The organism is Rhodococcus coprophilus NBRC 100603, from assembly GCF_001895045.1.
Lineage (GTDB): Bacteria > Actinomycetota > Actinomycetes > Mycobacteriales > Mycobacteriaceae > Rhodococcus > Rhodococcus coprophilus.
In genome coordinates this window covers 285,090-514,496 of record NZ_BDAM01000001.1, presented here as the reverse complement: position 1 = coordinate 514,496, position 229,407 = coordinate 285,090, and the positions used below count along the sequence as shown (strand labels likewise).

The window sequence follows — 229,407 nt, the reverse complement described above, 5'->3', positions numbered from 1 at the left end:
GAGGCCCGCCACCTCCGGCAGTGCGGGCGGCAGCAAGGTGGTCTGCAACACCGCGGTGATGCGCTGGAGTCGTTCGCGCTCCTTGTCGGCTTCGCGCCTCGCCCGCAGCAACTCCACTTCGTACGCGCGCCGCTCCCGGGCGTCGAACAGCGTCGTCCGGACGAGGACAGGCCTCCCGGACGAATCCCTCTCGAGGTTCGAGGTCACCAGAACGGGAAGTCTCGACCCGCTCGCCGTCTTCAGTTCCAGTGCGATGCCGCCGATTTCACCGTGGAGCAGAAGCAGGGGAGCGAAATGGGTCTCGTGGTAGATCCGTCCGCCCACCGAGAGCAGGTCGGAGAAGTAGCGCCGTCCCACAAGGTCCTCACGCGGGTAACCGAGCCAGCCCAGGAGCGTCGTGTTGATCTTCACGATCCGCCCGTCGGGAAGGGTCGTCATGTATCCGCAGGGAGCGTTCTCGTACAGGCTCTCGGCGCTTTCGGCGAAAGTCTCCTCGAGCGTCGCGGGCAGGGGATCCTCGCTCGGTCGACCCTCCTGCGGGTCGCGCCGGGCGAGTGGGTCGTCGGGCTCGGGTGGGGTCGTCATCCGACACGCGAAGCGAAGCCGGCGATCGCGGCTGCCGTCTCGTCCGGGGCGCTGAGCTGGGGGCAGTGGCCTGTCGCGTCGAGAGTCACGAGTTCGCTGCCGGGGATGTGATCGTGGACGAACGCCCCCACTTCGCGTGGTGCGATGGCGTCGCGCGAACACTGCGCGACGAGCGTCGGCACCGTGACAGCAGCCAGATCGTCGCGATTGTCGGACAGGAAGGTGACTCGGGCGAAGACGCGGGCGATATCGGGGTCGGTCCGGCAGAAGAGGTCGGCGAGTTCGTCACCGAGTACGGGGCGATCGGGATTGCCCATGATCACCGGAGCCATCTCGCCCGACCAGCCCAGATAGTTCGCTTCCAGCGCCTCGAGGAGTTCGTCGATGTCCTCGGCGCTGAACCCACCGCGGTACCCCGTCGCCGGGTCGTCGATGAAACACGGTGACGGTACGAGCAGGACCAGGCCGGCAAAGAGGTCGGGTTCTCGTGCCGCAGCCAGCACCCCCATCGTGGCACTGACCGAATGGCCCACGAAGACAACGGGTCCGAGATCCAGCGCGCGAACCACTTCGAGTACGTCCTCGGCGTAACTGTCCAGGGTCGAGTAGCGCGACGCGCTCCACGCGGACGTGTCCGAGCGGCCTGATCCGACGTGGTCGAACCGCACCACCGTGAAGTCCCGTTCCAGGGTCGGGACCACGAGGCGCCACAGGCTCTGATCGCACCCGAAACCGTGGGCCAGCACGACGACCGGGGCGCTTCGGCGTCCAGTCACGGTGACGTGATTCCTGCTCAGTGCGCGCACGTCGTTACCCATGTCCTCCCCTCCCTCGCTGAGAGACTGCCACAGATCGCGTCTTCGCGGAGTGCGCGTTTGCCCGGTCGGGGGAGGTTGACCTGCAGGGTCCCTCCGGCCCCCGGCTAGCCTTCAACGGTACGGAGCAGAGAAGGGGCCCACATGGCGAAGATCGAAGACATCCTGGCACTGGAACGGATCGAGAACGACATCTTCCGGGGTATCGCCACCGAGACGTTGCTGCAGCGGACTTTCGGAGGCCAGGTGGCGGGCCAGTCGCTCGTGTCGGCCGTGCGCACCGTCGATCCCGCCTTCGGTGTCCATTCTCTGCACGGTTACTTCCTGCGGCCGGGAAACCCCGAGAAGAGCATCGTCTACCAGGTCGAGCGCATGCGTGACGGGCGCTCGTTCGCCACGCGGCGGGTCACCGCGATCCAGGACGGCAAGGCGATCTTCACCATGTCGGCGTCGTTCCACATCGAGGATCACGGCATCGAGCATCAGGATGTGATGCCCGCGGTGCCGATGCCCGACGAGTTGACCGACGCGATGGATTCACCCGACCCCGAATACCGATGGGTGCACCGGGAATGGGCGGAATGGGAGTTCCGGTTCGTACCGCAGGATCGCATCGTGCGCCGCGACGGCTCGGCCGCCCAGCAGCAGTTGTGGTTCCGGTCGCGTCTTCCGCTCCCGGACGACCCGGTCCTGCACGTCTGCACGCTCGCGTACATGAGCGACATGACGTTGCTCGGTTCGTCGATGGTCATCCATCGCGACGAGCAGATCCAGGGCGCCTCGCTCGACCACGCCATGTGGTTCCTGCGACCGTTCCGCGCCGACGACTGGCTGCTCTACGACCAGACGTCCCCGGCGGCCGGATTCGGGCGGGCGCTGACCCAGGGCAGAATCTTCGACAGCCGTGGGCAATTCGTCGCCGCGGTGGTGCAGGAGGGCCTCAGCCGCACCCCCCGGCCTTAGGCGCTCCCAGGAGAGGGGACACGACCACATGATCACGACGCCGACCATCGGGGTACTCGCTCTGCAAGGCGACGTGCGGGAGCATCGCGCGGCACTCGAATCCGCAGGTGCACGCACGATCGCGCTGCGGCGGGAGAACGAACTCGAGACCGTCGACGCGGTGGTGATCCCGGGCGGGGAGTCGACGACGATGAGCCGCTTGCTGCGCGTGTTCGACCTGCTCGACCCGCTGCGATCCCGGCTGGCGGAGGGCATGCCGGCGTACGGTTCGTGCGCCGGGATGATCCTGCTCGCCTCCGAGGTTCTCGACACCCGGCCGGACGCCGAGCACCTCGGCGCACTCGACATCACCGTGCGCCGCAACGCCTTCGGACGACAGGTCGATTCCTTCGAGGAGGACCTCGACATGACGGGCATCGAAGGCGGGCCGGTGCGGGCCGTGTTCATCCGCGCGCCGTGGGTGGAGCGAACGGGGCCGGGAGTCGAAGTCCTCGCCACGGTGCCCACCGGACGCGCTGCCGGGCGCGCCGTGGCGGTACGTCAGGGCGCGGTGTTCGCCACGTCGTTCCACCCGGAGGTCGGTGGTGATCTGCGGGTGCACCGGCTCTTCGTCGACGCTGTGCGCGTACACGCGCGATCCGGCAGGTAGAATCGACCCTCCGAACAGTCGGAGCGATCCGACGTCACCTCGCCGGAAGGGGCTCCAAGCGAATGAGCGGCCACTCCAAATGGGCCACCACCAAGCACAAGAAGGCGGTCATCGACGCCAAGCGCGGGAAGATGTTCGCCAAACTCATCAAGAACATCGAGGTGGCAGCCCGGACGGGTGGTGGTGACCCCGCCGGAAATCCGACGCTGTTCGACGCCATCCAGAAGGCGAAGAAGAGCTCGGTCCCCAACGACAACATCGAGCGCGCCCGTAAGCGTGGCGGCGGCGAAGAAGCCGGCGGCGCCGACTGGCAGACCATCATGTACGAGGGCTACGGCCCCAACGGTGTCGCGGTGCTCATCGAGTGCTTGACCGACAACCGGAACCGCGCCGCGGGCGAGGTCCGCACCGCCATGACCCGCAACGGCGGGAACATGGCCGACCCCGGCTCGGTGGCGTACCTGTTCACCCGTAAGGGCGTCGTCGTGCTCGACAAGACCGGTCGTTCGGAGGACGAGATCCTCGAGATCGTTCTCGAAGCCGGCGCCGAGGAGATCAACGACCTGGGCGACCAGTTCGAGGTCGTCTCCGAGGCCGGTGACCTCATCGCGGTGCGGACGGCACTGGTGGACGCGGGCGTCGACTACGACTCGGCCGACCCGGATTTCCGCGCGTCCGTCGAGGTGCCCGTCGACGCCGAGGGCGCCCGCAAGGTGTTCAAGCTCGTCGACGCGCTCGAAGACTGCGACGACGTGCAGAACGTCTACACCAACGTCGACGTCTCCGACGAGGTACTCGCAGAACTCGAGGACTGACCCCGTGCGTCCGCCGGCCGATCGCGTGTCGGACCGGCGGACGGCGGAGGCGTTCCGATACGCTATCGAACAACTGTTCGTAGTGCGTGAGGGGTATGACGGGTGCGTGTGATGGGTGTCGACCCGGGCCTGACGAGATGCGGCTTCGGGATCGTGGACACAGGCCGGGGCCGCGAGGTCACCGCGGTTGCCGTCGACGTGATCCGGACCCCCACCGATCTCGACCTGGCTACACGCCTCCTGCAGATCTCCGATGCCGCCGAGAGCTGGCTGGACCGGTATCTGCCTGAGGTCGTCGCCGTCGAACGAGTCTTCTCCCAGAACAACGTGCGTACCGCGATGGGCACGGCGCAGGCCGGGGGAGTGGTCGCACTGTCGGCCGCACGGCGCGGGATTCCCGTCATGTTCCACACACCCAGCCAGGTGAAGTCGGCGGTCACCGGCAACGGCGGAGCCGACAAGAAACAGGTGACCGCCATGGTCACCCGCATTCTCGGGCTGACGCAGGCACCGAAACCCGCCGACGCGGCCGATGCTCTCGCCCTGGCGATCTGCCATTGCTGGCGGGCCCCGATGATGGCTCGCATGGCCGCGGCGGAAGCAGCCGCGGCGGAACAGAAACGACGTTACGAGGCACGGTTGCGGGAGCAGACCGCAGCCCGGAAGGCAGGAACACGGTGATCTCCTCCGTCCGCGGCGAGGTCCTCGACATCGCACTCGACCATGTGGTCATCGAATCCGCGGGGCTGGGTTATCGCGTCAACGCGACGCCGGCGACCCTCGCGACCATGCGACGAGGTGAGCACGCGCGACTGATGACCTCGATGATCGTGCGCGAAGACTCGATGACACTCTTCGGATTCGCCGATCCCGATGCGCGCGACCTGTTCGGGCTCCTGCTCACCGTGTCGGGCGTCGGCCCGCGGCTGGCGATGGCGACCCTTGCGGTCCTCGAACCCGACGCGCTGCGCGCCGCGCTTGCAGACGGGAACACCGCCGCGCTCACCCGGGTTCCGGGTATCGGCAAGCGCGGCGCCGAGCGGATGATCGTCGAACTCCGCGACAAGGTCGACGCCTTCGGAGGCAGCGGCGCAGCGCCGTCGACCACGGTCTCGGCGTCGCCGATGCGGGAGCAGGTCGTCGAGGCGCTCGTCGGCCTCGGTTTCCCGCTCAAGCAGGCAGAACAGTCCACCGACACGGTGCTGACCGACACTCCGGACGCCGATACGTCGACCGCGTTGCGGGCAGCGCTGTCGCTGCTGGGTAAGTCCCGATGATCGGCGACGACCTCTCCGAGGACGGGCTCTCCGGAGACGACGCTGCGTACGACGATCCGCACGACTCTCCCGTCACCGCGGCGTTCACCGCACCCGACGGGGACATCGAAGCGAGCCTGCGCCCCAAGAGCCTCGACGACTTCATCGGGCAGCCCAGAGTGCGCGAACAACTCCAGCTCGTATTGCGGGGTGCCACCATGCGTGGCGGGACACCCGACCACATCCTGCTGTCGGGACCACCGGGGCTCGGCAAGACGTCCATGGCGATGATCATCGCCGCCGAGCTGGGTTCGTCGCTGCGGCTGACGTCCGGGCCGGCGCTCGAGCGTGCGGGCGACCTCGCGGCCATGTTGTCGAATCTCGTCGAGGGTGACGTCCTGTTCATCGACGAGATCCACCGGATCGCCCGCCCCGCCGAGGAGATGCTGTATCTCGCGATGGAGGATTTCCGGGTCGACGTCGTGGTGGGGAAGGGGCCGGGAGCCACCTCCATTCCGCTCGAGGTCGCTCCGTTCACCCTCGTCGGAGCGACCACCCGGTCCGGTGCCCTCACCGGGCCACTCCGCGACCGGTTCGGATTCACCGCACATATGGACTTCTACGAGCCCGCCGAGTTGCAGCTGATCCTGCGCCGGTCGGCCGCGATCCTCGGTATCGACCTGCACGACGACGCGAGCGCCGAGATCGCCGGTCGCTCGCGCGGCACACCGCGTATCGCCAACCGTCTGCTGCGCCGGGTGCGTGACTACGCCGAGGTCCGCGCCGACGGCGTCGTGACGCGCGACATCGCCATGGCGGCGCTCGAGGTGTACGACGTCGATCCCATCGGCCTGGATCGTCTCGACCGGGCGGTGCTCGGTGCGCTGGTGCGCAGCTTCGGCGGCGGGCCGGTGGGCGTTTCGACCTTGGCCGTGGCCGTCGGCGAGGAGCCGGGAACGGTCGAGGAGGTCTGCGAACCGTTCCTCGTACGTGCCGGAATGATCGCCCGCACACCCCGTGGGCGGGTCGCGACCGCGGCGGCCTGGCTTCAGCTCGGACTGACGCCGCCACCCGAGGCGGCTACCGGAGGTATCGAGGTGCGCGCACGGGAGCCGCAGCTCGATCGATCAGGTGAGCATCCGGGGCCACCCGGGGTCTAGTGCCCGGCCGCGTGGTCGTAGGGTCTGCGGCGAGGTAATGGCACACTGGTCTATTGCATCGGTCCGTGGAGGCCGATTCCGACGTCGAGCCGGCCGCGCTGCCGCCACGACACTGGCTACAACCGAGGACTGACTTCAACGATGGAACTGCTATTCCCGCTCCTGATTCTCGCTCTGCTCGTCCCGACCTTCCTGGGCGTGCGGCGTCAGAAGAAGGAAATGGCCAAGGTAGCGGAGCTCCAGGACTCCCTGAGCATCGGCGACCGCGTGATGACGACCGCAGGGCTGCACGCCACGGTGGTGTCGCTCGCGGACGACACCGTCGAACTCGAGATCGCACCGGGAGTGGTGACCACCTGGTCACGCCTGGTCGTTCGTGAGCGCGTCGTGCCTACCGCCGAGAACCCGGTCGACGACAGCGGCCGGATCTCGCTCGGTAAGGACGACCAGACCGACGGGCGCCCCACCGAGCACTGACGCCTACGCGCGCGGCGCACCGAGAACTTGTCGGCGCCGATGCGGCTGCGTGGCCGCCGCGTGCCCGCAGCACGTCTGTGAGAGTTGCCTTCACCGATTCCACTCACTCGTATCGAGGAGACTGACACACCGTGGCACCTTCCAATGGATCGGTGCATCCCGCGCGTTCGCTCGCCCTATTCGGGGTGATCCTGGTAGCGCTGTATGCATTGGTCTTCTTCACCGGGGACAAGTCGCCGACTCCCAAACTCGGCATCGATCTGCAGGGCGGCACGCGGGTGACGCTCACCGCGCGCACCCCGGACGGCAGCAGCCCGAGCTCGGACAGCTTGCGGCAGGCCCAGCAGATCATCGAGACCCGTGTGAACGGCCTCGGTGTATCGGGTTCGGAGGTGGTCGTCGACGGCGACAACCTGGTGATCACGGTGCCCGGTGACGACAGCGCGCAGGCGAAGACTCTCGGACAGACCGCGCGGCTCTACATCCGCCCGGTGCTCGGGGGACCGATCGCGAGCTCGAACACGGCGGCGCAGCAGCCCACCGGGCAGGACAACCCCGCCGAGGGCGCCCCCACTCCGGAATCGGAGACGGACGCACCTGCCGAAGTTCCGCCCGCCGACGGCGAGCAGGCACCCGCCACGGACGGCGCGGAGCCGCAGGGCCGGCCGTTCCCGGCGCAGGAGCCGACCGATGCGCCCGCCGAACCGGGCGAGTCCCCGGCCACCGAGGCGCCTGCCGAGTCTCCCGCTACCGAGTCTCCAGCTACCGAAGCGCCCGCCGAGACACCCGCCACCGAGGCCCCGGCCGAGTCTTCGTCGCCCGAGGCGGTTCCCGGTAGCGTGCAGGCAGAGGCAGCCGACCAGATCGCCGCGGCCAAGGCCTCCCGTCAGAGCACCGACCCTGCTGTCCAGCAGGAGGCGGCTATCGCCCTCGACTGCTCTGCGGCCGATCCACTTGCGGGCAACGACGATCCGGCCTTGCCGCTCGTGGCCTGCTCGACGGACGACACCTCCGTCTACCTGCTCGGCCCCAGCATCATCGACGGCCAGCAGATCACCGACGCCACCTCGGGATTCAACTCCCAGCAGTCGCGCTACGAGGTCAGCTTGACCTTCGACAGCGAGGGCAGCAACACGTGGGCGCAGTTCACCGCAGCCAACATCGGTAAGCAGGCCGCTTTCACACTCGACTCGCAGGTGGTCAGCGCGCCGGTCATCCAGGGTGCAACCCCCGCGGGCAGCGCCACGTCGATCACCGGCAACTTCACCAACACGCAGGCGAGCGAACTCGCGAACACGCTCAAGTACGGTTCGCTGCCGCTGTCGTTCGTCGCGTCCGAAGCAGAGACCGTGTCGGCCACTCTCGGATTCGCGTCGCTGGAAGCCGGTCTGATCGCCGGTGCCGTCGGCCTCGTCCTGGTGTTCCTGTTCTGCCTGGCGTACTACCGGATGCTCGGTGTCCTCACCGCGTTGTCGCTCGTCCTGTCCGGTCTCGCGGTCTACGCCGTGATGGTGCTCCTCGGCCGGTACATAGGCTTCACACTCGACCTTGCGGGGATCGCCGGCCTGATCATCGGTATCGGCATGACCGCGGACTCGTTCGTCGTCTTCTTCGAGCGCATCAAGGACGAGATCCGGGAGGGCCGGAGCTTCCGCTCCGCAGTCCCGCGCGGTTGGGCACGCGCCCGTCGCACAATCCTGTCCGGTAACGCGGTCAGCTTCATCGCGGCCGCCGTCCTGTACGTCCTCGCGGTCGGTCAGGTACGCGGATTCGCATTCACCCTCGGCCTGACCACGATCCTGGACGTGGTGGTGGTCTTCCTCGTGACCTGGCCGCTCGTCCATCTGGCATCGAGATCGAAGTTCTGGTCCAAGCCGAGCGTGAACGGTCTGGGAGCAATTCAGCAGGTGGCGCACGAGCGCCAGGTCGCTGCGACAGCGGCGAAGGAGGCGTGATCATGACCGGGACGACGACAGCGGAACAACCCACGAAGCGGCGCGGAACACTCGCGGGGCTCTACACGGGCACCGGCGCGTTCGAGATCGTGGGACAGCGCAAACGCTGGTACATCGTGACCGCGGTGATCGTGCTGCTCGCGTTGCTGAGCATGCTCGTGCGCGGCTTCACGTGGGGTATCGATTTCGAAGGCGGCACCCGCATCCAGATGCCGGCTGTCGCCGATGTGAGCACCGCGGACGTCGAGACGGTATTCAGCGACACCCTCGGCTTCGAGCCGGAGGCGGTTCAGACCGTCGGCGCCGGCTCGGGAGCCACGTTCCAGATCCGGTCCGAGGCGCTCGACCAGGGTCAGGTCGCAGCCGTGCAGTCCGCGCTGTTCGAGGAGTTCCAGCCGGCAGGCAGCGACGGCCAGCCCTCCATCAACTCGATCAGTGTCGCCGACGTGAGCGAGACGTGGGGCAGCCAGATCACCGAAAAGGCGCTCATCGCGCTGGTGGTGTTCCTGGTGATCGTCAGTGTCTACATCGCGGTGCGCTACGAACGTGACATGGCGATCGCCGCGATTGCCGCGTTGTTCTTCGACATCATCGTCACCGCGGGGGTGTATTCGCTCGTCGGATTCGAGGTCACGCCGGCGACGGTCATCGGGCTGCTGACCATCCTCGGTTTCTCCCTTTACGACACCGTGGTCGTGTTCGACAAGGTGGAGGAGAACACCCGCGGCATCCTGCACCTGCACCGGCGGACCTATGGCGAGCAGGCGAACCTCGCCGTCAACCAGACGCTGATGCGTTCGATCAACACCACCGTCATCTCGGTGCTGCCCGTCATCGCTCTGATGGTGGTTGCGGTGTGGCTCCTCGGTGTCGGCACGCTCAAGGATCTGGCTCTGGTCCAGCTCGTCGGCATCGTTGTCGGCGCATTCTCGTCGATCTTCTTCGCCACCCCGCTCCTCGTTACCCTGAAGGAATGGCGCGGACCGATCGCGAAGCACACCCGCAAGGTGCTGGCCAAGCGCGAAGAGGCAGCGGCGCGTGTCGCGTCCGCCGGAAGCGGTCAGGTTCCCCAGACCGCACCGGCTCCGGCTGCCACTGTCGTGGATCCGTCGGCCGCCCGCTACACGCCCGTCCAGCGGGCCCCCAGGCCGGGGGCCCGGCCGACCGGAAAGCGCGCCAAGAGAAAGTCCTGATATGCCGGTGACCGAGTGGATTCAGCGAACGCACACCTCCCGCCGGGAGGGTCGGCCGCGACGCGCGGTCGTCGGGATCACGCTCGCGGTGGTCGCCGCGGCGACAATCTCGTGCGGCACCGAGGAAGAGCGCGTGCACTCGATCGGTTACGCCATCGACAACACGGTGACGAGCTACAACGCCAACACTGTCGACGGCGCTGCGTCGGGAGCCCGGCAGGCCTTCACGAGGGTGCTGCCGGGCTTCGGATACGTCGCCCCGTCGGGCGATGTCGTGTCGGACACCGACATCGGCACCGCCACCGCCGTGCCCGGAGATCCGTTCACGGTGCAGTACCGGCTCTCACCCGACTCCGTGTACTCGGATGGCGTGCCGATGTCGTGCGACGATCTGGTGCTCACGTGGGCGGCCGGAAGCGGCCGGTTCACCGCGCCCGACGAATCCGGCGCGCCGGTCAACGTCTTCGACTCCTCGCTGCGCGGTGGGTACGCCGACATCGACCGGGTCGACTGCCAGCCCGGGTCGAAGGAAGCCACGGTCGTGTTCAAAGGCGGTCGCGGCGACACGGACTGGAACACGCTGTTCGGCGCGACCGAACTGATGCCGGCGCATGTCGCGTCGCGGCAAGCCGGTGTCGGCGACCTCGTCGGCGCGATCAACGGCAACAACCTCGACGAGGTCCGCCGTATCGCCGACTTCTGGAACAGCGGATGGTCGCTCACCCCCGGCGAGTTCGATCCGGCGTTGTTCCCGTCCGCCGGCCCGTACCGCATCGAGTCCTACAGCACGGACGGCGGACTCGTCCTGGTCGTGAACGAACGGTGGTGGGGCAACGCTCCCGGCACCGACCGGATCGTCGTCTGGCCGCGAGGAACCGAGATGGCGGCCGCGGTGGACGGTGGGCAGATCCACGTCGTGGACGTCGGCGCCGGATCGATGAGCGACGCGCACCAGGTGGTCGGCGCGGTCGAGTCGGCCACCGTGGTCTCCCGCAACCTCGAACAGATCGTGTTCGCAACCCGTGGGGTGTTCGAAAACCCGGCGGCGCGACGCGCTTTCGCGCTCTGCGTTCCGCGCACCCAGTTGTTCGACGAACTCGGAGCATCGGGAGAGGGTTCGGGTTTCGCGACCGGACCGGTTTCCTCACGTCTGCTGCCGACCGATTCACCGCTGTACCCGCAGACGGCGGGACCAGCCGAGCGCTATCTGCAGCCGGATCTCGAGGCGGCACGCGGTGAACGTACCGCGTCCGGGCAGGAACGCATGGAGGTACGCATCGGCTACCTCGGTCCCGACGACAGGCGAGCCCGCACCGTCGAACTGATCGCCGCGTCGTGCCGCGAGGCGGGGATCGACGTCGTCGACGCCGGATCGGATTCGTTCGTCCCGTCCAAGCTGGGAACCGATGTCGACGCGGTGCTCGCGGGCACGGCCGCGGCGGCGGGTTCCGGAGGAACAGCCGAAATGGATCTCGCGCGCGCCGCGCTGCACTCGGGCACCGGCAGCAACATCGGTGGGTTCGCCAACGGACGGATCGACGAAATTCTCGACGCACTGCTCGTGGCGGGTGACCAGCAGGCGGTCGCCGGTCTCGTCGGTGACGGCGAGAGAATCCTGTGGGAAGAGATGCCGACCCTGCCGCTCTTCGTGCAGCCCCGGTCGATCGGCTTCGCGTCCGGACTGGCGGCCGGAGTTGCGAACCCCACCACCGCGGGTTCGGGCTGGAACATGGACCGGTGGATACTTACAGAATGAACGTTACCCGGACCGCTTCCTCCGATCTGATCCACCAGGCCGCTGCCGCCGTCACCGCGAACACGCGGTGGGTCGACGATTTCCCGACCCCGGGTGTCCGATTCGCCGATCTCACGCCGGTGTTCGCCGATGGTCCGGCGTTCTCCTCGATCATCACCGCACTGTCGTCGGTCGCGCCCGACGCGGAACTCGTCGCCGGAATCGACGCGCGCGGATTCCTGCTGGGCGGCGGCATCGCCCGCGACCTCGGCGTCGGCGTGCTCGCGGTGCGCAAAGCGGGCAAGCTTCCCCCGCCGGTGCAGACCTGCGAATACACCCTCGAGTACGGCACGGCCGCCATCGAGATTCCGGGTGACTCGAAGATTCTGCACGGGCGCCGGGTACTGATCGTCGACGACGTGCTCGCCACCGGGGGCACTCTCGGCGCGACGGTCGAACTTCTCGAGCGGGCGGGCGCCGACATCGTCGGTGTGACCGTGGTGACCGAGATCGAGGCGCTCGGCGGGCGGGCGCGGCTCGCTGACTACCCACTGACGTCGCTCGTCCGGATCTGAGTACTAGAGTTGCGACAGGTACCGGTGGACCGGCCGTGGCCCTGATGTGCGGACAGACGCTGTCCGGGCATCCGGCGTACGGCCGAGATTGGAGGGTGGCATGACCCAGAATCTGGATCGGTCCCAAGGCTCCGGACCGGCGCCGACCCCGGCGTCGACGTCCGCGTCGCGGCGTGTCCGCGCCCGGCTGGCCCGGCGCATCACCGGGCAGCGGGGCACCACCTTGAAGCCGGTCCTCGAACCGCTCGTCACCATCCACCGCGAGCTGTATCCGAAAGCCGACCTGTCGCAGCTTCAGCACGCCTACGACGTGGCGGAAGAACGCCACGCGAACCAGAAGCGCAAGTCCGGCGACCCGTACATCACCCACCCGCTCGCGGTGTCGACGATTCTCGCCGAGTTGGGTATGGACACCACCACACTCGTGGCGGCACTGCTTCACGACACCGTCGAAGACACCGGTTACGCCCTCGAAGACCTCACCGCAGACTTCGGCGAGGAGGTCGCACATCTCGTCGACGGTGTGACCAAGCTGGACAAAGTGGTGCTCGGTAACGCTGCCGAGGGCGAGACCATCCGCAAGATGATCATCGCGATGGCCCGCGATCCCCGGGTGCTCGTGATCAAGGTCGCCGACCGGCTGCACAACATGCGCACCATGCGGTTCCTGCCGCCCGAGAAGCAGGCGCGCAAGGCGCGGGAGACCCTCGAGGTCATCGCGCCCCTCGCGCACCGGCTCGGGATGGCGACGGTCAAATGGGAACTCGAAGATCTCTCCTTCGCGATTCTGCACCCCAAGAAGTACGAGGAGATCGTCCGGCTCGTCGCCACCCGGGCACCCTCGCGCGACACGTATCTGGCGAAGGTCCGGGCGGAGATCAACCAGACCCTCTCCGCGTCGCGCATCGATGCTGTGGTGGAGGGCCGTCCCAAGCACTACTGGTCGATCTACCAGAAGATGATCGTGAAGGGCCGCGACTTCGACGACATCCACGACCTGGTGGGCGTGCGCATCCTGTGCGACGAGATTCGTGACTGTTACGCCGCGGTCGGTGTGGTCCATTCGCTGTGGCAGCCCATGGCCGGCCGGTTCAAGGACTACATCGCCCAGCCGCGCTACGGGGTGTACCAGTCGCTCCACACCACGGTGATCGGCCCGGAGGGCAAACCGCTCGAGGTGCAGATCCGCACCCACGAAATGCACCGGACCGCAGAGTTCGGCATCGCCGCCCACTGGCGCTACAAGGAGACCAAGGGACGCCACTCGGGCGATGTCGGTGAACTCGACGACATGGCGTGGATGCGGCAACTCCTCGACTGGCAGCGGGAAGCCGCAGACCCGGGAGAGTTCCTCGAGTCGTTGCGTTACGACCTCGCCGTCAAGGAGATCTTCGTCTTCACGCCGAAGGGCGACGTCATCACCCTGCCGTCGGGATCCACACCGGTGGACTTCGCGTACGCCGTCCACACCGAAGTGGGACACCGGTGTATCGGTGCACGTGTCAACGGCCGTCTCGTGGCACTCGAGCGGAAACTCGAGAACGGCGAAGTCGTCGAGGTGTTCACGTCGAAGGATCCGAACGCGGGCCCGAGCCGCGACTGGCAGTCGTTCGTGGTGTCGCCGCGGGCGAAGGCGAAGATCCGGCAGTGGTTCGCGAAGGAACGGCGCGAAGAGGCACTCGAGTCCGGCAAGGACGCGATCGGGAAGGAAGTCCGGCGCGTCGGATTGCCGCTGCAGCGGTTGATGAACGCGGATCTGATGCTCGGCGTGGCGCGAGAACTGAAGTACTCCGACGTGACGGCCCTGTACACCGCCGTAGGTGAACACCATGTCTCGGCTCACCACGTCGTCCAGCGTCTCGTTGCGCTGCTCGGCGGCGTCGGTGGGGTGGAGGAGGAGCTGGCCGAACGGGCCACCCCGTCGACCATCCCGACCCGGTCGCGGCAGAGCGGCGATTCCGGTGTGCTGGTGCCCGGCGCACCTGGCACCGTCTCCAAGCTCGCGAAGTGCTGTACGCCGGTGCCGGGCGACGAGATCATGGGATTCGTGACCCGCACCGGCGCGGTGAGCGTGCACCGCACCGACTGCACCAATGCCGGTTCACTGCGTGAGCAGGCGGAGCGGATCATCGATGTCGAGTGGGCGCCGTCGCCGTCGTCGGTGTTCCTGGTCGCGATCCAGATCGAGGCCCTCGACCGGCACCGGCTGTTGTCGGATGTGACGAAGGCTCTCGCCGACGAGAAGGTCAACATCCTGTCGGCATCCGTAACGACCACCGGTGACCGAGTTGCCGTGAGCCGGTTCACCTTCGAGATGGGCGATCCCAAGCACCTCGGCCACGTGCTGAACGTGGTGCGCAACGTCGAGGGTGTCTACGACGTGTACCGGGTCACCTCCGCGGCCTGACCGGCGTGACGCCGTCGGTGTTCCCGGTCACGACCGGTCATCGCACCGCCGTGATGGTCACGGGCGTGATCGGTGCGCCGCCGCCGAGTGGGTTGGTGCCGTCGTTGCCGGCGGCGGCCGCTGCGTCGAGTACCGGCAGTCCGGCGTCGGCGACGCGCCCGAAGACGGAATAGTCCGGACGCAGGAGTGAGTCGCCGAGCAGCAGGAAGAACTGGCTCCCGTTGCTGTTCGCGACACCCGCGTTGGCCATCGCGACCGTGCCCCGCGGGTAGACGACCGCGAGGGGACGGTAAGGCTCCCCGTCGTACGACCTGACCGGATACTCGTCCTCGAACGTGTATCCGGGTCCGCCCGTGCCCGTTCCGGACGGGTCACCGCATTGGTAGAGGTGGCTGCCGGGGTCGTTGGACAGGCGATGGCACGAAGTCCCCGTGTAGAACCCTCGTTCGGCGAGGCTCACGAAGTTGTTGACGGTGCACGGCGCCAGCGCGCGATCGAGAACGAGTGGAACCGGCCCGGCCGAGGTGTCCAGCACCAGATTCACCACGCCGGACGTGGAGGCAGTCGACGGTGGCGGTGTGACCCCGCTGGGCTCCCGTTCGGAGAAGGTGCAGGCGACCGTCGACGCTACGGCTGGGGGAACCGCCGGAAGCGGGGGAAAGACGGACATATCACCCGGGGGCGCTCCCCGCGCACTCGACTCCTCGGCGGCGAGAGAAGGGGCAGTCCTGCCCGAGCTGTCCGTGCCCGTGTCAGCGCTGCATGCGCCTGCCAGAACCGGAACTGCGGCAACGCATGCCGCCAGAACGAGGCGGATCAGGTACGGACGCACGGGAGTGTCGAGGGTCACAAGTCGGGGAGCGTAGCTTACGCGGTCACGAACCGGTAGAGGACAGGTGTCGTCTCGACGGACGACAGACAAGTTGCGATGAGTCGGCGTTGTGCGTCCGGTCTGTACGGGAGACACGCCGCGACGTCAGGAGGCACGATGCGCACGCTCGCCGTCACCCAGAACATCACCCTCGACGGCTCGATCGAACTGCTCGACGGATGGTTCTCTCCGCCCACCGACGTCGACGCTGCCGATGATCTTCTCGAAGAATCGCGCAGGCAGGACAGTGCGTCCGACGCATTGCTGCTCGGACGCAGGACGTTCGAGGACTTCCGAAGCTACTGGCCGCTGCAGCACGACGATCCGACGGGCATCGCCGACTACCTCGACCGGGTGGACAAGTACGTCGTCTCGTCGACTCTCATCGAACCCGGGTGGGACAACACCACCGTCCTGGACGGGGACCCGGTCGAACAGGTTGCCGCACTGAAGGAGCGTCCCGGTCTCGACATCGTCGCGACGGGCAGTATCTCGTTGTGCCACAGCCTCATCGAAGCGGGCCTCGTGGACGAGTTCCGGATGTTCGTGTATCCGGCGGTACAGGGCCGGGGTCGCCGACTGTTCCCCGAGGGGTACTCCCGAGCGGGGCTGCGCCTGCTCGAATCGACCGCGTTCTCCGGAGACATCCTCTTCACCCGCTACGCCCCACCGTGACAGGCGTGAGACGCAACCGGTCGCCCGCCCCGACAAGGGAGCAGGCGACCGGTTGTCGTGTGAAACGGGAAGATCAGCCGGAGACGGCGACCGATTCGATCTGCACGCCCCGGTTCGGTGCGCCACCGCCGGCTGCCATCGAACCGTCGTCACCCTCGGCCGCGACCTCCTCGATCACGGCGAGTCCGGCCTCGTCCACGGTGCCGAACACGGTGTACGACGGCGGGAGCTGCGAATCCGCGTAGACCAGGAAGAACTGGCTGCCGTTGCTGCCGGGACGGCCCGTGTTGGCCATCGCGACGGTGCCGCGCGGGTAGATCACGGGCTGTCGCAGCTGGGCGTCACCCGGCTGGTAGAGATTCTCCGGGTATTCGGTGTCGAACCCGTATCCCGGCCCGCCCGTCCCGGTGCCGCTGGGGTCTCCGCACTGCAGCACCTGCAGACCCGGGGAGGTCACCAGCCGGTGGCACGGGGTGTCGTCGAAGTAGCCCTGCTCCGCAAGGGAGACGAAGCTGTTGACCGTGCACGGTGCTTCCGCCCGGTCGAGCTCGAGACCGATCGGTCCGACGCTGGTGGTCAGCGACACGCCGACGGTTCCTTCGGCGGGTACGTCGGTCGCAGCGGGAGCGCTCACATCACGGGAAGCGTCACCCGACGGGTTATAGGTGCACGACACCGGGTCTCCGCCCGTGGGACGCTCCGGCAGCGCGCCGGTGTATTCGGGCGACTGCGCCGTACCGCTCGCCGTGGCGGATCCGGACGTGGCGGTGGTGTCGTCACCTCCGTTGTCCGAACAACCGGTCAGGATCAGTGCGAGCCCCGCGCCGACGGCGAGGGTGGTGCGGAAGCGAGTCATCAGTCCATCCTGACCGACGTGAGTGTCGTCGTTGCGGCGGGGGCGCCGTCGGCGGTCCCGCCCGCGACGCCCGCTTCGGCGATCTTGTCGAGAGTGGCCAGCCCGGTCTCGTCGATCGTGCCGAACACCGTGTACTGCGGAGGAAGCACCGAATCTTCGTAGACCAGGAAGAACTGGCTGCCGTTCGTGCCGGGGCCGGCGTTGGCCATCGCCACCGTCCCGCGGGGGTAGATCACCGGCTCCTGTGACGCCGGGTCGTCCGCCGCGTACTGGTCGGTGGGGAATTCGTTCGCGAACTGGTAGCCCGGACCGCCGGAGCCGCTGCCCGTCGGGTCGCCGCACTGCAGGACCGCGAGAGACGGCGAGGTGGTCAGACGGTGGCAGTCCGTGCCGTCGAAGTAGCCCTGGCCCGCAAGCGACAGGAAGTTGTTGACCGTGCACGGCGACTCGTCGTTGTGCAGGATCAACCCGATGTTGCCCTGCGTTGTCTCCACGCTCACGCTGATATCGGTGTTGCTCTCACCGGTGGTCACGATGCCTTCGGTGCGCGGCGGCTCGACCGGTTTCGCCGCTTCCCTTCCGTCGACGGGATACTCGCAGTTCACCGTCTCGGGAAGAGGCTCGGAGCGACCCGCCGGCAGCGCCGGGTATTCGCTGTCGCCTTCGGTCGTCGTATCGGATGCGGACGCGTCCGTCGCCGCGTCGTCGCCACTTCCCGCGACAGCCCAGAGTGCGGCACCCGCCCCGACGACCACCACGATCCCGAGCGCCGACAGGGCGATCGTCATGCGGCGGCGCTTGCGCTCGCGTTCGGCCCTGCGCTCGAGCTGCCGTTCGAGTTTGCGTTTCGCGGCGTTACGCCGCTGTGCGTTGCTCGGCACTGCAGTTGTCCTCCCGTGACCCGATCGATCGATGGTGTGCCCGCGCTCCGGGGCCGAGTCGAGTTTGCCACCCCAACCTGAGAGCGAAAGGACGGGGCGCTGCGCCTACTCTGTAGGGGACCGCGAATACCCACACCCGTAGGAGCGATGCTCGTGCTCGTGACCGGATTCCCTGCCGGGATGTTCCAGACCAACTGCTACATCCTCGCGCAGGACAACGCGAAGGAGTGCGTCGTCGTCGATCCGGGGCAGGATGCCGCCGAGCCTTTGGTGGAATTCCTCATCGGCTCCGATCTCGCGCCGCGCGCCGTGCTGCTCACCCACGGCCATCTCGACCACATGTGGTCCGCGCAGGCCGTCGCGGATCGTTACGAGATCCCCGTATACATCCATCCCGGCGACCGCATGATGCTCACCGACCCGCTGCAGGGGATGGGATCGAGCCTCGCGCCCTTCCTCGACGGTGTGGAGTTCGTGGAGCCGCAGCAGGTCGTCGAGTTCGCCGACGGGGACGAGATCGAGCACGCCGGTATCGAGTTCGTGGTCGACCACACTCCCGGACACACCCAGGGCTCGGTGGTCCTCCGCACTCGCACGACCACCCCGGGCGGCGCCGAGTTGCAGGTCGCCGTCACCGGCGACACCCTGTTCCAGGGCTCGATCGGACGCACCGACCTTCCCGGGGGCAACCACGAACAGCTCCTGGATTCGATCGCGCGCAAGCTGCTCGTCCTCGACGACGCCACCGCGATTCTTCCCGGACACGGCGGATCCAGCACGATCGGGCAGGAACGGACGTCGAACCAGTTCCTCGTCGGTCTCCCGCAATCGCGCTGACGTCTCCGCGCCACCGGCACCACCGAACCCCTCGAGAGAAAGCAGTACCAGTGAGCAAGGCCTCTACGTTCTCGGCGCCCAAGGGTGTGCCCGATTACGTTCCCGCGCAGTCCGCCGAGTTCGTCGCGGTGCGCGACGGCTTGACCCGAGCTGCGCGACTCGCGGGATACGGACATATCGAGTTGCCGATCTTCGAGGACACCGGCCTGTTCGCGCGAGGTGTCGGCGAGTCCACCGACGTCGTCTCCAAGGAGATGTACACCTTCGCCGACCGCGGTGATCGTTCCGTCACCCTGCGTCCGGAGGGCACCGCCGGGGTGATGCGCGCGGTGATCGAGCACGGTCTCGATCGTGGGCAGTTGCCCGTCAAGTTGTCGTATGCGGGCCCGTTCTTCCGATACGAACGGCCGCAGGCCGGGCGGTACCGCCAGCTCCAGCAGGTGGGCGTCGAGGCCATCGGGGTGGACGATCCGGCGCTCGACGCCGAGGTCATCGCCATCGCCGACGCCGGATTCCGCAGCCTCGGTCTCGACGGTTTCCGGCTCGAGATCACCTCGCTCGGTGACGGCACCTGCCGTCCGCAGTATCGGGAACTGTTGCAGCAGTTCTTGTTCGGCCTCCCTCTCGACGAGGAGACCCGTCGGCGCGCCGAGATCAACCCGCTGCGCGTGCTCGACGACAAGCGGCCCGACGTCAAAGCCATGACCGCGGACGCGCCCTTGATGCTCGATCACCTCTCCGACAGCGCGAAGGCGCATTTCGACGAGGTCCTCTCTCATCTCGACGCGCTCGGTGTCCCGTACGTCGTCAATCCGCGCATGGTCCGCGGACTCGACTACTACACGAAGACGACCTTCGAGTTCGTCCACGACGGACTGGGCGCCCAGTCGGGCATCGGTGGTGGTGGCCGGTACGACGGTCTGATGGAACAACTCGGTGGTCAGGCTCTGTCCGGCATCGGATTCGGGCTGGGCGTCGACCGCACGATCCTGGCTCTCGCCGCCGAGGGCAAGACCGCCGGCAATCCCGCCCGGTGCGAGGTGTACGGGGTGCCGATGGGTGACGCCGCGAAAGCTGCCCTCGTTCCGGTCGCGCACCGCCTTCGTGCCGCAGGCATCCGCGTCGACCTGGCCTACGGAGGTCGCGGTGTCAAGGGCGCGATGAAAGCCGCGGACAAGTCCGGGGCCGTGGTCGCGCTGGTCCTGGGGGAGCGCGAACTCGAAGCCGGGGAGATCGTGATCAAGGATCTCCGCAACGGTGAACAGCAGACCGTTCCGTTGGCCGATGTCGTCGCACGCGTGGGTGAGGTCGTTGCCGGCGGATGACGGGCGGGGCGGCGCTGCCGCGGGGGGCCGGGACGGTTCGCCCGCAGCGGTATCGCTCGACCTGATCCCGGCGCGTCTGCTGCGTCCCCGCGTTCGGAAGGTCGAACTGGCGACTTTCGCGATCGGCTTCCTCGTGGGGATCCTCGTCTACCTCATCGCCCCGTTGTGGGTGGCCGTGCTGGTGGGAGTGCTCGTCGCAGGGCCGCCGACGATCAGCGCATTCGTTGCGACCCACCGTCATCTGCGGATCGAGGGCACCGTCGTCACGGTCTCGGGCATGTTCCGTTCCCGCAGCGTCGACCTCCGGCAACTCGCGGGGGTCGAACTCCTGGTGCGGGTGGGCCGCGTATCGCAAGCGATTCTGCGGGTGAACGACGGACACCACGGACTGGTGACCGTTCCGCTCGCGCTGTACGCAGGCGAGGGAGGACGGGAACTCGACGTGCTCGCGCTACGCACCCTCGCCAATGCGCTTGCCGCAAGCGAACTGGCTCCCGCCGCCGCGATCTCGTCGGTGCTGGTCGAGCAACTCCGAGCCGAGGCCCGGGGCGCGGGGCTCGGCGAACGCCCGCTCTACCGGGCGATCTCACTGGCGCGGGACGCAGGTCGCGTGCCGCAGACCACGCTCACCGATCACGAGGTCGCGTCGCTCGTCGACTGAGGTCGCGGAGACTTCCGACGCAGCAGGTCGCGGGACCCGGTGGGCACGGAGACCGCCGGTGTCACCCCTCCGGAGGTTCGAGAATCCAGGTGTCCTTGGTTCCACCCCCGCGACTCGAATCGACGACCGCACTTCCCGTCGGGGCCACACGGGTGAGCAGCGCCGGTGCCACCTCCGCCCTCACCGACGTTCTGTCGGGTCGCAGATATACGAATGCGCGCAGATCGACGTGGCGAGGGTACAGGCCGTCTCCGTCGAAGGTGGGGTGAGTGGACGTCGTCACCAACTCGTGAGCGACGAAACGCTCGGGGTGGGTGAGCAATTCGAGGTGTCGCCGTTCGAGTTCGGCCGAACCTGCCTCGGGACCGACCATGATCTCCGCTCCGTCGCCACCGTCGACGGGCCTGACGACGAGTTCGTCGAGACGAGTCAGAACGTGGTCACGCTGGGCAGGATCGGCGCACACCCAGGTGAACACTTGGTCGAGCAGCGGTCGCTGGCCGAGGTAGTACTCGATCATCGCGGGCACGTACCGGTACACGGACCTGTCGTCACCGACCCCGTTGCCCAGCGCATTGGCGAGGGTGAGAGTGCCCGCACGGACGGCCCCGAGCAGTCCGGACCGCAACGGACGTCCGTCGTAACCGGTCGACGACAGCAACGTCTCCTCGTCGATCCGGCTGTACAGCACGTCCACGCGCGTGAACGACGGTCCGTGCTGGATGTAGACGACGTCGTCGCGCACGACCAGTTCGTCCGTCTGCACCAGTTCGACTCCGGCGCGGTCGGCGAGCATCACGTGTTCGAACCATCCCGGGTCCCGTGCGCCGGCGTCGAGTACCGCAACGGTGACCTCGTCGCCCGCTGCCGGCGGGGCGGCGTCGGCGAGGGTCCGGAAGATCAGCTCGGGTGTGCCGTCGACGCCGACGATCCCGGTCGCCGGCCAGAGGTCGCCCAGGAAACGCTGCGTCATCGCCCGGTGCGCCAGCGCATATCCGATCCCGGTGGGGTTGCGGAGGTGATCTTCGAGCACGACGAAGCGATCCGGTCCTGTGCACGCCAGATCCACTGCGGCAACGTGCGCGCGTACTGCGCGACCGTGCGACGCGTCGCCGGTGCTGCGGTAGCCGCGGGCGAGATCGAGTACCTCCGGTGGGAGCACGCCGGCCGCGAGGATTTCCCTGCGGCCGTAGATGTCGACGAGAAAAGCGTTCAGGGCGGTCACGCGCTGCTCGAGCGCGCGTTGGAGCCCCTGCCACGCCGCGGCGGTGACGATCCTGGGCACCACGTCCATCGGGAACGGCTGCGGACTGCCCTCACCTCTGGGGCGGAAGGTGACTTTCTCTGCACTCTGCGTTTGCGCGATCGCGTCCTGCGACATTCGCAGCGTCGTGGCGCCGAGACGCGCCAGCGATTGCAGCGGGCGCAGGTAGTGGGATCGCGGCACACCATCGCTGCCGATCGCCTCGTCGTACGGCGCCCTATGGCGCGTCGGTGGGTAACCGTGCAGCAGCGCGCACTGCGAGCCGCCTCCCGGGTAGGACGGTTCGGCGTGACCGGCGGTCTCGGCGAGCAGGTGATCGACGACGTCGGTCATCTTGCCGCGGCGCCGCAGCACCCTGCGCTGCCGAGCGGAAGAACTCCCGCGCTCGACGGCGTCCGCAGCGAGCTGTGTGACGAGTTCCCAATCACCGTTGTCTTCCAGTTGCGGCCGTACCGTGGCGAGGAAGCGGGCGAGAATGTCCGCGGCAGGACGGGGGAGTGAGGCGTCGAGATCGACGAGGTCGCCTTCCACACCGCTGCGCGCGGCGCGCCACATCGCCGCCCGCACGAGGGTCGGTGACGGCACCGGCGGTGGGTCTCCGGCGCGTACCACCGCGACCTCCCGGTCGACGAGGGCACGGTAGAGGCCCGTCACGAGCGTGATCGTGTCGACGGAGGGGCAGCTGTCGCACACGCGCAGTTCGAGGGTGGGCAGGTGCGACGAAGGGCGCACATCGAAATACACCATCCCCGGGTCGGTGATCGCTCCGCTCGACACCAGGTCGGCGACCAGCCGGTCGTACTCGGCGGCTGACGACACCGGCGGGGAGGGCCCGGTGGTGGGCCACCGGATCCACATCAGCGGCCGGACACTGGCGTATCCGGTGTCGGAACCGTCGGGCCAGAACGGGGAGCTCGCGCTGAGGGCGAGGAACAGTGGCAGATGCGGCGTGATCCGGTGGGCGACTCGCACCGCTTCGTCGCGGTCGGAGATCTCCACGTGGACCTGGGTGCCACAGATGAGTTGTTCACGGGCAAGGAGTTGGTACTCGGTGAGCATGCGGTGGAACCGGGGAGTATCGCTGACGCGTATTTCTTCCGGCACGCCCAAGGGGGCCGAGCCCGCCGCGGCGACTCCCAGACCCATCGTGGCCGCCGTAGACACCAGCAGGGCACGCTTGGCCTTCAGGTCGGTCCGCAAGGCGGCGAGGTCGGTGTGGACCGTACTGTTGGCCTCCACCACACACCGCTGCATCTCGGCGACGAAACCGACGTCGGACAGCCGGGCGAGCAGTTGGGGTGCTCGCGGGGCGAGACGTCTTGTCCTCACGTCGATGAGCTGGAATTCCTCTTCGACGCCGATCTTCCTCGGATGGACATCGACCACTCTGACGACGGTACGCGAGAGCGGGGCTTCCCCGGCTGTGCTTCGGAAACCGGCCGAGTCACGAACCGGGGACGCCCCGACGGCATGTCACCAGGCTGGATCTCCCCCGATCACAGCTGGCGTGACCAGCGGTAGATCACCCACGACGTCCGTGCTCGTCGCTGCGGCGACGAGGAATCCGGGGGTCGACCGGTGAGAGTCGTCGACGTCCTGTCGCGCGCCGGCGCCGACAGGCAGGGCGCCGAGGGCCGGTCCGCGCCCCGCGGTGCCCGGCGTGCCCGTTCCTGGTGCGCCCGTTCCCGCTGTGCCCGGCACCCCCGCTCCCGTGGACGGAACGGCGGAGACCGGGAGGGCCGAACCCAGGCCGGTCTGGCCGAGGCCGGAAAGTCCGTGGCCTGCCCCGGCCGGCGCCGCGAACGACGAGGAGATACCGACTCCGGCAGCAGCGCTCGGCATCGTCTGTGCCAGGGGGTGTGCCCCGGGGGTGGGCGGCGCATACGAGGCCGGCGAGGTGGAGGCTTCGCCATCTGGGGCGGCAGAGCCTGCCATCGTGGTCACCGCTCCCGTGACCGTCGAGACGGCGTCGGTCGCGACGCCGGAGAGCACCCGAGGGTCGGCGAGGACCGTCGACACGGGGGCGGGCACGGGAACAGGCGTGGTCAGCGCACTCATCGTTCCGGTGTGTACCGTCAGTTCGCCGCGGGTTCGTGCAACGACGGCGAGAGCGGCATGCAGATGCTCGACCGCGGAGGCAAGTAGAGCGGCCTGACCCACCGGCGTGATCGCCGCAGGTGCAGCCGCGACCGCGATCGAGACGAAAGAGCTTGCGATACCGGTCAGCTCGACATTCCCTCGCTCCACGGTGGCGGTCGCCGCACGGGTCACGTCGCCGATGCGGTCGCCGCGGTCGGCGAGTTCGATGGTCGCCTGCCGGGCGCGGATGCCGTGGTCGGCCGCGGCCTCAGCGGTGGCGCCCTCCCACGAATCCGGAAGAGCATGAAGTGCGCTGCGCCCCAACGCGGTCGCGGATTCGAGAAGCCGTGATGCCTGCTGCAGCACGGCGGTGGGGTCGAGCGCGTCGACGATTCCTGTGCCGAAGAGTGACCCGAGTTCGGTGAGCGGCCGCAGCAACTCCTGGATCTCAGGCATGACCGGAACCGGAATCGATTGCAGGAGTTCGGTGATGGCATTCGTGTCGGGCAACAGCGGGAACTGACCCGAGAACACTGTAGGGCCGGAAATCGCCGGCAGGGGTACGTCCAGAACCGGTCCGACGGGAGACGCACGGAGAGCGTCGAGCACTGTCGGGGACGTCGGGGGAGGAGCTTGCACGACCTGGTTCACAGCGCCCCCGTCGTGTGCGCGAGTGCGTCGGCGGTTGCGGCATCGGCGTTCTCGTAACCGGTCGCCGCCTCGTGCGCGGCAAAACCGCAGGACCCGTATGCGAGAGCGAGCCGGCCGACCGCCCGGCTGTGTTCGGATTGTGCGGCACCGAAGACGGCGAGGAACTCCGCGCCGATCAACCCGAGAGCGGGGCTGAGCGAAGCGATGTTCGCCTGAAGGTCGATCGCCCCGGCGCGCGCGACATTCTCGGCCGCGGTCAGATTGGTCGTACCGAACGCTCTGATTCCATCGGGAACCACCCGGATTTCGGCACCGTGAAACAAACCGCTCATCGAACCCCCCTCGAAGATCAGTGTGCCGAGCACTGTAGCTCGAGGCGCCGACGTCGGCGACACGACGTGACGACCGTTCGGACACCGCACATCTCGCGCCCAGGACTCGAGCCAGGGGAGCCGGTGCTGTGCCGAACCCGTCCGGGGCCGATCACAGTGACGGGTTGGGGCGGACGAACCGTTCGTCGATGTCGCGCACCGATCGCGCTCCTGCCAGCGCCATGGTGAGGTCGAACTCGGCGACGACGTTGCGGATGACCTCCTCGACGCCCCGCTGCCCCGCAACCGCCAGCCCGTACATGTAGGGCCGGCCGAGCAGCACCGCGTCGGCACCGAGCGCGAGAGCGACGAACACATCGGATCCGCTTCGTATCCCGCTGTCCAGCAACAGGGTAGGTTCCCGCCCCACAGCGGCCCGGATCTCGGGCAATGCGTCCAGCGACGCGATCGATCCGTCGATCTGGCGGCCGCCGTGGTTCGACACGACCATCGCGTCGACGCCGAGATCGACGGCGCGGCGAGCATCGTCGGGATGCAGGATCCCTTTGAGCACGATCGGAAGCTTCGTGCGGTCGCGAAGGGTTGCGAGATGTTCCCAGCTCAGCCCGGGATTCGAGTAGATGTCGAGGAGCGTTTCCGCGGCGGCGCGCGGCACCGGGGAACGCAGGTTGTCGAGGAACCTTCCCGGATGGTTGCGAGTCATCGAGATCAGCGTGCGGATCGCGCCCAGCGTGACGTCGGGCCGCTCCGTGACCGCATTCCGGGCGGCGTCGATCCGCTGCCGGACGATCTCGAGGAAGCGCGGATCCGACGTGTACTGAGCGATGCCCTCGCCCCGCGCGAACGGCAACGAACCGAGATTCAGATCCTGGGGACGCCACCCGAGCATCGTCGTGTCGAGCGTGACCACGACGGCTCCTGCGGCGGCGGCTTCGGCCCTTCGGAGCAGGCTGTCGACGAGATCCTCGTCGGAACTCCAGTACAGCTGGAACCAGCGCGGAGCCGTGCCCATCGCGGCGGCGCACTCCTCCATCGGGCTGCAACCCTGATTGGAGAAGATGTACGGAACACCCGTCGCGGCCGCCGCCCGGGCGATCGACAGGTCGCTGCCGCGCGCCATCAGTGCTCCGGCGCCCACCGGGGCGAGCAGCAGCGGCGACGACAACGACGTGCCCACCACCGTCGTAGTCAGATCGCGCTCGGTTACCCCGTGCGCCATGCGCGGGACGATCGCCCAGCGGTCGAACGCACGCCGGTTGTTGCGCATCGTGCGTCCTTCACCGGCGCCGCCGGCCACATACGCCCAGGCTCGTTTCGAACTGGCGCGCCGCGCGGCGCGTTCGAGGTCGCCGAATGCGGTGGGCACCGCGGGGCGACGGCCGAGCGCGCCGTTGCGGTAGACCACACCTTGTCGGTCTCGGCCGGGGCCTGCGGTCGCGGGAACGGCGGTTTCGGTCACGGGTTTCCTTCCCTCGGCACAGTGGTGCACAGATCCTTCCCTACCACCCGGCATCAGGGAACCTCATCCCGTTCCGCATTGACACGCGATCGCACACATGTTCGACTGTGTTCATGCGGTGGGCAGCTCAGGCGGTGGACGCGGACGACGGCGCTCTTCCCGGTCTGGACCGGGCGGGGCTCGTGCGGAGCGTGCAGACGCCGGAGTTCGAGGGCATCACCTTCCACGAGGTGTTGTGCAAGAGCGCACTGAACAAGACTCCGGACGCATCCCGGTTGCCCTTCCGGTACACCGTGAACACGTTCAGGGGTTGCAGTCACGCGTGCCGTTACTGTTTCGCCCGTCCGACGCACGAATATCTCGATCTCGACGCCGGGCACGACTTCGACAGCCAGTTGGTGGTCAAGACGAATGTGGCCGCGGTGCTGCGCCGCGAACTCGCGCGCCGATCGTGGACCCGGGAGCACGTCGCGCTGGGCACCAATACCGATCCGTATCAGCGTGCGGAGGGCCGCTATCGGCTCATGCCGGGCGTGATCCGGGCACTCGCCGAGTCGGGCACGCCGTTCTCGATTCTCACCAAAGGCACGTTGTTACGGCGCGATCTGCCGCTGTTGTCGCTGGCGGCCCAGCAGGTCGAGGTGCGCACCGCAGTGTCCCTTCCGATCGTCGATCACGACCTGCAACAGCAGATCGAGCCCGGAACCCCTTCTCCCAAGGCGCGTCTGGAGCTGGTGCGCGCGATCACCGGCATTGGGCTGTCGTGTCACGTGATGATCGCGCCGGTCATCCCGTTCCTCACCGATTCGAGCCGGCACCTCGACGAACTGCTGGGGTCCGTGGCGGCGGCCGGGGCGTCGTCCGTGACCGTGATACCGATGCATCTGCGTGGTTCCACCCGGGGGTGGTTCCTGTCGTGGTTGTCGGAGCAACACCCGGCGTTGGTACGGCGGTATCGCGCTCTGTACGGACGCGGCGCATACGTCACGCCGGAATACTCCCGATGGCTCGATGCCCGGGTAGCGCCCTTGATCCAGCGCTACGGTCTCGGGGGCGAGAAGTCGGAACACCGGGAAATTCCGAGTGCCCCGGATGAGCGTCGTCGCGAACCGATCGACGCCCTCGGCGCTCCCACATTGTTCTGACGGATTTCTTCCGGAAGCTGTCGTCCGAGAAAACTGCGGTGTAGCCTCTTGCGCGTGAACACCGGGCCGGCGTCATGCCACACACGGATTGGTGATCCGGTGGAGTTCTGACTTCCTCCGCGGCACCCGACCGGTGCCGCCGCAGAGATGTTCGGGCTCCGCCTCGTTTCGTGAAGCAAAGCGCAAGTGCTCCACTCCACGAATCGAAAGAGAGATCCACATGTCCGTATCGTTCAACCACACCATTATCGCGTCGAAGGACCGTGCCCGTTCGGCCGCGTTCTTTCGCGATCTGCTCGAACTCGGTGAAGCGCCCTCCTGGGGTGTGTTCACCAATATCGTCCTCGACGACGGGGTCCTCCTCCAGTTCGCCGAACCCCCGGTCGATATCCAGATGCAGCACTACGCCTTTCTTGTCGACGACGAACTGTTCCGACGCGCATACGCGAGATTGATCGAGGCCGATATCGATCATTGGGCCGATCCGCAGATGCGTCGCAAGGGCGAATGCAATTCCGGACACGGCGGACGAGGGGTGTACTTCTTCGATCCTCCGGGCCACGCCATCGAGCTGATCACCCGTCCGTATCTGTAACCTCAGGGAGCGTATCGAGCCGCGATCCGCCCGAGATGGAGAGTGCGATGACCGAAACGAATGTGGCGGGAGGAATTCCTCTCCGTATCGTCGATGTCGGTGAGCTTCCCGAATCGGCGCTCGACGAGTTCTACGACGACGTACTGACCCCGTCGTTCCCGGACGAAGAACTCCTCATGCCCGACGAGCTGTCCCGCGCGCTCGCCGATCCCGAACCACGCATGTTCGCCTCCGTCGCCCTGACCGAACGCAACGAGGTCGTGGGTGGTGTTGTCGGTCAATGGTTCCCGGAGTGCAAGGTGATCCTGACGGTGTACCTCGCGACCCACCCGGGACGGCGGGGCGGCGGCATCGGCCGCCGGATCCTGCGCACGGTCATGGAGGAGTGGACGCGTCGCTTCGATCCGCTCCTCGTTCTCGGCGAGGTGGAGGATCCCCGTCGCCATCGCGATCGGGGTTTCGGCGATCCGGGGCGGCGGCTGGCGTTCTATGCGACCGAGGGCGCACGCGTGATCGATGTGCCTTATTTCCAGCCGCGCCTGCGACCCGATGAGTCGCGAGTCCCGGATCTGCTGCTCATGACGTTCGCCGTCCACGACCGGTTCCGGCTCGGATCCACGGTGGATTCGGCGCCGGTGCGATGCTTCCTGGAGAAGAATCTCCTCGCGAGCGAAGGAGCGATCGGCGACGATTCCGAAACCGAGGCGCTCTGGCAGGCGCTGGACGGCCCGGTCGTGGCGCTGCTCGACCCGGACACCGTGCTCGGTGAACTCTGAGCCCCTATGCGGGAAGGTCGAGCTGGAACTTCTCCAGGACGGTTCGCGCGTCGTCGGTGATCGGACGGCTGCCACCCGCGATCGCGGTGCTCACGTCCACCGAATCGGCGAGCGCGACGCAGCGGTCGTGCTGGAAGAGCGCCGAGCCCACGATCAGGGACGACGTGCCGACGCGCAGCACTCCCGTCGCAACGACGACCTCGTGGGGATAGAAGACCTCGGCGAGGTAGTCGATCTCGATGCGCGCGAGGACTGCGCGTTCGAACAGGGGCACGCCGCGTGACGGTGCGATGGCCTCCATGATCATCACGCGGGCTTGTTCGAAATAGCGCGCGATCGAAATGTTGTTGATGTGCCCGAGTGCGTCGGTGTCACTGAACAGTGTCGTGAGCGTGCGCTGTATGGGGTAGAGGTCGAGCGAGGTGCGTCGCGGATCGTGGCGCATCGGTTACCGCCTTGATGTTTTCGGGTCTGTGGCGTACTCAACGTAGCCGCACTCACGGACGGGCTGTCAGGAGGGGCGGCGACGTTCGAGCAGGCGAGTGCGCATTTCGGTGAACGCGTTGCCCATCGCCGTGACCTCTTCGGGAGTGAGTGCGTCGAACATGCCCTCCCGCACCGCCGCCACGTGGCCGGGGCTCGCGTCGGCGAGGACGGACGAGCCCTTCGCGGACAACTCCGCCCAGGCGCCGCGTTTGTCGGACTTGCACCCGGTGCGGCGCACCCACCCGGCGTTTTCCATCCGCGAGATCGCGCGCGTGATGCCACTGCGGGTCGTCGTGCTCGCGTCGGCGAGGTCGCTCATCCTCATTCGGGTATCGGGTGCTTCGGAAAGAAGGACCAGGATCTCGTAGTCGGCGAAGGAGATGCCTGCATCGCGGAGCAGTTGCCTGTCCAGCTCACGGAACAACATGCGCGTCACGTCCAGATAGGACCGCCACAGCACTTGTTCCTCGTCGCTCAGCCATTTCTTCGTCATGACCTGCAGTCTAACGCAAGTAGTTGACTGTGCAACGAAATTTGTGTCACTCTGGTTGCGGAATCGACGAAGTGCCCCGGCGCAGCATCGCCGGTGGACGGAGGAGGTCGGGATGACCGGCAACGACAACATCGATGCGGCGGAGGAGTTCGAACGCCGGCGCGCCCGGATCCGGACCCGCTACCTCGCACCGACGGATACCAGACCCCCGTCGTCGGCGCGGGGCCTGCACCACACCGCCCTCGTGAGCAGCGACGTCGAGCGCACGGTGCAGTTCTACCAAGGACTGCTCGAGTTTCCACTCACCGAACTGATCGAGAATCGGGACTATCCGGGGTCCTCACACTTCTTCTTCGATATCGGGAACCGGAACCTGCTGGCGTTCTTCGATTTTCCCGGCCTCGACCTCGGTCCGTACCAGGAAGTTCTGGGAGGGCTGCATCATGTCGCGATCAGTGTGGAACCCGAACGCTGGAACCGTCTGCGCGACAGACTGATCGAAGCCGGGATCGAACTCGTCGAGCACTCCGAGGTGTCCCTGTATTTCCGGGATCCGGACGGGGCGCGACTCGAACTGATCGCCGATCCGCTCGGCGAAATGTACGGGTCCACAGTGCTCTGACAAGCGCCCCCACCGCACATTCTCGTCCGTCCCCGATCGGAGTCACCGAAGCCCATGAGCAACATCGACACAGATCCCGACGAAATCCGTTGTCGTGCCGACGATCTCCCTGTCGGCGACGTGCGGCACCCCTACGTCGAGATCATCACCTCACGTGAGGTCCCGCTCGGCGGTCCCCGCGCCATGTCCGTCCGCCGCACGTTGCCGCAGCGGCAGCGCTCGCTTATCGGAGCATGGTGCTTCGTGGACCACTACGGTCCGGACGATGTCGTGTCGACCGGAGGAATGGACGTCGCACCGCACCCCCACACCGGGTTGCAGACCGTCTCGTGGCTGTTCACCGGCGAGATAGAACACCGCGACAGCCTCGGAGTCCACGCGATCGTCCGGCCGGGGGAGGTCAACCTCATGACCGGCGGGCACGGCATCTGTCATTCGGAAGTCTCGACACCCGGTACCTCGACCCTGCACGGTGTGCAACTGTGGGTGGCCCTGCCCGACGCCGCCCGGAACACGCCGCGCGACTTCCAGCACTATGTGCCGCCCACCACCGAACTCGGTGGTGGCGCGAGGGCACGCGTGTTTCTCGGTAACCTCGCGGGATCGACGTCGCCGGTCACCACCTTCAGCCCGCTGCTCGGGGCCGAGATCGTCGTCGAACCCGGAGCGACCGTCGCCCTCGACGTCGATCCCGGCTACGAACACGGGCTGCTCGTCGACACCGGATCGGTGGCGCTGTCGGATACACCCTTGTCTCGTGGTGAACTCGGCTATGTCGGCACCGGTGTCTCCTCACTGACGATCACCGGCGCCGGCGCCGGCGACGCACCCGCCCGGCTGATCCTTCTCGGCGGCAAGCCGTTCGGTGAGGAGATCGTCATGTGGTGGAACTTCGTCGGCCGCGACCACGACGAGATCGCCGCCTTCCGCGACGAATGGGAGCGCGAATCCGAACGCTTCGGGCGGGTGGAGGGTTACGTGGGCGCCGTCTCGCGCCTGCCCGCTCCGCAGCTACCGCACGCCCGCATTCGCCCTCGTCGCAATCCCCCCACCGAGAACCCCCAGCGCTCCACCCAGGAAGAGACACGATGAGTACCACACCGCACGACACCGTTCTCGACGTCCGGCGCGCGGACGCCCGCGACAAGACGAGGATCGGATGGCTCGATTCCAAGCACTCGTTCTCGTTCGGCCACCACTACGACCCGGCCAACACCCACCACGGGGTGCTCATGGTCAACAACGACGACATCGTCGCGCCGGGAACGGGTTTCGATACCCATCCGCACCAGGACATGGAAATCGTGACATGGGTGCTCGAGGGCTCCCTCGTCCATCAGGATTCGACGGGAAACTCCGGCGTTCTCTATCCCGGTCTGGCCCAGCGCATGAGTGCCGGCACAGGAATCCTCCATTCCGAGAAGAACGACTCGTGGCGCTTCGACGGTGCAGCCGGCATCCACGCCGATCGCCACGACAACCCCGTCCATTTCATCCAGATGTGGGTTCTGCCAGACGAATCCGGCATCACCCCCGGATACGAGCAACTCGAGATCGACCACGAACTGCTCGCGGGTGGACTGGTGCCGGTCGCATCCGGAATGAAGGCCTACGCCGACCACTCCGCGATCCGCATCCGCAACAAATATGCCGCCATGCACGTCGCACGAGTGCAGCCCGGACAGCCGGTTTCCCTCCCCGACGCCCCCTATCTGCACGTCTTCGTCGCGCGCGGCGAGGCGGCACTCGAGGGCGCCGGTCCTCTGGCGGAAGGTGACGCCGTACGGATCAGCGGCGGCGGGGGGCAGATGCTCACGACAGCCACCGGCGCCGAGGTCATCGTGTGGGAAATGCACGCCACCCTGGGGCAGGCCGGGAGATAGCGCAGCGCTCCCTGTTGCCTGCTTTCATTACTCCTGCGGGCGGAGGGAAGGCCGCTCGAAGGTAAGTTCCCAAGCCCGGGTTCCGCAGCCGACCCGGCGCCATCCGTCTTCGTCGATCCGGCGGGTCAGATCGGTGAGGCTGTCGTTCATTCCCGGAGCCCACTTCTCCTGCGGGGATTCCGGTCCCCACATCCGCGGCACCGGGAAGGTTCGTCCGAAGTAACGGAGCTCGCCGTCGACGACTCCGACGAACCGCATGTAGGCGTTGCCCGATTGTGACGACAGGGTCGCGAGAAGCGCAGCCCACCAATGTCGGGCGCCGACCTCTTCGAGTTCCACTCGCAAGGTCTCCGTGACGTCGGGCATGAGATCCGGTCTCTCTCGAGGGGTTTTCGCAAGCTATCACTTACGGCCTTCCGGCGGGCCGGAAGCGAGACGGCCACGACCGATCGGTAGGGGCCGGCGTCGTAGGCTCGTGTCGTGAACGAACCGTCTCCCGATCTTGTCGCCACAGCCGTCGCTGTCCTCGAGGAGCGGGGAGCGCTCGGTGTGGAGGAGATCGCCGCCGCGTTGTCGGCACGCGGCTTCGGGGATGCCGCTGCGCTCGCATCAGCCCTCGAACTCGGCGACGTGTTCGACGATCAGCGGATCATGCACCTCGCCGACGGGCGGTTCGCCACCCCGCGGACCTTGCTGGAACGGCGAATCTGGACGCATCGACTCACCGCCGAGGAGATCTCCGCAGACGCCGTCGAACTCTTCGATGTGATGCTGCCGGTCTGCCTGCCGAGCGCCGATCCGGAGATCCTCGTCGCGATGCCCGGCGAGGAATCTTTCGAGGAACGAGGACTGTCGGCTGTGTCCTGGGCCGCTTTCGGGGTTCTGCTCTTCCCCGAAAACTTTTTCGCCGGGAACACCGTCGGTGACCTCATCGCAGTGACCTGTACAGGAGGTGAATTCGTCGTCGACCCGCATCCGTATCCGAATGTCGGCCGCGGGACCTTGGGCGACTGGACGACCGATCGCGCTGCCCTGCTCGCGTCACCGGAGGACGCGCTGTATCCGGACACCGACCTGTTCGTCGCTCTCGCGGACGACAGCGAGCTGGTGCGTGAGGCGTGTCTGCCGCTCGCCGAGCAACTCGAGGGTGCGGGGTTGGTGCGCGACGGTTACCGGTTGGTGCGGTCCGGTACGGTCACCGCGGCACCGACCGGCGGATATCTCGTCGAGGTGGCCACCGATTCCTTCTCGCGGGCGTTCGGCCTGGACACCCGTTCCGCACGGGGTGCGATGGCGTTCCTCGCTCTCGCGGGCTCGTTCGCCGTCGGCAATGACAGCGACTCCACCGTCGACTCGCATTTTGCCGAACCCGACGACTTTGCCGGCCTTTCGGACTCGCGGGTCGCGCGGTTGTGCGTGGACGAGGCGCTCGGGCGGCTGCGATTCGACCCGCGGGTCGTGGCCGCGGCCGCAGAGCAGGTCACCCGGCGCGGACCGCGGGTCGCGCTCGCGAGTGCCCTCTGGATCGGCGGGCGGGCGGCTCAGGCGCTCGGCGATATCGGTGAGGCCGAGCGACGATACCGTCTCGCTCTCGCCGGAGCGCCGGAGTTCGAGCCCGCGCTCGAAGACCTGGCGACGATCGCCGCGGTGAAAGGTGATGCGGCAACCGGTCTTCGCCTGCTCGAACGTGTCGCCGAAGGCTCGGCGCACAGCATGTACCCGTTCCTCCGGCGTTTCGAGCCGGCCGAACATCCGGAACTGGGACGCAACGAGCGATGCTGGTGCGGATCGGGCCGCAAGTACAAGGTGTGCCACCTCGGACGGTCCGATGCATCGCTGAGCGAACGCGCGGCGTGGCTGTACGCCAAGGCGAGTCTCGTCCTGGACGAACCACGGTGGACGACCGTGCGCGCGGACCTCGACCGGGCTGCTGGGGCGAATGCGAACGAATCGGAAACGAGTCGCCTCGTCGCCGACCTCACGCTGTTCGAGGCGGGCGCGTTCGCCGACTTCGTCGACCACTGGTCGGCGCTGCTCCCAGCGGACGAACACGACCTGGCGCAGAGTTGGAAAGGGGCGTCCCTCGACAGTTTCCTGGTCGACGCGACGCAGCCGGGCGAAGGACTCACGGTTTCGAACCAACGCACCGGCGAGACTCTCGACGTCCGAGATCGGACGATCGGGGCCGTCCTCGACGGTGCCACCGTGGTCATGCGGGTGCTGCCGGTGGGTTCGGAACAGCACACATACGGCGGTGTCCACCTCGTGCCCGACGCGCATCGCGAGTCGGTGCGCGGCCTGCTGGCCACCTCCGATCCGGCTGCGGCGGATCTGGTGCGCGAACTCACCTCCGGGTAGCCGGAGGAGCGGCTACGTTGCAGAGGCGAACAGGTTGTTGGCGGTGTCGGTGGCGCTCGCGCAGCGAACCTCGTCGGCATGCAGTTGATGCATCAGCGTTGCTTCGGTGGGCGAGCACACGCCGTCGAGCACGTTCTCCGAAACCACGGCGCAGGTGATGTTGCCGGGCGAGTATTTCCGGGTCGTCTGCCAACCCTGTTGAACTGCCATCTCGCGCACGGCCGCCCATTGGGATATCTCCGAAGCATCGGGATGTCCCACGAACAACAGGCGTCGCTGGGATGTCTGCATGTGTCGAGCCCCTGTCATGTGCCGTATCTCAGAGCGGCACGGTGTGTGCGGTGATCGGAAAGTGACGTTCCGCACATGCCGTACCCGTACGAGAACTATGACAGACCCGAACCCCTACTCGCCGGTACGGCGTGTCGTGTCCGGGTGAGCGCAGAACGAGCAGGTAGGTGCCGTATCGAGGAACGACGAAGGGCCACCGTGCCGGGTATCCCGGCCGATGGCCCCTCGTGACGCTCGGAGCCGAGCGTGTCTGTCCCGTCAGGCGGGCACGGCGTCCGTCGGCAGCAGTCTGCCAAGGACGTCGGCGAGGGTGATGAGACCCACCACCTTGCCGTCGGTTGTGACCGTTGCCAAATGATTCCGCGTTTCCCGCATTGTCCGCAACGCTTCGTAGACCGGGACGGACGAGTCGAGCGTCAGGGCCGGCCGCATCAGATCCGCCGCGGTGACGTCCTCCGCCGCTTGCAGACTGTCGCGTACATGCACGACTCCGTCGACATGCCCGTTACCGCGCACGAGCAGCCTCAGGTGGCCCGTACGGTGCGCTGTCTCCTGGATCTCGTGCGCTGTCGCCTCCGGGCGGACGCTGCTCGGCGGCGAAGGCGTGACGATGTCACCGAGCGTGAGCGCCTCGAGTTCGAGCGCGCTCGTCAGGTGCCCGTGGTAGCGCTCGTCGAGCGTGCCGACAGTGGCGGAATGCTCCACGAGATGCCGCAGCGCATCGGAGTCCTGGCCTGTGCTCACCTGATCGACCGCGTCGACACCGACCTTCCGGAGGCACCAGTTGGCCAGCTGATTGAGCCGGACGATGACGGGCCGCGTCAGCCACATGAACCCGCGCATCGGAATGGCGAGCATGGTCGCCGACTTCTCCGGATGTGCGATAGCCCACGACTTCGGTGCCATCTCGCCGACCACCAGGTGCAGGAACGTCACGATGATCAACGCGAGGACGAAACCGGTGACATCCGCGAGCCACAACGGCGCACCCCATGTTTCGAACAGGGGAGTGAGCCAATGGTGCACGGCGGGCTTGGTCGTCGCACCGAGCGCGAGCGTGCACACCGTGATGCCGAGCTGCGAACCTGCGAGCAGCACCGACAGTTCCGACGCGCTCCGCAGTGCGGCGCGTGCCGACCGGCTGTCCGGCGCCGCGTCCTCGAGCCGATGGCGCCGGGCGGCGATCAGAGCGAATTCGACTGCGACGAAAAACGCACTGGCTGCGATCAATCCGACTGTGACGGCCAGGACTACCCACGGATTACTCATCGCGAGTCGCCTCCTCGTTCCTTACGGTCACGTGCAACGAGGCCGGCACATGCTTTTCGATGTCGCGGACCTGCGCGACGAGCGTGCGACGTGGTGGCCGTTCTTCGTGCACCAGGTCGGCGGGGTCGGGATCGAGCCGGATCTCGACGGTGTCACCGATTTCGGGCAACCCGCCGAACTCGGTGATGACCAGTCCGGCGAGGGTTTCGTAGTCACCCTCCGGGAGTTCGTGTTCGAGCGTGCGGCTGACCTCGTCGAGGTGGGCGTCACCGCGGATCAGCCAGCCGTCGCCGTCGCGCACGATGACCTCGGCCGACACCTCCGGATCGTGCTCGTCCGCGATCTCGCCGACGAGTTCTTCGGCGATGTCCTCGATGGTGACCACGCCGGCGAAACCGCCGTATTCGTCGATGACCAGGGCCATCTCGTCGTTCGCGGCGGTGAGTTCCTTGAGGACGTCCGGCAGGGACAACGTCGTCGGGACGATGACGGGCGGACGGCATACCGATGCGGCTGTGCCCGCCTCGGCGCGCACGTCGAGTAGGTCGTGCAGGTGCACCACACCGCGCAGATCGTCCGACGATGTGCCGACCACCGGATACCGCGTGTGGCCCGTGCTCATCTTGACGAGGATGTCGCGCACCGGTTCGTCGAGGTCGACGACATCCACGTGTGAGCGGGGGATCATGGCGTGTTCGGCGGTCCGGGTGGGAAAGTCGAGGATGCGATCGAGCAGGGTCGACAGTTCTTTGGGGAGTTCGCCGGCGTCACGGGATTCGGCGACGATGTGCTCGAGGTCACGAGGCGTCGCCGAATGTTCCACGTCGTGAACGGGTTCGATTCGCAGCGCGCGCAGGAGCAGGTTCGACGAGGCGTCGAACAGCCGGATCAGCCAGCCGAACAGCTTGAGATAGACGGTGGTGGACAACGCCAGCCATCTCGCGACCGGCTCGGGCCGTGCAATGGCCAGGTTCTTCGGTACGAGCTCACCGAAGACCATCTGAACGACAGTGGAGAACAGCACGGCGAGGACTGTGCCGAATGCCACACCGACGGCCGTGGGGATTCCGATTCCGCCGAAGGCTTCGCCGAGTCCACTACCGATGAGGGGTTCTGCGACATAACCGACGAGAAGGCCGGTGACGGTGATACCGAGTTGCGCACCCGACAGCATGAAGGAGGTGCGTCTTGTGACGGACAAGGCGCGTGCCGCGGCGGTGTCGCCGCTTTCGGCGCGGGCTTTCAAACGTGACCGGTCCACGGCCATGTAGGCGAATTCCTGGGCTACGAAGTAGCCGGTCACGGCGGTGATGGCCAGGACGACGGCGATACCGAACGCGATTCCGAGGGCGGTCAACACGGGAGGATCCGGGGCTCGGTGACGGGAGGTTCGTCACTCATGGGCGGGATGGGTCTTCGAGGTTTGCGCTTGGCGCGACTCATGGCTCTCTCTGGTAACTCGCGGACAAAAGGGTCTTCCACAGAATATGACGGATTGCCCGTCCGCAAAGTTCCGTCTGTACCGTAAGTGCGATCACGCGCACAGATCCGCCCGCGGGCGCGCCGGGAGCCAATTCGCGCCGGGAACCATCGGCAGCGTGACACGGCGGCGGTGAGCGTCGCGCCTAGACTCTTCCGGTGCAAACCGTGTCAGAAACCCTCCGGTCCCCTCGGCGCCTCACGACCGAGATCCTGGCCGGTCTGGTGACCGCACTCGCGTTGATCCCCGAAGTGGTGTCGTTCGCCGTCATCGCCGGTGTCGATCCGAAGGTTGCGCTCTACACGTCGTGCATCATGGCGATGACCATCGCGTTCGTCGGTGGCCGCCCGGCGATGGTCTCTGCTGCTGCGGGCGCGACTGCGCTGGTGATCGCGCCGCTCGTCGCCTCGCACGGCCTGGACTATCTCATCGCCGCGGTGTGGCTCGCCGGGGCCCTGCAGATCGTGCTCGCCGTAGCGGGCGTGGCGAAGCTGATGCGCTTCATACCCCGATCCGTCATGATCGGCTTCGTCAACGCCCTGGCGATTCTCATCTTCGCGGCGCAACTGCGACACCTCTTCGGCGTTCCGTGGCTCGTCTATCCCATGGTGGCGTTCGGGATCGTCCTGATCGTGGCCATCCCGAAACTGACGACCGCGGTGCCCGCCGCTCTCGTCGCGATCGTCGTGCTCACCGGCGCGGTGATCCTGTTCGGACTCGACGTGCCCGATGTGGCCGATCAGGGCGATCTCCCCGGTGGATTTCCCACGTGGATGATCCCCGACCTTCCCTTCACCACGGAGACTCTCGCGATCATCGCCCCGTACGCGGTGGGCCTGGCACTCGTCGGGCTCATGGAGTCCCTGATGACCGCGAAACTCGTCGACGAGATCACCGACAGCCGATCCGACAAGACCCGCGAGGCATGGGGACAGGGAGTAGCGAACTGGGCCGGTGCACTGTTCGGCGGCATGGGCGGTTGCGCGATGATCGGGCAGACGATGATCAACGTCAAGGAAGGGCGTGCGCGGACGCGGATCTCGACATTCCTTGCGGGACTGTTCCTGCTGGTGTTGTGTGTCACCGTCGGGGACGTGGTCGGGGCGATACCGATGGCTGCGCTGGTCGCGGTGATGCTGGTGATCGCCGTGACCACGCTCGACTGGCACAGCATCGCGCCACGGACGCTGCGATTGATGCCCCGCAGCGAGACCCTGGTGATGCTGGTGACCGTCGGGGCGACGCTTGCCACCGACAATCTTGCGATCGGGGTGGTCTCGGGAGTGCTGACAGCGATGGTCGCGTTCGCGCGGAGGGTCGCGCACATGACCAGGGTGGAGACCGCCGACGTGGAGGGCACGCGCACCTACCGGGTGTCCGGTGAACTGTTCTGGGCTTCGAGCAACGACCTGGTGCACCGGTTCGATTACGCACACGACCCCGAGTACGTGGTCATCGATCTCACCGATGCGGAAGTGTGGGATGCCTCGACCGTGGCGACCTTCGACTCGGTGCAACACAAGTACGCCGAGAGGGGAAAGCGTGTGGAGATCGTCGGACTGGACGGCGCGAGTATGGCTCGTCTCGAGCGCTTGTCGGGAAAACTCGGCTGAGCGCGCTACCAGCGCAAACGGGCGGGCGGAGGCGCCCAGGTCTGCGCACGTGCGTGTCGCGTGCGCTGCGATAGCAGGGGATTGCGGTAACAATGGGAATCGCAGTGACAGCCGTTACTGGTCTTACTGACGGACACCGCCCGATAGGAGAAGCACCATGATCGATTTCGCCTTCCTGGCAGATTTCTTCAGCGCCGTTGCGTCTCTGTTCGATGCCCTCGACTTCTTCTCCGGTTCGGCTGAAGCCCTCGGTTAGCGATCGGCAGGGACGATGAGGGTCCGCGGGGTTTCTTCCCGCGGGCCCTCATCGTTGCCACTGTCACCCGTGCGCATCGGGGTCAGGGGTCATCCTCCGAGATTCGCGACCGTCGAGCCGAGCGTGCTCGCCAGCAGTTCGAGATCGGTGTCGGTGTGCTCCCGGTCCTGCGGAAGCTGTTGCCGTAGTTCGTCCCTCGTGACGACGACGAAGGCTTTGCTCCGCTCGTCCGTGTGTGCGGCGTCGACGGTATGCAATCTGCCTTCGTCGAGAACGAGCACGGGATCGGGGAAAGAAGAGCCGAGCAGGTCGCGCAGGTCGTCGGCCGACACATCGTCCTCCTGGATCGAATGGGCGATGCTTCGGGCGTACCCGGCGGCGCCTCGATCGAATAGGCAAGTAAACGTCCAATGGCCCGACGCGAGCCGAACGGCTCCCTGCCGTGACGGTTCGGTTTACATTGTCCGGAACTGCCGGAAATCCGAACCGGCAACGACCGGAAGGGATCCGATGGTTTCAGCATCGCGCCACGTCACCCGGTTCGCCGTCACCGCGGCGTGCATCGCTGCCGTCGCTGTCGGAGGCGCCGCGACTGCGATGGCGGACGAATGGCCTCCGATACCGGACTACCCAACTCCGCTCGTGCCGTTCGAGACGAAGAACTTCCTCACCCCGACCGACCCCGGCTACTGGAATCCGCTCGACGCACGGGAGCGGCTCACGTCGCCTTTCGGGACCTCCACCCGAATCGTGTGCACCGCCTTTCACGGCGTGACGTTCGAGTGCTGGCAAGCCGACGAGCACGGGAACCCGCACAAGCTCGTGAGATTGCCCGCGAACATACCCAGTGTGACGGGGAGTTCCATGCCGGGCGGAGGAAACAGCCATTACGTTTATCCGGGGTTCATTCCCGGTATCTGACGCGCGCCTGTACCAGGGCGTCGCGTTCGCCTGCATCGCGTACTGCGTTCGATTACGGTCGAAGGATCGCGACGAAGGGCAGCCGCACGATGACCTCGAGGAACGAGTCTCCACGCGTGGTGGTGGGAGTCGACGGATCGGATTCGTCGATCAACGCTCTGCGGTGGGCGGCGCGACTCGCCCCCGGTCTCGGCGCGGGCATCGACGCGGTGACTGCGTGGGAAGTGCCGAACACGTACGGATTCGTGGCGTTTCCCGAGGACTACCGCCCTGACATCGATGCGGTGAGCGTCCTGCGGACAGCTCTGGCCGATGCGTTCGGAGACAACCTTCCGTCCGGTCTACGTCAGCGCGTCGCCAAAGGAAATGCGGCACTGGTCCTGACGGACGCCAGTCGTGAAGCGACGATGGTCGTCGTCGGCAGCCGAGGGCACGGGGGCTTCGCCGGCCTGCTCCTCGGATCGGTCAGCTCGCACGTCGCCGAGCACGCGGCGTGTCCGGTACTGGTCGTTCGGCAGGGTGCCCGCGGCCTCGGAGAGCCTGCCGATCCGCAGACCGGCGATCGATGAACTCGAAGTAACCCCGTCCCGATATTTCGGCTCCACGCCAGATCGCCGTGTACACGAAGCCGGTGACGAACCCGCTCCCCAGCCCGAACGTGAAGTTCGTGTCCATGGTCGCGTGCAGGTCCAGCCACGGGCGTCCGTCGGCACCCGCGACCAGGAAACGGGTTTCGCTCGGGACGTCCATCGGGATCCCGTACGGCGTCGGTTCGGGGGCGTCACGCAGCGCGAGCACCTCGAACGACACGTCCTCGAACCGGGTGCCGTACCGGTCGCGCGACCGGTGCAGCGCAGTGGTCATCAGCGGGGTCCCGCCGATCGAGTACCTGCTCAGCAGGATCTGGTTGTCGGCATCGAGATTGACGATCTGATACACGAAGTAGTCGAGGGGAGCTTTGAACGACGCGGGGAGTGGCGCGTCGCGCACGAGGTACGGACTCGGGCACGCGCCGTACTCGAACGAGCACAACCCCTCGACGTCGACCGTGCTGCCGCCGTGGGTGATTGCGCCCGCATACTCGGTGAGAAGACCGAAGTGCTTGTAGACCGGGTTGCGGAAGAACCACGAGACCTTGTCCGTGTTGGTCAGGCGCAACGTGATCTCTACGTCGCCGAGGCGACCTTCCAGCCGGAAGTGTGGATACCCGCCGGTCAGCGTCAGGTCGTCGCCGAAGCGCAGCGCCGACCCGTCGGGAGCCGCAACGAACGTGTCGTCGAATGCATAGTTGCCGAAGTGTCCGGGATATGACGCTGCGGTTCCGGCCACCAGGGATGCGTTGTGGCGCGGGCTAGCGGCCAAGGCCTGGTCGTTGTCGAACGCCAGTGATCCCGTCGCACCGACGAGGGACATCATCGAGAAGAATCGGTGCGGTTCCGGGAGGTCGGGAATCATGACGCCGTAGTGCGTCCACCCGACGCGGCGCGACCGCATGTGCGGCAGCAGGATCTCCGGCTCGGAGAATGGTTGCCCATCGGAAGATTCGGCCGAATCGACGATGCGAAGTGCAGAGCGCAAGAGGCGTTGGACGACGGTCGAGGCGGCGCGATGCATGGCCGGGATCCTGCCACGTCGATTCTGCCGGATCCGTGTGGCGCGATGGCTCAGGCGTCCGCAGGTTCGGAACCGAGCTGCGATTTCCGTCTCGAGAGCCGGAAAACCGGACCACCGACCGTCTGCAAGCGCAGTCGATCTGCACGGGCAGAGGGGTCGGTGGTCCGGTGCTGCGAGGCCGAGGTCTACTCACGCGGCGAAGCACACACGCGTCGTGACGGCCCGCTAGGGCCCAGGTTCAGGAATGGGGGCGGTCACCACGGGAAACGGTCGGGCATGTTCGGGGCCGGCGCGTCGAGAAGCTTGTCGAGCCACAACACAGCTTCGACGAGCATCTCGAGGCGGCTAATCCAGTCCATGCCCAATCCGACGGGTCCCAGTTTCACCCGTGCTTCGGAGGCGCCACCGGCGAGCACGTCGGCGACGGCCTTCATCACGCTCGACTCGGGTTCGGCGAGACTGCTCAGGTCGACTTCGTCCCCGCCGACGGTGCGGATCGTGAGTGCGACGCCTTCGCTGCCACGAAGCTCGGGTCCGCACTTGCTGACCAGTACATCCGCGATGCTGCCGACGACCCACCGGAACACACCGTCGTAGGGCGGCGGGTGCGAGTCGGTGCTGGAGATGAGTACACCGACGGCCTCGGTCAGTTCGTTGTACGCGTCACCGTCTGCCAGGGCGAGCAGATAACCGCCGATCTCCGCGTCGGTGCGCGTTGTTCCGGGTGATTTGTCGTTCATCTCCTTCGGGTGCCCGGGACGACCCGATGTCACACATATCACTGCCGCACCGAAACGCGTGGCTCACGATATGCAGGGGTCCCGAATGTAGTCGTCTGCGTCACAGTGGCCTCGTACTCTGAGGTGATGAAGCACATCCGTACTGGTCCACAGGATCTGACAGTCGATGTGGGGGACATGATCGAACTCCACATGGAGGAGAGCACGTCCCGCGACTATTGCTGGTTCACCAGCAGGGTGGGCGCGGGCCTCGTGTTGCACGACGTCCGATTCGTGCCCTCGAAGAACCCGCTCCCCGGGGCAGGTGGCGAGCGGGTCTTCTACCTCAAAGCGAGTCGCGTGGGCCGTTGGCCGGTGGCACTGCGTATGCGACGGCTGGCGGACCTCGACGCCGACCGCGCGTACATGACGGTCGACGTCACCTGAAAGTGCGCGTCAGCGCAATGCGTGAAAGTGCGCGTCAGCGCAATGCGTCCGGAGAGTCGAGGTCGCGCGCCGAGTAGGTGTCGCACGCCGACACCTGGCCGGTGCGGTATCCGGCGAGGAACCACTTCTGACGCTGCTCCGACGAGCCGTGGGTCCACGCCTCCGGGTTGACCCGACCCGACGCGGCAGACTGGATCCGGTCGTCGCCCACAGCGGACGCCGCTGAGAGAGCGTCACGGATGTCGGTGTCGCTGAGAGGCGTGAGAAACGGCTGCCCCGTGTTCGGATCGGGCATCTTGTCCGCGTGGTACGCCCACACCCCTGCGTAACAGTCGGCCTGAAGCTCGGTGCGCACCGCGCCGGACTCCGGGCCTCGCGGATCGGCCTGCGCGCGGCCGAGATCGCCGAGCTGGTTCTGGATGTGATGACCCACCTCGTGCGCGACCACGTACTCCTGCGCGAGCGGTCCGGCGCTCGCTCCGAAGCGCGTCACGAGTTCCTCGAAGAAGCTGCTGTCGAAGTACGCCGTCTGATCGGGCGGGCAGTAGAAGGGACCGATATCGCTGGTGGCATTGCCGCACCCTGTCGAGGTCGAGCCGCTGAAGATGGCGACCTCGGGCTGCACGTATGCCACTCCGGTCTGCTGGGCGAGGTGCTGCTCCCACACCAGATCCAGGCTTCCGACGGTGCCCACGATGCGGCAGTCGACGTTCGCATTGAAATCGGCGCCCGTCTCGCATCCTTCGACGGTGCCGCCTGCCCCGTACTCGGTGGACTGGTCCGGGTCGCCGGAGCCGAGGAGCGCGCCCGGATCACCGCCGAACAACAGCGCGAGAATCAGCACCACGATGCTGCCGGCGCCGCCACCGAGAGCGATCTTGCCGCCGCGCCCCCCGCCCCCGGTGCGGACTCGGCCGGGATTCATCCGTGCGCCCTCGTTGAAGGTCATCGCATCGCTTTCTCGTCGCAGTGCCCAGAAGTCGCACCAGCTTGCCACGAGGCTGTTTCGGCATGCGTGTGCCCACCCTGTTCTCCTCTTTCGTAGGATTACACCGACGAACCCGTCGCTGATCGTTTCGAAAGGACTTCCGTGCTGCGCACCCATCTCGCCGGCTCGTTGCGAGCCGAGCACGCCGAGCAGACTGTCACCCTCACCGGTTGGGTCGCTCGGCGCCGCGACCACGGCGGGGTCATCTTCATCGACCTGCGCGATGCGTCGGGGGTGGCGCAGGTGGTCTTCCGCGAGCAGGGGGTGCTCGAGCAGGCCCACCGTCTGCGCGCCGAATACTGCGTCAAGGTAACCGGTGTGGTCGAGATGCGCCCCGAGGGAAATCAGAACTTCGAGATCCCGACCGGCGCCATCGAGGTCAACGCCACCGGACTCGAGGTGCTGAACGAGGCTGCTCCGCTGCCCTTCCAGCTCGACGACCAGGCCGGCGAAGAAGCCCGCCTCAAGTACCGTTACCTCGACCTGCGACGCGAAGGCCCGGGCAAGGCCCTCCGCCTGCGCAGCAAGGTCAACGCCGCTGCGCGCGCGGTGCTCGCCGAGCACGAGTTCGTCGAGGTCGAAACCCCGACGCTGACGCGTTCCACCCCCGAGGGTGCCCGCGACTTCCTGGTGCCCGCGCGCCTGCAGCCCGGCAACTTCTATGCACTGCCGCAGTCGCCGCAGCTGTTCAAGCAGCTGCTTATGGCCGGTGGTATCGAGCGGTACTACCAGATCGCCCGGTGCTACCGCGACGAGGATTTCCGAGCGGACCGGCAGCCCGAGTTCACTCAGCTCGACATCGAGATGGCGTTCGTCACCCAGGACGACGTCATGCTGCTCGCCGAGGATGTGCTCGAAGCGTTGTGGCGGCTGGTCGGGTACGAACTCGAGACGCCGATTCCACGGATGACGTACGCCGAGGCGATGCGCCGTTTCGGTTCGGACAAGCCGGACCTGAGGTTCGGGGTCGAACTCGTCGAGTGCAAGGAATTCTTCAAGGACACCACCTTCCGGGTCTTCCAGGCGGAGTACGTCGGTGCGGTGGTCATGGAGGGTGGCGCGAGCCAGCCGCGACGCCAGCTCGATGCATGGCAGGAATGGGCCAAGCAGCGCGGAGCGAAGGGTCTCGCGTACGTCCTCGTGGGGGAGGACGGCGAACTCACCGGGCCGGTTGCCAAGAATCTCACCGACGCCGAGCGTGCGGGGCTCGCCGACCACGTCGGCGCCAAGCCCGGCGACTGCATCTTCTTCGCCGCCGGCGCGACGAAGCCGATGCGTGCGCTGCTCGGCGCGGCACGTGGGGAGATCGCCCGCAAGCTCGATCTCATCGATCCGAACGCGTGGGCGTTCGTGTGGATCGTCGATGCTCCGCTCTTCGAGCCCGCTGCCGATGCCACTGCGAGCGGCGATGTGGCACTGGGGCATTCGGCATGGACGGCGGTGCACCACGCGTTCACCTCGCCCAAGCCCGAGTTCATGGACACGTTCGATACCGATCCCGGTTCGGCACTCGCCTACGCGTACGACATCGTCTGCAACGGCAACGAGATCGGTGGTGGCTCGATCCGTATCCACCGCCCCGACATCCAGGAACGAGTGTTCAAGGTGATGGGCATCTCGCAGGAGGAGGCGAACGACAAGTTCGGCTTCCTTCTCGAAGCCTTCAAATACGGCGCGCCTCCGCACGGCGGCATCGCGTTCGGCTGGGATCGCATCACCGCACTGCTCGCCGGAATGGATTCGATCCGCGAGGTGATCGCGTTCCCGAAGTCGGGCGGCGGTGTCGATCCGCTGACCGAGGCGCCCGGGCCCATCACCCCGGAGCAGCGCAAGGAGTCGGGTATCGACTACAAGCCCGAACCCGAGAAGCAGACGCCGCCTACCAAGGCTTGATCGCGTACCTCAGGGCCTGATCTGCTTACCGCGAGGCCGCACGTCGCAAGACGTGCGGCCTCGTCGTATGTCCGGGTACACCGCCGAATTGCACGCCCCGTCGGGCCGTCGCAAGGCATTGCAGATGCACCGACCCGGCCGTTTGCCGTCGGCGGGAGACGGGTACCTCGGTCGGGAGATCGCGGCGCCACCCTGGGCGCCGCAACGAAGGAGGAACCACCAGATGCCCGACGCAAGCGTGATGATGTACAAGCCCCTTGCCCTGGCGGCGAGTGTCGGGGGAGGTGTGCTCGCGGGAGCGGTCTTCCAGCAGGTCTGGAAGCGAGTGGGGCAGAACCGCCCGAAGCCGGAACCACAAGACCTGTCACAGAGCACCCGCGACGTGCTCGTCGCGGCGGCGTTGCAGGGCTTGATCTTCGGCTTGGTGAAAGCCGGTGTGGACCGCGGAATGGCGAAGAGCTTCAGCAAGGTCACCCACAAGTCGCCGGCATAGTCACGTTCGGTTCCGGAGCAGTGACGTGCGGCACCTCGCACGCCTCCGGCTCCGCCGCGAATACACGTTGAGAAGCTTCACCTGGCAGAGTTGACCCGGTCGCCGATGCGACGGTCGAGCGGGTCGTGAACGACGGTGCGCCGACGGAAAGATCGAGAGGGCGGCGCTTCATGCACGACGTGGCCGAGGCGAATCCGGTCGGGGAGTACAACCCCCCGTTCAGTCCGCAGTACGACGAGCTGCACACCGCTTCCGGTGAGATCCGGGAGCACTGGAGCGAACTCGCCGGGGTGCTCGAGGGCCGCTCGCCCGCGGTGCTCGAGCGCTACCGGCGACGCGTACGCACGCTCGTCGACAACCACGGCATCACCTACAACCCGGTCGACGCCGACGGGGAATCGGCGGGTCCCGGGCGCTGGGAGATCGACGCCCTTCCGCTGGTCCTCGCAGCCGACGACTGGGCGGTTCTCGAACGCGGTCTCGTGCAGAGATCTCGCGTCCTGGACGCCTTGCTGGCAGATCTGTACGGCCCGCAGAGGACACTTACCTCCGGCCTGATTCCCCCGGAACTGATCTTCGGCCACCCCGGGTACCTTCGCGTCGCCCACGGGGTCACCCTTCCGGGCCCGCATCAACTCTTCATTCATGCGGTCGACGTCGCGCGGCAGCGGGACGGTGGCTTCCGCGCGATCCGCGACCACACCCAGGCGCCCTCGGGCCTCGGTTATGCCATGGCCGACCGGAGGGTCGTCGCTCATGCCATGCCGGAGATCTACACCACCGCAGGACCACGACCTCTTGCACCGTTCGGTCAGGCCCTCAGGCTGGCCCTGCGGGACGTGGCGCCCAGCGGAGTCGAAGACCCCTTCGTGGTAGTCCTCAGTCCGGGAGCGCAATCCGAAACCGCCTTCGACCAAGCTCATCTCGCGAGCGTGCTGGGAGTGCCGCTCGTCGAGTCCGCGGACCTGACCGTGCGGGAAGGCCGGTTGTGGATGCGTTCGCTGGGCTCGCTCACGCGGGTCGATGTGGTGTTGCGTCGTATCGACGCGGACTACGCCGACCCCCTCGACCTCCGCCGGGATTCGCGACTCGGCGTGGTCGGCCTCGTCGAGGTCGTCCGGCGCGGTGGGGTCTCGCTGGTCAATCCACTCGGCAGCGGTGTGCTCGAGAACCCCGCGCTGACGGGATACTTAGGGGCCGTCTCCCGCGCGTTGCTCGACGAGGATCTTCTGCTCGAGTCGGCGGAAACGCATTGGGGTGGCACCCCGTCGGGGCTCTCGGTGCTCACCTCGCGCCTGCCGGAACTGATCCTGCGCTCCACCGTTACGTCCGAAACCGTTGTGGGCGAAGCTTTGACGGTCTCGCAGCGTGAGGAGTTGCTCGCTCGGGTGAAAGCGCAGCCCTCCGATTGGGTGGCGCAAGAGCGTGTCGAGTACTCGCATGCGCCCAGCCTCGACGGAACCGCCGTGACGGCTTCCCCGGTGAGTCTGCGGTTGTTCACCGTTGCCCAGCGGGTGGGATACACGCCGATGCCCGGCGGTCTCTGCGAGGTCCTGGTGCCGGGCGCGGCGACCGAGACGAATCCGAGAGTCGCGGCGAAGGACGTATGGGTGCGGACCGTCGCGGGTGGCGCCACCACCGACGCGGCCGGACCGGCCGTGCCCGAATCGTTGCCGCGCTTTGCGGTGCCTCTGTCCGATGTGGTGGCCTCACCCCGCGTGCTCAACGACCTGTTCTGGATCGGCCGCTACAGTGAGCGTGCCGAAGACACTGCGCGCCTGCTCATTTCGATGAGGGAGCGCTACCAGGACTACCGCAACCGGCCGTGGCTCGAGGGGAGCGACTGTCTGCCGGTACTGCTCGGCACGCTCGTCTCGACGTCGCAGTTGCGTGAGGGCGTGTCGATCGTGGACGACCACCGGAGTGTTGCCGCCGAGTTCCGCGCGCTCACCGAGGATCGCTCACGTCCGGGCTCCTTGGCGCAGTCGTTCGGCGGCCTCGAGCGCGCGGCCCGGGCCGTACGCGACCAGCTTTCCCACGACACCTGGACGGTGCTGGCCGACGTGCAACGCGCGCTCGACGACCTCGCGGTGGACCCGGAGGACGACGGCGCGCAACTCGGTGCGACACAGTCGGCCGTGCTCAACGGGATGCTCGCCCTTTCAGGACTCGGTGCGGAGTCGATGGTGCGGGATCTGGGCTGGCACGTGATGGACATCGGCAAACGCATCGAGCGCGGTCTCGCGCTGGTGTCGCTGCTGTCGGAGACCCTGACGCGGGAGCACACCCGTCCGACCGAGCGCGCGCTCATGGAGTCGGTGCTGGCCGCAGCGGAGAGTTCGGTGACCTTCCGCCGGCGCAACACCACCGTGCGGGTCGCCGCCGTCGCGCAGTTGCTGCTGTTCGACCCCGGCAATCCACGCTCACTGGCATACCTGCTCGATCGGCTGCGCGAAAATCTCGTGGCGATGCCGCAGTCGTCGGGCTCGTCCCTGCCGGAACGGCTCGTCGACGACCTTGTCGCCACGCTGCGTCGCTGCGACCCGTCCGATCTCGAGACCGTCACCGACGGTGTGCGAGTCGAGTTCGCGCGTCTGCTGGACTCGACCCATTCCGGTCTCACCGAACTCGCGGTGGTCTTGATGAAGGGGCCGTTGTCGTTGCCCGGTGGTACCCGTCCCCTGTGGGGCGGAACAGAGCGGAGGGACCTGCCATGACCGTCACCGACGGATCCGTCGAGGCCGGCGTGCGTCGGTACCGGATCGTGCACCGCACCACGTACCGATACTCGGGCGCGGTGACTTCCTCCTACGGGCGTGGGTACCTGCTGCCCCGGGAGACCGACCGGCAGCGCGTGCTCACCAGTGAGGTCACCGTGAGCCCCGAGCCTGCGGACATGTCCACGGGTGTGGACCTGTGGGGCAACCGCGACCTTTTCTTCCACGTCACCGATACGCACGAGGTGCTCGAAGTGATCGGCCGCTCCGAGGTCGAGGTCTCGCCTCCGGACCCCGGACGGTTACAGACCCCTGCGTGTCTGGCCCCGTGGGAGACCGCGCGTCCGGCCGGGCCGGCCGGTGCGCTCGCAATCGACTTCGTGCTCGACGTCCACCCACCGGAGATCGACGACGAGGTACGTGCCTACGCAGAAGTGACGTTCACAGCAGGGCGGCCGTTGGGCGAGTCGATCGTGGACCTGACACACCGGATCTTCACGGATTTCACCTACCGCTCGGGGTCCACGTCCGTGTCCACCCGGGTGGCAGAAGTGCTCGAGGCCCGGTGGGGGGTTTGTCAGGATTTCGCGCGCCTGGCGATCGCATGCCTGCGTTCCCAGGGGTTGGCGGCGCGCTATGTGTCCGGATATCTCGCAACCGACCCACCCCCCGGCAAGGAGCGCATGGTCGGAGTCGACGCGACGCATGCGTGGGCGGCTGTGTGGCTGCCCGACGGCACCTGGCTGGACTTCGACCCGACCAACGACCAACTCGGCGACGAGCGGTACACGACCGTGGCGTGGGGACGCGACTACGCCGATGTGTCACCGCTGCGCGGCGTGATCTACACCGAGTCGTCGGACAGCACGATCGAGGTATCGGTCGACGTCGCTCCGGTCGACGACGAAATCTCGACTGCGGGCGGGCGTTCCGACCAGGTCGAGTGAAAGTCGGCGGCGGCCCTGGAAGGTCCGCCCGTCGCCGGCAGTCGGAAAACGCGACACGCCCGAGCTCTGCGGAAATACAGGAAGTTCGGGACAAATCGGACCTGCCCGTTCGGGTGCGACCGTCCAAGGTCCCTGGTGACCGGGGTCTTCTGCGAGCCCATCTTGTGACCGGAAACCTGTAGATTGGTCGGTGATGACTGCAACATTGGCGGACCCCGTGTCAGAGGTAGTGCATGCAGCCGAACAGCTGCTCACTCGTCGTACCGGAGCGCCGGTCAGACTGGCGGATCCCGTCGACCTCGGAGGCAGTGGCAGGTCCGTGGTTCTCCGTGTGCGTGTCGCGGCGAACCCCTTCTCGTTGCCGCGAACGCTCGTACTCAAGCAGGTACCGCCGTCGCGCGGTGCGGGTCACGTCGACTTCCACGGTTCGGCGACAGACGAGGAGACCGCGTTCCTCCGCGAAGCCGTGTCGTATCAATTCGCGACCGCACTCGCGAAGGACCACCGCCCCGGCGCGGAACTGCTCGCCTACGACTTCGAGACCCGGTTGCTCGTACTCAGTGATCTCGGCGACGCGACCCCACTCGCCACCCTGCTGCGCAGCGGGGACAGCGAGACCGTGGGAAACACACTCATGGCGCTGGCGCAGGCCCTCGGCCGGATGCACGCTGCGACCGTCGGACGTGAAGAGGATTTCGCCGCACTGCTGCGTCGAGCCGATGTCTCGGACGTCGCCGACATGGTGTCGGAGCAGGCGATCGACGCCGTCCGGGGTGTGCCCGAACTGCTGGCCGCCGACTTCGGGCTCGCCGTGCCCGATTCGGTCCGGGAACGCGCCGAGCGAGCGGCGAAGCTGTTCACCGGTGGCCGTCACCGCGCCTTCAGCCCGTCCGATCTCTGCCCGGACAACATCGTCGTCGGAGACGACGGTGTGCAGTTCCTCGACTACGAGTGGGGAGGCTTCCGCGACGCGACCCTCGACATCGCGTTCGCGCTGACCTCGTTCCCGCTGTGCGTGTGTGCGGTGCCCATGACCGTGGAGCGGGTGCGCGAGATGGCCGACGCGTGGCGCGCCGAAGTGGTCGGTATGTGGCCCCATCTGGCCTACGACGAAGTGCTCGCCGAACGTCTCCTCGATGCGCAACTGGCGTGCGTCTGGCTCAGCACCCACCTGTTCCTGCCCGAGGATCACGCCCGCATCGCCTCGGTACGGGAGCACGAACTGTCCGTGCCGCGCATAGAGGCGCTGCGTTCGCGCTGGATGCTGCTCGCCGACTTCGCAGCCGACACCGGTCACGACGATGTCGCGGGCCACGCACGCGCAGTGCTGGAGCAACTCGAGGCCCGCGAGGCTGCCTGATATCACCTGTACGGCCGACGTCTTGATGTGGCCGGCCCAGGGCTAAGGCTATGGCTGCCCGGTCTCGAACTGCGCGTACCCGATCGGAGCCAGAGGTTCGACCCGCGCACTTCCCTCTCTCACGCGGAAGCCCGCAGCCCGTCGCACACCCGTGGACGGATCGGTGCGATCGTCGAGGAAGAACCACTCCATCTGCGCCGCCTCCGGAGTGACCTCGAGGACACCGAAACCGTGGGAATCGAGTTCCACGAACCGGACATGCCGGTTCGTCGACCGCACGACCTCCTCGAGAGCCGGCGACGCCGAACGTGGCGGCACCCCGAGCAACTCGTCGATGTTCGCCGACGTCACGGACGGAACCACGAACTCGGTGGCGACGGTGCCGGCACCGGGATAGTCGGCCGCGTTTTCGGGGATATCCGACGCCCACGACGTGTGGATGTCGCCGGTCAGAAACACGACATTGCGGCGCCCCGCACCGCGGATCGCATCCAGTACGCGCTGGCGGTCCGCCGGGTACCCGTCCCATTGGTCGGTGTTGAAGGGAATCCCGCTGGACGGCACACCGAGAAGGGTGGTCAGCGCACGGGTGGTGCGCGCATCGAGGGGCGGCAGCAGAACCGGTGCGAACATCACCGAGTTACCCACCAGTTGCCAGCGCGTCGGGGAACTCACGAGACCCGCGGTGAGCCAGGCCATCTGGTCCTGGCCGGTCATGGTGCGGCCAGGGTCGTCGACACTTCTCCCGTCGAGCGGCCGGGACTGCTGACTGCGATAGGTGCGTAGATCGAGCATCGACAATTCGGCGAGGTCGCCGAAACGGAGTCGCCGGTACAGCCGGTCACCCTCCATGCGGACGGGCATCCATTCGTCGTAGGCGCGGACGGATGCGGCCTTGCGCGAGGCCCAGTCGCCTTCCGACGCCGGGTCGTGGTTCTCCGCGCCACCGGCCCACGCATCGTTCGCCGACTCGTGGTCGTCCCAGACCACGATCCACGGCACCTGGGCGTGCAATCGCTGCAGATCCGGGTCGGTCTTGTACTGGCCGTGCCGCATGCGATAGTCGGCGAGGGTGACGATCTCGTGCGCCGGAACGTGCATTCTCACCTCGGTTCCGGTGGACACCGGAAACTGCCCCGCCGCGTACTCGTACAGATAGTCGCCGAGGTGGACCATCGCGTCCAGGTCGCCGCGGGCGGCGAGATGCCGGTACGACCCGAAGTACCCGCCCTCCCAGTCCGCGCACGACACGACGCCGAGTCGCAGCCCCGCGACGTGCGCATCGGCGCTCGGCGCAGTGTGGGTACGTCCGGTCGGGGACACCGCGCCACCGGAAACGAAGCGGTAGTAGTAGTCGGTGCCCGGGGTGAGCCCGGTCGCATCGACTTTCACGGTGTGATCGGTCGCCGCTGTGGCCGACACCGATCCCGACGCGACCGTGTCGGTGAAGTCGGCGTCGCGCGCGATCTGCCACTGCACCGTCGTGGCCGGCCCGACGCCGGAGCCGGGCATTGCCTCGGGAACAGGGGTCACCCGAGTCCAGAGGATCACGGCATCGGGGAGCGGGTCGCCCGAGGCGACGCCGTGGACGAATACAGGTGAGGCCGCAGACGCACCGGGAGCGGTCGCGGCGGCGAGGGCGGAGGTGCCGGCGGCGACCGCACCGGCACGCAGGAGTGTTCGACGCGTCACACGAGGAAGGGGCACGACGAAGATCTGACCACGACAAGCGTCGCGATTCGGGCCGAATGGCGGATATGCGCCCAAAAGTCACCGCCTGTTCGCCGCGCACCGCGCCCGCGACGGTCGGGGCGTGCTTGTAGCGTCGGTGTCGTGAGTGACGTATTCGGGGCGGATGATCCTTCGGCAGAACCGGACGCCCTCTTCGAGACGCCCCCCGACGCGGAACCCGACGAACCCGAGCCCGAGGTCCGTCGTGCGCCCGCCGCGCCGACCGGCCCGGGCGCGCCGCTTGCCGCGCGGATGCGTCCGGCGAGCCTCGACGAGGTGGTCGGTCAGCAGCACCTGCTCGAACCGGGGGCTCCCTTGCGCCGTCTCGTCGAAGGTTCCGGAGCGGCGTCGGTGGTGCTGTACGGGCCTCCCGGCACGGGCAAGACCACCCTGGCATCGTTGATCTCCGGAGCGACCGGCCGCCGTTTCGAGGCGTTGTCGGCCCTGTCCGCCGGTGTGAAGGACGTGCGCGCGGTCATCGACCTGGCACGGCGCCGGCTGACCCACGGGGAACAAACGGTCCTGTTCATCGACGAGGTCCACCGGTTCTCGAAGACGCAGCAGGATGCGCTGCTCGCCGCCGTCGAGAACCGGATCGTCCTGCTTGTCGCGGCCACGACGGAGAACCCCTCCTTCTCGGTCGTCGCGCCACTGCTCTCGCGCTCGCTGGTGCTTCAGTTGCAGCCACTGGGCAGCGACGACATCCGCAAACTCCTCGAACGAGCCCGCGCCGACGAACGGGGGCTCGGCGGCGCGGTGGAGATCAGCGACGAGGCGCTGGATCACCTCGTGCGACTCGCCGGCGGCGACGCGCGCCGGGCTCTGACAGCGCTCGAGGCGTCCGCCGAGACGGCGATGGACCGTGCGGGCGACGGCGACGCCGTCATCGATCTGGCGACGGTCGAATCGAGCATCGACAAGGCCGCGGTCCGATACGACCGCGACGGCGACCAGCACTACGACGTGGCGAGTGCCTTCATCAAGTCGCTGCGTGGCTCCGATGTCGATGCCGCCCTCCACTACCTCGCACGCATGATCGTCGCGGGGGAGGACCCGCGCTTCATCGCCCGGCGACTGATGATCCAGGCGAGCGAAGAGGTCGGCATGGCCGATCCCACCGCCTTGCAGACCGCGGTGGCGGCAGCACAGGTGGTGCAGCAGGTGGGGATGCCCGAGGCGCAGTTGGCTCTCGCCCAGGCCACCATCCACATCGCGACCGCTCCGAAGTCGGGCGCGGTCACCGCCGCGCTGGGTGCGGCGATCGCCGACGTCAAAGCCGGCAAGGCAGGGATGGTGCCCCCGCACCTGCGCGACGGGCACTATCAGGGGGCGCAGAAACTCGGCAACGCTGTCGGCTACCGCTATCCGCACGACCATCCCGACGGTGTGCTCGCCCAGCAGTACGCTCCCGACGAACTGGTGGGAGTCGACTACTTCACGCCCACCAATCACGGTGCCGAACGGGAGCTGGCGTCGCGGGTACCGAAGCTGCGCCGCATCGTGCGCGGAGAGCGGTAGACGGAGGTGACGCCCCCGTCGGACCGACCGGAAGCCGGTTGCATCGGGACGTTAAGCTGAACGATGGCCGTTTCGCACGGCCTGCAGGCCACACCGGGCAGTTCCCGGAACCGTCACACACGACAAAGGACCATCGACGTGCAGACCCACGAGATCCGTAGGCGCTTTCTCGATCACTTCGTGAAGGCCGGCCACACCGAGGTGCCCAGCGCGTCGCTGATCCTCGCCGATCCGAATCTCCTGTTCGTCAATGCCGGCATGGTTCCCTTCGTGCCGTTCTTCCTCGGGCAGCAGACCCCGCCGTACGACCGTGCGACGTCGGTGCAGAAGTGCGTGCGCACGCTCGACATCGAAGAGGTCGGCAAGACGACCCGGCACAACACGTTCTTCCAGATGGCGGGCAACTTCTCGTTCGGTGACTACTTCAAGGAAGAGGCCATCGCCTTCGCGTGGTCGCTGCTCACCGGCTCCGTCGAGGACGGCGGATACGGGATCGACCCCGAAAAGCTCTGGGTCACCGTCTATCTCGACGACGATGAAGCGTTCGCGATCTGGCGCGACAAGATGAATGTGCCCGAGGCCCGGATTCAGCGGCGCGGCATGAAGGACAACTACTGGTCCATGGGAATCCCGGGCCCGTGCGGCCCGTGCTCGGAGATCTTCTACGACCGTGGCCCCGAATACGGCGTCGAAGGCGGCCCGGAGGCCGACGAGGACCGCTACATCGAGATCTGGAACCTCGTGTTCATGCAGAACGAGCGCGGCGTGGGGATCTCGAAGGACGACTATCCGATCCTCGGACCGCTGCCGAAGAAGAACATCGACACCGGTATGGGCGTCGAGCGTGTGGCGTTTCTGCTCCAGGGTGTCGAGAACGTCTACGAAACCGATCTGCTCCGTCCCGTGATCGACAAGGCAGCCGAACTGACGGGTGCGCTGTACGGCGACAAGCACGAGGACGACGTCCACTTCCGGGTGATCGCCGACCACGCTCGCACAGCTGCGATGCTCATCGTCGACGGTGTCAACCCCGGCAACGACGGCCGGGGGTACGTCCTGCGGCGTCTGCTGCGCCGGATCGTGCGTTCGGCGCGTCTGCTGGGCGCCGACCGGCCCACGATGGCCGAGTTCATGGCTGTCGTCCGCGACACCATGGCGCCTTCCTATCCCGAACTCGCCACGAATTTCGCCCGTATCGAGACCGTCGCGGTGGGTGAAGAGACCGCGTTCCTCAAGACGCTCGGCACCGGCAGCAAACTGTTCGAGGGTGCTGTCGACGCCGCGAAGGCGGAGGGGCGCACCGTCCTCGGCGGCACCGCCGCTTTCACCTTGCACGACACCTACGGCTTCCCGATCGACCTCACGCTCGAGATGGCGTCCGAGGCCGGGCTCAGCGTCGACGAGGACGGCTTCCGTTCGCTCATGGCCGAACAGCGCCAGCGTGCGAAGGACGACGCGCGCGCTCGTAAGCACGCGCACGCCGACATGACGGTCTACAAGGAATTGCTCGATCGCGGCCCCACCGAGTTCACAGGCTTCGGTGAACTGGTGACCGAGGCGCACGTGCTCGCCGTCATCACCGGCGGAGAACGTCTGCACACCGCAACCGCAGGCCAGAAGGTCGAGCTGATCCTCGATCGCAGCCCCCTGTACGCGGAGTCGGGCGGACAGATCGCCGACATCGGCACGATCACCGGACCGGGCCTGAAGATCAAGGTCGACGACGTCCAGAAGATCGCCAAGCAGTTGTGGACGCACAAGGTCACCGTGGTCGAAGGACAGGTGACCGAAGGCGACGCGGTCCTCGTGCAGGTCGACCCGGAGTGGCGCAAGGGCGCGACGCAGGGCCACTCGGGCACGCACCTCGTGCACGCCGCTCTGCGTGAGGTCCTCGGCCCCAACGCCGTGCAGGCCGGGTCGCTCAACAAGCCCGGTTACCTCCGGTTCGACTTCTCCTGGCCGGGCGCGTTGTCCGAGCAGCAGAAGCAGGACATCGAGGTCGTCACCAACGAGGCCGTCGCGGCGAACTACCCCGTCAACACGTTCGTCACCGACCTCGACAAGGCGAAGAAGATGGGCGCGATGGCGCTGTTCGGCGAGAACTACGGCGACGAGGTGCGTGTCGTCGAGATCGGTGGACCGTTCTCGATGGAGCTGTGCGGTGGCACCCACGTGCAGCATTCGTCGCACGTCGGCACCGTCACCTTGCTCGGTGAGCAGTCGGTCGGATCAGGCGTGCGCCGCGTCGAGGCCTACGTCGGACTCGACTCCTACCGGCACCTCGCGAAGGAACGTGCGCTGCTGGCGGGTCTGTCGTCGACGCTGAAGGTGCCCTCGGAAGAGGTGCCCGGACGAGTCGAGTCGCTGATCGAGCGGCTCAAGGCTGCGGAGAAGGAACTCGAGAAGACTCGAGCGGCCAACGTCGCCGCCGCCGCCGGTGGTTACGCGGGCAAGGCCCAGCGGGTCGGTGATCTTCTTGTGGTGGCCGACGCCGCACCCGAAGGCGTGGCGGGCAACGACCTGCGCACCCTCGCGTCGGATGTGCGTGGCCGACTGGGGTCCGAACCTGCGGTGGTGCTGCTGCTCGGCAATACCGAAGGAAAGGTTCCCTTCGTAGTGGCCACCACCAAGGCCGCGCAGTCCATGGGCATCAAGGCCGGCGACCTCGTGGCGAGCTTCGGCCCCGCGATCGGCGGCCGCGGCGGCGGTAAGCCCGACATGGCGCAGGGGAGCGGATCGAACCCGTCCGGCATCCCCGCCGCCCTCGACGCCTTCCGTGCACGGCTCAGCGAGCTGGCCGGCTGAGCGTGGCTGACCTGCCGGGCCCGGACCGACCCGGGGCCGACGACCCCGGCCGGGGAAGACGAATCGGAATCGACGTCGGCAGTGTGCGGATCGGGGTCGCCTCGAGCGACCCCGATTGCATCCTCGCGACGCCGGTCGAAACGGTGCCTCGGTCCAAGGATCGCGGTCCCGACGCGCCGGATATCCGGCGCATTGTCCAAATTGTTATGGAATACGAGGCAGTGGAGGTTATCGTCGGGCTGCCGCAGACGCTGCGCGGCGAGCCCGGCAAGGCCGCGAAACTGGCGAGCGACTTCGCTCGGCGCATTCGTCGGCAGCTACCGGATGTTCCCGTGCGCATGGCCGACGAACGTTTCACCACGGTCACTGCGGCGCGTGCCCTCCGCGAAAGCGGGGTGAGCGCGAGGGGCGCGCGGCCTGTGATCGACCAGGCCGCCGCCGTGGCCATTTTGCAGGGTTGGTTGGACGAGCGGAGCGCAGCAGTGAACGAAGCCGACGGAGAACTCGGGGGAAGCCGGTGAACCGGCACGGGCAGTCCGACGACCGTTCCGACAACACACGGCAGGGGTTGTTCTCCGATCCGTACGCCGACAGCTACGGCGGGCCGCCGGAACGGGGTGGTCAGGGTGATCACCGCTACGACCCGCCGCCACCGCAGTGGAACCGCCCGCCGCGTTCGCCGGACGACGACGAGACGAACGTGCTGCATTTCGAGCAGGGAGCCTTCGACGGTCCGCCCCCCGGTCACGCTCCCGACCAGGGATATGCCGCCGACCAGGGATATGCCGCCGACCAGGGATATGCCGCCGACCGGGGTTATGCACCCGATCACGGCCACGCGGCACCGCACCACGGCTACGCAGCCCCGGACGAGGGCTACGCCCCCGACCAGGCTTACGGCGAGCCTGCCTACGCGGACGACGACTACGTCGAGGATTACTCCTACGCTCAGCGCGAGGGTTACCGCTACGACGACACCGGCGACGAGTACGACCGCTACGACGACGATGACGCCGACGAATTCGCCGGCCCCTACGAGGGCGAGGACGACGACCACACCGAGACCCGTGCGGCCCCCGCGGCCGTCGGCGCCCCGGCCTCCCGGGGCAAGCGAGCGGGAGGGGCGGCTGCCCGCAAGAAGCGCGGACGCATCGCTGGATCTCTCGCCGCGGCTTTGCTTCTGGTTATCGTTCTGGGCGGTGGCTACTTCGCCTACACGAAGCTGACCGGACCCGACCCCGCACCCGACTTCACCGGGCCTCCGGGGCCGGAAGTGGTGGTCCAGGTGCAGCCCGGCGACACGGCTCAGCAGATCGGCACCGAATTCGTCGAGAAGGGTGTCGTCGCCAGCTCTGCGGCGTTCTACGAAGCCGCCGTGCAGAACTCCGGCATGAACGCTCTGCACCCGGGCTTCTACCGGGTACCGACCAACGTTCCCGCGGTGGACGCGGTTGCGGCATTGGTGAGCGACACCAGCCGCGTCGGCGCGTTCGTCGTCTCCGAGGGCCGTCAGCTCCACGACATCCGTGACGTCAACACCGGGGCCGTGCGCAAGGGCATCTACACGCTGATCTCCGAGGCAAGCTGCTACGACGACGGCGGCGTACCCACCTGCCTGACCTACGAGGAGCTCGAGGCGGCCGGTGCGAGCCCCGATCTCGAAGCTCTCGGGGTCCCCGAATGGGCCCGCGAGGCAGTCGCGAACGTCCCCGACCGGGCGCGCCAGCTCGAAGGTCTGATCGCGGCGGGCAGCTGGGATATCGATCCGAGTGCGGAACCCGTCGAGGTCCTCCGCACGCTCGTCTCCGCGAGTGCCGCCAAGTACGACGAAACCGGCATCACGGCAGCGGCGGCCAAGGTAGGGCTGACACCCTACGAACTGCTCGTCGCGGCGTCGCTGGTCGAACGGGAAGCGCTCCCGGCGGACTTCTCGAAGGTCGCTCGCGTCATTCTCAACCGTCTCGAGATCGGGCAGATGCTGCAGTTCGACTCCACCGTCAACTACGCACTCGACGAGACGGAACTCGCCACCACCGACGCGGACCGCGCACTCGTCACTCCGTGGAACACGTACGCGAGCGTGGGTCTGCCCGCGACACCGATCTCCTCGCCGAGCATCGGCGCTCTCCAAGCGGTGGAGAACCCGGAACCGGGTGAGTGGACCTACTTCGTCACGATCGACGACAAGGGCACCACCCTGTTCGCGAACAGCTACGAAGAACACCTCGTCAACACCGAAAAAGCTCTGGAAAGCGGAATCCTCAAAAGTGGTAGATGACCCGAACCCGGGACCCCGCAAGGCGGCGGTCCTCGGGAAACCGATCGAGCATTCCAAGTCGCCCCTGCTGCACCTCGCGGCGTACCGGGCGCTCGGGTTGACGGGGTGGACCTACGACCGGATCGAATGCACCGGAGAGGAACTCGCGGGCCTGGTCGGTGGTCTCGGTGACGAGTGGGTCGGTGTCTCGGTGACGATGCCCGGCAAGTTCGCGGCACTCGAGTTCGCGACCGAGCGCACCGAGCGCGCCGTCATCATCGGATCCGCCAACACGCTGGTGCGGGTGCCCGGAGGATGGCGGGCGGACTGCACCGACGTCGACGGGGTCACCGGAGCACTGCGCTCCGGCGGCGTCCGCGATCTGCGTGACGGGTCCGCGGTCGTCGTCGGGTCCGGGGGTACCTCGAGACCTGCGCTCGTCGGCCTCACCGAACTCGGAGTCCGCCACGTCACGGTCGTTGCGCGCGACGAAAGTCGTGCCCGGGCTACCTTCGACTGCCTCGGAGAGGGCGTCGACGCTCAATGGATGCCGTTCGACGCTGCCGGTCTCGGGCAGGTGTGCGCGGACGCGGACGTCATGGTCAGCACCGTGCCGGCTGATGCGGCGGCACCGTACGCCGACGTGCTCGCCCGAGCGCCGTTCATCCTCGACGCGATCTACGACCCGTGGCCGACTCCACTGGCTACGGCGGCGAAGACCCGCGGGAGCGTCGTCATCAGTGGACTGCACATGCTCCTGAATCAGGCGTTCGGCCAGGTCGAGCAGTTCACCGGTCTGCCCGCGCCACGGGAGGCGATGGCGCGCGCGGTGGGTCTCGACTACGTCTGACCAAGCGAGATCCTGCACGCTGCGGCGCGTGTTGCCGAGGTGGGGCGCACGATCCGGTCCGACGATCGGTGCGGTCACGGGCGCGGGGGTGCGGTCGTGGCTCCCGGGGACCCCTCTCCGTCTTCCGGCCCGGGTGCCCGGGCCGTCATGATCCGGATGATCTCCTCGCGGTCGGCGAGGCTCGGCATCCCCCACCCCTCGCGGTAGCCGTAGAGTTCGGCGAGGGTCACCGACCGCCGGTTGCCGTCGGCGACTTCGACGTCGTCGGCGCCGATCAGGCCGGGATGTGCGACGCCGCACGCTTCCGCCACCTTGAACACGTCCCGCCGCAGTGCCCGCAGATAGCCCTCGACTCGTGCGGCCTTGGACGGAACGTCGAGTCCTCGCTCCAGCCAGCGGTTGTGGGTGGCCACCCCGGTCGGGCAGGTGTCGGTGTGACACTTCTGCGCTTGGATGCAGCCCAGCGCGAACATCGGTTCGCGCGCGACGTTGAGCATGTCGCAGCCGAGGGCGAATGCGGCGACGGCATTGTCGGGCAGGCCGAGTTTGCCGGACCCGACGAACGTGACGCGTTCGGCGAGATCCGCTTCGGCGAACTGCCCGTAGACCCGCGCGAACCCGCTGCGGAAGGGCAACGAGACCGCGTCCGTGAACACGAGCGGCGCAGCCCCCGTACCGCCTTCGCCGCCGTCGACGGTCACGAAGTCCACACCTCGTTCGCCGCTGCGCATCGAACCCACCAGTGACTGCCAGAACGTCGGATCTCCCACAGCCGCTTTGATTCCCACCGGAAGGCCGGTCTCCGAGGCGACGAGCTCGACGAAGTCGAGCATGCTGTCGACGTCGTGGAACGCCGTGTGCCGGGACGGACTCACGACATCCCGGCCCATCGCCACACCACGGATCTCGGCGATCTCGGGAGTGACTTTGGCGGCGGGCAGCAGGCCGCCCAGACCGGGTTTGGCGCCCTGGCTGAGTTTGATCTCGAGCGCTCTGACCGGCGCCGACTCGGTGAGGGCGACAAGCCGGTCCAGGTCGAACCGGCCCTCCTCGTCGCGGCACCCGAAGTAGGCGGTGCCGATCTGGAAGATCAGTTCGGCACCGTTGCGGTGGTACCGCGACAGGCCACCTTCACCGGTGTTGTGCATGCATCCCGCGGCGGCAGCGCCCTGGTTGAGTGCGGTGACCGCGGCGGAGGACAGGGAACCGAAGCTCATCCCCGAGATGTTGGCGAACGAAGGCGGGCGGAAGGCTTTCGCCCGTCCCAACGGTCCGCCGAGGATCTTCGCCGACGGAACCTCGAGCCCCTCCCCGCTGTGCGGGGCACCCGACGCGGGAAGCTGCGAGAACGTGCGGTGCTTGATAATCGTGTACCCGTCGGTGTACTCGACATCGTTGTCGGTGCCGAATCCGAACGTGTTGTTCTCCTGCTTCGACGACGCATACACCCATCGGCGCTGGTCGCGGGTGAACGGGCGCTCCTCGTCGTTGCGGGTGATGATGTACTGCCGCAACTCGGGCCCGACTGCCTCGAGCAGATGCCGTCCGTGTCCGACGACAGGAAAGTTCCGCAACAGCGAGTGCTTCCGCTGAAGCATGTCGTAGGACGCCACCGCGGCCAGCGCCGCAGCCGGTATGCCGAGGGCCTTCGACCACTCCATGACCTCACGGTAGGCGGAGTGCCGCGCCTTCGCGCCCGGTTGTCCCCTTCGTGCCGGTGGATGTCGAATCTGCCGCCTATCGTTCGTGTAGTAGATGAGCGGCCGGAACAGCCGGCCACCGCAGAGAAGGAATTCGGCAATGGTCCAGTACCTGCTCAGCATCTATCAACCCGACGGTGATCCGCCGCCGCCCGAGGAACTCGAACCGATCATGCGACGGGTGCGGGCCCTCGAAGGCGAACTGCGCGAGGCCGGGGCGTGGGTCTTTTCGGGAGGCCTGCACGCGCCGAGCACCTCGACCGTCGTCCGTAACGGGAGCCGGGGCGTCGTGACGACCGACGGGCCCTACATCGAAGGCAAGGAACATCTCGGTGGCTTCAACGTCATCGAAGCGCCGGATCTCGACGCCGCGCTGGTGTGGGGTCACAAGCTCGCGGAGGCTACCACCCTGCCGGTCGAGGTGCGTCCTCTGCAGTGGGTGTCGTCCGGCTGAGTCCGATGACGGTCACTTCGACACAGATCGAGCGGATCTTCCGCGACGAGTACGGACGTGCGGTATCCGTCCTCACCCGCGTCTTCGGCGATCTCGACCTCGCCGAAGACGCGGTGCAGGAGGCGTTCACCGTCGCGGTGAACCGCTGGCCGGGGGAGGGGATCCCGCCGAGTCCGGCGGGGTGGATCATCACCACCGCGCGGCGTCGGGCGATAGACCACGCGCGCCGTGAAGCAGCACGGGGCCGGAAGTTTGCCGAAGCTGCCCGGGTGCACCCCGTTTCCGAGGCTTCGGTGGAGGACGAGGCTTCGGTGGAGGAATCGACGGACATGCTCGACGACCGACTCCGCCTGATGTTCACGTGCTGCCATCCCGCGCTCGCACCGGCGTCGCGGGTGGCCCTGACCTTGCGCATGCTCGGAGGCCTCACCACCCCGCAGATTGCGCATGCCTTTCTGGTTCCGGAAACAACTATGGCGCAACGTATTTCAAGGTCGAAGTCCAAGATCCGCGACGCGCGTATCCCGTTCCGGATCCCGAACGACACCGAGCTGCCCGACCGGCTCGACGCGGTCCATGCGGTGCTGTACCTCATCTACACCGAGGGGCACACCGCCAGCGACGGACCGGACCTCGGCAACCCGGACCTGGGCGTCGAGGCCGTCCGGCTCACCCGGCTGCTGGCAGAACTCCTGCCCGGTGACCTCGAAACCGTCGGCCTGCTCGCCCTGATGCTGTTCGGCGAGTCGCGTCGTCCCGCCCGAACCACCGGGGACGGCCGGCTGGTGCTCCTCGCCGATCAGGTGCGCGCCGACTGGGATCGCGCCCTCGTCGACGAGGCGCAGGATCTCGTTAGACGATGCCTTCACGCGAACCGTCCTGGGCCGTACCAGGTCCAGGCGGCGATCGCGGCGGTGCACTCCGACGCGGCAACCGCCGCTGACACCGACTGGTCGCAGATCGTGCAACTCTACGATCAGCTGTTCGCGCTACAACCGACGCCCGTCGTGGCGCTGCATCGGGCGATTGCGGTGGCCGAGGTCGAGGGGCCGGAGGCGGCTCTGCGACTCGTCGACGAGCTGGAATTGGACCGCTACCGGGTGTTCCACGCAGCCCGCGCGGCTCTGCTGCGCCGGCTCGGCCGGCCGCGCGACGCCGCGGCTGCGTACGCCATGGCCGCGGCGCGCACCGACAATGCCGTCGAGCGGGCGTACCTTCTGCGCGTCCGCGACGAACTCGTCAACGGTCGGTAGCCGCGACCGAGCGGCTCTGCGACCGAGTGGCTCCGCGACCGGCGAGCGGACCATCGTGCGGGGCAGCGGCCGCGCTCACCGCCGCGGGCATCACGTCGGGCAGTCACGGGACCCTTGGACCCGAGAAACAGGGAGCGCCACCTAGAATTATCTAAAAACAGACTGTAAGAATGTTTATATCCCTTAATCTCGCATATGTGATTGGTTAAGAGTGGGTTTCTCAAACGGGGTGGTGCATGACGATGCCGCAGGACCAGCTACCGCAGGGTCCAAGTTTCCGTCGCGCGATGCCGATCTCCCCGAACCGCCCCTCGCACCAGACCCAAGTTCCCGGTGAGAAACCTCAGTACGTTGCCGCGAATCGAACGCAGATCGGAGTCCGACATGACAGATGTACGCCAGCAGAACGGATTTGCAGACGAAGATTCACCGGCGCGATCGGCGAACGCAGCCGTCCAGGTCCAGGTCGGGAAGGCAGCACGAATCGTAGACCAGGGCATCGGTAACCTGCGCCTCAAGCGAAGCCGCACCGTGCCGGAGGCGACATCCACGGTCAGCTTGATCATCCCGGTCAGGAACGAGGCGCGGAACATCGCCTGGGTGCTGGAGCAGATCGCCGACGAGGTCGACGAGATCATCCTGGTCGACGGCAACTCGACCGACGCAACCCTCATCACGGCCAGTCACTATCGGCCCGACATCAAGGTTATTCCCCAGGAAGGTACCGGCAAGGGCAGTGCCCTCAGGACCGGGTTCCTGGCCGCTACCGGCGACATCATCGTCATGATGGACGCCGACGGCAGCATGGCACCCCAGGAGATTCGGCATTACCTGCACTTTCTTACCAACGGCTACGACTTCGTCAAGGGCTCGAGGTTCATCGTGGGTGGCGGGTCGCTGGACATAACCCCTATCCGTCGACTCGGCAACCGTTTTCTGTTGCGGGTGTTCAACACGCTCTACGATGCGGAGCTGACCGACCTGTGCTACGGGTTCTGCGCGTTTCACCGTCGCTACCTCGACCTGTTGTCCCTTTCCGCACCGGGTTTCGAAATCGAGGCAGAAATGGTGGTGCACGCAATGCAGGGCGGTCTGCGGATCGCGGAGGTTCCGAGTCTGGAAATGCCTAGGCGGTCGGGAAAATCGAACCTCCATGCCATCCGTGACGGGGTCAGGGTACTGCGCACCGTCTTGCGCGGACACGACTCCGGACTCTCCGGCTACCTCGCACAAGCTCTGTCCCGCGGCAGCGACGCGCAACTCGTCCAGGCTCGTCCGGCCGCCCGATGAACGGGTTCGTCGCGACTTCGCTGCCCGTGCCCCGGAATCTGCGGCCCCGCCGGCACGTGCCCGGCACCGGATAGGAGGTCGAAAGAATGCGGACACTCGTTACAGGCGCTGCCGGGTTCATCGGATCCACCTTGGTCGATCGTCTTCTCGCCGAGGGGCATCACGTGGTCGGGATCGACAATCTCAGTTCGGGCGATGCGACCAACCTCGACCGGGCTCTCCGCGGCGAGGATGCGAGCGCAGGCCGATTCACGTTGGTAAAGCTCGATATTCAGAATCCTGAGCTCGTCGACGTCGTTTCGGGCATCAACCCGGATGTCATCTTCCACCTGGCCGCGCAGGTGGATCTACGGGCTTCGGTCACCGATCCGCAGTTCGATGCGCGCAGCAACGTGCTGGGCACGATCAATCTCTGTGAAGCGAGTCGGCGGGCGGGCGTCCGCAGGGTCGTCTACGCCGCTTCGGGCGGCTCTCGTTACGGCACGCCGGCACGCCTGCCGGTGGAGGAAGGCTCACCTCTCGCTCCGCTGTCGCCCTATGCCGTGGCGAAGCTCGCCGGTGAGCTCTACCTGGGCGCATATGCCGGAATGTATGGACTGGAACCGATCTGCCTGGCGCTGGCCAACGTCTACGGCCCGCGTCAGAACCCACATGGGGAAGCCGGAGTGATAGCAGTTTTCGGCAGCGCGCTCATCAGCGGTCGTCCCGTGACCGTGTACGGGGACGGGACCGCCGCCCGCGACTACGTCTACGTCGACGATGTCGTCGAGGCCTTCGTGCAGGCTGCCCATGCACCCGCTTCCGTGACGGGTACCTACAACATCGGAACCGGGCGACAGACCACAGTCGCGGAAGTGCACCGGCTGATTGCCTCGCTGCAACCGGAGTCGGCACCGCCCCTGTATGCCGACGCCCGAACCGGTGAACTACAGGCAATCGCCTTGGACACCAGAAGGGCGAAACAGGATCTCGGGTGGTCGCCCGCGGTCGATGTTGCCGAGGGGATCCAGCGCACCGTGCAGTGGCTGCGTACCGTTCCAGGGCTTGCGCCGATTTCGTCGGCGGGCAGGCCGATCGGCGCGCGTTCCGCCGGAGAGGAAGTCCGTAGTGCTTCGTGATGCGACCGACGGATTCGTCAGGGCACTGTGCCCACCACGACCGTGCCCGCGGATTCGCTACCGCCTGCTTGCGGCGGCAGTGACGGCGCTCGGTGGGATCGCGATCGCGCTGAACGCGCCTCACACTTCGGGGCTCTCGGGTCGACTGTGGGTGGTGTCCTTCCTCGTTGTGGCACCTCTGGTTGCGATCGCCCGATTGTTGCCGGCCGTCAACGCTGCTCTCGCCTTGATTGTGGGGGCTGCCGGCGCCGCAGTCGTCAATGCCCTGGTCGCGCAGTCGATGTTGGCGGCCGATGTGTGGTCACCGCATGGAGGCATCGTCGCTGTGGGGCTTGCCGCAGCTTTCCTGTGGCTGGTGCCGATCGGCAGGCCGGGTGCCGAAACGTCGAGTGCCGAAACGCATGTTAGCCGTCGTCCCTCGGCGGATGACGGCGATCTTCCGGAATCGCCCTCCCACTCCACAAGGAAGGCAGGTGCTGCATGACAGCGGTAACCCCCCGCCGCACCCTGACGATGGGTGTGGTGATCTGCGCCTACACATTCGATCGGTGGGACGACGTTCTCGCCGCCGTTGCGTCGGTTCGGAGCCAGACGCTGACGGCGCAGGAGATCGTAGTCGTTGTCGACCACAATCCTGATCTCCACGACCGGCTACGCAGTGCTCTACACGACGTGACGGTCGTCGAGAACCGGAAGCAACGCGGGCTGTCCGGCGGTAAGGACACAGGCGTCGAAGTGACCTCCAGTGACGTGGTGGCCTTCTTGGACGACGACGCTGTCGCCCACCCCGACTGGCTTCGGCACTTTCACGACGCGTACACGGACGACAACATCGTCGGTGTAGGCGGCACGACCCTACCGCTCTGGGAATCCTCCCGGCCCCGGTGGTTTCCGAAGGAGTTCGACTGGGTCCTGGGTTGTACGTTCACCGGACGGGAGCCCGGCCCGGTCCGGAACCTTTTGGGCGGCAACGCTTCCTTCCGTCGGGAGGTCTTTTCGGTGGCGGGCGGGTTCCCGAGTCACATCGGCCGGACCTCGGCGCAGAGCCGCCCCCTGGGTTGCGAGGAGACGGAATTCTGTGTCCGGGTCAACCAGCACCGGCCCGACTGGACGTTCGTTTTCGAACCGAGGGCGGTGATCTGGCACCGCGTTCCGGCCGCGCGGGAGACGTTCTCGTACTTCCGCTCTCGGTGTTTTGCCGAAGGGTTGTCGAAGGCAGCAGTGACGCGCAGCGTGGGTGTTGCGGACGGGCTCTCTGTCGAACGGAGTTACACCACGCGTACCCTCACCCGCGGTGTGGCGCGGGGGTTCGGTGACGCGCTGCGCGGAGACCGGACCGGGATCGAGCGCTCATGTGCCATCTCTGTCGGCCTGCTCGCTGCTGCGGCCGGATACGCGCGCGGCGGCGCGCCACTCCGCCGGCGGCCCGTGACGGCGGAGGCGAGATGACCGAGTCGGTTCCGATCCTCATGTACCACGCGGTGGGTGAAAACCCCTCAGCCGCAACACGACGACTCTCCGTCGCTCCACGCGCACTGGACGAGCAGCTTGCCTTCCTGGTGCGTCACGGCTTCACCGGAATGTCCTTCTCGGACCTCGCCGGTGCCTTCGAGACCGGGGATACGCTTCCCGAGCGTCCGGTGGTTCTCACCTTCGACGACGGTTACGCGGACTTCGCGGAATGCGCCTGGCCGATTCTCCGGAGCTACGGTTTTCCGGCGACGGTTTTCGTCACGAGCGGCTGGATCGCCGACGCCGGTTCGCATGCCGCCGGTGCGCCACTGGACCGGATGTTGACCTGGGCGCAGGTCCGGGAGCTCGCGGCGGCGGGAATCGAGATCGGGGCCCACAGCCACAGCCATCCAGAGCTCGACCAGCTCGCAGACGCCCCGCTGCGCGAGGAACTCCGCCTCGGCCGGACACTGCTCGAAGACTGCATCGGCGCCCCGGTGCGAACCCTCGCCTATCCCTTCGGTTATTCCACCCCGCGGGTACGGCACGCGGCCCGGGCGGCGGGCTATCGCTGCGCCGCGGCCGTGAGGAACATCCGAGCGAGCTCGTCCGACGACATCTTCATGCTCCCGCGGCTCACCATCCGCCGCAGTACCGACTCGAGCACCTTCGCCTCGATCATGACCGGTGGCGACAAGCAGATCTTCCGCCGGGACCGCCTGCTGACAGCGAGCTGGGCAGCTGTGCGGCGCTCCCGACGGGCCGGAAAGCGGGTTTTGGGGCATGTATGAGCGTGCGGTCGCGACCCGAGTTACCGACGACCTTCCTACGGCCGGTCCCGGGGTTGCCCAGGGCGGGGCAGGAAATCGCCGGGGCGGTCCGCCCTTCCTGCGAAACGCCTACGCCCTCGTCCTCAATACCGGCATCTCGGGCGCCCTGGGTCTGGCGTACTGGATCCTTGCGGCGCACCACTACGACGACTCGGACGTGGGCCGGGGATCGGCCGCAATTTCGGCGTTGATGCTGTTGACCGGACTGGTGTCGGTCAACTTCGCCGGCACGCTGAACCGCTTCATCCCCGAGGCCGGAAAGCGAACGTTCACCGTCGTCGCCCTCGTCTACCTCATCACGTCCGCCGTGGTCGCCGTCCTCGCCGTGGCATTACTGTTCGCACTCCACACGTTGGGAGGCCCCGCGTACGACATCCTCCGCGAGCCGGACACGCGAGTGTGGTTCATCGCCGCTGCGGTGGCCGCGAGTGTGATCACCGTGCAGGACAGCGTGTTGACAGGACTACGGGCGGCGGTCTGGGTGCCTGTCTGGAATGCGGCGTTCGCCGTTGCCAAGCTGGTCCTTCTGGTGGTGATGGCCGAATCGATGCCCCGGTCCGGAGTGTTCTTCTCCTGGATCATTCCCATGATCATCGTCATGTTCCCGGTCAATCTGCTGATCTTCGGCAAACTCCTGCCGCAACAAGTACGCAGGTCGACGGTCGAGACCGAGTTGACGGTTTCGCAGGTGGGCCGCTTCTTCGCGGCGGACTATCTCGGTTCGCTGTTGCTGTACGGAATCATGTTTCTCGTCCCGATTCTGGTCGCAGTAAAGGTCGAGCCGCACACCTACGCGTACTTCTTTCTGGTCTGGTCCGTCGCCACCATGATGAATCTCGTGGCTGTCAACATGGCCGCGTCCATGGCGGTGGAGGGTGTGTGCGACCCGTCGAGCCTGGCCGACTATTGCCGCTCCGCGCTGACCCGGGCTCTGGGGCTGCTGATGATCGGTGTTGTCGGGATCGGTCTCGCGGCGCCGTACGCCCTCGGGCTGCTCGGTACCGGATACCTCGATGCGGTGCCGTTACTCCAATTACTCGCCCTCGCCAGCCTGCCCAGCGCAGTCGTGGACATCTACCTCGGCACACTGCGGGCGCGCACCAAGCGCAGGCGGATCATCGCGGTGCAATCCCTTCGGGCAGTGACCGTGTTGGGATTGGTTGTCGCCCTGCAGCATTACCACCAGTTCTTCCTGCACTTCGGTGACCCGAGGCTGACCGCGGTGGGCGCGGCGGTTCTGCTCGGTCAGCTCATCGCAATGCTGGCGGTGCTCCCAGAGCTCGGACAGCTTCTCGGGTGGCGCCGGCGATACACTCCGCCGATCGCCGCCGGCGGGGAGACTGTATGTCCCTGATCGACATGTCCCTGATCGACGAAACGCGCCGGTCCGGCCGGGAAACTCACCGTCCTCGGCCCACCGAGGACGGAGCGAGGCCGGCATGGTCGCGACTGGTCGGCAGCCGGGGCGTCCGCGTGGCGTTTCTCTGCGTTCTGACCGTCGCAGCGGTCGGGTTGTACTTCGTCAGATTGCGGAGTGTCGATCTCGACGCCCTGACCGGTCTCGGGCTGATCTCGGTACTGCCGGTGCCGACGTTGCTCGGGCTGGGACTACTGACCGTCGGCTACATCGGGACGCTTTCCCTGCGGCGGCCCTGCGTCTGGCTGCTCTGTGCTCAGCTGGTGCTACTCGTGATGATGCTGCACGGCATCACGATGCTCCTCGAGTCCGAGCCGCGCTTCGCGATCAGCTGGGTCCACGCCGGCTTCGTCGAGTTCGTCGATCGCACCGGGACCACGGCGCCGGGCCTCGACGCCCGATGGTCCTGGCCAGGCTTCTTCGGGCTCGCCGCGTTCGTGCTCGGTTCGGGTGAGCTGGCGGCGCTGCACACTGTCCTTTTCGTGACACCGGTGGTGCACAACCTGCTCTACCTGGTTGCGCTCGGGCTGCTGCTGAGCACCCTCCGGATGTCTTGGCAGGCAAAGTGGCTGGCGGCGTTGTTCTTCTGTCTCCTGAACTGGATCGGGCAGGACTATTTCGCTCCTCAAGGCTGGACTCTGCTGCTCTACCTGCTTTTCGTGGGCTTACTCGTCATGTGGTTCCGCACACCCCACGGAACGTCGGAGGAACTGCCGAGGTCGTTGCGCCGACCAGTCAGACTGTGGCGGTGGTTCGGGGGCAACCCTTCACGGGGTGAGCTACCGCCCAGAAAGGCAGCGTCGTCGGAACGGATCGTTGTGCTTGCGGTTGTGGTGGGCCTGTTCGCCACGGCCACCGTCAGCCACCAGCTGACCCCCTTCGCCATGATCGTGAGCGTCGCCGGGCTGGTCGTCGCGCGTCGGTGTGCTCTCACCGGTCTCCCTGTGCTCCTCGTGGTGATCGTGCTGGCGTGGATCAGCTATATGACCCACGAATATTGGGGAGGCAACCTCGGCGAGGTGATGAGCGGGGTCGGGAATGTCGGCGGGACCGTGTCCTCGAACATCGCGGACCGAGCCAGCCTCGGCGCCGCCGAACATCTATGGGTCGTGCGCGCCCGGGTGGTTGCGGCCCTGCTGGTCTTCCTGATCGCCGGCGTGGGGCTGCTCCGCCGGCGGCGACGCGGCATCGAGGACCGCGTGCTCCTCGTGTTGCTCGTGGCCCCGGCCAGTCTGGCTCTGATGCAGAGCTACGGCGGCGAAATGGCCTTGCGCATATACTTGTTTGCGCTCGCGCCCGCGAGTGCGCTTGCCGCATTGGCCTTGTTCCCCCGGCCGGCATCTCGCCCACCGCTCCTTGCGCGATGCATCGCGGGCGTATGCGCGCTGGTCATGATGTTCTCCTTTTTCGTCACCCGCTACGGCAACGAGGCATTCGAACGTATCCCGGAAGGGGCGGTCAGTGCGGTGGGGACGGTCTACGAGCAAACGTCCGGCAGGGTGAAGTTCCTTTACGTCACCGCTGTGCCCGAGCTCGGCTCCACCCCCTTCATGCCGCTCGGCTATCGCGACGTGGAGCGAGTCCATTGGACGAACACGATGGCGCCGATCGATCCGGCCGACCTGACCGGGGTGGTGCAGTCCCTGAGGGATCAAGGGCCCGGGGGCTACCTGATCACTACACGAAGTCAGGAGGCATTCGTGACGTTCGGCCAGGGTTACCCCATCGGCTGGGGCGAGCAATTCCGTCACGCGCTCGCCGACACCCCGGGGGTTCGGGTGGTCGTCGAAAACCCTGACGCGTCGATCTACGCCCTCGACCGGCCCCCGGGGGACGAAGCCGAACCATTCGTTCCACCACCCACCGGATTGCAGGTGTGGCGTACACCGTGGACCCCGGTCGGTGTGGCTTTTCTGGTCATGCTGTTGGGCATTCTGGGCGTGCGTGAGGCGTGGCGAATTCGCCTCGGGCCCCACGAGCAAAAACGGCTCCGCGCACTCACGTTCGCCGCCGTACCGCTTCTCATCGGCTTCGTCCTCGTCGTCCTCGAGCGTTTCGTATTGCTGACGTCATGAGGAGCTGCACGGACCACCTCGAAGCGGGACCGTACCTACTAGACCACTAGGAAACCATGTCTCACACCATCTTTCCCCGTACCGGTACCGGCTCTGCCGGCACCGATATCGCCGGCGACGTGGTGGCGGACTTCGTCACCGCGGTCGGAGATCGGCCCCAGGGCGCTGCCATCGTGCACAACGGGTCGGTCATCACCTATCGAGATCTTGCGGAGCGGGTGCGAACTACCGCATTGCGTTACCGGGCACTCGGATTCGGCGCCGACCCGCCATCGGGTCAGGTCGGCGTGCTGGTTTCGCACACACCCGCGGTGATAGATCAGCTGCTCGGAATACTCCACGCCCGTGCCACTTACTGCCCGATCGACGCCGCACTTCCGGTAGCCCGCAAGCAGGCGCTCGCCGCCGCACTCGGCGTGGATCGACTGTTCGTGGCCGACCGAGACCCACACGCGCCCACGACCCTGCGGGCCTACATGCCCGACGACCGGGTCGCCGCGGATGCCGAACTGCCGCAGCCTTCATGGCACCGGGACGATCCCGCGTATGTGCTGTGCACCTCGGGATCGACGGGGGCACCGAAGCCGGTGGTGGTCTCGCGGCAGGCCCTCGCCGTCACGGTGCGGGCGCTGCGCGACCTCTTCGCGCTCACCCCCGAGGACCGTGTGCTCCAATTCGCCTCACTCGGCTGGGACACCTGCTTGGAAGAGATCCTGCCCGCATTGACCTCCGGTGCGACTCTGGTGTTCGACGACACGGCCCATTCCGGGGCCTTCCCGCCCTTTCTGCGCATGCTGGCGGAACGGGAGATCACCGTGCTCGACCTGCCGACGGCGTTCTGGCACGAACTTGTACTCTTCCTGCACGAGGAGCAGGTGGGGCTGCCGGCCGGCGTCCGGCTGGTGGTGATCGGCGGCGAGCGGATCGATCCCAACCGATTGCGGCAGTGGCGTGATCTGGACGTCGGGCATGTCCGGTTGCTCAACACCTACGGATGCACCGAAACGACGATGGTGACCCACGCGGTGCAGCTGAGCGGCCCCGGCACAGAACCGGAAGTCGCGGTGAACGACGCCGAGGCGCCACTCGGACGCCCGTTGCCCCATGTGCGCGATCACGTCACCGACGAGGGCGAGCTGCTGGTCTCGGGGGAAGCCCTCGCCACCGGCTACCTCGGACTACCGGAGCTCACCGCAACCGGCTTCCCGGTCGCCGATCACGGATCCGGCCCGGCCCGGTGGTTCCGTACCGGAGATCTGGTCACCCGCGGGGAACGCGGGCTGCTGTATGCACGCGGCCGCGTCGATGAACAAGTGAAAGTTCTTGGTGTGCGCGTACATCCGGCAGAAGTCGAGGTACAGTTGACGAGTCACCCCGCGGTCGCGGGTGCCGTCGTGGTCGGTGAACGGCTACTCGGGCGTACATCGCTGACGGCGTACGTAGTTCCGGCAGGGGAGACGACTCCGGCCGAGCTGAAGCGTTACCTACGTGAGCGCCTCCCCAATCAATTCGTGCCCACTCGGGTGAGATTCGTCGCCGCGCTGGCATGCACATCCAGCGGAAAGGTTGATCGGGCGGCAACACAGCGTGCCGCAGCGCACCACGACAACAAGGGAGTAGTCCGATGAGCCCCGACCACATTGTCCAGATCTTCCGCAGGGTCCTCGATACAGATGCGGTGGACGAGCATTCCGACTTCTTCGAGCTCGGCGGCGATTCGCTGCTCGCGACCCGGGTGCTCAGTGCGATCGCCCGAGACTTCGGGACGGAGTTGCTGTACGAGGACTTCCTCGACAATCCCTCGCCGGCAGGGCTGTTCGCCAAAGTTGCTGCAGTAGCACCATGAACGGGGGAAACATGCGCGTTGTCGTCGTCGGTGCCGGTCTGGCCGGGCTGACCGCCGCTGTCGACCTCGTGGCGGCGGGTGCGGAGGTCACGGTCCTGGAGGCGCGCGATCGGGTGGGCGGCCGGATACACGGTATTCCGGTGTCCGTGAGCGTGGTCGCCGACGGGGGTGCTGCCTACTTGGGCGTCCGGCACACCGAGCTCCTCGCGCAGGTGCAGGAGTACGGACTGGACCTGGCCTCCACAGCGATGACCGGGGACAGCACGTTCTTGGTGGCGGATCAGCGGAAGACGACTGCGAGTCGGGTGCCCCCGCTGGACGCGGTCGCGCTCGGTGATCTGTTCGATCGGCTCGAGGACCTCGCCGCGTCGATCCGGCCCGACGCGCCGTGGCAGAGCCCGCAGGCAGAACGTCTCGACCGGCTGTCTGCCGCGCGCTGGCTGGCCGACGAGGTCGGGCATCAGGACGCCCGAACATTCTTCCCGCTGTTTCTGAGCGAGATGATGGCGGCCGATCCCGCAGCGATCTCCGTTCTCCACATGGCCTTCTACCTGCGATCCGGCGGAGGGGTCCGCTACCTCAACGCGTTCGAGGGCGGGGCTCAGCAGTGGCGGATCGACGGCGGCGCACACCTGTTGTGCCTGGCGCTCGCCGACCGGCTCGGTGAGCGCGTGCGGTTGGGTCGTCCGGTCGCTGCGATCGATCAGGACGACAACGGGGTCGTGGTGCACTGCGTTCCGGACGCCGAGGGCGCACCGTCCGAGTACCGAGCCGACCGGGTCGTCGTCGCCGTTCCACCGTTGTTGGCGCAACAGATCGAGTTCCGGCCTGCTCTGCGGACGCCGCGAGCGACGACGGCCACCGGCCGTGGCTGCGCGGTCAAAGTACACCTGGGCTATCCGGCTCCGGTGTGGCGTGAGAGTGGCTTGTCCGGATGGTCGTTGAGTACGGACGGGCCGTTGCTGTCCACGGTCGACGATTCACCACCGGATGAATCTGCAGGCGTGCTCACCGGATTCGTCACCGGTGCGGCGGCGGCGACCTTCTCCGAGCTGTCGACGGCAGAGCAGATGGACGCGGCGCTGGCACATACCCGCCGGCTCTTCCCGCAATTGCCGCCGCCGACGCAATGCACCGTGACCGATTGGCTTGCCGAGAAGTACAGCAGGGGATGCTATGCCGCGTTGTTCGGCCCGGGGGACTGGCTGCGGCTGGGACCGACACTGACCGAACCGCACGGCCGCGTCCACTGGGCCGGCACCGAAACCAGCCTGGAGTTCTTCGGGCTGATGGAGGGAGCGATCAGGTCGGGCCGACGAGTCGCGACCGAATTGATCCACGGCGTCGAACCGGCGGCCGTTTCGCGAAAGGTTCTGTCACGATGACCACCTACATCGAGTCCCAGCAGACGGGCTTCGCCGCCGTCGCCGATCAGCCGTACACGTATGTGCGCAAAGAGCTGTCCGAACCCGATTGGCGACGTTACCCGGGCTGGGCAACGGTCACCGAGGCCGAGTGGCGGGATCCGCAGTGGCAGCGGTCGCACTCCGTCAAGAACATCGGGCAACTGCGCGCGGTCGTGGGGGACCTCCTCGACGAGCGCTTCTATGACGACCTGCACGCCGACCAGCAGCAGCGCGCAACGATGTCGATGTTGCTGCCGCCGCAGATGCTGAACACCATGGCTCCTCACTGGGGGCAGGGGCGTCGCGGGCTCACCGAGGCCTTCTATGCCGATCCGATTCGGCGTTACATGCTGCCGGTGCTCAGCGATCGCGATTCGGAATGGAGCTCACACCCCTACGCCGAGCGAGATTCGTTGCACGAGAGCGACATGTGGGTGGTCGAGGGGTTGACTCATCGATACCCGACCAAGGTGCTCGCCGAACTGTTGTCGACCTGTCCGCAATACTGCGGACACTGCACACGGATGGATCTGGTCGGAAACTCGACACCGACGATCGGCAAGGCCAAGCTGACCCTCCACCCGGCCGATCGGCAGGACCGGATGCTGGACTACCTGCGAGCCACGCCGACGGTGCGGGATGTCGTGGTGTCCGGCGGCGACGTCGCCAATGTTCCGTGGCCGCGGCTGGAATCCTTTGTGCTGCAGTTACTCGCGATCGACACCATCCGCGATATCCGATTGGCATCGAAAGCGCTTGCCGCGCTGCCGCAGCACTGGCTGCAGCCAAAGGTGGTCGACGGAGTTGCGCGCGTGGCGCAACTCGCCGCGTCCCGCGGCGTCAATCTGGCGTTGCACACCCACATCAACCATGCGCAGTCGGTGACTCCACTGGTCGCGGAGGCGACGCGGGCACTGCTCGACGGAGGGCTGCGGGATGTGCGAAACCAGGGGGTGCTGATGCGCGGGGTGAATGCCACCGCAACGGACCTGCTCGACCTGTGCTTCGCGTTGCAGGGCGAGGCGAACATCCTGCCGTACTACTTCTACATGTGCGACATGATCCCGCACGCCGAGCACTGGCGGACCTCGCTGTGGGAAGCTCAGCAGCTGCAGTTGGAGATCATGGGCTACCTGCCCGGGTTCGCGACTCCGAGAATCGTGTGCGATGTTCCCTACGTCGGCAAACGGTGGGTCGATCAGGTGGTCTATTACGACCGGATCCGCGGTATCTCACACTGGAGCAAGAACTACCGCACCGGCTTGGACGGAACGGATCCCGACGCGCTGAGCCGGGTCTACCCGTTCTACGACCCGATCGGCAGTCTGCCGCCCTCCGGGCAGGCGTGGTGGCGGAAAGCGCGCGACCTTCTCTGTGACACAGTAGTTCCGGCCGGACTCGAGTTGGAGTCATGAGCACTCCGAAGAGCGTGGAGTTGGCTCCGATCACCGATGCCGACGTGGGTGCGGTGGCGGAGTTCTTGCACGCCAACCACAATGACAGAGTTCCCTGGGCCCTCTCGTGCTCCGCGGTGCCGTGGAAGGTGGAGGCGCCCAATCACGGTTTCATGCTCCGGGACGGGCAGCGCGTCGTCGGCACAATGTTGGCCTTGTACTCCGAGCGACTGGTCGCGGGGCGGGTCGAGCGGTTCTGCAACATGGGATCGTGGTGCGTGCTGCCCGACTACCGATCCCGGAGCCTTTCGCTGCTCGAGGCGGTGTTGTCGCAGGACGACTACCACTTCACGGCCCTGTCGCCCGGCGAAGGCCCGCGGGAGATCCTCGCCTGGCGCAAGTTCCGCTTCCTCGATACGGCTGCGGCGCTCGTTCCCAACCTGCCGTGGCCGACCCTGCCCGGCCGAACGAGGATCAGCGCCGACCCGGACGTGATCGAAAGGACGCTCACCGGAACGGATCTCGAGCTCTACCACGACCACGCACAAGCGCTCGCAGCGCATCACCTCGTGCTGACCCGCGGCCGGGACTCCTGCTACGTCATGTACCGGGAGTTTCGATACAAAGGTGTGCCGGTGTTCGCCATCGTCCTGCATGTCGGCAATCCCGAGCTGTTCCATCGTGCCCTGATGCCGCTGACCCGTCATCTGTTGGTTCGTCGGGGGCTCGTGGCAACCCTGGTGGAGTTGCGGATCATCGAGCACCGGCCACGCCTGTCGTTCAAGCTGAACAACTGGCCCAAGATGTACCGCAGTACGAGCCTGGAACCCGGGCAGATCGACGACCTCTACAGCGAGCTGGTGTGTGTGCCCTGGTAGCGGGCGCTCGAAGCCGACGACGAGAAGGGCAGTAGCTCGACATGGTGGAAATGGTGATAGGTGCCGCAATGATTCTTGTCGTTGCGGTCATGGCTGTGTTTCTCGTTCTCATCGCTGTCGACACGGCGCTTTTCCTGGTGCTCCGAGCGCGTATTCCCCAGAATCCGTTGTCGAACTCCGAACACGGAACAAAGCATGCGTGACACCGGGCATACGGGGCCGCGACGCCCCGCATTCGAATAGGGAAGGCCGCCTGAATGAAGAATCCACGGTGGGTCACCGTCGGGTTACCCACCGCGGTGGCTGTGACCGCGCTGGTTGTGACCATGTGCCTGTGGACGCCCACTCTTCAGCCTTCCGCCGGGTCCGGCGACACCCGATGGCCCGGCTGGGGATTCACGCACACACAGTTCAGCGCCGACGACGGTGACCCCCCGGCGGTCGCAACGGCCGGCGGGGCGATCGAGTCGGTACCCATGGTGCAGGCTCAGGCCATCATGGGCTGGGGAGCGGACAACCCGGAGCCCTCACCCGGCCGATACGATTTTCGCAGCCTGGACCGGCGAATGGACTTCATTCGCCGCAGCGGCGGCATTCCGGTGATCGTCCTGTGCTGCGCCCCGGACTGGATGAAGGGCGGCGAGCCCGGAGAGACCGATTGGGACCGCTTGGAAGTTGCGCCGCGCCCCGAACACTTCGCCGATTTCGCTGCGCTGAGTGCCACAGTGGCCGAGCGCTATCCCTACGTCCGCCATTTCGTCGTCTGGAACGAGTTCAAAGGGTTCTTCGACGACGAACTGGGACGATGGGACGCGCGTAGCTACACCGATCTCTACAACCTTGTCTACGACGCGGTGAAGGCAGTGAACCCCGCGAACCTCGTCGGTGGGCCCTACGTGGAGTTCGCGAGTAAACCGCTGGGCTCCCCCGACAGCTCTCCGCTGCTGCAGGGCCCTTGGGGGGCCGTGGACCAGCGATACATCGACGCTTTCGTCTATTGGAATCTGGGCAGGAAGGGCGTCGACTTCGTCGCCGTCGACGCGCACGCGACCACCGCACAGGGCGCCCCGGACGAGTTCACCGCCGTGCAGAAGTTCGCGGCAGTCACCACTTGGCTCCGAGCGCAGGTCGATGTTCCCATTTGGTGGACCGAGTGGTATGTCGAGCCGGCCGGGCCGGGATGGTCGTCGGAGCGTCAGGTTGCGCTGCGCGTCGCCGCGATGATCGAGCTCGCGAGTAGTGGCGCGGACACGGTGTTGTACTGGAACCCGCGCCCGGACGGAGCGGAGTGTGCCGAGTGTCTGTGGACGGACACCTGGGCGACCGGCGGTGGCCGGCCTCTGCCCTTTCTCGATGTACTCCAGCGCTTCGCCCGCTGGTTTCCACCGACTGTCGTGCGGCGGAAGGTGGACGTGGCGGACGGGTTGCTCGCTCTCGAGTCCGACCGCGCCCGCGTGATCGTCAACACCACGGATCGGAGGATCAGTGCCTACGTCGACGGTCGGCAGATCGAGTGGTCGGCCTACGAGATGCTGTGGGTGACGGCGGCCGGGTCCTGGTCCGGCGCGGCCGAGCCGCGATGACCCGGTACGCAAGCGACATCAGGCTGAGGTAGTGACATCAGGCTGCGCAAGCGACGTCAGCCGGTGGAATCCGACGGTCGGTTGCGCTGCCAGGGCCAGCGACCGTCGATCTCGAGTTGCAGCGACCAGCTCAGGAAGGTTCGGATCAGCACGATCAACGCGAGCACCCCGACGGAAGTGAACGTGGGGGTGACCGCCACGGTTTTGATGATGTCCGCCGCCACCAGAAATTCCAGACCGAGCAGGATCGAGCGACCCAGACTGCGCCGGTACTGTTCGTATACCGCCGTCCCCGGCGAACGCACCCACGCCGCCACCGCAGTCCAGGTTGCGAGCGCGGCGCCCAGCACGATGGCCGCGACACCCACGACGTCGACCGCAGAACCGACATGCTCGAGGATCGACGAAAGCTCCATGTCCAGCGTTCCTTCCGGTGACCGGGGAGACCTCTCCGCCGATGCTCCCAGAGTCCGCCGCTTCTGCACCGGATTCGGGTTTGTCCACAGGACTCGTGTTTCTCCCCGGAAAGCCGGTTGTGACGCCGGGTGGCTTCCGGTGCGTGGCACGCCGGGGCACGCTCGTGCCCGTGATGACGATCGTGGGGGGCGTGGTCGCGGGTGCCGCGGCAGGGTCGGCGGTATACGCGTCGGCGGCTCGATCGGCGGGCAGAGTTCCCGCGGCGGGGATGTGCGAGATCGCGTGCGCGGTGATCGGCGCGGTCGCGACGTCGGCCGGCACACCGCTCGCGGTCCTCGCCTTCGCAGTCCTGGGTTGGTGGAGCGTCGGCCTGGCCACCGTCGACATCCTGGTGCGGCGATTGCCGAACGTTCTCACTCTCGGTGGTGGAGTCGCCGTGCTGTCGGTCGCGTCGATCACCGGCCACGGCAGTGCGGCGTTGGCGGGGGCCGCGCTGATGACGGCCCCGATGCTCGTCGTGCACCTGGTGTCCCCGCGGTCACTCGGCGCCGGTGACGTGAAACTCGCCGTTGCGCTCGGGGGCGCCGCCGCGGTCGCGGGCGCCCGGGCGTGGCTGGTCGCGGCGTTGCTCCCGTCCGTCCTGACCGTGCTGGCCGCCGCGGTTCTCGGCGTCGTGCACCGCCGGGTTCCCCGCCCGGACCCCGCGCCGCCCGGGGTACCGCACGGACCGTCGATGTGCGCCGCCGCGATGCTCGGATTGTGCCTGGAGTCTTGACCAGGGGTGGCGTCACCGCGCGGGCGGCGCGCGTGGAAGGATAACGGTGTGCTGCGTTGGATAACTGCTGGAGAATCCCATGGTCCCGCCCTCGTCGCGATGCTCGAGGGGATGATTGCCGCTGTCGAGGTGACATCGGACGACATCGCAGACCAGCTCGCGCGCCGACGGCTCGGTTACGGCCGCGGCGCCCGCATGAAGTTCGAGGCCGACAAGGTCACCATCATCGGCGGCGTCCGGCACGGGCGCACGCTCGGCGGCCCGATCGCCATCGAAATCGGCAACACCGAGTGGCCCAAGTGGGAAACCATCATGTCCGCCGATCCGGTCGCGCCGGAGTTGCTCGACGGCCAGGCCCGCAACGCTCCGCTCACCCGTCCCCGGCCCGGACACGCCGACTTCTCGGGAATGCTCAAGTACGGGTTCGACGACGCCCGGCCGGTGCTCGAACGAGCGAGTGCACGAGAGACCGCGGCGCGCGTCGCGGCCGGAACAGTGGCCCGCAACTTCCTCCGGCAGGCGTTCGGCGCCGAGGTCGTCTCCCACGTGATCTCCATCGGCGCGTCGGACCCGTACGTCGGTCCGGAGCCCGGAGCCGACGACCTCGCCGCGATCGACGCGAGCCCCGTACGTGCGTTCGGTAAGGCCGCCGAAGAATCGATGATCGCCGAGATCGAGGCAGCCAAGCGCGACGGCGACACTCTCGGCGGCATCGTCGAGGTCGTCGTCCACGGCCTGCCCGTCGGGCTGGGTTCGTTCGTCAGCGGCGCCGAACGCCTCGATTCGCGACTTGCCGCGGCGCTCATGGGAATCCAGGCCATCAAGGGTGTCGAGGTCGGCGACGGCTTCGAGACCGCGCGGCGACGCGGCAGTGCCGCTCACGACGAGATGCGACCCGGCCCCGACGGTGTGCTCCGCTCCACCAACCGTGCAGGCGGTATCGAAGGCGGCATGACCAACGGCGAAACCCTGCGGGTGCGTGCCGCGATGAAGCCGATCTCGACCGTCCCGCGTGCCCTGTCGACCGTGGACATGACCACCGGCGACGAAGCCGTCGCCATCCATCAGCGCTCCGACGTGTGTGCTGTGCCCGCCGCGGGTGTCGTCGCCGAAGCCATGGTCGCGCTCGTCGTGGCGCAGGCCGCTCTCGAGAAGTTCGGTGGTGACTCGCTTCCCGAAACGGTGAGCAACATCGACAACTACCTGAAAGGTATTGCGGCGCGCCCGCCGCGGTAGAGGCATGGCGCCGCGCGCAGTACTCATCGGTCCGCCGGGGGCCGGCAAGTCGACCATCGGCCGGCGAGTCGCCCAGGCGCTCGAACTGTCGTTGCTCGATACCGACGCGGAGATCGAACGCACCACCGGGCGCACCATTCCGGAGATCTTCGCGCAGGACGGCGAACCGGCGTTCCGCGAGATAGAGGAGCGCGTGGTCGCCGAGGCACTCGCGCAGCACGACGGGATCGTCTCGCTCGGAGGTGGCGCGATCCTGTCGGAACGGACCCGGCAACGACTCGACGGGCACACCGTCGTGTACCTCGAACTCAGTGTCGCCGAGGGACTGCGGCGCACCGGAAACAACAGTTCGCGGCCCTTGCTCAACGGGGGAGATCCCGCCCAGAAATACCGCGACCTGATGCGCCGCCGCCGCCCCCTCTACCGGCAGTCGGCGACCATCAGGGTGCGGACCGACGGTCGCAGCCCCGGCCGTGTCGTCCAGCAGGTCCTCACCAAACTCGGTGCGGTGCAAGACGCCGCTCCCGCCGAGACCACTCCAGAGAATCGGAGCATCACACCGTGACCGAACCGGTACGCATCGATGTCAACACCGCCGATCCCTATCCCGTCGTCATCGGACGCGGGCTGCTGGGCGACCTCGTGGAGGCACTGTCCGGCACCCGTACCGTCGCCATCTTCCACCAGCCCACACTCACGGCGACCGCCGAGGCGGTCCGGGAAGCGCTCGCCGACACCGGGATCGACGCACACCGTATCGAGATCCCCGATGCCGAGGACGGCAAGGAGCTTGCGGTCGCGGGATTCTGCTGGGAAGTGCTCGGCAAGATCGGTCTCACGCGCTCCGACGCGGTGGTGAGTCTCGGTGGCGGCGCCGCCACGGATCTCGCGGGCTTCGTCGCGGCGACGTGGATGCGGGGAGTGCGGGTCTACCACGTTCCGACGACGTTGCTGGCGATGGTGGACGCGGCGGTCGGCGGCAAGACCGGCATCAACACCGAGGCGGGCAAGAACCTCGTCGGTGCGTTCCACGAGCCGTCCGGGGTGTTCGTCGATCTCGCGACGCTCGAGACGGTGCCGCGCAACGAGATCATCGCCGGTCTCGCAGAAGTCATCAAGACAGGATTCATCGCGGACCCGGTCATTCTCGACCTCATCGAAGAGGACCCCGCGGCCGCACTCGATCCGCAGGGAGCGGTACTTCCGGAACTGATCCGTCGTTCCGTGGAGGTCAAGGCGAAGGTTGTCGCCGCCGACCTGAAGGAATCGAATCTGCGCGAAATCCTCAACTACGGCCACACTCTCGGCCACGCCATCGAACGACGCGAGCGTTACCGCTGGCGTCACGGTGCAGCCGTCTCGGTGGGTCTGGTGTTCGCCGCGGAACTCGGCCGTCTCGCGGGTCGCCTCGACGATGCCACCGCGGAACGCCATCGCGCGGTCCTCGAATCGGTCGGACTGCCCACCACGTACGATCCGGACGCCTTCGGGGATCTGCTGAAGGGCATGCAGAGCGACAAGAAGAACCGGGCGGGCCTGCTGCGCTTCGTCGTGCTCGACGGCCTCGCGAAGCCCGGTCGTCTCGAAGGACCGGATCCGACCCTGCTGGCGGCCGCATACTCCGAGGTGGCGAGCCAGGGATCGGCGGACGCGGGAACCGTTCTGTTGTAGCGGTTCGCTGTCCGGCGGCCCGGGTGACAGGATCGTCATCATGAAACGCGAAGTCGCCGCTGTGCTCGAGTTCGAAGTCACCGAAGCCACCCGGATCGAGATGAAGATCGCTGTCGCGAACCCGGGCGATGCCGAGGTGCGTGAGTCGATGCGGGTGATCCGCAACGACGACGAGATCTCGCCGCGGGAGATCGTGGTCGAGCACGGCAGCCGCATCCACATGCTCGACTGCGCGCCCGGCAAGGTGACTGTCGAATACTCGGCCACGGTGCACGGTTCGTTTCCGGCCACCCCGGTCACCGATGCCGACCTGTCGATGTACCTGCGCCCCAGCCGCTACGCGGAGGCGGACAGGTTCTTCGGCTTCGCGGCGTCGCGCTTCGGATCTCCGGAACCGGACGCCGAGACTCTCGCGCGGATCGTCGAGTTCGTCGAACAGCATCTGCTGTACACGCCGGGGGCGAGTCGCGGCACCGACAGTGCCACGGACACGCTGCTCACCGGCGCCGGAGTGTGCCGCGACTATGCGCATCTGACCATTGCGCTGTTGCGGGCGGTGAACATTCCGGCGCGGCTGGTGTCGGTCTACGCTCCCGGCTGCAGTCCGATGGATTTCCATGCCGTCACCGAGGCCTACGTCGACGGTGCCTGGCACGTCGTGGACCCGACGCGGTTGGCCCCGCGCTCGTCGCTGGTGCGGATCGCGACCGGCCGGGATGCGGCGGACACCGCGTTCCTCGACAACCACGGCGGCAGTCTCACCTTGAAGAGTTCGAAGGTGACCGCCGTCGTGGTCGGCGACCTGCCGGTCGACGATTACGCGTCCTCGGTTTCGCTCGGCTGAGCTCTCCCTCAGCCCGCTGGAGCCCAGGACGGATCGCGGCCGGTGAGTCCGAGCAGCCTGTGTAGGGCGGGCGCGTCGCCGGGTACCGCGACGGCGGGGCCGAACAGCGCACCCTCCGTGCGTTGTTCGTCGGACACGGATCCGGCGAACGCGAGGCGCGCCGCGATCTCCTCGGGCTCGCACGCGTAGGGCTGCCCGGTCGCGACGGCGAGGTCCCAGCCGTGCACGACGAGTTCGTCGAGTGCGACCAGCCCGGCGACCTCGCCCGGAAGATCGATGCCGCCCGCGCGGGTGGTGCCCGTCCACGCGTCGGGATTACGCCACGCGTCGGCGAGTGCGCTCAGTCTCGCGGTAGCAACATCGTTCCAGTCGTCCTGGAGTTCACCGGTCGGGAGTGCGGGTGGCGCGTCGGTGAGACCCTCGAAATCCTTGCTCGCCGCGGCGGTGAAGGCGAGGGTCAGCCCGAGCACGTGGTCGACGAGCATCCCGACCGTCGCCTCTGTACACGGTGTGGCCGCATGCAGGTGCTCGTCGTTGATCCCGTCGAGAACCCGGTCCATGCGACTGGTCGCGCTGGAAAGATCGAACATGCCGGTCATCGGTGTCTCCTCTGTACGAAGGTCACCTGTGTTCCGACCGGGGGAGCGCCCGAAACTCACCGCGTGTCGGTGTGCGAGTGACTCAGGAAGGTGAGGATCCGATCGGTCTGCCCGAGGATCGCGTGACCGGCATCGGCGAGAACGTGCACGTCCGCGTCGGGGAAACAGCGCCGTGCGCGGTCCGCGGTCTCGCCCGGATCGAACATGACGTCACGTGCGCCCACCACCACCAGGACGGGGGCGGTCACGGTACCCAGCGCATCGTCCGGAAATACCGGGAGTTTCTCCGTCCGGGGCCGGAACGCGCCGAACGTGTGTGCCACGTCGTCGAGCACCGGGGCGGCTTCGGGCCCGGTCAGGCCCGTGACCTGTGCGACGGCGCGCCGTCGGCCCCACCCTCCGAACGGCAGCGTCGCCATCGCCGGCAGGATGCGCAGAGGCGTCGGGCGGCCGATGCCGCCCGGGCAGAGGAGTACCAGACGTGTCACGCGTCCGGGTCGCCGGATCGCGTAGTCCAGCGCGCTCCATCCGCCGAGCGACATGCCGACAATTGCGCACGTGGTGATACCCAGTCCGCCGAGCACCTGATCGAGCCACCGGGCAGGTCCGTCGGTGTCCAGGCGCGGCCGCGTCGGCGCGCTGAGGCCGGGTTCGCCGACCAGGTCCACGGCGTAGGTGCGGAAACTCCTTGCCCACGTGGCGATGTCACCGAGCCACGTCGAAGTGTTCGCGCCGGCCCCGTGCAGCAACACCAGGGGCGGCGCATCCGGTGGACCGGACACCACCACGAAGGTCTCGCCTGCGTCGGTGGGGATCCGGACGCGGTCGGAGGGCACCGGCCACGACGCGAGGCGTTCCCGATAGCGTTGCTGCACCTGCTCTGCGGCGGTGGCGGATTTGTAGATGGCGTTCACGACTCGAGGATCCCTTCGATGTAGTCGAGCAGCCGGGCGGTGTCGGCGAGCCCCCCGAGGACGACGACTTTCATGCGCCCGCGCTCTTCGTCGTAGACCGTGTCGATCCGCAGTCGTGGCCCCTCGTCATGGGTGCCTGCGGCAGCGATCAGCACCGTGGTGAGGCGGTGAGCCGTCTCCGGGCTCACGGCATCGATTTCGACGATGCTCGAGACGTCGGTGTGTCGTTGCCTCCGCACGGTCTCGCGGGGTGGCGCGGGTACCGCCCTGCCGGTGAAGGCGTCGAGGTCGGTTTGCGCGATGCGGTACTGCTTGCCGATGCGCACGGCGGGCAGCTTGCCGTCGCGGACGTAATTCCGCACGGTGCGCACGTGCAGTCCGAGGCGTTCGGCGACCTGCTCGACCGAGAGCAATGTTTCTTCCATGAAAATACCGTATCGTTCCCTATTACTGTGTCAATAGGGAACGATACGGTATTTTAAGGAATGTTCGAGGGTGGCGAGGTCAGGTGGTGAGGACCAGAAGGAATCCGCCGCCACCGGCATCGATGCGCGTCGTGACCGACAGGCCCGGTGCGAGGCGGGACAGCCGATCCACGAGCCACTCGCCGGCCTCGACGGCGTCGGCTTCGCTCGGGCACCGCGCGACGGCCACGCGGCCGCCCTTCCGGGTGAGTTGCTCGACCACACCGATGATCGGCGCGGGATCGATGACGAACAGCCGATCCGGCCACGGCACGACGGGCTTGACCGCGCCTTTCTTGGTGTTGCAGGCGCGGTGCGCGAGCCGTTCCTGCCCGCCCTTCGCACCCTTCTTGGCGGTCGTGATGCTGTCGACACTCGGACCCCGCGGATCGTTGACCGACATGGCGGGATCCACCGGTTCGTCACACAGCCAGCATCGCCACGCGTCGCGTTCGCCCACTTCGTCCAGCTTGCTCATGGGGTCGACGCTACAGCGGACCGACCCGGACCTTCGTATCGTCCGGGGCCGGAGACGTGAGGGCGCGCTGTCGAGAAGCTCAGCGCTCGGGGCGCGGGCCCTGTGGGTCGACGGCGGGGAACACCTCGGTGGGTGCCTCGTCGCTGCGCCACGCGGAGTCGGCGGACGGTGCGCTCGCCACCGCCGCGGGTTCCGGCTCCCGCTCCCGCTGCCGGGACGGCCGATCGCTCGAGTCGGGCTTGCTTTCGCCTCGACCCGCGAGGAATCGGCCCGCGGTGACCGCGGCCATCGCCGGCAGGAACACCAGCAGGACCGTGAATGCGGCACCCGACGTCAATTCGAAGAGAAGCGACTTCACGCCGATCGGGAGGTCGGTCAGGGTGTCGACCAGCCACGTCAGGAAACCGGCGACGATTCCGGTGACCGCGCCCGCGGCGAGCCACCGTATCGTCAGGTCCTCCCCGTCGTCGGGGTCCGGATTCGCCCGCCGGTCGCGGACGCCGTCGATGCCGGCCCACACGATCGCCGCCAGAATGACGACGGCCAGGCCCATCCATCGCAGGATCGACCCCTGCAACGGCCACTGCATCAGGGCGACACCGAGCAATGCGCGCACGATCACGTGGACGAGGGAAAGCCCCAGTCCGCGAACCAACCACGGTTTCATGTACCCGAGAGTAACGGCTGCGGGCCGGAAAGTGTGTCTCGTCCCACACACGGACGCGGGGTAGGTTGGTCGAATGCCCGCAGATCACGCCTCCCGCCGTCGCGCCCTGCGTGCCCTCCTCGCCGAGCGCGACCTCGACGCCCTGCTCGTCACCGATCTTCTCAACATCCGGTACCTGACCGGGTTCACGGGATCGAACGCCGCGCTTCTCGTCACCGCCGACGACGACGCGAACGAGGGCCGCACCGTGATCAGTACGGACGGCCGCTACGTCACCCAGGTCGCCGCGCAGGTGCCCGATCTCCGGGCGGAGATCGCGCGTGCCTCGGCAGCGCATCTCGTCGCGGCAGCGACCGGGACGCCCGTTACGTGGGGTTTCGAAAGCCACGTCGTCACCGTGGACGAACGGTTCCGCTGGGACGGATTGGGGAGCGCCGCGCGATTCGTGCCCGCACCCGGTCTCGTCGAAGAGCTGCGGATGGTCAAGGACGAACACGAGGTGGGACTGCTCCGCGAGGCCTGCGCGGTCGCGGACCGTGCACTGGCCGATCTCGTCGCGGCCGGAGGGCTGCGGCCCGGGCGCACCGAGCAGCAGGTCGCCCGGGATCTCGAGTGGCGCATGTTCGAGCACGGCGCGGACGGCATCTCGTTCGAGACGATCGTCGCGACGGGGGAGAACTCGGCGATTCCGCATCACCGGCCCACCGGTGCCGTTCTCGCCTCCGGCGACTTCGTGAAATTGGACTTCGGCGCGCAGGTGGGCGGATACCACTCCGACATGACCCGCACCCTGGTGCTGGGCCGCGCGGCCGACTGGCAGCGTGATCTGTACGAGGTGGTGCTCACGGCGCAGCGTGCCGGCCGCGAAGCGCTCGCGCCCGGTGTGGAGTGCGCCGCAGTGGACGCCGCCGCGCGCGATGTCGTCGCCGCCGCGGGGCACGCGGATCTGTTCCTCCACGGGCTCGGTCACGGGGTGGGACTGGAGATCCATGAAGCGCCGGGAATCGGAGCAGCGGCGACCGGTACACTTGTCGCCGGTGCGGCGGTGACCGTCGAGCCGGGTGTGTACTTCTCGGGGCGCGGAGGCGTGCGGATCGAGGACACGCTCGTGGTGCGGGAGCAGACTCCGGAATTGCTCACGCTCACCGACAAGACATTAACCGTCGTTTGAGGCGGTTTCCCCGACTCTAGGAGACGCGAAGTAAGTGGCTGACACCAGTGATTTCAAGAACGGACTCGTTCTGAAGATCGACGGCCAGCTCTGGCAGATCATCGAGTTCCAGCACGTCAAGCCGGGCAAGGGCCCCGCGTTCGTGCGTACGAAGCTCAAGAATGTGACGTCGGGCAAGACCGTGGACAAGACCTGGAACGCCGGTGTCAAGGTCGAAACGGCGACGGTCGACCGCCGCGACATGACGTACCTGTACAACGACGGCACCGACTACGTGTTCATGGACTCGCAGACCTTCGACCAGATCTCGATCAGCCCCGAGCTGCTCGGCGACGCGGCGAAGTTCCTGCTCGAGAACATGGCCGTGCAGGTCGCGACGCACGACGACGTTCCGCTGTTCGTCGAACTGCCCGTCACGATCGAGCTCGTCGTCAAGCACACCGACCCGGGCCTGCAGGGCGACCGCTCCACCGGCGGCACCAAGCCGGCCACGCTCGAGACCGGTGCCGAGATCCAGGTTCCGTTGTTCATCAACACCGGTGACAAGCTCAAGGTCGATTCGCGTGACGGCAACTACCTGGGGCGAGTGAACTCCTGAGTGTCCGGTACCCAGAAAAAGCTCGGGGCCCGTCACAAGGCCCGTAAGCGCGCTGTCGATCTGCTCTTCGAGGCAGAGGCACGCAACGTCCATCCCGTCGACCTCGCTGCCGACCGGGTAGAACTTGCCGTCGCGGACGACCAGGTCGCGCCGGTGCCGCCCTACGCGCAGACCATCATCAACGGTGTCGCCGACAACCTCGACGAGACCGATCGCGTGATCGCCGATCACTTGCACGAGTGGACCCTCGATCGGCTGCCCGCGGTCGACCGGGCGATTCTGCGCATCGCGGTGTGGGAGCTTTTCCACGCCACGGATGTGCCACCGGTCGTCGCGGTCGACGAAGCCGTCGAACTCGCCAAGCAGTTGTCGACCGACGATTCCCCGGCGTTCGTCAACGGCGTCCTCGGGCAGATCGTCGCCGTCGCGGACCAGGTGCGCGCCGCCGCGGCGGCCACACTGGTGCGGCCTCCCGGTGATACACAGGACAAGGACTCCGACCAGTCCTGACCGGGCGGTACGTTTTCGCTGTTCCACTGTCGTCGAGCGGGTTCCCGTGGGGTGTCGTCCCCACCGGAGCCCGCTCGCGTGCTTCCCCGCGTTTTCCCAGCCGGGATGCCTCGACGTCTGTGTTGCGCTTCACCCGCGCACCGTGCTTTCGGGCATGTGCACGCTGATAGGCTCGACGACTGTCAGGCATCCTTTAACGATCCGTCCAGTGAGGCGGAGAAGGAGGTCGCTGCATGACCGTGTCCGAGGACGGGTCCACAGCTTCTACCGATTCAGCGTCTCCCGCCGACGCACCCGCGCGTGAGCTTCTCTCCGCGGCGGATGTGCATCGCACCATCGCGCGGATCGCGCATCAGATCATCGAGAAGACCGCGCTCGACACCCCCGAGGAAGCCCGGCGTGTCGTGCTCCTGGGAATCCCCACCCGCGGCATCACCCTCGCGAACCGGCTCGCCGAGCGCATCGAAGAGTTCTCCGGTGTGCGCGTGCCGGTCGGTTCGCTAGACATCACGCTGTACCGAGACGACCTGCGCACCAAGCCGCACCGTCCGCTCGAGCGCACCTCGGTGCCCGACGGCGGCGTCGACAACACCCTCGTCGTGCTCGTCGACGACGTCCTGTTCTCGGGCCGCTCCGTCCGCGCCGCTCTCGATGCGCTGCGCGACCTCGGCCGCCCGGAAGCAGTGCAGCTCGCCGTGCTGGTCGACCGCGGCCACCGCGAACTCCCGTTGCGGGCCGACTACGTCGGCAAGAACGTTCCCACCGCGCGTAGCGAGGACGTCAGCGTGCTGCTCACCGAACAGGACGGCCGCGACGCCGTGGAGATCTCGGGAGGCAAGTCCCAGTGAAACACCTGCTCACCATCGCGGATCTGGACAAGGATTCTGCAACAGGGCTTCTCGACGAAGCCGAACGTTTCGAGCAGGCACTGCTCGGCCGTGAGGTCCGTAAGCTTCCCACGCTCCGCGGCCGCACCGTCATGACGGTGTTCTACGAGAACTCGACCCGCACCCGCGTCTCCTTCGAGGTCGCCGGCAAATGGATGAGCGCCGACGTCATCAACGTCTCGGCCTCCAGTTCGTCGGTGCAGAAGGGCGAATCGTTGCGCGACACCGCGCTGACGCTCCACGCTGCCGGCGCGGACGCGCTCGTCGTGCGGCACCCCGCCTCCGGGGCGGCGCACCGGATTGCGCAGTGGACCAACGAGTCCGGTTCCGGCCCGGCCGTGATCAACGCCGGTGACGGGACACACGAGCACCCGACGCAGGCGCTGCTCGACGCGCTCACCCTGCGTCAGCGGCTCGGTGGGCTCGAAGGACGCCGGGTCGCGATCGTCGGCGACGTGCTGCACAGCCGCGTCGCGCGGTCGAACGCTCTGCTGCTGAGCATGCTCGGAGCGGAGGTCGTGCTCGTCGCACCCCGCACCCTCCTGCCGGTCGGCGTCGAGACGTGGCCGGTGCGTGTCGCGGACTCGCTCGACGCCGAACTGCCCGGTCTCGACGCGGTGCTGGTACTGCGCGTGCAGGCGGAACGGATGAACGGCGGTTTCTTTCCGTCGGCCCGGGAGTACTCGATCCGCTACGGCCTCAGCGCCAAGCGAGCCGCGTTGCTCCAGGAACATGCCGTCGTCCTGCACCCCGGGCCGATGCTGCGTGGGATGGAAATCGGATTCCCGGTCGCCGACGCACCGCAGTCCGCCGTCCTGCAGCAGGTGAGCAACGGTGTGCACGTGCGCATGGCGGTGCTCTTCCGGTTGCTCGTCGGTACGGAAGGAAACCTGTCGTGAACGCGGCTTCGGAAAGTACACATGGAAGAGGAGATGCCCCGGTGACGCCGCAGGTGCTCATCCGCAATGTCCGGCTCTACGGCGAGGGGGAGCCGGTCGACGTGCTGCTCGGCGACGAGCAGATCCTGGCCATCGGACCGGGACTCGAGGCCGAAGCGGACGTGGAGGTCCTCGACGGCACAGACCGCGTCCTGCTGCCCGGTTTCGTCGACCTGCACACCCATCTGCGTGAGCCGGGTCGTGAGGACACCGAAACGATCGACTCGGGATCGGCCGCTGCGGCGCGCGGCGGTTACACCGCGGTGTTCGCGATGGCGAACACCGATCCGGTCGCCGATTCCGCGGTCGTCACCGACCACGTGTGGCGTCGCGGCCAGGAGGTCGGGCTCGTCGACGTGCACCCGGTCGGCGCCGTCACGATCGGTCTCGCGGGCAAGCAACTCGCCGAGATGGGCACCATGGCCTCCGGTGTCGGCCAGGTCAAGATGTTCTCCGACGACGGCAAGTGCGTCGACGATCCGCTGCTCATGCGCCGCGCGCTGGAGTACTCGTCGTCACTCGGGGTGCTCATCGCCCAGCACGCCGAGGAGCCCAGGCTGACGGTCGGAGCTGTCGCGCACGAGGGGCCGACGGCTGCGCGTCTCGGTCTGGCGGGATGGCCGCGTGCTGCCGAGGAGTCCATCGTCGCCCGTGACGCGCTGCTCGCGCGTGACGCCGGCGCGCGGGTGCACATCTGCCACGCGTCGACTGCCGGCACCGTGTCCCTCCTGGAATGGGCACGCGCGCAAGGTATTTCGATCAGCGCCGAGGTCACGCCGCATCACCTTCTGCTCGACGACTCGCGGCTGGAAACCTACGACGGCATCAACCGCGTCAACCCGCCGCTGCGCGAACGCTCGGATGTCGAGGCGCTGCGCAAAGGGCTCGCCTCCGGAGTGATCGACTGTGTCGCCACGGACCACGCACCGCACGCCGAGCAGGACAAGTGCTGCGAGTTCTCCCAGGCCCGTCCCGGAATGCTCGGCCTCGAAACGGCGTTGTCCATCGTGATCGAGACGATGGTGCGTCCCGGTCTGCTCGACTGGCGCGGCGTGGCGAAAGTCATGAGCGAGCGCCCCGCGGAGATCGTCGGGCTCGACGACCAAGGTCGTCCGCTCGAGGTGGGAGAGCCCGCCAACCTGGTGCTCGTCGATCCTCACACCGAGTGGACGGTGCACGGCCCCGACCTGGCGAGCATCGCAGACAACACCCCGTACCAGGACATGACCTTGCCGGGACGGGTCACCGCGACAGTGCTTCGCGGCAGGATCACGGCGCGTGACGGCGCGGTGTTCCCCCGGACCGACGGAAAGTAGGAAGACGAGATGGACCGGATACTGCTCACCGTCGGATTCCTGGCGTTGTGGGTCGTGCTCGTACTGCTGATGTGGAAGGGCTGGCGCGGCCGGGCCCGACGCCAGAAGGACGCGATCGGTGAGCTTCCCGTCGTACCCGCAGAACCGGGGGAGCGGCTCATCGAGCCGAGCACCGGCCTGTACGTCGGCAGCACCCTCGCGCCGAGTTGGCAGGACCGCATCGCTGTGGGCGACCTCGGGTTCCGCGCGAATGCCGAGCTGAGCCGGTACCGGACGGGCGTGCTGGTGGAACGGCACGGCGCGTCGCCCATCTGGATCCCTCAGGAGTCGATCCGGGCGATCCGGACCGAACGCGGCTTGGCCGGCAAGGTCATGACGAAGGACGGCGTGCTCGTGATCCGGTGGCAGTTGCCGTCGGGGACCGAGGTCGACACGGGTTTCCGTGGGGACGACAAGTCGATCTATCCACAATGGACTCGGGAATGGACTCGGGACGAGAACGAAAAGTGACGATCACAACGACGATGACGATCACAGCGACGACGAACATCACGAAGACGAACACGACACGCGAGATTTCCGCCCGTACGGCCGGTTCTGGTGCGGTCGAGAAGAACGGAGACAACGCATGAGCGGCGGAACATTCGGCGCCGGCACCGCGGTGCTGGTCCTCGAGGACGGGCGCGTCTTCCGTGGCACGCCTTTCGGGGCAGTCGGGCAGACCCTCGGTGAGGCCGTGTTCAGCACGGGCATGACCGGCTATCAGGAAACCCTCACCGATCCCAGCTACCACCGGCAGATCGTCGTGGCCACCGCGCCGCAGATCGGCAACACCGGCTGGAACCACGAGGACAACGAGTCGGTGGGCCCCACCGGCGACGCCGACGGGTCCAAGATCTGGGTGGCAGGATTCGTGGTGCGCGATCCGTCGCGACGCGTATCCAGCTGGCGGGCGACCGGATCGCTTCAGGACGAACTGGCGCGACAGAACGTCGTGGGCCTCGCGGGTATCGACACCCGCGCACTCGTGCGGCATCTGCGGACGCGCGGCTCGATGCGCGCCGGGGTGTTCTCCGGCGACGCTCTCGCTTGGAAGGGCGACGACCTCGACATCGACACGCTTCTCGATCGCGTCAAGAGCCAGCCGTCGATGCTCGGCGCCGACCTCGCCGGCGAAGTCAGTACCACCAGCGGGTACATCGTCGAACCCACCGGCGGCGATCCGCGCTTCACCGTCGCCGCGATCGATCTCGGCATCAAGACCAACACGCCGCGCATGTTCGCCGAACGCGGCATCCGCGTGCACGTGCTGCCGTCGACCGCGACGCTTCACGACATCCTCGACCTGAAGGCCGACGGAGTGTTCCTGTCGAACGGTCCCGGTGACCCGGCCACCGCCGACGGGGCTGTGCACCTGACCAAGGAGGTGCTCGCCCAGGGACTGCCGCTGTTCGGCATCTGCTTCGGCAACCAGATCCTCGGCCGCGCGCTGGGCCTGAACACCTACAAGATGAAGTTCGGTCACCGCGGGATCAACATCCCGGTCGTCGAGCACGAGACCGGTCGCATCGCCATCACCGCGCAGAACCACGGGTTCGCGCTCGAAGGTGAGGCCGGCCAGGAGTTCGACACGCCGTTCGGCCGCGCCGTGATCAGCCACACCTGCGCCAACGACGGTGCCGTCGAAGGCGTCAAGCTCGCCGACGGCTCCGCGTTCTCGGTGCAGTACCACCCGGAGGCCGCGGCAGGGCCGCACGACGCCTCCTACCTGTTCGACCGTTTCACCCGCATGCTCGAGGGAGAGAAGAACTGATGCCACGCCGTACCGATCTCTCCCACATCCTGGTCATCGGCTCCGGCCCGATCGTCATCGGTCAGGCCTGCGAGTTCGACTACTCCGGCACCCAGGCGTGCCGGGTCCTCCGTGAGGAGGGCATGCGCGTCTCGCTCGTCAACTCCAATCCGGCCACGATCATGACCGACCCGGAGTTCGCCGACGCGACCTACATCGAGCCGATCACCGCCGAGTACGTCGAGAAGGTCATCGCCGCCGAAGCCGCGAACGGCACCCCGATCGACGCGGTGCTCGCCACGCTCGGCGGGCAGACTGCGCTCAACACCGCCGTCGCCTTGTCCGAGCAGGGCATCCTCGAGAAGTACGACATCGAGCTGATCGGCGCCGACTTCGACGCGATCCAGCGCGGCGAGGACCGGCAGAAGTTCAAGGACATCGTCGCCAAGTGCGGAGGCGAATCCGCTCGCTCCGCCGTGTGCTACACGATGGACGAGGTTCGCGCGACCGTCGCCGAACTCGGGTACCCCGTCGTGGTCCGCCCGTCGTTCACCATGGGTGGACTCGGCTCCGGCATGGCGTACAACGAAGCCGACCTCGAGCGCATCGCCGGTGGCGGTCTCGCCGCGTCGCCGACCGCGAACGTGCTCATCGAGGAGTCGATCCTCGGCTGGAAGGAATACGAGCTCGAGCTCATGCGCGACGGTCGCGACAACGTCGTGATCGTGTGCTCGATCGAGAACGTCGACCCGGTCGGTGTGCACACCGGCGACTCGATCACGGTGGCACCGGCGATGACGCTGACCGACCGCGAATACCAGAAGATGCGCGACCTCTCCATCGCGATCCTCCGCGAGGTGGGCGTCGAGACCGGTGGCTGCAACATCCAGTTCGCCATGGACCCGAGCGACGGCCGTCTCGTCGTCATCGAGATGAACCCCCGCGTGTCGCGGTCGTCGGCACTCGCCTCGAAGGCGACCGGCTACCCGATCGCGAAGATGGCGGCCAAGCTCGCCATCGGCTACACGCTCGACGAGATCATCAACGACATCACCGGAGAGACGCCGGCGTGCTTCGAGCCGACGCTCGACTACGTGGTGGTCAAGGCGCCGCGCTTCGCGTTCGAGAAGTTCCCGGGCGCCGACGGCACGCTCACCACGACCATGAAGTCGGTGGGTGAAGCGATGTCGATCGGCCGCAACTTCGCCGAGGCGTTCGGCAAGGTGCTGCGCTCGCTCGAGACCAAGCGGGCCGGATTCTGGACGGGCCCCGAGGTCGAGGGCTCGCTCGACGAACTGCTGAAGGCGATCGAGACGCCCACCGACGGGCGGATCTACCAGGTCGCGCAGGCGTTCGAACTCGGCGCGAGCCTCGAGCAGGTCTTCGACGCCACCAAGATCGACCCGTGGTTCCTCGAGGAGATCGCACAGATCGTCGGGTTGGGCGAGAAGGTCCGCACCGCCGAGACCTTCGGCGCCGACGAACTCCGGTACGTCAAGCATCACGGCTTCTCCGACCGCCAGATCGCGGCGCTGCGCCCCGCTCAGTTCGCGGACGAGGCCGAGGTCCGCGCCCTGCGCAACGAGCTGGGTGTGCACCCGGTCTACAAGACGGTCGACACGTGCGCCGCGGAGTTCGAGGCGAAGACCCCGTACCACTACTCGACGTACGAGCTGGATCCGGCCGCGGAGACCGAGGTGTCGCCGCAGCCCGACAAGCCGAAGGTTCTCATCCTCGGCTCGGGCCCGAACCGCATCGGTCAGGGCATCGAATTCGACTACTCGTGCGTGCACGCCGCGCTGACGCTCTCGGACGCCGGCTACGAGACCGTGATGGTCAACTGCAACCCCGAGACGGTCTCGACCGACTACGACACCGCCGACCGGCTGTACTTCGAGCCGCTCACGTTCGAAGACGTGCTCGAGGTGTACCGCGCCGAATGCGAGTCCGGCACGGTCGCCGGCGTCATCGTGCAGCTCGGTGGCCAGACCCCACTGGGACTTGCGCGGCGGCTCAAGGACGCGGGCGTTCCCATCGTGGGGACCAGCCCAGAGGCGATCGACCTCGCCGAGGACCGTGGCGAGTTCGGCCGCGTCCTCGAGGAGGCCGGGCTGCCCGCCGCGAAGTACGGCACCGCCACCACCTTCGACGGTGCCCGTGACATCGCCGCCGAGATCGGCTACCCCGTGCTGGTGCGGCCGTCGTACGTGCTCGGTGGACGCGGCATGGAGATCGTCTACGACGAGAAGGCACTGGAGAACTACATCTCCCGCGCCACCGAGATCTCCGACGACCGTCCGGTGCTCGTGGACCGGTTCCTCGACGACGCCGTCGAGATCGACGTGGACGCGCTGTGCGACGGCACCGACGTCTACATCGGCGGGATCATGGAGCACATCGAGGAGGCCGGTATCCACTCCGGTGACTCCGCGTGCGCCCTGCCGCCGATCACCCTCGGTCGCTCGGACATCGAGAACGTCCGCCGTTCGACGGCTGCGCTCGCCGCCGGTATCGGCGTCAAGGGCCTTCTCAACGTCCAGTACGCGCTCAAGGACGACGTCCTCTACGTTCTCGAGGCGAATCCCCGGGCGAGCCGCACGGTGCCGTTCGTGTCCAAGGCCACGGCGGTTCAGCTCGCCAAGGCATGTGCGCGCGTGATGCTCGGTGAGTCGATCGCCGAACTGCGCGCCTCCGGGATCCTGCCCGCCGAGGGCGACGGCAGCGAGATCCCACTGGATGCGCCGGTGGCGGTGAAGGAAGCCGTGCTGCCGTTCAACCGGTTCCGTCGCGCCGACGGAACAGGAGTCGACACCCTGCTCAGCCCCGAGATGAAGTCCACCGGTGAGGTGATGGGCATCGACGACGACTTCGGCACGGCATTCGCCAAGAGCCAGACCGCGGCGTACGGCTCGCTGCCCACCTCGGGCACCGTGTTCGTGTCGCTGGCGAACAAGGACAAGCGGTCGATGATCTTCCCTGTCAAGCACCTCGCGGACCTCGGGTTCCACATCGCCGCCACCGTCGGCACCGCAGAAGTGCTGCGCCGCAACGGTGTTCCGTGCGAACACGTATACAAGGTGTCCGAGGAGGAACGCCCCGAGGGCGCTCCGGACGTTGTCGACCGCATCCGCGCGGGCGATATCGCCATGGTGATCAACACCCCGTGGGGCAATTCCGGGCCACGTGTCGACGGGTACGAGATCCGCAGCGCGGCGGTCGCCGCGAACATCCCGTGCATCACGACGGTGCAGGGCGCGTCCGCTGCAGTGCAAGGCATCGAGGCCGCGATCCGCGGTGACATCGGCGTCAGTTCCATCCAGCGGATGCACGCACGAGTGCGTGGAGCCGCCACCGCTGGACAGTCGTGAGCACCTTCGGCGAACGGCTCGCGGAAGCGCTCGCGAGCCGCGGTCCGCTGTGCATCGGCATCGACCCCCACCCGCAACTGCTCACCGCGTGGGGGCTCGGGGTCGACACGGACGGGCTCGAGAAGTTCAGCGAACTGTGCGTCGAGGCGTTCGACGGGGTCGTCGCCGTCGTCAAACCGCAGGTCGCCTTCTTCGAGGTGTTCGGCTCCGCGGGTCTGGAAGTGCTCGAACGTACCGTCGCGGTGCTGCGCGGTTCCGGGACGCTGGTGCTGGCCGACGCCAAACGCGGCGATATCGGCTCCACCATGGACGCGTACGCACGCACCTGGCTCGCTGACGAGTCGCCTCTGTGCTCGGATGCGGTGACCGTCTCGCCGTACCTGGGGTTCGGTGCGCTCGCTCCTGCGCTGGATCTGGGGGCCCGGACGGGCCGCGGGGTCTTCGTGCTGGCCGCTACCTCGAACCCCGAGGGCGGACAGGTGCAGAATGCCCGGCTCGAGGACGGTCGCACGGTCGCCCAGGCGATGGTGGACGAGGCCGCGGCCCGGAACGCCGGAGCGGACCGTCTCGGTTCGGTCGGTGTAGTCGTCGGCGCCACCCTGGCGCAGGCACCCGACCTGCGCGAGCTGAACGGCCCCGTCCTGATGCCCGGCGTGGGTGCGCAGGGGGGAACCGCGGACGACGTCCGCCGGTTGGCAGCGGGCAACCTGAAGGCCGTGGTGCCGAACGTCTCACGTGAGGTGCTGCGCGCGGGTCCGTCCGTGCCGGCACTGCGTGATGCCGTCGCCCGCACGGTGGAGCAGTTCGCGTTTCTGCAGGACTGAGCATTTCTGCAGGACTGAGAGGTCAAGGGCCGTGCGCGTGCACGGTCCTTGACCTGCGGATCAGCGCGCCGCGACACGCGGAACCGCGAGATTTTTTTCCGGCCGTCCCGATGACCTTCCCGGTGGCTGCCGGTGATCTTGCATGCCGTCGAGGTGTGACCTGCTCACATCACCATCCAAGGCCTGTGACCAGCATCTTTTCCGCATTCAGGCAGGTAGGACCAGCAAATCTCGACGTTCCCGCCGCGTCGTTTCCACCCCGGAATCCGGGCGCACTACCGCACGGATTTTCGAGCGTCGCAGCGGGGGTGCGGTTCGCATTCGGCGGAAGTCGTGAGTACGGTCGCTATCGCCGCTGGTTACAGCGGTGAAGACTGAATTCCAACGATGAGACGGAGGAACCGTGGCCCTTCCCCAGCTGACCGATGAGCAGCGCGCCGCTGCTCTGGAGAAGGCGGCTGCTGCCCGTCGTGCCCGGGCAGAGCTCAAGGAGCGCCTCAAGCGCGGCGGCACCGACCTCAAGCAGGTGCTGAAGGACGCCGAGAACGACGAAATCCTCGGCAAGATGAAGGTATCCGCACTGCTCGAGGCCCTGCCGAAGGTCGGCAAGGTCAAGGCGCAGGAGATCATGACCGAACTGGAAATCGCTCCGACCCGCCGTCTGCGCGGACTCGGCGATCGCCAGCGCAAGGCCCTGCTCGCCAGGTTCGATTTCGACGCCTGAGACCGTGGTAGCTGACGCACATCCCGTGACGGACAGCGCACCCGCAGCGCGGAGGGGCCGGCTGGTAGTTCTGGCCGGCCCCTCCGCGGTCGGTAAGTCGACGGTCGTGCGCCGTCTGCGCGCCCAGGTGCCTGATCTGATGTTCAGTGTCTCCGCGACCACCCGCGCCCCGAGACCGGGCGAGGTGGACGGCGTGGACTACCGCTTCGTCACCCGCGAGGAATTCGATCGCATGATCGACGACGGTGAGCTGCTCGAATGGGCCGACATCCACGCCGGTCTGCAACGCTCGGGAACACCGGCAGCGCCGGTACGCGAGGCGCTTGCCGCCGGACGTCCGGTACTCGTCGAGGTCGATCTCGCCGGTGCCCGCGCCGTACGAGCCGCGATGGACGAGGCGATCCTGGTGTTCCTCGCGCCGCCCAGTTGGGAGGTGCTTGTCGAGCGCCTCACCGGCCGAGGCACGGAATCCGCCGAGGTGGTGGCCCGCCGACTGGAAACCGCACGCACCGAACTCGCCGCCCAGGGCGAGTTCGACGTGGTCATCGTCAACGACGAAGTCGACCGTGCGTGCGAAGAATTGGTATCCTTGTTAGTCGGTCCCGAAAACGGATAACCGGAGCGTGCCTCCCGGCGCCCGTCCGGTGCCGGTTTGCAGAATCCGCCGACGAAATTTTCTATCCCGCGAAAACTCAGGAGAACACCGAGTGAGCAGCATGCAGGCAGCAGCGATCGACCTCGAGGGCAACGCCCTTCCGGTCTACGACACTCCGCTGGGTATCACCAACCCGCCGATCGACGAGCTGCTCGAACGCGCCTCCTCGAAGTACGCTCTGGTGATCTACTCGGCCAAGCGCGCCCGGCAGATCAACGACTACTACAACCAGCTCGGTGACGGCATTCTCGAGTACGTGGGCCCGCTCGTCGAGCCGGGACTGCAGGAGAAGCCGCTGTCCATCGCGCTGCGCGAGATCCACGCGGATCTGCTCGAGCACACCGAAGGCGAGTGACTCCTCACGCCGCGGACGGCGCTCCGGAAGCCGGTCGCCGCCGCGTCGTCGTCGGAGTCGCCGGCGGGATCGCCGCCTACAAGGCGTGCGCCCTGATCCGGGCGTTCACCGAGAACGGACACTATGTCCGGGTCGTTCCGACGGAAGCGGCACTCGAGTTCGTCGGTCGCGCCACCTTCGAGGCACTTTCCGGCAATCCGGTACACACCGGGGTCTTCGCCGACGTGCCGGAAGTACCCCACGTGCGGCTGGGGCAGGAGGCCGACCTCGTCGTCGTCGCCCCCGCCACCGCCGACCTCATGGCCCGGGCGGTTTCCGGGCGCGCCGACGACCTGCTCACCGCCACGCTTCTCACGGCGCGTTGCCCGGTGATGTTCGTCCCCGCGATGCACACCGAGATGTGGGAACACCCCGCCACGGTCGACAACGTGGCGACTCTGCGGCGTCGCGGCAACGTGGTGGTCGAGCCGGCATCCGGACGCCTGACCGGCAAGGACACCGGTGCCGGGCGACTGCCCGAGCCCGACGAAATCTTCGCGCTGGCGTCGCTGCTGCTCGAACGCGCCGACGCCCTGCCCCGTGACCTGGTGGGCCGGCGCATCGTCGTCTCCGCAGGTGGAACCCGCGAACCGCTCGATCCCGTCCGATTCCTGGGCAACCGATCGTCGGGGAAGCAGGGCTATGCGCTCGCGCGGCTCGCCGCTCAGCGGGGTGCAGAGGTCACGCTCGTCGCGGGAGCGGTCGCGGGACTCGACGATCCCGCCGCCGTGGACGTCGTGCGGGTGCAGACCGCCGCGCAGATGCAGGACGCGGTCACCAAGCACGCTGCAAGCGCCGACGCCGTCGTGATGTCGGCTGCGGTCGCGGACTTCCGTCCCGTTTCTTTCGCCGCCAGCAAGATCAAGAAGGGCGCGGGCGAACCGGACTCGATCGCGCTGACCAAGAACGACGACATTCTCGCCGGTCTGGTGCGTTCCCGATCGGAAGGTGCACTCTCCGAGGACACCGTCATCGTCGGATTCGCTGCCGAGACGGGCGACGAACACGGCGACGTTCTGACCTATGCGCGCGAAAAACTGGCCCGTAAGGGCTGCGATCTCCTCGTCGTCAACGCGGTCGGTGACGGCAAGGCATTCGAGGTCGATCACAACGACGGCTGGTTGCTGGCCGCGGACGGTTCCGAGACGGCGCTGCCCCACGGTTCCAAGGCGCTGATGGCGAGCCGGGTTCTCGACGCACTGAGGCCGCTGCTGTCACAGGGCGACCGGACGTAAAGTCCGATGAGTTCAATACTCGCGCCGACGCTGCCGGGACAGTAGCGTCTGCAAAGTGGCCGGGCTGGACCCGACCGGGAGTGCGTGCCGCTCCACAGCGTCCGTTCAGAGCTAGACACATCAGGCGAGAGGGAATTCTGTGAGCAAGACCGGCGGTCGGCTTTTCACCAGTGAGTCCGTGACCGAGGGGCATCCGGACAAGATCTGCGACGCGATCAGCGACTCCGTCCTCGACGCGCTGCTTGCCGAGGATCCTCGTGCCCGTGTCGCCGTGGAGACGCTCGTGACCACCGGTCAGGTGCACGTCGTCGGTGAGGTGACCACCTCCGCGTACGCCGATATTCCGAAGATCGTGCGCGATCGCGTGCTCGAAATCGGCTACGACAGCTCGTCGAAGGGCTTCGACGGCAACTCCTGCGGCGTGAACGTCGCGATCGGCGCCCAGTCGCCGGAGATCGCCGGGGGCGTCGATGTGGCGCTCGAGGCGCGCACCGGGACTCTGACCGACGACGAGGTGGCGCTGCAGGGTGCCGGCGACCAGGGGCTGATGTTCGGCTATGCCTGCTCGGAAACCCCGGAACTGATGCCGCTGCCGATCTCCCTCGCCCACCGGCTCTCGCGCCGCCTCACCGAGGTGCGCAAGTCCGGAATCCTTCCCTACCTCCGTCCGGACGGCAAGACACAGGTCACCATCGAGTACGAAGGCGACAAGCCGGTTCGTCTCGACACCGTCGTGATCTCGACGCAGCACGCCGCCGACATCGACCTCAACAACCTGCTGACGCCGGACCTGCGGGCGCATGTCGTCGACGCAGTACTGGCCGACCCGAATCTCGCGGACCTCGACGTCGCGGACGTCCGGTTGCTCGTCAACCCGTCCGGGTCCTTCGTGCTCGGCGGGCCGATGGGTGACGCCGGCCTGACCGGCCGGAAGATCATCGTCGACACCTACGGCGGCATGGCCCGCCACGGTGGCGGTGCGTTCTCGGGCAAGGACCCGTCGAAGGTCGACCGGTCCGCCGCGTACGCCATGCGCTGGGTTGCCAAGACCGCGGTAGCGGCGGGCCTGGCGGACCGCATCGAGGTGCAGGTCGCATACGCGATCGGCAAGGCGGCTCCCGTCGGGCTGTTCGTCGAGACGTTCGGCACCGAGAAGGCCGATCCTGCTCGGATCCAGCAGGCCGTGAACGAGGTGTTCGACCTGCGTCCCGGCGCGATCATCCGCGACCTGGATCTTCTGCGCCCCATCTACGCGCAGACGGCCGCGTACGGTCATTTCGGCCGCACCGACATCGACCTGCCGTGGGAGAACACCGACCGCGCCGACAAGCTTCGCGCGGCCGCCGGACTCTGACGGCCACGATCGCACCCGGGTGGCTGCCGAAAAACCCGCTGCCGAAGTCCGCGCTGCCGAGGTCGAACCGGTAGGGCGAGTTCTTCCGCTTCTCTCGGTGCCGCATCTCGACCGGGAGTTCGATTACCTGATCCCGCACACTCTCGACGCGGACGCCCGCCCGGGCGTCCGCGTCCGAGTGCGTTTTGCGGGCCGTCTCGTCGACGGTTTCCTGATCTCTCGCACCGCGACGAGCGAACACCCTGGCAAACTCGGTGCGCTCGACCGGGTCGTGTCGGCCGAGCCGGTGCTCACCCCCGAGATCGCGGCACTCGCCGACGAGGTCGCGACCCGCTACGCCGGGACACGCGCAGACGTCCTCAGGCTCGCCGTGCCTCCGCGCCACGCCCGGGTGGAGGCGGAAGAACCGAAACCGGTGGACCCGCCGCTAGCTCCGACGTTCGATCGCGCCGCCTGGGCGCGTTACCGGCACGGCGAGAACTTCCTGGACGCTCTCGCGGCGGGGCGGGCACCCCGCGCGGCGTGGCAGGCGCTTCCCGGTGAGGACTGGCCGCGCCGTCTCGCCGAACTAGCCGCAGTGACCGCGGCGGCCGGTCGCGCAGCGGTCCTCGTGGTACCGGACCAGCGGGATCTCGACCGCGTGCTCGCTGCCTGCGGGGAAGTGGCCGGTGCGGAACACGTCGTGGGTCTCACCGCGGGACTCGGTCCGGCCGAGCGTTACCGCCGGTGGCTGGCGGCTCTCCGTGGCTCGGCCCGCATCGTCGTCGGAACCCGGGCTGCGGTATTCGCCCCGACACCCGACCTCGGGCTCCTGGTCGTCTGGGACGACGGCGACGACCTGCATTCCGAACCCCGGTCGCCGTATCCGCACACGCGGGAGATAGCCGCCCTCCGGGCGCACGCTGCCGGTGCGGCCGTCGTCATCGCCGGGCACGCCCGTACCGCGGAGACCCAGGCCCTCGTCGACTCCGGTTGGGCGCACGACCTGCTCGCCCCCCGCGAAGTGCTTCGAGCGTGCGCGCCGAAGATCACCGCGCTCGCCGACAGCGATCAGGCGATCGCACGTGATCCCGCTGCCCGCGCCGCCCGGTTGCCCGCCATCGCGTTCGCCGCTGCCCGATCGGCGCTCGGCGCAGGACAGCCCGTGCTCGTGCAGGTTCCGCGACGTGGCTACGTGCCGGCTCTGGCATGCGGTAAGTGCCGGGCCCCCGCGCGATGTCGACGGTGCAACGGCCCGTTGGCGCTCCCCGCGGCGGCGGGACCGGACGGCGCCGCGATACCGGCGTGCAAGTGGTGCGGAGTCGCCGACGCCACGCATCGGTGTCATGCATGCGGTGCCCGGTCGTTGCGTGCCGTCGTCGTCGGTGCCGGTCGGACAGCGGAAGAACTCGGCCGGGCCTTTCCCGGGGTGCCGGTGATCACCTCGGGCGGCGGGGAAGTCAAGGCGACCGTTGCTGCCGGTGCGTCACTGGTGGTCTCGACGGTCGGCGCCGAACCCGTCGCGGACGGCGGATACGGTGCCGCTCTGCTCCTCGACGGATGGGCGTTGCTCGGCCGCGCCGATCTTCGCGCCGCGGAGGAGACGATGCGCCGGTGGCTCACGGCATCGGCGTTGGTGCGACCGTTCGGCGACGGCGGCCAGGTCGTGGTCGTCGCCGACTCCGGAATACCGACCGTGCAGGCCCTTGTCCGGTGGGATCCGGTCGGACACGCCCGGAACGAGGTGGCAGAACGCACGGAGGTGGGTTTCCCTCCCGCCGTGCACATGGCTGCGCTCGACGGTGGCTCGGCTGCCGTCGCGGAACTGCTCGAGGCGACTCGTCTGCCCGAAGGAGCCGAGGTGCTCGGGCCGGTGCCGTTGCCCCCGGGACAGCGACTGCCGTTCGGTGCCGACGGACCGGAACCCGAGGAGGTGCATCGGATGATAGTGCGGGTCGCGAGGCACCGGGGTAGGGAACTGGGCGGTGCTCTGCGGGAAGCGCAGGCGACCCGCACCGCGCGTCGTGCGGAGGGTCCGCTGCGCGTTCAGGTGGACCCACCGCGTATCGGCTGACCTGGCCGGCGATTACGTCAGTGAGCGGGCCTCGGCGACAACGTATTGCGCAACCGATGCCGAGACGATGGCTGCGGCCTCGTCGCCGTCGGGCCCGGAACCCCGGAAGCTTTCGACGGAGGCGGGGGAGTCCCATCGCTCGAACACGACCACCCGGGACGGATCGATCAGGTCTGCGGAGACCGAGAACTCGAGGCAGCCCGGGGTGCGACGAGCCTGCTCGACGACGGCTGTGCAGCCCGCCAGGTAGTTCGCCCGCACGCTCGGTTCGACGGTGATGTGTCCGGCGACGATGATCATGGTTTCTCCTCTGGTCGGGGTTTCATACGGTGTGACCGGTGTGAGGCTGTGAAGTCATCGGGGTCACCGCACGGGAACGATCTTGGTCAACTACCATCGCTCACCATGCGCCCCCTTGCACAGGCCCTCGCCGTCACCGCCTTGACTGCGCTCGCCGCATCGGGTGTCCAGATCGCCGCCGCGGCACCGGCACCGGTTCTGGACGACAACGGTGCCATCGTGGCGCCGAGCAGCACACAGGTCTCGTTTGCGCACTCGCCCACCGGGTTCCGCGCAGGGACTGCCAACGAGCATGAGTCCCGCGCGGGCGTGTCGATCGTCAAGTTGTATCTCGCGGAGTACGTCTTCCGGTACGGCGATCCTGCCGACCACGCCGACGCCACGGAGATGATCCGGGCTTCGAACGACGCGATCGCCGATCGTCTGCACGCGAAGTACCCCCAGGCGATCTCAACAACGGTAGAAGAGTTCGGGCTCACCGATACCTACGTGCCCGGCTACTGGGGGAACGGCACCACGTCGACGCACGACATGGTGACCTATCTCGAAACGAAGAAGCGCACCGACCCGAGTTCGCCGGTACTCGCTGCGATGTCGTCGGCTTACGACACGGCGGCCGACGGTTACGCGCAGAACTACGGAACCGCCTTGCTGGCGGGGGTCATCGGAACGAAGTGGGGCTGGAGCGACGATCGGTCGTTCAACGCGTCCGCGTCGTTCGGGCCCGACTTCTCGGTGGGTGCTTCGACGTACGGGTCTGCGGCGCAGCTCTCGGAGCACGTGCTGGGGGCGTTCACCGACGGTGGTCCTGCCGCCCCGGAGACCGGCTTGCTCTTGACCGATTGTCCGGCAGCGAGCTGGCTCGCCGACGATCCGGTCCTCGCCGTGCCCGCGCAGGATCTGCTCGACGGGCTTCCGCCCGAAGTCGCAGCGGCGTTCTGCGGAGGCTGAGTCTCTCCCTGACGCCCTAGCGTCCGTCGCCCGAGGTCCTCGCCGTCCCCCGGTTCCTCGTAAGCGGTGGCCTTGCCGGTCCTGCCTTTCCGCTTTCCGGGGTGTCGCTCGTTCGGATGATGCCGCAAGGCCATCGTTGATACTAGTATTAGTCACAGGATTAGCGGGAAAGTGTTGTGATCGAACCTTGTTTCGATGACGTGGTCACGACCGCGTTACGACAGGAGGCGGCACATGCCGGTCCGACGTGTGCCGTGGGCAGGCTTCGCGGCGGTGTGCGTTGCGGTGCTCGCGGCGGGAGTTGCAGGTGCGCAACCGCCCCTCGGGTCCACCTCCTTCGTGCCTGTGACACAAGGGCCGTCCGCGGCGACCCACGCAGAAGCGGCGGAGTATGCGGAGCGGAACCCGGGGGTGGCGCCGCCGGACACGAACGACTTCTCGTGTGTTCCCTCGCCCGACAATCCACGTCCGGTCGTCCTCGCGCACGGAACCGATTCCAACAGCTATTCCGATTTTGCCGCGCTCGCACCGCTTCTCGCGGCGTCCGGGCTGTGTGTCTTCGCCGTGAACTACGGATTGGCGGCCGGCGCGGAGGAGTACGGGACCGGTGAGATCCGGGTGTCCGCATCGCAATTCGGGCACTTCGTGGATCGCGTTCTCGCAGAGACCGGAGCCTCCGAGGTCGACGTCGTCGGTTATTCCCAGGGTGCGACCGTCTCCCGGTACTACATCAACAAACTCGGAGGCGCCGACGTCGTCGAGCGGTGGGTGGGGGTGGCTTCTCCGACCTATGGCGGCACCTTCTACGGCCTTGCTCCCGCGTTCGCGGTGTTGCCCGGTGCGATGGATTTCCTCGAGGGCGAATTCTCGGTGGCGCTCGCGGAGCAAGTCCAGGGTTCCGACCTGCTCACCGAACTGAACGCCCCCACCGACACTGTTCCCGGCGTGCAGTACACAACCATCGGGACCAGGTTCGACGAAGTGATCCAGCCTGCCGACAGCGTGGCTCTACGTGGGGAAGGGGCGGTCAATCTTGTCGTCCAGGACCTGTGCCCGGAAAATCTGACCGGCCATTTCAACATGGTCTACGACGCGTTCGCACTGCAGATGGTCCGTCATGCGCTCGACCCCGGTCGTGTGGGGCTCGGCAGGTGCACACGGGTCGCGCTCGGCACCGGAATTCCGGAGATAGTCCGGCAAGCGAACTTCTGACCACCCGGGTTCGGCTCACTCACCAACGGTTCCGGACTTGTTCCGCGAACCCGAGAAGGTTCTCGATCTCGAGCCGGCTGCCGTCGTCGAGGACGACGAAACCGCTGTAACGGCCGAACACCTGATGCTGCGTCGAACGCACGACCAGAGCGTTCACGTCCGCGGCCCGATCGTGGATCGGTGTGAAGTCCATCTGGAAGCGGTGGTCGTTGCTGGTGAACTGCCAGGGCGCACCGTCGTAGGTGCCGGCCGGAAGATGGAAATGCACCCCGTCGAGTTTGTGGGCGACCCCGTCGCGGAAGACCACGTTCTCGCTCGCCGCGCTCGTGTCCCCGAACCCGTAGCCGATGTTGAAGCCGAAGGGCCGCCCGTTCTGCAGGCCGGACGCCGAACCCCAGTACCAGGTGTTGTCGTACGTCCACACGCCGCGGCCCCAGTCGAAGACGCCGAATGCCGTCTCGGGCTCGAACACGTGCGTGCGGCCGTCGACCGTGATGCTGCCGCCGGCCGGAAGGCAGTTGATCTTCTGGTTGTAGTAGAACGCCTTCCGGGCGGACGGAAACGGGGTGGCGATCGCCAGCCGGTCCATGGGCGGCTGCGTCAGCACCAACTCGCCCGACAGACCACGACCCCCGTCGAACGCGGGGTGGTCCACGATCAGCCGCCGTGTGTGCCCCTCGTTCCGGTACTCGATCCGCATCCCGCCGCGACGGGACACGACCACGTCGCCTTTGTCGGCGCTGGACGGCATGCCCATGCGGCCGCGGGGAAACGGGATCAACGCGTTCTCGGTGACGTCTCCGGGACGGGTGAGATCGAGCCAGCTGACGCCGAGCAGACCCACATAGCCGTTGTCCGCCACGGTCAGCGCGATGCCGTAGGGGCCCTCCTCACCGTCGGAGAGAACGCAGTAGTAGTCCCACTCCTTGATGCGCAAACCGGACACGGCCACGTTCCGCCGGTCGTACGCACGCATCTCACTCGTACTCCACCCGGTCTCGATCAGGGTTCCGTTGTCGTCGAGAAGGGGGCCGGGTGAGAGGCGTCGTTGCTGCATACCCGGCGAGACTACTGGGCTGCCGCGGCGGCACCGTGTCGGCGCGGGGGACCGACTCCCTAGAATGGAGAAGCCATCGTCGCCCGAGCCCTGGAGCAGTATTCGTGACACACCCGCCGGTTACCTTCCGCATCGCAGTGCGCCCACTCGTATCGGCGGTCCTCTGACATGCGGGTGGTGTTCGCGGGAACCCCCGGCGCTGCGGTACCGGCACTCCGTCGTCTGATCGCCTCGCCGCGCCACGAGGTCGTCGCGGTCGTCACCCGCCCGGACGCCACGGCCGGCCGAGGCCGCAAGACCGTGCGATCCGAGGTGGGACAGGTCGCCGACGAGCACGGAATCGAGGTGCTCGCGCCCCGGTCGCCGCGTGACCCCGAGTTCGTCGCACGCCTGACCGAACTCGACCCCGACTGTTGCCCGGTCGTCGCGTACGGGGCATTGATCCCGCCCGCGGTGCTGGCGATCCCCCGCCACGGCTGGGTGAACCTGCATTTCTCGTTGCTTCCCGCATGGCGCGGTGCCGCGCCGGTGCAGGCCGCGATCGCCGCGGGCGACGAGATCACCGGAGCGAGCACATTCCGCCTCGAAGCCGGCCTCGACACCGGCCCGGTCTACGGCGTGGTGACCGAAATGATCCGGCCCACCGATACTGCCGGCGATCTGCTGGATCGACTCGCGGATGCCGGAGCCACCCTCCTCGAATCGACACTCGACGGTCTCGAGGACGGCATCCTCGTTCCCGCGCCCCAACCCGCGGAGGGAATCTCCCACGCCCCGAAGATCACAGTCGACGCGGCTCGCGTCGACTGGGCATTGCCCGCACACGTGGTCGACCGTCACATCCGCGCGGTCACCCCGGCGCCCGGCGCCTGGACCACGATCGGCGATCTGCGGGTCAAGGTCGGCCCGGTCGCTCCGACCGAGGAGCGCCTCGAGCCCGGTGAAATCGCAGTCACCAAGCAAGGTCTGCTCGTCGGGACGGGCACGACAGCGGTACGGCTCGGCACCGTGCAACCCCCCGGTAAGAAATCGATGGCAGCAGCAGATTGGGCGCGCGGCGCCCGACTCGACCCGAAGGTACGTGCGCAATGAGTGAAGCTCGCAGACCGGCCCGGCGTTCAGGGCAGAAGCCGGGCGGACACACCGGGCGCAACACCGCGCCACGGCAGACTCGCCGTCCCACGCAGTCGGCGGTCGATCCCGCCCGCACCGCAGCCCGGGACGTGCTGCGTGCGGTTCGGGAACGGGACGCCTACGCGAATCTGGTGTTGCCTGCCCTCCTGCGCGAACGCAAACTCGATTCTCGCGATGCTGCGCTCGCAACCGAACTCACCTACGGCGCGGCGCGTGCGCAAGGACTGCTCGACGCCGTCATCGCCGACGCTGCTAATCGTCCCGTCGACGAGATCGACGGTTCGTTGCTCGACGTGCTGCGCCTCGGCGCCTATCAGTTGCTGCGGACCAGGGTCGCCCCGCACGCCGCCGTTGCGACGAGCGTCGACCTCGTCCGAGCCGAATTCGGCTCGGGGCGAGCAGGTTTCGTCAACGCTGTGTTGAGGAGAGTGGGGGAGCGAACCGAGGACGAGTGGATCGACCGTCTCGCACCCGACCCCGAACGCGACCCCGTGGGTCACCTCGCGTTCCGGTACCCGCACCCGCTGTGGATCGCGCAGGCTTTCGCGCACGCCCTCGGTGCGGATGCGGGTGAGCTCGCGGAGGTGCTCGCGGCCGACGACGCGCGCCCGATCGTGCATCTCGTCGCGCGACCCGGCGTGATCACCGCCGAGGAACTGGCACTCGTCACCGGTGGAGAGATCGGTCCGTGGTCGCCGTACGCGGTGCACATCGAACACGGTGACCCAGGTCGGCTCGAGCCGGTCCGCGAGGGCATGGCCGCGGTCCAGGACGAGGGAAGCCAGCTCGTCGCACGGGCACTCACCCTGGCCCCGCTCATCGGCGAGGACAAAGGCCGCTGGCTCGATCTGTGTGCCGGCCCCGGCGGCAAGGCGGCACTGCTCGGCGCGCTCGCCGCACTCGACGGATTCGCCGTCGACGCCGTCGAACCGGTGGAGCATCGCGCCGACCTCGTCCGCAAGACCGCACGCGATCTGCCTGTGACCGTGCATGTCGCAGACGGCCGCGACTCCGGTCTCGAGCCCGGATACGACCGGATCCTCGTCGACGCACCCTGTACCGGGCTCGGTTCGCTGCGCCGGAGGCCGGAATCCCGTTGGCGCCGACGGCCCGAGGATGTGGCCGATCTCGTCAAACTGCAGAAAGAGCTTCTCGGAGCAGCGATCGGTCTGCTGCGCCCCGGCGGCGTGGTGCTGTATTCGACCTGTTCCCCGCACGTTTCGGAGACCGTCGCGGTGGTCTCGGACGCCGTGCGCAGACACGGCGTCGAACAACTCGACACGCGCGAACTCCTACCCGGTGTTCCGAAACTCGGTGACGGACCGGGCGTGCAGCTGTGGACGCACCGGCACGGCACGGACGCGATGTTCATGGCGGCGCTTCGTAAACCGGTGGAGTGAGGCCAACCGATACCTGACTGTGTGCGCGTGCGCGACGGCGGGCCGGGCGAGTCGAGCCTTCCGAGGGCGGCGCATTCATCGGCACACGGGCTAGGGTTTCCGCATGCCCGATATCGTCACGCTGACCATGAATCCGGCCCTCGATGTCACCACCTTCGCCGAGGAGGTCGTTCCCACCCGGAAGCTCCGGTGTGAGGAACCTTTCTACGACGCGGGAGGCGGGGGCATCAACGTCGCCAAGGTCGCGCGTGTGCTCGGTGCCCCTGCCGCGGCGGTGTATCCGGTGGGCGGGGCACGCGGTCGGCAGATGCACGGGTTGCTCGACGACGACCACGTCGACGCGTACGTCGTGCCCATCATGGGCGACACCCGCGAGTGCTTCACCGCGATCGATCGCAGAACCGGGTCCGAGTACCGATTCGTCACGCCCGGACCGAACCTGACCCACGACGAGCAGGAACGGTGTCTCGCCGTGCTCGCGGAGGTCGCGCGGGACGCGAAGTATGTGGTGGCCAGCGGCAGCTTCCCGCCCGGTGTCTCCGGCACGTTCGTCAACCGGGTCGCGGCGACGGCCCGCGATGCCGGGGCGCGGTTCGTGCTCGATTCCTCGGGCGACGCGCTCACGAGCATCGAGTCGGGGGTGTTTCTCGTCAAGCCGTCGCTTTCCGAACTGTGCGAATGGATCGGGCGAGACCTTCCCACCACGGAGGACCGGATCGGGGCGTCCCGCGAACTCGTCGAGCGCGGTGTCGCCGAGATCGTGGTGCTCTCGCTCGGTCCCGACGGGGCGATCATGGTCACCGCGGACGACGCCGTCGAGGTCCCAGCACTCGACGTCGAAGTGCGAAGCGCGGTGGGTGCCGGTGACAGCATGGTCGCCGGACTCGTCGTCGGACTGCTGCAGGAACGCACGCTGCGCGACGCTCTGGCGCTCGGTATCGCGTGCGGCACGGCAGCCCTGCTGACCGCGGGAAGCCGGGTGTGCCGTCGTGCGGACATCGACCGGTTCGACGCGCTCGCCCGCAGAGCCTGATCGCGATTTCGTCCCGAGGCCTCCAGCCGCCTGCTGAAGAGGTACCGCCGGTGGCGGCGCGAGAGAAGGATGTCTGCCGAAGTGAACAAAGCCCGAGGCTGCCGACGCGGCTCGTATAGCCTCGGAGAATGGATCTTCGTGCGGAATCCTCACGCACCAGGCGCGTCGGAGCGCGGGAATGAGTGGCACCCGGCCCTCGTACCTGCAATGGGCGTCGATCGGGCTGGTCGGGATCGGTGGCCTGTTCGGTGCTGGTAGCCGTGAAGGACTTTCCATCGTCATCCCGAAACTCGGCGAAGTCCCGATCGTTATCGCCATCGTCAATGTCGTGGGCGCGTTTCTTCTGGGCTATCTCTACGAGGCCGTCACGCGACTCGACAAAGCGAAGCCCACGGCAGCGAATCTCAAGCTTCTCCTGGGCACGGGATTCTGTGGCGGCTTCACCACCTACAGTTCCCTCGCGACCGATACAGCGGTGCTGTTCCGGGACGGGTTCGTCTGGGAGGGAGTGCTGTACGCGTTGGGGACCGTGATCGTCGGCGCGTGCGCCACGTGGGCGGGAATCGCTCTCGCCAGTAGCGTCAACGCGAGAACGACGCCTCCTGCCGCCGGGGGAGGGGTGACGTCGTGACACCGGGGATTTTCGTTCTGCTGAGCGTGGCGGGTGGCGCCGGGGCGATCGTGCGATTCGTTCTCGACGGTTTCATCCGTGCGCATATGCACACGAAGTTCGCGTGGGCGACCACCATCATCAACGTGTCCGGCTCTCTCGTGCTCGGATTTCTCACTGGGCTCACGGTGGAACACCTCGTCTCCACCGACATCAGCTATGTCATCGGGACCGGATTCCTCGGCGGCTACACCACATTCAGTACGGCTAGTTACGAGACGGTGCAGCTCATCAAGAACGGCCGGTACGGAGACTCGTTCATCAGCGGCATCGTCATGCTGGTGCTCGCTCTGGCAGCCGCGGGTCTCGGGTTGTGGATCGGTACCTCGCTCTGACATGTGACCGGGCGAGACGCCGGTCGGCCGTTCCGGACTCACGTTTCCTGTGAGCGGCTTTGCGGGGGAACGTTCACGGTGAGGCGGTGCTCCGCGTCGACGATCCGGACGGTGCCGGACTTGCTTCGCATCACGATCGACTGCGTACCTGCGCGGTTGCCACCGTAGTAGCGAACTCCCCGTAACAACGGCCCGTCGGTGACGCCCGTTGCGGCGAAGAACACGTTCGTGCCCCCCACAAGGTCGGTCGTGTGGAGGATCCGGTCCGGGTCGTGGCCGGTCGCGAGAACCTGTGCGTGCTGGGCGGCGTCACGAGGGACCAGTCGCCCCTGGATCGCCCCGTCGAGACACCGCAGAGCGGCGGCCGCGAGAATGCCTTCCGGAGTGCCGCCCACGCCCATCGTCATGTCGATTCCCGAGCCGGGGCGCGCGGCGGCGATCGCGGCTGCCACATCCCCGTCGAGCAGTAACCGGACCCGCGCTCCGGCACGGCGGATTTGATCGACCAGTTCGGCGTGGCGGGGTCGGTCGAGCACCGCCACGGTCAGATCCGCGACCGGGGTGCCCAGCGCAGCAGCGACCCGAAAGATGTTCTCGGATACCGGCGCTGTGATGTCCACGGCGTCCGCGGCATCCGGGCCGACGGCGATCTTGTCCATGTAGAACACCGCCGACGGATCGAACATCGCACCGCGCTCGGCCACAGCGACGACGCTGAGAGAGTTCGGCGCGCCGGCAGCCATGAGTGTGGTGCCCTCGACGGGGTCGACCGCGAAATCGCATTCCGGGCCGGTGCCGTCGCCGACCACCTCGCCGTTGAACAGCATCGGCGCTTCGTCCTTTTCGCCTTCACCGATCACCACGACACCGCGCATGGTCACGGTGGACAACATCGTGCGCATCGCGTCGACGGCGGCTCCGTCGCCTCCCTCCTTGTCCCCGCGGCCTACCCACCTGCCGGACGCCAGAGCGCCGGCTTCCGTCACCCGGACCAGTTCCAGGGCGAGATTGCGGTCCGGAAGGAGTGGACCCAGGTGTGCGGTGGTGCTCATGGCGATTCTCCTCGGGCTGGGTTCGGTGCCGTGCCCGCGGGACGATCAGGGGGTTTCGGCTGAGGGTATGTAGTGCGCGATGATGAGGAACACCCACGTGGTGAGGATGTAGGGCCACGTGTAGGTGGGGACCCCGAGATCGTGCATCCACAGGGTGACGACCGCGGTGACGATGGTGCCGATCAGCGCGAGGACCCATGAGATCGCGCTCTCCTTCAAGAAGGTCACCGAGAGCGCGATCGCGGTGAGCACACCGGAATACCCGCTCAGGCCGTTCCCCGTCTCGGTGAGGCTCTCACCGAGGGCGAGGGCGCACAGCGTGCCGACGACGCTGCCGAGGAGGCCGGCCAGGCCGACCTTCCAGTTCGCGATGAAGAGGCCGATGAGAATGAGAGCGCCGGCCCAGACATTGTCGACCAGAACCACTTCCGAGACGTTCGTCAGCAACGACCGGAAGAACGCCACGGTGGTGGAATCGATCGTCATCGACGAGGACTCGACCCACCAGCGTTCGAATACGAAGTGGATGACGGTCGCGACGATGCAGAACGGTGCGGTCGTCGACGGCAGTCCGTAGATCTTCAGCGGCGTCTTCGTGAAGAGTTCGTTGATCAACCACGTGACCGGCGCTGCGAGCGCACCACCGGCCAGCGCAATGGGGTATGAGAACCATTGACTGCCGAGGGTCGCGAAGGTCGCAGCGCCGACGAGTGCGCCGGAGAAACCCTGCATCCCGAAGATGAGGTCCGCGGGCTTGGTGCGGATCACCCATCCGGTGAATGTCTGTGCCACACAGCCGATGGCCACCAGCACGGCCATCTGCCAGCTGGCGACCACGAAGGCCGCCATGATGAGCACCGTCGTGTAGATGTTTGCCTGGAAGTAGATCTGTGACGGGCCGTGGCCGAATCCCACCAGCCAGGAGCGTGGTGAAGCCATGGAATCCTGCGGTGCAGTTCCCGTAGTCATGTCCAGCTCCTCCGCCGTGCATCCGGTATGGATGGTGACCGTCGAGCGTCCCTACATCTTGCGGATCGCTGGAGCGGCGAACCCCGTGAGTGCTTCGTGAGCCGCTCCCGCAGCCGCGTGAGTGGCGCGGGCCACCGCGACAGGATCGTTGGCGACCAAACGCATCCAGACACCGGCGTCGTTCGGCAGCGCGCTCACGCCGAACAAGCCGTCGGGCAGAGCGGCGGCCAGCGCGTCGTGGAGCAGATCCGCGAGCACGGCGACCGGCACCAGTGGAGAGAACACGTACAACATCGCGAGAATGTCGTGGTCGGCCAGGACGCCGAGACTCGATGCCGCGGCGGACTCATGATCCTCGCCGGGACACAGCCGGACCCGGTCGAGTGCCACGAGCCGTCCGTCGGGCCGCCGGACTTCGACGTCGGACGCGTAGATCTCGTACCTGTGGCGCTCGTCGCGGGCGAGCCGTCCGGCATACACGGTCTCCCCGAGAAGGAGCGTGGCCGATTCGTCGAGCGTCACCGAGGTGTGCTGGTAGAAGCGCGATCCGGCGAACGGAACCACGGGTTCGGGCAGGTACTCGGTGTACGCACCGGCCCCCACCGAGATGTTCGTGACGGACGACGCGTAGTCGTGGTCCATCCGATACACCCTGGTCTGGGCCTGTGTCGTCACGTGCGCCGAGGTGCCTGTCCCGAACGTCAGATCGGTGCGCAACCTGTCCGCTTGGAGAATGCCGCCGCCCGAGGACATCACGTACGTGTACGGAACATCGGGGCGCAACGGATCGAAGTACAACGGACGCATGATCTGCAAGGGGGACTTCTGGTAGTGCTGCACGAGTTCGGTGCGGTCCCGGTCGCGGTTGTGCTCGAAACCGAGTTGGAGGATACCGACCTTGCCCGGGCTCCCGACCGGGAGAGGCGAGTCTCCCCCCGCGAACCGGAGTACCTCGGCCGGCACCCGTACGGGCTCGAAGTAGTCCGGCTGGAGCCGGTATCCACCGGGATGCACCGGGCGGAGGGGTAGTGGGCTCACGGGCGCCAGGCCCCGGGGCGCGTTCGGATCCGCCGCGGGGTCGAGGGCCCTCCCCGTCGAGATGTCGGCCGTCATCAGACGAGTTCGGTCCGTGCGTCGTTCCACAACGACAAGATCTGGTCGAGGAGTACGTCCAGACCTTCGCCGGTGAGCGAGTTGGTGAGGACGACGGGGCTGCCACCACGTACCCGGATGGCGTCGCTCTCCATCACGCCGAGATCCGTCCGGACATACTGTGCGATATCGATCTTGTTGATCACCAGGATGTCGCTGTCGGTGATACCCGGACCCCGCTTGCGCGGCATCTTCTCACCTTCCGCCGTATCGAGGACGAACACGAAGACGTCGGCCAGCGCCGGCGAAAAGGTGAGAGTTAGGTTGTCCCCACCTGATTCGTAGATCAGCGTGTCGATATCCGGGAATTGCTGCAGCAGTTCCTCTCCGACGGCGAGATTCATCGTCGGGTCGTCGCGCACGGCTGTGTGCGGGCATGCGCCGGTCTCCACGCCCACTACCCGATCGGGGTCGAGCACCCCGTCGAGCACACGCCGGACGTGCTGCGCATCCTCCTGGGTGTAGATGTCGTTCGTGATGACACCCGGAGTGCGTCCGGCTGCGATGAGCAGGGGCACAAGCGCTTCGGTCAGCGCAGTCTTCCCCGATCCCACCGGTCCCCCGATACCGATCCTCAATGCATTGTCACCCATAATGTTTCCGTTCCCCTCGGGTCTTTCCCTGCGCCGGCACTTCGGCCGGCCGTTCGACGGTGTGCGCTGTCAACTGGCGAACAGGCGCGCCTCGGCGCGTTCGTGCTGGGCAGACATGATGTCGGCCATCGGTGCGAAGCCTCCGAGGTCGTGGACGTCACGTTCGACGGCGTCGTGTGCCACCTGTTCGATGACCGGACCGACCGCGTGCAGAATCACCTGAGCCTGCCGGTGATCGGTCAGCCGGAGGCGCAGCGCGGCGCCCACGAAACTCACCGCGAATGCGGAGAGATCGGAGGCCACCGCGATGCGCGTTGCGACGCCGGTCGCCGAGTAGATGAGAGCAGACACCACCGGCTGGCATCCCGGCGTGGCCCGCGCCTTCACTCGTCGTTGGTACTCGTCCAGGGCGTCGCTGCCGAGCACCACGTCGGCAAGGTCCGCGAGCTGGTGACCGCTGCGCACGGACGCCCGTCGCATCTCGGCGTTCAGTTTGGACGCGAACAAGCGGTGGTCGATCTCCTCGACGAGGTCCCAGTCGCCCGCCCCCGCCGCCCGATGTGCGGCGGCGAGGGCTGTCGCGTCTCCGGGCCCGACCGTGTGGACGAGCAACGAACACAACAGGTCCTGCACCTCACCGGGGTCGACGAGGCGGGCCTGACTGTAACCCTCCAGTCCGTGCGACATGGTGTAGAAGCCGCTCGGGAACGCCGAGTCCGAGAACTGCAGACTCGTCAGCAACTGGCGAATATCAGACGTCACCGTGTCCCCTCAAGCCAGGAAGAACATCTGCGTGAGCGGGAGCGTCTGCGCAGGATCGATCGCCGCGAGTCGGCCGTCGTACGTGACGTCGTAGGTCTCGGGATCGACTTCGACGACGGGGGTGGCGGTGTTGCGCACCATGTGCTGCTTTCCGATGTTGCGGCACCTCTTCACCGGCAGCACCTGGCTTTCCAGCCCCAGTTTCTCGGGCACGCCGTTCGCGATGGCCGCCTTCGACATGAAGGTGGCTCTCGTGGACTGCAATGCCCTACCCTGCGCACCGAACATCGGGCGGTAGTACACCGGCTGCGGCGTGGGCAGCGACGCGTTCGGTTCGCCCATCAGTCCCCAGTTGATCAGTCCGCCCTTGACGATCACTTTGGGCTTGGCGGCGAACGACGTCGTCGGCCACAGCACGATGTCGGCCATCTTCCCCTCTTCGAGCGAACCGATGTAGTCCGAGACGCCCTGTGTGATCGCGGGGTTGATGGTGATTTTCGCCAGATAGCGCAGCACGCGGAAATTGTCGTTGTCCGGCGAGTCCTCCGGCAGCTTGCCGCGCTTGTCCTTGCAGTGGTGTGCGATCTGGAACGCACGTATGAAGGACTCGCCGATACGGCCCATTGCCTGTGAATCGGAGGACACCATCGAGATGATGCCTTCGTCGTGGAACACGGTTTCGGCGGAGATCGTCTCGGCGCGAACGCGCGAGTCCGCAAATGCGACGTCTTCCGGGATGTCGTGCGACAGGTGATGGCACACCATCACCATGTCGAGCAGTTCGTCCACGGAATTGGCCGTGTAGGGCAGCGTCGGGTTGGTCGAGGACGGCAGCACGTTCGGGTGACCCGTGACTTTGATGAGGTCGGGTGCGTGTCCGCCGCCGGCGCCCTCGCTGTGGAACGTGTGGATCGTCCGGCCGTCGATCGCGTCCAGAGTGTTCTCGACGAAGCCCGACTCGTTGAGTGTGTCGGTGTGTACGGAGATCTGGATGTCGTAGCGGTCGGCGACATCGAGTGCGTTGCTGATCGCGGCCGGTGTGGCGCCGTAGTCCTCGTGCACCTTCAGACCTGCCGCGCCCGCTTCGATCTGCTCACAGAGCGCCTCCGGCAGGGACCCGTTCCCCTTTCCGAGGAAGCCCATGTTGACAGGCATGGCTTCGGCGGATTCCAGCATCCGGTGGATGTTCCAGACGCCGGGGGTGGTGGTGACACCGTTGGTGCCGTCCGTCGGTCCGGTGCCGCCACCGAAGAGCGTGGTGATTCCGTTCGCCAGTGCCGTCACCCCCTGTTGCGGGGAAATGTAGTGCACATGGGAGTCGAAGCCGCCTGCCGTCGCGATGCAATGTTCACCGGCGAGGAGTTCGGTGCCCGGCCCGACGACGAGCCGGGGATCGACGCCCTTCTGAAGATGTGGGTTGCCGGATTTCCCGACACCGGCAATCTTCCCGCCCCGTACGCCGATATCGCCCTTGAGGACGCCGAGCACCGGATCGAGGATGATCACGTTCGTGATGACGAGGTCCAGCACTCCCTGGGCATCGGTTCCCTGGGGGTCGGCACCCATTCCGTCGCGTGCCGTCTTGCCGCCGCCGTAGACGATCTCGTCGCCGTAGCTGTCCTCGTTGAAGTCTTTTTCGATCTCGATGACGAGGTTCGTGTCGGCGAGGGTGACTCGGTCACCGGTCGTGGGTCCGAAGAGATCCGTGTATTGCTTGCGCGAGATGATTGCCATTACTTTGCGCCCTTCTTCTTTTTCGACCCGCTCTTGCTCTCTCGCGCCTGGGGTGTGCCGTTCTGGTACTCGAGTTCCTTCATGAGCGCCATGGCACGGATCTTTGTGCCTTCCGAGTCCAGACCACCGTCGACGAGGTTGTTGAAGCCGATGGCGTGGCGATTGCCGGCGTACTCGACGAGGGTCACCTCGCGGGTGTCGCCGGCCTCGACGCGCACCCCCAGCCCGGAGGGCAGATCCAGGTGCATCCCGTAGGCGAGCTCACGATCGAACAGCAGCGCCTTGTTGACCTCGAAGAAATGGAAATGGGACCCGATCTGGATTGCACGATCTCCGGTGTTGCTCACCTGCAGGGTGACGCTGCGGCGCCCCGCGTTGATCTCGATGTCTTCTTCCGTGTGGTGGTATGTGGGCTTGGCTACCATGTTGGTTCCTTCCTCGCGGAGCGGTTGCGTGACGCAGCGCGCCGTCGGGTCCTGCCTGTCAGTGCGAAGACGCGGTAGCGGGGTGTCGGTGGCTGTGCTCGTTGCCGGGATTGTCGCCGGGATGGCGCTGATGTCCGTGTCCGTGTCCGTGTCCGTGCGCGCTTTCCGACGAGTCGTCGAAAGCGTGCGAATGTGCGTAGCCGTGGCCGTGGTCCGCCATCAACCCGGACTCGACTCCGGTACGGCCGTGGGCAAGTTCGTGCATCGCGTCGCGAATGCGCGCATCGATGATGCGGATCGTTGCCCGTTCGCTCATCAACGGTCCGTAGAACTCGCAGCCTGCAAACCTGCTGTCGTCCAACGGAACAGGGGATTCCCGGCGAAATCCTCCCGGAACGACGACGGCGTGCGGGTGGTCGAGCCGCCGCAGCCGTTGCAGAACGTCGACAAGGTCGTCGTCGGTGTGTGTCGTGGCAACCTCCACTACGTTGCCTGCACCGTGGGTGCGCACCAGGTGCGCGACGCGGTGCAGTTCCGCTTCGTCGAAAGGGTCCGAGGAAGGGGCCTGGATCACCATCGCGGCGTCGGACGAGCGGCTCCGAATACCTGTGGCCGCCAGGCGAAGCCACGAAATCAGATGATCGGGGCTGCCGAACGGCGCCGCCATGGCGAGACGTCCCGGTGCCCCCTCTTCCAGCCACCGCACCGTCTTGGCGGTGTCGGCGACGAGGGTCGGATTACGCCCCATCGTCATGGGAACCACCACGATCGTTCCGTCTCCGGACGACAGACAGCGGGTGAGTAGATTGTGGAGCGGCCGGCCGATCGGGGTGACGAACCACCGGTTGCGAGCCTGTTCGAGGTATCGCACGTCCGCGCCCTCGGCGCTTTCGTGGCCCGCGACCAGAATCGTGGTGATGTCTTTCCCTGCGGGTTCGGCCACGTCATTTCCCGATCGGGTCGTGGCAGGAGACCAGCTTGCTCCCATCGACGAACGTCGCTTCGACCTGCAAAAGCGGCAGGCGCTCCCGCACTCCTCTCATGCAGTCCTTCTCCGCGACGATCGTTCTTCCCAGCTCCATGACTTCCGCAACGGAACGTCCGTCGCGAGCGCCTTCCAGGATCGCCTCGCTGATGAGCGCAGTCGCCTCGCTGGCGTTGAGCTTCGTGCCCCGTTCACGGCGCCGCCGTGCAAGTTCTGCAACCTGGTACACGTAAAGCTTTTCGATCTCTCGTGGAGTCAAATCCATTTTCTGCTCCCGCAATGCCGTAGGTTTCGATTCGATGAGCATCTTCCGGCGACGAGCCGGGGCTCGCTGTCTCGGACGATACGCCGGAGCCACAGGGAGTTCCGGGATTTGGTTTTATCGAACGCAGCAGCGGTGATGCCGAGACGAACAACCGCGGGAAACACACGACGACCCCAACGGATAAAGGGGCAGCTATCCCGTCGACGTACTGTGAATTGATCACCTCTTCATATGTGCAGTCGTTCAGTTGATTCGTTTCGTATGCCCGTGCGCGGTTCCGTAGTGACGCCAGTCCACTGGGCAGGGCCTCCGCCAGGGACGAAAGGCTGAGGGCGTTCGTCGAATGCCTGCATATCGGCTTTACCGAAAGACGTGCCGAATCCGGATTTTGAAAAAGAATTGCCGAATCGGAGTGTGAATCGGCCGGAGAGCATCTCCCGACGAAACCCACGACCAAAACGGACGGCGCAATTTCCTCGACGGCTGTTCAGTGGTTCGGATCCGAGCGAGAGTGAGGAAAACTGCGGCGTGGACCGATGGCGATCGGGATCGCAGTTTCCCCCGATGGTAATCGCCCAGTATTTTCTCTTGCCGCCCCGAAATTACGGGGCACACCTGATTTCCCGTGCTTGCGTCGTGATCCTCCGACGCCGGAAAACGCCATCGCCGCATCCGATCGCGAGCCCGAGGTGTTCGGGCTGAGACGGACGACGACTGCTGCTCCTGGGCCGTTTGAGCCCCCGACGGGCGAGGGGCGTGCGGTACACAGTCGCCGCACGCCCCTCGCCTGTCGAGCGTGCTAGCCGCTCTCGACGGGCACGACGGTCATTTCGACGAGGTCGTCACCCAACGCCGACAAGGCGCTTCGCACGTTGGTCAGCGACTCCGCGGGGGTCAGGATTTCCGCACGGACTCGTGGGGTGACGTCCACGGTTCGTTTCTGTCCTCGGACCATCTGATCCACCGAGGAGGCAGTGGTGACGGACACCTCGGACAGCATCGCGCGGCGGGCACCTGCGGCGAGCACTTCCCGTTCCACGCCCGCGGCCCCAGCCGAGTCGAGAACCGCGGTGACCAGGTACAGCGTGTTTCCGGGCTCCAACGGCTTCGGAGCCCCGGAAACTGTTGCCCCGTCGGCCGCGGGATCGGGGGGAGTGGGGCCCTCCTGGTAGGCGCTCATTCCCTGCTGGCTGAGGTCGAGATGCTCTTCTTCCTCGGCACTGACGCGAAGTCCGATCGTCTTCTCGATCGCGAAGGCGATCACCAGGGTGAGCACCAGGGCGTAGGCGATCACTGAGGCCAGTGCGACGACCTGATAACCCAGCAGTGTCAATCCGCCACCGTGGAACAGACCGTCTCGTCCGATCGAGTTGATGGCTTCTTCCCCGAAGAACCCGACGCACAGGGTGCCGAACACGCCGCCGACGAAGTGGACTGCCAGCACATCGAGCGCATCGTCCACGTGCAGTAGCCTTTTCAGGCCGAGTGCCAGGTAACAGACCACTCCGGCGAGCGCCCCGATGACTACCGCGGCCCAGCTGCTGACATAACCCGCGGCGGGAGTGATGGTCGCCAATCCGGCGACCGCGCCGGTCACAGCTCCGAGCACGGTCGAATGGCCTTCCCGGTACCGCTCGAACACCAGCCAGACAAGCATCGCGGTGGCACCCGCCAACTGGGTGTTGACCAACGCCTGCGCGGCAACTCCGTTGGCCTGCAATCCGTCACCGGCGTTGAAACCGAACCATCCGAACCAGAGTATTCCCGCGCCCACGATCACCAACGGGACCGAGTGTGGCAGCGGCGCGCGGTTGGGTCGCACCTTGCGCCGCCCGAGGACGATCAACAGGCCGAGCGCGGCAGCACCCGCCGACGCGTGGACAACCATTCCGCCTGCCCAGTCCTGCGCTCCCATCTTGGTCAACCATCCGGCGGGGGCCCACAACCAGTGCGCGACCGGTGCGTACACGATCACCGACCAGATGGCGATGAACACTGCCCACCCGAATGCCTTGAGGCGATTGGCCACTGCGCCGGTGGCCAGTGCCGGGGTGATGATCGCGAACATCAACTGATAGGCGAAGAAGGCCAGCGTCGGGATCGCCACGGTTTCGGTCACCACGTGAAGGTCCGGCTTGGGGGCGTCGTCGATGTTGGTGAGCGCGACGAATCCTAGATCGGCGATGACTCCGTTGCCCCGGTCGTTGCCGAACGCGATGCTGTAACCGAAGGCGAACCAGGTGAGCGAGATGATGCCGAGCCCGATCAGATTCTGCTGCAACATCACGAGGGTGTTGCGCTTGCTCACCATGCCGGCATAGAAGAATGCCAGGCCCGGTGTCATGAACAGCACAAGGGCTGCGCACACCAGCACCCACGCGGTGTCACCGCTGTTGATCACGTCTTGGGACAAGGTCGTAGAAGTCATCGACGGGCCTACGCTTTCGGGCGGGGTGTGTAATCGGCCGCGAACGGGACTGCTGAACAAGGCATTTCGGACTGTTGTCGACCTTGGGATGGAGGTGGCGGGCTCTGCCCTGCCTGGTGTCGAGCGATACGCATCAAGCGACCTCCGATCCTCACATCGGTCAGTCACGCTTTTCTCGGCACGCCGGCGCACTGTCGCCGGAAGGACGAGACTTGCAGTCCGACGCGAGCATATACACCGCGTTTGTGTCATGCGGGTCAATCGCGTCAACTCGAACGTGCTGCCGATGAACGCAGGTTCGCGGCTCACGTCGTCGATTGCCCGGATCGCCCGTTCTTCGCTGTCGATCCCGTTCTTCCGTACCTGTACGGGCGCGTAGCCCTAGACTTGCGCCGTGGACGCCGTCCAGTGGCTCGGGATCATCATTTTGGCTCTGACCCTGCTGGACATATTCCTCACCGCCCTCGATTACGACGACGCAGGCTTTCTCACCCATGCCGTGACGGCATGGGTATGGCACGCCATCAGGCGAATCACGCGAAAGATGTCACGCGGCAGGCGACCTGCCGTACTCCGTCAGGTCACGGGCATTCAGATCGTTGTCACGGTGGGCATGTGGGTGGGCGGTACGATCCTGGGCTACGCCTTGATCTACCTCGGCATGATGAGCGGGCAGGGCTTCCTGTACAACGGCGGCACCGACGATGTGTTCGGTGCAATCTATTTCAGTACGGCCCAACTCTCCACGGTGGGCACAACCCAACTCGTCCCCAATACCGATGTAGCCCGGATCATCTCGGTCCTGGAGGCGCTCACCGGCATCGTGCTCCTCTTCCTGATACTCGCGTTTCTGTTCGGGGTCTACGGAGTGATCAGCGCCCTGCGCAGTCTTTCCGCGCAGTTCTACAATCCCGGAAACAGCATCGGCGACCCGGTCGCGAGCCTGAAGCCGTACTTTCCGGGTGGCGAATCGCGCGACCTCGACTCCAAACTCTCGTCTATCGCGGACAGTTTCAGCAGTTACACCGACGGGGTCCGGCTGCACCACTCCGCCTACTACTTCCAGAGTGGCCGCGACACCTTCTCGCTGCCGTATTCGATCCGGATGCTGAGCGGGGTCGTCGCGGCGCTTCGATGGGGGTTGCCCAGGTCCCACCCGGTGGCCGTCGAGCCGATGCTGCTTCCGCTCACCGACCAGTTCCTGAAGTTCGCGGACTACATGCATCCCCTGCTCGGGTGGACGAGCACCGATGTTCCCGAGACGAGATCGCGTGGCGAGTTCCGGCGGCTGATCGAGGAGAACATCGAACTGCACCGGACGGCCGGGCATCGCTCGGCGCCTCCTGCCGAGAGCGAGGATCCGTGGGTTGCCCGGTTCGCCCGCGTGAATCGGAGAATGGGCGAACTCGTTCGGCTCGAACCGTTCACCGATCTCGACGATGCCTACGAACGGTACGTCGAGTGGCTGCCGTTCGCGTACCGGGCGCAACAGTTCACCGATGCGGTCGGCCGGGACCTCGATTATCAGCCGGTCTACGCACCCGGCTTTGCGGATGTCCCGGAGACCACTGCTCTGGAAACCACTGTCCCGGAAACCGGGCCGGCCACTTCCACCCCGAAGTCCGCCGTCAGCGGCGTACGAGCCTTCTTCGCCAACCGGCTCACGCTTATCGATCCCGGCTACATCCGGCTCTTCGGGTCCCTGCGGGTGCTTATCGCGGCGGTGGCCTCGGTTGCGGTGGTGGCGATCGGCCTCGAGGTCGCCGGGAAAGACCCGATGCCCACAGCCACCTTCGGCGGCATGATCGCGATGTTCGCAGGTGGGGTTGCGGCGCAAAGCGGTGCGCGCCCGGGACTCGCCAAGTTCGGCGGGATGCTGACGCTGGTCCCCGTGGTCGTCGCGGTCGGATTGATCACCCTGGTGCCACACGAACGATTGCCGTCGGTGTTCGCCGTCGCCGCGCTCGCCTTCGTGGGTGTGTTGCTGTCTCGGTTCGGGCCACTAGGAGCCGGGCTCGGCCGGGTGCTGTTCATGACGTTCTACTTCAGCCTGCTGCTACGGCTGAGCCCCGATGACTTCTGGCTGTACGCACTGACGGGCCTGGTGAGCGTCACCGCGTCGGTACTCGTTCAGTTCGTTCCGCTGGGTCACGGACACGTCGGGCTGGTACGTGGTGGTGTCCGGGCGTTCGAGAACAGTGTCGCGAACAGCATCGATCCCCTCGTCGACACCGTGTCGGCTGCCCGCTGGGATCCGGACCTGCGCAAACGTGTGCACAGCGGACTCGACCAACTCCACCACACCGCGTCTTTTCTGGGAGGTCAGCTCACCAAGCAGGACCCGGCCCTTGACTTCTCCGCCGAGCAGCTGAACAACCTGCGAATACGGCTCTTCGATGTCGAACTCGCAACCGTCAATCTGTCTGCGGCGGCTCGGGATGCGACGGGATCCGGCATACGCGTCCCGGTTCGGGCTCTGCTCGCCGGTGAGCTCGAACAGCTCCAGCGCCACATCCGTAGTTATCCGCATCTTCCGGCGTGGATGGGCGATTCCGAAGACGGGAACGACGTGATCCGTCCACCCGACGACGTGCCCGATCCAGTCGACTGGCCCCTGCCGGCGCGACGGTTGCATCATGCCGCGCGTGAACTCCGGTTTGCTGTGGACGCGCTGCATAGCGCGCGCCCCGAAGATCTCCTCGGGAGTCCGGGCGACACCGAGGGTGCCGGCTCGGTTCCCGCGGCCGAAGCGAAACCCGCTGCGGGCGAGCCGAAATCGTCGTCCGCCCCGAACGGAGGTCGCGTGTTCGGCGGCCCGGCTGCCGGGCCGATTCGCCGTGCGGTGCAAGCCGCGCTCTCGACCGGGTTGGCCCTCTGGATCGGAGGGTCCGTGTCGGAGACCTACCAGTACTGGGCCGCGCTGCCCGCGTTCTTCGTACTGGGCGAGACCGACGGGGAGACATTTCTCAAGGGAATGCAGCGGATCGTCGGAACCGTGGCCGGAGCCGCGATCGGGTTCGGCTTCGCGATCGTGGTCGGGACCGATACTCCTGTCGTATTCCCGCTACTGGCGCTGTGTATCTTGGCGTCGACGTACTTCCGTCCCGTGTCGTACGTCCTGTCGGCGCTCTGGATCACGGCGTTCGTCGCGTTGCTCTACGACCTGCTCGGCAAACTGGACACCGAAACCATCGAACTGCGTGTCGTGGAGACGGCGATCGGAGCGGGCCTCGCGCTGGTGGTCGCCGCGATCGTTCTGCCCACCCGTACCCGCACCCGCTTGTCGTCGGACACGTCTCAGTTGGTGCGGAACGTCCAGGACGTCACAGGTGTCTGTCTCGCACACCTGCGGTCCGGATCCGCGGGAAACCTGGACAGACAGGAGCTCGCACGTCGGGAACTCGCTCTGACCACGCTGGTCCAGAAGGTCGAGGCCACGGCCGTGCCGCTGCGCCGTTCCTCCGGGGCCCTCGATGTCCGGGGGATCGAAGGGCGGCTCACCGCACTGTGGGCTCTGTTGTTCTATACGCGGCGCCTGGTGTCCGCCACCGAGCGTCTCTCGCCCGACGAGAACGTCCTGACCGACTCCCAATGGGGTGTGATCCAGGACGTCAACGAGGACAACTTCGAGGCGTTGCTGAAAGCACTGGCAGGCGAAACGCCCTCCGCGGTGCAGGAGGACATGAAGGCCACCGACAAGTACGACATCCCGCACTACACCACGCTGTCCCGAGTACTCCGGTCTCTCGAGCGAATCGACCAGACGGTGACATTCATGGTCGAGGAGGTGCTGCCGAGCGAGGGGCGACCGTCGCGGATCACGTCGCCGTTCCGCCTGGTCTGAACTCGAGTTTCGGGAGTTGTCCGAATGCTCTGCCGGAGAGTCGCTCTCGTGTCGTCTCGATCCGTAGCGACGCCGCCGGGTGGAGCGTCCGTGCTGGTTACCGGCACGTGCGGTGCCCTCGTCTAGACTCGATCGATGTGGCCCACCCGATGATTGCCCCCTCGATCCTGTCCGCCGATTTCGCTCGTCTCGCCGACGAGGCGCAGGCCGTAGCCGGTGCCGACTGGCTTCACGTCGATGTCATGGACGCCCATTTCGTGCCGAACCTGACTCTCGGTCTGCCCATCGTGGAGTCGTTGCTCAAAGCGACGGACATTCCGCTCGACTGCCATCTGATGATCGAGAATCCCGGCCGGTGGGCCCCGCCCTATGCCGAGGCCGGGGCACACAATGTGACGTTCCACGCGGAGGCGACGGACGATCCGGTCGCCGTGGCCAGGGACATCCGGGCGGCGGGAGGCAAGGCCGGGTTGTCGGTGAAGCCGGGCACCCCTATCGAGCCCTACCTGGAGATCCTCCGCGAGTTCGACACTCTCCTCGTGATGAGCGTCGAGCCCGGTTTCGGCGGCCAGGCGTTCATCCCCGATGTACTCGAAAAGGCACGGGCGGTGCGCCGCCTCGTCGACTCGGGTGAGTTGCGGCTCCTCGTCGAGATCGACGGCGGGATCAACAGCGACACCATCGAGGCCGCGGCCGAAGCGGGAGTGGACTGCTTCGTGGCCGGGTCCGCCGTGTACGGAGCCGACGATCCGGCCGAGGCGGTGCGCAAGCTCCGCGCGCAGGCCGCGGCTGCGTCAGCGCATCTGACTCTCGCGCCGTGACACCCCCCGAGGTCCTCGAGGCATTTCAGTTCGCGCTGGATGCCTCGGAGGCCGTGCGGGGCACCACCAGCCCGAACCCGCCGGTCGGCGCAGTGATTCTCGACGCATCCGGGCAGGTCGCCGGGGTGGGTGCGACAGCGCCCCCGGGCGGACCGCATGCGGAGGTGCGCGCGCTCGCTGCCGCCGGCGACCGGGCGCGCGGCGGTACCGCCGTTGTCACCCTCGAGCCGTGCAACCACACCGGCCGCACCGGCCCGTGTGCCCGCGCACTCGTCGATGCCGGTATCGCGTCGGTGTACTACTCCGTCTCCGACCCGAACCCGATCGCCGGAGGCGGGGCCGACACCCTGCGCGCTGCCGGCGTGACAGTGCATCCCGGCCTCGGCGCCGATGCCGTCATCCACGGGCCGCTGCGCGCCTGGCTGCACCGCGCCCGGACCGGACGGCCGCACGTCACCTGGAAGTACGCGGCGACCCTCGACGGGCGCAGTGCCGCGCAGGACGGGACGAGCCAGTGGATCTCAGGCCCCGAGTCGCGCGCACGTGTGCACGACGAGCGCAGTCGCCTCGACGCGATCGTCGTCGGCACCGGAACGGTACTCACCGACGATCCGTGGCTCACCGCGCGGCTTCCGGACGGCCAACTCGCGCCGCACCAGCCCCTTCGCGTGGTCGTGGGACTGCGGGAGATCCCCACGTCCGCGCGTGTGCTCGACGACGCGGCGCCGACGCTCGTGCTGCGTACACGCGACATCGGTGAGGTCCTCGATGCCCTCACCGACCACCCGGATGTGCTGATCGAGGGCGGTCCGCGCCTCGCCGGAGCTTTTCTCGCCGCACGCAGTGTCGACCGTGTCCAGGCATATCTCGCGCCGGTGGTCCTGGGAGCCGGAACGACCGCTGTGCAGGACGCGGGCGTACACACCGTCACCGAGGCGCTACGGTTTCGTCGGGAGCGCGTCGAGACCGTCGGCGCCGACGTGTTGTTGACCCTGGTTCCGGATCGGGATCAGTAAGTCCGGCCCCGGGAAGGGGCGGGTGAACCCGGTTCTCGGCCGGGAGTGAAGGAGCTCGAACGTGTTCACCGGCATCGTCGAGGAACTTGGTGAGATCGTGGCGCGGGAAGACCTCGCGGACGCGGCGCGCTTCACGGTGCGCGGCCCACTGGTGACCTCCGACGCGAAGCACGGCGACTCGATCGCCGTCAACGGCGTGTGTCTGACGGTGGTGGACGTGCCGGGTGGCGACTCCTTCACGACGGATGTGATGCAGGAGACACTCGATCGGTCGTCGCTGGCGCGACTCGCCACGGGAAGCCGCGTGAACCTCGAGCGCGCCGCCGCGGTGAACAGCCGACTGGGCGGTCACATCGTGCAGGGGCACGTCGACGGCACCGGCACCGTCCTGTCCCGGACGCCGTCCGACAACTGGACCGTCGTACGAGTGTCGTTGCCCGACAGCATTTCCCGGTACGTGGTCGAAAAGGGTTCGATCACCGTCGACGGCGTGTCCCTGACGGTTTCGGCGCTCGGTGGCGATCGCGGTGACGAGTGGTTCGAGATCTCCCTGATCCCCACGACGTTGTCGCTCACGACGCTCGGCGCGGCGGAACCGGGCACCGTCGTCAATCTCGAGGTGGATGTGATCGCCAAGTACGTGGAGCGACTGCAGAACGCTCGCTAGGTAGTCGTAGGGTGGAAACGACAAGTGGACGCGAAGCACGAGTCGTCCGGATACGAGATTTGGAGCCAAGGCAAGTGACGAGGTTCGACACCATCGAGCGAGCGGTCGCCGATATCGCCGCCGGTAAAGCGGTCGTCGTGGTCGACGACGAGGACCGTGAAAACGAGGGTGACCTCATCTTTGCGGCGGAGAAAGCCACCCCGGAACTTGTGGCCTTCATGGTCCGGTACACCTCGGGGTACCTGTGTGTGCCCCTCGACGGTGAAGACTGCGACCGGCTCGGCCTGCCCCCGATGTACTCCACCAACCAGGACAAGCACGGCACCGCGTATACGGTCACCGTCGATGCCAAGGAAGGCATCGGCACCGGCATCTCGGCCTCCGACCGTGCGGCGACCATGCGTCTGCTCGCCGATCCGGACTCCCGCGCCGACGACTTCACCCGGCCCGGTCACGTGGTGCCGCTGCGTGCCAAAGAGGGCGGTGTTCTGCGTCGTCCCGGGCACACCGAGGCCGCTGTCGACCTTGCCCGCATGGCCGACCTCCGGCCCGCCGGCGTCATCTGCGAGATCGTGTCGCAGAAGGACGAGGGCGAAATGGCCCGCACCGACGAACTGCGCGTGTTCGCGGACGAGCACGAGCTCGCGCTGATCTCGATCGCCGATCTCATCGCGTGGCGCCGCAAGCACGAGAAGCATGTCGTGCGCGTCGCAGAAGCCCGCATCCCCACCCGGCACGGCAGCTTCACCGCCGTCGGCTACCAGAGCATCTACGACGAGGTCGAGCATGTCGCGCTCGTGCTGGGTGACATCGCCGGTCCGGACGGGGACGGTTCCGACGTTCTGGTGCGGGTCCACTCGGAGTGCCTCACCGGTGACGTCTTCGGCTCGCTGCGATGCGACTGCGGACCGCAACTCGACGCGGCTCTCGACATGGTTGCCCAGGAAGGCCGCGGCGTCGTGCTGTACATGCGCGGCCACGAGGGCCGTGGCATCGGCCTGATGCACAAGCTGCAGGCCTACCAGCTCCAGGACGCCGGGTCGGACACCGTCGACGCGAATCTTCAGCTCGGTCTGCCCGCCGATGCCCGTGACTACGGGATCGGTGCGCAGATTCTCGTCGACCTGGGAATCTCCTCGATGCGTCTGCTGACGAACAATCCCGCCAAGCGGGTCGGCCTCGACGGTTACGGACTCCAGATCACCGATCGGGTACCGATGCCGCTGCGCGCGAACCGTGAGAACCTCACCTACCTGCGCACCAAGCGCGACCGGATGGGCCACGATCTCATCGGGCTCGACGAGTTCGAAGCCGGAGACGCCTGATGAGTGGGGAGGGACTGCCGGACCTGCAGATCGGTGATGCAGCAGACCTTCGCCTCGCTGTCGTCGCCGGTAGCTGGCACGCCGAGATCTCGGGCGCTCTGATCGCCGGAGCCCTGCGCGTTGCGGACCAGGCCGGCATCACCGACGTCCGGGTCGAGCGGGTCGCAGGTGCGATCGAACTGCCCGTCGTAGCGCAGCAGCTCGCCCGGACCCACGACGCCGTGGTCGCACTGGGCGTGGTCATTCGTGGTGGCACCCCGCATTTCGAGTACGTGTGCGAGGCGGTCACCTACGGACTGACCCGCGTGGCGCTCGACGAGAGCACGCCGGTGGGTAACGGTGTGCTCACCACCGACACCGAGGAGCAGGCGCGCGATCGTGCGGGGCTCCCCGGTTCTGCCGAGGACAAGGGTGGACAGGCGTGCGCGGCTGCGCTCGACACAGCCGTGACCCTGCGCAGGCTGCGGGAGGCTCGTTCATGACCACCGCCGACACGCAATGGGATCTCGAGGTCCGTCCGGTGAAGATGCGCCGCTGGGTGATCATGGGGGCCGTTTTCGTGCTCGCCGTGCACCTCGGAGCCGCGCTCGTGCTGCGTGGCGGTGGCGATTCGGGTGTGAACCTGCGGGTCGCGGACCAGGGCGCCATGGTCGCGATCGGTATCGCGCTGTCCGGGGGGCTGCTGCTCTTCACCCGGCCACGGTTCCGCGCCGGAGCCGAGGGCGTGGCGGTGCGTAACGTCGTCGCCGAGAAGCACATACCGTGGGACGAGGTGCGCGGATTGTCGTTCCCGCACGGCGCGCCCTGGGCACGTCTCGAACTGCCGTACGACGAGTACGTCCCGGTCGTTGCGGTGCAGGCCAGAGACGGCGCGAGTGCCGTCGACGCGCTCGAGAGGTTCCGCGAACTCGAAGCCCGGTACGGCCGGGGTGTCGTCGGCGGCGACTAGCCTGGACTCGTGCCCGACCCCTCTACATACCGCCCAGCCACCGGCACCATCCCGACGGAACCGGGGGTGTACAAGTTCCGCGATCCGCACGGGCGGGTCGTCTACGTAGGTAAGGCGAAGAACCTCCGTTCGCGGCTGAACTCTTACTTCGCCGACGTCGCGTCGCTGCACCCGCGTACCCGGCAGATGGTCACCACCGCCGGCAGCGTCGAGTGGACGGTGGTGCGCACCGAGGTCGAGGCGCTGCAACTCGAGTACAACTGGATCAAGGAATTCGATCCCCGGTTCAACGTTCGCTACCGCGACGACAAGACGTACCCGATGCTCGCGGTCACCCTCAACGAGGAATACCCGCGCCTGTTCGTGTACCGGGGTCCGCGCCGCAAGGGGGTCCGGTACTTCGGTCCGTACTCCCACGCATGGGCGATCCGCGAAACCCTCGACCTGCTGCTGCGGGTGTTCCCGGCTCGGACGTGCTCCGCCGGCGTGTTCAAACGGCACACCCAGATCGGCCGGCCGTGCCTGCTCGGCTACATCGACAAATGTTCGGCACCGTGCGTCGGCCGGGTCGACGCCGAGGAACACCGCCGCATCGTCGAAGCGTTCTGCGACTTCTTGTCCGGCCGCACCGACAAACTCGTCCGCGACGTCGAACTGAGGATGCAGGCGGCCGCCGACGAACTCGACTTCGAGACCGCCGCCCGGTTGCGCGACGATCTCGGGGCGCTCCGCAAGGCACTCGAGAAGCAGGCGGTCGTGCTCGGCGACGGCACCGACGCCGACATCGTCGCGTTTGCCGACGACGATCTCGAAGTCGCCGTACAGGTCTTCCATGTGCGCGGTGGACGCGTCCGGGGCCAGCGCGGATGGGTGGTCGAGAAGTCCGGCGACGTGCTCGACCGACCCGATGGCCGCGACACTCTCGGTGAAGCGGCCGAGGACGTCGGCGACGTGGAGGAAGTGTCGCTGCTCGTCGAACAGTTCCTCACCCAGTTCTACGGAGAAGAAGCCGCACTCGTTACCGGTGACGCCTCTTCCGACGCACAGGAGGGCGGCGCGGTGCCACGCGAGGTGCTGGTACCCGCACTACCTCCGGACCCCGACGAGATGACCCGCTGGCTCGCCGGTCTGCGCGGCGGCCCGGTGCGCCTGAGAATTCCGCAGCGCGGCGACAAGAAGGCTCTCGCCGACACCGTGCAGCGCAACGCGAAAGAGGCTCTCGCACAGCACAAGCTACGACGCGCCGGGGACTTCACTGCACGCTCGGCGGCGTTGCAGGGCATCCAGGAAGCACTCGATCTCGACTCGGCGCCGCTCCGCATCGAATGTGTCGACATCAGCCACGTCCAGGGCACCGACGTGGTCGCCTCGCTCGTGGTGTTCGAAGACGGACTGCCCCGCAAGTCCGACTACCGGCACTACGGAATCAAGCACGCCGCGGGCGACGGCCACTCCGACGACGTGGCGTCGATCGCGGAGGTCACCCGCCGTAGGTTCCTGCGTCACCAGCGCGACACCGCGGGCACGGTCACCGGCGACGGTGGAGACTTCGCACCCGAAGCCGCCCTCGATCCCGCCACCGGCCGGCCGCGCCGATTCGCCTATCCGCCGAACCTCTACGTCGTGGACGGTGGTGCCCCCCAGGTCGCCGCCGCCGCCGAGGTACTCGACGAACTGGGGATCACCGACGTCGCCGTGATCGGACTCGCCAAACGTCTCGAGGAGGTGTGGGTACCGGGGGAGGAGGATCCGGTGATCCTGCCCCGCACCAGCGAGTCGCTCTACCTGCTGCAGCGCATCCGCGACGAGGCGCACCGCTTCGCGATCACTTTCCACCGGAGCAAACGTTCCCGCCGCATGACCGCCTCGGCACTCGACGGCGTGAAAGGACTGGGGGAGACCCGGCGCAAGGCACTCGTCACGCACTTCGGCTCGGTGGCGCGGTTGCGGGAAGCCGGCGTCGACGAGATCACCGCGGTGCCGGGCATCGGGAAGGCCACCGCACAGGCCGTTCTCGACGCCCTGCGCGCCGACCGGGCCCCCCACACACCCGCCGAGGATGCCGACCCGGATGCACCGGCACCGTCTGTGGGCGATGATGACTCGGTCGGCGTGTCGGCGGTGCGAGCGGAGGCTGAACAGTGACGGACGTGGACCGCATGTCCCGGGAACGGGACGAGCACGGGGCGAGACCGGTAGGCGCGAAGGAAGACCGCGCGAAGGAAGACCGCGCGAAGGAAGACCGCGCGAAGGAAGCCCGCGCGGAGGTGATTCTCGTGACGGGCCTGTCGGGCGCGGGCCTGAGCACGGCGGCCACAGCTCTCGAAGATCTGGGATGGTACGTCGCCGACAATCTGCCGCCGCAACTCGTCATCTCGATGGTCGATCTCGCCGTACAGGCGGAGCCTCCTCTCGAACGGCTCGCCATGGTGATGGACGTGCGCAGCCGCTTGTTCACCGGCGACCTCGGGCGCGTCGTCGCGGACCTCGAAGCACGGCCGGTGAGCACCCGGGTGCTCTTCCTCGACGCCACCGACGCCGTCCTGATCCGCCGCTTCGAGCAGGTGCGGCGCAGCCACCCGTTGCAGGCGGACACCGCCGACCGGACCCTGTCCGACGGCATCGCCGCGGAACGGGCTCAGCTTGCTCCGGTAAAGGGCGCCGCCGACCTCGTTATCGACACCTCGGCGCTGTCCGGGCCGGAACTGCGCCGCAAGATCGAAGCGGCCTTCGGCGATGCGGCGTCCGACACCATCGGGGTCACGGTGGAGTCCTTCGGGTTCAAATACGGACTGCCCATGGATTCGGATCTCGTGTGCGACGTGCGGTTCCTCCCGAATCCCCACTGGATCGCGGAACTGCGCCCACATACCGGACAGGATGCTGCCGTCCGCGATTATGTACTGTCCCGCGACGGTGCCGAGGACTACTTGCGCACCTATCACCGGCTGCTGGAACTGACCACGGCCGGTTACCGTCGGGAGGGGAAGCGTTATATGACGATCGCGGTGGGATGCACCGGCGGCAAACACCGAAGCGTGGCGATGGCAGAAGAACTCGCCGCGCGCCTCGAGCAGGATCCCGGGCTCGCGGTGCACGTCGTGCATCGGGATCTGGGGCGCGAGTGACCGCGCACCCGATCGACGAGGCACCTGCAGTCACCGCGCTCGGAGGAGGGCACGGGCTGTACGCCACCCTGAGCGCCGTCCGGTGCCTGAGCGACCGCGTCACCGCTGTCGTGACGGTTGCCGACGACGGCGGATCGTCCGGACGGCTGCGCGCCGAACTAGGGGTGATTCCGCCCGGCGACCTGCGCATGGCCCTCGCTGCGCTGGCCGCCGACACTCCGGACGTGAAGGTGTGGACCGAGGTCGTGCAGCACCGTTTCGGCGGAACCGGGGCACTGGCCGGTCATTCGGTCGGCAACATGATCCTGGCGGGACTCACCGAGGTGGTGGGGGACCCGGTGGCGGCATTGGACATGCTCGCCCGGGTGCTCGGTCTGAAAGGACGGGTACTGCCGATGTCCCCGATCGCGCTCGACATCGAAGCAGACGTCGCCGGACTCGAATCCGACCCGCGGGTGAGCCGGTGCATCCGGGGACAGGTCGCCGTCGCGACCACCCCGGGCAAGGTGCGGCGGGTGCGCCTGATCCCCGCGGACCCGCCGGCGTGCCCCGCAGCGGTCGACGCCGTGTGCGAAGCGGACATGGTGGTGCTCGGGCCGGGATCGTGGTTCTCGAGCGTCATCCCGCACGTACTCGTCCCGGACCTGCACGACGCGCTGACGCACACCCCGGCGACGAAGGTGCTGATCCTCAACCTCGCCGCGGAACCGGGGGAGACGGCCGGGTTCTCCGCCGAACGACACCTCCACGTGCTGGCCCAGCACGCCCCGGATTTCCGGGTCGACCACGTGGTCGTCGACGCGGCGACGGTGACGCCCGGCCGCGAGCGCGACCATCTGGACCGTGCCGCGTCGTACCTCGGTGCCGACGTCTCGTACGCCGACGTGGCCGAAAACGGAACCCAACGACACGACCCCGCCAAGCTGGCGGTGGCACTGGAAAAGTATCTGTCACCGATTCCGGGCAGCGCCCGCCCCGGAAACGGCGACCGGAGGGAGATCATCTCGTGGCAATGACAGCGGAGGTCAAGGACGAGCTGAGCAGGCTGACGGTCACCCGGACCAGCAACCGCAAGGCCGAAGTGTCCTCTCTCCTGCGCTTCGCCGGTGGGTTGCACATCGTCGCCGGACGCGTGGTCGTCGAAGCCGAGGTGGACCTCGGGTCGATCGCGCGCCGGTTGCGCCGCGAGATCTTCGAGCTCTACGGATACGCCGCAGACGTCCACGTGCTCGGCGCGGGCGGCCTGCGCAAGAGTTCGCGGTACGTGGTGCGCGTGGGGAAGGACGGCGAAGCACTCGCACGGCAGACCGGTCTTCTCGACGGCCGCGGGCGTCCGGTACGCGGGCTGCCGGCCCAGGTCGTCGGTGGCAGCGTTTCGGATATCGCCGCGGCGTGGCGAGGTGCGTTCCTCGCGCACGGCTCGCTGACCGAGCCGGGACGGTCGTCGGCGCTGGAGATCAGCTGTCCCGGCCCGGAAGCGGCGCTCGCGCTCGTCGGGGCAGCCCGCCGGCTGGGGGTGACCGCCAAGGCGCGTGAAGTGCGTGGTTCCGACCGGGTCGTGGTGCGCGACGGGGAGGCGATCGGCGCTCTGCTCACCCAGATGGGAGCCCAAGACACCCGCCTGACCTGGGAAGAACGCCGGATGCGTCGCGAGGTGCGGGCCACCGCGAACCGTCTCGCGAACTTCGACGACGCGAATCTGCGCCGGTCCGCGCGTGCTGCCGTCGCGGCCGCGGCACGGGTCGAACGCGCTCTCAACATTCTCGGAGACGACGTTCCCGATCACCTTGCCGCCGCCGGCACACTCCGCGTGGAGCATCGTCAGGCTTCCCTCGAGGAACTCGGTCAGCTCGCGGACCCGCCGATGACCAAGGATGCCGTGGCCGGACGTATCCGGCGTCTGCTGTCGATGGCCGACCGGCGAGCGAAGGATCTCGGGATCCCCGACACCGAGTCCGCGGTGACCGCGGAGTTGCTCGACGACGCGTAGAGGCGCACGCTGGATAAGGAGTTCGTCGTCACATAGGGCGAATCCCATACCGGGGCCCCGGCACATTAGGGTGGGGGTCACACCAGCACAATCATCAGCACAATCATCGAGATCTGGGCAAAGGAGCTCCACTGTGACTGTCCGCGTAGGCGTGAACGGGTTCGGACGTATCGGGCGCAACTTCTTCCGCGCAGTCGAAGCGCAGAAGGCGCTCGGCACCACTGACATCGAGATCGTCGCCGTCAACGACCTGACCGACAACGACACTCTTGCGACGCTCCTGAAGTACGACTCGATCCTGGGTCGCCTCGACAAGGACGTCCGTGTCGAGGGCGACTTCATCATCGTCGGCGAGCAGAAGATCAAGGCGCTCGAAATCAAGGAAGGCCCGGCGGCGCTCCCGTGGGGCGACCTGGGTGTCGACGTCGTCGTCGAGTCCACCGGCATCTTCACCGACGCGGCCAAGGCGAAGGGTCACCTCGACGCCGGCGCCAAGAAGGTCATCATCTCCGCGCCCGCCAAGGGCGAGGACATCACCATCGTGATGGGCGTCAACGACGACAAGTACGACGGCAGCCAGAACATCATCTCCAACGCCTCGTGCACCACCAACTGCCTCGGCCCGGTCGCCAAGGTCCTCGACGACAGCTTCGGCATCGAGCGCGGTCTCATGACCACGATCCACGCCTACACGCAGGACCAGAACCTTCAGGACGGCCCGCACAAGGATCTGCGTCGCGCTCGCGCCGCCGCGCTGAACGTCGTCCCGACCGGCACGGGCGCCGCGAAGGCCATCGGCCTCGTGCTCCCGCAGCTGCTCGGCAAGCTCGACGGCTACGCGCTGCGCGTGCCGATCCCGACCGGCTCGGTCACCGACCTCACGGCCAACCTCCGCACCAAGGCGTCGATCGAGGAGATCAACGCCGCGATGCAGGCCGCAGCAGAGGGTCCGCTCAAGGGCATCCTGAAGTACAACACCGACCCGATCGTGTCCTCGGACATCGTCACCGACCCGCACTCGTCGATCTTCGATGCGCCGCTGACCAAGGTCATCGACGATCAGGTCAAGATTGTGGCCTGGTACGACAACGAGTGGGGTTACTCGAACCGCGTCGTCGACCTCATCGGTCTCGTCGGCAAGTCGCTCTGATACACCGAACCGAACAGGACACCCGAACAGTGGCAGTTCAGACCCTGAAGGATCTGCTCGACGCCGGGGTGGAGGGGCGCGGTGTGCTCGTGCGCTCCGACCTCAACGTCCCCCTGGACGGCGCGACGATCACCGACCCCGGTCGCATCGTCGCGTCCGCCCCGACGATCAAGGCACTCGCTGAAGCAGGGGCCAAGGTCGTCGTCGTAGCCCACCTCGGCCGCCCCAAGGGCGAGCCGGATCCGAAGTTCTCGCTCGCGCCCGTCGCGGCGAAACTCGGTGAGGTGCTCGGCCGCAACGTCCAGCTCGCCGGCGATGTCGTCGGGCAGGATGCTCTGGCCCGCTCCGAGGGCCTGACCGACGGTGACATCCTCCTGCTGGAGAACGTCCGCTTCGACCCGCGCGAAACCAGCAAGGACGAGTCGCAGCGTCAGGCGCTCGCCCGCGATCTGGTCGAACTCGTCGGCGACGACGGTGCTTTCGTCTCCGACGGTTTCGGTGTCGTGCACCGCAAGCAGGCGTCGGTGTACGACGTGGCGAAGCTGCTCCCGCACTACGCCGGTCGGCTTGTCGCCGAAGAGGTCGCGGTGCTGGCCAAGCTCACCACCGACACCGAGCGTCCGTACGCGGTGGTGCTCGGCGGCTCCAAGGTCTCCGACAAGCTCGCGGTGATCGAGGCGCTCGCTCCCAAGGTCGACACGCTTGTGATCGGTGGCGGAATGTGCTTCACATTCCTTGCTGCGCAGGGCATTTCGGTGGGCAACTCGTTGCTCGAAGAGTCGATGATCGAGACCTGCAAGGGTCTGCTCGAGCGTTACGCCGACGTCCTGCACATTCCGCAGGATGTCGTGATCGCCGACAGCTTCTCGGCCGACGCCGAATCGAAGACCGTACCGGTCACCGAGATCTCGGACGGCTGGATGGGCCTGGACATCGGACCGGAGTCGGTGCAGCGGTTCTCGTCGCTGCTCTCGGCGGCGAAGACCGTGTTCTGGAACGGCCCGATGGGCGTGTTCGAGTTCCCGAAGTTCGCGGCGGGCACCAAGGGCGTGGCCGAGGCGATCGTCGACGCCACCGGTAAGGGCGCGTTCAGCGTCGTGGGCGGCGGCGATTCGGCTGCGGCCGTCCGTCAGCTCGGCCTGCCCGAGGACGGCTTCTCGCACATCTCCACCGGCGGCGGCGCCTCCCTCGAGTACCTCGAGGGCAAGGAACTGCCCGGCATCTCGGTTCTGGAGGGCTGAGCGCGATGGCACGCAAACCGCTCATCGCGGGCAACTGGAAGATGAATCTGAACCACCTCGAGGCCATCGCGCTGGTGCAGAAGATCGCGTTCACTCTGCCCGACAAGTACCTCGAGAAGGTCGATGTCACGGTCATCCCGCCGTTCACCGACATCCGTTCGGTGCAGACGCTCGTCGACGGCGACAAGATCAAGCTCACCTACGGTGCACAGGACGTGTCCGCGCACGCGTCCGGCGCCTACACCGGCGAGATCTCCGCTGCGATGCTCGCCAAGCTCGGCTGCACCTACGTCGTCGTCGGCCACTCCGAGCGGCGCACGCTGCACGGTGAGACCGACGAACTCGTTCGCGACAAGACGAAGGCCGCGCTCGGGCACGGCTTGACTCCGATCGTGTGCATCGGTGAGGGCCTCGACATCCGCGAGGCCGGGAATCATGTCGCGTACAACGTCGAACAGCTGAAGGGCTCTCTCGCGGGGCTGTCCGCCGACGACATCGCCAAGATCGTCGTTGCATACGAGCCGGTATGGGCCATCGGGACGGGGAAGGTGGCTTCGGCTGCCGACGCCCAAGAGGTGTGCGCCGCAGTGCGCTCCACGCTTGCGGAGTTGGCCTCGCCGGAGATCGCTGCCACTGTACGCGTGCTCTACGGCGGTTCCGTGAACGCCAAGAACGTCGGCGAGCTCATCGCTCAGCCCGACGTCGACGGTGGTCTGGTGGGCGGCGCGTCGCTCAAGGCCGACGAGTTCGCGCAACTGTCCGCCATCGCGGCCGGCGGCCCGCTCCTGTAGAGGGTCTCGAAAGTACGAACACTTTGCCCGCGGGGCGCAGGATCCTTCGATCCTGCGCCCCGAGGCTTTTCCCGGTGCGTACCGGAACGAAAAAGGAAGTCTTCACCCTATGGCCGCAGGCACCGACACCCACCCGAGCACCCGCAGTGTGATGTTCGGGCTGGTCGCATTACTGCTCGTCGCTGCGTGCCTGCGCCCGGCTGTCACCGCGATCGGACCGCTGCTCGACGAGATCGGCGCCGACACCGGGCTCGGCAGCACCGCGCTCGGAGTGCTGGGGGCAGTACCGCTGTTGTGCTTCGCCGCCGTCTCCCCGTGGATTCACCGCCCGGCCGTCCGATTCGGTGCGCAGCGCATGGTCCTCGTCGCCATGCTCGTCCTGACGGCGGGAATCCTGCTGCGGTCGCTGCCCGGCGCGGCGTGGTTGTGGGTCGGCACCATCGCGATCGGTGCGGGTATCGGCATCGGCAACGTGTTGTTGCCGGCCATCGTCAAACGCGACCATCCCACCCGCATCTCGACCGTCACCGGCGTGTACTCGTCGGTGACCACCGGCGCCGCCGGACTGGGATCCGGTCTGGCCGTGCCGTTCCTCGCGCTCACCGGCAACTGGCGGGGCGCACTCGCACTCTGGGCCGTCGTGTCGCTGCTCGCGGCCGCCGTGTGGACGGTGCGCGGACGGGTGCTGCCGACCCCGCCGCCCGCACCCGCGGCCGCGACACCTGGTGCGTCGATGTGGCGATCCGCGACCGCGTGGCAGGTCACCGCGTTCATGGGCCTGCAATCCACCACCTTCTACCTGCTCGTCACCTGGCTGCCGTCCATCGAGATGGGCCTGGGCGTCGACCGTGCCACCGCCGGGTGGCACCTGTCGGTGTACCAGGTCGTCGGGATCGTGGCAGGACTGGGCGCCACCGCTCTCATGGGACGGCGCAGTGATCAGAGCCTCCTCACCGCGGTGGCCGCGTCGATTCTCGTCGTCGCGATGATCGGCCTGCTCTTGGCGCCGAATCTGGTCCTGCTGTGGGTCCTCGTCGCGGGCATGAGCAGCGGCGCGACGTTCATCATCGCGGTGTCGCTGTTCGGGTTGCGCACCCGCACGATCGCGCAGACCGCGCAGTTGTCGGGCATGGCGCAGTGCATCGGCTACCTGCTCGCGGCGAGCGGGCCGGTGGTGGCCGGAGCGATCTTCGACGTCACCGGCACCTGGACCGCAGTCCTCGCGCTGGTCGCGGTGTGTGCGGCCGGTCAGGCCGTGGTCGGGGCGTTCGCGGGCCGCGCCCGCTACACCCACGATGAAACCTCCGACGAGGGGTCCGGACATCCGGGAAGTCGTGCGGACCGGGTAAGCTGACGGCCGACGTCACCCACCATCGAAGGACACCGAACGCCGACATGGAACTGTTCCTGGACATTCTGCTGATCGTCACGAGCCTGCTGCTCATCCTGCTGGTGCTGCTGCACCGCGGTAAGGGCGGCGGTCTGTCGAGCCTGTTCGGCGGCGGCGTCCAATCCAACCTCTCGGGTTCGTCGGTGGCCGAGAAGAACCTCGACCGGCTCACCGTGTTCACCGGCATCGTCTGGGTGATCGCCATCCTCGGCATCGGACTGCAGATCAAGTTCAGCTGATCGGCCAGCGGTCGCATATCGGCGCCGAGGCGCCGATACTGGCCGCATGACGGACTCCCCGCCGGCTTCGGCCACCGAACCCCTGCGCGACGACATCCGGCTCCTCGGCGGCATCCTCGGCAACGTCGTCCGCGACCAGGCGGGCGAGGAGATCTTCGACCTCGTCGAGGCGGCAAGGGTCGCGAGTTTCCGCATCCGGCGATCGGAGATGGACCGCGCCGATCTCGCCTCACGGTTCGCCGCCGTCGAGACCGGAAGCCTGATTCCGGTCGCGCGGGCGTTCAGCCACTTCGGGCTCCTCGCCAACCTGGCCGAGGATCTTCACAGCGAACGACGGCGAGCCGTGCATCTCCAGGCCGGCGATCCTCCGCAGGACAGCGCTCTCGCCGCGACCTACGTCAAGCTCGACGCGGTCGGCCTCGACGCAGACTCGGTTGCCGATGCGCTCGCGGATGCACTCGTCGCTCCGGTGATCACCGCGCACCCCACCGAAACCCGGCGCCGCACCGTGTTCGATGTGCAGACCACCGTCACCGAACTCATGCGCAGGCGCAACCACACCGTCGACCCGCACGAACGGGACGAACTCGACCGCGCTCTGTACCGGCAGATCCTCACCCTGTGGCAGACCGCGCTGATCCGGCTGTCGCGGTTGCGGATCAGTGACGAGATCGACAACGGTCTGCGCTACTACGACCTTGCATTCTTCGACGTGGTGCCGACCCTCAACGCGGAGGTCCGCCGCGAACTGCGCCGACGGTGGCCCGACGCGGCTGTCCTCACCCGGCCGATCGTCCGCCCCGGCACGTGGATCGGCGGTGACCGGGACGGAAACCCCAACGTCGACGCCGAGGTCGTCACCACCGCCGCCGACCGGGCCTGCGCGACTGCGTTGCGCCACCACCTCACCGAACTCGCTGCACTCGAACGGGAGTTGTCGATGTCGGCGCGTACCACCGTCGTCACCGTCCCCCTGCAAGAACTCGCCGACCTCTCCGGCGACGACGATCCGGCCCGTGACGACGAGCCGTACCGACGGGCCGTGAGAGGCATCCGCGGTCGGCTCACGGCGACCGGTTCCCACCTGTTGCCGGGAGTCGATCTTCCCGGCACCGTCGACGAACCGCGCCGGCCGTACCGCACCCCCGCGCAACTACTTGCCGATCTGGCGGTGGTCGACGCGTCGCTGCGCGCAGGCGGGGCCGGGGTGATCGCCGACGATCGGCTCGCACGCCTTCGCGGGGCGGTCGAAGTCTTCGGTTTCCACCTCGCGCCGTTGGATCTCAGGCAGAACTCCGACGTGCACGAACGGGTGATCGCCGAGCTCCTGTCCTGGGCCGGGGTGACCGACCGCTATGCGGCGCTGTCGGAAGACGACAAGGTCGCGTTGCTCACCGCCGAACTGCGCATCCGCCGGCCCCTGACGAGCCCGGACGCGCAGCTGTCGGAGGAGACGGCCAAGGAACTCGGCATCCTGCGGGCGGCGGCAAATGTGGTGCAGCGCATCGGGAATGCCGCGATCGAGCACTACATCATCAGCATGTGCACGTCGGTCTCGGATCTGCTCGAGGTGGAAGTGCTGCTCAAGGAAGTCGGGCTGCTCGATCTGGACGCCGGTTACCCGCGCAGCAGTGTCCAGGTGATTCCGCTGTTCGAGACCATCGAAGATCTCCGCGGCGGTGCCTCGACACTGACCGCCGCTCTGGCCGTGCCCGAGTTCCGCAGCCTCGTCGACGCGCACGACGGCCTGCAGGAGGTCATGCTCGGCTACTCCGATTCCAACAAGGACGGTGGTTATCTCGCCGCCAACTGGGCGCTGTATCGCGCGGAACTCGACCTCGTCGAGGTCTCCCGCGCCGCTGGGGTGCGCCTGCGTCTGTTCCACGGTCGCGGCGGCACCGTCGGACGTGGGGGAGGTCCCAGCTACGACGCCATCCTCGCCCAACCCCCCGGAGCGGTGCAGGGCTCGCTGCGGTTGACCGAGCAGGGGGAGGTGATTGCCGCGAAGTACCGCGAACCCGTCCTGGCGCGCCGCAACCTCGAGGCCCTGGTCGCCGCGACCCTCGAATCGACTCTCCTCGACGTCGAAGGTCTCGGCTCGGACGCGTCGGCCGCCTACCGGATCTTCGACGAACTCGCCGACCTCGCCCGCGACTCCTATCGGCGACTCGTTCACGACACGCCCGGGTTCGTCGAGTACTTCACGACCTCCACCCCCGTCGCGGAGATCGGGGCGCTCAACATCGGCAGCAGGCCGTCGTCGCGCAAACCCACGGAGGCCATCGCCGACCTGCGGGCGATTCCCTGGGTGCTCGCGTGGACGCAGAGCCGGGTGATGCTGCCCGGCTGGTACGGAACGGGCAGCGCCGTCACCGACTGGGTCGGCGACGACCCAGAGCGGCTCGAGTCCTTGAGGACCCTGTATCGGCGGTGGCCGTTCTTCCGCACGGTGCTGTCGAACATGGCGCAGGTGCTGGCCAAGTCGGACCTCGAACTCGCCGCTCGCTACTCGGAGCTGGTCGAGGACACCGACCTGAGGGAACGAGTCTTCGGCCAGATCGTCGAAGAACACGCGCGGACCGTCGAGGCCTACCGGCGGATCACAGGCTACGACTCGCTCGTCGCCGACAATCCGGCGCTGGAGCGTTCGCTGCACAACCGGTTCCCGTACCTGGAGCCGCTCAACCACCTGCAGGTCGAGCTGTTGCGGCGGTTCCGGGCGGGGGAGGACACCGAGCAGGTGCGCCGGGGTATCCAGCTGACGATGAACGGGCTGGCCACGGCGCTCCGCAACAGCGGCTGACGACCCGGACCGAAAACACTTTTCACAGTGGTGTCGATTCCGGTGGGTGCCGTTCGTCGTCATGACGTACGGCGAAAATCGCTGTACGGCTGACGACAGGAGATGACGATGAAGTACATGCTGCTGATCTACACATCCGCGACCGACGAGAGCACCTGCTCCGTCGAGGACTGGCAGGACTACGAGAAGGCGATGCGGGACGCCGGCGTGCTGGTCACCGGCCATTCGCTGCAGGACCTCGTCACCGCGACGGCCGTCCAGGTCGGCGCGGATGGACGCCGCACCGTGACGGACGGGCCGTTCGCCGAGACCAGGGAGGTGCTCGGAGGTTACGACGTCATCGATGTGCCGGACCTGGACTCCGCGATCGAGTGGGCGTCGCGGTGCCCGGGCTCCCGCGACGGTGGCACGGTGGTCGTGCGCCCGATTGCCGAGTTCGGCGAGTAGCCGTGGATGCAGGGGTGTCGGCCGAGGCCGTGTTCCGCGAGGAGCACGGCCGGCTTCTCGCCGGCCTGGTACACCGCTTCGGTGATCTCGACCTTGCCGAAGAAGCTGCATCCGATGCGCTCGAGGCCGCGCTCGTGCACTGGCCGGTCGACGGGGTGCCCGACCGGCCGGGCGCCTGGCTGTTCACCACTGCCCGCCGCCGTGCGCTGGACCGGGTTCGACGTGACCGGGTCTACGCGCAGCGGTTGGCGCAGCTGGCGATCGACACCGAGCGTCGTGGCTCCCCGCAGCCTCTCGCGGACGAGTTGCCCGACGAACGGCTCGAACTCTTCTTCACGTGTGCCCACCCCGCACTTGCGGCCGACGACCGCGTCGCTCTGATCCTGCGTTGTCTCGGCGGTCTCACGACAGGCGAGGTGGCCCGCGCGTTCCTCGTCCCTCATACCACCATGGCGCAGCGAATAGTGCGCGCCAAGAAGAAGATCCGCGGTGCGCAGATACCGTTCCGGGTTCCTCGCCCCGACGAACTGCACGAGCGGGTCCCGGTGGTCCTCGGCGCCCTGTATTCGATCTTCACCGAGGGGTACGCCGCCAGTAGCGGCGCCGATCTGCAACGTCCGGATCTGGCGGAGGAGTCGATCCGCCTGGCCCGCATCCTGCACCGGCTCATGCCCGGACAACGCGAGGTGGCCGGGTTGCTTGCGCTGGTGCTCCTCGTCCACGCTCGCCGCGACGCCCGCACCGACGCCGCAGGTGAAATCGTGCTCCTCGACGACCAGGACCGGACCCGGTGGGACAGGGAGATGATCGACGAAGGCCGAGTGCTGGTGGTCGAGGCGCTGTCCGCCGGGCTGCCCGGCCCGTACGCAGTGCAGGCGGCGATCGCCGCCCTTCACGACGAGGCACCCGACGCCGAGTCCACCGACTGGCCCCAGATCGTCGCACTCTACGGGGTGCTGCTCGCACTCACACCCTCGCCGTTGGTGGCCGCGAACCGTGCGGTCGCGGTCGCGATGCGTGACGGGCCCGCAGCCGGCCTGGAACTGCTCGACTCCCTGGCCGCCGAGCCCGTCCTCCGCGACCACTACCCGTACCACGCGGCCCGCGCCGACTTGCTCAGCCGACTCGGTCGTGACGCCGACGCGAAGTTCGCTTTCCGGCGCGCGTCGGATCTGGCCGGCACCGAACCGGAACGCCGCCGTATCCGCGCTCGCCTGGCCGCATTCGAAGAGGGCTCCGGGTGACTATGTGCGCGGAAGCTCCGCGCGCACAGGCAGATCGGGTTCCGTCCGGACACGAGAACTCGTACAGGCAGCCGACGGAAAGGGATGTCGTGTGTGGACGGTATGCAAGCACGAGTACGCGGGAGGACCTGCTCGCCACCTACGACGCAGCAGCAGCGGTCGGTGAGGAACTGCCACCGTCGTACAACGTCGCCCCCACGCAGCGGGTCAATGCGGTGCTCGTGCGCACACCGCGCGACGACCCCGATGCGGATCCGGTGCGCCTGGTCTCGTCTCGGCTGCACTGGGGTCTCGTCCCGTCGTGGGCGAAGGACCCGAAGATCGGTGCACGCATGATCAACGCGCGTTCGGAGACGATCACGCAGAAACCGGCTTTCAAGGCCGCTGCCTCCCGGCGGCGCTGCATACTTCCCGCAGACGGATACTACGAGTGGATGAAGAACGAGGACGGGAAGAAGATCCCCTTCTTCCTGCACGGGGACGCGCCGATCTCGATGGCGGGACTCTACGAGTTGTGGCCGAATCCCGAACTGCCCGAAGGCGACCCGGAGCGCTGGTTGTGGACCTGCACGGTGCTCACCCGCCCGGCGACCGACGCCGCAGGGCATATCCACGACCGCTCGCCGGTCGTGCTCCCGGAGACGTTCGTCGACCCGTGGCTCGACACGACGCTGACCGACCGCGACGACGTCGACGCGTTACTCGACTCGATCCCCGAACCCCGTCTCGAGCCCTACGAGGTGAGCACCGCGGTCAATTCGCCGCGCAACAACACACCGGACCTGCTGCGGCCAGTGCACCGTTGACCCGGCGCAGGCCGGTCACCGGTACTCGTCGACCAGAGACAGGTAATCGATCCACCGGGGGAGGGGACCGCCGCTGAGGGCAGCGTCGAGACGATCCAGGTAGTACTGCCATCCCGGCCCGATCTCGCCGGCCTCCGATCGCGGCACGTGAGAGTGCGTGAAGTCGAGTGTGGTCACACGGCCCACAGTGCGCAAGTCGACCGTGAGCAACCAGCCGTCCACATCCAGCGAAAAGCCGGCCGGGGGAGTGCACCGGAGAATCCGGACGTCGACGGTCGCCGAATCGTGTTCGTCGGTCATCGTCAGCCGCACGTGTCCCGTGGCGGGATCGCCGGTGAAGGTGCCGTACCACCGCGACAACTGTCGCGGGTCCGTGAACGCTTCCCAGATCTCCCCGGCCGGCAACGCGAAACTGCGGCGATAAACCAGTCTGACCAGCGACGTGTCCTGCGGACAATCGCTTTCCGGTCGAACTTCTCCCATGACAGTGTCGGGTGTGCTCATCGGCTGCTCTCCTCGTCTTCGCCTGCCAGTGTGATAGATCGTCCCGGTGTCCGAAGGCGAACGGGCGTCGCATCCGTTCCGTTCGAGGATTGCCGACCTCCCCGAATTTTGACCGGTTCGTCCGTACACTCCCGTCAGTTGAAACTTCACCGACGGAGGGGGCGAGGGTGAACTGTGAGCACGACGGTTCGTGGAACCGCCGGCAGTTTCTGACCGGATTCATCGGGAGTGGAGCAGCGCTCGCCGCGCTGAGCATGCTGGGTGTCCCCGCGGCAGGTGCTCAACCCGCGGCACCCGCGCCCCCGGTGCGCGACACCATCAACGGGGTGCTGTCGTTCGTCGTTCCGGGGAACGACCCGTACTCACAACACCAGGGAGTGGCCACCGACCGGCCCGGCGGGGTGACTCCGGACACCGCGGCGTCGCTCGAGCGCACCCTCGACCGGGCGCTCGCGATTCCGCTGTTCGGAGGAGTCGGAGTTCCCCTTCCGGGCGCAGCCGGAGTTGCGGTGCTGCTCAACATCTTTGCTGCCACCGCCGATCCGGGCGCTTCGAACGGGCCGTTCGCGGCGCCGTTCGCCAACCTGGACCATGCGAAGAAGGCGCTCGTGTTCGAGTGGCTCGACACCGACCCACGCTTCGAGAATTTCATCGTGCGGTTCGTGGTGAACTCGCTGCCGACCCTCGCCGCCTTCGCCGCGTTCTCGGAGGTGTCGGCGTTCGATCCGGTCGAACGGAAGACGACGGGCCGTCCGGTCGGCTGGGACCTGAGCAACTACGCCGGTCCGAGTGACGGATGGGACGAAGTGATCGGGTACTACCGCGGGATCGACAAGGTGGAGGCGTAGATGACCGACGTAATCGTTGTGGGATCGGGCGGCGGCGGTCCTGTGGTGGCGAAGGAGCTGGCGGCACGTGGACTCGATGTCCTCGTACTCGAGGCCGGCCCGCGATTCGCCGACCCGGAGAACGAGTGGACGCATTTCGAAGACGACGCCAACAACCCGATCACGGGATATCTGCGGCAAGGTCCCGGTGATCGGTCCCGCACGCCGTGGTTGCGCGATGTTCCGCAGCAATCGTATGTGTGGCAGGTCGCCGGGGTCGGTGGCACCACGCTGCACTTCTTCGGTAATTCACCACGAGCCGCGGCGGGTGCGTTCGCCGGGTACGACGCCCCCGACCGGGACATGTACGACACGGCGCATCTGTTCCCGTTCGAGTACGGGGAGTTGCGCCGCTACTACGAATGGGTCGAGGCGACACTACCGGTGCAGACCGCACCCATGGGCGCCAAGGAACAGGTGTTCCTCCGTGGGGCCGCCGCGCTCGGCTTGGCACATCAGACCAAGCTCGACACCACCGAACCGTCCTACCGTGCGCAGCAGAACGCGATCCTGCAGCCCGGTGGAACTGCGGGACGCACCCGCGACCCTGCGCTGCTGCACTATCCGGACGCGCGCGGGTGCACCATGTGCGGCCACTGCTACCAAGGGTGCTACCTCCCGCTCGGCGCGCCGCGCAATCTCAAAGCCAAAAGGTCGACCGACAATTCGTACGTTCCGATGATGCTTACTGCCGACGCGTGGTCACCTCACGGGCGTGCGGTCACCCTGGTCACCGATGCCGTCGTCACGAACATCCTCTTCGAGGAGGTCCATGGAGAGACGACTGCGCGCGGCGTGCGGTTCACCACCACTTCCGACGGCGCGCAGCACGAGGCGAGCGCTGCTGTGGTCGTGCTCGCGGCCGGGTGTATCGAGTCGCCGCGGCTGTGGCTGGGTTCCGGTCTGCCCAACCCGAACGGGTGGGTCGGCCGCGGATTGACGGATCACCACATGGACTGCGTGTTCGGGGTGTTCGACGAATACACGGGCCAGACCAGAGGCCCGGGCTCGAACGCGCGTGTCGACCTGCCCGGGTACGGCGGCGTCGAGCAACTCGGTCTGCCGCCGGCGCTCATCGCCTACGCGCTGAACTTCAGCGACTCCGGTATCCACGGGTACGGACGCGCCGGGGGAGTGGTCGATTCCGCGGGTGCGGACAGCCTCGGCAGGCTCGTGGGCCGCGATCTGCTGAACACGATGTCCGACACCGACCGTGTGCTGGCCGCACTCGTCATATCCGGCGACGACGTCGAACCGGAGAACCGGGTGACGCTGTCTCCGGTGCTGCTTCCGAGCGAAGGCGGACTCGCCCCGAAAGTGACGATGAACCACCGGAACCGGTCGGCGCGCACCAAACGCAACCGTGAGTACGCGACGCGCAAGGCCGTCGAACTGATGCGTGCGGCAGGCGCGAAATCGGTGCACCGGTGCGACTGGCCGCCGCTGATTCTGCATTCGCAGTCGAGCATGCGGATGGGGATCGACGAACACGACTCGGTGCTCGATTCGGACGCGGAAGCACGCTGGGTCAAACGTCTGTTCATCACCGATAATTCGGCGCTCGCCAACAGTCTCGGCGGTCCCAACCCGACCCTCACCACGCAGGCAGTCGCCACCCGGACCGCAGAGAAGATCGTCGAGAAGTACTTCGGTGGGGAAGCATGGGTTGGGCGCGAGGATCCGGTGTCGTCGATCGACGATCGCGTCACGGAGGCCGTCATCGCGCGGGGGCTCTAGGTTCGCGGGAGCCGGCGGGTTGCCGGGAGTGCGAAGCGCCCGTTCGATTTCCCGGGCCTGGGAACCGGTGCGCGTATCGGTGCGTCGAACGTGACAAGGGCCGAAAACGAAAGCGGCCCACCACAGGAGGTGTCAACCCTCATGGACCCACGAACGACGCGATGCGTTCCCGGACGTCCCCGGCTCACCGCCGCGCGCGCGATGCGCGGCCCGCGATCGTCGGTGCAGTTCCGTTGTATCCGGCAGGGCACCGACGACGCTGCACCGCGCACCCCGGTGGACGATTCCGATCGTGACAACGATCCTCGATGACGCCGCGACCGCGGCGGACATCGAGGATCGTTCGTCAGGACTTCGGGAGGGCGACGGCCGCAGCCGTGTCGACGAACCACACGGTTCGTTCACGCCCGACCGCACCCGCTGCGGGAATCTCCTCGGGGTTCGCCCCTGCGATCGCCGCGGCGACCGCGTCGGCCTTGTTCTCTCCGGTGACCAGCAACCACACCTGACGGGCACGCTGCACGGCGGGCAACGTCAAGGTCACTCGCGCGGGTGGGGGCTTCGGCGAATCCTCCACCCCGACGACGAAACGATCCGGCTCGCGCACCGCGTCGGTGTGCGGGAAGAGCGAGTTGATGTGTCCCTCGCCGCCCATGCCCAGCAGATGGACGTCGAAGTCCGGTAGGGATCCGTCGGCGGACTGTGCGGCGAGACGACGGGCGTAACGCTCCGCGGACTCTGCGGGCGTGGCGCACCCGTCTTCGCCCAGTGCCGGCATCGTGTGGATGCGTGCCGGGTCGATCGGCACGTGGTCGAGCAACGCGGCCCTGGCCTGCACCTCGTTGCGGTCGGGATCGCCTGCGGGAAGGAACCGCTCGTCACCGAAGTACACGTTCACCGCCGACCAGTCGATCCCGCCCTGATCACGGCCGACGTGCTCGAGCATCGCGATGCCCGTCCCGCCTCCGGTAAGAACCACGTGCGCCTGCAACCGTTCGCGCTGAGCCGCGACAACGGCGTCGACGAAGGCTTTCGCCGCCGCGCGCGCGACGGCGTCGGGGTCGGCGAAGGTCAGGACTTCGGTGGGGGCGCTGACGGGTTCAGACATATTCCACCTTCGGCAGGGCCGACAGCGCGGCCTCGTAGATGACATCGGGATCGAGTCGGCGCAACTCTTCGGCGAGGCACTCCGCGGAGTCCCTCCGGGCCAGCGTGATCAACGACGCCGGCTTGTCGGTCCGCTCGAGCGTGGCGACGCGCCCTTCCTGGGGCCGTCCCAGCGCGATCGTCTGCGAAGTGGTGCGCAGTTCGACGCGCAGGGCGCCGGTAGCGCGTTGCACCGGGCAGTCGATGCGACTCGCGAGCCATCCCGCGAGCAGATCGATGGCAGGTTCGGTCTGCAGACCCGAGACGTGGGCAGAGACGATCTGCTCGTGCGGAGGTTGCTCGAGCGCCGACACCAGGAGCGCCCGCCAGTAGGTGATCCGCGCCCACGCCAGATCGGTGTCGCCGGGGGTGTAGCCGGACAACCGTGAGAACAGGTCGGTACGCGGATCGAGCGCGTTCGTCGTGTCGGTGAGCCGGCGAACCGCCAACCGTCCGACCGGGTCCTGGGCAGGGATCGGCGGCGCCTGTCCGGGCCACCACGCGACGACGGGCGTGTCGGGCAGCAGGAACGGCACCACGACCGATTCCTGATGGTCGGCGAGTTCACCGTGCAGCGCCAGGATCAGCACCTCGGACGCACCGGCTTCACCGCCGACGCGGATCTCCGCGTCGAGACGGGACGGGCCCTCGGCGCGACCGCGTCCGACGACGATGACGCGGCACGGGTGCTCACGCGCCGCGTCGGTCGCCGCCGAGATCGCAGCTTCGATTCCCCGGGCCTCGCCCGCGCACACGATGAGCGTGAGAACCCTGCCCTGCGTGACGATGCCGCCGGTCCGGCGCAACTCGACGAGTTTCTTGCTGACATCCACCGCGGAGGTGTTGCGCAGTTGCAGTCTCACGGCCGCCTCCATTCCCGGCCGGATCGGCGCAACATCTCTTCGGACGAGGCCGTGCCCCAGCTTCCCGCCTCGTACGGTTCCGGCCGGCCCTTCGCGGCCCAGTGCTCGAGAACCGGATCGAGGATCTTCCAGGACAACTCGACCTCTTCGTCCACCGGAAACAGTGAAGGCTCACCGAGCAGCACGTCGAGCAGTAGCCGTTCGTACGCCTCCGGGGAGGACACCGTGAACGCCTGCCCGTAACTGAAGTCCATGTTCACGTCGCGCACCTCCATCTCGGAGCCGGGGACCTTCGACCCGAAGCGCATCGTGACACCCTCGTCGGGCTGCACCCGGATGACGAGCGCATTCTGTCCGAGATCGGTTGTCATCGTCGTGTCGAACGGAAGGTGCGGTGCTCGCTTGAACACCACGGCGATCTCCGTCACGCGGCGGCCCAGACGCTTCCCGGTCCGAAGATAGAAAGGCACGCCCGCCCATCGGCGGGTGTCGACTTCGAGAGTGATCGCCGCATACGTCTCGGTCGTCGAGTCCGCCGCGAAACCCTTCTCCTCGAGCAACCCGACCACCCGCTCGCCGCCCTGCCAGCCACCGGTGTACTGACCGCGGGCGGTGGTTTCGTCGAGTGGCTCGGCGAGGCGGGTCGCGGACAGCACCTTGATCTTCTCCGCGCGCAGTTCGGACGGCGCGAAGCTGATGGGCTCTTCCATCGCGGTGAACGCGAGCAACTGCAACAGGTGGTTCTGGATGACGTCGCGCGCCGCCCCGATCCCGTCGTAGTACCCCGCCCTGCCACCGAGACCGATGTCCTCGGCCATCGTGATCTGCACGTGGTCGACGTAGTGCGCGTTCCAGATCGGATCGAACAACTGGTTCGCGAACCGCAGAGCCAGGATGTTCTGAACCGTTTCCTTACCGAGGTAGTGGTCGATGCGGAACACCGAATCCTCGGAGAACACTTCGCCGACGACCGCATTCAGTTCACGAGCACTCTGGAGGTCGTGGCCGAACGGCTTTTCGATCACCACCCGGCTCCACGTGTCGTCCTGCGCCGCTGCGAGACCCGAACGCGCGAGTTGCCCACACACGACGGGGAACGCATCCGGCGGCACCGACAGGTAGAACGCGTGGTTACCGCCCGTGCCCCGCTCCTGGTCGAGCTTGTGGAGCGTCTCGGCGAGTTCGGCGAACGCGGCGTCGTCGTCGAACGAGCCCTGGACGAAACGGATGCCTTCGGCGAGCCGCTGCCAGACTTCCTCGCGGAACGGGGTGCGTGAGTGATTGCGCACCGCGTCGTGCACCACTTCACCGAACTCGGCGTCACCCCACTCCCTGCGAGCGAAACCCACGAGAGCGAATCCGGGCGGCAGGAGCCCGCGGTTGGCCAGGTCGTACACCGCCGGCATCAACTTGCGGCGGGCGAGATCGCCCGTCACGCCGAAGATGACGAGAGCACACGGACCTGCGATGCGAGGAAGCCGGCGATCCCTGCTGTCCCGCAGCGGGTTCACCCACTCCGCCGTCCCGGATTCGCTCACGTTCAGCCCTCCGAGCCGGGAGCGTGGGCGGTCAGCTGCTCCGAAGTGGCGTCGAGCAGCTCGCTCCAGGACGAGACGAACTTCTCGAGGCCCTCGTCCTCGAGCTTGCGGAACACGTCCGGCAGGTCGATGCCCACGGAGGCCAGGGCGTCGAAGACCTGCTGAGCCGCAGCGATGTTGCCGGTGACGGTGTCGCCGGTGATCTCGCCGTGGTCCGCGACCGCTTCGAGCGTCTTCTCCGGCATCGTGTTCACGGTGTTCGGCGCCACGAGTTCGGTGACGTACATCGTGTCGGAGTACTCCGGGTTCTTCACGCCGGTCGAGGCCCACAGTGCACGCTGCGGGCGCGCACCTGCCTCGGCGAGTTGCTCGAACCGGGCACCGGACTCGAATGCCTTGCGGTAGGAGGCGTACGCCAACCGGGCGTTCGCGACGCCCGCCTCGCCGCGCAATGCCAGCGCGGCGTCCGTGCCGATCTCCTCGAGCCGCGAATCGATCTCGGTGTCCACGCGGGAGACGAAGAACGACGCCACCGAATGGATCTTCGACAGGTCGTGGCCGGCCGCCTTGGCTGCGGTGAGCCCGTCCAGATATGCCTCGATCACGCGCTCGTACCGCTCGACGGAGAAGATCAGCGTGACGTTGACGCTGATGCCCTCGCCGATCACTCGTGCGATGGCCGGCAGTCCGGCCACCGTCGCGGGGATCTTGATGAACAGGTTGGGACGGTCGACGACCCGCCACAGTTCCTTGGCCTGCGCGACGGTCTCGGCGGTGGCGTGAGCCAGACGCGGATCGACCTCGATCGACACGCGTCCGTCCAGTCCGCCGGTCGCCTCGTACACGGGGGCGAGGACGTCGCACGCGGAGCGAACGTCGTCGGTGGTGACGGCGAGGATGGTCTCCTCGACGTCGGCACCGCCCGCCGCGAGCTCACGGACCTGCGCGTCGTACGCGTGACCCTTGGACAACGCCGCCTGGAAGATCGACGGGTTGGTGGTCACTCCGACCACGCTGCGGGTGGCGATCAGATCGGCGAGGTTGCCGGATTCGATCCGCTCCCGCGACAGGTCGTCCAGCCACACCGACACCCCTTGTGCGGAGAGGGCGGCGAGCACCTCGTTCTGCGCGGTGGTCTGTGAAGTCATCCGATCATCCCTTCACTCGGGTCAGCGAGCGGCGCGCAGCGTCGACGACGGCTTCTGCGGTGATTCCGAACTCGCGGTACAGGGTCTTGTAATCGGCGGAGGCACCGAAGTGCTCGAGCGACACGGCCTCGCCGGCGTCGCCGATGAGCCGGTACCAGGGCATCGCGAGACCGGCTTCGACGGAAACGCGGGCACGGACCGACGGGGGGAGCACCTCGTCGCGGTAGGCCTGGTCCTGCTCGAGGAACCAGTCGAGCACGGGCACCGAGACGACCCGGGTGGGCACACCGTCGGCCTCGAGGGTCTCGCGGGCAGCGACGGCCAACTCGACCTCGGAGCCGGTCGCGAGCAGAACGACCTCGGGGGTTCCGGTGGACGCCTCGAACAGGACGTACGCACCGCGGGCCACACCTTCGGCGGCCTTCTCACGCGTGCCTTCGAGAACCGGCACGTTCTGGCGGGTGAGCGCCAGCGCGGTCGGACCTGTCTTGTTCTCCAGCGCCGACTTCCACGCGAAGGACGTCTCGTTGGCGTCGGCCGGACGGATCACCGCAAGGTTGGGGATTGCGCGCAGCGCCGCGAGGTGCTCGATCGGCTGATGCGTCGGGCCGTCCTCGCCGAGCCCGATCGAGTCGTGCGTCCACACATAGATGGCCGGCGTCTGCATCAGCGCGGCCAGGCGCACTGCGGGCCGCATGTAGTCGGAGAAGACGAGGAACGTGCCACCGTAGGGCCGAGTCGGTCCGTGCAGGGCGATGCCGTTGAGGATCGAACCCATCGCGTGCTCGCGGATACCGAAGTGCAGGGTGCGCCCGTACGGCTGGGCGGTCCAGTCGGTGGTGGAGATCGATGTGGGCCCGAACGAGTCGGAGCCGGGGATCGTGGTGTTGTTGCTGCCGGCGAGGTCGGCGGACCCGCCCCACAGCTCGGGCAGGATCGGGCCGAGGGTCGCGAGCGCATTGCCCGACGCCTTGCGCGTGGCCGGACCGCTGTCGGTCGGATCGTAGAGCGGCAGGGCGTCGACCCAGCCCTCCGGGAACTCGCCCGCGTACAGACGGTCGAACAGTTCCTTGCGCTCGGGCTCGCGGCGGGCCCATTCCTCGAAGTCGGCCTGCCATGCGTCACGCGCCTTGGCGTTGCGTTCGACGACACCCCGGGCATGCTCGAGCACAGCCGGGTCGACGTCGAAGCTCTTCTCCGGATCGAAGCCGAGCACCTTCTTCACTGCGGCGACCTCGTCGGCACCCAGAGCGGCACCGTGCACGTCACCGGTGTTCATCTTGGTGGGAGCCGGATAACCGATGATCGTGCGCACCGAGATGAGCGACGGGCGATCGGTGACGGCCTTGGCGGCTTCGACCGCCTCGAGGATGCCGGTGACGTTCTCGCCGCCGTCGACGGTCTGCACGTGCCAGCCGTACGCCTCGTACCGCTTCGACACGTCCTCGCCGAGCGCGATCGTGGTGTCGTGCTCGATCGAGATCTTGTTGGCGTCGTAGAAGACGATCAGGTTGCCGAGTTCCTGCACACCCGCGAGGGACGAGGCCTCGGAGGTGACGCCCTCCTCGATGTCACCGTCGGAGGCGACCACGTAGACGAAGTGGTCGAACGGGCTCTCGCCCGGTGCAGTCTCGGGGTCGAACAGGCCACGCTCGCGGCGGGCGGCCATCGCCATACCCACGGCGGAGGCAAGTCCCTGGCCGAGCGGGCCGGTGGTCATCTCGACACCGGCGGTGTGCCCGTACTCGGGGTGGCCCGGGGTCAGCGAACCCCACGTGCGCAGCGCCTCGAGGTCGGCGAGTTCGACGCCGTACCCGGACAGGTACAGCTGGATGTACAGCGTCAGGCTGGAGTGCCCGCAGGACAGCACGAAGCGATCCCGTCCGACCCACTTCGGATCGGTCGGGTCGTGTCGCATCACGCGCTGGTACAGGGTGTACGCCAACGGAGCGAGGCTCATCGCGGTGCCGGGGTGCCCGTTGCCGACCTTCTGCACCGCGTCGGCGGCGAGCACACGGGCCGTGTCGACCGCCTTGGTGTCCAGGTCGGTCCAGTCGGCCGGATGTGCCGGCTGAGTGAGGGTGCGGATCTCGTCTGTGATCGACACGAGCAGAATTCTCCTGACATGGGTATACGGGGCGGCTGCGGGCAGAGTATGGCCCGCGCGCTCCTTCAGACTAGTGCGCCCCGTGGAGCGGGTCGATTCGGTCGGTGAGTCTCTGCCGTCTACCATCGTTTGTAGTAGTAAGGAGCGTCCGGAACCGGGCGACCGTGAACGGGCGAGCGAAGGTGCGGATTCGCGTGGTGCAAGGAGACAGAGTGCGGGCAGGGCAACGGCCGGGAGGACACGGCTTCGGCGCCCCCGAAGCACCGAGTGCTCCTCCTCGTCCCGACACCGCGTGGGGACGTATCTCGGGCACCGTCCTCGCCTATATCGCGCTCACCAAGCCCCGCGTGATCGAGTTGCTGCTGGTCGCGACGATTCCGGCGATGCTCTTCGCCGATCGCGGCCACGTCGACATCGTCCTGATCCTGAGCACCCTGTTCGGTGGCTGGATGGGTGCGGCGAGTGCCAATTCCCTCAACTGCGTGGTGGACGCCGACATCGACAAGGTGATGAAGCGCACCGCGCTCCGTCCGCTCGCGCGTCAGACCGTGCCGACCCGCAACGCGTTCGTCTTCGGTGTTCTTCTCGGCGTGGCGTCCTTCGCCTGGTTGTGGTGGCGGGCGAACCTGCTGTCGGGCCTGCTCGTCGTCGCCACCATCGCTTTCTACGTGCTGGTCTACACAATGGTGCTCAAGCGTCGTACCTGGCAGAACGTCGTGTGGGGCGGCGCCGCGGGATGCATGCCCGTGATGGTGGGCTGGGCTGCGGTCACCGGGTCGTTGAGCTGGGAACCGGTCGTGTTGTTCCTGGTCGTGTTCTTCTGGACGCCGCCGCACACGTGGGCGCTGGCGATGCGGTACAAGGAGGACTACAAGGCGGCTGGTGTGCCGATGCTGCCCGTGATCGCGACAGAGCAGCACGTCACCAAGCAGATCCTTCTGTACACCTGGGCGACCGTCATCGCGACGCTGGTGATCGTGCCTGCCGCCGGCGTCGTCTACGCGGTGGTGGCGATCCTCGCCGGGGCGTGGTTCCTGTTCGTCGCTCACCAGCTCTACAACAGCGTGCGCGGCGGCGCCTCGGTCAAGCCGCTCAAGCTGTTTCTGCAATCCAACAACTATCTCGCGGTCGTGTGCCTCGGACTGGCGGTCGACTCGGTGCTGGCTCTGCCGACGATCGGGTCCTACTTCTGACCCGGCTCCCGCGCTGAACCGAAGCCCCGCTCCTCACCGGAGCGGGGCTTCGTCCTTGCTGGAGTCTCCTACTCGTCCCGCGGTGTCGTCAGGGGAGCAGGACGACCGACCCGGTGGTGTGACGGGCAGCAAGATCGGTGTGTGCCCGCGCAGCTTCGGACAGGGGGTAGGTCGCGCCGACGCGGATGCGCAGGGAACCGTCGGCGATCGCGGCGAACACGTCTCCCGCCCGCCAGAGCAGTTCGTCACGGGTGCGGGTGTAGTGCGCGAGGGTCGGCCGGGTGACGAACAGCGAACCCGCCGGGTTGAGGCGCTGCAGATCGAACGGGGGAACCGGCCCGCTCGCAGCACCGAACAGTGCCACGGTGCCGCGGATCCGGACCGACGCCAGTGACGCTTCGAACGTCGCCGCACCCACCCCGTCGTATGCCGCGGCGACGCCTTCGCCGTCCGTGAGTTCCCTGACGCGGGCGGCGACATCGTCCTCGTAGCGCAGCACCTCGGCGGCACCCGCCTCACGGGACAGCGCCTCTTTCGCGTCGGACGAGACCGTGGTGATCACGCGCACGCCCTTCGCCGCGGCGAGTTGGGTCAGCAGCAGGCCCACCCCGCCGGCGCCCGCGTGGACCAGCACCGTCTCCCCGGGCCGAGCGGGATACAGCGACTCGATGAGGTAGTGGGCGGTCATGCCCTGCAGCAGTGCGGACGCGGCCTGCTCCGCGGGCACCCCGTCCGGCACGGGCACCGCCACCTCCTGCGGCACGCGCACGAGTTCCGCGTAGGACCCGGGAGCCGCGCACCAGGAGACCCGCGAACCGATCACGTCGTCCGGGACATCCGAGCCGACGGCGACGACGGTGCCAGTACCTTCCGAGCCCGGGATATAGGGCAGGTCGGTGGGGTACATGCCCGTGCGGAAGTACGTGTCGATGAAGTTCACGCCGATGGCGTCGGTGCGGACGAGCAGGTCGCCGGGAGCGGGTTGTGGGTCGGGACGTTCCACCGGAACGAGGACGTCGGGGCCTCCGAACTGTGCCACTTCGATTGCGCGCATTCCGTCACAGTATTCTGCTTTCATGAGCGCCGAAACAGAGGTCGCGGCAGCACCGGCCGCCATCGTCTCGTCCATTCGCACCTTCGTCGCCGAGCACGGCGGCTCCGGCAAGGCCGTTCTTCAGCCGATCGGTCGTTCCGGGGTACGTGTCACGGTCGTCGCCGCCGACGGGACACTCGGTGACCGCGTGGCCAAGGATCTGCCGACCGCCCGGGCGGTCGTCGATGCGTTGCCGGACGTCACCGTCTCCGAGTGGGACCGGGAGCTGACCAGCATCGTGAATCCGGCGCCGGGGCACTGGAAGAAGATGGCCGGCTGGGTCGCCCGGCAGGTCAAGTTCCCGAAAGCGCGCAACGAGCAGGCTGTTCGTTCCTGACACCGGCAGGACAACAACTCCGGGACAACAACTCCGGGGCCGTTCACATCGACGATGTGATCGGCCCCGGAGTCGTTGCAGGGGGTTTCTAGACCGGGACGGGCTCAGGCGCCGGGGCAGTGGTGCGTACCCGTCCGGCGGCCCAGACGGCGGCGGTCGCCGCGGTGCACAGACCGGCGCCGGCGACGTGCAGCACCACCAGCACCGCCGGCACATCCGTCCAGAACTGCACGAGTCCGATACCTGCCTGGACGGCGACGAGGGCGAGTACGACCTTCAGCCGCGTCTTGACCGCCGCGGGGGCGTGGAGGGCGTACACCGCGAAGGTGAGGCCGACGAGCAGCGCGAGGTAGCCGACGAGGGCTTCTGCGTGCAGGTGCACCAGCATCGTGATGTCGAGGTCGAGGCGGGGCACCGGGTTCTCGATGCTCTTGTCGCCGGCGTGCGGTCCGGCCCCGGTGACCATGGTGCCCAGGACGAGGACGCCCGCCAGTGCGACGGCAGACAGTGCCGTGAGCCAGCGGAGGGGCTGCGGCAAGACCTGCACCATCACCCCGTCGTCCGGTTCACCCACCTTGGTGTAGAGAATCACGGCGAGCCAGACCATCAGCATGGATGCGAGCATGTGGATCGCGACGGTCCACCACACCAGGCCCGCGAGGACGGTGATACCGCCGAGGATGGCCTGGATGACGGTGCCGGCGGGCATGAGCCAGGCCCACACGATCACTTCCCGGCGCCGGCGCGCCCGGGTCACCGCGAGGACGATGGCCGCCGCGACAGCGACGACGACGAACGTGAGCAATCTGTTCCCGAACTCGACGACCTGGTGCAGGGTGTGCACGTTGCTCGACACCCCGACCGGGACCAACGATCCGGGGAAACACTGGGGCCAGGTGGGGCAGCCGAGTCCCGACGCGGTCACGCGGACCACGGAACCGGTCACTGCGATGCCACCCTGGGTGAGAATCGTCAGGAGCGCGATGATCCGCTGCGTCCGGAGAGACGGCAGCGGGAGACGGTCGACAAGACTCAGGTAGCCGCGATACAACACGGTGCCGATGCTACGGCGTCGTCCACTACGAGGTGTAGTTGGGTGCGGCGCCGATCAGGTGAACCGGAACCATCTCACAGCGGCGGCTCCACCGACCGCCGTCCACGCCACCAGAACGACGATCGACAGCCAATCCACTCCGCCCGCCACGGCGGCGTCCAGCGCCAGCGTCAACGCGCCCGACGGCACGACTCGTACGACGTGCAGCAAAGCCTCGGGAACGACGTCGTCGAGCAGCACGATGCTGCCGATGCCGAGGAGGACGAACCACACGATGTTGGCGAGGGCGAGCACGATCTCGGCGCGGAGCGTGCCGCCGAGAAGCAGGCCCAGCGTTGCGAACATCACCGTTCCGAGCGCGATCACGACGGCGCCCACGAGGAGTCCGACGGGGGTGGGGCGCCATCCGAGGACGACCCCGATACCGCCCAGCAGAATTGATTGCAGCACCACTACGAGCCCCACCGCACCGCTTTTACCTGCGATGATTCCCCACTTCGGGAGTGCTGTCGCACCGATCCTTTTCAATGCACCGTATCTGCGGTCGAATCCGACGGCGATCGCTTGCCCGGTGAAGGCGGTGGACATGATGGCCACCATCATCACGGCGGGCAGCACGCGGGCCGCGCGGTCCTCGCCGAGATCGGCGATCGGCAGCAGCGTGAGGCCGATCAGCAACGTGATGGGGATGAACATCGTCAGCAGCAACTGCTCGCCGTTGCGCAGAAGCAGTTTCAGTTCCATACGGGTCTGGGCCGCCAGCATCTTCGCCGGCGCGTTCGGCGTCGGGCGGGGTGTGAAGGTCCCCTCGGCGAATCTGTTGTTCGCCAGTCGGTCGTGGGTCACGCTCACCCTCTCAGCTCCCGTCCGGTCAGTTCCAGGAACACGTCCTCGAGGCTGCGCTGATCCACCCGGATCTCGGTGGCCAGCACCCCCAGTGCCGCGCACCACTGTGCCGCCGCAGCGACCACGCCCGGATCGACCGCGCCTTCGACGAGATAGCGGCCGGGCAGTGCCTCCCGGACCCGGCAGGTGCCGGCCAGCGAAGCTTGCAGCGGCGCCACATCCAGAGCGGGAGGGGCGGTCAGCCACAGCTGGCCCTCCGCGCCGGTGCGCATGACCTCTTCGGGAGTTCCCGCGGCGACTACCCGGCCGTGGTCGATGATCACGATCTCGTCGGCGAGTTCCTCGGCTTCGTCCATCAGGTGGGTGGTGAGCAACACGCTCACGCCGTCACGGCGCAACGCGTCGATCAGCTCCCACACCAGCAGGCGAGCCTGCGCGTCGAGACCGGCGGTGGGTTCGTCGAGGAACACCAGTTCGGGCCTGCCGACGAGGGCACACGCCAGCGCGAGGCGTTGTTGCTGGCCGCCGGACAACCGGCGGTAGGGGGTGCGCCGGGCCTCGTCCAGGCCGAGCCGCTGAAGCAACCAGTCGGGATCGAGCGGGTCGGCCGAGTAGGCGGCCACGAGATCGAGCATCTCGCCCGCGCGGGATCCCGGGTAGGCGCCGCCACCCTGCAACATCACCCCGATGCGGGGCCGGAGCGCGTCGGAGTCGGCGACGGGGTCGAGCCCGAGTACCCGGACCGAGCCTTCGTCGGGGGTGACGAACCCCTCGCACATCTCGACGGTGGTGGTTTTCCCGGCGCCGTTGGGGCCGAGGAGGGCGAGCACCTGAGAACGCTCGACGGTCAGGTCGAGGTGATCCACCGCGGTGACGCCCCCAAATGTCTTCACAACGCCGTCCAGGCGCACGGCCGGCACTGCGCCGGGGGGAGAACTCGGGGTCACAGGGTTCCAGCCTAGGCGTCCGCGGTGTGGGGCGGGCGCACCGGTGCACGCTCCTCGCCTCGCCACGGCAGGATGTTGCGGGTCGCCACGATGAGCAGACCCACCACCGCGATGGTGGCGATGGCGGCCTGCACGATGATGAACGGCTGGTATTCACCGCCGTTGGGCATCAGGATCACGCTCACCACCGACGAGAAGGCGATGGTGGGAATCCGGAAGATCGGACGGGTCGCCCAGGCTGCGAGCGGAATCACAGCCCACAGCAGGTACCAGGGCTGGACCACCGGAAACAGCAGCACGATCGCACCGAGGGAGACGCCGAGCGCGCCCACCGGATGAATCCGCCCGGTCAGCGTCGCGAGCAGCATCCGCACCGTGACGAAGGCCGCCACGACGGCGGCGATGGGACGCGTGATCGACAGCACCGCGGTGGTGTGGTCGCCGAGACCGAGCAGTACTCCGCCGAGTCCGGTACCCATGCCGAGAAGTGTCGGAATCGACATCCAGCTGCGTACCTCGGTTGCCGTGCCGAGTGTCTGCGTCCAGCCCCAGCCGAGTCCGCTGCCCCAGCTGACGAAACCTATGACCAGTGCCGCGCCGATCCCGAGCATCACCGCGGTGGTCGTGACGGCTCGGAAGCTGCCACCCCGTCGCCGTGCGAGTGCCATGCCCACGAATCCGAGTGCCAGCAGCGACGGCACCTTGATCATCGCGGAGAGCGCGATCACCGCGGTTCCCGCGGCGATCCACGCCGCGGCACGGCCGCGAGACGTGTCGCCGTGCGCGCTGTCGGGATACACGCCGCGCAGCGCGAGTTCGACGCCGGTGAGCATGAGGCCGAGCATCAGGGCCTCGTTGTGGACGCCGGCAACGAGGTGGAAGAGCAGCAGCGGGTTGGCGGCGCCGAGCCACAGGGCGCTCACGGATGCGACCCCGCAGCGACGTGCCAGCCGCGGCAGTGCCCACACGATCAGCGCGACCCCCACCAGCGCGAACAGGCGGTGCACGAAGATCCCCGCCACGATGTTGTCCCCGGTCAGCGCGGCGATCTTCTCGCCGAGCCACAGGAACGCCGGACCGTAGGGCGCCGAGGTGTCGCGCCAGATGTTCGGCACGGTGCGTGTCAGAACGTGGTCGACGCCGAGAGCTCCGGCCGGACCGATGGCATACGGATCGAGTCCCCTCGCCGCGATCTCGCTCTGTGCGAGGTAGGAGTACACGTCCTTGCTGAACATCGGTGGCGCGACGACGAGCGGCACGATCCACAGCAACAGCGTCCGGTCGAGCTGTGAGCGGGTGAGCCGTCGTGGCTGACCGTCCGGGTCTCGCCGGCCGATCGCAAAACGGCCGAGCAGAAGCCATGCCAGGACCACCAGGACGATGCCGGTCATGGTCAGGGTGAGGGCGGCGCTGGGCATCCGGGCGGCGAGGCCGAGTCCCCGGACACCCTGGACAGGGTTCTGCAGTACCGGTTGTGCTCCGGCGCCGAGGGCACCGACCGCCATCAGCACGGTGCCGGTCGCGCCGAACAACCGGATCCGGTGCAGCTGTGTGGTTTCGACGGGGTCGAGCCCGCGGCCTTCGCTCTCGTCGCCGTGCAGTACGAGGGCGACGTCTGCCCGAGGGCTCGGGCGGTCGAGCCCGAGTGCGCGTCGTGTCAGTTCGAGAGCGCGGGTCGCGATGCCGGGTCGCCCCGCCGCGACCGGGTTCGCGCGCGGGGTAGGGCGTGTTGTCGGCGGCACCCGAGCAGCGTAACGGGCGCCCTCCGAGTCGCTTGAAGGCTCCGGGACCGGAAGGCGAGGAAGGGCACCCTTGGTGGAACCGTGCTTCGAATTCCGTCACACTGGTGTTGTGAAATCATCGACCGCACCCGACGTGCATGAGGAACGCCCAGGTCACGCGCCTGTGGCGCATCCTGCTCGCGCAGCAGGCGGCCGCGATACACACGAAGGCCAGACCCGCGCCGCGATCGTGCAACTCCTCGTCGAGCACGGCCCCATCACCGCACCCGAGATCGGGGAGCAGCTGGGGCTCAGTGCCGCAGGCGTGCGTCGGCACCTCGACGCTCTCATCGACGCAGGCGAAGCCGAGGCCGCCGCGCCGCCCCGCCGCCAAGGCCGCGGCAGGGGCCGCCCCGCCCGGCGGTTCCAGCTCACCGCCGTCGGCCGGGCACGCCTCGGTCACTCCTACGACGACCTCGCCACCGCCGCCATGCGCCACCTCCGCGAGATCGGTGGAGAAGCCGCGATCGAAGATTTCGCCAGACGGCGCGTGCAGTCGATCCTCAGCGGAGTCGACCCGGCCGGTCAGGATGTCGAGACCGTCGCCGAAGAGATCGCCGACTCCTTCTCCGAATCCGGCTTCGCGGCATCCACCCGGCGCGTCGGCACCGGGGTCCAGATCTGCCAGCACCACTGCCCCGTCTCGCACGTCGCCGAGCAGTTCCCGGAACTGTGCGAGGCGGAAGAGGAGGCGTTCGTGGAGATCCTCGGTACCCACGTGCAGCGGCTCGCGACCATCGCCAACGGCGACGCGTTCTGCACCACACACGTGCCGATCCTTCCCGCCAAGGAGCCGCCGAGCTCTTGACAACGTCTCCCGGAACCCCCGACCTGATGAACCACCCGTTGACAGTCGGCGCGCAGCCCACGCCGACCACACCCAGACTCCGGAAGGAGCTCGCATGACCGTCACATCGGACCAGACGTCCGGCGGCGCACAGCTGACGCAAGAAGAGGCCATCGACTCTCTCGGCCACTACCAGTTCGGCTGGTCGGACCCCGATGCCGCCGGTGCGGCAGCACAGCGTGGTCTGTCCGAGCACGTCGTGCGGGACATCTCCTCCAAGAAGAGCGAACCCGAGTGGATGCTCGACATCCGGCTCAAGGCACTGCGCACGTTCGACAAGAAGCCGATGCCGGGCTGGGGTTCGGACCTCGACGGGATCGACTTCGACAACATCAAGTACTTCGTGCGTTCCACGGAGAAGCAGGCCGCCAGCTGGGACGAGCTGCCCGCCGACATCAAGAACACCTACGACAAGCTGGGCATCCCCGAGGCCGAGAAGCAGCGGCTGATCTCCGGTGTCGCCGCCCAATACGAGTCCGAGGTCGTCTACCACCAGATCCGCGAGGACCTCGAAGCGCAGGGCGTGATCTTCCTCGACACCGACTCGGGTCTGCGTGAGCACCCCGAGCTGTTCCGCGAGTACTTCGGCACGGTGATCCCGGCCGGCGACAACAAGTTCTCCGCGCTGAACACCGCCGTGTGGTCGGGAGGCTCGTTCATCTACGTGCCGCCGGGCGTGCACGTCGATATCCCGCTGCAGGCCTACTTCCGGATCAACACCGAGAACATGGGCCAGTTCGAGCGCACCCTGATCATCGTCGACGAGGGCGCCTCGGTGCACTACGTCGAGGGTTGCACCGCGCCGATCTACAAGTCCGACTCCCTGCACTCCGCGGTCGTCGAGATCATCGTCAAGAAGGGCGGCCACTGCCGCTACACGACGATCCAGAACTGGTCGAACAACGTCTACAACCTGGTGACCAAGCGCACCAAGGTCGAGGCGGGCGGCTCCATGGAATGGATCGACGGAAACATCGGTTCCAAGGTGACGATGAAGTACCCGGCCGTGTGGATGATGGGCGAGCACGCTCGCGGTGAGGTGCTCTCCGTCGCGTTCGCCGGTGAGGGACAGCACCAGGACACCGGTGCGAAGATGCTGCACCTGGCGCCGCACACGTCGTCGACCATCGTGTCGAAGTCTGTCGCGCGCGGCGGCGGACGCGCGTCGTACCGCGGTCTCGTGCAGGTCAACAAGGGCGCCTACGGGTCCAAGTCGACCGTCAAGTGCGATGCGCTGCTCGTCGACCAGATCAGCCGCTCGGACACCTACCCGTACGTCGACATCCGCGAGGACGACGTCACGATGGGCCACGAAGCGACCGTGTCCAAGGTCAGCGACGACCAGCTTTTCTACCTCATGAGCCGCGGCCTCAACGAGGACGAGGCGATGGCGATGGTGGTCCGCGGGTTCGTCGAGCCCATCGCCAAGGAGCTGCCGATGGAGTACGCCCTCGAGCTCAACCGACTGATCGAACTGCAGATGGAAGGGGCAGTCGGCTAAATGACTGCGGAAGCGAAGAACATCCCCACCCCCGGAACACCGGCAGGCGGTGCCGGGGTCCAGGAAGCTGTGCGCGGCGAGAACCCCGCGTCGGCTCTCGAAGGCTCCGCCAAACCGGCAGCCAACAAGGGTGAGGTGTTCACGTCGTTCGACGTGAACGCCTTCGAGATCCCCTCCGGCCGCGACGAGATCTGGCGGTTCACGCCGCTGCGCCGGCTGCGCGGACTTCACGACGGCAGTGCCGTCGCCAGCGGCTCCGCGACCGTCGAGGTCACCTCCGTCGACGGCGTGCAGGTCGAGACCGTCGGCCGTGACGACGCGCGCCTCGGTCAGGCCGGCGTCCCGTTCGACCGGATCGCCGCGCAGGCGTACTCGTCGTTCGAGACCGCCACCGTCCTCACCGTCGGCCGCGAAGCGGAGATCGCCGATCCCGTCGTCGTCACGGTCACCGGACCGGGCGAGGGGAACGTGGCCTACGGGCATCTGCAGATCCGCCTCGAGCCCTTCGCCCGGGTCACCGTGGTGGTGGACCAGCGGGGGAGCGGCACCTACGCCGAGAACGTCGAGTTCATCGTCGGCGACAGCGCCCAGCTCAAGGTCGTGGCGGTGCAGGACTGGGCGGACGACGCCGTTCACGTCGCAGCGCACCACGCCCGGCTGGGCCGTGACGCGGTGCTGCGTCACTTCACCGTCGCGCTCGGTGGCGATCTGGTCCGCGTGTCGGCCACGACCAAGTACGACGCGCCCGGCGGCGACGCCGAGTTGCTCGGTCTGTACTTCGCGGATGCCGGGCAGCACCTCGAGCAGCGTCTGCTCGTCGACCACTCGCAGCCGCACTGCAAGTCGAACGTGATCTACAAGGGTGCGCTGCAGGGTGATCCCGCTTCCGGGAAGCCGGACGCGCGCACCGTGTGGATCGGCGACGTCCTCATCCGCGCAGCAGCCGAGGGCACCGACACCTTCGAGCTCAACCGCAATCTGGTGCTCACCGACGGCGCCCGCGCCGACTCGGTCCCGAACCTCGAGATCGAGACCGGCGAGATCCTCGGTGCCGGCCACGCATCGGCGACGGGCCGCTTCGACGACGAGCAGCTCTTCTACCTGCGGTCCCGCGGTATCCCGGAAGACCAGGCGCGGCGCCTCGTCGTGCGCGGCTTCTTCCACGAACTCCTGGAACGGATCACGGTGCCCGAGATCCGCGAGCGTCTCGACGCCGCCATCGAAGCAGAGCTGGCGGCGGTCGGCGCCTGACCGGCCACGACCCGTAACCCTGATACTTCTTCTTTAAGGAACCACTGATCGATGTCTACACCTCAGAACGTCCTCGAGATCAAGGACCTGCACGTTCGTGTCGCACAGACCGACGCGAACGCCGAGCCGATCGACATCCTCAAGGGCGTCGACCTCACTGTCCGCTCGGGTGAGACCCACGCCATCATGGGCCCCAACGGCTCCGGCAAGTCCACACTCTCGTACGCGATCGCCGGCCACCCCAAGTACGAGGTGACCTCCGGCAGCATCACCCTCAACGGTGAAGACGTGCTGGCGATGACGGTCGACGAGCGCGCCCGCGCCGGACTGTTCCTCGCGATGCAGTACCCCGTCGAGGTCCCCGGGGTCTCGATGTCGAACTTCCTGCGCACCGCGGCCACCGCCGCGCGCGGCGAGGCCCCGAAGCTCCGGCACTGGGTCAAGGAAGTCAAGGGTGCGATGTCCGAACTCGACATCGACCCCGCCTTCGGCGAGCGCAGCGTGAACGAAGGCTTCTCCGGCGGCGAAAAGAAGCGTCACGAGATCCTTCAGCTCGGACTGCTCAAGCCGCGCATCGCGATCCTCGACGAGACCGACTCCGGCCTCGACGTCGATGCGCTGCGCGTCGTGTCCGAGGGCGTGAACCGCTACCAGGAACGTGAGCACGGCGGCGTTCTGCTCATCACGCACTACACCCGCATCCTGCGCTACATCAAGCCGCAGTTCGTGCACGTGTTCGTCGGCGGCCGCATCGTCGAATCCGGCGGTCCCGAACTGGCCGACGAGCTCGAGACCAACGGCTACGAGCGCTTCACCCACGCCGCAGCAGCTGACACCCAGGGAGCGTGATCGGATGACGGTGCCGGTGCGGACGCTCGACGTCGCCCGGATCAGGGCCGACTTCCCGATCCTCGGGCGGACGGTGCGCGACGACAAGCCGCTGGTCTACCTCGACTCGGGTGCGACGTCGCAGCGTCCGGTGCAGGTCCTCGATGCCGAGCGTGAGTTCCTCACGACGTGCAATGCCGCGGTCCACCGCGGCGCGCACGCCCTGTCGGAGGAAGCAACGGACGCATACGAGGGCGCCCGCGCCACCATCGCCGGTTTCGTCGGTGTCGACGCCGACGAGGTGGTCTTCACCAAGAACGCCACCGAGGCGCTGAACCTGGTCGCGTACGCGTTCGCCGACGATCGTTTCCCGCATGCGCTCGGGCCCGGTGACGAGATCGTCGTCACCGAACTCGAGCATCACGCGAACCTCGTGCCCTGGCAGGAACTCGCCCGGCGCACCGGCGCGACCCTGCGGTGGTACGGCGTGACCGACGACGGCCGGATCGACCTCGACTCGCTCGAGCTCACCGAGCGCGTCAAGGTGGTGGCGTTCTCGCATCAGTCCAACGTCACAGGTGCCGTCGCGCCTGTCGAGGAGATCGTCCGGCGGGCTCGGGCGGTGGGCGCGCTCGTCGTGCTCGACGCCTGCCAGTCGGTGCCGCACGCGGCCGTGGACTTCCGGGAACTGAACGTCGACTTCGCGGCGTTCTCGGGGCACAAGATGCTCGGTCCGTCGGGGATCGGTGTTCTGTACGGCCGCCGTGACCTGCTCGCCGACGTTCCGCCGTTCATCACCGGCGGCTCGATGATCGAGACCGTCACCATGGAGGCCACCACGTTCGCGGCGCCCCCGCAGCGATTCGAGGCCGGCTCTCCGATGTCGTCGCAGGCCGTCGGACTCGGCGCCGCGGTGCGATACCTGCAGGACATCGGCATGGACGCGGTGGCCGCGCACGAGCACGAGTTGACGGCCGCGGCACTGAGCGAGCTGGGAAGCATCGACGGGGTACGGATCATCGGGCCCACCACGGCTGAGCAGCGCGGAGGCGCGGTGTCGTTCGTCGTCGACGGAATCCACGCTCATGATCTCGGGCAGATCCTCGACGACGAGGGCGTCGAGATCCGCGTCGGCCATCACTGCGCATGGCCGCTGCACCGCCGGTTCGGGGTCGCAGCGACCGCACGCGCGTCGTTCGCTGTGTACAACACGCTCGACGAGGTTCGGGCACTCGGCGCGGCGATTCGGCGCGCCCAGGAATTCTTCGGGGAGCGTGCCTGATGCGAATGGAACAGATGTACCAGGAGGTGATCCTGGATCACTACAAGCATCCGCATCACCGCGGCCTGCGTGACCCGTTCGGCGCCGAGGTCCACCACGTCAATCCCACCTGTGGGGACGAGGTGACCCTGCGCGTGCACCTCGACGGCGGGACGGTGGCCGATGTCTCGTACGACGGACAGGGCTGTTCGATCAGCCAGGCGTCCACCTCGGTGCTCACCGACCAGGTGATCGGCATGTCCGTTGCCGATGCGCTCGCCACCGTCGACAGCTTCGTCGAGATGGTCGGCAGTCGGGGCACCGTCGAAGGTGACGAGGACGTGCTCGGCGACGGCATCGCATTCGCCGGCGTATCGAAGTACCCGGCACGCGTGAAGTGCGCGTTGCTGGGCTGGATGGCTTTCAAGGATGCCGTCGCGCAGACCGTGGACAAGACCGGCGACTCCGCCGCTCCCGCGAGCGGCGGCGCCGACACCGTTTCGAGCGGAGGACAGAACCGATGACAGAACCCGCCCCCGGCACCACGAACCCCGAGACCGCGGACGCCACTTCCGTGGCCGACGGCGCCAGCGGCGACGCGACCACGCTGGTCGCCGACACCGTGCCGCCGCTGGATCCGGTACGACTCGACGAGCTCGAAGAGGCGATGCGCGACGTCGTCGACCCGGAACTCGGCATCAACGTCGTCGACCTCGGCCTGGTGTACGGCATCTCCGAGGCCGAGGAAACGGTCACGGTCGATATGACCCTCACCTCGGCCGCCTGCCCGCTCACCGATGTGATCGAGGATCAGGCTCGCAACGCGCTCGTGCGCAGCGGCATGTGCGGCGAACTCCGCATCAACTGGGTGTGGATGCCGCCGTGGGGACCCGACAAGATCACCGAGGACGGACGCGAACAGTTGCGCGCCCTCGGTTTCACCGTGTGACAGTTACGGAACTCCGTGACCGACACACAGTGGCGCGCAGACGAGAACGGCGGTAGCCCGTCGGCCGACACGGCCGATGCGGCGACCGCCGATCCCGTCGTCGCGCTCGAGCACGAAATGATCGCGGTGACCCGTCGCTTCAGGCGTCTGATCGCCGAACGGTCCCGCGCGGTGCATCCGCGGCTGGACCCGGTGTGTTACCCGATGTTGCTCATGCTGCGTCGCGCCGACGCGGTCGCGATGTCGGATCTCCTGACGGAACTGGCGATCGAGAAATCGACGTTGACTCGTCGTATCGACAGTGCGGCACGCCTCGGACTGGTCGAGCGGATTCCCGATCCGGACGACGCCCGCGCCCGCCTGGTCGCGCTGGACCCGGGGTGCCGGCGCAAACTCGACGAGATCCTGGAGAACGAGACCGAACTCTGGCGTGGGCGCTTGGCTGATTGGAGTGCCGCCGATATCCGCGAGCTCACCGCGTTGCTGCAGCGCCTCGGCGAGTCGATGGACTGACCGCGCGCGCGGGGTGGCGACCTGCGGTGCCCGGGACTTTGGTTGCCTGTTGCAACCAACCGGTCCTACAGTGTGCGGCAGAGCACATTTCCGCGAGCACGGACCCCGGAGTCTCCGCCGCCCGGCATCTGCGGACAGCAGCATCTCCCGGATACCGAGGCATCCATGACGTCGAGCGCCCAGTACGATCCCGCGGCTGCCGAAGCCGATCCCGACCCCGGGCCGGGAGCCGGCGACATGACACACCGGCAGCGGATCAACGCCCTGGTGGGCATGCTGCTGGGGATGTTCGTGGCGTTTCTCTCGTCGACGATCGTGTCGAACGCCCTGCCGACGATCATCATCGACCTGCACGGTACCCAGGACCAGTACACCTGGGTCGTCACCGCGACTTTGCTCGCGTCCACCGCGACCACTCCGATCTGGGGCAAGTTCGCCGACCTGGTGAGCAAGAAAGTGCTGGTGCTGCTCGCACTCTCGGTCTTCACCCTCGGCTCCGTGCTCGCCGGCCTGTCCACCTCGGTAGCGATGCTCATCGGCTTCCGTGTCCTCCAGGGCGTCGGCCTCGGCGGTCTCCAGTCACTCATCGTGATCGTCATCGCCACGATGTTCAGCCCCCGCGAACGTGGCCGGTACCAGGGCCCGATCGCCGCGGTCATGGCACTGGCCACGGTCGCCGGCCCCCTCATCGGCGGCGTCATCGTGGACACGAGCTGGCTCGGCTGGCGATGGACGTTCTGGGCGGGCGCGCCCCTTGCCGCCGTAGCGTTCGTCGTGGTCGCGAAGACGCTCGACCTCCCCGTGGTCGAGAAGAAGGTCAGTATCGACTACCTCGGCGCCGTGCTCATCGCCGCCGGGGTGAGCGACCTGCTGATCTGGGTCACGCTCGGCGGCAAGAACTTCGCGTGGTCATCGGCCACGTCGTACCTGATGGCAGGCAGCGGCGTGGTGCTGCTCGTCGCCGCGGTGATCGTCGAAGCCCGGGTGCGCGAACCCATCATCCCGCTCCGTCTGTTCCGTGACCGCACCACCACGCTGGCCACGATCGCCAGTGTCGCGGTCGGTGTCGCGTTGTTCGGAAGCGCGGTCTTCCTCGGACAGTACTTCCAGATCGCGCGCGGCTATTCACCGACGGCCGCCGGTCTGCTCACCCTGCCGATGGTCGGTGGCTCGATGCTCGCGGCCACCGTCTCGGGATCGTTGATCACCCGGTTCGGTCGGTGGAAGCGTTTTCTTGTCGCCGGAGCGGTCCTGTTGTCCCTCGGATTCTTTCTCCTCGGAACGGTCGACCACGCCACCGACATGGCCCAGCTGTTGTCGTACCTGTTCGTGGTCGGGGTCGGGCTCGGTATGACCATGCAGAACCTCGTCCTCGCGGTACAGAACTCCGCCGATCCGCGGGATCTCGGGGCGGCCAGCGCGACGGTGGCGTTCTTCCGCTCTCTCGGCGGCGCAGCGGGCGTCTCCGTCCTCGGCGCCGTGCTGTCGAATCACATCACCGATCTGATCGCGAAAGGACTCGCTGCCCTGGGAATCGACGCCTCCGGCGCGGCGGGAAACGCCGGTCTGTCCTCACTGGCGGAACTGCCGGCTCCGATCGAAGCGGTCGTGCGCGGCGCCTACGGCGACGCGACAGCACGAATATTCGTGATCTCCGGAGTGCTGTCCCTGGTCGGTCTGGTCGCGATCGCACTCATCAAGGAGGTCGCCCTGCGGACACAAACCGGTTCCGAACAGCTTCGGGACGCCGAAGGTAGCGTCGCCGCCACCTCTCCGGCGGGCGAACCCGAACGCTGATTCGCGCGAGATCGGCCGGCCGTCACGCGCCCTTGCGCTCGCTCGTCTTCTTCGCCGGTGCCTTCTTGGCTGTCGACTTCTTGGCGGCGGCCTTTTTCGCTGTCGTCTTCTTTGCCGCCGTCTTTTCTGCCACAGGTTCGCCCGTTGTCGTCTTCTTCGCCGGTGTCTTCTTGGCTGCCGTCTTCTTCGCGGTGGTCGCTTCGCCAGCGGAAGACGAGGAACGGGACGACTTGCCGCCCGTCCCCGCGCCGGCGGCGTCGACACTTCGCTGCAGCGCAGCGACCAGGTCGAGCACCTCGGCGTCCTCACCCTCGGACTCGGACTCGGCGACCTGGAACACCTTCTCGCCGCCGTGCGCCAGAGCATCGTCGATCAAAGTCCGCAGTTCGACCTGGTACTCGTCCGTGAACTCGGTGGGATCGAAGTCGCCCGACATCGACTCCACGAGGGTCTCCGCCATCGCGAGTTCTCTCGGCTTCGGTTTCTCGACACCGTCGAGCGACGGGAATTCCGCCGCCCGGACCTCGTCGGGCCACAGCAGCGTCTGCAGCACGAGCATTCCGTCGCGGTTCCGCAGGGCAGCGAGCCTGGTGCGCTGCCGCAGCGTGAAGTGCACCAACGCGATCCGGTCGCTCTGCTCGAGAGTCGCGGCCAGAAGTGCGTACGCCTTCGGCGAGGAGGAATCGGGCTCGAGGTAGTACGACTTCTCGAACAGCATCGGATCGATCTGCTCGGACGGCACGAACTCGAGCACCGGAATCTCGTGTTTCTCCGCTGCGGGCAGCTTGTCGAAGTCCTCGTCCGTGAGGACGACCCGCTCACCGTTGTCCGAGTCGTACGCCTTGTCGATCTCCTGGAACGGGACGACCTCGCCGCACTCGGAACACACGCGCTGGTACTTGATGCGCCCGCCGTCCTTCGCGTGCACCTGGTGAAACTTGATGTCATGCGACTCGGTTGCCGAATACACCTTCACCGGCACGTTGACGAGGCCGAACGCGATGGCACCTTTCCAAATCGACCGCATCTGTCCATCATGATCGACGATGTGGGTACGCGGTGAAAAGAACCCGAAATCGGTCACCGGTGTCGCAGAGGCCTATGTCACCACCGAGCGCACGATTGCGCTGCGCAGCGGCCCGGGGAGCCGTCGAAACAGCGTCCACATGGTGCTCGCGACGCCCGCAAGGTCTGCCCGGCCGGACAGGTAGGCGCGCTGTTGTTCGGCCGGAAGGTCGAAGAACGCGTCGAAGAACGCCGCGGCGGACTGCGCGTCGAGGCGCAACAGCACCCGCAGGCCCAGCCCACGCAGCCTCGCCACCGTCCGGGCGGACGCCGGCCACAGCACCTGCTGCGGATCGGACCCGTGCCGGAGTGCGCCGACGAGGGCGTCCGCGGTCGAGAGGGCGGTGGCGACGGCATAACCGGTCGCGGGATGCATCAACCCGCCTCGTGCTCCGTAGCCGACCACCCCGGGTTCGCTGCGAAGTCCTTCCACCGCGAACCGCACGTTCTCGATCCGGCCGGCGTCCGCCCAGTCGATGCCCCGCGCCGCCAGCCTGATCTCGAGGCGGCGCTGCAGTTCCGGTAGCGGAAGCGGCGGTCGACCCACCAGGCAGGTCTCTTCGAGCAGGGTGAGACCACCGCCCAGCGGCATCGCATAGAGGAACGACGGGATGTCACCCGAGTCGGTCCCGTTGTCGCGCCGCCAATCCATGAACCACGCTTGCTGCCCGTCCAGCGCCGATTGCGCGACCGCGCTGTCGAAGACCCGGCCGAACGCGGTCTGCCCGGCCCGGCCCTGGCCCGCCGGAACTCCGCGTGCGTCGATCACGTGCCGGGCGCGGAGCCGCTCTCCGGTGCTCAGGACGGCGCTGTGCGCATCGACCGCGTCCACGCGGCCCTCCACCACCGACACTCCCTCGAGCCCGAGACATTCCTGGAGGCGTGTGGTGTCTAAGACCCGGTACGGCCGGGTCAATTCGTGGAGCCGCGACGTCCACACCGCCGGAGCCTCCACCTTCGCTGCGATCACGTGCTCGGGTAGCCAGGGCGGAAGTTCGTCGCTCCACGCGGCGTACGTCGCCGTCCACTTTCGGGACGGCCGGGGGTCGACGGCGATCACATCGAGGCCGGCATGGGCAGCGCGCGAGGCGACGGCCCGCCCCGCCGGGCCGAGCCCGGCGACCAGCACATCGGCGGGGGAGGAGACAGGCACGACCACAGAGTATGCGGCGAGAGGCCGGGTGCGCCGGAGCGCACTCGGGGCAGTGAGTAGTAGTGCATCTCACCGCGGAGGGGAAGGGCAAGCACGGTAAACTGGGTAGTTCGTGTGCCCCGTCAGCCGGTTCATGGCACCCACCCCGTCGTCACCGAGGAGTTCTCACCTGTGATCACCGCTACCGATCTCGAAGTCCGCGCAGGTGTGCGGACCCTGCTCTCCGCGCCAGGATCGGCGTTGCGGGTGCAGGCCGGCGATCGGATCGGTCTGGTCGGACGCAACGGCGCGGGCAAGACCACCACCCTGCGGATTCTCGCGGGCGAAGGCGAACCGTATGCGGGCACCGTGATCCGCTCCGGCGACGTCGGTTATCTCCCGCAGGACCCCAAGGAGGGCAATCTCGACGTGCTCGCCAAGGATCGTGTGCTCTCCGCGCGAGGCCTCGACGAGATCCTGCGCGGCATGGAGAAGCAGCAGGCGTTGATGGCGGAGGCCGTGGACGAGAAGATCCGCGACCGCGCCGTCCGCAAGTACGGATCCCTGGAGGAACGTTTTTCGACGCTCGGCGGGTACGTGGCCGAGTCGGAGGCATCCCGGATCTGCCACAGCCTCGGCTTGCCCGACCGCATCCTCGGCCAGCCCCTCAACACGCTCTCCGGCGGTCAGCGCCGACGCGTCGAACTTGCGCGCATCCTGTTCGCCGCATCCGACGGCTCCGGCGGTAAATCGGACACGACGTTGCTGCTCGACGAGCCGACGAACCACCTCGACGCGGACTCCATCACCTGGCTGCGAGGCTTCCTGCAGAACCATGACGGCGGCTTGATCGTGATCAGCCACGATGTGGACCTGCTCGCCGACGTCGTCAACAAGGTGTGGTTCCTCGACGCGGTACGCGGCGAGGCCGACATCTACAACATGGACTGGAAGAAGTACCTCGACGCTCGCGCGACCGACGAGCAACGGCGCCGGCGTGAGCGCGCCAACGCGGAGAAGAAGGCGTCCGCGCTGCACAAGCAGGCGGCCAAACTCGGAGCGAAAGCGACGAAGGCGACCGCCGCACAGAACATGGCGAAGCGCGCCGACAAACTGCTCAACGACCTCGACGACGTGCGCGTCGCGGACAAGGTCGCGAAGATCCGGTTCCCGACGCCCGCCACGTGCGGTAAGACGCCCCTGATGGCGAAGAACCTGACGAAGGTCTACGGCTCGCTCGAAATCTTCACCGGCGTCGACCTCGCGATCGACCGGGGCTCGCGCGTGGTGATCCTCGGTCTCAACGGTGCCGGAAAGACGACGCTTCTGCGATTGCTTGCCGGAACGGAGAAGCCCGACCTGGGTGAACTGGTTCCAGGTCACGGACTCAAGGTCGGCTACTTCGCGCAGGAGCACGACACGATCGACGACTCGGCGTCGGTGTGGGAGAACATCCGTCACGCCGCACCCGACGCGGGTGAACAGGATCTTCGCGGTCTACTCGGCGCATTCATGTTCACCGGCCCGCAGCTCGACCAGCCGGCCGGAACGCTGTCCGGTGGTGAGAAGACCAGGCTCGCGCTCGCGGGGCTGGTGTCGTCGGCCGCGAACGTGCTGCTCCTCGACGAGCCGACGAACAACCTCGATCCCGTTTCGCGCGAGCAGGTGCTCGACGCGCTCCGGAGCTACGAAGGCGCGGTCGTCCTCGTCACGCACGATCCCGGTGCCGCCGAGGCTCTCGACCCGGAACGCGTGATCCTGCTGCCGGACGGCACGGAGGACCACTGGTCTCAGGACTATCTGGAGCTCATCCAGCTGGCATGATCCGATCCGCTCCGGTGATCGTTCCGGTCCTTTAGCCTTGAACCAGGACCTTTGTCGAGGCGCCGGGAGGAACCGATGGTGCGAAATCCCGATCGTGGCCAGACGACGTTCGCGAAGGGGACCCGGATCACCGGGGATTCGCGGGACCGACTGCAAGAAGAACTCAAACGCCGTTACGAGGCGGGTGCGAGCATCCGCACTCTCGCCAGCGAAACCGGACGTTCCTACGGGTTCGTGCACAACGTGCTGGTTGAGTCGCACGTCCGGCTTCGCGGGCGAGGCGGGCCGAATCGCCGGAAAGCGGCGACGGCCGACAGAAATACGTGAGGGACACGCCGGGTTCAGTCCCGGCGGCGCACCGATTCTTCGACGAGATCGAGGACCGCGCCGAGTTCCTTTTCGGCGTGCCCTGATGCGAGCCGAGCGATGAGCCCGTCGAGTACCAGGTCCAGATAGCCGACCAGAACTTCGGTGGGTACGTCGTCGCGCAGACGACCTGCTTCGCGCTGCCGTTCCAGACGCCCGACGGTCGCGGCGGTCAACTCGGCGGAATGCCGGGTCCACTCCTTGGCGAACTCAGGATCTGTGCGCAGCCGCCGGGTGATCTCGAGTCGGGTGCCGAGCCAATCGAACTGGTCGGGCGACGACAGCATGTCCCGCATCACCTGCACGAGGCCCTCGTTCGCGGCGACGTCCGCCATCCGCTTCGCGTCTTCCTGCGCGAGCGCGAGGAACAGCCTGTCCTTGTCCTTGAAATGGTGGAAGATTGCGCCGCGCGAAAGGCCGGTGGCCTCCTCGAGGCGGCGCACGGTTGCGCCCTCGTAGCCGTACTCGGCAAAACAACGCCGGGCGCCGTCGAGGATCTGACTCCGGCGCGCGGCGAGGTGGTGCTCACTGACCTTGGGCACCGCGACCGTCCTTTCCCGAAGTGGACGGCGGGCCCGAGACGAGACGTCCCGGACCCGCCGTCACTGCACAGCGTGGACCGCCCGCGGATGTGGGCGGTCGATCGGGATGTCAGCCCCGGATCATGTTGCGAAGCACGTACTGCAGGATGCCGCCGTTGCGGTAGTAATCCGCTTCACCGGGCGTATCGATGCGGACGACGGCGTCGAACTCGACCTTGCTGCCGTCTTCCTTGGTCGCGGTGACGTGCACGGTGCTCGGAGTGGTGCCCTCGTTGAGCGCCTCGATGCCCGCGATGTCGAAGACCTCGGTGCCGTCCAGTCCGAGACTTGCGGCGGACTCGCCGGCGGGGAACTGCAGCGGGACGACGCCCATACCGATGAGGTTCGAGCGGTGGATGCGCTCGAAGGACTCGGTGATGACCGCCTTGACGCCGAGCAGGCTGGTGCCCTTGGCAGCCCAGTCACGCGACGACCCGGAGCCGTACTCCTTGCCGCCCAGCACGACGAGCGGGATGCCCGCCTTCTGGTAGTTCTGCGACGCGTCGTAGATGAACGCCTGCGGCGCGCCGTCCTGGGTGAAGTCGCGGGTGTAGCCGCCGGACACACCGTCGAGCAGCTGGTTCTGCAGGCGGATGTTCGCGAACGTGCCGCGGATCATCACCTCGTGGTTACCGCGACGCGAACCGAGCGAGTTGTAGTCCTTGCGCTCGACGCCGTGCTCGTCCAGGTACTGCGCGGCCGGGGTGCCCGGCTTGATCGGACCCGCGGGGCTGATGTGGTCGGTGGTCACCGAGTCGCCGAGCAGCGCGAGCACGCGAGCGCCCTTGATGTCGGAGACCGGAGCCGGATCCATCGTCATGCCCTCGAAGTACGGAGGCTTCCGCACGTAGGTCGAGTTCTCGTCCCACGCGAAGGTGTCGCCTGCCGGGGTCTCCAGGTTCTGCCAGCGCTCGTCACCCTTGAAGATGTCGGCGTAGGAGTTGCGGAACATGTCCTGGCTGATCGCCGACTTGATGGTGTCGTCGATCTCCTGCGCGGACGGCCAGATGTCCTTGAGGAAGACGTCGTTGCCGTCCTTGTCCTTGCCCAGGGCGTCGGCTTCGAAGTCGAAGTCCATGGTGCCGGCCAGCGCGTACGCGATGACGAGCGGCGGGGAGGCCAGGTAGTTCATCTTCACGTCGGGGGAGATGCGACCCTCGAAGTTGCGGTTACCCGAGAGCACCGCGGTGACCGACAGATCGTTGTCGTTGATCGCCTTGGAGATCTCCTCCGGCAGCGGGCCGGTGTTGCCGATGCAGGTCGTGCAGCCGTAACCACCGAGGTAGAAGCCGAGCTTCTCGAGGTAGGGCCACAGGCCCGCCTTCTCGTAGTAGTCGGAGACGACCTGCGAACCCGGCGCCATGTTGGTCTTGACCCACGGCTTCGTGGCCAGACCCTTTTCGACGGCGTTGCGGGCGAGCAGCGCTGCGCCGAGCATCACGGACGGGTTCGAGGTGTTGGTGCAGGAGGTGATGCCCGCGACGACCACGGCGCCGTGATCGAGGACGAACTCGCCCTGCTCGGACTTGACCGTGACCGGCTTGGACGGGCGGCCGGTGGCACCGTTGGCGGCCGACTGGACGCTGTTCGCGGTGTCGTCACCGTCGTCCGCGAACGAGAGAGCGGCCGGATCCGACGCGGGGAAGGACTCCTCGACGGCCTCGTCGAGCTGGCTGTGCTCGACCGGCTGCTCGTCGCCCACGTAGGTGCGGATGTCGCGGCGGAAGGCGAGCTTGGAGTCGCTGAGCAGGATGCGGTCCTGCGGGCGCTTCGGGCCGGCGATCGACGGAACGACGGTGCTCAGGTCCAGCTCGATGTACTCCGAGTAGACCGGCTCCTTGCTCGGGTCGTGCCACATGCCCTGTTCCTTGGCGTACGCCTCGACGAGCGCGAGCTGCTCGTCGCTGCGGCCGGTCAGGCGCAGGTAGTTGATGGTTTCGCCGTCGATCGGGAAGATCGCTGCGGTGGAACCGAACTCGGGGCTCATGTTGCCGAGGGTGGCGCGGTTCGCGAGGGGGACCTCGGCGACGCCGGCACCGTAGAACTCGACGAACTTGCCGACCACACCGTGCTTACGGAGCATCTCGGTGACGGTGAGCACGACGTCGGTGGCGGTCACGCCGGGCTGGATCTCGCCCGACAGCTTGAAGCCGACGACGCGCGGGATGAGCATGGAGACCGGCTGGCCGAGCATCGCGGCCTCGGCCTCGATGCCGCCGACACCCCAGCCGAGGACGCCGAGTCCGTTGACCATCGTGGTGTGCGAGTCGGTGCCGACGCAGGTATCGGGGTAGGCCTGGCCGTTGCGGGTCATGACCGTCGGAGCCAGGTACTCGATGTTGACCTGGTGGACGATGCCCATGCCGGGCGGGACGACCTTGAAGTCGTCGAACGCGCCCTGGCCCCAGCGCAGGAACTGGTAACGCTCCCCGTTGCGCTGGTACTCGAGGTCGACGTTGCGCTCGAGCGCATCGGCGCGGCCGAAGACGTCGAGGATGACCGAGTGGTCGATGACCATGTCGGCAGGGGAGAGGGGGTTGACCTTGTTGGGGTCGCCACCGAGGGTGGTGACGGCCTCACGCATGGTGGCGAGGTCGACCACGCACGGCACGCCGGTGAAGTCCTGCATGATCACGCGGGCGGGCGTGAACTGGATCTCGATGCTCGGGTCTGCCGAGGGATCCCATTCGGCGATGGCACGGATGTGATCGGCGGTGATGTTGGCACCGTCTTCGGTGCGCAGCAGGTTCTCGGCGAGAACCTTCAGGGAGTAAGGGAGTTTCTCGGTGCCGGGGACGGCCGACAGGCGGAAGATCTCGTAAGAGTTCTCTCCGACCTGCAGCGTCCCCTTGGCGCCGAACGAATCAGTATTGGTGCTCACGTCAGCTCCACTCGTCGTTTCGGCTCGCCGCCGACGGGGCTGTGTCGACGGCTGAAGCGAGGCACACGACGTCCGCCGAGGAGAATTCCTGTGCGGTGCCGCCGCGGCATCTCACCGTAGAGTCTAACAGTACGCTTGTCCTGTAATAAAGCTGGGAGTGTACCGAGAATACGTCGCTGGTAGGGGTGTGCGACGCCACGCCGGGCGTCCGCCGGAACCTCGGTGCGGCTGCACCGCCCGCGCGTCATCGCGTACTGTTCGGTGTTGCCCTGCGAGCGTGGTGCTCCCTGTGCCGGCTGCTCGGTACGGCGAACCGGCTCGAACGCTCCCGTCCAGCACTACCGGAGAGAAATGTCTGCGCCACTGCTACGAATCCCCGGGCCGTCGGCCACAGATCTCCCTCCGGGTGTCACCGTCGAGACGATCCTCGCGGATCTTCGTGACGACCAGGTCGCTGCCCCGGCCGGCCAGGTCGACGAGCTCGTCGCCCAGGTGACCCGCGCGCGGGAAAACGGTATCGACCTCAGCGTGGTCGTGATCGATCAGGACCCCCGCATGGATTCGCAGTTGCGTGACCTCGCCACCGAAGTCGGAGCCGAGGACGGCGGCACCGTGCTGGTCCTCAGCCCGGGATGGGTCGGTACGTTCAGCGACAGCCTCGATCGCGTCACCCTCGAAGCCGCCGAGGACAAGACCTACACCGGCGATCCGGTGGTCTCGACGAAGAACTTCGTCGATTCCGTGACCGAGCCTTCACCGCCCTGGACCCTGCTGACCATCCTGCTCGTTCTCTTCGTGGCAGCGGCCTCGGCTGCGACCTACTGGGCGAAGAATCGCCGGCGGAACCACCCCGCACCGGAGAATGCCGCCGAGCGGACCCCTGCGTCGGAGAGCTCGTCCACGACCCCCTGACGGTTCGCGTCCCGTAGATCCCCGGACTTCCCGGTGATCTACGGAGTTGTGCGTCCTTCCGCAGACAAATCCGTAACTGTCGTGCGACATGTGCACGCTGTGTCGTACGGTTCAGATGACGCTCTTGGGGAAGGTGTGTCACAACCCCAGTCGTGGGACGCTGCCCACGACCGGTGACCAGGACAGCGACCGATCGCGGAGCTCCCGCGAGCGGTGTTCGTCGCGCGCTCCCCGAGACGTCGGGGCCGACTGTTCGGGGCAGGTCGGCACGACCGAGGGAGAGCGCACGTGAAACGGTCTGGTTTCCACGGGAGGATTCACCTCACCCGGGTGTCACGGTTCGTCGCCGGAATCGGCCTGGCGACAACGGTGCTCGTCGCCATGGGCTCGACGGCCGGGGCGGTGCCGCCACCGCCGCCCAACCCGTCGGACACCGAACTCGGCGAGGCGGGGGCAGCAGTAGCCGCCGGAGTCGACCGCATCGGCCGATTGATCGTGCGCATCGCCGCTGCCGATCAGCAACTCGCCGAACTCGACGCGCAGGTAGCCGTCCAACGCGAGGACGTCAACCGTGCGCTGGTCGACCTGCACGCCGCGCAGGATTCCGCGGCGGCGGCCGCAGAGGCTGTCGCGTCCTCCCGGCTCGCCCTGCAGGACGCGGGAGCGCAGATTTCGCTCGCGCAGTCGGACTTCGACTCGTTCGCACGCGAGAGCTACACCCGCGGATCCAATTCGGCGTCGCTCGCGGCGTTTCTGTCGACCGACGGCCCCGACGACCTGCTCGACCGCGCGCAGGTGATGCGTTTGCTCTCGACCGGACGCGAAGCTGTGCTCGACGCCCTCGAACGCGCACGCACCGAGCAGGCCAATTCCCATTCCCGTGCCCGCGCCGCGAAGCTCGAGGCCGATGCCGCCGCGGCAGCCGCGCAACAACGCAAGAGCGACGCGGAAGCAGCCATCGCAGTCGCCGTTGCTGCACTCGACCGGCAGGCCGAGGAGAAGGACCGGATCGAGCAATCGCGCGCAGGAGCCCAGGCAGAACTCGACTTCGCCCGCACCAACGTCACAGGGCTCGAGGGGCAGCGCGCCGAGTACGTGGCCTGGGATCGTCGGCGGGTCGCGGAGGATGCCGCGCGGGCTGCCGCTGCCGAGGTCGCCCGCGAGGAGGCGTCGGCGGCGAGCGCCCGGGTCGCTGCGGACGCGGCCGCTGCCGCGCGCGCAGCCGAGCTGGCCAACGGGCGCCGCCCCCACACCGATCTCGGTCAGAGCCCGCTCGTGGCCGAAACACCCAGTGCTGCGGCCGTGACGGAAGAGGACCTCGATGCCACCTCACCCGGTTCGGGCGACGAGACGGGGCCGGGCGACGGGAGTGAAGTCGATCCTGCGGACGAGGTGACCGAGTCTCCGTCGCGGTCCGCACCGTCTGCGCCCCGCTCGACACCGTCGCTCACCGGAACGGCCGCGGTCGAGACCGTCATCGATCGGGGACTCTCCCAGATCGGGGTGCCGTACGCATGGGGCGGTGGAGACGAGAACGGACCCAGCCGGGGCATACGCGACGGTGGTGTCGCCGACACCTACGGAGACTTCGGCAAGGTCGGTTTCGACTGCTCGGGCCTGATGATCTACGCCTTCGCGGGCATCGGCATCTCCCTCCCGCACTACACCGGGTACCAATACACCGCCGGTACGCAGGTGCCGTCGTCGGAGATGCGACGCGGCGACATGATCTTTTACGGACCCAACGCGAGCCAGCACGTCGGTCTGTATCTCGGTGACGGCACGATGCTGGAGGCGCCGCAGTCGGGTTCGCACGTCATGATCTCGCCGGTACGCTGGGACGGCATGACACCGTATGTGGTGCGCATGGTGTCGTGACGGTGAAGTGAGCGTGATCTCAGTGACCCGGCGGTGGGACTGTTCCACCCCGCGGGCCTGGCGTTACGACACACTGAATCGACACCTGCCATAGTGGTGCAGCAGGCGATTTCCGGCGGATCAACGTAGGCGAAAGCGGTGGATTCTTGGTGACCTCACGCGAGGGCGGGACTTCGGGTACGGCGGCGGACGGGCAGAAGAGTGCGGCCGATCCCAGCAACGCCGCCGGTCAGGGCAGCGGAGCAGCGACCAAGGGTGGCCCCGGCCCCGAGAACCGAACCGGCAACAGCGGCCCCGCAGGACCCGGCAGTGGTACAGGACCCGGTGCTGTGACCGTCAACAGTGGTGTGACCGGCAATAGTGGCGCACCCGGACGGATCGCTGCTTCCGGAAACGCTCCCGCCGGTGCGACCGCTTCGGCCCCGGCGCCCGTGACCACGTCCAAGGAACCCGCGGCGAAGGCCTACGACCCGGCCGACGACGTGCGCCTCCTCGAACGCGCCATCTACGAGGTCAAACGTGTGATCGTCGGCCAGGATCTGCTCGTCGAGCGCATGCTTGTCGGTGTGCTCGCCCGCGGCCACGTACTGCTCGAGGGTGTACCCGGCGTGGCGAAGACCCTGGCCGTCGAAACGTTCGCGAAGGTGGTCGGCGGCACCTTCTCCCGCGTGCAGTTCACTCCCGACCTGGTGCCCACCGACCTCGTCGGAACCCGGATCTACCGCCAGGGCCGTGAAGAGTTCGACACCGAACTCGGCCCGGTCGTCGCGAACTTCGTGCTCGCCGACGAAATCAACCGTGCTCCCGCGAAAGTGCAGTCCGCCCTCCTCGAGGTGATGGCGGAACGACACGTCACCATCGGCGGCAAGACCTTCCCGATGCCCGATCCGTTCCTGGTGATGGCGACGCAGAACCCCATCGAGAACGAAGGCGTCTATCCGCTGCCCGAAGCACAGCGTGACCGCTTCCTGTTCAAGGTCCTCGTCGACTACCCCTCGGTCGAGGAGGAACGAGAGATCGTCTACCGCATGGGCATCGCCGCCCCGGAACCGAAGCAGGTGCTCTCGCGGGAAGAACTGCTGCGCCTCCAGCAGATCGCCAGTCGCGTGTTCGTGCACCACGCCCTCGTCGACTACGTCGTGCGGGTCATCTTCGCGACCCGCGCGCCGGCCGAGATCGGTCTGCACGACGTGCAGGGATGGATCGCCTACGGTGCCTCGCCGCGCGCGACGCTCGGCATCATCTCCGCTGCCCGGGCGCTCGCGCTGGTCCGTGGCCGCGACTACGTGATCCCGCAGGACATCATCGACGTCATTCCTGACGTGTTGCGCCATCGTCTTGTGCTGTCGTACGACGCGCTGGCCGACGACGTCTCACCCGACCGGATCATCGCCGAGATCCTGCAGACCGTCGGGCTTCCTCAGGTCGCACCGCAGGCGACGGCGCCCGCTCCCGTGGGTCCCCCCATGGTCGCGCGACCCGGCGCTCCCGCGGTACCGGCGCCCGGACCGCACGGAGGTGCAGGGCAACGGTGAGCGAACCCGCCCGCGACGGGTCGCCACCCTCCTTCCGTTCCGGCGAACTGCGCGATCCCGCACTGACCGCTGCGCTGCGCACCCTGGAACTGACCGTCCGGCGGCGGCTCGACGGTGTCCTGCACGGCGATCACCTCGGCTTGATTCCCGGACCGGGCTCCGAGCCCGGTGACGCCCGCGAGTACCAGCCGGGCGACGACGTGCGTCAGATGGACTGGTCGGTCACCGCCCGCACCACGCACCCGCACGTGCGTCAGACGGTCGCCGATCGCGAACTCGAAACCTGGCTCGCCGTCGACTTGTCGGCGAGTCTCGATTTCGGCACCGCCGCATGCGAGAAGCGGGACCTCGTCGTCGCCGCGGTCGCCGCGATCGCACACCTGACCATCGGCGGGGGCAATCGGATCGGTGCGGTGGTCTCCACCGGCCGCGACACGGTGCGGATCCCCGCGCGCGGGGGACGGGCGCACGCCCAGTCGATGCTCCGCACGATCGCCACCGTCCCGCACCCACCGGACGGGACGCGCGGTGATCTGCGCGGGGTGATCGAGGCTCTGCGGCGCCCCCAGCGCCGGCGCGGCCTCGCCGTCGTGATCAGCGACTTCCTGGGGCCTCTCGACTGGCAACGGTCGTTGCGTGCGCTCTCCGGCCGGCACGACCTGCTGGCGGTGGAGGTTCTGGACCGCCGCGACCTGGAGCTGCCCGATCTCGGAGACGTCGTCCTGCACGACCCTGAAACCGGACGCACCCGCGAGTTCACGACGACACCTCAGCTGCGCGCCGATTACGCCCAGGCTGCTGCCGCGCATCGCGATGCGGTCCAGCAGGCGATGCGCAGTTGCGGCGCCCCGATGCTGAGCTTGCGGACCGATCGGGACTGGATCAGCGACGTCGTGCGTTTCGTCGCCGCCCGCCGGCACAGTTACGCGGCCGGCGCGCCGGGGAGGGCGGGCCGGTGAGCATCTCCGGTTTCACCTCCCCGTGGTGGTTGCTGTTCCTGGTCGTGGTCGCGGCTATCGCTGCGGGTTACGTGCTGGTGCAGCGTCGCAGGCTTTCCAACACCCTGCGATTCACGAACTTCGAGCTTCTCGAGAAGGTCGCTCCCGATCGGCCGGGACGCGCGCGCCACATTCCGGTCGCGTTACTGCTGGCCGGGCTGGTCTTTCTCACCGTCGCCCTCGCCGGACCGACGGCGGAGCAACGGGTGCCCCGTAACCGCGCGACGGTGGTCGCGGTGATCGATGTGTCGCTGTCGATGGAGGCGACCGATGTCGCGCCGTCCCGGCTCGCTGCGGCGCAGGAAGCGGCGAAACAGTTCGCGGACGATCTGACCCCCGGAATCAATCTCGGGCTCGTCGCCTTCTCCGGCACCGCGTCGGTGCTGGTGTCGCCGACCACCAACCGCGAGGCCACCAAGACGGCGATCGACCACCTCCAGTTGAGCGAGCGCACCGCCACCGGCGAAGCGATCTTCACCGCGATGCAGTCCATCGACACCTTGTCCGCGGTGCTCGGCGGCAGCGATCAGGCGCCGCCTGCCCGGATCGTGCTCCTGTCGGACGGCAAGCAGACGGTGCCCGAGAGCCCCGACGACCCGCGGGGAGGGTTCACCGCGGCCCGGCAGGCAGCCGAGAAGGGCATCCCCGTCTCGACGATCTCGTTCGGGACCTCGACCGGAACCGTCACGATCGAGGACGAACGCATCCCGGTGCCGGTCGACGATCCGTCGCTCAAGGAGATCGCGAACCTGTCCGGCGGCAGTTTCTTCACCGCGTCGAGTCTCGAGGAACTCGAGGACGCGTACAACACGCTCGAGGAGCAGATCGGCTTCGAGACCACGCGGGGTGACGCGAGCCGCCCGTGGCTGATGCTCGGTGCTCTCTCCGTCGCGGCAGGCCTCGTCTTCGCGATGGTGCTCCGCCAGCGCCTGCCCTGATCCTTCTTGTCGCTGCTCACGGAGGCCGCTCCGTGCGCGATCCACCACCAGATAGGTTTGTCGCCATGAATGACGCAACCAGCCCAGCCGTGTCCGCGCGCCCCACTGCCACGCCCCGGTCGGTGCTCGTCACCGGAGGAAACCGCGGAATCGGTCTCGCGGTGGCTCGACGACTGCAGGCCGACGGACACAAGGTCGCCGTCACGCACCGCGGGTCCGGTGTCCCCGAAGACCTGTTCGGCGTCGTATGCGACGTCACCGACGCGGACTCCGTCGATCGCGCGTTCACCGAGGTCGAAGCCCACCAGGGCCCGGTCGAGGTGCTGGTCGCCAACGCCGGCACCACCGACGACACCCTGCTCATGCGTATGACCGAGGACCAGTTCACCAGCGTTATCGATGCCAATCTCACGGGCGCGTTCCGCTGCGCCAAGCGGGCCAACCGGGCGATGTTGCGCGCACGGTGGGGACGGATGATCTTCCTCGGGTCGGTTGTCGGCATGGCCGGCCAGGCGGGGCAGATCAACTACGCGTCTTCGAAGGCCGGCGTGATCGGGCTCGCCCGGTCGGTGACCCGCGAACTCGGTTCGCGCTCGATCACCGCCAACGTCGTCGCTCCCGGTTTCATCGAGACGGACATGACTGCGGACCTGTCCGACGATCTGCGCGACACCGCGAAGAAGTTCATCCCGTTGCAGCGGCTCGGCAAGCCCGAGGACGTCGCGGCCGTGGTGAGTTTCCTCGCCTCCGACGACTCCGCCTACGTCTCCGGCGCGGTCATCCCCGTCGACGGAGGCATGGGCATGGGTCACTGACCTGCGGCCGTACCGGACCACATCCGAATCTCACTGGAGGATCGACACACTCATGGGCGGACTGCTCGAGGGCAAGACCATTCTCGTCACCGGCATCATCACCGATGCCTCCATCGCGTTCCACACCGCCAAGGCGGCGCAGGAACAAGGCGCGAAGATCATCATCACCGGCTTCGACCGACTGCGGCTGATCGACCGTATCGCCCAGCGCCTGCCGCAGCCGGTTCCGCCGGCGATCGAACTCGACGTGCAGAACACCGAGCATCTCGAAGGACTCGCGGACAAACTGCGTGAGCTCGCGCCCGAGGGGATCGACGGCGTCGTCCACTCGATCGGCTTCGCGCCGCGCTCGTGCCTGGGCAGCCCCTTCCTCGACGCGCCGTGGAGCGACGTCGCCGTGGCCCTCGAAGTCTCCGCGTATTCGTACGGCGCGCTCGCGAAGGCCGTGCTGCCCGTCATGAACGAGGGCGGATCCATCGTCGGTATGGACTTCGATCCCGCTCGCGCGGTGCCGTTCTACAACTGGATGGGCGTCTCCAAAGCGACACTCGAATCCGTCAACCGCTACGTCGCGAAGGAGGTCGGGCCGCGTGGCATCCGCTCCAACCTCGTCGCGGCCGGACCGATCAAGACCCTCGCCGCCAAAGCCATCGCCGGTGACGCGACAGGGCCGGGTGCCGAGATGAACCGACTCAACGAGGGATGGTCGGCGGCATCGCCGATCGGATGGGACGTCGACGACCCGACTCCGGTCGCCAAGACCGTGTGCGCGGTATTGTCCGATTGGCTGCCCGGTACAACCGGGTCGATCGTCTACGTCGACGGTGGTTTCCACTCCCAGGTCGGCTTCGGCGCCTGACAGGTCAGGAGAGCACTCCATGGTGAACACCCCCGAACCGTTCGACGCAGTGATGGTGTTGTCGTTCGGCGGACCGGAAGGTCCCGACGACGTGCGGCCGTTCCTCGAGAACGTCACCCGCGGCCGGGGTATCCCGCCCGAACGTCTCGACGACGTCGCGAAGCATTACCTGCACTTCGGGGGTGTCTCACCGATCAACGCGCTCAACCGTGCGCTGATCGATGCCGTGCGCGCCGAGTTCGACACGCACGGCATCGACCTGCCGATCTATTTCGGGAACCGGAACTGGCACCCGATGGTCGAGGACACCGTCGCCACCATGCGCGACGACGGAATCCGCAATGCCCTGGTGTTCGCCACGTCGGCGTGGGGCGGATATTCCGGATGCCGCCAGTACCACGAGGACATCCGCCGGGCCCGGGAAGTGGTCGAGAACGCACCCGACCTGACCAGACTCCGGCAGTTCTACGACCATCCGTTGTTCCTCGACGCCGTCGCGGATGCCGTGCGCGCGGCGCAGAGCGAACTCCCGGCCGACGCGGCTCCAGCGCGGTTGGTCTTCACAGCCCACTCCGTCCCGACGGCGGCCGACGCGACCGGTGGCCCGCCCGATGCGGGTGGTCACCTCTACAGCCGTCAGGTGGCGGAGGCCGGGCGACTGGTCGCCGGTGCGCTCGGCGTCGACGACTACGACTTGGTGTGGCAATCGCGGTCGGGACCACCGCAGGTGCCCTGGCTCGAACCGGACATCGTCGACCACATCGACGCGCTGCACGAGCGCGGCGTGACCTCGGTGATCGTGGTGCCGGTCGGGTTCGTCTCCGATCACCTCGAGGTGGTCTGGGATCTCGACACCGAAGCGCGGGATCGCGCCGCCGAACTCGGCATGGCGTTCGTGCGGGCGGCAACCGCCGGAACGGATCCCCGTTTCGCGCAGATGGTCCGGGAACTCGTGCAGGAACGCCTCGGCACCGCGACGCCGCATCGGCGCGGCACCGAACCCGAATTCGGGGTGGGCTGCAACGGCACGCTGTGCGCGGTCGGTTGCTGCGAGCCTCCGGCGCGCCCGTCCCGGCCCACGTCCGCCGCACGAGGCTGAGCCCGGAGTCGCCCGTAAGGAGCGGTGCTACCTCTCCCGTCTCGCCCCCACGAGGGACGGGACGAACCAGTCCGGGAGGGAACGGCGCAACTCCACCGGTCCCTCGACAGCCACCGCGCCGCCGCGCACCGCGTCGGGCCAGTCGCGTTCGCCACGCCAGATTTCGGTGAGCTCGCGCAGACCGGAGGTAACGGTCACCGAAACCTCGAAGCCCGGATCGACATCGCAGACGTCGACCTCACCGGAGTCGATGACAAGCCACCACCGTCGCGACCCCCGCGGAGCGCCGGTGAAGACGAAATGCACGATCACCCGGGTGTCGGGGACGGCGGAGTGGTCGACGTTGCGGTGCATGTCCCACATCAGCAACTTGGGATCGAGGTCTCCATCGCCGAGGCGCCCGGTCCACCGCGACCCCCACGTCCCGAGCGCCACCACCACCGGTTCGAGATCGCGGCCGGCAGGTGTGAGCACGTAACGGACCTCCGACCCTTCAGCGATCCGTTGCACGATCCCGGCGACCGTCAACTGGTGCAGCCGGGTGGACAGCAGCGAAGGTGACATCCGGGGAAGTCCGCGACGCAGATCGTTGAACCGTTCGCTTCCCAGCACGAGTTCGCGGACCAGGAGCAGAGTCCACCGCTCGTCGAACAGTTCCATCGCTTTCGCGACGGGACAGAACTGGTGGTAGGGCGAGCCCATGCTTCGAATAGTAGGCCTCCTCGGCGGTACAGATTCCGGACTGGATGCGATTCGGCCGACGTTCCTACCGTTGATGTGCGCCCGGAAAACTTCTCGCACGACGACCGGGACGCACTCTGGGAGGAGATCTGTGATGACCGAATCCAGCACGACACTCGACGTCGACCGTGCCCTCAAGGCGAAGCATCGGGCAATGTGGGCCCTCGGCGACTATCCGGCCGTGGCGACGGAGGTGATTCCCTCGCTCGGGGAGAAACTGGTCTCGGCCTGCCAGGTCGGGGCCGGCGACCGGGTGCTCGACATTGCCGCGGGAGCGGGTAACGCCGCGATTCCCGCGGCGCTCGCAGGTGCCGACGTCGTGGCCACCGACCTGACCCCCGAACTGTTCGACGCCGGCCGTCGCGCCGCCGATCGAGCGGGCGCGGCGGTGACGTGGCAGGAAGCCGACGCGGAGGCATTGCCGTTCGACGATGCGAGCGTCGACGTGACGCTCTCGTGCGTCGGAGTCATGTTCGCGCCGCACCACCGAACGGCGGCGGACGAACTGGTGCGCGTCACCCGCGCGGGTGGCGGGATCGGGTTGCTGAGCTGGACGCCGGGCGGCTTCATCGGCCAAATGTTCGCAGCTATGAAGCCGTACGCGCCCGCGCCGCCGCCCGGCGCGCAACCGCCTCCCCTGTGGGGCGACGAGGACCACGTACGGGAGTTACTGGGATCGCGGGTCGGCGATGTCCACGCGCGCACGGAGTCGTTGCGAGTCGACCGGTTCGCGACCGGCGAAGCGTTCCGTGACTTCTTCAAGGCGAACTACGGTCCGACCATCGCGGTCTATCGTGCGATCGCCGACGACCCGGAAAAGGTCGCCGCGCTCGATGACGATCTGGCCGACCTCGCACGACGGTACGACCTGGGCGGTGGGGCGATGGACTGGGAGTACCTCCTGCTCACCGCGCGACGTGCGGGGTGAGCGTGGTCAGCCGCGCATGGTGGCGTGCAGGGCCGCGTTGATCGCCCCGACCCGCGCGTTTCTCACAGCCGTCCACAACGGGCGTAATGCGTCCTCGCGCGCTGCGGTGGCAGTCGCCGACGCCGCACGCAGACCACCACCGCGACCGGCGACGGTGAGGATCGCTTCCACCTGATCGGCGGAGTCGAGGATTCGTACGGCCCGCTGCGGGATCGTGTCCGGGTACCGGTGGCGAGCGATCTGCGCCAGTTCCGTGGCGATCTCCGCACGCGGGTCGGTGCCGCGCCCGTCGTCGCCGACCGTGTGGATACCGGCGAGCGTCGTGGCGGCGTCACGCACCGCCTCACGCATGGTGAACTCGGCTTCTCCGAGTCCGGGTAGGTCGGTGGGTTCGGGCACCTGCGGTACCGCGAACACGTTCCAGCGCAAGACATCCGGACCCTCGACGGTAGGAACGAGGCCGAGACCCGGTGTTCCCGGCACGCCGACGAGCACACCTTCGCCGGCAGTTGTCGCTGCTGCGGAGAACGGAAGGCCGATGGGTAGTCCGCGTACATCGCCGGGGGACGGCAGCAGCAACCGGATGCCCGCACTCCCGACCGGATCGGCGCGCCGGATCACCGTGAGCAGTCCGGCCGCACCGTCCTCGGGGTCCTGGCCGGTCAGTCCGGCGCGGTGTTTCGCGTCCGGCTCCCCGGCTGCGACGAGATGCATCGGCGCCCACTCGTGCAGGGCATCGATGACGTCGTCGGGCGCTGCGCGGCCGGAGAGCCATGCGCCGGCCCACAGCGTCAGGCTCTGGCTCGGGGAACTCACGGAACGAGCATAGGACGCGCTGTCGTCCGGCGTGGCGGCGACCGCGCGCGGCCGTCGTTGTCCTAACGTTGAGCGGCGTGAATCCACGCGACAGTTACGGCGACATCTACGCAGGCCACAACCGCAAGCGGAAGAAAGCCGTCCCGGAACTCGAGGCCGAGAAGGATCTCGTGGTCGAAGACGCCGCGTCGGGGTGGTGCGGCGCGATCGTCGGCATCGAACGCACTTATGACGGCGACTTCGTGCGCCTCGAGGACGGGCAGCGCCGCACCCGTCTGTTCGCGATGCGGCCCGCCGCGTTTCTCATCGACGGGGCTCCTGTGACCCTCGTTCGGCCGAAGGCGCGACCGGTGACGCAGACCCCGGCGCGGTCCGCCTCCGGCTCGACCCGCGTGGAAGGTCTGAAGGCGCGGGTCGCTCGGGGGAGCCGCATCTGGGTGGAGGGCGTGCACGACGCGGCCCTGGTCGAACAGGTGTGGGGCCACGACCTACGCGTGGAAGGGGTCGTCGTCGAACAACTCGAGGGGCTCGACAACCTCGCGGAGCGCCTCGCCGAGTTCCGGCCCGGGCTGGGACGCCGGGTCGGTGTCCTCGCCGACCACCTCGTCGCCGGGTCGAAGGAGGAGCGGCTCACCGCGAACCTCGGCCCGCATGTCATGGTCACCGGCCACCCGTACATCGACGTGTGGGAAGCGGTGCGGCCCAAAGCCGTCGGCATCGAAGCCTGGCCGACGATTCCGCGCGGGCAGGACTGGAAGACCGGCGTCTGCCGCGAACTCGGCTGGGGAACCCCGCAGGAAGGATGGCGCCGGGTCTACGGCGCGGTGTCGTCGTTCCGGGATCTGGAAGCACCGCTGATCGGTGCGGTCGAACGACTGGTGGATTTCGTCACCGACCCCGACGGCGACTGAGCGACCTGCGAATGAAGTCGAAGCGCGGACCGGGGCTCAGTACGTGTACCGCCGCACGGTGTCCGGGTGGATGACGATACGGACCTGGTCTTCACTGAGGATCCCGGCGAGATCCTCGGCGCGGACAGGATCGCCGAGGTCCCAGTAGCGAGCGGCGAGGCGGGAACACAACTCGTGTGCTCCGTCCGTCGAGACCGTGGTGTGACCGGTGACCGATACCCAGCGTTCCCGTTCGCCGACCGGGGCGGCCACGACGATCGAGGCGCGCGGGTCGCGCTGCAACCGTCGGATCTTCGGTGAGTCCGGACCGGTGAACAGTTCGACGGTGCCCTCGGGGGGCGCTTCGAACCAGACCGGACGCGGTTGTGGTGGAATCGGCCCTGCCGCCACGCTCAGGAATCCGTGCAGGGGGCGCCTGAGGAACTCGAGATCCTCGGGAGTCGGTGAACTTGGATGGGTGGTCATCGTGCTCTTCCCTCCTGGCGAGGACGAGTCGAGGATCCGTGCCGTTCGCCGACGGTCGCGTTTCATCATCACGGACACGCCGGTGGAGTGCTGAGGATCGGCCCGGGTGACCGGTTGCGCGATCTCGCGAGCCTGTGAGCTGCGTCTCTGCCGTGATGTCCGAATTATGGTTCGATGGTTCTTGTGGCGGCACTGATATGGCTGATTGCCGGCGTGGCTCTGGCGGCGGCGGAAGCACTTACCGGCGACTTCGTGTTGTTGATGCTCGGTGGCGCTGCCTTGGGCACAGCCGCGGTAACCGCTGTGACCGATGCGCCGGTGTGGATCGACGCCGTGGTGTTCGCGGTGTTCTCGCTCGTGTTACTGCTCGGGGTTCGGCCCATCCTGCGCCGCAGGTACTCCGTTCCGCCCGCGCTGACGATGGGTGTCGAGGCGTTGCCCGGCAAGCACGCCCTGGTGCTCGAGCAAGTCGGCGAGCACGCGGGTCGCGTGAAGATCGACGGAGACGTGTGGACGGCTCGGCCGCTCGACGTCACCGAAGTGTACGAACCCGGAACAACCGTGACCGTGATGCAGATCGACGGCGCGACAGCCGTCGTATGGAGGGGTGTCTGACCTATGGAAGCGCTGATCGTACTCGCCGTGCTGGTGGTGCTGGTCGTGATCGTGGTGGTGAAGTCGGTGGCCCTGGTGCCGCAGGCAGAAGCCGCGGTCATCGAACGACTGGGCCGCTATTTCCGCACCGCGTCGGGACAGCTCACGTTCCTGGTGCCGTTCGTCGACCGCATCCGCGCAAAAGTGGATCTCCGCGAACGGGTGGTGTCGTTCCCGCCGCAGCCGGTGATCACCAAGGACAACCTCACGTTGAGCATCGACACGGTCGTCTACTTCCAGGTCACCAATCCGCAGGCCGCGGTGTACGAGATCAGCAACTACATTGCCGCCGTCGAACAGCTCACGGTGACGACACTGCGCAACGTGGTCGGTGGGATGACCCTCGAGGAAACCCTCACCTCGAGGGACTCGATCAACGGTCAGCTTCGCGGCGTGCTCGACGAGGCCACCGGCCGATGGGGCCTGCGCGTAGCACGCGTCGAGCTCAAGAGCATCGATCCGCCGCCGTCGATCCAGGAATCGATGGAAAAGCAGATGAAGGCCGACCGCGAAAAGCGCGCGACGATCCTCACGGCAGAGGGTCACCGCGAGGCCGCTATCAAGACTGCCGAGGGCGACAAGCAGGCCCGCATCCTGTCGGCCGAGGGATCGAAGCAGGCCGCGATTCTCGAAGCGGAAGCCGAGAGGCAGTCCCGGATTCTGCGTGCTCAGGGCGACCGGGCGGCGCAGTATCTCGAGGCGCAGGGTGAGGCGAAGGCCATCGAGAAGGTGTTCGCAGCGATCAAGGCCGGCAAGCCGACGCCCGAAATGCTTGCGTACCAGTACCTTCAGACGCTGCCGCAGATGGCGCAGGGCGACGCGAACAAGGTGTGGCTCGTGCCCAGCGACTTCGGTGACGCACTCAAAGGTTTCGCAGGGGCGCTCGGCGCTCGGGGCGAGGACGGGGTGTTCCGGTTCGAACCGAGCGCGGTCGACGAAGATCTTCAGCGTCCCGAGGACGACTCGGAAGAGGTCAGCGACTGGTTCGACATGAAGACCGATCCAGTGGTGGCGAAAGCGGTGGCCGAGGCCGAGGCCGTCGCGCGCAAGCCTGTGGACCCTGCGGTTCCGGTCGCAGCCGGAGAACGGCCGTCGGGTGCGGCGAGTGCAGCAGGATCGTCGGCCCTTCCCGCGCCCGAGCCCGCGCGGGAAGGTTCCGTCCCGTCGCTCGAAGGCGAAGCCGGCGAAGAAGTTCCGAAGCAGTAGGAGACCGGTCGCGGGTGGCGTACTCCCTCGTCACCCGCGACCGGCACCCGCGGCACGGGGGATCGGTGCAGCGCGTGATCGGTACAGCGCGTAGCCGGTACGTCAGGTGAGAAGCGCGTTGCCGACTCCGCACACGGCGCATGCCCACAAGACGCTCGTCGCGGTGCCGATGATGAACTGCTCCGATGCGTTCGGCTCGCGTAGTTCGGGGTACCGCGCCAAGCCCTTCACCGCCATGATGACGGCAATGCCTTCGGGCCACCCGGCAAGGATCGACACTGCGACGCCACCGCGCTCGAGCACTCCGATGACCCTGCCGCCACGCAGCGGACCGGGCGGGGGAGCCGGATCGGGGCCGGCGTCAGGCTGACGCCGGGCAATCCGGAAGGCGACGAGCACCGCCGGGCCGCCGCCCGTCACGGCCGCGAGAGTCGTGAGGACGAGCGTCGCGGCCAGCGCGACTCCCTGTACCGGCGCGGTCGCGGACGCCGCCAAAGCAGCACCCCCGAGCGCTGTGCTCGTCACCGCCGCGCCCACCCAGACCGGGAGAGCGGGGCGGAGAGACAGCGCGGGTGCGAAGACGGCGATGCCGAGGCACACCAGTGCGAGAACCGTCATCGATCAGCCCTTTCCAGCAGTCGTTGCGCGAGTGCGCATCCCGCGATTTCGGCACGCCACGCGGCAGCAGCCAGGCGCTGGGACACCGCCTGCTTGCTGATGCCGAGTTCGTCCGCGATCTGCGCCTGCGTCGCGCCGGTTCGGGCGAGCGCCACAGCATCGTGGCCCTGGGGAGAGCGCCGCAGGACGACGACGGCGAGCAGGGTCAATGCGGCATCGGCGTCTTCCGCTGCTGCGGCCTCGACGCCGTCTACGGCGATCTGCCCGACGGAACTCTTGGCGCGTTCGACAGCCCGGCGTGCGAATTCGAATGCCGGTCCGCGTCCGGCGCGGGTTTGTTTCGGCAGGGGAGTTTCGACGGGTCCGATGCCGATGCCGATGCTCCAGCGCTCTCGCCGGAGCAACTCCAGAGCGAGATCGACGACGACACCGGGACTGTCGGCGACGGCCTGGACTTCGTCGCCGGCAGTACGGTCGAAGGGACGGAGCAGTCGCGGGTCGTGGAGTTCGGTGAGAATATCCGACACGCGGTCGATATCCCGGCGACTGCCTCGTTGATCGACCGTCAAGACGAACATTCGTCAAGTGTCGACCCTTGATTCCGGGAAGTCAAGCCTCAGGGATTGTCCCGAAGTCGTCTTCGGGCGTTTGCAAGTATTCCTCGTCGGTGACGGGTTCGAGCCAGTGGACCGTATCGTGCTCGTCGTCCGTTTCGTTGATGGCGAGGTGAGTCATCAGACGGGTGGGTGCCGCCCCGTGCCAATGCTCCTCGTCCGCTTCGAACAGCACCCGATCGCCCGGCTTGATCACTTCGACGGGACCACCCCGGCGCTGGCACAACCCGATTCCCTCTGTGACGAAGATCGTCTGGCCGAGCGGATGCAGGTGCCAGTGTGTGCGGGAACCCGGTGTGAAGTGGACGAGACCCGCCGACACCCGTGAGGGAGGCGGTGCGGCGGCCACCGGATCGATGTAGACGTCGCCCGTGAACCAGTCCTCGGGCCCCGTGCCGGTGTCGAGCGTGTTGCGAACGATCTGCATTGCTTGCTCCGTTCGGCCGAATGTCCGTGCTGCCACCGGCACAGGGATCCGACTCGCCCGGTGCCGTGGTCTCGAATGATGTCCATCAGATCAGTCGGTAATCGCCGGGAAGCACTTTCCCGGACGCAATTGCCCGTACTGTGACCTGGTGGGTGTGCAGCTTCGGCATCGATCGAGGGCCGGAAGGCGCAGGCTGAAGGAGCAACACCCAGGCGCGGTGCATCGTCGTGTCTGCGTGCACGGATGGTGCCGGATCCCGTGGTCGAGGTTGCGCTCGGGCGACGCCCGTCGGTAGACCAAGGAGACAACATGCGTGGAGTACTTCTCGACCGGCCCGGTCAGGTGCGAATCGCAGATCGTCCGGACCCTGTCCTCCTCGAACCGACCGATGCCGTCATCCGGTTGGCTGCCACCTGCATATGCGGTTCGGATCTGTGGCCCTACCGCGGTGCCGACCCGGCAGAGCACATGCCGATGGGTCACGAATACGTCGGGACGGTCACCGAGATCGGCGACGCGGTATCGAACATCGCGGTCGGGGACTTCGTCGTGGGTTCGTTCTTCGCATCCGACAACACCTGCGAGATCTGCCTCGCCGGATATCAGTCCCGGTGCGTACACGCGGTACCGATGGGCGCGATCGCGACTCAGGCCGAGTACGCGCGGGTCCCGTTGGCCGACGGAACGCTGGTCGCCACACCGGGCAGACCCGACTCGGACCTTCTTCCCTCGCTGCTCGCGGCGTCGGACGTGCTCGGAACCGGTTGGTTCGCCGCCGTGGCTGCGGAAGCCGGCCCGGGTAAAACGGTGGCGGTCGTCGGGGACGGGGCGGTGGGCTTGCTGGGGATTCTGGCAGCGAAACGACTCGGCGCAGAGCGGATCATCGCCATGAGCCGCCACGCCGATCGCCAAGAGCTGGCGCGCCGGTTCGGAGCCACCGACATCGTCGTGGAGCGCGGGGACGAGGGTGTCGAGAGAATCAAGGACCTCACTTCAGGTCTGGGAGCGCACTCCGTGATCGAGGCGGTCGGGACGCAGCAGTCGATGATGCAGGCGATCCGGTCCGCTCGCCCGGGTGGGCACGTCGGTTATGTCGGTGTCTCCCATGACGTATCCCTGCCCGGCGGAGAATTGTTCTTCGCCGAGGTGCATCTGCACGGCGGGCCCGCCCCGGTACGGCGCTTCCTGCCGGAGTTGATAGACCTGATCTGGAACCGCGCCATCGACCCAGGGGCCGTATTCGATCTGACTCTGCCTCTCGACGAGGCAGCCGAGGGCTACCGCGCAATGGATGAACGTCGAGCGATCAAGGTGATGCTCACTCTCTGAGTTCCATCGATGAACGCGGTGATGTCCAGGGCGACGAACTCCGCAGCCGGGAAAGGAAGCCTCCGATGACGATGGAAACCCCTGACCCTGAAGTCGACGTCGGGCGCCGGAAGTGGATCGGACTCGGCGTCCTGGCCCTGGGACTGTCGTTGATCGTCGTCGACGGGACGATCGTCAACGTCTCCCTCCCGGTCATCATCGACGACCTGAACCTGGATCTGACCGACGCGCAGTGGATCAACAGCATCTATTCAGTTGTGTTCGCGGCATTGTTGCTCACGACGGGACGGCTCGGCGACCGAGTCGGTCGCCGAATGCTGTTCATCATCGGGGTTCTCGTGTTCATCTGCGGAAGCCTGGCCGCAGCGGCGTCGGACAGTTCCACCACGTTGATCTCTGCCCGCGTCGTTCAGGGCATCGGAGGTGCCCTGGTTCTTCCCTGCACACTTTCGACGGTCAACGCCACCTTCCGCGGCAGAGACCGAGCGGTCGCGTTCGGCGTGTGGGGTGCGGTGATCTCGGGGATGGCAGCCGTAGGTCCGTTGCTGGGAGGTTGGCTGACGACCTCGTTCACCTGGCCGTGGATCTTCCTCGTGAATGTGCCGATCGGCATCCTCGTCATCATCGGAGCGGTGCTGTTCGTGCCCGAGACCCGGTCGAAGACCACGGTCCCAGGACTCGATGTCCTGGGACCGATTCTGAGCGCGATCGGGTTCGGCGCGCTGGTGTTCGCCCTCATCGAGGGGCAGAAGATCGGCTGGTGGAAACCGATCGCCGATCTGAGGGTCTTCGGGGTGACGTGGCCGGAGACCGCGCCGATCTCGGCGACCCCGGTTGTCGCTGCGGTGGGAATTGTGGCCCTCGGGGCGTTCGTGATGTGGGAGCGATACCGCGCCGACCTGCGGCGCTCCGCAATCCTCGACTTGACCCTGTTCCGGATCCGCACCTTCAGCTGGGGGAACACCACCGCCCTGACGGTGGCGATCGGAGAATTCGGGCTCCTGCTGGTGCTACCGCTGTTCCTCGTGAACGCCTACGGGCTCAGTACCCTCGGCGCCGGCTATGTGCTGGCGGTGATGGCGCTGGGCGCGTTCGCTTCCGGGGCTTCGGCACGCTTCGTCACCGGGAAACTGGGAGCCCCCCGTACCGTCATGCTGGGTCTGACGCTGGAGGTGGTCGGGGTGCTCGCCTTCGCGCTGTACCTCCGCCCGTCGGCGAGTTCCGTCCTGCTCGCGCTGCTGCTCGCGATCTACGGTATGGGCTTGGGCCTCGCGTCCGCCCAGCTCACCGGAACCGTGCTGGTCGATATCCCGACAGCGGAGTCGGGGGAGGGGTCTGCCATTCAGAGCACGTCCCGGCAGCTCGGCGCAGCCCTGGGCACGGCCATCCTCGGGACCGTGCTCTCGCTCAGCCTGGCGCACAGCCTCACTGACCGCCTCGAATCGAGTCCTCTACCGGCGCAGGTGCAGTCCGGATTGGTCGACAGTACCCGGGACTCGGCAGGCAGCACCATTCCGATCATCCGCGATCAGGGCGACGACGGCCGTCTCGGTCCGGCCGGTCCCGAGACCGCCGAGGCCCTGTCGGAAGGCTTCGCGGACGCGACCAGGTGGTCGTTGTTCTTCGCGGCGGGATTCCTCGTCATCGGACTGGCGAGCGCCACCCAATTGCAGCCGCGCAGGCAGGCCGGAATTCCGGCACCGGACGCCGGATAGGAGTCGGTGCTTGCTCGTCACCGGATCAGATTGCGCCCCGGGGTTCGACATCTGCTCCGCGCTGTAGTGCTGCCCGCAGTTGACGGCGGTCGTCGAACTCTTTCGTCGTGCTGCCGAAGGTCTGCTGAAGATCGCTGCCGCGTCCTGCGACGACGAGGACGTCCCCGCCGGTGGCGAACGCGACCGCGAGGTCGAAGGCTCGGCGGCGATCCGGTTCGACGACGACCTCGGCGCCCCCGGCTTCGCGAGCCCCCTCGGCAACCGCCGCCCTGAGACGCTGCGGATTCTCCGAGAAGGGACTCTCGTCGGTGACGACGACGAGGTCTGCGTACGTGGCGGCAGTGTGTCCGAGCGGGAAACGTTTGCCCGGATCCCGGTCGCCGGTCGCGCCGATCACGAGGATGAGCCGCCCACCGGCCGTGAGCGAGCGCAGAAACGGCAACAACTCCCGCTGGCCCGACGTGTTGTGCATGTAGTCCACGAGGGCAAGGAAATCCTGGCCGGCGTCGATGCGTTCGAGACGGCCGGGAACGCCGCGCAGAGTCTCGAGGCCTGCCGCTGCACCCAGTACGTCGGCACCGACGGCGGCGAGCGACGTGAGAGCGGTCAACGCGTTACCCACCTGGTGCGGTCCGAGCAGGGAAAGGCGGACTCGTGCATGCCCGTCGTGTGTGTGCAGAGAAAAGTCGGTTCCGTCGGAACCGCAGGATATTTCGTCGGCGTACAGATCCGCCTGTGTCGCGTTCGTCGAGTGGGTCCACACCGGCATCTCCGCGTGCGCCGCCAGTCGCCTGGCGTATTCGTCGTCGAGATTGACGACGGCAGCCTGTGCGCGGTCCGGGGTGAAGAGGGCGGCTTTGGCGGCGAAGTAGCGGTCCATCGTTCCGTGGAAGTCCAGATGGTCGGGTCCGAGGTTGGTGAATGCAACGGTGCGGAACCACACGCCGTCCACGCGGCCTTGCACGATGGCGTGAGACGACACTTCCATCGGCACCGCGCCCACGTCCTGATCCCGGAACTCGGCGAGGATGCGCTGGAGCACCGCGGCTTCGGGGGTCGTTCGTGTGGCTGGACGTGCACCGCCGGGACCGCGCACGGTGACTCCGCTGATCATGCCGGTGACGACGCCGAGTGTGCCGAGCGCGGCGTCGAGGAGGTACGTCGCGCTCGTCTTACCGTTGGTTCCGGTGATCCCGTGAACGTCCATCGCGCGGGACGGATGACGATGGACCCGGGACGCGAGCGGGCCGACCCAGCGGCGGGGATCCTCGACCACCAACGTCGGCAGGTACCGGGAGGGCCGGTCACTGAGTATCGCGACGGCTCCCCGTCGTGCAGCGTCGGCATCGAAGCTGATGCCGTGGAAACTGTTTCCGGGCAAGGCCGCATAGAGGTCGCCCGGCCGCACGGTCCGGGAATCGTCGCTGACGCCGGTGATCACGCACCTGTTTCCCCGCGGGGACGCCGCACGCAGCGCGTCCCCGAGGAGTAAGGCGAGATCGTCGAGCGTCGTTGTGCGAGGTTCGTCGGGTACCGGCGAAGCCGACGGCGATGTCGTGCGGTCGTCGGGGTCGCGGGTCACATCCGCGGATACCCGCTCTCGCTCGAAACGATGCTTCCACCGGTGACCATCGAGCTTCGACCCGCAGACCAGGCGTCCATCAACCGGTCGGCGAAAAGCTCCTCGACGTAGTCGAACGCCCGCATCCCGAACACGACGTCTGCGGCGAGGGCAGGCTCCCGGTCCAGCAGATCCTCGACGACGTCGGTACGGAGGACAAGTTCGTGCACCGCATCCGCCTCGACGTGCTCTTCGTAGAACCGCACGCACGGCTCCGGCGCGCGAAGGCGGTGCAGCGCCTCCACCAGGCGGTGGCACCCGGGGGACGAGGTGATCTCGGCGGCCGCGAAATGACCGACGGCCGCGCCGCGCAGAGCGCGGTGAAGGCCGAACAGGGACATCAGATTGACGGTCGCCATGGTTTCTGCCGGAACCTCGTCGAGGTATGCCAGATACGCCGGATTCAGTCCCGCAGCCGACAGGAGTGCGGCGAACATCTCCGAGTGCATCCGATCGCCACGACCGCCGCCGTACTCGTCGAACTCGACCGCCGTGAACGCCGCTTTCGCCTGCCCCGTCAGGCGGGGAATCACCCATGCCTGCGGGTCCCCTTCCTTGAGGTGGTAGAGCGATCGATGGGCGAAATACTCCTGCATTTGCGGCCAGGTTCCGTGGTCACGGAGATGCCATGACGGGCCCGTACCGGTTTCCGGCGTTTCTGACATGGAATCCATCTCACCGAGGGCATCGTCTCCCGATGGAACGAGGTCACGTAACGCGCCGAGGAAGAGTCGCTCGAGTTGCGTCCGCATGCGGATCAGATCGGGCTGCCATTCCCAGGCGTCGTCCACCGTCGAGAAACCCTGGTAGTGGAGTTCGTAGCAGGTGTAGAGCGCCGACTGCGCGTCCTCGCCGAGAGGGTCGGTGCCCGATACTGTCGGCAAGAGCACGCGATCCGAGGGATCCGTCGACAAGGCAGCGATCACCGCCTCCGAGACGGAACCGCGGGGGGTGGGAAGCACATGGGGCGGGAGTTCGTAGGACCGGGGCACCTTTTCACGCTATCGCAGCCTGCCCCGGGCGGCGGTGTAGTCGATCCGGTCCTCCGGTCACCACGCGTCGTTCCATTCGGCGGCCCGGTGAAGTGCGGGGCTACCCGTACCCTCGAAGTACGGAACTCGCCGCCGCCGGAGGAGGGGACGTGCAATGAACGCCTTGCCGGAGCCGCAGGACCTTGCTCGACGGATGGCTGAGTTGGCTCGAGAGTTCTTCCGTCCCAGTAGTCTCGCCGACACTCTGAGCGGAGTGACGGCCGCGGCTGTCGAGTTGGTCCCCAATGCCGACTGGGCAGACATCCTCACGGTCACCGGCGGGCGGAAGGTGGAGTCGTTCGCAGCCACGGCGAAGTTGCCCGAAGAACTCGACGCCGTGCAGGAGAAGCTCGGTGAAGGACCATGTCTGGACGCCGCGATGAAGAACCTGGTCGTGAGGTCCGACGATCTCCGGACGGAAACCCGGTGGCCGCACTTCGCAGGTGAGGCAGTGCAGGCCGGTGTGCTGAGCACCCTGTCGTTCCAGCTGTACCTGGACAGCGGATCGATGGGTGCGCTCAACCTGTTCTCCTCGAAGCCGGCAGGCTTCGATGTCGCCGCGGAAGCGATCACCGAAGTCCTCGCCACACAAGCGGCGATGGCGCTGAGCGCTGCTCGCGGACACGAACAGTTCCCTTCGGCGCTCGCGAGCCGCGACATCATCGGCCAGGCCAAAGGCATGATCATGGAACGCTTCGGTGTCGATTCCGTCCGCGCCTTCGAATTGTTGCGAAAACTGTCGCAGGACAGCAATATCGCGCTCGCCGACATCGCCACGCGGCTGGTCGAATCGGGATCGGCTCCTCTCGGCGACGACACCCCGAAGTGATCGCCGCACCGGGCGGGCCATCGCACGGTTCACGGCGCCCGCACGGCGATGACCCTGGTGCTCCCCGCTGTTACAAGCGACACGGTCGACCCGATCGGGTTTAGCGGCATCTTCTTCGCGGTACTGATAGGGATACCCCGGGAGGGTGTCCGAGCGGGCACTTCGCTTCCGGAACGTGGTACCGAGAACGATACGATGTGGAGTTCCGATGACTGCTCGACAGGAACAGTTGGTTCTGGTGGGTACGCCCGCCGATTCTGCCGCCGCCTATCACTGGGCAGAGGTGCAGAACTGGGCGGAGGAACACGGCTGGGCGATCTCGAGCGAGCTCCCGGCCACGGGTGCAGTCTGGGGTGCGGTGGCAACCGAGGAGGTCCTCGACGGGATATGTTCCCCGGCCGAGGCCGAGCTGATCTACCGGGTACGCGCGGCAGGGATTCCGCTTTTCGGCGTGCATCAGGCTCCCGCCCTGCTCGCATCCCTCACGTCGCCCGTGCCGTCGTACGCGGCCTGAGGCGTTCGTCGCCCAGCGGTCCGGAGCATCACATTGCGAGTCCACAGGTGATCCACGTCGCCTGGTAGCTTCTTCGTATGACGACGAGTTACACACACTTCGTCCGGGGGTCGGCGACAGACAGCGTGCCCGGATCATGCGGCTCGCGGCGACTCTTCGTCGTGCGGCATCCGGTCACGGTGGGGGCGCGGTCATGAGGCATCACGAAGTGGTGATCGTGGGGGCCGGGATCTCCGGGATCGGCGCGGCAGTCGAACTTCGGAGGCACGGGATCGACGACTTCGTTCTCCTCGAGAAGGGAGATGCAGTCGCCGGCACGTGGCGAGACAACACATACCCCGGATGTGCGTGCGACGTTCCGTCGGCGCTGTATTCGTACTCGTTCGCTCCGAATCGGGAGTGGACCCGCCTGTTCGCCGGGCAAGAGGAGATCCGGCGGTACATCGAGCGTGTGGCGGGGGAGCATCGGATATTTCGCCGTATCCGTTTCGGTACCGAAATGCAGCGCGCGCAGTGGGACGAGGGGTCGCACCGATGGATCGTCGACACATCCTCCGGGGTGATCACAGCGGGTGTGCTCATCGCAGCTGCGGGCCCCTGGCACGAGCCCCTCGTTCCGGAAATCGCAGGGCTCGATACCTTTCCGGGCGAGGTGTTCCACTCTTCGCGATGGAACCACCGTTACGATCTCACCGGTAAGCGCGTCGCGGTTGTCGGCACAGGAGCCTCCGCGGTGCAGTTCGTGCCCGAAGTCGAGCGGAAAGCCGCTGCCCTCCACGTGTATCAGCGCACCGCCCAGTGGGTACTGCCCAAGCCCGATTACGCGCTACGCCGCGCCGAACGTGCCCTCTTGCGGAGCGTGCCGGGTGCGCACTCCGTGCTCCGGCGCGTCGAGTACTCCATCATGGAGACGTTGGGGCTCGGATTCCGAAACCCATGGATCATGAAGGTGATTCAGCAACTGGGCAAGGCATGGCTGCGACTTCAAGTGAGCGACCCCAGGTTACGCAGAACATTGACGCCCGAACACACCCTGGGCTGTAAACGCCTGCTGTTCTCCAACGAGTACTACCGCGCGTTGACACAACCGACCGTCCAGGTACACCCCACCGCGGTCGCGTCGGTGCGGGGGAACGTCGTGGCCGGGGCGGACGGATCCGAAACCGCCGTGGACGCGATCATCTTCGGTACCGGCTTCCACATTCTCGACATGCCGGTCGCGAGCCGAATCTTCGACGCGCAGGGCCGGAGCCTCGACGAGCACTGGAAGGGCAGTCCCCAGGCGTATCTCGGCACCACCATCGCCGGATTCCCGAACGCGTTCGTGCTGCTGGGCCCCTCCCTCGGCACAGGCCACACCTCGGCGTTCACGATTCTGGAAGCGCAACTCGGCTACGTCGCCCAGGTGCTGACCCGTGCACGACAGGAGGGGTGGACTCGCGTGGAGCCCCGCCGGGAGGCGCAGGAAACCTTCAACGCCCGGGTTCAGGCAGCACTCGCCGGCACGGTGTACAACAGCGGTGGCTGTCGGAGTTACTTCTTCGACGTCAACGGCCGCAACAGCTTCAACTGGCCCTGGTCGACCCGGCGGATGCTGAACGAGCTTGCGACGTTCGACGAGACGGCATTCGACGTGACAGCCAGTTCTCGTCCGGATGTGACAACGGCGCCGCTTTCCTGATCTCGTCCCCCTTTCACGTTATACCGGAATCACTGCCCTCATGAGGGCCGGATTTCCGGCTCATACTCGCTGCCGTACAAGCAAGAGAAAGCGAGGGGGAGCGAAATGGGTTTCGTGCTGAGTCTCGAAGATCTCGATCGAACAGACGCAGACCTTGTCGGAGGGAAGGGAGCGAATCTTGCAGAACTTGTCCGCGTACCCGGGACGCATGTCCCCGACGGGTTCTGTATCACGACGGACGCCTTCCGCCGGGCGGTGGAGGCGGTACCGTCCATCGACAGACTGCTGGACAGGTTGTCCGCACTCGCACCGGACCAGCACGACGAACTCCGGCAGCTCGGCGCGGAGATTGGTGAGGCGATCGAAGACCATGCGGTTCCGGACGACGTCGCGGCGGACATCAGCGGCGCACTCGTCCGTTGCGGGAATCATGAAGCGTGGGCAGTCCGATCCAGTTCCACCGCAGAGGATCTCCCGTCCGCGTCGTTCGCCGGTCAGCAGGATTCGTATCTGAATGTCGTGGGCCGGGAGTCGATTCTTCGGGCTGTCACGCGATGCTGGGCATCGCTGTTCACCGAGCGTGCGGTCGCCTACCGGGCGCAGAACGGCTTCGACCATCGGAAGGTTCGGATGGCGGTGGTCGTGCAACGGATGGTGTTCCCGCAGGCGTCGGGGGTGTTGTTCACTGCGGATCCCCTCACGTCCGATCGCACGGTCATTTCCGTCGAGGCAACTTTCGGGCTCGGCGAAGCATTGGTGTCGGGCCGGGTGAACCCCGACGTGTACACGGTGCGGGGCACGGACATCACCGCGGCCATCGCCTCGAAGCAGTATTCCGTCGAGCCCGCTCCCGGTGGAGGTACGTGTCTGCGGGACGTGTCCCCGGAACGACAGTTTGCCGCGGTGTTGTCCGACGTCCGGATCCTTCGGCTCACAAAGTTGGGTCGGGCAATCGAAGCGCACTTCGGGTGTCCGCAGGACATCGAATGGTGCCTGGCCGACGATGAGTTCCACATAGTCCAGAGTCGGCCGATCACAACGCTTTTCCCCATTCCCGTCACAGACGACGACGACAACCACGTCTATGTCTCGGTCGGCCACCAGCAGATGATGACCGACGCCATGAAGCCTCTGGGGATCTCCGTGTGGCAGTTGACGAGTCCCGCACCCATGCGAACGGCCGGCGGAAGGTTGTTCGTCGACGTCACTGCGGCGTTGTCGGCCCCGACGAGCCGGGAAGCCCTGGTGGAAGCTCTCGGCGGATCCGATCCGCTCCTGGGAGATGCGCTTCGCACTATCGTCGCCCGAAAAGGATTCGTCCCGGGCTCCGAAGCACCGTGTACCGATCACCGGATCGGTACGGCAGAACCGATCGACGCAGATCCCGAAGTCGTCACCGAACTGATCGCCCGTACCGAATCGTCTCTGTCAGCGCTGAAACGGGAGATCCGGGGAAAGTCCGGTACGGCGCTGGTCGACTTCGTCGAAACCGACATCCACGAGCTGAGGCGGATTCTGTTCGACCCCAGAAGCTTGCAGGTGATCACGGCCGCGATGGAATCGGCCCGGTGGCTGTCCGATCACCTCGACAGATGGCTAGGGGAGAAGGACGCCGCCGACACGCTCGCACAATCGGTTCCCCACAACGTCACGTCCGAAATGGGTCTGGCACTCCTCGACGTCGCGGACGAAATTCGTCCCCGGCCGGATGTGGTGGCGTTCCTCCGGCACGTCGAAGAATCGGGGTACGACGACGAGGTCTTTCTCGGCGACCTGGGCGACGTGGCAGGAGGCCGAGAGGCCCGAGCGGCGATCGAGGGGTTCCTCGACAGGTACGGGATGCGGTGCGTCGGAGAAATCGACATCACCCGGCCCCGGTGGCGCGAACGCCCGACGGCACTTGTCCCGGTGATCGTCGGCAACATCGACAGTTTCACGCCGGGCGCCGCTCAGCGGCGTTTCGAGCACGGTCGACGTGCAGCCGAGACGAAAGAACACGAGTTGCTGGAGCGGCTGCGCGGCTTACCGGACGGGGAGCGCAAAGCGGACGAGACCGAACGCATGATCGCTCGTCTTCGCGTCTTCTCCGGATATCGGGAGTACCCGAAGTACGCGATGGTGTGCCGCTATTTCGAGTACAAGCAGGCGCTCTCGAACGAAGCTGCTCGTCTGGTGGAGCACGGTGTGCTGCGCAGCAAGGACGACATCTTCTACCTCACGTACGACGAGTTGCGCGAGGTGGTGCGCACGCAGGGGAAGTGCGACGAACTCGTCCGCGACCGACGACGGGCATTCCGCTTCTACGAAACTCTCACCCCACCGAGGGTGCTCACATCGGACGGCGAGGTCCTGTCGGGGGAGTACCGCCGTGAGGACGTACCGGACGGCGCGGTCCCCGGTATGCCGGTCTCCGCCGGAGTCGTCGAAGGACGAGCTCGCGTCGTCGCGGACATGGCCCAGGCCGATCTCGTGGCAGGCGACATCCTCGTCACGGCGTATACCGATCCGAGCTGGACCCCCTTGTTCGTCTCGATCAAGGGTCTGGTGACCGAGGTGGGCGGGCTGATGACGCATGGCGCGGTGATCGCCCGGGAATACGGGGTGCCGGCCGTCGTCGGGGTGCAGCACGCGACCCGGCTGATCCGGGACGGACAGCGTATCCGCGTGAACGGAACGGACGGTTACGTCGAGATCGTGTCCGGCCCGGACTCCTGAGCTGTGCGGGGTGATGAGCGTGGGTAGCCCCGCAGCACGGTGCGCGCGAGGATTCCGAGAGTGGACTTCAGCGTTGCCTCGGAAATCACCGGGAAGATCCCTGTGTCCCGCCACATGGGATCGATGTCGGACCAGTCGTAGTACGACGTCACGAGGGAACCCGCCTCGGCCGGTTCGATTCGATAACCGTAGACGTGCCCGATCTGCGGTCGCACAGTCCCCAAGATGGTCCAGGACAGTTCCCGATCCGGGACGAAGTCCTTGATCGTGACGGTCACGTCGTATTTGCCCAACGGCATGTCGCCGAGTGCTTCCCGGTCCATGTGCACGACGAAGCTGTCGCCGGCGGCGGTGACCACGTCACCTTCCGCGTCCATCAGCATTCCCGAGCCGTCGATCGCCACGTGTCCTTGGGGGTCGCAGAGCACCGAGAAAATGGCGGCGGGTTCGGCCTCGAGAGTCCGTTGCACTTCGATCCGCTCAGTCGTCACGTGCATGATGGTGTCAGAGTTTTCGGTGTGCGGTACTGTCCTTCGCGGTGCGCCGGGAAGTCTGGTCGGCAGGTGAGTATCTCTCTCGAGCCGGAGGACTGTGTGTACCGATGCCTTGACTTCTCGACCCCGTCTCCCGTGACGGGAGGTGGGCCGGGTCCCGTCGTGAATCCTCGACCGGGCCGATGCCGACCAGGGCGACAGTCTGTCGCGCTCTCTTCCGAGGACGCGTGATGTCGAGCATCTTCTCCAGCCTGCCCTTCCTGTCGCGCGGTTCGTGGGAGGAATCCCGGCGCGTGTCGGAGATCCTTCGCAGGGAAACGGTGGGCGGCGTGCTCCTGCTGGTCGGCGCGCTGGCCGCGCTGATCTGGGCGAACTCCGGGTGGTCCGAGTCCTACCACGCATTGCGGGACACAACGGTCGGTCCGTCGGCCCTGCACCTCGACCTGTCGGTGGGTACGTGGGCCGCGGACGGCCTGCTCGCGATCTTCTTCTTCGTCGTCGGCGTCGAACTCAAGCGGGAATTCGTCGAGGGCAGTCTGCGCGATCTGCGCCGCGCGGCAATGCCCGTCACCGCCGCGCTCGGGGGCATGGTGGTCCCGGCATTGATCTTCGTGGCGATCAACATGGGCGGCGACGGTGCCCTCAGCGGGTGGGCAGTGCCCACAGCAACCGATATCGCCTTCGCGGTGGCCGTCCTTGCCGTGATCGGCAGCCACCTCCCCTCGGCGCTTCGAACATTCCTGCTCACGCTGGCGGTCGTCGACGACCTGCTGGCGGTGACGGTGATCGCCGTCTTCTACACCGACGAGGTGAACCTGCTCTATCTCGGTTTCGCCCTGCTTCCTCTCGCCGCATTCGCATTGGCGTTGCAGCGCGGGGTGGGGGCGTGGTGGGTCCTGGTTCCGCTGGCGGTCCTCACATGGTGGCTCGTCCACGAATCGGGAGTCCACGCCACCATCGCGGGCGTGCTGCTCGGCTTCATGGTGCCCGTCGCACGGATGGTCGACGGGAAGCGTGTGCCGGTGGCCGAACACATCGAACATCGGATCCGCCCCTTGTCGGCCGGGGTCGCGGTTCCGGTGTTCGCGTTCTTTGCCGCCGGCGTCACCGTCGGAGGCCTGACCGGTCTGACGGACGCGCTGACCGATCCCGTCTCCGTGGGTGTGATCGCCGGACTCGTGGTCGGTAAGGCCATCGGAATCTTCGGCGTCAGCTACTTGGTGGCCAGGTTCACGCGCGCGCACCTGGACGAGGATCTCAGCTGGGTGGATGTCTTCGGTGTCGCGCTGCTCGGCGGTATCGGCTTCACGGTCTCGTTGCTGATCGGTGATCTCGCCTACGGTCCCGGTTCCCCGGCTGCGGACCACGTCAAGGTTGCCGTGCTGTCCGGTTCGGTGCTCAGTGCACTGTGCGCCTCGGTGGTGCTCGTCGCGCGCAACCGTGCCTACAAACGGATCGCTGTGATCGAGACCCGCGACGAGGACGGAGACGGAATCCCGGATGTCTACCAGAAACCCGATCGCCATGCGTGACCTCGTCGCCCCAGAAGCCATAGGTCTCCGGCCGGACCGGAGGCGACACGCCACGCCCGAAGTTCCGGCGCGCACGCCTCGTGCGGCTGCGCTGTGTTCGAGGAGAAGTTCGTGAACTGGACCGTTATTGCCGTCTTTGTCGTCGTGTGGGTGCTCGTCGGGTTGCTGACGGGCTTGTGGATGGCGCGTCGCGGGCACGACGGCCGCTGGACGATCATCGCTGTCGTTCTCGGACCACTTTTCGTTCCTATCGCGTACGAACGGGTTGAACGCACGCCGCGGCCGGTCGAGGTGACACCGGTCGACAGCTGGGGAGCCGACCCGGCGAACCGATCCGGACTGCGCGTGATGGTCGGGTACGACGGTTCCGTGGAGGCCGAACACGCTCTGGCATCGGCACTGAAACTGTTCGGCCGCGGCGGAGGCGTGCTCGAGTTGGTCGCGGTGGTGTCCTACGACGACGCGAGCGGTGCCGACTCGACGATGGTGGACCGGGCAAAGCATCGCCTGAACGAGGCGGCCTCGGGGGCGGGAGCTGTGCCGACCGGCTATGCGGTACTCGCCGGTCCGCCCGGGCAGTGCCTGCGCTGGTACGCCGAGAACCACCGGGCAGACGTGCTCGTCGTCGGTAAACGCGGTCGCGGTATGACGACCCGGATGCTGGGCAGCGTCGCCGAATACCTCACCGCGCACTGTCCGGTCCCGGTCCTGGTCGTCGACCCGACGGTTCCGCCGGAACCCACTGATTCGGCGGAACCTACTGTCGCGCTTCGCGTATCGTCGGATCGCGCGGAGAAGGGACCGGAGAGCAACTGAATCGGATGTGCCGGTATCGGAAGTGATCGAAGGCGGCGCCGAACTGCAACGCAGCGTGATGGTTCGGGGTCAGAGCAGTCCGCGCTGCTGAGCCTCCCCGGTGAATTCCTCGAGAAAGGTGCGAGCCTCTTCAGTATCCTTCTCTCCTTCGGGATCCCCTTCGGAAGCGAAGTGGTGTAATCGGTTTCGCCAATAATGCAAGCCTTCGACGACCTCATTGTCCGAAAGGTCGGCGGGCACCCCGAAGTTCCCCATGCGGTGATTGTCTGCGTCGAGATGTGGATGCACAAGGGATCGATCGTCGACTGGGAAGGGATCTACGGATCTGGAGATTGCCGGAATTCTGTGTTTCGGACACCGTGGTTCCGTCCGGCCGGAGGATCGATGGGTGCTGTCCGGCTCATCTGCTGCGTGCGTCGGGTCGCGCCGAACGCGATGAACTCGTACCGTTGGGCTGTATCTGTTCGACGTCCGGACGGGTTCGAAGCACGAGGGTCCGCACCACACCGGTTCGGGCCCGGCAGGAGGCACACGATGGGAATGCTCAGCCGGGTCATCAAAGGCGGCATCGCCGTCAAGGCAATACAGATGATCAAGCGCGAAGCGTCCAAACCGCAGAATCAGCGTAAGGCTCGGGAGTTCGCTGCCCGGGTGCGCGAGCAGCGTCGCTCCCGCTGAGTCGTCTTTCGAACGGTCCGCACCGTGGTGGCCACAGCGCGGTTCTTGCGGATCCAGTTCATGGTGAGCCGACAAGGCGAACCGTGCCTTCTCCGACCTGCCGATGACCACGTCCGGTTCTCCCGGGCCGGGGACACCCGTCCTTGTGCGCCCCGGCGACGAATAACCCTCGAAGCAGAAATCATGAGGAGGGCAGGCGAGCGATGAAGGAGCCCGACACCGGATTCTTCAGTTGGACCGCGCGACGAGTGAACCTGGGGGCGGAAAGACACGAAACCGGCAGGGTCGAGAGTTTCGATTTCTCCGATGTCCTCACGATCGAATGCCCGTCGTCTCCTGCGACCCGTCCCAGGCACCTCGTGGTGTGCCACGACGACGAGGACGAAGTGGATTATGTGGCGCTGATCCTTGGCGACGCTGCCGGCAACGACGACGTTCCGGTCCATGCCGTGCACGAAGAACAACTCCTGCTGGAGGGCGAGCGCAGCCTTGCCCCCGTCGAGATCCTTGTCGGAGTACCCGACGACCGAGACCTGGGCGCACAGCAGCGCGAACTCGACCGTCAACTTTGCACCGGTGGACCGCTCCGCTCGATGCTGGAGTATTCGGGGGCGCGGTCGGTGATCGTCGGCTGGTCCGGGGCGCGCGCGTAGCGGTCGTGTCCCGGCCGGGCCGGTCTGAGCGAGGACACCCGGCCCTAGATGCCGTCCGGCCGCTCGTGGGATTTCGGGTCGGGTATACGCCCCATCCGGAGACAGATGAGGATTCCGGCGAGGCCCGCAACAAGCGGAACAAGCAGGGCCACCTGCAGGGCGCGGGGACGGCTGTCCGTGTTGATCCGAACGATCTCGTCCCGAATCGCCGGGGGCTGTTCGACGAGCAGTTCTTCGAGTTGTGTGTTGCTCATGACCTGCGCGTCGTCCTCGAGTACCTGGGCGACCTGGCGTTGCTCGGCAGGAGGGAGCACGGTGCTCGATTCCGCCATGGATGTGAACGTGAAGGACAGTGTCGCGAGCATCAGAGCGCCGGCAAAGGCGAGCCCGAACGAGAGCCCGAACGACCCCGAAGCGGAATTGACCCCCGCCGCTTCGCTGATGCGCTCTTCGTCGATCGGTGCGAGTGTGTAGTTGTTGAGTTGGGATACCAGCAAACCCAAGCCGGATCCGGCGATGATCAGGGGAAGTACCAGTCCCCAGCCGAAGTCGGCTCGCGGCACGATCGGGATCAGCGCTACGATTCCGACCGTCAGCAGCACGAATCCCCAAAGGATGATGCTGCTGGGCCGCCGGTCGCCGGCTTTGTTGCCTGCGAGCAGAGCCACCGCGAACATGCTGAGAGACAGCGGCGCGAGCGACAGGCCCGCTTGCATCGCGTTGTATTCGAGCACCATCTGCAGGTAGATGGGCAACGCGATCATCGTCCCGCCCAGGGCGATCTGCTGAAGCATCTGCCCTGTGATTCCCAGCCGGAACATGGTGGAGTGGAACAGATCCGGGTCCAGCAACGTCGTCTTCCCTCGATGTTTGCGCCGCACGAGCCAGCCCGCGAGGCAGGCCAGCGAGAGTGCGCCGAGCACGAGGAGCGCGCCGACGAATTCGCCGCCGTCCTGCCACACCAGGATTCCCAGCACGACGCCGCCCATTCCCAGGACGGAGAGCGCGGCACCGACCAGGTCGATCGTCCGTGGACCTGTGTACGGCACGTCGCGGACGAGTCCGATGCCGCACAACACGATCCCGATGATGACGACCTCGAGGACGAAACCCACCCGCCACGAGAGGAACGTGGTGATGAACCCTCCGAGCAGCGGCCCGACCGCAGCGGCGATGGCAGCGGCCGCCCCGACGAGGGCGTAGACCTTCTTCTGTGCCTTCCCCTCGAAGTTTCCGTGGATGAGGGATTGCATGGCAGGTAGCAGGAGCGACGCGCCGATGCCGCCCAGGACGGCCCAGAAGACGATGACTGCCGTGAGGGTCTGTGCGAGTGCCATTGCCGTCGCGCCGACCGCGTAACCGAGCAAACCGAGTACGTAGGCCCGTTTCCGCCCGATGAGATCGCCGATCTTGCTGCCGATCAGGATGAACGCGGCCGAGACCAGTGCCTCGAGCGCGATCGCTGCCTGGACGCCGCTCACGGTCGTGTCGAGATCGCGAACCACGTACGAGATGGACACGTTCATCAGTGAGGTATCGACGACGAGAACGAACATCGCCATGGCCAGCAGGAGACCGAGCAGACGCCGAGGGGCCACTACTTCTTCGGAAGATTCGCCGGCAGGTGGGTTCTCGCTCATGCGGGGTGCACCGCCGTTCGGTCGGGGTCGCGGGAGCGGCCCGGGAAGCCACACCGGCGCCCGGCGCGACAGCCATCCCGACAACGAGTTTCTCACGGCCGAGGGCGCTGCAGGCAGAGGTCTCGAAGGTTCGCCCGGACCGGTGGACAGCCGACCGTCTCCTCGTTCGGGCCGGTCACGCACCTCTCGGCGGTTACGGTGAGTGCACACTGCGCCGAGGTCAGGAGTCGTCGTGCCCAAGCTGGAGATCAAGAAGACGTCCGAGCTTTCTCGCAAGGAAGCATCCGAGCGGCTGATCGAACTCGGTCGTGCTCTCGCCGACGGCTCGGAGGTCGAGCTGGGATCGCCCGGTGACTCGGTGACCATGGTGGTCGCAGACCGAGTGCGGTGGGAGTTGGAGATCGAGGTCGACGGCGACGAGATCGAGATCGAAATCGAGATCAGCTGGCACGACGCCCCATCCGGCGCATCGGCGGACGAAGAGCAGTCCCGGACCGAATCGACGGCCCGGTCTCCCGCCCGTCCGGCGCGGTGAGGCCGGTCGCGCAAAACGCCGGCAAAACGATGACGTGGCGCACGCTCGTACGGCCCGGCCGACCTACGCGAAGTCGCCGTGGCGGCCTTCTCCGCCGCTGAACCGGGCCGCACCGATGGTCGTGTCGGCGGTGAGAGATTCCATCCCGAACCGGATTTCGTCCGCCATCGCCTCCCGTTCGGTGCGTCCGAACTGGCCGTGAGCCGACCGGCGGTCGTTGCGCATGCAGGTTTGGGGAAAGCGGGTCAGATCGCGGGCCAGCTGTTCTGCGGCTGCGCGCGCGGTGCCGGGATCGACGACACGATTGGCCAGGCCGAAGACGAGCGCCTCGTCCGCGTCGACCGGCCGGCCGGTCAGGATCATGTCCATCGCCCTGCTCTCGCCGATCAATCGCGGTAGCCGCACGGTGCCTCCGTCGATGAGCGGTACTCCCCAACGCCGGCAGAACACACCGAACACGGCGTCCGACGCGGCGACCCGCAGGTCGCACCAGATGGCAAGCTCGAGCCCGCCCGCGACGGCATAGCCTTCGATCGCCGCAATCACCGGTTTCGACATGGTCAGGCGCGTCGGCCCCATCGGGCCGTGACCCTCCACCGCGACGGTGTTGGCTCTGTCTGTACCGATCGCTTTCAGATCGGCGCCGGCGCAGAACGTCCTACCCTCGCCGTAGAGGACGGCCACGTCGGCGTGGGGATCGGTGTCGAACTCTTCGAACGCCCGCGCGAGTTCCGCAGCCATCGCACCGTCGACGGCATTGCGACGATCCGGTTGCGCCATGACGACCGTGGTCACGCGATCCTCGGTCTCGACGCGGATGGATTCGTATGTCGTCATTTCCGCTCCGCTCCCAGTCATCGCTCCCCAGTGTGAACGGGAAGGCAGCAGAGCCGGGGTGGTTTCCGCATCGACCGGACCGGGTCACCCGCTCCGGGTCACTCGGACCGTGTCACTCGCTCCGGGTCGGGTGTGCCGGGAGATCGACGACGGCGTCCAGAGCGGAACCCGCCGGTTCGGGGAGTCGGGCTTCGAGAAGGAGGCCGCCGATGCCGACCGCGATGCACACCGCGCTGACCACCATCAACGCAGGATCGGCCTGGCCGGTGAGGGCGTCCCCGAGCAATACGACACCGATGGTGCCCGGAAGGATGCCCACCATCGTGGCGAGGGTGTACGGCACGAACCGCACCGACGACACAGCGCAACAGCAGTTCACGACGAAGAACGGGGCTGCCGCGATGAGCCTCAGCGATCCGACCGCAAGCCAGCCGCGACGAGCCAGGCGCAAGTCGATCGCTTTCGCCGTCGGATGCGTCAGGTGGGCGGCCACCGCGTCACGCCCCACCGCGCGCAGGAACAGAAAAGCGAGGATCGCGCTCACGGTGGTCGCGGCGACCGACACGGCGATTCCGGTCAGGCTCCCGAACAACACCCCGGCGCTGAGTGTGAACACGGTGCGCGGCACCGGAGCGAGGGTCACCAGGGTGTGGACGACGAAGAACGAGAGGAGCAGCGTCGGGCCGTTCATCGATTCGGACCACTCGCGGATCTCGCCCACGGTCGGGAGTGGGACCAGAAGCGCTACAGCGATCAGCCCGGTGAGTAGGACGAGGACGCCGAGGATTCTGCGGTCTCCGATAATCCTCGTCACGGGGTGTGAGCGTACTCCGGGCGCTCGGCGCCACCGGAGTTGCTCAGGCACACCGTGCTGCGCTCTTTATCTATCGCTAGCGAATCTGTGGCAATCCCCACAGCAGGTGTCCAGAGTGTGCGGCTAGCATCACAGCGACAAACGTTTAACCTTTTCGGGATCATCCGCCCCGGCCGACAGCGCCGCCGAACAGACCCTGCATGCCGCAGTAGGAGGAATCGCACGTGTCATTAGCTGCAGAAGCCGAGGACGCCGCGCGCGCATATGCGCAGTGGCAGGATGCGGTCGCGGGAGTGCTCGCGAAATCCCGGCGCGTCGACCCCTCAGAACTCGGACCCGAGCCGCAGCGCTTGCTCGAGACCACGACGTACGACGGTGTCACGGTCAATCCCCTCTACGGCATCCGCGATGAGCGCCCCGAGGCTCCGCTGCCCGGCGAGTTCCCCTTCGTCCGCGGGGGATCCGCCACCCGCGACGTCACCACCGGCTGGCTGGTCTCCGCCCAGTTCGGCGGCGCAGCAGCCGCGACCGGGTACGGCACCGCCGGCAAGGTCAACGAACGCATTCTGGATGCGCTCGAGAACGGTGTCAGTGCGCTGTGGCTGCGGGTCGGTGGTACCGATCTTCCGATCGAGACACTGTCCGCCGCATTGGACAAGGTGCTCCTCGACCTGGCGCCCGTGACCATCGACGCGGGAGCCGAGACAGTCGCGGCGGCGGCAGCCCTGTACGCCGTCGTCGACGCCCGCACCGATCTCGCCGATCCGGAAGCCGTCCGGCTCTCGCTCGGTGCGGCACCGCTCACCAGCCAGTTTGCGGGTCGCGACGACATCACCGTGGATGAGGCCATCGAACTGGCCGCGGCGGCTGCCGACCGCATCGGCACCGTTCGGGCCCTCACTGTGGACGGCACTGCCTTCCACAACGCAGGAGCCTCGGACGCCGAGGAACTTGCCGCCTCGATCGCTGCCGGCCTGGAATACGTGCGCGGCCTGATCACCGCGGGGTGCTCCGCGGAGCAGGCCCTCGGCCAGATCGAATTCCGCCTCGCCGCCACCGATGACCAGTTCCAGACCATCGCGAAGTTCCGCGCAGGCCGGCAGTTGTGGGCGCGGATCGCGCAGGTCGCCGGCGCGCCGGAGGCCGGTAACGCCCCGCAGCACGCCGTCACCTCGGCCGCGATGATGGCCCAGCGCGACCCGTGGGTGAACATGCTGCGCACCACCCTCGCCGCATTCGGCGCCGGTGTCGGTGGTGCCGACGCGGTGACGGTGCTGCCGTTCGACGCTGCCCTGCCTGCCGGTGCACTCGGTGTGTCCGAAGGTTTCGCCGCCCGCATCGCCCGCAACACACAGCTGCTGTTGCTCGAGGAATCCAACCTCGGCCGCGTCCTCGACCCCGGCGCCGGATCCTGGTACATCGAGGAACTGACCGCGCAGATCGCAGCGAAGGCGTGGGAATTCTTCCAGGAAGTCGAATCTGCGGGCGGATATCGCGCCGCTCTCGAATCGGGACTGGTCGCCGACCGGATCGCCGCCACCCGTGCGCAGCGGGACTCCGACATCGCGCACCGCAAGACCGCCGTCACCGGTATCAACGAGTTTCCGAACCTCGCCGAGGCCCCGCTTCCGGTGGGAGCTAGCGACGCGGGCACGCTCGCCGCCCGCTACGCAGCGCCCTTCGAGGCACTGCGGGACCGCTCGGACGCGTTCCTCGCAACACACGGCGCGCGCCCCAAGGTGTTGCTCGCACCGCTCGGCCCGGTCGCCGAGCACAATGGCCGCAGCACGTTCGCCGCAAACCTGATGGCATCCGGCGGTATCGAAACCGTGAACCCCGGTCCGCTGGACCTGACCGGCGATGCAGTCGCCGGCGTGGTGAGCGGTTCGGGTGCGAGCATCGCAATCCTCTGCGGTACCGATGCCCGGTACGGCGAGGAAGCCGCGACCGCCACCACCGCACTGCGCGCCGCCGGTATCACCACCGTGCTGCTCGCGGGGCCGGAGAAAGCCGTGGGCGACGTGCAGGGGGAGAGCCGGCCGGACGGCTTCCTCACCGCCCGTATCGACGCGATTGCCGCGCTGACCGACCTGCTCGACACCCTGGGAGCGTAAGTGAGTATCGAACATCAGATCGGCAGCTTCGCCGATATCCCGCTGACGGACCCCGCGGCACCGGTTCCGCCCGCTCCGACCACGGAGCAGGCCGAGACGCTCGTCGAGTCCGTCGCCGCCGCCAACCTTTACACCAAGGACCAGGTTGTGTGGTCGACGCCCGAGGGCATCGACGTCAAGCCCGTCTACACTCGTGCAGATCGCGACGCCGTCGTCGCCGAGGGTTACCCGCTGGACAGCTACCCCGGTATCGCGCCGTTCGTGCGCGGCCCCTACCCGACGATGTACGTCAACCAGCCGTGGACCATCCGTCAGTACGCAGGGTTCTCCACCGCAGCGGAGTCCAATGCGTTCTACCGGCGCAACCTTGCGGCCGGTCAGAAGGGCCTCTCGGTCGCCTTCGACCTCGCGACGCACCGTGGTTACGACTCCGATCACCCGCGCGTTCAAGGCGATGTGGGCATGGCGGGGGTGGCCATCGACTCGATCCTCGACATGCGTCAGTTGTTCGACGGCATCGATCTGTCGCAGGTCTCGGTCTCGATGACCATGAACGGCGCAGTGCTGCCGATCCTCGCGCTGTACGTCGTCGCGGCGGAAGAACAGGGCGTCAAGCCGGAACAGCTGGCCGGAACCATTCAGAACGACATTCTGAAAGAGTTCATGGTCCGGAACACCTACATCTACCCGCCGAAGCCGTCGATGCGGATCATCTCCGACATCTTCTCGTACACCAGCGCGAAGATGCCGAAGTTCAACTCGATCTCGATCTCCGGCTACCACATCCAGGAAGCCGGAGCGACGGCCGATCTGGAGCTGGCCTACACCCTTGCGGACGGTGTCGAGTACATCCGGGCGGGCCTGGACGCGGGCATGGCCATCGACAAGTTCGCTCCGCGGCTGTCGTTCTTCTGGGCCATCGGCATGAACTTCTTCATGGAGGTGGCGAAGCTCCGCGCGGGTCGTCTGCTCTGGGCCGAGCTGGTCGAGAAGTTCGAACCGAAGTCCGCCAAGTCGTTGTCGCTGCGTACCCATTCGCAGACCTCGGGATGGTCGCTGACCGCGCAGGACGTGTTCAACAACGTCGCGCGTACCTGCGTCGAGGCGATGGCCGCGACCCAGGGGCACACCCAGTCGCTGCACACCAACGCTCTCGACGAGGCGATCGCGCTGCCGACCGACTTCTCGGCCCGCATCGCCCGTAACACCCAGCTGTTGCTGCAGCAGGAGTCGGGGACCACCCGGCCCATCGACCCGTGGGGTGGCTCGCACTACGTCGAGTGGCTCACCCACGAGCTCGCCAACCGGGCCCGCGCGCACATCGCGGAGGTCGAGGAAGCCGGCGGCATGGCGCAGGCCATCTCGGAAGGCATCCCGAAGCTACGCATCGAGGAGGCAGCGGCGCGCACCCAGGCCCGCATCGACTCCGGCCGTCAGCCGCTGATCGGTGTCAACAAGTACGTGCCCGACGAGGTCGACACCATCGAGGTACTCAAGGTCGAGAACTCGAAGGTGCGTGCCGAGCAGATCGCGAAGCTCCAGCAGCTTCGCGGGGATCGCGACGAGGCCGCCACGCAGGCCGCACTCGCGGAGCTGACCCGGGCCGCCGCGGCCACCGAGGGCGGCATGGAGAACAACCTGCTGGCCCTCGCCATCGACGCGGCGCGCGCCAAGGCGACCGTCGGAGAGATCTCCGACGCCCTCGAGAAGGTCTACGGGCGGCACCAGGCCGAGATCCGCACGATCAGCGGGGTGTACCGCGACGAGGCCGGAAAGGCGACGAACATCACCACGGCAACGGAACTCGTCGAGAAGTTCGCGGAAGAGGAGGGCCGCCGGCCGCGCATCCTCGTCGCGAAGATGGGGCAGGACGGCCACGACCGCGGACAGAAGGTGATCTCCACCGCCTTCGCCGACCTCGGCTTCGACGTCGACGTCGGACCGCTGTTCCAGACCCCCGAAGAGGTCGCCCAGCAGGCGGCCGACAACGACGTGCACGTCATCGGTGTGTCGTCGTTGGCCGCGGGTCACCTCACGCTGGTTCCCGCACTCAAGCAGGCACTGGCAGAGGTGGGCCGCGAGGACATCATGATCGTCGTGGGCGGCGTCATCCCGCCCGGCGATTTCGACGAGCTGTACCAGGCGGGCGCCGCGGCGATCTTCCCGCCGGGCACCGTGATCGCCGACGCCGCCGCCGGACTGCTCACCAAGCTGGGGGCCCAGCTCGGCCACCCCGCCCAGGGATAGATCGGGCATGGGCAGACCTCCGGTCGATACGGACGCCCTCGCCGACGCGGTGCTCGCGGGACAGCGAGCCGGGTTGGCGAAGGCGATCACCCTGGTCGAGTCCACCCGCGACGACCACCGGGAGCAGGCTCAGCAGTTGCTGCTGCGCCTGCTCCCGGAGGCGGGCGGCGCGATTCGGGTAGGGATCACCGGCGTCCCCGGTGTCGGCAAATCGACATTCATCGACAACCTCGGGATGTATCTGCTGGCGCGGGGACACAAGGTTGCGGTCCTCGCTGTCGATCCTTCGTCGACCCGCACCGGCGGATCGATTCTCGGTGACAAGACCCGCATGGCCCGGTTGTCCGTCGAACGCGACGCCTTCATCCGGCCGTCGCCGACCGCGGGCACACTCGGTGGGGTCGCGAAAGCCACCCGCGAAACCATGGTGCTGCTCGAGGCGGCCGGATTCGACGTCATCCTGATCGAGACGGTCGGTGTCGGGCAGTCCGAGGTGACGGTCGCGAACATGGTGGACTGCTTCACCTTCCTGACCCTCGCCCGCACCGGCGACCAGTTGCAGGGCATCAAGAAGGGCGTGCTCGAACTCGCCGACCTGGTCGCCGTCAACAAGGCCGACGGCAAGTTCGAGCGCGACGCCCGCGTCGCCGCCCGCGAACTCGCCGGGGCCATGCGCCTGGTGCACCCGCACGACGCGCTGTGGAAGCCTCCGGTCATCACGATGAGCGGCCTCGAAGGCAGCGGACTGGACACCTTCTGGGACACCGTCCTCGAACATCGGCGCGTGCTCACCGAGGCGGGTCGCTTCGAGGAGAACCGCCGTCGGCAGCAGGTCGACTGGACCTGGACGATGGTCCACGACCAGTTGCTGCGCCGACTCGAATCGGCGCCGCGCGTCAAGGCGATCCGCGGTGAGGTGGAGGCGGCGGTGCGCGACGGATCGCTCACCGCGGCTCTGGCCGCGCAACGCATCCTGGAGGCGTTCGACGGTGTCGGCGGGGCGGACGAGGCGACCGCCACCGAAGACGGTGAGCGGCAGGTCCGGTGAGGTCTCCGTCGAGCCTCACCGCGACCGGGATCACCGCGTTCGCAGCGTTCGCGGGTGTCACGGTGGTGCACCTCGTCGCTCAGCTGGTCGATCCGGACTCGCTGGTCACCGACGCCACGCAGTGGCTGCTCATGCCGTTGCTCGCGCTCGGCCTGGCCGCCTCCACCGAGCCGCGTCGGGACCGGTTGGTGAAGCTGATCCTGCTCGCGCTGGCGTTCTCGTGGCTGGGAGACGCCGCGCCCGACCTGTTCGACGGCGACGCCGCGTTCCTCGTGCTGATCGGGTTCTTCCTCTGCGCCCAGATCACGTACATCGCTGCGTTTTTGCCCTATCGCGACAGAAGCGTGCTGCACACGAAACGGTGGGTCCTCGCGCTGTATGCGGTGGCAGTGGTCGTCCTGGTCGCGGTGTGCGCGCCGGGCGCCGGTGCCCTTGCCGTCGCGGTCGTGATCTACGGACTGTGCATCGCCACGATGGCGGTTCTCGCGACCGGAGTGTCCCGAGCCGTCGCCTGGGGCGCGGTCGTCTTCGTGATCTCGGATTCGCTGATTGCGCTGAACGCCTTCGTCGACGGATTCTCGCTGCCCGCGACAGGATTCTGGATCATGATCACCTACATCTGCGCGCAAGCTCTCATCACCGGCGGGGTCCTCAGCCGGAGCGGCACCGCACACGACAGCGGGGACCGCGCGGGATCCGCCGACCGCACCGCCGACGCCGGATGATGTCGGCGTCGGCGGTAGCCGTCGGTGTCCGGAGGATTGTCAGTCGGCTTTCTTGACCTCGATCTTCTTGGCGGACGACTCGGTGTCGCCGAGACCGATGGAAACGGTCAGAATTCCCTTGGCGTACGAGGCGTCGATGTCGTCGTCCTTGGCGCCGCGGGGGAGCGTCACGCTCCGCCGGTAGGAGCCGTAGGTGAACTCGGAGTGGCCGTTGTCCGATTTCTTGTCGGTGCGTTCCGCCGAGATCTCGAGCCGTCCATCGTTGACGGACACGTTGATGTCGTTGTCCGGATCGAGGCCGGGCATTTCGGCGCGCACGATGTAGCGGCCGTCGGCGACTTCGTCTTCGACTCGAATGATGTTGTTGCCGAGGGTGGGCCGGAAACCGCCGATCGAATCGAAGAAGTCGGACAGCTCGGGGAACGGATTCCAGGTACGGCGTACAGGAGCATTCGACACGGGGTCTCCCTGATGTGATAGTCGTCTTCGTCGCCGGCCGGGTACGGGCAATTCGCCCGAAAGCGGCGACTGCTGTTGTCGTGCAGTCGAATTCGGTAGTGGTCTCGACTCAAGATAGTCCACCGTATGTGGCCTCGAGGCGTGTATCGGGTGATCCGCCGCCGGTGGAGGGTCACGCCCCGTGTACCTCATCGTGTCGGGCTCGAGCCTGCTGTCCAGTCTGCTGCGATGCGTGCGGCGTCATCGTGACGCACCAGGTCGGTGACCACGATCAGATTGTGGTCGTGATCGCTGTACTGGACGAGAATGTTGATCGCCTCGTCCGCGAGACGCCGGGTGAAGGCACCCAACTGCCCGGGTACGTCCTGATCGAGGGTGAGCATCACCACGGGGTGGATCGTCACCCGGGCGAGACTGGTCATGTCGTGTGCGCGCGTCGCGGTCTCGTCGTCACCCTCGCGGGTCGCGCAGCATTCCGGAAACACTGGGCGCTCGACGGCGACACCTTCATCCAAGGCTGACCGGGGGTGGTCGTCGAGAGTCACCGCCCGCGACTGCCCGAGGTCAGTGACGCGGATCGTCCGTAGCGTCGGCTGCGGTGTCCCGCAGGGGGACCGGCTCGAGTGCGACGAGAGGCGCCAGCGCTCCGGTGGCTTCGGCACGGGTGAGACGGGAGCGCTTCCAGGACACCGCGAGCAGCGCGCCCCACGCGCACACGATCACGCACGTGAGCGAGGTCGACACGAGCCTGCCCGCCTCGAAGGCGTCGAAGAGCTTCTGTGCGTTGGTGAGGACGATGAGCCCACCGACCGCGGTACCGAGCAGAGTGGCCGGGATCCGGCTGACCAACCATGCGGCGAACGGTGCTGCGAGGGCACCACCGCAAGCGAGACCTGCGACCACGAGGAGGTTTCCGAGGGACTCGTGTCCGAGTCCGATGAGGAACCCGGCACTCGCCGAGACCGCCACGAGGAACTCGGAGGCGCTCACCGAGCCGATCACCGTCCGCGGCGCCGTCTTCCCCCGCGAGAGCAAAGTGCTGGTGGTGATCGGACCCCAGCCTCCGCCGCCGCTCGCGTCGACGAATCCGCCGAACAGGCCGAGGGGCGAAAGGAACTTGGCGCTGTGCGGTGACGTCCGTGCATGAGCGACAGCCGGTGGCCGGACGGAGAACCGTAGGGCGACATATACGCCGATGGCCAGAAGGATCGCGGCGGTCACGGGTGCGGCCGCCTCGGTCGACAGGCTGGAGAGCACCGTCGCCCCGAGGAATGCGCCGATCGCACCGGGCACACCGAGACGCAACACGACTTTCCAGTCGATGTTGCGGAACTTCCAGTGCGATGCTCCGGAGACGAGCGTGGTCCCGACTTCGGCGAGGTGGACCGCGGCGCTGGCGTGAGCGGCGCCGATACCGCTGAAGATCAGGAGGGTCGTCGCGGTGACACCGAATGCCATGCCGAGGGCACCGTCGACGAGTTGAGCGCCGACACCGACCAATGTGAATACGAGCAGATTGAACATGAGCAGAGCTCCGAAGTCCGAAAGTGACCGAGCCGGGCTCGGCGTGGGCCGGAAAGAGCGGGGAACCCGCTCAGCAACAGACCTCGGTGCAACACAGGCAATCGAAGCACGCGTGGCGACGCGTGGGCCAGAACGGCATGAGCGCAAGCATGGTGGCCGGAGCCGCCTCGATGCTCGTCACCTGCACGTTGCCGTCCTCGTACGTCGTCGATGTCACCGCGCCGCGCGGCGACCGATCGAGCATAACGCGTTTCACCGACTGCATACCGGCGACCGCAACATCTCGTGTCCGGGCGGGTCGTACGCAGCGCCTCCCATTCGTCCCACTGTGCGAGATGTGGCCTGGCTCACTCCGGTCGACGTGGCTTACTGAGCCGGATCTACGGACTCATCGAACCTATGTGGAGGAATCGTCTTGAACGGATTCGACGGCAGAGTCGCACTCGTGACGGGTGCGGCGAGAGGACAGGGCCGAGCGCACGCGGTGGCTTTCGCCGAGCGGGGAGCGGACGTCGTCCTGGTCGATCGCTGTGAGGACCGTGATGTCCTCTCATACCCGATGGCGACCCCCGCCGAGCTCGCCGAAACCGCCCGGATGGTCGAAGCGACCGGACGCCGGGCGCTCGTCGTCAAGGCCGACGTAGCCGACCGGGACGCCATGGACACCGCTGCCGACGCCGCCGTCGCCGAGTTCGGCCGCATCGACATCGCCGTCGCCAACGCCGGAGTGACCCTGATGGGGTCCGTGCAGCAGACCACGACCCCGCAGTGGGACGAGGTCATCGGCAGCAATCTCACCGGCGTCTTCAACACCATCGGCGCGGTGGCGCCCGCAATGATCGAACGCGGCTACGGCCGCATCGTGACCGTGTCCTCCATGCTGGGGCGTCAGGGAGGCACCAACACCGCCGCCTACGCCGCGTCGAAATGGGGAGTGATCGGGCTGACCAAGAGCTCGGCACTCGATCTGGCTCGGTACGGCATCACCGTCAATGCTGTCGCCCCCGGCAACATCAGCACACCGATGATCCACAACGAGACCCTTTACGGCCACATGCGTCCGGATCTGGAAACCCCGACGGCCGACGACGTCGAACCGGTCTTCCGCTCTCTGCACGTGCAGCCCGTCGCGTGGCTCGACGCGTTCGAGGTCACCCGGGCAGTGCTGTTCCTGGCGGCCGAGGACAGCGTTCACCTCAGCGGCGTCGTGATCCCGGTCGACGCCGGCAATGCCGCCCGTACCAGCGGCTGACCGTCAGGGGAGCGGGCGGGCGGAGATCTCGAAACCGGCGTCGCGCAAGCGTTCGGTCAGTACGTCGCCGAACGCGACCGCCGGGGTGAGAACTCCGCCGCCCGCATGCAGCGCGGATCCACCGGAGGCGAGGGAGAGCGCTGACTCTGCCAGCATCACCGCGGTCGCCTTGTAGCCCGGGTCGCCCTTCGCGGCGAAACGTACGGTGTAGCGCGCACCGGTTTCCGTCGTCGTGTACAGATCGACGGTGAAATGACCTGATTCCCGGGTCTTTTCGGACGGACCTTCACCCGGGGCCGGCAATACCTTGTCGAGCAGGAACCGGGTAGGCGGAAACGCCAGTCCCGCTGCCAGCGCACCGCTGCCCGCAGCGACCAGTCCGGCGAGCACCGGTGAGAACACCGACGACCCGACGCTCATCACCTCCCGATACGCGAACTTCTTTCCGTAGGCCCAGCCGGTGAGGGCGTTGCTGCGGCGCACGACGCGCGTGTTGTAGGACGCCATGACGAAGGGCGCCTTCCAGCCCGCCAGTTCCGGGGCGATGGACTTGCCGTCGACCAGGGCGAAGTCGTTCTGGCGGCCGAGGTCGGGTTCGTGTGCGGGGTCGGGTGAGAGGGAGTACGGCCGGGCCGCGACCTTGCGGGCGGCGGGGTCTTTGCGTACGGCGTCGAGCTGCAGGCGCAGCGAGTCGATCGTGCCGCCGCTGAGGCCGCCGCGCATCGAGGTGAGGACGAACGTGGTGTCCGTGAGAGCACCGGCGCCGTCCGCCTCTGCGGCGCGGAACAGTGCTTGGACGCCCAGATCGGAGGGGATGGAGTCGAAACCGCACGAGTGCACGATTCGTGCACCTGTGCGGCGGGCGATGTCGTCGAACCGATCGATGCTCTCGCGGTGGAACAGCACTTCGCCGGTGAGATCGACGTAGTCGGTGCCGGCCTCAGCGCACGCTTCGACCAGTGGCAGACCGTACTTGGCGTACGGGCCGACGGTGCTGATGACGATGCGGGTCGAGCCGGCCAGTGACGCCAGGGACGACGGGTCGTCGGCGTTCGCCTCGATCAGGGGCCAGTCGGTGCCGAGTTCTGCGCGCACCTTCTCGAGACGTTCGGCGGACCGGCCGGCCAGTCCGACGGTCACGCCGGTGGGTAGGTGCTTTGCGAGATACGCGGCGGTGAGCCGCCCGACGAATCCGGTGGCGCCGTATACGACGATGTCGAGGTCACGTGAGGCAGTCATGGACTCACCCTACTGCCGGGTAAGTCCGGTTGCGAGGAACATCACACCGATGCCCGGTCGCAGGACCGACATGGGCGATTCCTTCACCGCGCCGGATACGCCGGTCCGGCAGTCGGTGCACCGGCCCGCGAGGGGCTTACCTTGCGCGCGATTCTGCGTCGTGCACGCGGAAGACGGGGTACCGCGGCGCCAGTACCGCGAGGCGTTCCACCGTCGGGGGCTCGTGAAGTCCGAAGTACCACTTGGCTTGTTCTCGTGCGGCCGACTCACCGCTACGGCGTTTCCCCGCCTCCAGGTATGCCGCGAGCACCGGGGCCCGCTCCTCCACCGGCACCTCCTCCAGCCGGACCCGCCGGGTACTCCGTCGCCGCAGCACCGCATCGCCGCCGGCGGCACGAACATTGCGTACCCACTGTGACTGCCCGGCCAGGGCGACCAGGTAGTCCGCGCCCTCGTACCGGGTGATCAGGATCGGGATCCGCCGAGGACGGCCGGTGCGACGACCTCGCACCTGCAACGTCACCGCATCCCGCGGGGCAAACCCCCACGTGGTCAACGGCACCCCGACCGGATTCAGCCGGCGATACCACGGCGAGGGCGGCCGATAGGAGCCCTCCCCGGAATAGTCCTGCGGGTGCAACCACCTGCCGAGCAACCGCGCCCACCGCTCCCGCGTCTCGCGGGCAGTCCTGACGACGCGTTGTCGGGCTCTCATGACGTCACGCACCTCTCGGGATCTCTACCGCCGTGATGTCGCCGTCCCACGGGGGACGGGAGAGCACTGTGTCTCTGCGACCACCAGACTCGGTGGATGCCCCGCCTCGGTGCGTGGTAATCGGCCAGCCCTGGAGAAGCGGGAATCGACCGCAGGTGCCAACACCGCAGGTGACAACACCGCTGGTGACAACACTGCCGCTTCCGCCGAACCGAGGACGTACGAACTACCGGTTTCGATCACCAAGGTGCAGGGCGGTAATCCTTGAGGAAGCAACCGTACAGATCCGTGCCTGCTTCGCCGCGCACGATCGGGTCGTATACGCGGGCCGCCCCGTCGACCAGATCGAGAGGGGCGTGGAAGCCTTC

217 protein-coding genes and 1 pseudogene (2 of these 218 running past the window's edge) are annotated in these 229,407 nt (G+C 67.2%); 144 read left to right on the top strand and 74 right to left on the bottom strand.

The annotated features are described in order from the left end of the window. Both RDCOP1_RS02315 and RDCOP1_RS02310 read right to left on the bottom strand, forming a co-directional pair. Nucleotides 1–510: the 5' portion of a SpoIIE family protein phosphatase gene (locus tag RDCOP1_RS02315; protein ID WP_072698847.1), read on the bottom strand. The gene continues 711 nt to the left of window position 1, outside the view; 510 of the gene's 1,221 nt are visible here — the first part of the coding sequence; the start codon lies at nucleotides 508–510; its stop codon lies beyond the left edge, outside the window. Between the two features lie 71 nt (nucleotides 511–581). Continuing rightward, complete coding sequence (locus RDCOP1_RS02310; RefSeq protein ID WP_072698440.1) at nucleotides 582–1,403, bottom strand: alpha/beta fold hydrolase; 822 nt, start codon at nucleotides 1,401–1,403, stop codon at nucleotides 582–584. Between the two features lie 141 nt (nucleotides 1,404–1,544). On the opposite strand from RDCOP1_RS02310, the gene RDCOP1_RS02305 reads away from it, so the two are divergent. From RDCOP1_RS02305 to RDCOP1_RS02250, 12 genes are all read left to right on the top strand, one after another. Then, a complete protein-coding gene (locus tag RDCOP1_RS02305; RefSeq protein ID WP_072698439.1) occupies nucleotides 1,545–2,363 on the top strand; it encodes an acyl-CoA thioesterase in 819 nt (272 codons plus the stop codon). A 28-nt stretch (nucleotides 2,364–2,391) separates the two neighbouring features. Continuing rightward, nucleotides 2,392–3,012, top strand: a complete 621-nt coding sequence (gene pdxT, locus RDCOP1_RS02300; protein ID WP_072698438.1) for a pyridoxal 5'-phosphate synthase glutaminase subunit PdxT — start codon at nucleotides 2,392–2,394, stop codon at nucleotides 3,010–3,012. Nucleotides 3,013–3,074: 62 nt separating this feature from the next. Continuing rightward, nucleotides 3,075–3,827: a YebC/PmpR family DNA-binding transcriptional regulator gene (locus RDCOP1_RS02295; protein ID WP_072698437.1), complete on the top strand. Its 753-nt coding sequence runs from the start codon at nucleotides 3,075–3,077 to the stop codon at nucleotides 3,825–3,827. Between the two features lie 102 nt (nucleotides 3,828–3,929). Beyond that, nucleotides 3,930–4,508, top strand: coding sequence for a crossover junction endodeoxyribonuclease RuvC (ruvC, locus tag RDCOP1_RS02290; protein ID WP_072698436.1), 579 nt, complete (start codon nucleotides 3,930–3,932; stop codon nucleotides 4,506–4,508). Continuing rightward, complete coding sequence (ruvA, locus tag RDCOP1_RS02285) at nucleotides 4,505–5,104, top strand: Holliday junction branch migration protein RuvA (protein ID WP_072698435.1); 600 nt, start codon at nucleotides 4,505–4,507, stop codon at nucleotides 5,102–5,104. Before ruvC ends, ruvA begins: the two co-directional genes overlap by 4 nt. Further along, the gene (ruvB, locus tag RDCOP1_RS02280; protein ID WP_072698434.1) at nucleotides 5,101–6,243 is read left to right on the top strand and encodes a Holliday junction branch migration DNA helicase RuvB; all 1,143 of its coding nucleotides are present in this window, start codon (nucleotides 5,101–5,103) and stop codon (nucleotides 6,241–6,243) included. The genes ruvA and ruvB overlap by 4 nt, the downstream gene beginning before the upstream one ends. A gap of 141 nt (nucleotides 6,244–6,384) precedes the next feature. After that, nucleotides 6,385–6,720 carry a preprotein translocase subunit YajC gene (gene yajC, locus RDCOP1_RS02275; protein ID WP_072698433.1) on the top strand — a complete coding sequence of 112 codons (336 nt, stop codon included), beginning with the start codon at nucleotides 6,385–6,387 and terminating at the stop codon, nucleotides 6,718–6,720. Between the two features lie 131 nt (nucleotides 6,721–6,851). Further along, nucleotides 6,852–8,675 (top strand): protein translocase subunit SecD, encoded by a 1,824-nt coding sequence (secD, locus tag RDCOP1_RS02270; RefSeq protein ID WP_072698432.1) that lies wholly within the window; start codon nucleotides 6,852–6,854, stop codon nucleotides 8,673–8,675. A gap of 2 nt (nucleotides 8,676–8,677) precedes the next feature. Beyond that, entirely contained in the window at nucleotides 8,678–9,868 is a 1,191-nt protein-coding gene (secF, locus tag RDCOP1_RS02265; RefSeq protein WP_072698846.1) for a protein translocase subunit SecF, read from the top strand. Between the two features lies 1 nt (nucleotide 9,869). Next, nucleotides 9,870–11,624, top strand: coding sequence for an ABC transporter substrate-binding protein (locus RDCOP1_RS02260; RefSeq protein ID WP_072698431.1), 1,755 nt, complete (start codon nucleotides 9,870–9,872; stop codon nucleotides 11,622–11,624). Beyond that, on the top strand, nucleotides 11,621–12,178 hold the full coding sequence (locus RDCOP1_RS02255; protein ID WP_072698430.1) for an adenine phosphoribosyltransferase: 558 nt from the start codon (nucleotides 11,621–11,623) through the stop codon (nucleotides 12,176–12,178). The genes RDCOP1_RS02260 and RDCOP1_RS02255 overlap by 4 nt, the downstream gene beginning before the upstream one ends. Nucleotides 12,179–12,278: 100 nt before the next feature. Beyond that, entirely contained in the window at nucleotides 12,279–14,585 is a 2,307-nt protein-coding gene (locus RDCOP1_RS02250; protein ID WP_072698429.1) for a RelA/SpoT family protein, read from the top strand. 37 nt (nucleotides 14,586–14,622) lie between these two features. On the opposite strand, the gene RDCOP1_RS02245 is transcribed toward RDCOP1_RS02250, so the two are convergent. Beyond that, entirely contained in the window at nucleotides 14,623–15,435 is an 813-nt protein-coding gene (locus RDCOP1_RS02245) for a peptidylprolyl isomerase (protein WP_231922952.1), read from the bottom strand. A 138-nt stretch (nucleotides 15,436–15,573) separates the two neighbouring features. Between RDCOP1_RS02245 and RDCOP1_RS02240 the strand changes: the two genes are divergently transcribed. Beyond that, complete coding sequence (locus RDCOP1_RS02240) at nucleotides 15,574–16,131, top strand: dihydrofolate reductase family protein (protein WP_072698428.1); 558 nt, start codon at nucleotides 15,574–15,576, stop codon at nucleotides 16,129–16,131. A 73-nt stretch (nucleotides 16,132–16,204) separates the two neighbouring features. Here the strand turns inward: RDCOP1_RS02240 and RDCOP1_RS02235 are convergent, their stop codons facing one another. Together RDCOP1_RS02235 and RDCOP1_RS02230 are read right to left on the bottom strand one after the other, a co-directional pair. Next, nucleotides 16,205–16,987: a peptidylprolyl isomerase gene (locus tag RDCOP1_RS02235; RefSeq protein ID WP_072698427.1), complete on the bottom strand. Its 783-nt coding sequence runs from the start codon at nucleotides 16,985–16,987 to the stop codon at nucleotides 16,205–16,207. Further along, the gene (locus RDCOP1_RS02230) at nucleotides 16,987–17,868 is read right to left on the bottom strand and encodes a peptidylprolyl isomerase (RefSeq protein ID WP_072698426.1); all 882 of its coding nucleotides are present in this window, start codon (nucleotides 17,866–17,868) and stop codon (nucleotides 16,987–16,989) included. The genes RDCOP1_RS02235 and RDCOP1_RS02230 overlap by 1 nt, the downstream gene beginning before the upstream one ends. Nucleotides 17,869–18,021: 153 nt before the next feature. Here RDCOP1_RS02230 and RDCOP1_RS02225 point away from each other — a divergent pair, with 153 nt between their 5' ends. From RDCOP1_RS02225 to RDCOP1_RS02215, 3 genes are read left to right on the top strand one after another with little or no spacing between them, the layout of a single operon-like run. Next, the gene (locus tag RDCOP1_RS02225; protein ID WP_197713486.1) at nucleotides 18,022–18,705 is read left to right on the top strand and encodes an MBL fold metallo-hydrolase; all 684 of its coding nucleotides are present in this window, start codon (nucleotides 18,022–18,024) and stop codon (nucleotides 18,703–18,705) included. Between the two features lie 50 nt (nucleotides 18,706–18,755). Continuing rightward, nucleotides 18,756–20,030, top strand: a complete 1,275-nt coding sequence (gene hisS, locus RDCOP1_RS02220) for a histidine--tRNA ligase (protein WP_072698424.1) — start codon at nucleotides 18,756–18,758, stop codon at nucleotides 20,028–20,030. After that, entirely contained in the window at nucleotides 19,990–20,691 is a 702-nt protein-coding gene (locus RDCOP1_RS02215) for a hypothetical protein (RefSeq protein ID WP_084722303.1), read from the top strand. Before hisS ends, RDCOP1_RS02215 begins: the two co-directional genes overlap by 41 nt. A gap of 61 nt (nucleotides 20,692–20,752) precedes the next feature. Here the strand turns inward: RDCOP1_RS02215 and RDCOP1_RS02210 are convergent, their stop codons facing one another. From RDCOP1_RS02210 to RDCOP1_RS02195, 4 genes are all read right to left on the bottom strand, one after another. Then, the gene (locus RDCOP1_RS02210) at nucleotides 20,753–23,341 is read right to left on the bottom strand and encodes a carboxylate--amine ligase/circularly permuted type 2 ATP-grasp protein (protein ID WP_231922951.1); all 2,589 of its coding nucleotides are present in this window, start codon (nucleotides 23,339–23,341) and stop codon (nucleotides 20,753–20,755) included. 87 nt (nucleotides 23,342–23,428) lie between these two features. Then, nucleotides 23,429–24,490, bottom strand: a complete 1,062-nt coding sequence (locus tag RDCOP1_RS02205; protein WP_231922950.1) for a YML083C domain-containing protein — start codon at nucleotides 24,488–24,490, stop codon at nucleotides 23,429–23,431. Nucleotides 24,491–24,681: 191 nt separating this feature from the next. Then, nucleotides 24,682–25,017 carry a type VII secretion target gene (locus RDCOP1_RS02200; protein ID WP_072698841.1) on the bottom strand — a complete coding sequence of 112 codons (336 nt, stop codon included), beginning with the start codon at nucleotides 25,015–25,017 and terminating at the stop codon, nucleotides 24,682–24,684. Between the two features lie 151 nt (nucleotides 25,018–25,168). After that, nucleotides 25,169–26,476, bottom strand: coding sequence for an alpha-hydroxy-acid oxidizing protein (locus tag RDCOP1_RS02195; RefSeq protein ID WP_072698423.1), 1,308 nt, complete (start codon nucleotides 26,474–26,476; stop codon nucleotides 25,169–25,171). 113 nt (nucleotides 26,477–26,589) lie between these two features. Between RDCOP1_RS02195 and RDCOP1_RS02190 the strand changes: the two genes are divergently transcribed. From RDCOP1_RS02190 to RDCOP1_RS02180, 3 genes are all read left to right on the top strand, one after another. Continuing rightward, nucleotides 26,590–27,621 (top strand): Rv2578c family radical SAM protein, encoded by a 1,032-nt coding sequence (locus tag RDCOP1_RS02190; RefSeq protein ID WP_072698840.1) that lies wholly within the window; start codon nucleotides 26,590–26,592, stop codon nucleotides 27,619–27,621. Between the two features lie 220 nt (nucleotides 27,622–27,841). Continuing rightward, nucleotides 27,842–28,216, top strand: coding sequence for a VOC family protein (locus RDCOP1_RS02185; protein WP_072698422.1), 375 nt, complete (start codon nucleotides 27,842–27,844; stop codon nucleotides 28,214–28,216). Between the two features lie 47 nt (nucleotides 28,217–28,263). After that, nucleotides 28,264–28,992 carry a GNAT family N-acetyltransferase gene (locus tag RDCOP1_RS02180; protein WP_169848799.1) on the top strand — a complete coding sequence of 243 codons (729 nt, stop codon included), beginning with the start codon at nucleotides 28,264–28,266 and terminating at the stop codon, nucleotides 28,990–28,992. Between the two features lie 4 nt (nucleotides 28,993–28,996). On the opposite strand, the gene RDCOP1_RS02175 is transcribed toward RDCOP1_RS02180, so the two are convergent. Next, nucleotides 28,997–29,437 (bottom strand): acyl-CoA thioesterase, encoded by a 441-nt coding sequence (locus RDCOP1_RS02175; protein WP_072698420.1) that lies wholly within the window; start codon nucleotides 29,435–29,437, stop codon nucleotides 28,997–28,999. Nucleotides 29,438–29,503: 66 nt separating this feature from the next. Continuing rightward, nucleotides 29,504–29,971 (bottom strand): MarR family winged helix-turn-helix transcriptional regulator, encoded by a 468-nt coding sequence (locus RDCOP1_RS02170; protein WP_072698419.1) that lies wholly within the window; start codon nucleotides 29,969–29,971, stop codon nucleotides 29,504–29,506. Nucleotides 29,972–30,083: 112 nt separating this feature from the next. Here RDCOP1_RS02170 and RDCOP1_RS02165 point away from each other — a divergent pair, with 112 nt between their 5' ends. From RDCOP1_RS02165 to RDCOP1_RS02155, 3 genes are read left to right on the top strand one after another with little or no spacing between them, the layout of a single operon-like run. Next, the gene (locus RDCOP1_RS02165) at nucleotides 30,084–30,593 is read left to right on the top strand and encodes a VOC family protein (protein ID WP_072698418.1); all 510 of its coding nucleotides are present in this window, start codon (nucleotides 30,084–30,086) and stop codon (nucleotides 30,591–30,593) included. A gap of 54 nt (nucleotides 30,594–30,647) precedes the next feature. Beyond that, nucleotides 30,648–31,685 (top strand): pirin family protein, encoded by a 1,038-nt coding sequence (locus tag RDCOP1_RS02160; RefSeq protein ID WP_072698417.1) that lies wholly within the window; start codon nucleotides 30,648–30,650, stop codon nucleotides 31,683–31,685. After that, nucleotides 31,682–32,476 carry a pirin family protein gene (locus tag RDCOP1_RS02155; protein WP_072698416.1) on the top strand — a complete coding sequence of 265 codons (795 nt, stop codon included), beginning with the start codon at nucleotides 31,682–31,684 and terminating at the stop codon, nucleotides 32,474–32,476. Before RDCOP1_RS02160 ends, RDCOP1_RS02155 begins: the two co-directional genes overlap by 4 nt. Nucleotides 32,477–32,503: 27 nt before the next feature. On the opposite strand, the gene RDCOP1_RS02150 is transcribed toward RDCOP1_RS02155, so the two are convergent. Then, the gene (locus tag RDCOP1_RS02150) at nucleotides 32,504–32,842 is read right to left on the bottom strand and encodes a hypothetical protein (RefSeq protein ID WP_072698415.1); all 339 of its coding nucleotides are present in this window, start codon (nucleotides 32,840–32,842) and stop codon (nucleotides 32,504–32,506) included. A gap of 114 nt (nucleotides 32,843–32,956) precedes the next feature. Between RDCOP1_RS02150 and RDCOP1_RS02145 the strand changes: the two genes are divergently transcribed. Next, a complete protein-coding gene (locus RDCOP1_RS02145) occupies nucleotides 32,957–34,834 on the top strand; it encodes an SEC-C domain-containing protein (RefSeq protein ID WP_072698414.1) in 1,878 nt (625 codons plus the stop codon). 12 nt (nucleotides 34,835–34,846) lie between these two features. Here the strand turns inward: RDCOP1_RS02145 and RDCOP1_RS02140 are convergent, their stop codons facing one another. From RDCOP1_RS02140 to RDCOP1_RS02130, 3 genes are all read right to left on the bottom strand, one after another. After that, a complete protein-coding gene (locus tag RDCOP1_RS02140) occupies nucleotides 34,847–35,125 on the bottom strand; it encodes a hypothetical protein (protein ID WP_072698413.1) in 279 nt (92 codons plus the stop codon). A gap of 258 nt (nucleotides 35,126–35,383) precedes the next feature. After that, nucleotides 35,384–36,394, bottom strand: a complete 1,011-nt coding sequence (locus RDCOP1_RS02135) for a hemolysin family protein (protein WP_072698412.1) — start codon at nucleotides 36,392–36,394, stop codon at nucleotides 35,384–35,386. Next, nucleotides 36,387–37,754 carry a hemolysin family protein gene (locus tag RDCOP1_RS02130; protein ID WP_072698411.1) on the bottom strand — a complete coding sequence of 456 codons (1,368 nt, stop codon included), beginning with the start codon at nucleotides 37,752–37,754 and terminating at the stop codon, nucleotides 36,387–36,389. The genes RDCOP1_RS02135 and RDCOP1_RS02130 overlap by 8 nt, the downstream gene beginning before the upstream one ends. 278 nt (nucleotides 37,755–38,032) lie before the next feature. Here RDCOP1_RS02130 and RDCOP1_RS02125 point away from each other — a divergent pair, with 278 nt between their 5' ends. Next, entirely contained in the window at nucleotides 38,033–39,487 is a 1,455-nt protein-coding gene (locus tag RDCOP1_RS02125; protein ID WP_072698410.1) for a SulP family inorganic anion transporter, read from the top strand. Between the two features lie 345 nt (nucleotides 39,488–39,832). On the opposite strand, the gene RDCOP1_RS02120 is transcribed toward RDCOP1_RS02125, so the two are convergent. Continuing rightward, nucleotides 39,833–40,075 (bottom strand): hypothetical protein, encoded by a 243-nt coding sequence (locus tag RDCOP1_RS02120; protein WP_174555750.1) that lies wholly within the window; start codon nucleotides 40,073–40,075, stop codon nucleotides 39,833–39,835. Between the two features lie 178 nt (nucleotides 40,076–40,253). On the opposite strand from RDCOP1_RS02120, the gene RDCOP1_RS02115 reads away from it, so the two are divergent. Both RDCOP1_RS02115 and RDCOP1_RS02110 read left to right on the top strand, forming a co-directional pair. Next, the gene (locus RDCOP1_RS02115) at nucleotides 40,254–40,664 is read left to right on the top strand and encodes a hypothetical protein (RefSeq protein ID WP_072698408.1); all 411 of its coding nucleotides are present in this window, start codon (nucleotides 40,254–40,256) and stop codon (nucleotides 40,662–40,664) included. Nucleotides 40,665–40,753: 89 nt separating this feature from the next. Beyond that, a complete protein-coding gene (locus tag RDCOP1_RS02110) occupies nucleotides 40,754–41,233 on the top strand; it encodes a universal stress protein (protein ID WP_072698407.1) in 480 nt (159 codons plus the stop codon). Here the strand turns inward: RDCOP1_RS02110 and RDCOP1_RS02105 are convergent. Continuing rightward, nucleotides 41,130–42,278: a DUF6670 family protein gene (locus RDCOP1_RS02105; RefSeq protein ID WP_072698406.1), complete on the bottom strand. Its 1,149-nt coding sequence runs from the start codon at nucleotides 42,276–42,278 to the stop codon at nucleotides 41,130–41,132. The genes RDCOP1_RS02110 and RDCOP1_RS02105 overlap by 104 nt on opposite strands. 254 nt (nucleotides 42,279–42,532) lie before the next feature. Beyond that, nucleotides 42,533–43,018, bottom strand: a complete 486-nt coding sequence (locus RDCOP1_RS02100) for a hypothetical protein (protein WP_072698405.1) — start codon at nucleotides 43,016–43,018, stop codon at nucleotides 42,533–42,535. Nucleotides 43,019–43,144: 126 nt separating this feature from the next. On the opposite strand from RDCOP1_RS02100, the gene RDCOP1_RS02095 reads away from it, so the two are divergent. Continuing rightward, a complete protein-coding gene (locus RDCOP1_RS02095; RefSeq protein WP_072698839.1) occupies nucleotides 43,145–43,444 on the top strand; it encodes a protease inhibitor I42 family protein in 300 nt (99 codons plus the stop codon). Between the two features lie 34 nt (nucleotides 43,445–43,478). Here the strand turns inward: RDCOP1_RS02095 and ypfJ are convergent, their stop codons facing one another. After that, entirely contained in the window at nucleotides 43,479–44,549 is a 1,071-nt protein-coding gene (gene ypfJ / locus RDCOP1_RS02090) for a KPN_02809 family neutral zinc metallopeptidase (protein WP_084722301.1), read from the bottom strand. On the opposite strand from ypfJ, the gene aspS reads away from it, so the two are divergent. From aspS to RDCOP1_RS02065, 5 genes are all read left to right on the top strand, one after another. Continuing rightward, entirely contained in the window at nucleotides 44,535–46,325 is a 1,791-nt protein-coding gene (aspS, locus tag RDCOP1_RS02085; RefSeq protein WP_072698403.1) for an aspartate--tRNA ligase, read from the top strand. The genes ypfJ and aspS overlap by 15 nt on opposite strands. A 223-nt stretch (nucleotides 46,326–46,548) precedes the next feature. Further along, nucleotides 46,549–46,818 (top strand): DUF4235 domain-containing protein, encoded by a 270-nt coding sequence (locus RDCOP1_RS02080; RefSeq protein ID WP_072698402.1) that lies wholly within the window; start codon nucleotides 46,549–46,551, stop codon nucleotides 46,816–46,818. A gap of 170 nt (nucleotides 46,819–46,988) precedes the next feature. Then, a complete protein-coding gene (locus tag RDCOP1_RS02075; RefSeq protein WP_072698401.1) occupies nucleotides 46,989–49,535 on the top strand; it encodes a circularly permuted type 2 ATP-grasp protein in 2,547 nt (848 codons plus the stop codon). Continuing rightward, the gene (locus RDCOP1_RS02070) at nucleotides 49,532–50,482 is read left to right on the top strand and encodes a transglutaminase family protein (protein ID WP_072698400.1); all 951 of its coding nucleotides are present in this window, start codon (nucleotides 49,532–49,534) and stop codon (nucleotides 50,480–50,482) included. Before RDCOP1_RS02075 ends, RDCOP1_RS02070 begins: the two co-directional genes overlap by 4 nt. 193 nt (nucleotides 50,483–50,675) lie before the next feature. After that, entirely contained in the window at nucleotides 50,676–51,842 is a 1,167-nt protein-coding gene (locus RDCOP1_RS02065) for a kinase (RefSeq protein ID WP_072698399.1), read from the top strand. Between the two features lie 48 nt (nucleotides 51,843–51,890). Here RDCOP1_RS02065 and RDCOP1_RS02060 read toward each other — a convergent pair whose 3' ends face one another. Next, nucleotides 51,891–53,534, bottom strand: a complete 1,644-nt coding sequence (locus RDCOP1_RS02060; protein ID WP_084722297.1) for an alkaline phosphatase D family protein — start codon at nucleotides 53,532–53,534, stop codon at nucleotides 51,891–51,893. A gap of 141 nt (nucleotides 53,535–53,675) precedes the next feature. Here RDCOP1_RS02060 and RDCOP1_RS02055 point away from each other — a divergent pair, with 141 nt between their 5' ends. The 5 genes from RDCOP1_RS02055 (at nucleotide 53,676) to RDCOP1_RS02035 (ending at nucleotide 61,003) form a co-directional block, all read left to right on the top strand. After that, nucleotides 53,676–55,091: a replication-associated recombination protein A gene (locus tag RDCOP1_RS02055; protein ID WP_072698398.1), complete on the top strand. Its 1,416-nt coding sequence runs from the start codon at nucleotides 53,676–53,678 to the stop codon at nucleotides 55,089–55,091. Nucleotides 55,092–55,229: 138 nt separating this feature from the next. Next, on the top strand, nucleotides 55,230–57,896 hold the full coding sequence (gene alaS / locus RDCOP1_RS02050; protein WP_072698397.1) for an alanine--tRNA ligase: 2,667 nt from the start codon (nucleotides 55,230–55,232) through the stop codon (nucleotides 57,894–57,896). Between the two features lie 2 nt (nucleotides 57,897–57,898). Then, entirely contained in the window at nucleotides 57,899–58,417 is a 519-nt protein-coding gene (gene ruvX / locus RDCOP1_RS02045; protein ID WP_072698396.1) for a Holliday junction resolvase RuvX, read from the top strand. Continuing rightward, nucleotides 58,414–60,174 (top strand): endolytic transglycosylase MltG, encoded by a 1,761-nt coding sequence (locus RDCOP1_RS02040; protein ID WP_072698395.1) that lies wholly within the window; start codon nucleotides 58,414–58,416, stop codon nucleotides 60,172–60,174. Before ruvX ends, RDCOP1_RS02040 begins: the two co-directional genes overlap by 4 nt. Then, nucleotides 60,164–61,003, top strand: a complete 840-nt coding sequence (locus tag RDCOP1_RS02035; protein WP_072698394.1) for a shikimate dehydrogenase — start codon at nucleotides 60,164–60,166, stop codon at nucleotides 61,001–61,003. The genes RDCOP1_RS02040 and RDCOP1_RS02035 overlap by 11 nt, the downstream gene beginning before the upstream one ends. A 74-nt stretch (nucleotides 61,004–61,077) precedes the next feature. On the opposite strand, the gene RDCOP1_RS02030 is transcribed toward RDCOP1_RS02035, so the two are convergent. Next, complete coding sequence (locus RDCOP1_RS02030) at nucleotides 61,078–62,664, bottom strand: FMN-binding glutamate synthase family protein (protein ID WP_072698393.1); 1,587 nt, start codon at nucleotides 62,662–62,664, stop codon at nucleotides 61,078–61,080. Nucleotides 62,665–62,803: 139 nt separating this feature from the next. Here RDCOP1_RS02030 and RDCOP1_RS02025 point away from each other — a divergent pair, with 139 nt between their 5' ends. From RDCOP1_RS02025 to RDCOP1_RS01955, 16 genes are all read left to right on the top strand, one after another. Next, complete coding sequence (locus RDCOP1_RS02025; RefSeq protein ID WP_072698392.1) at nucleotides 62,804–63,157, top strand: YciI family protein; 354 nt, start codon at nucleotides 62,804–62,806, stop codon at nucleotides 63,155–63,157. 5 nt (nucleotides 63,158–63,162) lie between these two features. After that, complete coding sequence (locus RDCOP1_RS02020) at nucleotides 63,163–64,410, top strand: RNA polymerase sigma factor (protein WP_072698837.1); 1,248 nt, start codon at nucleotides 63,163–63,165, stop codon at nucleotides 64,408–64,410. 384 nt (nucleotides 64,411–64,794) lie between these two features. Then, entirely contained in the window at nucleotides 64,795–65,700 is a 906-nt protein-coding gene (locus tag RDCOP1_RS02015) for a glycosyltransferase family 2 protein (protein ID WP_084722296.1), read from the top strand. Nucleotides 65,701–65,786: 86 nt separating this feature from the next. Next, nucleotides 65,787–66,818 carry an NAD-dependent epimerase/dehydratase family protein gene (locus RDCOP1_RS02010; protein WP_072698391.1) on the top strand — a complete coding sequence of 344 codons (1,032 nt, stop codon included), beginning with the start codon at nucleotides 65,787–65,789 and terminating at the stop codon, nucleotides 66,816–66,818. Further along, a complete protein-coding gene (locus RDCOP1_RS02005; RefSeq protein WP_143152174.1) occupies nucleotides 66,808–67,302 on the top strand; it encodes a hypothetical protein in 495 nt (164 codons plus the stop codon). The genes RDCOP1_RS02010 and RDCOP1_RS02005 overlap by 11 nt, the downstream gene beginning before the upstream one ends. Next, entirely contained in the window at nucleotides 67,299–68,267 is a 969-nt protein-coding gene (locus RDCOP1_RS02000; RefSeq protein WP_072698389.1) for a glycosyltransferase family 2 protein, read from the top strand. The genes RDCOP1_RS02005 and RDCOP1_RS02000 overlap by 4 nt, the downstream gene beginning before the upstream one ends. After that, the gene (locus RDCOP1_RS01995; protein WP_072698388.1) at nucleotides 68,264–69,061 is read left to right on the top strand and encodes a polysaccharide deacetylase family protein; all 798 of its coding nucleotides are present in this window, start codon (nucleotides 68,264–68,266) and stop codon (nucleotides 69,059–69,061) included. Before RDCOP1_RS02000 ends, RDCOP1_RS01995 begins: the two co-directional genes overlap by 4 nt. Further along, on the top strand, nucleotides 69,054–70,454 hold the full coding sequence (locus RDCOP1_RS01990) for a lipopolysaccharide biosynthesis protein (RefSeq protein WP_072698387.1): 1,401 nt from the start codon (nucleotides 69,054–69,056) through the stop codon (nucleotides 70,452–70,454). Before RDCOP1_RS01995 ends, RDCOP1_RS01990 begins: the two co-directional genes overlap by 8 nt. Beyond that, the gene (locus RDCOP1_RS01985) at nucleotides 70,445–72,592 is read left to right on the top strand and encodes a hypothetical protein (protein WP_231922949.1); all 2,148 of its coding nucleotides are present in this window, start codon (nucleotides 70,445–70,447) and stop codon (nucleotides 72,590–72,592) included. Before RDCOP1_RS01990 ends, RDCOP1_RS01985 begins: the two co-directional genes overlap by 10 nt. A gap of 56 nt (nucleotides 72,593–72,648) precedes the next feature. Next, complete coding sequence (locus RDCOP1_RS01980) at nucleotides 72,649–74,220, top strand: AMP-binding protein (protein WP_072698386.1); 1,572 nt, start codon at nucleotides 72,649–72,651, stop codon at nucleotides 74,218–74,220. Beyond that, entirely contained in the window at nucleotides 74,217–74,438 is a 222-nt protein-coding gene (locus RDCOP1_RS01975; RefSeq protein ID WP_072698385.1) for an acyl carrier protein, read from the top strand. Before RDCOP1_RS01980 ends, RDCOP1_RS01975 begins: the two co-directional genes overlap by 4 nt. Further along, on the top strand, nucleotides 74,435–75,823 hold the full coding sequence (locus RDCOP1_RS01970; RefSeq protein WP_231922948.1) for a flavin monoamine oxidase family protein: 1,389 nt from the start codon (nucleotides 74,435–74,437) through the stop codon (nucleotides 75,821–75,823). The genes RDCOP1_RS01975 and RDCOP1_RS01970 overlap by 4 nt, the downstream gene beginning before the upstream one ends. Further along, on the top strand, nucleotides 75,820–77,259 hold the full coding sequence (locus tag RDCOP1_RS01965) for a KamA family radical SAM protein (RefSeq protein ID WP_072698384.1): 1,440 nt from the start codon (nucleotides 75,820–75,822) through the stop codon (nucleotides 77,257–77,259). Before RDCOP1_RS01970 ends, RDCOP1_RS01965 begins: the two co-directional genes overlap by 4 nt. Then, nucleotides 77,256–78,116, top strand: coding sequence for a hypothetical protein (locus RDCOP1_RS01960; RefSeq protein ID WP_072698383.1), 861 nt, complete (start codon nucleotides 77,256–77,258; stop codon nucleotides 78,114–78,116). The genes RDCOP1_RS01965 and RDCOP1_RS01960 overlap by 4 nt, the downstream gene beginning before the upstream one ends. 68 nt (nucleotides 78,117–78,184) lie before the next feature. Further along, nucleotides 78,185–78,319 carry a hypothetical protein gene (locus tag RDCOP1_RS21665; protein WP_255311406.1) on the top strand — a complete coding sequence of 45 codons (135 nt, stop codon included), beginning with the start codon at nucleotides 78,185–78,187 and terminating at the stop codon, nucleotides 78,317–78,319. Nucleotides 78,320–78,373: 54 nt separating this feature from the next. Beyond that, nucleotides 78,374–79,699, top strand: coding sequence for a glycoside hydrolase family protein (locus RDCOP1_RS01955; RefSeq protein ID WP_072698382.1), 1,326 nt, complete (start codon nucleotides 78,374–78,376; stop codon nucleotides 79,697–79,699). Nucleotides 79,700–79,755: 56 nt separating this feature from the next. Here the strand turns inward: RDCOP1_RS01955 and RDCOP1_RS01950 are convergent, their stop codons facing one another. Next, the gene (locus RDCOP1_RS01950) at nucleotides 79,756–80,115 is read right to left on the bottom strand and encodes a DUF1622 domain-containing protein (RefSeq protein ID WP_072698381.1); all 360 of its coding nucleotides are present in this window, start codon (nucleotides 80,113–80,115) and stop codon (nucleotides 79,756–79,758) included. 173 nt (nucleotides 80,116–80,288) lie between these two features. Between RDCOP1_RS01950 and RDCOP1_RS01945 the strand changes: the two genes are divergently transcribed. The 5 genes from RDCOP1_RS01945 to RDCOP1_RS01925 are packed head-to-tail and all read left to right on the top strand — an operon-like array spanning nucleotide 80,289 to nucleotide 84,642. Beyond that, complete coding sequence (locus RDCOP1_RS01945) at nucleotides 80,289–80,891, top strand: prepilin peptidase (RefSeq protein ID WP_072698833.1); 603 nt, start codon at nucleotides 80,289–80,291, stop codon at nucleotides 80,889–80,891. A 48-nt stretch (nucleotides 80,892–80,939) separates the two neighbouring features. Continuing rightward, the gene (gene aroC / locus RDCOP1_RS01940; protein WP_072698380.1) at nucleotides 80,940–82,127 is read left to right on the top strand and encodes a chorismate synthase; all 1,188 of its coding nucleotides are present in this window, start codon (nucleotides 80,940–80,942) and stop codon (nucleotides 82,125–82,127) included. A gap of 4 nt (nucleotides 82,128–82,131) precedes the next feature. Next, nucleotides 82,132–82,692, top strand: coding sequence for a shikimate kinase (locus RDCOP1_RS01935; RefSeq protein ID WP_072698379.1), 561 nt, complete (start codon nucleotides 82,132–82,134; stop codon nucleotides 82,690–82,692). Next, nucleotides 82,689–83,798: a 3-dehydroquinate synthase gene (gene aroB, locus RDCOP1_RS01930; RefSeq protein WP_072698378.1), complete on the top strand. Its 1,110-nt coding sequence runs from the start codon at nucleotides 82,689–82,691 to the stop codon at nucleotides 83,796–83,798. Before RDCOP1_RS01935 ends, aroB begins: the two co-directional genes overlap by 4 nt. A 40-nt stretch (nucleotides 83,799–83,838) precedes the next feature. Continuing rightward, on the top strand, nucleotides 83,839–84,642 hold the full coding sequence (locus tag RDCOP1_RS01925) for a transglutaminase-like domain-containing protein (RefSeq protein WP_072698377.1): 804 nt from the start codon (nucleotides 83,839–83,841) through the stop codon (nucleotides 84,640–84,642). Between the two features lie 8 nt (nucleotides 84,643–84,650). Here the strand turns inward: RDCOP1_RS01925 and RDCOP1_RS01920 are convergent, their stop codons facing one another. The 5 genes from RDCOP1_RS01920 to RDCOP1_RS01900 all read right to left on the bottom strand — a co-directional run bounded on the left by RDCOP1_RS01920 (nucleotide 84,651) and on the right by RDCOP1_RS01900 (nucleotide 87,764). Next, on the bottom strand, nucleotides 84,651–85,241 hold the full coding sequence (locus RDCOP1_RS01920) for a TIGR03086 family metal-binding protein (protein ID WP_084722294.1): 591 nt from the start codon (nucleotides 85,239–85,241) through the stop codon (nucleotides 84,651–84,653). A 56-nt stretch (nucleotides 85,242–85,297) separates the two neighbouring features. Next, nucleotides 85,298–86,155, bottom strand: coding sequence for an alpha/beta fold hydrolase (locus tag RDCOP1_RS01915; protein WP_072698376.1), 858 nt, complete (start codon nucleotides 86,153–86,155; stop codon nucleotides 85,298–85,300). Continuing rightward, nucleotides 86,152–86,580: a helix-turn-helix domain-containing protein gene (locus tag RDCOP1_RS01910; RefSeq protein ID WP_072698375.1), complete on the bottom strand. Its 429-nt coding sequence runs from the start codon at nucleotides 86,578–86,580 to the stop codon at nucleotides 86,152–86,154. The genes RDCOP1_RS01915 and RDCOP1_RS01910 overlap by 4 nt, the downstream gene beginning before the upstream one ends. 79 nt (nucleotides 86,581–86,659) lie before the next feature. After that, a complete protein-coding gene (locus RDCOP1_RS01905) occupies nucleotides 86,660–87,097 on the bottom strand; it encodes a hypothetical protein (protein ID WP_072698374.1) in 438 nt (145 codons plus the stop codon). Between the two features lie 79 nt (nucleotides 87,098–87,176). Next, nucleotides 87,177–87,764 carry a B-4DMT family transporter gene (locus RDCOP1_RS01900; protein ID WP_072698373.1) on the bottom strand — a complete coding sequence of 196 codons (588 nt, stop codon included), beginning with the start codon at nucleotides 87,762–87,764 and terminating at the stop codon, nucleotides 87,177–87,179. Nucleotides 87,765–87,837: 73 nt separating this feature from the next. Here RDCOP1_RS01900 and RDCOP1_RS01895 point away from each other — a divergent pair, with 73 nt between their 5' ends. From RDCOP1_RS01895 to RDCOP1_RS01820, 16 genes are all read left to right on the top strand, one after another. Continuing rightward, nucleotides 87,838–88,935, top strand: coding sequence for a M24 family metallopeptidase (locus RDCOP1_RS01895; RefSeq protein WP_072698372.1), 1,098 nt, complete (start codon nucleotides 87,838–87,840; stop codon nucleotides 88,933–88,935). Nucleotides 88,936–88,969: 34 nt separating this feature from the next. Continuing rightward, a complete protein-coding gene (efp, locus tag RDCOP1_RS01890; protein ID WP_072698371.1) occupies nucleotides 88,970–89,533 on the top strand; it encodes an elongation factor P in 564 nt (187 codons plus the stop codon). Continuing rightward, entirely contained in the window at nucleotides 89,534–90,043 is a 510-nt protein-coding gene (gene nusB / locus RDCOP1_RS01885; RefSeq protein ID WP_072698370.1) for a transcription antitermination factor NusB, read from the top strand. 233 nt (nucleotides 90,044–90,276) lie between these two features. Then, complete coding sequence (pyrR, locus tag RDCOP1_RS01880; protein WP_072698369.1) at nucleotides 90,277–90,891, top strand: bifunctional pyr operon transcriptional regulator/uracil phosphoribosyltransferase PyrR; 615 nt, start codon at nucleotides 90,277–90,279, stop codon at nucleotides 90,889–90,891. After that, nucleotides 90,888–91,829: an aspartate carbamoyltransferase catalytic subunit gene (locus tag RDCOP1_RS01875; RefSeq protein ID WP_072698368.1), complete on the top strand. Its 942-nt coding sequence runs from the start codon at nucleotides 90,888–90,890 to the stop codon at nucleotides 91,827–91,829. Before pyrR ends, RDCOP1_RS01875 begins: the two co-directional genes overlap by 4 nt. Before the next feature lie 41 nt (nucleotides 91,830–91,870). Then, a complete protein-coding gene (locus RDCOP1_RS01870; protein ID WP_072698367.1) occupies nucleotides 91,871–93,184 on the top strand; it encodes a dihydroorotase in 1,314 nt (437 codons plus the stop codon). 9 nt (nucleotides 93,185–93,193) lie between these two features. Then, on the top strand, nucleotides 93,194–93,694 hold the full coding sequence (locus RDCOP1_RS01865) for a PH-like domain-containing protein (RefSeq protein ID WP_072698366.1): 501 nt from the start codon (nucleotides 93,194–93,196) through the stop codon (nucleotides 93,692–93,694). Nucleotides 93,695–93,812: 118 nt separating this feature from the next. Then, a complete protein-coding gene (carA, locus tag RDCOP1_RS01860; protein WP_072698365.1) occupies nucleotides 93,813–94,997 on the top strand; it encodes a glutamine-hydrolyzing carbamoyl-phosphate synthase small subunit in 1,185 nt (394 codons plus the stop codon). Beyond that, nucleotides 94,997–98,344 carry a carbamoyl-phosphate synthase large subunit gene (gene carB, locus RDCOP1_RS01855; RefSeq protein ID WP_072698364.1) on the top strand — a complete coding sequence of 1,116 codons (3,348 nt, stop codon included), beginning with the start codon at nucleotides 94,997–94,999 and terminating at the stop codon, nucleotides 98,342–98,344. Before carA ends, carB begins: the two co-directional genes overlap by 1 nt. Further along, a complete protein-coding gene (gene pyrF / locus RDCOP1_RS01850) occupies nucleotides 98,341–99,168 on the top strand; it encodes an orotidine-5'-phosphate decarboxylase (RefSeq protein ID WP_072698363.1) in 828 nt (275 codons plus the stop codon). The genes carB and pyrF overlap by 4 nt, the downstream gene beginning before the upstream one ends. Before the next feature lie 403 nt (nucleotides 99,169–99,571). Then, nucleotides 99,572–99,892, top strand: a complete 321-nt coding sequence (mihF, locus tag RDCOP1_RS01845) for an integration host factor, actinobacterial type (protein WP_006551450.1) — start codon at nucleotides 99,572–99,574, stop codon at nucleotides 99,890–99,892. A gap of 4 nt (nucleotides 99,893–99,896) precedes the next feature. After that, nucleotides 99,897–100,508 (top strand): guanylate kinase, encoded by a 612-nt coding sequence (gmk, locus tag RDCOP1_RS01840; RefSeq protein ID WP_072698362.1) that lies wholly within the window; start codon nucleotides 99,897–99,899, stop codon nucleotides 100,506–100,508. 100 nt (nucleotides 100,509–100,608) lie between these two features. Continuing rightward, nucleotides 100,609–100,902, top strand: coding sequence for a DNA-directed RNA polymerase subunit omega (gene rpoZ, locus RDCOP1_RS01835; protein ID WP_111731571.1), 294 nt, complete (start codon nucleotides 100,609–100,611; stop codon nucleotides 100,900–100,902). Further along, complete coding sequence (gene coaBC, locus RDCOP1_RS01830; RefSeq protein ID WP_072698360.1) at nucleotides 100,899–102,176, top strand: bifunctional phosphopantothenoylcysteine decarboxylase/phosphopantothenate--cysteine ligase CoaBC; 1,278 nt, start codon at nucleotides 100,899–100,901, stop codon at nucleotides 102,174–102,176. Before rpoZ ends, coaBC begins: the two co-directional genes overlap by 4 nt. 139 nt (nucleotides 102,177–102,315) lie before the next feature. Beyond that, on the top strand, nucleotides 102,316–103,530 hold the full coding sequence (gene metK / locus RDCOP1_RS01825) for a methionine adenosyltransferase (RefSeq protein WP_072698359.1): 1,215 nt from the start codon (nucleotides 102,316–102,318) through the stop codon (nucleotides 103,528–103,530). 19 nt (nucleotides 103,531–103,549) lie between these two features. Further along, on the top strand, nucleotides 103,550–105,583 hold the full coding sequence (locus RDCOP1_RS01820; RefSeq protein ID WP_072698358.1) for a primosomal protein N': 2,034 nt from the start codon (nucleotides 103,550–103,552) through the stop codon (nucleotides 105,581–105,583). Nucleotides 105,584–105,595: 12 nt separating this feature from the next. On the opposite strand, the gene RDCOP1_RS01815 is transcribed toward RDCOP1_RS01820, so the two are convergent. Next, nucleotides 105,596–105,883, bottom strand: coding sequence for a putative quinol monooxygenase (locus RDCOP1_RS01815; RefSeq protein ID WP_072698357.1), 288 nt, complete (start codon nucleotides 105,881–105,883; stop codon nucleotides 105,596–105,598). A 105-nt stretch (nucleotides 105,884–105,988) separates the two neighbouring features. Between RDCOP1_RS01815 and RDCOP1_RS01810 the strand changes: the two genes are divergently transcribed. Both RDCOP1_RS01810 and RDCOP1_RS01805 read left to right on the top strand, forming a co-directional pair. Next, entirely contained in the window at nucleotides 105,989–106,834 is an 846-nt protein-coding gene (locus RDCOP1_RS01810; protein ID WP_072698356.1) for a hypothetical protein, read from the top strand. Between the two features lie 234 nt (nucleotides 106,835–107,068). Then, nucleotides 107,069–108,046: an esterase/lipase family protein gene (locus RDCOP1_RS01805; protein WP_072698355.1), complete on the top strand. Its 978-nt coding sequence runs from the start codon at nucleotides 107,069–107,071 to the stop codon at nucleotides 108,044–108,046. A 19-nt stretch (nucleotides 108,047–108,065) separates the two neighbouring features. Here RDCOP1_RS01805 and RDCOP1_RS01800 read toward each other — a convergent pair whose 3' ends face one another. Next, nucleotides 108,066–109,103: a DUF2804 domain-containing protein gene (locus tag RDCOP1_RS01800; protein ID WP_072698353.1), complete on the bottom strand. Its 1,038-nt coding sequence runs from the start codon at nucleotides 109,101–109,103 to the stop codon at nucleotides 108,066–108,068. 168 nt (nucleotides 109,104–109,271) lie between these two features. Here RDCOP1_RS01800 and fmt point away from each other — a divergent pair, with 168 nt between their 5' ends. From fmt to crcB, 5 genes are all read left to right on the top strand, one after another. Next, on the top strand, nucleotides 109,272–110,195 hold the full coding sequence (gene fmt, locus RDCOP1_RS01795; protein ID WP_072698352.1) for a methionyl-tRNA formyltransferase: 924 nt from the start codon (nucleotides 109,272–109,274) through the stop codon (nucleotides 110,193–110,195). Then, nucleotides 110,192–111,637: an RsmB/NOP family class I SAM-dependent RNA methyltransferase gene (locus RDCOP1_RS01790; protein ID WP_072698350.1), complete on the top strand. Its 1,446-nt coding sequence runs from the start codon at nucleotides 110,192–110,194 to the stop codon at nucleotides 111,635–111,637. The genes fmt and RDCOP1_RS01790 overlap by 4 nt, the downstream gene beginning before the upstream one ends. Before the next feature lie 103 nt (nucleotides 111,638–111,740). Beyond that, entirely contained in the window at nucleotides 111,741–112,670 is a 930-nt protein-coding gene (locus tag RDCOP1_RS01785) for a 1-phosphofructokinase family hexose kinase (protein WP_072698349.1), read from the top strand. A gap of 178 nt (nucleotides 112,671–112,848) precedes the next feature. Further along, nucleotides 112,849–113,301 carry a fluoride efflux transporter FluC gene (locus RDCOP1_RS01780; RefSeq protein ID WP_072698347.1) on the top strand — a complete coding sequence of 151 codons (453 nt, stop codon included), beginning with the start codon at nucleotides 112,849–112,851 and terminating at the stop codon, nucleotides 113,299–113,301. Then, complete coding sequence (gene crcB, locus RDCOP1_RS01775) at nucleotides 113,298–113,675, top strand: fluoride efflux transporter CrcB (RefSeq protein ID WP_072698346.1); 378 nt, start codon at nucleotides 113,298–113,300, stop codon at nucleotides 113,673–113,675. The genes RDCOP1_RS01780 and crcB overlap by 4 nt, the downstream gene beginning before the upstream one ends. Nucleotides 113,676–113,752: 77 nt before the next feature. Here the strand turns inward: crcB and glpX are convergent. The 10 genes and pseudogenes from glpX to RDCOP1_RS01725 all read right to left on the bottom strand — a co-directional run. After that, nucleotides 113,753–114,727, bottom strand: a pseudogene (glpX, locus tag RDCOP1_RS01770) (class II fructose-bisphosphatase); the annotation flags it as partial. Nucleotides 114,728–114,772: 45 nt separating this feature from the next. Next, on the bottom strand, nucleotides 114,773–115,696 hold the full coding sequence (locus RDCOP1_RS01765) for an urea transporter (RefSeq protein WP_084722292.1): 924 nt from the start codon (nucleotides 115,694–115,696) through the stop codon (nucleotides 114,773–114,775). A 51-nt stretch (nucleotides 115,697–115,747) separates the two neighbouring features. Beyond that, complete coding sequence (locus RDCOP1_RS01760; RefSeq protein WP_084722290.1) at nucleotides 115,748–116,809, bottom strand: urease accessory protein UreD; 1,062 nt, start codon at nucleotides 116,807–116,809, stop codon at nucleotides 115,748–115,750. After that, nucleotides 116,809–117,441: an urease accessory protein UreG gene (gene ureG / locus RDCOP1_RS01755; protein ID WP_072698343.1), complete on the bottom strand. Its 633-nt coding sequence runs from the start codon at nucleotides 117,439–117,441 to the stop codon at nucleotides 116,809–116,811. The genes RDCOP1_RS01760 and ureG overlap by 1 nt, the downstream gene beginning before the upstream one ends. Before the next feature lie 69 nt (nucleotides 117,442–117,510). Beyond that, nucleotides 117,511–118,203 carry an urease accessory protein UreF gene (locus RDCOP1_RS01750; RefSeq protein WP_072698341.1) on the bottom strand — a complete coding sequence of 231 codons (693 nt, stop codon included), beginning with the start codon at nucleotides 118,201–118,203 and terminating at the stop codon, nucleotides 117,511–117,513. Nucleotides 118,204–118,212: 9 nt separating this feature from the next. Further along, the gene (ureC, locus tag RDCOP1_RS01745) at nucleotides 118,213–119,937 is read right to left on the bottom strand and encodes an urease subunit alpha (RefSeq protein ID WP_072698339.1); all 1,725 of its coding nucleotides are present in this window, start codon (nucleotides 119,935–119,937) and stop codon (nucleotides 118,213–118,215) included. Then, entirely contained in the window at nucleotides 119,937–120,362 is a 426-nt protein-coding gene (gene ureB, locus RDCOP1_RS01740) for an urease subunit beta (RefSeq protein ID WP_072698338.1), read from the bottom strand. Before ureB ends, ureC begins: the two co-directional genes overlap by 1 nt. 58 nt (nucleotides 120,363–120,420) lie before the next feature. Beyond that, nucleotides 120,421–121,305, bottom strand: coding sequence for a sirohydrochlorin chelatase (locus RDCOP1_RS01735; protein WP_084722288.1), 885 nt, complete (start codon nucleotides 121,303–121,305; stop codon nucleotides 120,421–120,423). 1 nt (nucleotide 121,306) lies between these two features. Further along, nucleotides 121,307–121,612: an urease subunit gamma gene (locus tag RDCOP1_RS01730; RefSeq protein ID WP_072698336.1), complete on the bottom strand. Its 306-nt coding sequence runs from the start codon at nucleotides 121,610–121,612 to the stop codon at nucleotides 121,307–121,309. A 799-nt stretch (nucleotides 121,613–122,411) separates the two neighbouring features. Then, nucleotides 122,412–124,040, bottom strand: a complete 1,629-nt coding sequence (locus RDCOP1_RS01725; protein WP_111731570.1) for an ammonium transporter — start codon at nucleotides 124,038–124,040, stop codon at nucleotides 122,412–122,414. Nucleotides 124,041–124,434: 394 nt separating this feature from the next. Between RDCOP1_RS01725 and RDCOP1_RS01720 the strand changes: the two genes are divergently transcribed. The 20 genes from RDCOP1_RS01720 to RDCOP1_RS01625 all read left to right on the top strand — a co-directional run bounded on the left by RDCOP1_RS01720 (nucleotide 124,435) and on the right by RDCOP1_RS01625 (nucleotide 147,891). Then, nucleotides 124,435–127,884, top strand: coding sequence for an FUSC family protein (locus tag RDCOP1_RS01720; RefSeq protein ID WP_072698334.1), 3,450 nt, complete (start codon nucleotides 124,435–124,437; stop codon nucleotides 127,882–127,884). A 137-nt stretch (nucleotides 127,885–128,021) separates the two neighbouring features. Then, entirely contained in the window at nucleotides 128,022–128,705 is a 684-nt protein-coding gene (gene rpe / locus RDCOP1_RS01715; RefSeq protein ID WP_072698333.1) for a ribulose-phosphate 3-epimerase, read from the top strand. Continuing rightward, complete coding sequence (gene ribD / locus RDCOP1_RS01710) at nucleotides 128,702–129,721, top strand: bifunctional diaminohydroxyphosphoribosylaminopyrimidine deaminase/5-amino-6-(5-phosphoribosylamino)uracil reductase RibD (protein ID WP_072698332.1); 1,020 nt, start codon at nucleotides 128,702–128,704, stop codon at nucleotides 129,719–129,721. Before rpe ends, ribD begins: the two co-directional genes overlap by 4 nt. A gap of 61 nt (nucleotides 129,722–129,782) precedes the next feature. Beyond that, entirely contained in the window at nucleotides 129,783–130,388 is a 606-nt protein-coding gene (locus RDCOP1_RS01705) for a riboflavin synthase (protein ID WP_072698331.1), read from the top strand. A gap of 74 nt (nucleotides 130,389–130,462) precedes the next feature. Continuing rightward, nucleotides 130,463–131,713: a bifunctional 3,4-dihydroxy-2-butanone-4-phosphate synthase/GTP cyclohydrolase II gene (locus RDCOP1_RS01700; RefSeq protein WP_072698330.1), complete on the top strand. Its 1,251-nt coding sequence runs from the start codon at nucleotides 130,463–130,465 to the stop codon at nucleotides 131,711–131,713. Further along, entirely contained in the window at nucleotides 131,713–132,195 is a 483-nt protein-coding gene (gene ribH / locus RDCOP1_RS01695) for a 6,7-dimethyl-8-ribityllumazine synthase (RefSeq protein WP_072698329.1), read from the top strand. The genes RDCOP1_RS01700 and ribH overlap by 1 nt, the downstream gene beginning before the upstream one ends. Continuing rightward, nucleotides 132,192–132,662: a PH domain-containing protein gene (locus RDCOP1_RS01690; RefSeq protein WP_072698328.1), complete on the top strand. Its 471-nt coding sequence runs from the start codon at nucleotides 132,192–132,194 to the stop codon at nucleotides 132,660–132,662. Before ribH ends, RDCOP1_RS01690 begins: the two co-directional genes overlap by 4 nt. Nucleotides 132,663–132,671: 9 nt before the next feature. Then, nucleotides 132,672–134,807 carry an excinuclease ABC subunit UvrC gene (gene uvrC, locus RDCOP1_RS01685; protein ID WP_072698327.1) on the top strand — a complete coding sequence of 712 codons (2,136 nt, stop codon included), beginning with the start codon at nucleotides 132,672–132,674 and terminating at the stop codon, nucleotides 134,805–134,807. Next, nucleotides 134,804–135,790 carry an RNase adapter RapZ gene (gene rapZ, locus RDCOP1_RS01680; RefSeq protein ID WP_371836798.1) on the top strand — a complete coding sequence of 329 codons (987 nt, stop codon included), beginning with the start codon at nucleotides 134,804–134,806 and terminating at the stop codon, nucleotides 135,788–135,790. The genes uvrC and rapZ overlap by 4 nt, the downstream gene beginning before the upstream one ends. Then, complete coding sequence (locus tag RDCOP1_RS01675; protein WP_072698326.1) at nucleotides 135,787–136,806, top strand: gluconeogenesis factor YvcK family protein; 1,020 nt, start codon at nucleotides 135,787–135,789, stop codon at nucleotides 136,804–136,806. The genes rapZ and RDCOP1_RS01675 overlap by 4 nt, the downstream gene beginning before the upstream one ends. Further along, nucleotides 136,797–137,780 carry a DNA-binding protein WhiA gene (gene whiA / locus RDCOP1_RS01670; RefSeq protein WP_072698325.1) on the top strand — a complete coding sequence of 328 codons (984 nt, stop codon included), beginning with the start codon at nucleotides 136,797–136,799 and terminating at the stop codon, nucleotides 137,778–137,780. The genes RDCOP1_RS01675 and whiA overlap by 10 nt, the downstream gene beginning before the upstream one ends. Nucleotides 137,781–137,913: 133 nt before the next feature. Then, on the top strand, nucleotides 137,914–138,930 hold the full coding sequence (gap, locus tag RDCOP1_RS01665; RefSeq protein WP_072698324.1) for a type I glyceraldehyde-3-phosphate dehydrogenase: 1,017 nt from the start codon (nucleotides 137,914–137,916) through the stop codon (nucleotides 138,928–138,930). Nucleotides 138,931–138,959: 29 nt separating this feature from the next. Continuing rightward, nucleotides 138,960–140,171: a phosphoglycerate kinase gene (locus RDCOP1_RS01660; protein WP_072698323.1), complete on the top strand. Its 1,212-nt coding sequence runs from the start codon at nucleotides 138,960–138,962 to the stop codon at nucleotides 140,169–140,171. A 5-nt stretch (nucleotides 140,172–140,176) separates the two neighbouring features. Beyond that, nucleotides 140,177–140,962: a triose-phosphate isomerase gene (gene tpiA, locus RDCOP1_RS01655; RefSeq protein ID WP_072698322.1), complete on the top strand. Its 786-nt coding sequence runs from the start codon at nucleotides 140,177–140,179 to the stop codon at nucleotides 140,960–140,962. A gap of 109 nt (nucleotides 140,963–141,071) precedes the next feature. Continuing rightward, on the top strand, nucleotides 141,072–142,316 hold the full coding sequence (locus RDCOP1_RS01650) for a CynX/NimT family MFS transporter (RefSeq protein WP_072698321.1): 1,245 nt from the start codon (nucleotides 141,072–141,074) through the stop codon (nucleotides 142,314–142,316). Between the two features lie 41 nt (nucleotides 142,317–142,357). Then, nucleotides 142,358–142,591 carry a preprotein translocase subunit SecG gene (secG, locus tag RDCOP1_RS01645; protein ID WP_072698320.1) on the top strand — a complete coding sequence of 78 codons (234 nt, stop codon included), beginning with the start codon at nucleotides 142,358–142,360 and terminating at the stop codon, nucleotides 142,589–142,591. A 46-nt stretch (nucleotides 142,592–142,637) separates the two neighbouring features. Continuing rightward, nucleotides 142,638–145,394, top strand: a complete 2,757-nt coding sequence (ppc, locus tag RDCOP1_RS01640) for a phosphoenolpyruvate carboxylase (RefSeq protein WP_072698319.1) — start codon at nucleotides 142,638–142,640, stop codon at nucleotides 145,392–145,394. A 108-nt stretch (nucleotides 145,395–145,502) separates the two neighbouring features. Beyond that, nucleotides 145,503–145,841: a YciI family protein gene (locus RDCOP1_RS01635; RefSeq protein ID WP_072698828.1), complete on the top strand. Its 339-nt coding sequence runs from the start codon at nucleotides 145,503–145,505 to the stop codon at nucleotides 145,839–145,841. A gap of 14 nt (nucleotides 145,842–145,855) precedes the next feature. Next, a complete protein-coding gene (locus tag RDCOP1_RS01630) occupies nucleotides 145,856–147,085 on the top strand; it encodes an RNA polymerase sigma factor (RefSeq protein ID WP_231922947.1) in 1,230 nt (409 codons plus the stop codon). Between the two features lie 89 nt (nucleotides 147,086–147,174). Continuing rightward, nucleotides 147,175–147,891: an SOS response-associated peptidase gene (locus RDCOP1_RS01625; protein ID WP_072698827.1), complete on the top strand. Its 717-nt coding sequence runs from the start codon at nucleotides 147,175–147,177 to the stop codon at nucleotides 147,889–147,891. A 15-nt stretch (nucleotides 147,892–147,906) separates the two neighbouring features. On the opposite strand, the gene RDCOP1_RS01620 is transcribed toward RDCOP1_RS01625, so the two are convergent. Next, nucleotides 147,907–148,395: an SRPBCC domain-containing protein gene (locus tag RDCOP1_RS01620; protein WP_072698317.1), complete on the bottom strand. Its 489-nt coding sequence runs from the start codon at nucleotides 148,393–148,395 to the stop codon at nucleotides 147,907–147,909. Nucleotides 148,396–148,562: 167 nt separating this feature from the next. Between RDCOP1_RS01620 and RDCOP1_RS01615 the strand changes: the two genes are divergently transcribed. Then, the gene (locus RDCOP1_RS01615) at nucleotides 148,563–149,243 is read left to right on the top strand and encodes a hypothetical protein (RefSeq protein ID WP_072698316.1); all 681 of its coding nucleotides are present in this window, start codon (nucleotides 148,563–148,565) and stop codon (nucleotides 149,241–149,243) included. Next, nucleotides 149,244–151,019, top strand: a complete 1,776-nt coding sequence (locus tag RDCOP1_RS01610) for a GMC family oxidoreductase N-terminal domain-containing protein (protein ID WP_072698315.1) — start codon at nucleotides 149,244–149,246, stop codon at nucleotides 151,017–151,019. A gap of 346 nt (nucleotides 151,020–151,365) precedes the next feature. Here RDCOP1_RS01610 and pgl read toward each other — a convergent pair whose 3' ends face one another. The 5 genes from pgl to tkt are packed head-to-tail and all read right to left on the bottom strand — an operon-like array spanning nucleotide 151,366 to nucleotide 157,821. Continuing rightward, nucleotides 151,366–152,127, bottom strand: a complete 762-nt coding sequence (gene pgl, locus RDCOP1_RS01605) for a 6-phosphogluconolactonase (RefSeq protein WP_072698314.1) — start codon at nucleotides 152,125–152,127, stop codon at nucleotides 151,366–151,368. After that, nucleotides 152,120–153,028, bottom strand: coding sequence for a glucose-6-phosphate dehydrogenase assembly protein OpcA (gene opcA / locus RDCOP1_RS01600; protein ID WP_331827998.1), 909 nt, complete (start codon nucleotides 153,026–153,028; stop codon nucleotides 152,120–152,122). Before opcA ends, pgl begins: the two co-directional genes overlap by 8 nt. Next, complete coding sequence (gene zwf, locus RDCOP1_RS01595) at nucleotides 153,025–154,566, bottom strand: glucose-6-phosphate dehydrogenase (RefSeq protein WP_072698311.1); 1,542 nt, start codon at nucleotides 154,564–154,566, stop codon at nucleotides 153,025–153,027. Before zwf ends, opcA begins: the two co-directional genes overlap by 4 nt. 2 nt (nucleotides 154,567–154,568) lie before the next feature. Further along, complete coding sequence (gene tal, locus RDCOP1_RS01590; protein ID WP_072698310.1) at nucleotides 154,569–155,714, bottom strand: transaldolase; 1,146 nt, start codon at nucleotides 155,712–155,714, stop codon at nucleotides 154,569–154,571. A 4-nt stretch (nucleotides 155,715–155,718) separates the two neighbouring features. Further along, nucleotides 155,719–157,821 (bottom strand): transketolase, encoded by a 2,103-nt coding sequence (gene tkt / locus RDCOP1_RS01585; RefSeq protein WP_072698309.1) that lies wholly within the window; start codon nucleotides 157,819–157,821, stop codon nucleotides 155,719–155,721. A gap of 212 nt (nucleotides 157,822–158,033) precedes the next feature. Between tkt and RDCOP1_RS01580 the strand changes: the two genes are divergently transcribed. Beyond that, nucleotides 158,034–159,014, top strand: a complete 981-nt coding sequence (locus tag RDCOP1_RS01580; protein ID WP_072698826.1) for a heme o synthase — start codon at nucleotides 158,034–158,036, stop codon at nucleotides 159,012–159,014. A gap of 88 nt (nucleotides 159,015–159,102) precedes the next feature. Here the strand turns inward: RDCOP1_RS01580 and RDCOP1_RS01575 are convergent, their stop codons facing one another. Continuing rightward, nucleotides 159,103–160,068 carry a quinone oxidoreductase family protein gene (locus RDCOP1_RS01575; protein WP_072698308.1) on the bottom strand — a complete coding sequence of 322 codons (966 nt, stop codon included), beginning with the start codon at nucleotides 160,066–160,068 and terminating at the stop codon, nucleotides 159,103–159,105. Nucleotides 160,069–160,090: 22 nt separating this feature from the next. Between RDCOP1_RS01575 and RDCOP1_RS01570 the strand changes: the two genes are divergently transcribed. Next, on the top strand, nucleotides 160,091–160,444 hold the full coding sequence (locus RDCOP1_RS01570) for a hypothetical protein (RefSeq protein WP_072698307.1): 354 nt from the start codon (nucleotides 160,091–160,093) through the stop codon (nucleotides 160,442–160,444). An 88-nt stretch (nucleotides 160,445–160,532) separates the two neighbouring features. Here the strand turns inward: RDCOP1_RS01570 and RDCOP1_RS01565 are convergent, their stop codons facing one another. From RDCOP1_RS01565 to mptB, 4 genes are read right to left on the bottom strand one after another with little or no spacing between them, the layout of a single operon-like run. Beyond that, complete coding sequence (locus RDCOP1_RS01565; RefSeq protein ID WP_072698306.1) at nucleotides 160,533–161,498, bottom strand: COX15/CtaA family protein; 966 nt, start codon at nucleotides 161,496–161,498, stop codon at nucleotides 160,533–160,535. 54 nt (nucleotides 161,499–161,552) lie between these two features. Further along, on the bottom strand, nucleotides 161,553–162,350 hold the full coding sequence (locus tag RDCOP1_RS01560; RefSeq protein WP_072698304.1) for an ABC transporter permease: 798 nt from the start codon (nucleotides 162,348–162,350) through the stop codon (nucleotides 161,553–161,555). Continuing rightward, a complete protein-coding gene (locus RDCOP1_RS01555; protein WP_072698302.1) occupies nucleotides 162,347–163,291 on the bottom strand; it encodes an ABC transporter ATP-binding protein in 945 nt (314 codons plus the stop codon). The genes RDCOP1_RS01560 and RDCOP1_RS01555 overlap by 4 nt, the downstream gene beginning before the upstream one ends. Before the next feature lie 11 nt (nucleotides 163,292–163,302). Beyond that, nucleotides 163,303–165,033, bottom strand: coding sequence for a polyprenol phosphomannose-dependent alpha 1,6 mannosyltransferase MptB (gene mptB, locus RDCOP1_RS01550; RefSeq protein WP_169848797.1), 1,731 nt, complete (start codon nucleotides 165,031–165,033; stop codon nucleotides 163,303–163,305). A gap of 73 nt (nucleotides 165,034–165,106) precedes the next feature. Between mptB and RDCOP1_RS01545 the strand changes: the two genes are divergently transcribed. The 9 genes from RDCOP1_RS01545 (at nucleotide 165,107) to RDCOP1_RS01505 (ending at nucleotide 174,019) form a co-directional block, all read left to right on the top strand. Next, the gene (locus RDCOP1_RS01545) at nucleotides 165,107–165,880 is read left to right on the top strand and encodes a helix-turn-helix transcriptional regulator (RefSeq protein ID WP_072698301.1); all 774 of its coding nucleotides are present in this window, start codon (nucleotides 165,107–165,109) and stop codon (nucleotides 165,878–165,880) included. A 94-nt stretch (nucleotides 165,881–165,974) separates the two neighbouring features. Continuing rightward, nucleotides 165,975–167,420: a Fe-S cluster assembly protein SufB gene (gene sufB, locus RDCOP1_RS01540; RefSeq protein ID WP_072698300.1), complete on the top strand. Its 1,446-nt coding sequence runs from the start codon at nucleotides 165,975–165,977 to the stop codon at nucleotides 167,418–167,420. Then, the gene (sufD, locus tag RDCOP1_RS01535) at nucleotides 167,421–168,671 is read left to right on the top strand and encodes a Fe-S cluster assembly protein SufD (RefSeq protein ID WP_072698299.1); all 1,251 of its coding nucleotides are present in this window, start codon (nucleotides 167,421–167,423) and stop codon (nucleotides 168,669–168,671) included. A gap of 51 nt (nucleotides 168,672–168,722) precedes the next feature. After that, nucleotides 168,723–169,520 (top strand): Fe-S cluster assembly ATPase SufC, encoded by a 798-nt coding sequence (sufC, locus tag RDCOP1_RS01530; protein WP_072698298.1) that lies wholly within the window; start codon nucleotides 168,723–168,725, stop codon nucleotides 169,518–169,520. 4 nt (nucleotides 169,521–169,524) lie between these two features. Beyond that, nucleotides 169,525–170,781 (top strand): cysteine desulfurase, encoded by a 1,257-nt coding sequence (locus tag RDCOP1_RS01525; RefSeq protein ID WP_072698297.1) that lies wholly within the window; start codon nucleotides 169,525–169,527, stop codon nucleotides 170,779–170,781. After that, complete coding sequence (gene sufU, locus RDCOP1_RS01520; protein WP_072698296.1) at nucleotides 170,781–171,284, top strand: Fe-S cluster assembly sulfur transfer protein SufU; 504 nt, start codon at nucleotides 170,781–170,783, stop codon at nucleotides 171,282–171,284. Before RDCOP1_RS01525 ends, sufU begins: the two co-directional genes overlap by 1 nt. Continuing rightward, nucleotides 171,281–171,709, top strand: a complete 429-nt coding sequence (locus RDCOP1_RS01515) for a metal-sulfur cluster assembly factor (RefSeq protein WP_072698295.1) — start codon at nucleotides 171,281–171,283, stop codon at nucleotides 171,707–171,709. Before sufU ends, RDCOP1_RS01515 begins: the two co-directional genes overlap by 4 nt. A gap of 15 nt (nucleotides 171,710–171,724) precedes the next feature. After that, nucleotides 171,725–172,222 carry a MarR family winged helix-turn-helix transcriptional regulator gene (locus tag RDCOP1_RS01510; protein ID WP_231922946.1) on the top strand — a complete coding sequence of 166 codons (498 nt, stop codon included), beginning with the start codon at nucleotides 171,725–171,727 and terminating at the stop codon, nucleotides 172,220–172,222. A 237-nt stretch (nucleotides 172,223–172,459) separates the two neighbouring features. Then, the gene (locus tag RDCOP1_RS01505) at nucleotides 172,460–174,019 is read left to right on the top strand and encodes an MDR family MFS transporter (RefSeq protein ID WP_072698823.1); all 1,560 of its coding nucleotides are present in this window, start codon (nucleotides 172,460–172,462) and stop codon (nucleotides 174,017–174,019) included. 22 nt (nucleotides 174,020–174,041) lie between these two features. Here the strand turns inward: RDCOP1_RS01505 and ku are convergent, their stop codons facing one another. Then, a complete protein-coding gene (gene ku / locus RDCOP1_RS01500) occupies nucleotides 174,042–175,046 on the bottom strand; it encodes a non-homologous end joining protein Ku (RefSeq protein ID WP_072698294.1) in 1,005 nt (334 codons plus the stop codon). A gap of 72 nt (nucleotides 175,047–175,118) precedes the next feature. Beyond that, on the bottom strand, nucleotides 175,119–176,237 hold the full coding sequence (locus tag RDCOP1_RS01495) for a lycopene cyclase family protein (RefSeq protein WP_072698822.1): 1,119 nt from the start codon (nucleotides 176,235–176,237) through the stop codon (nucleotides 175,119–175,121). A 171-nt stretch (nucleotides 176,238–176,408) separates the two neighbouring features. Between RDCOP1_RS01495 and RDCOP1_RS01490 the strand changes: the two genes are divergently transcribed. Together RDCOP1_RS01490 and RDCOP1_RS21660 are read left to right on the top strand one after the other, a co-directional pair. Beyond that, nucleotides 176,409–178,040: an ABC-F family ATP-binding cassette domain-containing protein gene (locus RDCOP1_RS01490; protein WP_072698293.1), complete on the top strand. Its 1,632-nt coding sequence runs from the start codon at nucleotides 176,409–176,411 to the stop codon at nucleotides 178,038–178,040. A gap of 75 nt (nucleotides 178,041–178,115) precedes the next feature. Then, complete coding sequence (locus RDCOP1_RS21660) at nucleotides 178,116–178,367, top strand: helix-turn-helix domain-containing protein (protein WP_231922945.1); 252 nt, start codon at nucleotides 178,116–178,118, stop codon at nucleotides 178,365–178,367. 14 nt (nucleotides 178,368–178,381) lie between these two features. On the opposite strand, the gene RDCOP1_RS01480 is transcribed toward RDCOP1_RS21660, so the two are convergent. Together RDCOP1_RS01480 and acnA are read right to left on the bottom strand one after the other, a co-directional pair. After that, on the bottom strand, nucleotides 178,382–178,948 hold the full coding sequence (locus RDCOP1_RS01480) for a TetR/AcrR family transcriptional regulator (RefSeq protein ID WP_072698292.1): 567 nt from the start codon (nucleotides 178,946–178,948) through the stop codon (nucleotides 178,382–178,384). A gap of 109 nt (nucleotides 178,949–179,057) precedes the next feature. Then, nucleotides 179,058–181,868 carry an aconitate hydratase AcnA gene (gene acnA / locus RDCOP1_RS01475; protein WP_072698291.1) on the bottom strand — a complete coding sequence of 937 codons (2,811 nt, stop codon included), beginning with the start codon at nucleotides 181,866–181,868 and terminating at the stop codon, nucleotides 179,058–179,060. 351 nt (nucleotides 181,869–182,219) lie between these two features. Here acnA and RDCOP1_RS01470 point away from each other — a divergent pair, with 351 nt between their 5' ends. From RDCOP1_RS01470 to RDCOP1_RS01435, 8 genes are all read left to right on the top strand, one after another. Beyond that, nucleotides 182,220–182,780 (top strand): Rv1476 family membrane protein, encoded by a 561-nt coding sequence (locus tag RDCOP1_RS01470; protein WP_072698290.1) that lies wholly within the window; start codon nucleotides 182,220–182,222, stop codon nucleotides 182,778–182,780. A 381-nt stretch (nucleotides 182,781–183,161) separates the two neighbouring features. Beyond that, nucleotides 183,162–184,658 carry an NlpC/P60 family protein gene (locus tag RDCOP1_RS01465; RefSeq protein ID WP_084722367.1) on the top strand — a complete coding sequence of 499 codons (1,497 nt, stop codon included), beginning with the start codon at nucleotides 183,162–183,164 and terminating at the stop codon, nucleotides 184,656–184,658. Nucleotides 184,659–185,005: 347 nt separating this feature from the next. Beyond that, nucleotides 185,006–186,193 (top strand): AAA family ATPase, encoded by a 1,188-nt coding sequence (locus tag RDCOP1_RS01460; RefSeq protein WP_072698820.1) that lies wholly within the window; start codon nucleotides 185,006–185,008, stop codon nucleotides 186,191–186,193. Beyond that, nucleotides 186,190–187,152 carry a DUF58 domain-containing protein gene (locus tag RDCOP1_RS01455; protein ID WP_072698287.1) on the top strand — a complete coding sequence of 321 codons (963 nt, stop codon included), beginning with the start codon at nucleotides 186,190–186,192 and terminating at the stop codon, nucleotides 187,150–187,152. Before RDCOP1_RS01460 ends, RDCOP1_RS01455 begins: the two co-directional genes overlap by 4 nt. Beyond that, nucleotides 187,149–188,129, top strand: coding sequence for a VWA domain-containing protein (locus RDCOP1_RS01450; RefSeq protein WP_072698286.1), 981 nt, complete (start codon nucleotides 187,149–187,151; stop codon nucleotides 188,127–188,129). Before RDCOP1_RS01455 ends, RDCOP1_RS01450 begins: the two co-directional genes overlap by 4 nt. A 65-nt stretch (nucleotides 188,130–188,194) precedes the next feature. Next, nucleotides 188,195–188,944 carry a 3-oxoacyl-ACP reductase FabG1 gene (gene fabG1, locus RDCOP1_RS01445; RefSeq protein WP_072698285.1) on the top strand — a complete coding sequence of 250 codons (750 nt, stop codon included), beginning with the start codon at nucleotides 188,195–188,197 and terminating at the stop codon, nucleotides 188,942–188,944. Nucleotides 188,945–188,996: 52 nt separating this feature from the next. Next, a complete protein-coding gene (inhA, locus tag RDCOP1_RS01440) occupies nucleotides 188,997–189,803 on the top strand; it encodes an NADH-dependent enoyl-ACP reductase InhA (protein ID WP_072698284.1) in 807 nt (268 codons plus the stop codon). A gap of 19 nt (nucleotides 189,804–189,822) precedes the next feature. Continuing rightward, nucleotides 189,823–190,902 carry a ferrochelatase gene (locus tag RDCOP1_RS01435; RefSeq protein ID WP_072698283.1) on the top strand — a complete coding sequence of 360 codons (1,080 nt, stop codon included), beginning with the start codon at nucleotides 189,823–189,825 and terminating at the stop codon, nucleotides 190,900–190,902. Between the two features lie 27 nt (nucleotides 190,903–190,929). Here RDCOP1_RS01435 and RDCOP1_RS01430 read toward each other — a convergent pair whose 3' ends face one another. After that, nucleotides 190,930–191,604: a winged helix-turn-helix transcriptional regulator gene (locus tag RDCOP1_RS01430; RefSeq protein ID WP_072698282.1), complete on the bottom strand. Its 675-nt coding sequence runs from the start codon at nucleotides 191,602–191,604 to the stop codon at nucleotides 190,930–190,932. Nucleotides 191,605–191,737: 133 nt separating this feature from the next. On the opposite strand from RDCOP1_RS01430, the gene RDCOP1_RS01425 reads away from it, so the two are divergent. Then, entirely contained in the window at nucleotides 191,738–192,571 is an 834-nt protein-coding gene (locus RDCOP1_RS01425) for a class I SAM-dependent methyltransferase (protein ID WP_072698281.1), read from the top strand. Nucleotides 192,572–192,577: 6 nt separating this feature from the next. On the opposite strand, the gene RDCOP1_RS01420 is transcribed toward RDCOP1_RS01425, so the two are convergent. Beyond that, on the bottom strand, nucleotides 192,578–193,387 hold the full coding sequence (locus tag RDCOP1_RS01420; RefSeq protein WP_072698280.1) for an Rv1486c family protein: 810 nt from the start codon (nucleotides 193,385–193,387) through the stop codon (nucleotides 192,578–192,580). Nucleotides 193,388–193,464: 77 nt separating this feature from the next. Between RDCOP1_RS01420 and RDCOP1_RS01415 the strand changes: the two genes are divergently transcribed. Continuing rightward, nucleotides 193,465–194,298 (top strand): DUF3097 domain-containing protein, encoded by an 834-nt coding sequence (locus tag RDCOP1_RS01415; RefSeq protein WP_072698279.1) that lies wholly within the window; start codon nucleotides 193,465–193,467, stop codon nucleotides 194,296–194,298. A 36-nt stretch (nucleotides 194,299–194,334) separates the two neighbouring features. Here RDCOP1_RS01415 and RDCOP1_RS01410 read toward each other — a convergent pair whose 3' ends face one another. Then, nucleotides 194,335–194,763, bottom strand: coding sequence for a pyridoxamine 5'-phosphate oxidase family protein (locus RDCOP1_RS01410; protein WP_072698819.1), 429 nt, complete (start codon nucleotides 194,761–194,763; stop codon nucleotides 194,335–194,337). Nucleotides 194,764–194,937: 174 nt separating this feature from the next. Here RDCOP1_RS01410 and RDCOP1_RS01405 point away from each other — a divergent pair, with 174 nt between their 5' ends. Next, entirely contained in the window at nucleotides 194,938–195,378 is a 441-nt protein-coding gene (locus RDCOP1_RS01405) for an NfeD family protein (protein ID WP_072698278.1), read from the top strand. 3 nt (nucleotides 195,379–195,381) lie between these two features. Further along, nucleotides 195,382–196,623, top strand: coding sequence for an SPFH domain-containing protein (locus RDCOP1_RS01400; protein ID WP_072698276.1), 1,242 nt, complete (start codon nucleotides 195,382–195,384; stop codon nucleotides 196,621–196,623). Nucleotides 196,624–196,725: 102 nt separating this feature from the next. On the opposite strand, the gene RDCOP1_RS01395 is transcribed toward RDCOP1_RS01400, so the two are convergent. The 3 genes from RDCOP1_RS01395 to RDCOP1_RS01385 are packed head-to-tail and all read right to left on the bottom strand — an operon-like array spanning nucleotide 196,726 to nucleotide 198,282. Further along, nucleotides 196,726–197,241 (bottom strand): hypothetical protein, encoded by a 516-nt coding sequence (locus tag RDCOP1_RS01395; RefSeq protein ID WP_072698275.1) that lies wholly within the window; start codon nucleotides 197,239–197,241, stop codon nucleotides 196,726–196,728. Beyond that, the gene (locus RDCOP1_RS01390) at nucleotides 197,238–197,819 is read right to left on the bottom strand and encodes a hypothetical protein (RefSeq protein ID WP_072698274.1); all 582 of its coding nucleotides are present in this window, start codon (nucleotides 197,817–197,819) and stop codon (nucleotides 197,238–197,240) included. Before RDCOP1_RS01390 ends, RDCOP1_RS01395 begins: the two co-directional genes overlap by 4 nt. A 31-nt stretch (nucleotides 197,820–197,850) precedes the next feature. Next, a complete protein-coding gene (locus RDCOP1_RS01385) occupies nucleotides 197,851–198,282 on the bottom strand; it encodes a (R)-mandelonitrile lyase (protein WP_072698273.1) in 432 nt (143 codons plus the stop codon). Nucleotides 198,283–198,591: 309 nt separating this feature from the next. On the opposite strand from RDCOP1_RS01385, the gene RDCOP1_RS01380 reads away from it, so the two are divergent. Continuing rightward, complete coding sequence (locus RDCOP1_RS01380) at nucleotides 198,592–199,611, top strand: zinc-dependent alcohol dehydrogenase family protein (protein ID WP_072698818.1); 1,020 nt, start codon at nucleotides 198,592–198,594, stop codon at nucleotides 199,609–199,611. 65 nt (nucleotides 199,612–199,676) lie between these two features. Continuing rightward, nucleotides 199,677–201,326, top strand: coding sequence for a DHA2 family efflux MFS transporter permease subunit (locus RDCOP1_RS01375; RefSeq protein WP_072698272.1), 1,650 nt, complete (start codon nucleotides 199,677–199,679; stop codon nucleotides 201,324–201,326). A gap of 25 nt (nucleotides 201,327–201,351) precedes the next feature. On the opposite strand, the gene RDCOP1_RS01370 is transcribed toward RDCOP1_RS01375, so the two are convergent. Together RDCOP1_RS01370 and RDCOP1_RS01365 are read right to left on the bottom strand one after the other, a co-directional pair. Then, nucleotides 201,352–202,908 carry a Mur ligase family protein gene (locus tag RDCOP1_RS01370; RefSeq protein ID WP_084722280.1) on the bottom strand — a complete coding sequence of 519 codons (1,557 nt, stop codon included), beginning with the start codon at nucleotides 202,906–202,908 and terminating at the stop codon, nucleotides 201,352–201,354. Further along, nucleotides 202,905–203,939, bottom strand: coding sequence for an iron-containing redox enzyme family protein (locus RDCOP1_RS01365; protein WP_072698271.1), 1,035 nt, complete (start codon nucleotides 203,937–203,939; stop codon nucleotides 202,905–202,907). The genes RDCOP1_RS01370 and RDCOP1_RS01365 overlap by 4 nt, the downstream gene beginning before the upstream one ends. A 154-nt stretch (nucleotides 203,940–204,093) precedes the next feature. Between RDCOP1_RS01365 and RDCOP1_RS01360 the strand changes: the two genes are divergently transcribed. The 4 genes from RDCOP1_RS01360 to rph all read left to right on the top strand — a co-directional run bounded on the left by RDCOP1_RS01360 (nucleotide 204,094) and on the right by rph (nucleotide 209,717). Further along, nucleotides 204,094–204,807, top strand: a complete 714-nt coding sequence (locus RDCOP1_RS01360) for a GAF and ANTAR domain-containing protein (protein WP_072698270.1) — start codon at nucleotides 204,094–204,096, stop codon at nucleotides 204,805–204,807. Between the two features lie 208 nt (nucleotides 204,808–205,015). Then, nucleotides 205,016–205,321, top strand: coding sequence for a hypothetical protein (locus tag RDCOP1_RS01355; RefSeq protein ID WP_072698269.1), 306 nt, complete (start codon nucleotides 205,016–205,018; stop codon nucleotides 205,319–205,321). A gap of 193 nt (nucleotides 205,322–205,514) precedes the next feature. Next, nucleotides 205,515–207,002: a flavin-containing monooxygenase gene (locus RDCOP1_RS01350; RefSeq protein ID WP_072698816.1), complete on the top strand. Its 1,488-nt coding sequence runs from the start codon at nucleotides 205,515–205,517 to the stop codon at nucleotides 207,000–207,002. Nucleotides 207,003–207,107: 105 nt separating this feature from the next. Next, complete coding sequence (gene rph, locus RDCOP1_RS01345; protein ID WP_072698268.1) at nucleotides 207,108–209,717, top strand: rifamycin-inactivating phosphotransferase; 2,610 nt, start codon at nucleotides 207,108–207,110, stop codon at nucleotides 209,715–209,717. Here the strand turns inward: rph and RDCOP1_RS01340 are convergent. Beyond that, entirely contained in the window at nucleotides 209,684–210,208 is a 525-nt protein-coding gene (locus RDCOP1_RS01340; protein ID WP_371836797.1) for an SRPBCC family protein, read from the bottom strand. The genes rph and RDCOP1_RS01340 overlap by 34 nt on opposite strands. A 233-nt stretch (nucleotides 210,209–210,441) precedes the next feature. On the opposite strand from RDCOP1_RS01340, the gene nhaA reads away from it, so the two are divergent. Together nhaA and RDCOP1_RS01330 are read left to right on the top strand one after the other, a co-directional pair. After that, complete coding sequence (gene nhaA, locus RDCOP1_RS01335) at nucleotides 210,442–211,743, top strand: Na+/H+ antiporter NhaA (RefSeq protein ID WP_084722278.1); 1,302 nt, start codon at nucleotides 210,442–210,444, stop codon at nucleotides 211,741–211,743. 111 nt (nucleotides 211,744–211,854) lie between these two features. Continuing rightward, on the top strand, nucleotides 211,855–212,559 hold the full coding sequence (locus RDCOP1_RS01330; RefSeq protein WP_072698814.1) for a universal stress protein: 705 nt from the start codon (nucleotides 211,855–211,857) through the stop codon (nucleotides 212,557–212,559). A 69-nt stretch (nucleotides 212,560–212,628) separates the two neighbouring features. Here the strand turns inward: RDCOP1_RS01330 and RDCOP1_RS01325 are convergent, their stop codons facing one another. Beyond that, nucleotides 212,629–212,814 (bottom strand): hypothetical protein, encoded by a 186-nt coding sequence (locus RDCOP1_RS01325; protein WP_072698266.1) that lies wholly within the window; start codon nucleotides 212,812–212,814, stop codon nucleotides 212,629–212,631. Between the two features lie 279 nt (nucleotides 212,815–213,093). Between RDCOP1_RS01325 and RDCOP1_RS21420 the strand changes: the two genes are divergently transcribed. Both RDCOP1_RS21420 and RDCOP1_RS01315 read left to right on the top strand, forming a co-directional pair. Continuing rightward, entirely contained in the window at nucleotides 213,094–213,237 is a 144-nt protein-coding gene (locus RDCOP1_RS21420) for a hypothetical protein (RefSeq protein WP_169848795.1), read from the top strand. A 203-nt stretch (nucleotides 213,238–213,440) separates the two neighbouring features. Then, complete coding sequence (locus RDCOP1_RS01315; RefSeq protein WP_111731568.1) at nucleotides 213,441–213,890, top strand: hypothetical protein; 450 nt, start codon at nucleotides 213,441–213,443, stop codon at nucleotides 213,888–213,890. 44 nt (nucleotides 213,891–213,934) lie between these two features. On the opposite strand, the gene RDCOP1_RS01310 is transcribed toward RDCOP1_RS01315, so the two are convergent. Further along, complete coding sequence (locus tag RDCOP1_RS01310; protein ID WP_072698264.1) at nucleotides 213,935–215,530, bottom strand: MFS transporter; 1,596 nt, start codon at nucleotides 215,528–215,530, stop codon at nucleotides 213,935–213,937. A 232-nt stretch (nucleotides 215,531–215,762) separates the two neighbouring features. On the opposite strand from RDCOP1_RS01310, the gene RDCOP1_RS01305 reads away from it, so the two are divergent. Then, complete coding sequence (locus tag RDCOP1_RS01305; RefSeq protein ID WP_072698263.1) at nucleotides 215,763–216,065, top strand: amphi-Trp domain-containing protein; 303 nt, start codon at nucleotides 215,763–215,765, stop codon at nucleotides 216,063–216,065. A 63-nt stretch (nucleotides 216,066–216,128) separates the two neighbouring features. Here the strand turns inward: RDCOP1_RS01305 and RDCOP1_RS01300 are convergent, their stop codons facing one another. Together RDCOP1_RS01300 and RDCOP1_RS01295 are read right to left on the bottom strand one after the other, a co-directional pair. Next, nucleotides 216,129–216,902, bottom strand: a complete 774-nt coding sequence (locus RDCOP1_RS01300; RefSeq protein ID WP_072698262.1) for a crotonase/enoyl-CoA hydratase family protein — start codon at nucleotides 216,900–216,902, stop codon at nucleotides 216,129–216,131. A 112-nt stretch (nucleotides 216,903–217,014) separates the two neighbouring features. Next, entirely contained in the window at nucleotides 217,015–217,689 is a 675-nt protein-coding gene (locus RDCOP1_RS01295) for a TVP38/TMEM64 family protein (RefSeq protein WP_084722364.1), read from the bottom strand. 251 nt (nucleotides 217,690–217,940) lie between these two features. Here RDCOP1_RS01295 and mutA point away from each other — a divergent pair, with 251 nt between their 5' ends. The 4 genes from mutA to RDCOP1_RS01275 are packed head-to-tail and all read left to right on the top strand — an operon-like array spanning nucleotide 217,941 to nucleotide 223,850. After that, nucleotides 217,941–219,830, top strand: a complete 1,890-nt coding sequence (mutA, locus tag RDCOP1_RS01290) for a methylmalonyl-CoA mutase small subunit (protein ID WP_072698260.1) — start codon at nucleotides 217,941–217,943, stop codon at nucleotides 219,828–219,830. Beyond that, a complete protein-coding gene (gene scpA / locus RDCOP1_RS01285; protein ID WP_072698259.1) occupies nucleotides 219,831–222,077 on the top strand; it encodes a methylmalonyl-CoA mutase in 2,247 nt (748 codons plus the stop codon). It abuts the gene before it with no gap. Nucleotides 222,078–222,084: 7 nt separating this feature from the next. Then, entirely contained in the window at nucleotides 222,085–223,125 is a 1,041-nt protein-coding gene (gene meaB / locus RDCOP1_RS01280) for a methylmalonyl Co-A mutase-associated GTPase MeaB (RefSeq protein ID WP_072698258.1), read from the top strand. Further along, a complete protein-coding gene (locus RDCOP1_RS01275) occupies nucleotides 223,122–223,850 on the top strand; it encodes a lysoplasmalogenase (RefSeq protein WP_231922944.1) in 729 nt (242 codons plus the stop codon). The genes meaB and RDCOP1_RS01275 overlap by 4 nt, the downstream gene beginning before the upstream one ends. Nucleotides 223,851–223,889: 39 nt before the next feature. Here the strand turns inward: RDCOP1_RS01275 and RDCOP1_RS01270 are convergent, their stop codons facing one another. From RDCOP1_RS01270 to RDCOP1_RS01255, 4 genes are all read right to left on the bottom strand, one after another. After that, nucleotides 223,890–224,309, bottom strand: coding sequence for an Hsp20/alpha crystallin family protein (locus RDCOP1_RS01270; protein ID WP_072698257.1), 420 nt, complete (start codon nucleotides 224,307–224,309; stop codon nucleotides 223,890–223,892). A 188-nt stretch (nucleotides 224,310–224,497) separates the two neighbouring features. Further along, on the bottom strand, nucleotides 224,498–224,824 hold the full coding sequence (locus tag RDCOP1_RS01265) for an ACT domain-containing protein (RefSeq protein WP_111731567.1): 327 nt from the start codon (nucleotides 224,822–224,824) through the stop codon (nucleotides 224,498–224,500). A 49-nt stretch (nucleotides 224,825–224,873) separates the two neighbouring features. Next, nucleotides 224,874–225,833, bottom strand: a complete 960-nt coding sequence (locus RDCOP1_RS01260; RefSeq protein WP_072698255.1) for a sulfite exporter TauE/SafE family protein — start codon at nucleotides 225,831–225,833, stop codon at nucleotides 224,874–224,876. Nucleotides 225,834–225,903: 70 nt separating this feature from the next. Further along, a complete protein-coding gene (locus RDCOP1_RS01255; protein WP_143152173.1) occupies nucleotides 225,904–226,089 on the bottom strand; it encodes a hypothetical protein in 186 nt (61 codons plus the stop codon). Nucleotides 226,090–226,248: 159 nt separating this feature from the next. On the opposite strand from RDCOP1_RS01255, the gene RDCOP1_RS01250 reads away from it, so the two are divergent. Continuing rightward, nucleotides 226,249–227,085 (top strand): mycofactocin-coupled SDR family oxidoreductase, encoded by an 837-nt coding sequence (locus tag RDCOP1_RS01250; protein ID WP_072698253.1) that lies wholly within the window; start codon nucleotides 226,249–226,251, stop codon nucleotides 227,083–227,085. A 3-nt stretch (nucleotides 227,086–227,088) separates the two neighbouring features. Here the strand turns inward: RDCOP1_RS01250 and RDCOP1_RS01245 are convergent, their stop codons facing one another. The 3 genes from RDCOP1_RS01245 to RDCOP1_RS01235 all read right to left on the bottom strand — a co-directional run. Continuing rightward, a complete protein-coding gene (locus RDCOP1_RS01245) occupies nucleotides 227,089–228,324 on the bottom strand; it encodes a saccharopine dehydrogenase family protein (protein WP_072698252.1) in 1,236 nt (411 codons plus the stop codon). Between the two features lie 136 nt (nucleotides 228,325–228,460). After that, on the bottom strand, nucleotides 228,461–229,039 hold the full coding sequence (locus RDCOP1_RS01240; RefSeq protein WP_084722276.1) for a nitroreductase/quinone reductase family protein: 579 nt from the start codon (nucleotides 229,037–229,039) through the stop codon (nucleotides 228,461–228,463). Nucleotides 229,040–229,278: 239 nt separating this feature from the next. Further along, nucleotides 229,279–229,407, bottom strand: the 3' end of a protein-coding gene (locus tag RDCOP1_RS01235) for an SDR family NAD(P)-dependent oxidoreductase (protein ID WP_072698250.1). 1,344 nt of this gene lie beyond the right edge of the window; 129 of the gene's 1,473 nt are visible here — the last part of the coding sequence; its start codon lies off the right edge, out of view; it ends in the stop codon at nucleotides 229,279–229,281.

Excerpts from the sequence above, each read along its gene's own strand:
- RDCOP1_RS02310 (WP_072698440.1), bottom strand. The coding sequence starts at position 1,403 with ATGGGTAACGACGTGCGCGCACTGAGCAGGAATCACGTCACCGTGACT.
- RDCOP1_RS02305 (WP_072698439.1), top strand. The coding sequence starts at position 1,545 with ATGGCGAAGATCGAAGACATCCTGGCACTGGAACGGATCGAGAACGAC.
- pdxT (WP_072698438.1), top strand. The coding sequence starts at position 2,392 with ATGATCACGACGCCGACCATCGGGGTACTCGCTCTGCAAGGCGACGTG.
- RDCOP1_RS02295 (WP_072698437.1), top strand. The coding sequence starts at position 3,075 with ATGAGCGGCCACTCCAAATGGGCCACCACCAAGCACAAGAAGGCGGTC.
- ruvB (WP_072698434.1), top strand. The coding sequence starts at position 5,101 with ATGATCGGCGACGACCTCTCCGAGGACGGGCTCTCCGGAGACGACGCT.
- yajC (WP_072698433.1), top strand. The coding sequence starts at position 6,385 with ATGGAACTGCTATTCCCGCTCCTGATTCTCGCTCTGCTCGTCCCGACC.
- secF (WP_072698846.1), top strand. The coding sequence starts at position 8,678 with ATGACCGGGACGACGACAGCGGAACAACCCACGAAGCGGCGCGGAACA.
- RDCOP1_RS02260 (WP_072698431.1), top strand. The coding sequence starts at position 9,870 with ATGCCGGTGACCGAGTGGATTCAGCGAACGCACACCTCCCGCCGGGAG.
- RDCOP1_RS02255 (WP_072698430.1), top strand. The coding sequence starts at position 11,621 with ATGAACGTTACCCGGACCGCTTCCTCCGATCTGATCCACCAGGCCGCT.
- RDCOP1_RS02250 (WP_072698429.1), top strand. The coding sequence starts at position 12,279 with ATGACCCAGAATCTGGATCGGTCCCAAGGCTCCGGACCGGCGCCGACC.
- RDCOP1_RS02240 (WP_072698428.1), top strand. The coding sequence starts at position 15,574 with ATGCGCACGCTCGCCGTCACCCAGAACATCACCCTCGACGGCTCGATC.
- RDCOP1_RS02235 (WP_072698427.1), bottom strand. The coding sequence starts at position 16,987 with ATGACTCGCTTCCGCACCACCCTCGCCGTCGGCGCGGGGCTCGCACTG.
- RDCOP1_RS02215 (WP_084722303.1), top strand. The coding sequence starts at position 19,990 with ATGTCGTCGCACGCGTGGGTGAGGTCGTTGCCGGCGGATGACGGGCGG.
- RDCOP1_RS02205 (WP_231922950.1), bottom strand. The coding sequence starts at position 24,490 with ATGCCTGAGATCCAGGAGTTGCTGCGGCCGCTCACCGAACTCGGGTCA.
- RDCOP1_RS02200 (WP_072698841.1), bottom strand. The coding sequence starts at position 25,017 with ATGAGCGGTTTGTTTCACGGTGCCGAAATCCGGGTGGTTCCCGATGGA.
- RDCOP1_RS02190 (WP_072698840.1), top strand. The coding sequence starts at position 26,590 with ATGCGGTGGGCAGCTCAGGCGGTGGACGCGGACGACGGCGCTCTTCCC.
- RDCOP1_RS02185 (WP_072698422.1), top strand. The coding sequence starts at position 27,842 with ATGTCCGTATCGTTCAACCACACCATTATCGCGTCGAAGGACCGTGCC.
- RDCOP1_RS02180 (WP_169848799.1), top strand. The coding sequence starts at position 28,264 with ATGACCGAAACGAATGTGGCGGGAGGAATTCCTCTCCGTATCGTCGAT.
- RDCOP1_RS02175 (WP_072698420.1), bottom strand. The coding sequence starts at position 29,437 with ATGCGCCACGATCCGCGACGCACCTCGCTCGACCTCTACCCCATACAG.
- RDCOP1_RS02170 (WP_072698419.1), bottom strand. The coding sequence starts at position 29,971 with ATGACGAAGAAATGGCTGAGCGACGAGGAACAAGTGCTGTGGCGGTCC.
- RDCOP1_RS02165 (WP_072698418.1), top strand. The coding sequence starts at position 30,084 with ATGACCGGCAACGACAACATCGATGCGGCGGAGGAGTTCGAACGCCGG.
- RDCOP1_RS02160 (WP_072698417.1), top strand. The coding sequence starts at position 30,648 with ATGAGCAACATCGACACAGATCCCGACGAAATCCGTTGTCGTGCCGAC.
- RDCOP1_RS02155 (WP_072698416.1), top strand. The coding sequence starts at position 31,682 with ATGAGTACCACACCGCACGACACCGTTCTCGACGTCCGGCGCGCGGAC.
- RDCOP1_RS02150 (WP_072698415.1), bottom strand. The coding sequence starts at position 32,842 with ATGCCCGACGTCACGGAGACCTTGCGAGTGGAACTCGAAGAGGTCGGC.
- RDCOP1_RS02140 (WP_072698413.1), bottom strand. The coding sequence starts at position 35,125 with ATGCAGACATCCCAGCGACGCCTGTTGTTCGTGGGACATCCCGATGCT.
- RDCOP1_RS02135 (WP_072698412.1), bottom strand. The coding sequence starts at position 36,394 with ATGAGTAATCCGTGGGTAGTCCTGGCCGTCACAGTCGGATTGATCGCA.
- RDCOP1_RS02115 (WP_072698408.1), top strand. The coding sequence starts at position 40,254 with ATGGTTTCAGCATCGCGCCACGTCACCCGGTTCGCCGTCACCGCGGCG.
- RDCOP1_RS02110 (WP_072698407.1), top strand. The coding sequence starts at position 40,754 with ATGACCTCGAGGAACGAGTCTCCACGCGTGGTGGTGGGAGTCGACGGA.
- RDCOP1_RS02105 (WP_072698406.1), bottom strand. The coding sequence starts at position 42,278 with ATGCATCGCGCCGCCTCGACCGTCGTCCAACGCCTCTTGCGCTCTGCA.
- RDCOP1_RS02100 (WP_072698405.1), bottom strand. The coding sequence starts at position 43,018 with ATGAACGACAAATCACCCGGAACAACGCGCACCGACGCGGAGATCGGC.
- RDCOP1_RS02095 (WP_072698839.1), top strand. The coding sequence starts at position 43,145 with ATGAAGCACATCCGTACTGGTCCACAGGATCTGACAGTCGATGTGGGG.
- ypfJ (WP_084722301.1), bottom strand. The coding sequence starts at position 44,549 with ATGGGTGCGCAGCACGGAAGTCCTTTCGAAACGATCAGCGACGGGTTC.
- RDCOP1_RS02080 (WP_072698402.1), top strand. The coding sequence starts at position 46,549 with ATGCCCGACGCAAGCGTGATGATGTACAAGCCCCTTGCCCTGGCGGCG.
- RDCOP1_RS02075 (WP_072698401.1), top strand. The coding sequence starts at position 46,989 with ATGCACGACGTGGCCGAGGCGAATCCGGTCGGGGAGTACAACCCCCCG.
- RDCOP1_RS02070 (WP_072698400.1), top strand. The coding sequence starts at position 49,532 with ATGACCGTCACCGACGGATCCGTCGAGGCCGGCGTGCGTCGGTACCGG.
- RDCOP1_RS02065 (WP_072698399.1), top strand. The coding sequence starts at position 50,676 with ATGACTGCAACATTGGCGGACCCCGTGTCAGAGGTAGTGCATGCAGCC.
- RDCOP1_RS02030 (WP_072698393.1), bottom strand. The coding sequence starts at position 62,664 with ATGGAGTGGTCGAAGGCCCTCGGCATACCGGCTGCGGCGCTGGCCGCG.
- RDCOP1_RS02025 (WP_072698392.1), top strand. The coding sequence starts at position 62,804 with ATGGTCCAGTACCTGCTCAGCATCTATCAACCCGACGGTGATCCGCCG.
- RDCOP1_RS02020 (WP_072698837.1), top strand. The coding sequence starts at position 63,163 with ATGACGGTCACTTCGACACAGATCGAGCGGATCTTCCGCGACGAGTAC.
- RDCOP1_RS02015 (WP_084722296.1), top strand. The coding sequence starts at position 64,795 with ATGACAGATGTACGCCAGCAGAACGGATTTGCAGACGAAGATTCACCG.
- RDCOP1_RS02010 (WP_072698391.1), top strand. The coding sequence starts at position 65,787 with ATGCGGACACTCGTTACAGGCGCTGCCGGGTTCATCGGATCCACCTTG.
- RDCOP1_RS02000 (WP_072698389.1), top strand. The coding sequence starts at position 67,299 with ATGACAGCGGTAACCCCCCGCCGCACCCTGACGATGGGTGTGGTGATC.
- RDCOP1_RS01995 (WP_072698388.1), top strand. The coding sequence starts at position 68,264 with ATGACCGAGTCGGTTCCGATCCTCATGTACCACGCGGTGGGTGAAAAC.
- RDCOP1_RS01990 (WP_072698387.1), top strand. The coding sequence starts at position 69,054 with ATGTATGAGCGTGCGGTCGCGACCCGAGTTACCGACGACCTTCCTACG.
- RDCOP1_RS01985 (WP_231922949.1), top strand. The coding sequence starts at position 70,445 with ATGTCCCTGATCGACATGTCCCTGATCGACGAAACGCGCCGGTCCGGC.
- RDCOP1_RS01980 (WP_072698386.1), top strand. The coding sequence starts at position 72,649 with ATGTCTCACACCATCTTTCCCCGTACCGGTACCGGCTCTGCCGGCACC.
- RDCOP1_RS01975 (WP_072698385.1), top strand. The coding sequence starts at position 74,217 with ATGAGCCCCGACCACATTGTCCAGATCTTCCGCAGGGTCCTCGATACA.
- RDCOP1_RS01970 (WP_231922948.1), top strand. The coding sequence starts at position 74,435 with ATGAACGGGGGAAACATGCGCGTTGTCGTCGTCGGTGCCGGTCTGGCC.
- RDCOP1_RS01965 (WP_072698384.1), top strand. The coding sequence starts at position 75,820 with ATGACCACCTACATCGAGTCCCAGCAGACGGGCTTCGCCGCCGTCGCC.
- RDCOP1_RS01960 (WP_072698383.1), top strand. The coding sequence starts at position 77,256 with ATGAGCACTCCGAAGAGCGTGGAGTTGGCTCCGATCACCGATGCCGAC.
- RDCOP1_RS21665 (WP_255311406.1), top strand. The coding sequence starts at position 78,185 with ATGATTCTTGTCGTTGCGGTCATGGCTGTGTTTCTCGTTCTCATCGCT.
- RDCOP1_RS01955 (WP_072698382.1), top strand. The coding sequence starts at position 78,374 with ATGAAGAATCCACGGTGGGTCACCGTCGGGTTACCCACCGCGGTGGCT.
- RDCOP1_RS01950 (WP_072698381.1), bottom strand. The coding sequence starts at position 80,115 with ATGGAGCTTTCGTCGATCCTCGAGCATGTCGGTTCTGCGGTCGACGTC.
- RDCOP1_RS01945 (WP_072698833.1), top strand. The coding sequence starts at position 80,289 with ATGACGATCGTGGGGGGCGTGGTCGCGGGTGCCGCGGCAGGGTCGGCG.
- RDCOP1_RS01935 (WP_072698379.1), top strand. The coding sequence starts at position 82,132 with ATGGCGCCGCGCGCAGTACTCATCGGTCCGCCGGGGGCCGGCAAGTCG.
- RDCOP1_RS01925 (WP_072698377.1), top strand. The coding sequence starts at position 83,839 with ATGAAACGCGAAGTCGCCGCTGTGCTCGAGTTCGAAGTCACCGAAGCC.
- RDCOP1_RS01920 (WP_084722294.1), bottom strand. The coding sequence starts at position 85,241 with ATGACCGGCATGTTCGATCTTTCCAGCGCGACCAGTCGCATGGACCGG.
- RDCOP1_RS01910 (WP_072698375.1), bottom strand. The coding sequence starts at position 86,580 with ATGGAAGAAACATTGCTCTCGGTCGAGCAGGTCGCCGAACGCCTCGGA.
- RDCOP1_RS01905 (WP_072698374.1), bottom strand. The coding sequence starts at position 87,097 with ATGAGCAAGCTGGACGAAGTGGGCGAACGCGACGCGTGGCGATGCTGG.
- RDCOP1_RS01900 (WP_072698373.1), bottom strand. The coding sequence starts at position 87,764 with ATGAAACCGTGGTTGGTTCGCGGACTGGGGCTTTCCCTCGTCCACGTG.
- RDCOP1_RS01895 (WP_072698372.1), top strand. The coding sequence starts at position 87,838 with ATGCCCGCAGATCACGCCTCCCGCCGTCGCGCCCTGCGTGCCCTCCTC.
- pyrR (WP_072698369.1), top strand. The coding sequence starts at position 90,277 with ATGACCGTGTCCGAGGACGGGTCCACAGCTTCTACCGATTCAGCGTCT.
- RDCOP1_RS01865 (WP_072698366.1), top strand. The coding sequence starts at position 93,194 with ATGGACCGGATACTGCTCACCGTCGGATTCCTGGCGTTGTGGGTCGTG.
- carA (WP_072698365.1), top strand. The coding sequence starts at position 93,813 with ATGAGCGGCGGAACATTCGGCGCCGGCACCGCGGTGCTGGTCCTCGAG.
- carB (WP_072698364.1), top strand. The coding sequence starts at position 94,997 with ATGCCACGCCGTACCGATCTCTCCCACATCCTGGTCATCGGCTCCGGC.
- rpoZ (WP_111731571.1), top strand. The coding sequence starts at position 100,609 with ATGCAGGCAGCAGCGATCGACCTCGAGGGCAACGCCCTTCCGGTCTAC.
- RDCOP1_RS01815 (WP_072698357.1), bottom strand. The coding sequence starts at position 105,883 with ATGATCATCGTCGCCGGACACATCACCGTCGAACCGAGCGTGCGGGCG.
- RDCOP1_RS01810 (WP_072698356.1), top strand. The coding sequence starts at position 105,989 with ATGCGCCCCCTTGCACAGGCCCTCGCCGTCACCGCCTTGACTGCGCTC.
- RDCOP1_RS01805 (WP_072698355.1), top strand. The coding sequence starts at position 107,069 with ATGCCGGTCCGACGTGTGCCGTGGGCAGGCTTCGCGGCGGTGTGCGTT.
- RDCOP1_RS01800 (WP_072698353.1), bottom strand. The coding sequence starts at position 109,103 with ATGCAGCAACGACGCCTCTCACCCGGCCCCCTTCTCGACGACAACGGA.
- fmt (WP_072698352.1), top strand. The coding sequence starts at position 109,272 with ATGCGGGTGGTGTTCGCGGGAACCCCCGGCGCTGCGGTACCGGCACTC.
- RDCOP1_RS01790 (WP_072698350.1), top strand. The coding sequence starts at position 110,192 with ATGAGTGAAGCTCGCAGACCGGCCCGGCGTTCAGGGCAGAAGCCGGGC.
- RDCOP1_RS01785 (WP_072698349.1), top strand. The coding sequence starts at position 111,741 with ATGCCCGATATCGTCACGCTGACCATGAATCCGGCCCTCGATGTCACC.
- RDCOP1_RS01780 (WP_072698347.1), top strand. The coding sequence starts at position 112,849 with ATGAGTGGCACCCGGCCCTCGTACCTGCAATGGGCGTCGATCGGGCTG.
- RDCOP1_RS01765 (WP_084722292.1), bottom strand. The coding sequence starts at position 115,696 with ATGACTACGGGAACTGCACCGCAGGATTCCATGGCTTCACCACGCTCC.
- RDCOP1_RS01760 (WP_084722290.1), bottom strand. The coding sequence starts at position 116,809 with ATGACGGCCGACATCTCGACGGGGAGGGCCCTCGACCCCGCGGCGGAT.
- ureG (WP_072698343.1), bottom strand. The coding sequence starts at position 117,441 with ATGGGTGACAATGCATTGAGGATCGGTATCGGGGGACCGGTGGGATCG.
- ureC (WP_072698339.1), bottom strand. The coding sequence starts at position 119,937 with ATGGCAATCATCTCGCGCAAGCAATACACGGATCTCTTCGGACCCACG.
- ureB (WP_072698338.1), bottom strand. The coding sequence starts at position 120,362 with ATGGTAGCCAAGCCCACATACCACCACACGGAAGAAGACATCGAGATC.
- RDCOP1_RS01730 (WP_072698336.1), bottom strand. The coding sequence starts at position 121,612 with ATGGATTTGACTCCACGAGAGATCGAAAAGCTTTACGTGTACCAGGTT.
- RDCOP1_RS01725 (WP_111731570.1), bottom strand. The coding sequence starts at position 124,040 with ATGACTTCTACGACCTTGTCCCAAGACGTGATCAACAGCGGTGACACC.
- ribH (WP_072698329.1), top strand. The coding sequence starts at position 131,713 with ATGAGTGGGGAGGGACTGCCGGACCTGCAGATCGGTGATGCAGCAGAC.
- RDCOP1_RS01690 (WP_072698328.1), top strand. The coding sequence starts at position 132,192 with ATGACCACCGCCGACACGCAATGGGATCTCGAGGTCCGTCCGGTGAAG.
- tpiA (WP_072698322.1), top strand. The coding sequence starts at position 140,177 with ATGGCACGCAAACCGCTCATCGCGGGCAACTGGAAGATGAATCTGAAC.
- RDCOP1_RS01650 (WP_072698321.1), top strand. The coding sequence starts at position 141,072 with ATGGCCGCAGGCACCGACACCCACCCGAGCACCCGCAGTGTGATGTTC.
- secG (WP_072698320.1), top strand. The coding sequence starts at position 142,358 with ATGGAACTGTTCCTGGACATTCTGCTGATCGTCACGAGCCTGCTGCTC.
- ppc (WP_072698319.1), top strand. The coding sequence starts at position 142,638 with ATGACGGACTCCCCGCCGGCTTCGGCCACCGAACCCCTGCGCGACGAC.
- RDCOP1_RS01635 (WP_072698828.1), top strand. The coding sequence starts at position 145,503 with ATGAAGTACATGCTGCTGATCTACACATCCGCGACCGACGAGAGCACC.
- RDCOP1_RS01620 (WP_072698317.1), bottom strand. The coding sequence starts at position 148,395 with ATGAGCACACCCGACACTGTCATGGGAGAAGTTCGACCGGAAAGCGAT.
- RDCOP1_RS01610 (WP_072698315.1), top strand. The coding sequence starts at position 149,244 with ATGACCGACGTAATCGTTGTGGGATCGGGCGGCGGCGGTCCTGTGGTG.
- pgl (WP_072698314.1), bottom strand. The coding sequence starts at position 152,127 with ATGTCTGAACCCGTCAGCGCCCCCACCGAAGTCCTGACCTTCGCCGAC.
- tal (WP_072698310.1), bottom strand. The coding sequence starts at position 155,714 with ATGACTTCACAGACCACCGCGCAGAACGAGGTGCTCGCCGCCCTCTCC.
- RDCOP1_RS01575 (WP_072698308.1), bottom strand. The coding sequence starts at position 160,068 with ATGCGCGCAATCGAAGTGGCACAGTTCGGAGGCCCCGACGTCCTCGTT.
- RDCOP1_RS01570 (WP_072698307.1), top strand. The coding sequence starts at position 160,091 with ATGAGCGCCGAAACAGAGGTCGCGGCAGCACCGGCCGCCATCGTCTCG.
- sufB (WP_072698300.1), top strand. The coding sequence starts at position 165,975 with ATGACCGTCACATCGGACCAGACGTCCGGCGGCGCACAGCTGACGCAA.
- sufD (WP_072698299.1), top strand. The coding sequence starts at position 167,421 with ATGACTGCGGAAGCGAAGAACATCCCCACCCCCGGAACACCGGCAGGC.
- sufC (WP_072698298.1), top strand. The coding sequence starts at position 168,723 with ATGTCTACACCTCAGAACGTCCTCGAGATCAAGGACCTGCACGTTCGT.
- RDCOP1_RS01525 (WP_072698297.1), top strand. The coding sequence starts at position 169,525 with ATGACGGTGCCGGTGCGGACGCTCGACGTCGCCCGGATCAGGGCCGAC.
- sufU (WP_072698296.1), top strand. The coding sequence starts at position 170,781 with ATGCGAATGGAACAGATGTACCAGGAGGTGATCCTGGATCACTACAAG.
- RDCOP1_RS01515 (WP_072698295.1), top strand. The coding sequence starts at position 171,281 with ATGACAGAACCCGCCCCCGGCACCACGAACCCCGAGACCGCGGACGCC.
- RDCOP1_RS01505 (WP_072698823.1), top strand. The coding sequence starts at position 172,460 with ATGACACACCGGCAGCGGATCAACGCCCTGGTGGGCATGCTGCTGGGG.
- ku (WP_072698294.1), bottom strand. The coding sequence starts at position 175,046 with ATGCGGTCGATTTGGAAAGGTGCCATCGCGTTCGGCCTCGTCAACGTG.
- RDCOP1_RS21660 (WP_231922945.1), top strand. The coding sequence starts at position 178,116 with ATGGTGCGAAATCCCGATCGTGGCCAGACGACGTTCGCGAAGGGGACC.
- RDCOP1_RS01470 (WP_072698290.1), top strand. The coding sequence starts at position 182,220 with ATGTCTGCGCCACTGCTACGAATCCCCGGGCCGTCGGCCACAGATCTC.
- RDCOP1_RS01465 (WP_084722367.1), top strand. The coding sequence starts at position 183,162 with ATGGGCTCGACGGCCGGGGCGGTGCCGCCACCGCCGCCCAACCCGTCG.
- fabG1 (WP_072698285.1), top strand. The coding sequence starts at position 188,195 with ATGAATGACGCAACCAGCCCAGCCGTGTCCGCGCGCCCCACTGCCACG.
- inhA (WP_072698284.1), top strand. The coding sequence starts at position 188,997 with ATGGGCGGACTGCTCGAGGGCAAGACCATTCTCGTCACCGGCATCATC.
- RDCOP1_RS01435 (WP_072698283.1), top strand. The coding sequence starts at position 189,823 with ATGGTGAACACCCCCGAACCGTTCGACGCAGTGATGGTGTTGTCGTTC.
- RDCOP1_RS01430 (WP_072698282.1), bottom strand. The coding sequence starts at position 191,604 with ATGGGCTCGCCCTACCACCAGTTCTGTCCCGTCGCGAAAGCGATGGAA.
- RDCOP1_RS01425 (WP_072698281.1), top strand. The coding sequence starts at position 191,738 with ATGACCGAATCCAGCACGACACTCGACGTCGACCGTGCCCTCAAGGCG.
- RDCOP1_RS01410 (WP_072698819.1), bottom strand. The coding sequence starts at position 194,763 with ATGACCACCCATCCAAGTTCACCGACTCCCGAGGATCTCGAGTTCCTC.
- RDCOP1_RS01405 (WP_072698278.1), top strand. The coding sequence starts at position 194,938 with ATGGTTCTTGTGGCGGCACTGATATGGCTGATTGCCGGCGTGGCTCTG.
- RDCOP1_RS01400 (WP_072698276.1), top strand. The coding sequence starts at position 195,382 with ATGGAAGCGCTGATCGTACTCGCCGTGCTGGTGGTGCTGGTCGTGATC.
- RDCOP1_RS01395 (WP_072698275.1), bottom strand. The coding sequence starts at position 197,241 with ATGACGGTTCTCGCACTGGTGTGCCTCGGCATCGCCGTCTTCGCACCC.
- RDCOP1_RS01390 (WP_072698274.1), bottom strand. The coding sequence starts at position 197,819 with ATGTTCGTCTTGACGGTCGATCAACGAGGCAGTCGCCGGGATATCGAC.
- RDCOP1_RS01385 (WP_072698273.1), bottom strand. The coding sequence starts at position 198,282 with ATGCAGATCGTTCGCAACACGCTCGACACCGGCACGGGGCCCGAGGAC.
- RDCOP1_RS01380 (WP_072698818.1), top strand. The coding sequence starts at position 198,592 with ATGCGTGGAGTACTTCTCGACCGGCCCGGTCAGGTGCGAATCGCAGAT.
- RDCOP1_RS01375 (WP_072698272.1), top strand. The coding sequence starts at position 199,677 with ATGACGATGGAAACCCCTGACCCTGAAGTCGACGTCGGGCGCCGGAAG.
- RDCOP1_RS01360 (WP_072698270.1), top strand. The coding sequence starts at position 204,094 with ATGAACGCCTTGCCGGAGCCGCAGGACCTTGCTCGACGGATGGCTGAG.
- RDCOP1_RS01355 (WP_072698269.1), top strand. The coding sequence starts at position 205,016 with ATGACTGCTCGACAGGAACAGTTGGTTCTGGTGGGTACGCCCGCCGAT.
- RDCOP1_RS01350 (WP_072698816.1), top strand. The coding sequence starts at position 205,515 with ATGAGGCATCACGAAGTGGTGATCGTGGGGGCCGGGATCTCCGGGATC.
- rph (WP_072698268.1), top strand. The coding sequence starts at position 207,108 with ATGGGTTTCGTGCTGAGTCTCGAAGATCTCGATCGAACAGACGCAGAC.
- nhaA (WP_084722278.1), top strand. The coding sequence starts at position 210,442 with ATGTCGAGCATCTTCTCCAGCCTGCCCTTCCTGTCGCGCGGTTCGTGG.
- RDCOP1_RS01325 (WP_072698266.1), bottom strand. The coding sequence starts at position 212,814 with ATGGGGAACTTCGGGGTGCCCGCCGACCTTTCGGACAATGAGGTCGTC.
- RDCOP1_RS21420 (WP_169848795.1), top strand. The coding sequence starts at position 213,094 with ATGGGAATGCTCAGCCGGGTCATCAAAGGCGGCATCGCCGTCAAGGCA.
- RDCOP1_RS01315 (WP_111731568.1), top strand. The coding sequence starts at position 213,441 with ATGAAGGAGCCCGACACCGGATTCTTCAGTTGGACCGCGCGACGAGTG.
- RDCOP1_RS01310 (WP_072698264.1), bottom strand. The coding sequence starts at position 215,530 with ATGAGCGAGAACCCACCTGCCGGCGAATCTTCCGAAGAAGTAGTGGCC.
- RDCOP1_RS01300 (WP_072698262.1), bottom strand. The coding sequence starts at position 216,902 with ATGACGACATACGAATCCATCCGCGTCGAGACCGAGGATCGCGTGACC.
- meaB (WP_072698258.1), top strand. The coding sequence starts at position 222,085 with ATGGGCAGACCTCCGGTCGATACGGACGCCCTCGCCGACGCGGTGCTC.
- RDCOP1_RS01260 (WP_072698255.1), bottom strand. The coding sequence starts at position 225,833 with ATGTTCAATCTGCTCGTATTCACATTGGTCGGTGTCGGCGCTCAACTC.
- RDCOP1_RS01245 (WP_072698252.1), bottom strand. The coding sequence starts at position 228,324 with ATGACTGCCTCACGTGACCTCGACATCGTCGTATACGGCGCCACCGGA.
- RDCOP1_RS01240 (WP_084722276.1), bottom strand. The coding sequence starts at position 229,039 with ATGAGAGCCCGACAACGCGTCGTCAGGACTGCCCGCGAGACGCGGGAG.